This is a genomic window from Paraburkholderia sp. BGA-UO-ETr-F12, assembly GCF_059567945.1.
This window is the reverse complement of sequence record NZ_JCAQOZ010000062.1, coordinates 1-162218: the sequence shown is the minus strand read 5'-3', so window position 1 is coordinate 162218 and position 162218 is coordinate 1. Positions and strand designations below refer to the sequence as shown.

The following is a 162218-nucleotide window of genomic DNA, read 5'->3' as shown; positions in this document are numbered from 1 at the left end:
CGCCCTGGAGTCCGCCGAAATCATGATCGAATGAACCCCAAACACTTGACCTTCAATACAGTTGCTTTCTTTGCGGCGGCAAAGAAAGTAAGTGCCGCCCCGCACAGGGGCAACGCCAATAAACCACTAACAAATCAAGGAAAGGCCAAAGATCCAGATCAACAAGAAAACCGCCGACCAGGCAAACAAAACCATCACCCCCCTACAACCCCACTCAACTCCCCGATCGCCGGCGCAGCCCCCAATCCCCCTCGCCGACCGGCAAAAGAAGAAACACCACTCCCCGTCCGGAAGACCGCCACAGCCGAAGTCAACCTGCGAGCCTGCTCCTCCAGCGAACTAGCCGCCGCAGCAGCCTGCTCCACCAGCGCAGCGTTCTGCTGGGTCACCTCATCCATCTGGGCGACGGCCAGATTCACCTGATCGATCCCTGTACTCTGCTCAATCGCCGCCGCGGCAATCTCACCCATGATCGAACTCACCCGGGAAATCGCCTCGACAATTTCAGTCATCGTCGAGCCCGAACGTTCGACCAATTGCGAACCGGCCTGCACCCGCGCCGTCGAAGCATCGATCAAACCTTTGATCTCCTTGGCCGCCGCCGCGCTTCGCTGTGCCAACGAGCGCACTTCGCTCGCCACCACCGCAAAACCACGCCCCTGCTCGCCCGCACGCGCGGCTTCGACCGCAGCGTTCAGCGCCAGAATATTGGTCTGGAATGCAATCCCTTCGATCACGCCGACAATGTCGGCAATCCGCCGCGAGTCGTCGACGATGCCATGCATCGTGCCCACCACCTGCTCGGTCAGGTCCCCACCCTGTGCCGCCAGGCTCGATGCGCCCTGGGCCAATGAACTCGCCTGTTTCGCGTTGTCCGCCGTCTGCTTGACCGTCGAAGTGAGCTCTTCAATGCTGGCCGCCGTTTCTTCAAGCGACGCGGCCTGCTCCTCGGTACGTTGTGACAGATCGGTATTGCCCGCCGCAATCTCGCTCACCCCCGTATCAATCGACTCCGTGCCGTGACGCACGGCATTCACCGTCTCGATCAGCGAGTCCTGCATCTTGCGCAACGCTGCGGCGAGACGGCCCATTTCGTTGTTGCTCGTCACGTCGATCTGGCCGGTCAGGTCCCCGTTGGCAATTCGCTGAAACTGCGCAATAGTCGCGTCGACCGGACTGACAATGGCCCGCACCATAATCGCCCGCCCAACCAGGGAGCCCAGCAACGACAAGCCCATGCCGACCGCCACCGCAATGCAGATCGCGTAGAACAGATCCTGTGCGTCCTGATAGCGCTGGGCGCCATGATCGAGTTGCAACTGCTCGAGCGTAAGCATCGCCTTTTCGTACGCGCTATAGAGCGATGGCAGCTTGTGTGCCTGCAACTGCTCGAATGCGGTCTTGTCGCCCGACTTGAGCGCGGCCAGCGCCGGATCGACCCCCTCATGCAGGAAAGTGTCGCGCTTGTCCTGCATGTCCTTGATCAACCGTTGTTCGTCGGTATCCGTGCTCGCACGGCTCAGATAGTGGGCAAGACGATCGTTCGACGCTTTCTGGTACTGATCGAACCGCTTGAGCACCGCGGTCGCGCCGTCCTGATCGTTCAGGTCGACCAACGATGCATAGGTCGCCAAAGCCAGACGCAGGCGCAGCAGTTGTCCGGCGCTGCCTTCGAGATCGGCGACTGCGGGTGTGTCCACGGTGTACATCTGCTGCAGCGACGCGTTGCTCGAACGCAACGACAACAGTCCCGCAGCGGCGCCGAACAACAGCACCACGCCAAAGAACACAATCATCAGGGTCAGGCAGGTTCGAATCGACAGATTTTTCAGCATCGGGCTGGTCTCCATTGGGCTGCCTGGCTGGATGTTCAGAGAATTAGCCTCGGCCACGCGTGCTGCGCCCAAGCCCATCGGCCAGGCCCGCAACTTTTGTTTGAAATTTAAGCGAATGCCGCATAGAGGGTCTACGGCGGGATTACAGAAAACTTTATGGTTGGTGACGCATGCGTTTGCGCTGCCTCAACCTCCGAGCGGAAGTCGGCGGCCGCTCGCGCAAGGACATTTGCGGGACTACCCGGGTGGTCGGCGAACGGCGGTTGGTAGAAAGTAACAAGGCGCGCGTTTCCGGAGCATTTCTATGTCAGAAATAGGCTCGGCTCTGCTGGTTTTCGCTTTGTTGCTTGTCGGTACCGGCTTTGGCGTGTGGGTGCGACCGTTGCTGCCCGAGGAGCACAAGGCGCACGAAACCGTGCAACTCATCCAGTTGGTTATCGGCATGCTGGTGACGTTCGCCGCTCTGGTGCTCGGACTAATGACGGCATCGGCGAAAACCAGCTTCGATACCGAATCGAATGATCTGCGCACCTTCGCGGCTGATCTGATCGAATTCGACACGACCATGCGGGAATACGGCAGCGATACGGATGAGGCCCGGCACCTGCTGCGCCTCTACACGGCGGCCGCGATTGCATCGACGTGGCCAGGCGAGACGGCTCCGACCGGTGACTATCCGCGGGACATCGGAACGCAGGACAACACGCAGAAGCTGGAGAACGTGCGGCTCGGCGACATGCTGACCGCCGTGGGCCGGCAGTTGCGGCAGCTGAGAGCGCACGATCCGTTAGAACAGCGCGTGCTCAATGATGCGCTGACGCAATACCGACGAACCGTGGATGCCCGGTGGCAAATCATCGAGGAAGCGCACAGTTCGATTTCCCTGCCGTTCTTCGTGACGCTGACCTTCTGGCTGTGCGTGATTTTTCTCAGCTTCGGCCTGATCGCGCCGCGCAACGCGCTGGCATTGGTCATGATCTCGCTCGGAGCAGTTTCTATTGCTTCCGCGATCTATGTGATCGTCGACCTGGACACGCCGTTTACCGGGCCAATCGTGATTTCCAGTTCGCCGATGAGAGATGCGCTGGAGCACCTCCGGCGGTGAGGGATTCTTGCTGACGAAGCTGAGCTGTGATTACCCGGCGATGCTGTCACTGTTGTCAGCTTCCCGGCCGGCAACCAGCAGGTCGTCGGAATAGTCGATCGTGTAGGCGTAACGCACGTTGGCGTAAGTCGCGAGCGGTTTGCCGACCTGCTTGCCCGCCGGGTTCGAAAGCTTCATCGGAGGCCCGGCAAATGCCGTGAACCCCAAGCCGTCCGCGCCGAGACAATGAGGCGCAGCGCTCGACGGATGCTCCAGCGCAAAGTCGACATAGCACCGATGCGCAGTATCTACATTGAGGTCGATCCTGACGCGATGATCGCACGTCGGAAAGATGGCAGCGACACGGCCAAGGCATGATGCGTGTCGATTTTCATAGACACGAAAAACCCCGCACGAAGGCGGGGTTGATCGTTACATTCTGCGGTTACGAGAAGTTAGAACGGAATATCGTCGTCCATCTCGTCAAAGCCGCCGCCGGCCGGCGCGCTCGGACGGCTCGAACCACCGCCGCCACCGCCGCTGCCGCCACGCGAAGCGCCGCCGCCCGAGACCGCACGGCCGCCACCACCGCCGCCGCTACGCTCCGACGGCTCACCGCGGCTATAACCGCCTTCGTCGCCACCGCCACCCATCGAGCCGCCACGGCCACCCAGCATTTGCATCTGCTCGGCGACGATTTCGGTCGAGTAACGGTCGGTGCCGTCCTGAGCCTGCCACTTGCGGGTGCGGATGCGCCCTTCCAGGTACACCGACGAGCCCTTCTTCAGATATTCGGACACGATTTCAGCCAACCGGCCGAAGAACGACACGCGGTGCCATTCAGTCGCTTCCTTCATTTCGCCGGACGCCTTGTCCTTGTACCGATCCGTCGTTGCAAGGCGGATGTTCGCCACTGCGTCGCCACTCGGAAGATAACGGACTTCCGGATCGGCTCCGAGATTGCCGACGAGAATGACCTTGTTCACGGATGCCATGAGTTTCTCCTGTTGATTCCGTTGCGGGCGGCGCGGCAACACACGATTCACGTCTCAAGCCAGCGGGCCGGAGACCGGAACTGCGCCTCAGCCCGCCGCCAGGTGAGTTCTGAGTGAGCCTTTTTACGCCTTGCGCGGCGGCTGCTTCATCTGTGCGGCGATTATAAGCCAGCACAAAACAAGCCCCGAACAAGTGAAGAAAACAGCGCTCTGACCGTCCACTTTCAGCAGCCAGCCGCCGACCACGCCGCCCAGTGCAAGACCGATCGACTGTGTGGTGTTGTACACGCCGGCCGCCGCGCCCTTACGGGTGCCAGGCGCCAGTTTCGACACCAGCGAAGGCTGCGACGCTTCAAGAATATTGAAGCCCAGAAAGTAGACAAAGAGGATCGCCGCCACACTCAGAATCGTATGCGGTGCGACGCCTAACAACAACTGTCCGATCAGGATAAGACCGATCGCCGAGAGCAGCACGATTTTCATTTTTCCGCGCTTTTCCGCCGCGATGATCGCCGGGACCATCATTACGAACGAGAGGCCCATCACCGGCAGATACACCTTCCAGTGCGACGCGACCGGCAGGCCGCCGGCCTCGAGAATACGCGGCACGACGAGGAACAACGCCGTTTGCGTGGCATGCAGCACGAGCACGCCGAAGTTCAAACGCAGCAGCTCGACGTTATGCAGCACCTCGGCGAACGGCGCGCGCACGTGCACCGGCTTGGGCGCATCGGGCACGACCCACAGCACGAGACCGATCGCCAGAATCGAGAAGATGCCGACCAGCGTGAACAGGCCACTCATGCCGACCCACTGGAACACGATCGGCGCGCCGACAATCGCCACCGCGAACGAAATGCCGATACTGCCGCCGACCATCGCCATCGCCTTGGTGCGATGCTCTTCGGAGGTCAGGTCAGCAATAAACGCGATCACCGCGGACGACACCGCGCCCATGCCCTGAATTACCCGGCCAACGATAATCCACGTCATGTCGTGGGCGCCCGCCGCGACGAAGCTGCCGAGCGCGAAGATCAGCAGGCCGGTCGCAATGACCGGTTTGCGCCCAACCTTGTCGGAAACCCAGCCGTAGAAGATGTACAGCATCGATTGCGTCACGCCGTACGCGCCGAGCGCGATCCCCACCAGCAGCACGTTGTCGCCGCCGGGGATGGTCTTCGCGTAGATCGAGAACACCGGCATGATCATGAAGAGACCGAGCATGCGCAGCGCGAAGATGGCGGCAAGCGACACGGTCGCGCGCATTTCAGGCGCGCTCATGCGTGAGGATGTAGCAGACGGATTGGACATCGGGAGCGTTCTTTGAATGAGCTGGGCGGCAAGCATGCGGCGCGGCATTCGGGCCGGCGGCCTTGCTACACGCCCGCCTGGAGCCTCGCGGCGCCTTGTACTCGCGGAAATCGGCCCCAGTTAGACCTCTTCTCCGCGGCGCTGGACCGCTGCCTTACAGCTTGCCTCATGCCTTCTTCGGGCTGTCAGGAAGCCGTAACGGCGGTCTTGAAAAGTCGTTATAGTAGCAGGTTTAGCCTCCTCCTCTTTCCGCCGGGTCACGGGCCAAGTCTTGGAATAACGCGTGGAACAAATCCGTATCCGTGGGGCTCGCACCCACAACCTGAAGAACGTCAATCTCGACCTCCCACGTCACAAGCTTGTCGTGATTACGGGCCTGTCCGGCTCGGGTAAATCGTCGCTCGCGTTCGACACGCTCTATGCGGAAGGACAGCGGCGTTACGTCGAAAGTCTTTCGGCTTACGCCCGCCAGTTCCTGCAATTGATGGAGAAGCCGGACGTCGATCTGATCGAAGGCCTGTCGCCGGCGATCTCGATCGAGCAGAAAGCGACCTCGCACAATCCGCGCTCCACGGTCGGCACCGTCACCGAAATTCACGACTATCTGCGGCTATTGTTCGCCCGGGTCGGCACGCCATACTGTCCGGATCACGAAATTCCGCTGGAAGCGCAAAGCGTCTCGCAGATGGTCGACGCGGCGCTCGCCCTGCCGGAAGAGACCAGGCTGATGATTCTCGCGCCGGTGGTAGCGAACCGCAAAGGCGAGCACGTCGAACTGTTCGAGGAGATGCAGGCGCAGGGCTTCATCCGTTTTCGCGTGCGCTCGGGCGGCGGCACCGCCAATGAAGGCGTCGCGAAAATCTATGAAGTCGACTCGCTGCCGAAGCTGAAAAAGAACGACAAGCATACGATCGACGTCGTCGTTGACCGTCTGAAAGTGCGCGGCGACATGAAGCAGCGCCTCGCCGAATCGTTCGAAACGGCGCTGCGCCTCGCCGACGGCCGGGCCATCGCGCTGGAAATGGACACGGACAAGGAGCATCTGTTCAGCTCGAAGTTCGCCTGCCCGATCTGCTCGTATTCGCTGCAGGAACTGGAGCCGCGCCTCTTCTCGTTCAACAACCCGATGGGCGCCTGCCCGGAGTGCGACGGCCTCGGCCAGATCACCTTCTTCGATCCGAAGCGGGTCGTCGCGCATCCGTCGCTGTCGCTGGCGGCAGGCGCGGTGAAGGGCTGGGACCGGCGCAACCAGTTTTACTTCCAGATGCTGCAAAGTCTCGCGGCGTTCTACGAGTTCGACATCGACACGGCCGTCGAAGACCTGCCGGAGAAGGTCCGCAAGATTCTGCTGTTCGGTTCGGGCAAGCAGGAAATTCCGTTCTCGTACATCAACGAGCGCGGCCGCACTTCCGTGCGCGAGCATGTGTTCGAAGGGATCATCCCGAATCTGGAGCGGCGCTACCGCGAGACCGATTCGGTCGCGGTGCGCGAGGAACTGGCGAAGTATCAGAACAACCAGCCCTGCCCGGCCTGCGCCGGCACGCGGCTGCGCCGGGAAGCCCGTTTCGTGCGGATCGGCTCGGACGGCGACGCGCGCGGCATCTTCGAAATCAGCGGCTGGCCGCTGCGCGACGCGCTCGGCTATTTCCAGACGTTGCGGCTCGAAGGCTCGAAGCGCGAAATCGCCGACAAGGTAGTCAAGGAAATCGTCGCACGGCTGATGTTCCTGAATAACGTCGGGCTCGATTACCTGTCGCTCGAACGCAGCGCGGAAACGCTCTCGGGTGGCGAAGCGCAGCGCATTCGCCTCGCCTCGCAGATCGGCTCCGGCTTGACCGGCGTGATGTATGTGCTGGACGAGCCGTCGATCGGTCTGCATCAGCGCGACAACGACCGGCTGATCGCCACCCTCAAGCATCTGCGCGACCTGGGCAACTCGGTGATCGTCGTCGAACACGATGAAGACATGATCCGCATGGCCGACTACGTGGTCGACATGGGCCCCGGCGCAGGCGAGCACGGCGGCATGGTGATCGCCGAGGGCACGCCGAAGCAGGTGCAGGCGAACGCGGCGTCGATGACCGGGCAGTACATGTCCGGCGCCCGCTGCATCGAATTCCCGGACGAGCGCAAGGAACCGGACGAACGGCGTCTGCGCATCGTCGAGGCGTACGGCAACAACCTGCAGCACGTCTCGCTCGATCTGCCGGTGGGCCTCCTGACTTGCGTGACCGGCGTGTCCGGCTCGGGCAAGTCCACGCTGATCAACGACACGCTGTACCACGCGGTCGCGCATCACCTGTACGGCTCGTCTACCGAGCCGGCACCGTACGAATCGATCGAAGGCCTGGAGCATTTCGACAAGGTCATCAACGTCGACCAGTCGCCGATCGGCCGCACACCGCGCTCGAATCCGGCCACCTACACGGGTCTGTTCACACCGATCCGCGAACTGTTCGCGGGCGTGCCGGCAGCGAAGGAACGCGGCTACGAAGCGGGCCGCTTCTCGTTCAACGTGAAGGGCGGCCGCTGCGAATCCTGCCAGGGCGACGGCGTGCTGAAGGTGGAAATGCACTTTCTGCCGGACGTCTACGTTCCCTGCGACGTCTGCCACGGCAAGCGCTACAACCGCGAAACGCTCGATGTGCAGTACAAAGGCAAGAACATCAGCGAAGTGCTCGACATGACGGTGGAGAACGCCTACGAGTTCTTCAAGCCGGTCCCGGTCGTCGCGCGCAAGCTGAAAACCTTGCTGGACGTGGGTTTGGGCTATATCCGGCTGGGCCAGTCGGCCACTACCCTGTCGGGCGGCGAGGCGCAGCGCGTCAAACTATCTTTGGAACTGAGCAAGCGGGATACCGGTCGCACGCTATACATCCTGGACGAGCCGACCACCGGTCTGCACTTTCACGACATCGCCTTGCTGCTGGAAGTCATTCATCGTTTGCGAGACCAGGGTAATACCGTCGTGATCATCGAGCATAATCTCGATGTAATAAAGACCGCCGACTGGGTCATCGATCTCGGCCCCGAGGGCGGTGCCGGCGGCGGCCAGATCATTGCGCAAGGCACGCCGGAGCAGGTCGCCAGGTCGAAGGCAAGTTTTACCGGCAGGTATCTGGCGCCGCTATTGAAACGCACTGCCAGCAGAAAGTAACGCAGCACAACACGGGTTGGAGACGGAATAAGCCATGGCCAAGCGGAATCAGGCGCGCGACGACGGGGAAGTGCAGGACCTACGCCCACGCCCGGTCAGGCTGACTAGCGACATGAGCCTGCCGAAGCTGTCGGCGGTCGAAATCGGCAGTTACGTGCTGATGCTGATCGGAATGTGGGCGGTCATCGAACTGCGGCTGCTCGGCGCCTTGCTGGCCGGGCTGCTCGTGTATCAACTCGTGCACACCATTGCGCCGCGCATCGAGCGGCATATGTCGAGCCAGCGCGCACGCTGGCTCGCGGTGGTGATTCTCTCGGCCGTGATAGTCGGCGCACTGACAGGGCTGACGCTGGGCATCATCGAGCACTTCGAGAACGACGTGCCGAGTGTGCAGAAACTGCTCGACCAGGCGATGCAATTGATCGACGAGGCGCGCGGCCGGATTCCGCAATTTATCGCCAACTATCTGCCGGTCGACACCGAGCAGATGAAGGCCAAGGCGACCGAGTTGATGCAGACGCACGCGAACATGCTGCAGCAAAGCGGCAAGACCGCGGCGCGCGCGTTCACGCATATTCTGATCGGCATGATCATCGGCGCTATCATCGCGGTCGGGGCGCAAAAGCATATGCACCGGCTGCCGCTATCCACCGCGTTCGTCACGCGCGTGGCCCGTTTCGCCGACGCCTTCCGCCGCATCGTCTTCGCTCAGGTCAAGATTTCCGCGATCAATGCGGTCTTCACCGGCATCTTCCTGCTGGTGATCCTGCCGATCTTTCACGACACCTTGCCGCTCTCCAAGACGCTGGTGCTGGTGACGTTTATCGCCGGCTTGCTGCCGGTGATCGGCAATCTGATCTCGAACACGATCATTGTCGCGGTGGCGCTCTCGGTGAGCTTTCCGGCGGCGATCATGTCGCTGATATTCCTGATCGTGATCCACAAGCTGGAATACTTCCTGAATGCGCGCATCGTCGGCGGTCAGATCGAGGCGCGCGCGTGGGAATTGCTGATCGCGATGCTCGTGATGGAAGCCGCGTTCGGCCTCCCCGGTGTGGTCGCGGCGCCGATCTTCTATGCGTATATCAAGCGGGAATTGATTTATCTGCGGCTGGTGTGAGCAGGCAGCAGCAAACAAAAAAACGGCCCCGAGGGGCCGTTTTTTTACGCTCAGAAGTCGAGGCGCGCGTTCAATGACAGCGTGCGCGGATCGCCCGGCGTCACGTAGTCCGCATACTGATATTGCCAGTAGCGGCGATTGAGCAGATTGTCGACCGACGCACGGAACGTCACGTCGTAGCCACCGATACGCGTGGCATAGCTCGCACCGAGGTTGACCAACAGGTAGCCCGGCGCATTGAGACTGGCGCTTGGACGCACGTTGGTATTGCCGGTGAATTTTGCGTCGGCGCCGATGCGCAAGCCCGGCACATACGGCACCGAGTACGCCGCATGACCCGCCACGACGAACTGCGGCGCGCCGGCCACGCGATTGCCGTTATTTGCCGCGCCTTTTTCGTACTTCGTGTTGATCCACATGAGATCGCCGCCGACATTCCAGTTCGAGCCCAGACGCACGTCGCCACCGAACTCCACGCCCTGAAAGATCGATTGACCGTCCTGCGTGAAGACGTTCGCACTGTTTGCGTATTCCGAGCCGCGTTCGATCCGGAACAGCGCGGCCGTCGCGCTCCAGCGCGCGTGCTCGCTCTTGATCCCGACTTCGTACTGCTTGCTGCGCAACGGCTTGAGCTGCACCCCGCGGTTCGCGTACGTATCGCCCACGATGCTGCCCGCTTCCAGCGATTCGACATAGCTGGTGTACAGCGTGGTGGTCGGCGCGAGTTTGAACATCAGCGCGACGGTCGGCGTCACGACGCCGTTCTGGCTATAGCTCGACGTGGTTGCGCCGGTAGTCGAATAACCGTGTTGTTCGTAGTTCGTATAACGCACGCCGCCGAGCGCCGACCAGCGCTGGGTCAGCTGGATCGTATCGCTCGCGAACAAAGCCTTCTGCGTGATGTCGCTGTTGCGATACGTGTAGTAATTCGGTGCGCTGTCGAAGGTATTGGTGTTCGGCTGATAGAGGTTGCCCGTGCCGAGCTGGCCGAAGAAACTGTTCGCGCCGTAGTCGTTGGTTTGCCGCTGATAAGCCGCGCCGAATACGAGTTGATGCTGGAACGGCCCGGTCTTGACGCTGCCCTCCGCCGACACCTGCCACAAGCTCAGCTGATGCCCTTCCTTGCCGGCGAAACGGCTATCCGTGTAATCGCCCGCGCTGTTCAGCAGGTAGTACGTGCTCTCGTTGCGATCACGCGAGCTTTTGCTGTAGCTGTAGGTCGCATTGAGCGTCCAGTCCGCGCTCAGGTTGTACTGCACGCCGGCGGTGTAGAGCTGCACATTCGTGTTCAGATGCTGGTCGGGGCCGGAGAGGTCGCCCGTGCCGCCGCTCAACGTGCGCGGCAAGCTCGTGCCCGGATATTGCGCCGTCGAGATCGCCCCGGTAATGCCGCTCGCATGACGTTCCTGATACAGCGCGCCGAAGCTCGCCTTGAGGTCGCGGGTGATACGGGCATCGAGTGCCAGCGACACGGAATCGCGCCGCACATTACCTTCGTTGTAGGTCTTGCCTTCTTCGTGCGTCGCATTCAGCCGGTAACCGAACACGCCGTTCGGGCCGACGCGGCCGCCGAGATCGGCGTGTTCGCTCCACACGCCGGCCGTTTGATAGCCAATGTCGATGCTGCGTACCGGTGCGGTCGAAACCGGCGGTTTTTTCGTCACGTAGTTGACCACGCCACCCGGTGCGCCGAAACCATACATGAAGCCGGTCAATCCCTTCAGCAGTTCCACTTTTTCGAGTTGCTCGTACGGCATCGTGATGCCGTAGCTGTTAAAGGGCAGACCGTCGATCTTGAAGCCCGACTGCCAGTCGAGTTGCATGCCGCGCACCGTCACATAGGTGGCCCATGCGTTGTAAGCGTTGCCGTTGTCGGTTACGGATGCGTCGGTGGCGAAAACATCGCCGAGTTTGGACGGCTGGCGATCCTGCAATTCTTCGCTGGTGACCACGGCGGTGGAGAACGGCGTGTCGAGTTGCGAGCGCGCGCCGAGCGCCCCACTGCTCACGTCTTCTTTCAGGTGCTGCGCCGTATCTTGCGTCGCTGTGACTTTGACAGTCGACAGCGCTTTTTCGCTTGCGTCCGGCGTCGCCTGGGTGACGGACGCCTGTTGCGCCCACACCCCATGACTCGCCGCAAATGCCAGACACGCCGCCAAGTGCAATGGCCGCACCATCAACCGTTTCGTCGGCTGCTTTACCCCGTTCTTTACGCTCATCGCTGATTCCGATTTTTCCAAGAAAATCATTCAAATGAGAATCATTCCCATTTAATAATGGCCGCGATGATGCCGAAGAATTATGCTAAATGTAAGCTTTTCCATGCGACATTTTGTCGCACATACGATGTCGATTTGGCCTGAAAGCCATGCCGGAAAGCGGTTCACACGGTATGAGCGAACGCGTTGCCCTGGCATCGCCGCGACGCACTTACGAGAAACTTGCAGTCGGCGGCACGATTCCATAAGATGAGAACAATTCCCATTTGCACTACGCCTTTGCTGTGATATTCCTTCAGGCTCCCCGCCGCTTTTCTCCGACTCAGCCATGAGGCGGCAACTCGTCCGCCTGCACCGCTGGTTCGGTATCGCCATTGCGCTGTTTCTGTTCATTGCCGGCCTGACTGGCGCGATCATCGCGTGGGATCACGAACTCGATGCGGCGCTGAACCCGTCCTTCTTCAAGGCGCGCGCCGTCGGCCCGGCGCTGTCCGGGCTCGAGTTGGCACGTCGCGTCGAAGCGGCTGATCCGCGTCTGCAGGTGACCTATCTGCCACTCACCGCCGAGCCTGGCCACACATTGCAAATGATGGTGCTGCCGCGCACCAACCCTGCCACGCATCAGCCCTACCCGCTCGACTTCAATCAGATCGCCGTCGACCCCGCCACCGGCGCCATACAAGGTCGCCGTGAATGGGGCGCCGTTTCGCTCGCGCCGCTCAATCTGATTCCGTTCATCTACAAGCTGCACTACACGCTGCACTTGCCGTTCACCCGCGGTATCGATACCGGCACGTGGCTAATGGGCATTGTCGGGATCGTGTGGCTGTTCGATAGCGTGATAGCGCTATGGCTGTCGTTTCCGAGCTTCAAGGCATGGCGCAAGTCGTTCGCGTTTCGCTTCGGGCGCGGCAGCTATGCGCTCACCTTCGATCTGCACCGCTCGGGCGGCGTGTGGATCTGGGGCCTGCTGGTAATCGTCGCGTTGACGTCCGTGTCGATGAATCTGTCGGCACCGGTCGTTCGGCCCGTCGTGTCGATGTTCTCGACGCTCACGCCCGATCCGATCAACAACCCCGAGATCCTGCGCAAACCTCAACCCGGCGATCAGGTCCTGAGCCGGGAGCGCATCGTGCGGCTGGCCGAGCAAGCCGGCAAAGCACAGAACCTGACTGTGCCGCCGGGTGGCGTCTACTACGCGGAACTCCTGCACGCGTACGGCGTCGGCTTCTACGCACCGGGCAACGACCACGGCGATCTCGGCCTCGGCAATCCGTGGATGTATTGGGACGCGGCCACTGGCAAACCGCTAGGCGCGCAGATTCCCGGCAAGGGCACTGCCGGCGACATCTTCATGCAGGTGCAATTCCCGCTGCACTCGGGACGCATCCTCGGTCTCGGCGGGCGGATTGTGATTAGCGCGATGGGGATTGCAGTCGCCGTGCTGAGCGCAACGGGACTGCTGATCTGGCTGAAGAAACTGAATGCGCGCCGCCGTTCGGCACAAAACGCACGGCTCGCACAGGGCGCGCAGAACGCGGGCGGGACCGCGATGCGCTCCTGATCCGCTGTTAGCGAAACACCACCGTCTTGCTGCCGTTCAACACGACACGATGCTCGACGTGCCACTTCACCGCGCGCGCGAGCGTCACGCATTCGACGTCACGGCCGATCGCCGTCAGTTGCTCCGGCGTCATGCTGTGATCGACCCGCTCCACTTCCTGCTCGATGATCGGACCTTCGTCGAGATCCGTCGTCACGTAGTGCGCGGTTGCGCCGATCAGCTTCACGCCGCGGTCGAACGCCTGGTAATACGGCTTCGCACCCTTGAAGCTCGGCAGGAATGAATGGTGAATGTTGATCGCGCGGCCGGCGAGGGATTCACACAGTTGCGGCGACAGAATCTGCATGTAGCGCGCGAGCACCACCAGATCGGCCTGATGCTCGTTGATCACTTCGAGCACGCGCGCTTCCTGCGCGAGCTTCGCGTCCGGCGTGCCGCCCAGCAGCGGGAAGTGATGGAACGGAATATCGTAACTGGCCGCGAGCTGATAAAACTCCTTGTGGTTCGAGATAATTGCCGGAATCTCGATACCCAATTGACCGGTGCGATAGCGGAACAACAGATCGTTCAGGCAATGGCCGATCTTCGACACCATGATGACGACGCGCGGCTTCACCGACGCATCGTGCAGCTCCCAGCGCATGCCGAACTGCTCAGCCAGCGTCGAGAACGACGTACGCAACGCGTCCAGACCCGGATCGCCGCCCACCTGCTGGAAATGCACGCGCATGAAGAACTCGCCGGTACGGCCGTCGCCGAACTGCGCGGAGTCGAGAATATTGCTGCCACGCTCGAACAGAAAGCCCGAAACCGCGTGGACGATGCCGGGCCGGTCGGCGCACGACAGTTTGAGGATAAAGCTGTGATCGGTCGACATGACCTGGGTGACTCCCTTCTTCAGTGCGTGATGTGTTCGGTGTGTTCTACTCGATGCAAAGTGCAGCCGGGGCGTGACGCAGCCGGTTCGTCACACCGGCGCCCGAGCCGCGCTTAACGCTACACAAATGCCGGCGGCGCGAACAATGTCTCGATACCCTGACAGGCGTCCTCATCGATCCAGCGGCGGCGCAGCAAGCAGTCCAGCGTGGCGAGACTCGCATCTACAGTCATCGCGCCTTCCTCGATCCAGGCCGCTACTTCGTCAATGCGCGCGAGCCTATGTTCGCCCACTTCCCCGTCCTGGTTGCGCGGCGCGAAGTCGGCCGGCAGCGCGAGGTCGTAGATGAAAATCTGCTCGGCCTGCGTGCCTTCCGGCAACGATTGCAGCACGTGCGCAGTGCGGCCGGCCGTGGCACGCGCGGCGATCTCCTCGGGAATGCCGGCTTCTTCCCAGCACTCCTTGACGATGGTCGCCTTGACGCCGAAGCCCCAGCCGATCCCGCCTGCCACGACATTGTCGAGCATGCCCGGGTCGGTTGCCTTGGTGTCGCTGCGGCGCGCGATCCACAATTGCGGGGCGGCCGTCCGCGGGGCGCCATCCGCGTATTCTACGACGCCGTTCAGATGCACCGCGTAGGTCATCACGCCAAAAAAGCGCGACGCCGCGCGCTCGATGTACGCAAGCGGCGGCGCATCGAATGCGTTACGGACCGCGTAGGTCTCGTTGCGCCAGCCGGGAATACGGCCGTCGGCGGCAAGCGCGCCGATCACGGAGCCGAGCGCCGCGCTGCGCAGATCGACGGTGTTGAACGCCGATGCGAGCACCACGCGCCTGCTGTCGATTTCAAACACATCGGGCCAGCGCGCGAGCAAGGGCACATCGGTCGAGCGGATCCAGCCGACCTGTTCGGCATCGATCCAGAACGGCAAATGCGCGCGGGCGTCGAAGCGGCGCGCGGCGGAGATGCAAGGCAAAGTCATTCAAAACTCCAAACTGTTCTTCTGGCGCGCTTCGTACCGGCGCTCGCGAGCCGCTCACTCAATCACTTATTCGATCACTTCGGCGGCCTCGCTCACATCAATCACGCAACGCGACACGAATCCCAATCGCGATGAACGTCGCACCCGCAAGCCGATCGAGCCACACACCCACGCGTGGCCGACGCTTCAGCCAGCCGCCAATCATCCCCGCGCACACGCCGAACAGCGAAAACACCACCACGGTCTGCAACATGAACAGCACGCCGAGTTCAAGCATCTGCACCGTGACGCTTTGCGTGCCGTGCGGCTGCACGAACTGCGGCAGGAACACGACGAAAAACAGCGTCACCTTCGGGTTCAGCAGATTGCCGAGCACGCTCTGACGGAACACCGCCATCAACGGTTGCGGCGCGCGTTCATGCGCGGTGGCGAGACCCTGGCTGCGCAGCGCCTTGATGCCGATCCAGATCAGGTACGCGGCGCCCGCCAGCTTGATCACTTCGAACGCAACCGGCGACGAGCGCAGCAGCGCGGCCACGCCAAGCGCGGCGAGCGTGGTGTGGAATGTGATACCGGCCGCAAAGCCGAGCGCGGCGACGAGGCCAGCCGCACGCCCCTGCGAGATGCCGCGCGCGAGCACTTGCAGATTGTCCGGACCGGGCGCCATCGTAATAGCGATCGAAGTAGCGAGGAACAACAGGAAGTTGGGCATATTTCTTACCTTCTTTATGTGCGGGAAGAAGTTCGCATGCAGCGCTCAATGGCCGCTGAATTCAGTCACGGTATAAAGCGGCAGCCCGCCGTTGCGCAGCAGGGCCGAGCCGCCCAGTTCAGGCAGATCGATAATCGCCGCACCTTCCACCACCACCGCGCCCAGTCGCTCGAGCAGAATCTTGCCCGCCATCATGGTGCCGCCGGTGGCGATCAGATCGTCGACGATCACGACACGGTCGCCCGGCTTGCAGGCGTCCTCGTGAATCTCGACGGTCGCGGTGCCGTATTCGAGCTCATACGACTGCGCGACCCGCTTGTAGGGCAGCTTGCCTTGCTTGCGGATCGGAATGAAGCCGAGGTTCAGTTCGTAAGCCAGAATCGGCCCGATGATGAAGCCACGCGCATCCAGCCCGGCGACGTAGTCGAGCTTCGAGTCGATATAGCGCTGAACGAATAGATCGATCAGCACGCGTAGCGACTTCGGCTCCTGCAGGAGCGGCGTGATGTCGCGAAACTGCACGCCCGGCTGCGGCCAGTCGGACACCGTACGGATGTGGCTTTTGATGTAGTCGGCCGCATCGAGCGGCGCGCTCGCGAGCGCGTTGGACATGATGTCTCCGGATGGACCTCGACAGGTCCGATGAAATGCCAATTCAGGTGCGGCCGGCGCAGGCATGGCTGCCCACGCAGCGCACGCAACGCCAACCGGCGAGATCATGCCACGCCGACCTTACGCGCTAGGCTGCGGCCGCGCCCGCCCGGCGATGCTTCGAAAGCCGCTCTTCGGCTTCGGCCAGCCGTTCGGGCAGACCGCGCAGCACCACAATGTCGCTCGCGCGCAGCTTGGTGGACGGGTCCGGCTCGACGCCGCGAATGCCGTGCCGCCGGATTGCCGTCACCTCGACGCCCAGATCGAACAGGCCCAATTCCGCCAGCGTGCGGCCCACGGCGTCCGAGTTTTCGTCGACCGGCACCGATTGTAGCCGCACCTGTTCGTGGCCGTCGTCGTCTTCAACGTCGTCCGCGCCGTGGAAATAGCCGCGCAACAGCGCATAGCGCTCGTCACGCATTTCCTCGACCCGCCGCACCACGCGCCGCATCGGCACGCCCATTAGCACCAGCGTGTGCGAAGCCAGCATCAGGCTGCCCTCGACGATTTCGGGAATCACCTCGGTCGCGCCGGCGGCCAGCAGCTTTTCCAGATCGGCATCGTCGACGGTACGAACGATCACCGGCAGCGTGGGTTCCAGCTCGTGAATATTGTGTAGCACGCGCAGGGCCGACGGCGTGTTCGCATAGGTAATCGCGATCGCCGCGGCGCGATGGATGCCGGCCGCAAGCAGCGATTCGCGCCGCCCCGCATCGCCGAACACCACCGATTCACCCGCCGCCGCGGCCGCCTGCACGCGATCGGGGTCCAGGTCCAACGCGACGTACGACAGCCCCTCGTGCTCCAGCATGCGCGCCAGATTCTGCCCGGCCCGGCCGTAACCGCAGATGATCACGTGCCCGCTTTGCTTCAGGCTCTGCGTCGCGATACGCGTCATCTGCAGGGACTGCATCATCCATTCAGTCGACGACAGCCGCAGCACGATCCGATCCGCGTTCTGGATCAGGAAGGGCGCGGCCAGCATCGAGAGCAGCATCGCGGCGAGAATCGCCTGCAACAGGGTCGCGTCGACGAGGTGCTTGTCGAGAATCAGGTTCAGCAGCACGAAACCGAACTCGCCGGCCTGCGCGAGGCCAATACCGGTGCGCATCGCGACGCCCGGCGACGCGCCGAACAGGCGCGAAAGCCCGGTCACCATCACCGCCTTCAGCAGAATCGGGCCGACCAGAAAGCCGAGCACGATGAACGGATGGTCCCAGATCACGCGCGGATTCAGCAGCATGCCGGTCGTGATGAAAAAGAGGCCGAGCAACACGTCGCGAAACGGCTTGATATCTTCTTCCACCTGATGCCGGTACGGCGTTTCGGCGATCAACATGCCGGCGATGAACGCGCCGAGCGCGAGCGACAAGCCGAATTTGTCCGTGATGAATGCCGCGCCGAGCGTGACCAGCAGCAGATTAAGAATGAATAGTTCCTGCGAACGGCGCCGCGCCACCACGTTGAACCAGCGCGTCATGAAGCGCTGCCCCACGATCAGCAGCAAGGCCAACGCCACGACGATCTTGATGGCCGCCACCCCGAGCGCGCTGGCGAGATCTTTCGAATCGCCGCCCAGCGCCGCAATGACGATCAACAGCGGCACCACCGCCAGATCCTGGAACAGCAGCACACCGAAGATATTGCGGCCATGCTCCGTTTCGATCTCGAGCCGCTCCGCCAGCATCTTGCTCACGATCGCCGTCGACGACATCGCCAGCGCGCCGCCCAGCGCCACGCTCGCCTGCCACGTGATATGCACCCAGCGCTCCAGCACGAAACCGAGCGTGACCGCCACGGCAATCGTGCCGATCACCTGCAACAGGCCGAGGCCGAATACCAGCCGGCGCATGGAGCGCAGCTTGGACAGCGAAAACTCCAGCCCGATGGAGAACATCAGAAACACGACGCCGAATTCCGCCAGGTTCTGCGCGCCCACCGAATCCGGAACCAGGCCGAACGCATGCGGCCCGACGACGATGCCGACCGTCAGATAGCCGAGCATCGGCGGAAGATTCAGAAAGCGAAAGATCACCACGCCCGCTACCGATGCAAGCAGCAGGAACAGCGTCATCTCGAGCGGGGAAATCATCGGCAAAAACGCATCGGTAAAGCGTCCTCGTTCGTCAGCGGAACCGCGCACGCAAAACGCCGTGCGACAAGGTTGTGGGGCCGTTAAAAACAGCGATAAAGGCAGTGGCTTGGGACAGCAGGCCCGGCGCGGCGAACAAGCGCCTTTGCTATACTCCGCGAATGATAGCGAAAATCAATGGCGACCGGGCACTTGCGCTCGCTCGCGACGTGCTCGACATCGAAGCGGACGCCGTGCGCGCGCTTTGCGATCAACTCGACGAGGGTTTCGTCGGGGCGGTCGACTTCATCCTGGGTTGCCGTGGGCGCGTCGTCGTTTCCGGCATCGGCAAATCCGGCCACGTGGCCCGCAAGCTCGCGGCCACGCTCGCCAGCACCGGCACACCGGCGTTCTTCGTTCACCCGGCGGAAGCAAGCCATGGTGACCTCGGCATGGTCACGGCAGACGACGTCTTCCTTGCGCTGTCCAATTCCGGTGAAACTGAAGAACTCGTCGCGATCCTGCCGCTCATCAAGCGGCTCGGCGCCAAGCTGATCGCGATGACGGGGCGCCCTTCATCGAGTCTCGCACAACTGGCGGACGTGCATCTGAATTCTGGCGTATCAAAAGAAGCCTGTCCGATGAATCTCGCGCCCACTGCCAGCACCACCGCCGCGCTCGCGCTCGGCGATGCGCTTGCGGTCGCGGTGCTGGACGCGCGCGGCTTCGGCCGCGACGACTTCGCCCGCTCGCATCCGGGCGGCGCGCTCGGCCGCCGCCTGCTCACTTATGTGCGCGACGTGATGCGCACCGGCGAACAGGTACCGAAGGTGACGCCCGACGCCACCGTGCGCGACGCGCTGTTCCAGTTGACCGCCAAGCGCATGGGCATGACCGCGATCGTCGATCGCGACGAGCGCGTGACCGGCATCTTCACCGACGGCGACCTGCGCCGCGTGCTCGAACGCGACGGCGATTTCCGCGAACTGTCGATCGCCTCGGTGATGACCGCCGGCCCGCGCACCATCGGTCCGGATCAACTTGCCGTGGAAGCCGTGGAACTGATGGAGCGCCACCGCATCAATCAGATGCTGGTCGTTGACGAAGCAGGCAAGCTGATCGGCGCACTCAACATGCACGACCTGTTCTCGAAGAAGGTGATCTGATGCCCGTCGCCCCCCTTACCGCCACTGAACGCGCGAGCCGCGTCAAGCTGATGATTTTCGACGTCGACGGCGTGCTGACCGACGGCGGCCTGCTGTTTACGGCGGAAGGCGACACGATGAAGGCGTTCAACTCCATGGACGGCCACGGCATGAAGCTGCTGCGCGAGGCCGGCATCGAAACGGCGATCATCACCGGGCGCAAGTCGGGCATCGTCGCGGCGCGGGTAAAGGAAATGAATATCACCCACGTCTATCAGGGCGTGCAGGACAAACCCCAGGCGTTCGCCGACCTGCTCAAGCAAACCGGCATGACGGCGGAACAATGCGGCTATATGGGCGACGACTGGGTCGACCTCGGCGTGATGCTGAAGGTCGGTTTCGCCGCGGCGCCGGCCAATTCGCATCCTGAAGTGATTGCCCGCGCCCATTGGGTCAGCGAGGCACGCGGCGGCCATGGCGCGGCGCGCGAAGTCTGCGACACCCTGCTGCGTGCGCAGCACAAATATGAAGCGCTGCTCGCGGCGGCCTGTAGCGGCGAACAGCGGGGCCTCGTCGGATGAATCAGTTTCGCTGGACCTCGCTGATTCCGCTCGTCGCAATGGCGGCGCTCGCCGGCATTACGTGGTGGCTGCTGCAAGCCACGCTGCCGCGGCCGAACGAAAGCCTGGTGCGCCCCAAGGAGCACACGCCCGACTACTTCGCGGACAACTTCTCGGTGTCCGAACTCGACCAGTCGGGCTCGACGCAGTACCGGCTGACCGCCCAGTCCCTGGTCCATTACGAGGATGACGAGTTGAGCGATCTGGTCAAGCCGGCCATGCGCGCGTTCCAGCCCGGCAAGCCGATCGTCACCGCGACCGGCGACACCGGCACGGTGAACGGCGACGCCTCGATCGTCAATCTGTACGACAACGCCCGCATCGTACGGGCCGCCGGCAACGGCGATCCGCAGATGCAAGCAGATTCGCAGCATTTTAGGGTGCTGGTCAACGACGATGTGATCGAGACCGAAAAGCCGGTTAAACTTCAGCGCGGCATGTCGGTGATGACTGCCAGCGGCATGAATTACAACAACGTCACCCGGGTGATGCAGCTGTTCGGCAATGTGAAGGGCGCGATTGCCGCGTCTGAAGGCTCCGCCAGCTCGCCCAAGCAACCCGGGTAATCCATTCCAGGCGTGACTGCATGAACGAATCGTTCCCCCGTTTTGACACCGGCCGCGCGCGTACCCTGTCCGCATGCCGCGCCGGACTCGCTGCGCTGCTCGTCGCGTTGCCGCTCGCCGGTTTCGCGCCGCTGGCGCACGCCGACCGCGCCGACAAGGACAAGCCGCTGAATGTCGAAGCGGACAACATGACTTACGACGACCTCAAACAGGTCAACATCTTCACCGGCCACGTGGTCGCCACCAAAGGCACGATCGTGATCAAGGCCGACCGGGTCGAAGTGACGCAAGACCCGCAGGGCTACCAGTACGCCACCGGCACGTCGAGCGGCGGCAATCTGTCGTATTTCCGCCAGAAACGCGAAGGCCTCGATGAATACATCGAAGGCACGGCCGTTCGTATCGACTACGACGGCAAACAGGATCTGACCACGCTCACCACCAACGCCACCGTGAAACGCCTGCAAGGTCTTTCGACGGTGATGGACCAGGTGCATGGCAGCGTCATCACCTATGACGGCCAGAACGACTTCTATACCGCGAAGGCGGGTAAAGACGTCGCGGGCCCAGGCAATCCGACTGGCCGCGTGCGGGCGATGCTGTCGCCGCGCAATGGCGGCCCCGCGCCGCTGAACGGCGCGTCGGCCACACTCGCGCCGTCCACCACGATCCAGGGAGCACCGAACCAGTGAGTTCCTCCGCCTCCCTCCCTAATCGCAAACCGGCCGGCACCAGCAGTTCGCTGGTGGTCCGCAACCTGAAGAAGCGTTACGGCTCGCGTACCGTCGTCAAGGACGTCTCGCTCGACGTGAAAAGCGGCGAAGTAGTCGGCCTGCTCGGCCCCAATGGCGCCGGCAAGACCACCTCGTTCTATATGATCGTCGGCCTCGTGCCGCTCGATGCGGGTGAAATCGATCTGGACGGAAAATCGATCAGCCTGCTGCCCATTCACAAGCGCGCGTCGCTGGGCTTGTCGTATCTGCCACAGGAAGCGTCGGTGTTCCGCAAGCTGACCGTCGAGGAAAATATCCGCGCGGTGCTGGAATTGCAGTACGAAGACAACGGCAAGCGGCTCAGCAAGGACACCATCACGAACCGCACCGAGGCCTTGCTCGACGAACTGCAGATCGCTCACCTGCGTGAGAATCCGGCGCTGTCGCTGTCCGGCGGCGAGCGCCGGCGGGTTGAAATCGCCCGCGCGCTAGCCACCAATCCGAGCTTCATTCTGCTCGACGAACCGTTCGCGGGCGTCGATCCGATCGCGGTGCTGGAAATCCAGAAGATCGTCAAATTTCTGAAGCAGCGTAATATCGGCGTGCTGATCACCGACCACAACGTGCGCGAGACCCTCGGCATCTGTGACCATGCCTACATCATCAGCGACGGCAGTGTGCTGGCCGCCGGCGCGCCGAGCGAAATCATCGAAAACGAAAGCGTGCGGCGCGTCTATTTGGGCGAACACTTCCGCATGTAAGTGCCCAAGGGATTACCGGCGGCGCGAACGCGCCCGCGCCGGGTCCTTTGCGGCATCCGCACATCAGCATTTTTGACCTGGGCCGTCCCGCGCCCGACGCTGGCGAAAACGGGCGCACGCGTAATTGCGAATGTCGCAATGTATCGCGGTCGTGGCAAACTCTCTACAATGAATCTCAACTTGCCATGAAAGCCAGCCTCCAACTCCGCCTATCGCAGCATCTTGCGCTGACCCCGCAACTGCAGCAGTCCATCCGGCTGCTTCAGCTGTCCACGCTCGAACTGCAGCAGGAAGTCGCAATGGCGATCTCGCAGAATCCGCTCCTCGAGAATGAGGACGATTGGATCGCGAGCCCCCTGCGCGTGGCGGCCGACGGTTCCCTGATCGCCCAGGCGCCCAATTCTTCGCCACCGTCGGACCAGATGGGCGGCAGTACGTCGTCCTCGTCCACCAGCAGCAGCGAGCGTGCCGAGAATGGCGAACCGCAGGGTGTGGACGAATACAACGGCCTCGCGAGCGACGGCAACGGCGATGCGTCGCAATGGAATCTCGACGATTACGGCCGCTCCGGCAATGCGTCGGACGACGACGATCTGCCGCCGCTGCAAATCCACGAATCGAGCACCTCGCTGCGCGATCACCTGATGGCGCAACTTCGCGTCACCCAGGCAAGCCAACGCGACCGCGCGCTGATCACCTTCCTGATCGAATCGCTCGACGACGACGGCTATCTTGCCGCCACGCTCGAAGAGGTGCTGGCCGATCTGCCCGATGAGCTCGAAGTCGACCTCGACGAAATGAATGCCGCGCTGGCGTTGCTACACAGCTTCGACCCGGCTGGGGTCGGTGCGCGCTCCGCGTCGGAATGTCTCAAGCTGCAATTGCTGCGGCTCGAGCAGTCGCCTACCCGCACACTTGCGCTGGACATCGTCGCCCATCATCTGGAACTGCTCGCGGCACGCGATTTCACGCGCCTGCGCAAGCATCTGAAGGCGAACGACGACGATCTGCGCGATGCGCATATTCTGATCCGCTCGCTCGAGCCGTTTCCGGGCGCTGCGTACGGCAAGGCCGAGGCCGACTACGTGGTGCCGGACATCATGGTGCGCAAAACGGCACAGGGATGGCAGGCGGAGCTCAATCCGGAAGTGGTGCCGAAGCTGCGTATCAACCATCTATACGCGAATATTCTGCGCAATAACCGTGGCGATCCGGGCAGTGGATCGTTGCGCCAGCAACTGCAGGAAGCGCGCTGGCTGATCAAGAATATCCAGCAGCGGTTCGAGACGATCCTGCGGGTCGCTCAGGCTATTGTCGAGCGTCAAAAGAGCTTTTTTGTGCACGGCGAAATTGCCATGCGCCCCTTGGTTTTGCGAGAAATTGCTGATACGCTGGGCCTACACGAGTCAACTGTCTCGCGTGTGACAACCGGTAAATACATGCTGACCCCATTCGGGACGCTTGAATTTAAGTACTTCTTCGGATCACACGTTTCGACTGACACGGGCGGCGCGGCCTCATCCACGGCCATTCGCGCGCTCATCAAGCAACTGATAGGAGCGGAAAACCCGAAATCTCCTCTTTCAGACAGCCGCATAGCCGAACTGCTGGCGGAACAGGGCTTCGTGGTCGCACGGCGTACCGTTGCGAAGTATCGCGAAGCGCTGAAGATTCCGGCAGTCAACCTGCGCAAGTCTCTGTAGCCCGCCGCCTCCCGCGACGGGCATTTACCGGCCGCTCCGCAGTTGGCGGACAGGCCGGCCGATGCGACCTGCCAGAAGTCAGTCACCGGGGGGCGACTCAGGCAAGCCGACAGATCGACCGGACCTTCGTCATCGTGCGGAACAAGCGGCCTCTAGCTTGGAGAAGCACTATGAATCTGCAGATCAGTGGACACCACCTCGAAGTAACGCCTGCGTTGCGCGAATACGTGATCACCAAACTGGATAGGGTGCTAAGACATTTCGATCAGGTCATCGACGGCAGTGTGGTCCTCTCGGTCGACAACCACAAGGAAAAGGAAAAGCGTCAAAAGGTTGAAATCAACCTGCATCTCAAGGGCAAAGATATCTTCGTCGAGAGTTGTGACAGCGATCTCTACGCTGCGATCGATCTGATGATCGACAAGCTCGACAGGCAAGTGATACGCCATAAGGATCGCCTGCAAGGCCATCAGCATGACGCGATCAAGTACCAGCCGGCGCCCCTACTGGACGTGCCGCCGCAATAAGGAAAATTAGAAGGCTTTTTTTACATTCCTTCGCTTTTTCCCAGTTGCCGTTATTTACCCCAGCCAAACCGCCCGAAACCGGGCGGTTTTTCGTTTCCGGGCCGCTTTCTCACCCCGCGGCACAAGTCGGATCAATCCTGCAAAGAAACCCATGAAGCATGGATGGCGCGCCGCACCATCCGTGGCTACCCTGTTCTATAATGTTCCGGTTACCATCGGGGTCAAGCTAGCTCATACGGAAATCGGTCTGCCGGAGTCCTGTGCTTTCGGACTCCAACGCACGTCTTCCGTGAGCATCAAACGAATGGAACGTCACTCAAACGCCCCAGCGAGGAGAACCCAGGCCACGTTTTCGCCTGTCAACATGAATCGTTTAGCCAAATTTCTTCCCCTCGAGAACGTCGTCGTCGGACTATCGGTCACCAGCAAGAAGCGCGTATTCGAGCAAGCGGGCCTGATCTTCGAGAACCAGAACGGCATCGCCCGTAGCACGGTCACTGACAATCTGTTTGCGCGCGAGCGCCTCGGATCGACGGGGCTGGGCGAAGGCGTCGCGATTCCGCACGGCCGGATCAAAGGCTTGAAGCAACCGCTCGCCGCGTTCGTCCGGCTCGCCGAACCCATCCCCTTCGAATCGCCCGACGGCCAGCCGGTCTCGCTGCTGATCTTCCTGCTCGTGCCCGAGCAGGCCACCCAGCAACACCTCGAAATCCTTTCGGAAATCGCCCAGTTGCTGTCCGACCGCGAGACCCGCGAGCGCCTGCACACGGAAGAAGACCGCGAATCGTTGCATCGCCTGCTCACTCAGTGGCAACCTTGATGCATCGGCGATTGTCCGCGCGCCGTTTACCCGCCTGCTCATGCAGCGGGTTACCCGCCGGCGTGCGGGTAACGCTGAGCAAGGAAAACGGTCCGCATTAGCGCCCCCCTTTGCCCGGCAAGCGGCCCACATTGGAGTCACTGACTCATGGATACGTCCAGCATCAACGCCCAGAGCATTTTCGACGACAACGCCGCCACGCTGAAGCTGAGCTGGCTGACGGGGCATGAAGGCTGGGAGCGCGGCTTTTCTTCGGAATCGGTCGCCAATGCCACGTCGAGCGCCGACCTCGTCGGCCACTTGAACCTGATCCACCCGAACCGGATCCAGGTGCTCGGCGACGCTGAAATTGACTACTACAAGCGCCAAACCGACGAAGACCGCTCGCGCCACATGGCCGAGCTGATCGCGTTGGAGCCGCCGTTTCTGGTGGTGGCAGGCGGCGTCGCGGCGCCCCCTGAACTGGTGCTGCGTTGCACGCGCTCGTCCACGCCGCTGTTCACCACCCCCATGTCCGCCGCCGCGGTGATCGACAGCCTGCGCCTCTACATGTCGCGCATTCTCGCGCCGCGTGCCACGCTGCACGGTGTGTTTCTCGACATTCTCGGCATGGGCGTGCTGCTCACCGGCGATTCCGGTCTCGGCAAAAGCGAACTCGGGCTGGAACTGATCAGCCGCGGCCACGGCCTCGTCGCCGACGACGCGGTGGATTTCGTGCGCCTCGGCCCGGATTTCGTCGAAGGACGCTGCCCGCCGCTGCTGCAGAACCTGCTCGAAGTACGCGGCCTCGGCCTGCTCGACATCAAGACGATCTTCGGTGAAACCGCGGTACGCCGCAAAATGAAGCTGAAACTGATCGTGCAACTGGTGCGCCGCCCCGACGGCGAATTCCAGCGGCTGCCGCTGGAAAGCCAAACCGTCGACGTGCTCGGCTTGCCGATCAGCAAAGTCACGATTCAGGTTGCGGCCGGTCGCAACCTCGCCGTGCTGGTCGAAGCGGCCGTGCGCAACACGATCCTGCAACTACGCGGCATCGATACGCTGCGCGACTTCATGGATCGCCAGCGTCTGGCCATGCAGGACCCGGACAGCCAGTTTCCCGGCAAGTTGATCTGAATCCGCGACACTCCGCGGCGCCGTGCCGGGGCCGCGAATGGCGGCTACAGCGGCACGCGCGCGGGGACCAGATGCTATGATGAACTGTACGGATTTCACGACCCCATGCGCATAATCCTGATCACCGGTATTTCCGGCTCCGGCAAGTCAGTTGCCCTGAACGCGCTAGAAGACGCAGGCTATTACTGCGTCGACAATCTGCCGCCGCGTTTTTTGCCGCAACTGGCCAACTATCTCGCCGACGACGGCCAGGAGCGCCTCGCGGTCGCCATCGACGCGCGTTCAAGCGCTTCGCTCGACGAAATGCCCGCGATGATCCGCGATCTGTCGCGCGCCCACGACGTACGGGTGCTCTTCCTGAACGCAAGCACACAGTCGCTGATTCAACGCTTCTCCGAAACGCGCCGCCGCCATCCGCTGTCCGGTTCCACCGCGCATGATGCGGACGTCGGCCTGTTGACGTCGCTCGCCGAAGCAATTGAACGCGAGCGCGAACTCGTGGCGGGCCTCGCCGAATTTGGCCATCAGATCGACACCAGCAATCTGCGCGCAAATGTGCTGCGCGCATGGGTGAAACGCTTCATCGAACAGGAAGATGCGGGGCTCGTGCTGATGTTCGAGTCCTTCGGTTTCAAACGTGGCGTGCCGCTCGACGCCGATTTTGTTTTCGACGTACGCACGCTGCCGAATCCGTACTACGATCATGAGTTGCGACCGCTCACGGGCCTCGACAAACCGGTGATGGATTTTCTCGACGCGCTGCCGGTCGTGCACGAAATGATCGACGACATCGAGAAATTCCTCGTCAAATGGCTTCCGCATTTCCGCGACGACAATCGTAGTTACCTGACAGTCGCGATCGGTTGCACGGGCGGCCAGCACCGCTCGGTGTTTATTGCTGAGACGCTTGCCGCGCGTCTCGCAACGTCGGCGAATGTCATTGTGCGGCACCGCGATGCGCCGGTTCCCATCGGCGAATCATCGAAGTTAGTGGCTTAACCGGCCGCGTCGCGCGGCCTCAACTCGAAGCGTTGCGCCATGTCTTCTTCTACTGTGCTTGCCGATGTGCCGCTGTTTCCGCTGCATACGGTGCTGTTTCCCGATGGACTGCTGCCACTGAAAATCTTCGAAGCGCGCTATCTCGATATGGCGCGCGACTGTCTGCGTGACAAGACGCCGTTCGGCGTATGTCTGCTGAAGAGCGGCGCCGAAGTGGCACGTGCCGAAGAGCCTTCGGTCCCCGAAGCAATTGGCTGTCTCGCCGAAATCGAAGAGTGCGATGTCGAAGCGTTCGGCATGCTGTTGATTCGGGCACGAGGCACGCGACGATTTCGCCTGCTATCGCATCGCGTAGAGGCGAGTGGCTTGCTCGTAGGCATGGCCGAGCCGCTTGGAGAAGACATTCCGCTCGAGGGTAATGAGCAACTGGCCAAATTCGGCGCGTGCGCGGAAGTGCTCGAACGGATTATCGCTACGATTAGAGAGCGGGATCCCGATAGCCTGCCGTTCGCTGAGCCGTTCAGGCTCGAAGATCCGTCATGGGTATCGAACCGGCTCGCGGAAGTTCTGCCGATTGCCCTTCGCGCACGACAAAAACTAATGGAATTGCAGGACGCAGGCGCGCGAATCGACGTGGTTCATCACTATATGCAGCAGCATCAACTGCTTTGATGTGACGTGCGTTTTACGGTGATTGCCTAGATCAACGAGCCCTGCAAGCCGTCCAGCAGTTTGCGCACCGGCGCGGGCACGCCGAACGAGTCAAGATCGCTCAGCGGGACCCATGCGGTATCCGCGTCGCCTAGCGCGGAGAATGCACTCGCGCTGCGATCCAGTTCAACCAGCCGCGGCTCGATATCCAGCTTGAAATGCGTGAAAACATGCGTGAGCGGTGCGAGCGGCGAAGCTGCTCCGTCGCCGCCGAAAGCACGCGCACGTTCGGCGAGCGCGGCTTCGTCGGCGGCTTCGGGCAGACTCCACAAGCCTCCCCAGATGCCCGACGGCGGACGCTTTTCCAGCATCACCGCATTGCCGTCGCGTAACACCAGCATCCACGTGCGGCGCGTCGGCACGGCCTTCTTTGGCCGTGCCGTGGGCAGCAAACGCTGACGTCCGGTCACGTTGGCCACGCAGTCGACGGCGAACGGACAGCGCAGACAATCCGGCTTGCCGCGCACGCACAAGGTTGCGCCGAGGTCCATCAGACCTTGCGTGTACGCACTGACATCGTCTTCCGATGCGTTGGACGGCAACAGCGATTCCGCCAGCGCCCACATCGCATTCTCGACTTTCTTTTCGCCTGGAAAACCTTCGACGCCAAATACGCGCGCCAGCACGCGCTTCACGTTGCCGTCGAGAATCGTGGCCCGCGCGCCGAACGCGAACGAGGCAATCGCAGCTGCCGTGGAGCGGCCGATGCCAGGCAATTCCGCGAGTTCATCGGTAGAAGCGGGAAACGCGCCGCCATGCTGTTCGACGACCACCTGCGCGCAGCGGTGCAGATTGCGCGCGCGCGAGTAGTAACCGAGGCCGGCCCACAAGGCCATCACATCGTCCGCCGGCGCGGCGGCAAGCGAGGCGACATCCGGACAACGCGCAAGAAACCTTGCGTAGTACGGAATCACCGTCGACACCTGCGTCTGCTGCAGCATGATTTCCGACAGCCAGATGCGATATGGATCACGCGTGTTCTGCCACGGCAGATCATGACGGCCATGCTGGCGCTGCCACGCAATCAGCCGCGCGGAAAAATCAGACATAAGCGGGAAAGCTTGAGCAGCGGACGGAGCAGACGGGCGTAAGCGAGATGGCATTGAAAATTAGCGCTGGCAGGTGGGACAAAAATACGTGGAGCGCTGCCCCTGCACGATCTGTTTGATCGGCGTTCCACACACACGGCATGGCAGCCCCGCGCGATCATAGACGAAATAGTCGAGCTGGAAGTAACCGCTTTCGCCATCGCTGCCGACGAAATCGCGCAGCGTGCTGCCGCCCTTCTCGATCGCGGCGGCGAGCGTGACGCGCACCGCGTCCGCCAGCAAATCGTAGCGCACGAGCGAGACGCGACCCGCCGCGGTGGCGGGCCGGATACCGGCGCGAAAAAGGCTTTCGGATGCGTAGATATTGCCCACCCCGACCACGATCTCGCCCGCCAGCAACGCCTGCTTCACCGATACCTTGCGTCCGCGCGTCAGCCGGTGCATCAGCGCGCCGGAAAAACCCGGCGAAAACGGCTCGACCCCGAGCCCCGCGAGCAATGGGTGCTCGAGCACGTCGCCGGCTTCGCGCGGGTGCCACAGCACCGCGCCGAAGCGGCGTGGATCGCGATAGCGCAAAATGAATTCGTCGAAAATCCAGTCGATGTGGTCGTGTTTCGCCGCGGCCGGCGGATGCGGCACATGACGCAACACACGCAGCGTGCCGGTCATGCCGAGATGCACCATGAACCAGCCGGCGTCGATTTCGAACAGCAGATACTTGCCGCGCCGCTCGACCTTGCGCACCACGCTGCCGCGCAAGGTTTTCGCAAGGTCCGCCGGAATCGGCCAACGCAGCGCGGGCGTGCGCACATCGACGCGTTCAACCTTGCGCCCGGACACATACGGTTCAATTCCCCTTCGGGTAACCTCAACTTCTGGCAACTCTGGCATGTCTAACTGGTGTGCAACTTGCGTGAGTGGTTGTGCGCTTATTGTAGCGAGCGCGTTACAATCGTCCGAAACATTGAACGGATTTCCATGAACTTGTCCTTCGTGAAGCTGTTTTCGAAGCGCCCGGCTAGCGCATCCCGCGTGCCGCACGCCGTGTCCGCTCGCCGTATGCTCGGTGCCGCCGCGCTCGCCGTCTGGGCACTGGCTGCCGTGCCCGCGCACGCGCAGGATCCATCGCCCGACTCGGATGACACTTCCGTCACGCTGCCGGACCCGCTCGGCCCGGCAACGGCGGACGACCAGAAGTCGCTGCCGAATGTGCCGCTGTCCAGCCAGATCGTATTCCAGGTGCTCGCCGCCGAAGTCGCCTTGCAACGCGACCAGCCGGCGCCCGCCTATCAAACCTACCTCGCGCTCGCCCGCGATACGCACGACCCGCGCATGGCGCAACGCGCCACGGAAATCGCGCTGGCCGCGCAAAGTCCGTCGGACGCTTTGGCCGCCGCGCAATTGTGGCAGCAGTATGCGCCGAATTCGGAACGCGCCGCGCAACTCGACGCGTCCCTGCTCGTCTTGTCAGGCAAGCCTGACGACGCCTCGCCGATCCTCGCGCGAGAACTCGCGAAAGTGCCGGCCGACAATCGCGGCAGCGCAATTCTGGCGCTGCAGTTGCTGCTCTCGCGCGGTCCTAACCGGATCGGCGGTTTGCATGTGCTGCAAGATCTGCTGAAAAACGACCTGAACCGGCCGGAAGCGCAACTGGCTATCGCACGCCAGCAACTCGTTTCCGACGACGCGCCGGGTGCGCGCAAGTCGCTCGAACAGGCGCTCACGCTCAAGCCCGACTATTTGCCGGCCGCACTGATGCTGTCGCAGATGGGGCCGGAGGAGCGCAAAGAAGGCATCGCATCGCTCGAAAAGTATGTGCAGCAGAATCCGAAATCGCATGACGCCCGTCTCGCGCTCGCCCAGATGTATCTCGCGAGCGACCGTCTGGACGACGCGCAAAAGCAGTTCGAGATCATGCACAAGAACAACGCGGCCGACCTCACGCCGCTGATGGCGCTCGCGCTGATCAAGATCCAGCAGAAGAATTTCACCGACGCGCAAACCTACCTGACCCAGTACGCGCAGCAAGCCGAGAAAACGCCGGGGGCCGATCCGGGCCAGGCGTATATCTATCTTGCGCAACTGTCGCTCGAACAGAAGAACGAAGCGGCGGCGACCGACTGGTTGAACAAGGTTTCACCGTCGAGCCAGCAATTCATGCCGGCGCAGATCACACGGGCGCAACTGCTCGCCAAGCAGGGCAAGACTGACGACGCACGCAAGCTGCTGGCCAGCCTGCAATCGCCCGACCCGCGCGACCAGGCGCTGATTGCCCGCACCGACGCGGCGATTCTGTTCGACGCGAAGCGCTACCCGGAGGCGGAAACACGCCTGCAACAAGCAACGGCGGCCTTCCCCGACGATCCCGATCTGACCTACGACTACGCGATGGCCGCCGAAAAGACCGGTCATTACGATGTCATGGAAGCGCAACTGCGCAAGCTGATCCAGACGCAGCCGGATAATCCGCAGGCGTATAACGCGCTGGGCTATTCGCTGGCCGATCGTAATCAGCGCCTGCCGGAAGCCGACAAGCTGATCGAGAAAGCCTCGTCACTGGCGCCGAACGACGCCTTCATCATGGACAGCGTCGGTTGGGTCAAGTACCGGATGGGCGATACGACAGATGCAATCAGGCTGCTGCGCAAAGCGTACGACCTCCAGCCGAACGCCGAAATCGGCGCGCACCTCGGCGAAGTGCTGTGGAAAACCGGCGCGCAGGATCAGGCTCGCGCCGCCTTCCGTGACGCGCGCAAGCTCGAACCGGACAACGACACGCTAGTCAAAACGCTGCAACGCCTTCAGGTAAACGATCTTTGATGCGTCTTTCCCGCTTGATCTCCTTCCCCCGGGCGCCGCGTGGCGCGGCGCTCGGATTCGTAGCGGCAGCGGTTGTTGCGTTAGCCGGTTGTGCATCGGTGAAGCCGCAGGGGCCGTCCACGTCGAATGCGGCGACGGCCGTCACCGCGCAGACGAGCCGCGCGTATCAGGGCCGTTTCGCGATCCAGTACAACGATCAGAACGGCCAGCAGCGCAATGCTTACGGCAATTTCACCTGGCAGGAAACGGGTGATACGGTCACCTTGCAATTGCGCAACCCGCTCGGCCAGACATTGGCGATCGTGACCTCGTCGCCTGCGTCCGCCACGCTCGAGTTGCCGAACCGTCAACCGCTCACCGCCGACAACGTCTCGACACTCATGCAGAACGCACTCGGCTTCGCGCTGCCGGTCGAGGGACTGCGCTACTGGCTGCAGCCTTCGCCAGCCCCCACTTCGCGCGCCAGGACCGAGAAGGATCCGGACCAGCCCTCGCGCCTGAAGCAGATCATGCAGGACGGCTGGACGATCGACTACCTGGCGTATGCGGATGCACCGGCCACCGGCGTGAAGCGTCTGAACCTGAGCCGCTCGGAACCGCCGCTCGACATCAAGCTCGTGCTGGATCAGTAATCGCGCCTGTTCGCGCAACCTTTACCGCTTCTTCCGCGTCGCGATGGCGCGTGTAGCCATAACCCATGATTGAAACGACCGATTCGCTGCGCGATTGCCTCGCGCCAGCGAAACTCAACCTCTTCCTGCACATCACCGGCCGCCGCCCGGATGGCTATCACACACTGCAAACCGTCTTCCAGTTACTCGACTGGGGCGACACGCTGCACTTCAAGCGGCGCGACGACGGCCTTATCACGCGCAGCACCGAAATCGCCGATGTTCCGCCCGAGCACGACCTTACTGTGCGCGCGGCGACGCTCCTGAAAGCGCATACCGGCTCGCCCGAGGGTGTCGATATCGAAATCGAGAAACGCCTGCCGATGGGCGCGGGCCTTGGCGGTGGCAGCTCCGATGCGGCGACCACGCTGCTCGCGCTGAACCGTCTCTGGAAACTCGATTTGCCGCGACTGGAGTTGCAGGCGCTAGCATTGAAACTCGGCGCGGACGTGCCATTCTTTGTTTTTGGGAAAAATGCGTTCGCACAGGGTGTCGGAGAGGCTTTAGACGTTGTACAATTGCCGCCGCGTCATTTCCTGGTCGTAACGCCGAGGGTTCATGTTCCGACTGCAGCGATTTTTTCCGAAAAAGCGTTGACAAGAGATTCGAAACCCCTCATAATTACGGACTTTCCTGCAGAACTTAGCTGCAACACTGACTGGCCAGAAAGTTTTGGTCGCAATGACATGCAGCAGGTTGTCGTGGGAAAATACGCGGAAGTAGCGCAAGTGCTGCGATGGTTTGAAAACATCGCACCAGCGCGGATGTCTGGGTCAGGTGCAAGTGTATTTGCAGCGTTCCGTAGTCAAGCTGAAGCAGAAGCGGCGCAAGCCAAAGTGCCCAGCGAATGGAACAGCGCAGTGACTGCAGGTCTCGATCAGCATCCACTCTTTGCTTTCGCGTCATAAGTTTTGCGTCGTCGAACGTTCCCTCGTTCGGCGAAGCTCAAAGTTAGTGTAGGGGAGTCGCCAAGTTGGTTAAGGCACCGGATTTTGATTCCGGCATTCGAAGGTTCGACTCCTTCCTCCCCTGCCAAAAATTCTCGCATTTCCCTCGCCCCCAGCCTGAAGTAGGTGCACGATGAGCAGCCATGACGGCCTGATGGTTTTTACTGGCAACGCAAATCCCGCGCTTGCACAGGAAGTCGTCAAAATCCTCGGTATTCCCCTCGGCAAAGCAATGGTTAGCCGTTTCTCGGACGGTGAAATCCAGGTCGAGATTCAGGAAAATGTGCGTGGCAAGGATGTCTTCGTCCTGCAATCCACGTGCGCGCCGGCGAATGACAATCTGATGGAACTGATGATCATGGTCGATGCGCTCAAGCGCGCATCCGCCGGCCGGATCACTGCAGCCATCCCCTACTTCGGTTATGCCCGTCAAGATCGACGCCCGCGTTCGGCGCGCGTCGCCATCTCGGCGAAGATCGTGGCGAACATGCTGGAAATCGCCGGTGTCGAGCGGATCATTACGATGGATCTGCACGCCGACCAGATTCAAGGCTTCTTCGACATCCCGGTCGACAATATCTACGCTACGCCCGTGCTGCTCGGCGATCTGCGCAAGCAGAACTACGAGAACCTGCTGGTCGTTTCGCCGGACGTCGGCGGCGTGGTGCGTGCCCGTGCATTGGCCAAGCAACTGAATTGCGATCTCGCGATCATCGACAAACGCCGCCCGAAGGCGAACGTTGCCGAAGTGATGAACATCATCGGTGAAGTCGAAGGCCGCACCTGCGTGATCATGGACGACATGGTCGACACCGCCGGTACGCTCTGCAAGGCAGCTCAAGTTTTGAAGGAACGCGGTGCGAAGCAGGTGTTCGCTTACGCCACCCACCCGGTTCTGTCGGGCGGTGCAGGCGAGCGTATTGCAGCTTCCGCACTCGACGAACTCGTTGTCACCGATACGATCCCGCTCGGCGAAGAAGCCCGCTCGTGCGCCAAGATCCGTTCGTTGAGCAGCGCCGGCTTGCTCGCCGAAACGTTCTCGCGGATTCGCCGCGGCGATTCGGTGATGTCGCTGTTCGCTGAAAGTTAAGTATTTGCGAAGGCGCAGCGCGCATGGCAGTACCGCACGCTGCGCTTTTGCACAATTGGCATGAACGAACGAAGGTTCGTGCCATCGTTCTGGGGCCTCAGCCATAACGGCTTGGAGGCCCCGTTTTTACTGCCTGGTCGCGGGCAGTGCATTGGAGATTCAACATGAAAGTAGTCGCTTTCGAGCGTTCTTTGCAAGGTACGGGTGCGAGCCGCCGCCTGCGTATCTCGGGTAAGACCCCGGGCATCGTATATGGCGCTGGTGCTGAAACGCAATTGGTCGAACTGGACCACAACGCACTTTGGCACGCGCTGAAGAAAGAAGTTTTCCACTCGTCGATCCTCGAATTGGAAGTGGCAGGCAAGTCGCAACAGGTTCTGCTGCGTGACGTGCAATACCACCCGTTCCGTCAGCTCGTGCTGCACGTGGACTTCCAACGTGTCGACGCGAAGAAGAAGCTGCACACCAAGGTGCCGCTGCACTTCATGAACCAGGAAACCAACCCGGCAGTGAAGCTGTCGAGCGCGGTGATCTCGCACGTCCTCAACGAAATCGAAATCGAGTGCCTGCCGTCGGCACTGCCGGAATTCCTCGAAGTGGACCTGGCGAAGATCGAAGCGGGCCAATCGCTGCATGCCAAGGACATCGTCCTGCCGGCAGGCGTGGCGCTGGTTGCTCACGTTGACGCAGAAAACCCGGTCGTCGCTTCGGCAACGATCCCGGCTGGCGCAATCGCTGAAGGCGACGCCGCTGCTGCAAGCGAAGGCGAAACGCCGGCTGCCTAAGGCCTTTTGGCACTGAGCGAGCAATCCTCTCGAGCCGTTTCAATGAAACGGTCGATGTGACCCGCCGAGGTTCGCCCCGGCGGGTTTTTTTTCGGTTTTTTTCGGCTCGGCCGCATTCGACGCCCGAGCCAGATGGACCTACGCAATCATGATCAAGCTGATCGTCGGGCTCGGCAATCCGGGCGCTGAATACACCGCGACGCGCCACAACGCCGGCTTCTGGCTGGTCGATCAACTGGCGCGCGAAGCAGGCACGACGCTGCGCGACGAGCGGCGCTTCCACGGTTTCTACGCGAAAGCCCGGCTTCACGGCGAAGAAGTGCATCTGCTGGAACCGCAGACGTATATGAATCGCTCGGGGCAGTCCGTTGTGGCGCTTGCACAGTTCTTCAAAATTCTTCCGGACGAAATTCTGGTCGCGCACGACGAACTCGACATGCCGCCAGGCAGCGTCAAGCTGAAGCTCGGCGGTGGCAGCGGCGGCCATAACGGGCTGAAAGACATCACCGCGCATTTGTCCTCGCAACAGTACTGGCGGCTGCGGATCGGCATCGGCCATCCGCGCGACCTGATTCCCGAAAGCGCGCGAGCCGGCGCCAAGCCGGACGTCGCCAATTACGTGCTGAAACCGCCGCGGCGGGAAGAACAGGACGTAATCGATGCGTCGGTCGAACGGGCATTGGCCGTGATGCCGCAAATCATCAAAGGCGAACTCGAGCGGGCGATGATGCAATTGCATCGCAATCCCTGAACAGCCGGTTCACCCACCGCATCCACATCGCCAGACTTGCCCGACTTGCCGTACCGCCATCGACAGGAGAATCGCTTGAGCCGCTACTGGAGTGACATCGTCCACCGTCTGACGCCGTATGTGCCGGGCGAGCAACCCGCGGTTGCGCATCCGGTGAAGCTGAATACCAACGAAAATCCTTATCCGCCATCGCCGCGCGTGCTGGAAGCGATCCGGCAGGAATTGGGCGCCGCGGGCGAGTCGCTGCGGCGCTATCCCGACCCGAGCGCGCACAAGTTACGCGAAACGGTAGCCGCCTATCACGGCATTCACGCGGAGCAGGTGTTCGCGGGCAACGGCTCGGACGAAGTGCTCGCGCTCACTTTTCAGGCCTTGCTGAAGCACGACAAGCCGCTGCTGTTTCCCGATATCACTTACAGCTTCTATCCGACCTACGCGCGGCTCTTCGAAATCGACTATCGGACTATCGCACTCGACGACAATTTCGCCATCCATGTCGACGATTACACCGCGCCTAACGGCGGCGTACTGTTCCCGAACCCGAACGCGCCGACCGGACGACCACTGCCGCTCGCCGATATCGAGCGACTGTTGGCAAGAAACACCGAATCGGTGGTGGTAATCGACGAGGCCTACGTCGATTTCGGTGCCGAATCAGCCGTCGCTCTGATCGACCGTTATCCCAACATGCTGGTAATTCAGACGGTATCGAAGTCCCGCTCGCTGGCCGGCATGCGTGTCGGCTTCGCGTTCGGCAATCCGGAACTGATCGACGCACTGAACCGCGTGAAGGACAGCTTCAATTCGTATCCGCTCGACCGGCTGGCGCAAGTCGCGGCCATCGCCGCATACGAAGACGATGCGTGGTTCCGCGACAACTGCACCAAGGTGATTGCGAGCCGCGAGCGGCTGGCGGCAGGCTTGACAGCGCTGGGCTTCGAGGTGGTGCCGTCGGCGGCGAATCTGCTGTTCGCGCGCCACGACGGCTACGACGCCGCAACGCTCGTGGCACGGCTAAGGGAAAAGGAAATCTTCGTGCGTCACTTCAAGGCGGCGCGAATCGACCAGCATCTGCGTATCTCGGTCGGTACCGACGCGGAATGCGGCATTCTGCTGGATGCGCTGCGCGACATCTTCAGCGGATACGTCGGATAGAGATCGGTCAGCGATCGGCTAATCCGGCGTGCAGCCCAAAACGTTGCCGCAAAAGAAAACGGCGAGGCAGGCGCCTCGCCGTTTTTTTCTCTCATCCAACGCTCGCTCAGGCGCTCTTCGCAGCCTGTAGCGCGTGATACTTCGCCATCAGACCTTCCGCCGTCTCCAGATGCTCAGGATCGCGCGGAATGCACTCGACCGGACACACCTGAATGCACTGAGGCTCGTCGAAATGACCGACACACTCGGTGCATTTCTTCGGGTCGATCACGTAGATTTCCGCGCCCATCGAAATTGCGTCGTTCGGGCACTCGGGCTCGCACACGTCGCAATTGATGCACTCGTCGGTAATCATCAAGGCCATACTTCTCTCACTTCGCGCTGGCCGCAGCCAGCTTTGATCCGTCAAACCGCTAGTTTACGCCGGTTACGGTTGTCCCGCCGAAACACCATCATTCGGATCCAACGCAGCAACCTTCTCCTTTAGCCATTTCTCGACCGATGGGAACACAAACTTGCTCACGTCGCCGCCCAGTTGCGCGATTTCACGCACGATGGTGCCGGAGATGAACTGGTATTGATCCGACGGCGTCATGAACATGGTTTCGACGTCCGGCAGCAGATAGCGGTTCATACCGGCCATCTGGAACTCATATTCAAAGTCCGAAACGGCACGCAGGCCACGCACGATCACCCGCGCGTTGTTGCTGCGGACAAAGTCTTTCAATAGGCCTTTGAAGCTCATCACCTGAACATTCGGGTAGTGCCCGAGCACTTCATGAGCGATGTCGAGACGCTCTTTCAGCGTGAAAAACGGCTTCTTGTTGCGGCTGTCGGCAACGCCCACCACCAGCGTGTCGAAAATGCTCGACGCGCGTCGAACGAGGTCTTCGTGACCGCGCGTCAGCGGGTCAAACGTGCCCGGGTACACGGCGACTACCATGAGACTTCTCCTCTCTTCAGACAAATGGGCACGTCAAAGCGTCCACGCGACGCATTTGGCACCGACCGCACGCGTGACAGTAACCTGTCCGCCGCTTGTTTTGGAACGCGCATTATTCCTTATTTTCGCGCTGCAGCAAATGAAAGTGGACAGCGCCCGCTTTGCCTTGCCGCACGATTTCCCAACCGGCGAGTGTCTCGTTCCCCTCTAGCTCAAGCGCAGCGCCCGCCTCCACGTACAGAAAGCCTTCCGGGCTGAGCAGCGGCACCGCCAGTGCGAGCGCCTTGTCGAGCAGGTCGTCACCGAACGGCGGATCGAGGAAAACCACGTCGAACGAGCCCGGCGCGAGACTCGCGGCAAGGCGCAAACCGTCGGCTTCCGCGATTTCGATCGTACGTGCCGCCAGGCGCTCCTGATTCGCGCGCAACTGGTTTGCGGCCCGTGCGTTGCGCTCCACCATCAGCACTTGTGCCGCACCGCGCGAGGCGGCCTCGAAGCCGAGCGCGCCGCTGCCGGCGAACAGATCGAGGCAGCGCTGGCCGTCCAGCCGTTGGCCAAGCCAGTTGAACAGCGTTTCGCGCACACGGTCGGGGGTGGGGCGCAGACCGTCGAGGTCGAGCACGGGCAGCGGTGTGCGCTTCCAGTCGCCGCCAATGATACGGATGGCGTGCGGCTTGCCGCCTTTGGACGAAGCGCCGTGGGCGCGTGAAGGAGCAGAACGGGGCATGCAGTTTCGAATACGTAATAAGAAGGCCCCGCGCGCCGATGCGTGGGGGCTGGAGGGCCAACGTTACCACAGGGGCGCGCGGCGTCCAGCCTGGCCGTTCGGCCAATACGACGGCTGGCGGCGCGCCTGATAAAATGTGCGGCTTCCAGCGCCTTGCATCCCGCATCGCAACGCTGTCTGCCGCTCCCACGGGCTTGTCCCGGCTGCGCGCATCGGCGCGCGCTCTCACCACGCCAGATCATGTTCAGCTTTTTCAAACGATTCAAGGGTTCGAAAGAGTCCGATAACGCGCCAGAAGAATCGCAGACCGCGGCGGCGCCGGCTGTGCCGATTGCGCCCGCCACGCCTCCCGCGCCTCGGCCGGCTATGCCCGCTAGCGTCGATACTCAACCGGCTGCCGCGCCGTCCACCAATGAACCTGAAGCGGCCGCGCTCGAAACCGTCGAAATCGTCCCGCCGCCTCAGCAGGACGCGAGCGCCAAGCGTTCCTGGCTCACTCGCCTGAAGACCGGTCTGTCGAAAACGAGTTCGAGCCTGACCGGCATTTTCGTCGGCACGAAGATCGACGAGGATTTGTACGAAGAGCTCGAAACCGCGCTGCTGATGTCAGATGCCGGCGTCGAGGCCACCGAGTTCCTGCTCGAATCGTTGCGCGAGAAAGTGCGCACCGAGCGTCTCACCGATCCGCAGCAGGTGAAAGCGGCGCTGCGCACGCTGTTGATCGACCTGCTGAAGCCGCTGGAAAAATCGCTGATGCTCGGCCGCGCCCAACCATTGGTCGTGATGATCGCGGGCGTGAACGGGGCGGGCAAAACCACCAGCATCGGCAAGCTCGCCAAGCATTTGCAAAGTTTCGATCAGTCAGTGCTGCTGGCTGCAGGCGACACCTTCCGCGCCGCGGCACGCGAGCAGCTCGCGATCTGGGGCCAGCGCAACAACGTGACGGTGGTGTCGCAGGAAAGCGGCGATCCGGCCGCCGTGATTTTCGACGCGGTGGGCGCCGCGCGGGCGCGCAAGATCGACGTCATGATGGCGGACACGGCCGGCCGTCTGCCAACCCAGTTGCATCTGATGGAAGAACTGCGCAAGGTGAAACGCGTGATCGGCAAGGCGCAAGAAGGCGCGCCGCATGAGGTGCTGCTGGTGATCGATGCGAACACCGGCCAGAATGCGCTCGCACAAGTGAAGGCCTTTGACGACGCGCTCGGCCTCACCGGCCTGATCGTCACCAAACTCGACGGTACGGCGAAGGGCGGCATTCTCGCGGCAATCGCACGCCAGCGTCCGATTCCGGTGTACTTCATCGGCGTCGGCGAAAAGGTGGAGGACTTGCAGCCTTTCAGCGCGGAAGAGTTTTCGGATGCGTTGCTGGGCGGTTGAGCCTCGCGGCATTCGTCGCGAAACCAGCAAAAAGGGCGCTCTTTCGAGCGCCCTTTTTTCATTCAGACCACCGGATTATTCCGCGTCGGGTTGAACACCCGGTGCTGCACGAGCGAACGCGTCAAGTTGCGTTGCGTGATCGTAGATACGCTGAATGGTCGGAAACTTCGCCGTATCGACCTTGAAGCGCTGTGCGTTGAACACCTGCGGAATCAGACACGCATCGGCCAACGTCGGGGTGTCGCCAAAGCACAGCTTGCCGGTGCGCGGATCGCCTGCCAGATGCGCCTCGAGCGTCGCAAAACCCGCTTCGACCCAGTGCTTGTACCACGCGTCTTTCGCATCATCGTCGACATGCAGCGTGTGTTTCAGGTACTTCAGCACGCGCAGATTATTCAGCGGATGAATCTCGCACGCCACCTGCAACGCCACCGCGCGCACATAAGCGCGGTCGGCCGGCGGGCCGGGCAGGAGCGGCGGCTCCGGATGCGTTTCCTCCAGATACTCGATAATCGCGAGCGACTGCGGCATGACGTTGTTTCCGTCGACGAACGTGGGCACGATGCCATCCACATTCACCTTGCGGTACTCGGGCTTCAACTGCTCGCCACCGTCGCGCACGAGGTGCACCGGCACGTAGTCGTACGGCAGGTTCTTCAGGTTCAGGGCGATACGCACGCGATAAGACGCCGAACTGCGGAAGTAGCTGTAAAGCTTCATGTTATGGGTCTCCTCCAGCCGCGCTTCAGACGACGCGTACGCTGAGCTCGCCGAGCCCGTCCACACCGCCCTTCATGAGGTCGCCCGGCACTACGGCGCCGACGCCCTCCGGTGTGCCGGTGAAAATCAGGTCGCCCGGTTGCAGTTCAAACAGCGTCGACAGATAGGCGATCGTCTCGGCAACCGACCAGATCAGTTGCGATACGTCCGAATTCTGTTTTTCCTCGCCGTTCACCGATAACCAGATCGCGCCCTTGTCGACATGGCCGACCGTCGTTACCGGATGAATCGGACCGAGCGGCGCCGAGTGGTCGAAGCCCTTCGCGGTATCCCACGGACGGCCCAGTTTCTTCGCTTCGGCCTGCAGATCGCGGCGCGTCATGTCGAGACCGAGCGCATAGCCGTACACGTGGTCGAGTGCGCTTTCGGCCGGAATGTCCTTGCCGCCTTTGCCGATAGCCGCCACCAGCTCCATCTCGAAGTGGACATTTTTCGATAGCGACGGATAGGGGAATTCGCCAGTCGCGCCCGGCGCGACATACAGCACGGCGTCGGCCGGCTTGGCAAAGAAGAACGGCGGTTCGCGGTCGGGATCGTGCCCCATCTCGCGCGCGTGCGCCTCGTAGTTGCGACCCACACAGTAGATGCGACGCACCGCGAACTGCTCGCTGGACCCCACGACCGGCACCGCGACCACCGGTGCGGGTGCAAACACGTAACTCATCCCGTTCTCCGTTTTCTGGATTGTGCCGCGCGCGCGGCGATAAAGCATCGAGTGTAACGCGCGGCAAAGCGCGCTGCAGCCAATCGGCACGGGCATGCGCGGACCGACGGTCCCGGCGCATCGTCTCGCGGGGTTGCCGGATCGCGGGTCGCCGGCTCGTCGGACCGTCTGATCGCCATAGATGCGATACTCACACCAAATAGTGTCCTTTAAGTACCGTGGCCGACCGCCCTAAGGTGATACGCCCTCGTCCCATTGCACCCGATGACCGACTCCGCCGACACCGTCACTCCGTTCCCCTGCGCCCGCTATATCAAGGAAATCGGCCGCGGCCCGAACGGCGCCCGCGCGCTGACCGCCGAGGACACGCGCGCGCTCTACACCGCGATGCTCGACGGCCGCGTGGCCGAACTCGAGCTCGGCGCCGTGCTGCTCGCGTATCGCGTGAAGGGCGAAACCGCCGACGAACTCGCCGCCATGCTGGCCGGCGCGCATGCATCGTTCGAGCCGGTTCATTTGCCGCGTGCGGCGTTCCGGCCCGTGTCGATCCCGACCTACAACGGCGCGCGCAAGCAGCCCAACCTGGTGCCGCTGCTGGCGCTGCTGCTGGCGCGCGAGGGGGTGCCGGTGCTGGTGCATGGCGTCACCGAAGATCCGGGCCGCGTGACAAGCGCCGAAATCTTCACGCATCTGCAGATCCCGCACGCGCAATCGCACGCCGATATCGAAGACGGTCTCGCCGAACGGCGCCTCGCGTTCGCGCCGATCGACGTCCTGGCACCTAAGCTCGCGCGCCTTCTTTCGTTGCGTCGGCGAATGGGCGTGCGCAATTCCACCCACACGCTGGTGAAAATCCTGCAACCGTTCGCGCCCGCGGGGCTGCGGCTCGTGAATTACACGCACCCGCCCTACCGTGACAGTCTCACGCAGTTGTTCAATACGCACCCGGACGCCGCAGCAGGCGGCGCCCTGCTCGCGCGCGGCACCGAAGGCGAAGCGGTGGCCGACACACGGCGCCAGGTGCAAGTGGATTGGCTGCATGACGGCATCTGCGAAACGCGCGTGCCGCATGAGCGCTCGTCGCCCGACGCGCCGGAAGTCGACTTGCCCGAAGCCCGCGACGCCGCGACGACGGCCGCGTGGATCAATGCCGTGCTGCGCGGCGAAGCGCCCGTGCCGAGCGCGATCGAACGGCAGGTGGAGTTGATCGTGGATGTCGCGCAAATGCCCGCCTAGCGCCCGCGCAACGTGCCCGGCGCAAGTGCGACGCAGCGCTTGCGCCGCCGCGCGCACACGCCGTACTCGCACGCAGTAGATGACGAGCGCGGGTTGACAGGCCGCTGCAAGCCGTCATACATTAGACCTATGCGTTCCCTTCCGAACACCCTCCGAATTACCTCCGGCCGCCTAGCGCGGCCCCTATCGCTACGTCTAGCGTAAGCCAGGCGTAGCGCCGCGCGTTGGCAGCTTACGTTGCCCAAAGCGCGGTCCTCACAGCAGTTCCGCAGTTCCCGTTTCACCCCCAACCGTAGTTCTTCACAACCTGTAGTCGTTTGCATTCGTCCGTTTACCGTTCGGACGAAGCGCGAGGATCCAATGCACGTCACATGGGCAGCATCCACGTTCGTTTTCGCCGTCAACACGACGGGATTCGTTCGCGCCCGTTCGTTATTGCCGCTAGCCACCGGCTGGCGCGCCGTGCATTCGTGGCAGCGCGCCAGCCGCTCGAGGCCACACCCTTTCGCATACGACACAACGAACGAGGCTCAACATGTTGCGCAATCCCGCTGAGAAATACCGCCCCTTCCCCGCTGTGCGCCTCACCGGCCGTAAATGGCCGAGCCGCACGATCAACCAGGCCCCGATCTGGATGAGCACCGATCTGCGCGACGGCAATCAGGCCTTGATCGAACCGATGAATGCCGCGCAAAAGCTCGAATTCTTCGAAATGCTAGTGGCGATCGGCTTCAAGGAGATCGAAGCCGGTTTCCCGTCGGCCTCGCAAACCGACTTTGATTTCGTCCGCAAACTGATCGAAGAAAAGCGCATTCCCGACGACGTGACGATCGAAGTGTTCGTGCCCTCGCGCGCTGAACTGATCGCGCGCACGTTCGAAGCGCTCGAAGGCGCACCGCGCGCCATCGTGCATCTGTACAACGCGATCTGCCCGTCGTTTCGCAAGATCGTCTTCAACCAGTCGAAGCAGCAGATCAAGGCGCTCGCGGTGGAAGGCACGCGCATCGTCAAGGAGCACGCCCAGGCGCGGCCCGGTACGCACTGGACCTTCCAGTATTCGCCCGAAACCTTCAACACGACCGAGCTCCCCTACGCCCGCGAAGTATGCGACGCGGTCGCGCAGACATGGCGGCCCACGCGCGATCACAAGATGATCATCAACCTGCCTGCGAGCGTCGAGGCCGCGACGCCCAACGTGTTCGCCGACCAGATCGAATGGATGGACCGCAATCTCAGCTACCGCGACAGCATCGTATTGTCGGTGCATCCGCATAACGACCGCGGCACCGCCGTGGCCGCTACGGAATTGGCGCTGCTGGCGGGCGCGGATCGCGTTGAAGGATGTCTGTTCGGCAATGGCGAGCGCACCGGCAACGTGGACCTCGTTACGGTTGCGATGAACCTTCACGCGCAGGGCGTCGATTCACGCCTCGACTTCTCCGATCTTGGCGCGGTGCGGCGCGTGGTTGAGCGCTGCAACCAGATTCCGGTGCATCCGCGACACCCGTACGCGGGGGATGCGGCGCATAGGCCGGTGTGGAGCGATGAGGATCTGCAACGCGCAGCCGCCTGAGCGGCCTGAAACGGGGCGCCACAAGTCAGCACACGCGGCGCAACCCGCTGGCTTGTGCCCACCGGGCGCTCACAAGGCGTAACCGGTGCGATGCGGCGAAATACGGTGAGCTCAAAAGGCTCACTCTCACTCGATCGCGCAACGCGTCGCCTGCCACGCGATCAGACGCCATTGCCCGTCTTCCTGGGTGTGAATCGCCGTGTACGCGATCGGAAACAGCAGCGCCCCGTTATTCGCCTCCATTTCGATCAACGCGCGACCGGTGACGACGCAGGTCTCGCGCCCCACCGGCAGCACCTCTTGCGACTGCACCTCGATCTGCCGATAGCGGCGGCGCCCGGCCGTGATACCGTCGATGAACTGTCGCTTCGTTTCGCGCTTGCCGTTCGTGTGGACGTAGCTCACGTTGTCCGCGAGCAGCGTGTCGAGCAACTGCCCGTCACCGTCGACCATCGCACGAAAGCGTTCTCGCTCCAGCCCGCGAATCGCTTCGATTATCTTTGCCGCCATTGCTCAGCCCCTTGCACCGGTAAGCCGAACGTGGCCTCGGTCGTCAGAAGTTATATTGCAAATATAGCTGGTGGAAATTTATACCAGGATTGGGCTCTTTGATACCGCCGTTGGAAATATGCTGGAAGCGATAGCCGGCCTCGTACTGCTGGTGGCTGCCGAATTGCAGGCCGACGCCCGCCATGGGGGCGAACTGGAACGCTGTGGCGAGCGTGAGGTCAGAAGAAATTCTGGGACTCGTCAGGAGGCGAACACCGGCGCCCGCTTCGACATAAGGGCGAATCGGTCCAGAAGCCTTGATGAAGCGAATGATCGGCGTCACACCGATCTCCCCGATGTTTTCGTGCACATTCCCTTCGTTGGTGTGCCACCAGGCCACGTGCGCTTCGCCGATCAGCGCAAAGTGCCAGTCGCCGATCTGCCACCAGGTCAGATTCGGATCCCAAACAAAGCCGAGATCGAGTTTTTTAATGTGGTGATCGCCAACGCCGCCGGCAATCTGCACGCCAAACTGGTCAGCCGCAGCCAATCCTGAAGCAGCAAGCAGAATAGCCGCCGAAACGCCTTTTACAGTCAGACCACGCAACGCATTCTTTTTGTTCTTCATCGGACACCCGAAAGCTAGCCGAACGTTGATCAGGGACCACAACCCTTATTTTAGAGACAATGTACATCTGGTGCTTAGTATGAAGAAACGCAAATTTTCGCAATTAGTCGCTTCCGTTTTAGAAAAAATCGGTCATTTATGAGAGCGCAAGCGCTTTGTTAGGAAAATCCTACGCTCTCTTGAAATCTAGTGCGCCGCCTCCAATTGGCTATCAAAGTCTAAATTTCAATAGGAATTTGCGGAACTTGGATGCCCCTACGGCTTCTAAGTATTAGCACTCGGCAAATCAGAGTGCTAACATCCAACGCTGGAGTCGTTAACTGAATACGCTTTTGTCTGATTCCAAAGGAGTTTCCTACGTGAGCCATGCAATGACCCTTCCGAGTACTTTGAGCCCGTCGTCGGCTAAGGCCGCTTCGGCAGGTGCGCTGGCGCTCTCGCATTCCTCGCTGCTGCCCGGTCAACTGGGCAATATCGACGCCTACATCCAGGCCGTAAATCGGATTCCGATGCTGACGCCGGCGGAAGAACGCCAGTTCGCCACCGAATTTCGCGAGCAGGACAACCTTGAGTCCGCACGCCGCCTCGTCCTGTCGCACCTGCGGCTGGTCGTCTCGATCGCGCGCAATTACCTCGGTTATGGACTGCCGCACGCCGACCTGATCCAGGAAGGCAATATCGGCCTGATGAAGGCCGTGAAGCGCTTCGATCCGGAGCAGAACGTACGGCTCGTGTCGTACGCCATGCACTGGATCAAGGCTGAGATCCACGAATACATTCTGCGCAACTGGCGGATGGTGAAGGTCGCCACCACCAAAGCGCAGCGCAAGCTGTTCTTCAACCTGCGCAGCCACAAGCAGGGCCTTGGCGCATTCACGCCGGACGAGATCGAAGGTCTCGCCCAGGAGCTTAACGTGAAGCGCGAAGAAGTGGCCGAGATGGAAACGCGCTTGTCCGGCGGCGATATCGCGCTGGAAGGTCAGGTCGAAGACGGCGAAGAGTCGTACGCGCCGATCGCTTACCTCGCCGACTCGCATAGCGAGCCGACTGCCGTACTGGCTTCGCGTCAGCGCGACAAGCTGCAAAGCGACGGTATCGCGAGCGCGCTAGATGCGTTGGACGCCCGCAGCCGCCGCATCATCGAAGCACGCTGGCTGAAGGTGGAAGACGACGGTTCGGGTGGCTCCACGCTGCATGAACTGGCCGACGAATTCGGCGTATCGGCTGAACGTATTCGCCAGATCGAGGCGAGCGCAATGAAGAAAATGCGTGGCGCATTAGCCGAATATGCGTAAGGCTTAAAAGCCAGGACTTAAACATTTGGTCGTACTGGCTAGTCCGGTGCGTATCGGCTAGCCGCAAAGCCCTGCCCTCGCAAGAAGGCAGGGCTTTTTTGTGCCCGCTCAATCAGGCTCGCACTCAATCGCGACGCCCCTCGCCTCACTCAAGAACATGTCTATCAAACATCTGTTTCTTGACGTATCACAAACCTCATAGCAATACTGTTCGCACGCGCTGACATTCGCGACCCAATGCCGCAGCGTCGACTTATGCGTACAGGGTCATCGATCCTAAAATTAAGATGCACTTGCCAGACCGCCCAGGCGGCCTGGATCCAGCCGGATTCACCGGCGCGAAGTTGCCTTCGACCGATCATGACCATAGCCCTCAATCGCAATAGCAACCCTCGCCCGAGCCTGCGCAAACGGTTCGGCGCCTGGGCGCGCGGTCCGACGCTGGCGCGGGATATCGCCATCGTCCTCGCCATCAAATTCGCATTACTGATGGTGCTCAAGTACGCGTTCTTCAATCATCCGCAGGCGGAGCATATGTCGCTGCCGCCCGCTCAAGTCGCACAGGCGCTGCTGTCCGTGCCTGGCCCGTCTCCCTCCCAAGGTGATCAACATGCCCGTTAGCGAAGTCGTAGAACTGTCGCGCCTCCAGTTCGCCATCACGGCGCTTTATCACTTTCTGTTCGTGCCGCTCACGCTCGGTCTGTCCTGGTTGCTCGTCATCATGGAGTCGGTCTATGTGATGACCGGCAAGCAGATCTACAAGGACATGACCCAGTTCTGGGGCAAGCTGTTCGGCATCAACTTTGCAATGGGCGTCACCACCGGTCTTACGCTGGAATTCCAGTTCGGCACCAACTGGTCGTACTACTCGCACTATGTCGGCGACATCTTCGGCGTGCCGCTGGCCGTTGAAGGCTTGATGGCGTTCTTCCTCGAGTCGACCTTCGTCGGCCTGTTCTTCTTCGGGTGGAAGCGGCTCTCGAGAGTTCAGCATGTGATCGTCACGTTCCTCGTGGCACTTGGCTCGAACCTGTCGGCGCTGTGGATTCTGGTGGCCAACGGCTGGATGAACAATCCGGTCGGCGCCACCTTCAACTACCAGACCATGCGAATGGAACTCGACAGCATCTTCTCGGTGCTGTTCAATCCGGTCGCCCAGGTTAAGTTCGTACACACCGTATCGGCCGGCTATGTGACTGCTTCGATGTTCGTGCTCGGTGTGTCGTCGTGGTATCTGTTGAAACGCCGCGACACCGAGTTTGCGTTGCGCTCGTTCGCTATCGCCGCCGGCTTCGGTCTGGCCTCGACGTTATGCGTGATCGTGCTTGGCGACGAATCCGGTTATCGCACCGGCGAAGTTCAGCAGGTCAAGCTGGCCGCCATCGAATCCGAATGGGAAACAGCCCCCGCGCCCGCGCCGTTCACGATCTTCGGCATTCCGAACCAGAAGGAAGAACGCACCGACTATGCGATCCGCATTCCGTATGCGCTCGGCCTGATCGCCACGCGCTCGATCGACGAACCGGTACTCGGCCTGAAAGACCTGATGGCGCAGAACGAAGTGCGCATCAAGAACGGTATGCTCGCTTACGCTGCGTTGCAGAAGCTCAAGCTCGGCGACGCCACGGACGAAGCCAAGGCCGCTTTCGACGCGCACAAAAACGATCTCGGCTACGGCCTGATGCTCAAGCAGTTCACGCCGAACGTCACCGACGCCACGCCGGATCAGATCGCGCAGGCCGCCAAAAAGACCATCCCGCCAGTGGCGCCCGTGTTCTTCTCGTTCCGCCTGATGGTCGGCCTCGGCATCCTGTTCCTCGCGACCTTCGTGCTGGCGTTCTGGTTCTGCGCGCAGCGCTCGCTGCTGCGGGAGAAGCGCCGCTGGTTCCTGCGCTGGGCCGTATGGGCCATTCCATTGCCGTGGCTTGCGGCTGAGTTCGGCTGGATCGTCGCCGAAGTGGGCCGTCAGCCGTGGACCATTGCCGGTATTCTGCCGACCGCCTTGTCCGCCTCGAGCCTGACGCCGGGCGATCTCTACCTGAGCATTGGCGGCTTCGTTGTGTTCTACACGGTACTGTTCATCATCGAAATCATGTTGATGTTCAAGTACGCACGACTCGGGCCTTCGTCGCTGCACACCGGGCGCTATCACCACGAACAGCCGCTGAATCAGCCGCTGCCGACCAACACGGCCGCTTGATTCGCCGCCACTCTGTTCCAAGGGAAAGATCATCATGGATTACGCAACCCTCAAACTGATCTGGTGGGTGTTGATCGGCGTGCTGCTGATCGGCTTCGCGCTCACCGACGGCTTCGACATGGGCGCGGCGATTCTGCTGCCGTTCGTCGCCAAAACCGATGCGGAGCGGCGCATTGTCGTGAACACGGTCGGCGCAACGTGGGAAGGCAATCAGGTGTGGCTCATCACCGCGGGCGGTGCGATGTTCGCCGCATGGCCGCTGGTGTACGCCGCGTCCTTCTCGGGCTTCTACTTCGCGATGCTGCTGGTGCTGTTCTCACTGTTCTTCCGGCCGGTCGGCTTCGACTACCGCAGCAAACGTGAAGACCCGCGCTGGCGCAGCGCGTGGGATTGGGCGTTGTTTGTCGGCGGGTTCGTGCCGGCGCTGGTGTTCGGTGTGGCGTTCGGCAACCTGCTGCAAGGCGTGCCGTTCTCGTTCGACACCGACCTGCGCGTCACATATCACGGCGGTTTCTTCGCACTGCTCAACCCGTTCGCCGTGCTGTGCGGGCTCGTCAGTGTGTCGATGCTGGCCGCGCACGGTGCGGCCTTCGTGAAGATGAAAGCGGACGACATCGTCGCCGAGCGTGCATCGCTCGCGCTGCGGATCGCATCGCTCGCCGCCGTGGTGCTGTTCCTGCTCGCGGGCGCGCTTATCGCCACGATGATCGGCGGCTATCAGATCGTCGACGCCGCGCCGCTCGATACGGTCGCCAATCCGCTGCTGAAGAACGTGATCGGCGCGCCTGGCCTATGGCTCAACAACTACGCGCACTATCCGTGGATGGTGGCCGCGCCGGTGGCTGGCCTTGCCGGTGGCGTACTCGCCTTGTTGCTGGCGCGCTCGCGCTTTGAAAAGAGCGCCTTCCTGTCGACCTCGCTGATGATCACCGGGGTGATTCTGACGGCGGGTTTCTCGATGTTCCCGTTCATCATGCCCTCCTCGCTCGACGGCCGCAGCAGTCTCACGGTATGGGATTCGACCTCAAGCCGCATGACGCTGCAGATCATGCTGATCGCTGTGATCGTCTTCCTGCCGATCGTGCTGATCTACACGAGCTGGGTGTATCGCGTGATGCGAGGCAAGGTGACCGCCGCGGCGCTCAAGGAAAATCATCATTCGATGTATTGATCAGGAATACGGATAACAGGAGTTTGCGATGTGGTACTTCAGTTGGCTTCTCGGCATTGGCGTGGCGTTGGCGTTCGGCGTAATCAACGTGATGTGGCTGGAATCGCGCCGGCCTCTGGAAGCGGGCAAGCAGAAAGCACGTTGATGCATCCATTGCCGGTTGAGCACCGGTAAACGCAAAAGCGGCACCTTGATCCAAGGTGCCGCTTTTTTTACTCGCGTCCTTATTTAGCCGAAGCTCGACGGAAGACCGAAGTCAACTCAGCTCGAAGCCTCGATGCGATTACGCGGGTTGCGGCGCCGTACCTGCCCCTGCACCGGGCGACAGACGCGTCGCCAGTTGTGCGGCGTAGCGCTGGGCGGCGTCACCCACTACGATATGGAACGTGTCGGCCGAAACCCACGCCGTGTCGAGCGTAGCGAGACGTTGACGATCAACCGCCGACGGATCGCGAACCACGATCCGCAGACGCGTTGCCGCCACCGCGTCCAGCGACACGACGTTGCCCGCGCCGCCGAACACGGCGAGCCAACGCATCGGGTCCGGATCGAGCGCACCGCTCAGGGCACCGCTTGCAGCCGCCACCGGAGCCGCAGCAACAGCAGGCGCGGCCGCAACCGCCGGCTTCACCGCAGCACCGCCGCCTTGCGCAATCACCGTGCGAATTTCATCGGCGATGATGTCCGCTTCCGGTCCGATAATCACCTGCACGTTGGTCGCACCGCGCTTGAGCACGCCGCGCGCGCCGATCGTCTTCAGCTCGCTTTCCGAGACCTTGTTGGCATCGACCACCGACAGACGCAGACGCGTCGTGCAGGCATCCACCACAGAAAGATTGGACGCACCACCCAGCGCAGCGATATAACGCTGCGCACGCGGCACCGCGGCGCCCGCAACCGGCGACACAAAACCGCCAGCCTCGAACGACTCGATCTGTTCTTCTTCCGCGGCGGGTTCACGGCCCGGCGTCGCCATATTGAACTTGCGGATGAAGAAGCGGAACAGCCCGTAGTACACCACCGCGTACACGACGCCGATCGGAATCGCCCACCAGCCCTTGGTCGACAGGCCGTAGTTCAGCACGTAGTCGATAAAGCCAGCCGAGAAGGTGAAGCCGAGGTGAATCCCGAGTGCCGAACAGATTGCCAGCGACAAGCCCGTCAGCACCGCATGGATCGCATACAGCACCGGTGCGAGGAACATGAAGCTGAATTCGATCGGCTCGGTCACGCCCGTCAGGAACGAGGTGAGCGCCATCGACGCGAGCAGGCCGAACACCATCGCGCGGCGCTCTTTCGGTGCTTCGTGATACATCGCGAGACACGCGGCCGGCAGACCGAACATCATGACCGGGAAGAAGCCCGTCATGAACGTGCCCGCAGTCGGGTCGCCCGCGAAGAAGCGATGCAAATCGCCCGTCACCGGCGCACCGCCCGGCGGCGTGAAGGTGCCGAACACGAACCACGTCAGCGAATTGAGGATGTGATGCAGACCCGTGACGAGCAGCAAACGGTTCAGCACACCGAACACGAACGCGCCGAGCGCACCCGCTGTAGTCAGCCAGTGACCGGCCGTGTCGATCACGCCTTGCACCGGCTGCCATACGTAGCCGAACACAATGCCGATCACCAGACAGACCACGCCGGTGACAATCGGCACGAAGCGTTTCCCTCCGAAGAATGCGAGGTAATCGGGCAGCTTGATGTCCTTGTACCTGTTGTACAGCAAGCCCGCGACGATACCCGCCACGATCCCGGACAACACGCCCATGTTGAGCTTGTCGTTGATGTCCTTCATCACCGCGATTTCGATCAGATAACCGATCGCACCCGCGAGACCCGCCACGCCGTTGTTGTCTTTCGCGAAGCCGACCGCCACGCCGATTGCGAACAGCAACGGCAAGTTGTCGAAGATCGCGCCGCCGGCGTCGGCGATCATCTTGATGTTGAACACATCGGGCTGGCCCAATCGCAGCAGCAAGCCGGCAACCGGCAGCACCGCAATCGGCAGCATCAGCGCCCGGCCCAGGCGCTGAATCTTCAGAAACGGATTCCCATCCATTGACACCTCCAATCCTTGTCTCGTTGTCGACTGTCGTCGTTGAGTTTTGTAGCGTTACGTCCTGACAATGCGAAGCTGGTTGCGGACTGTGTGGGGTTCAGTCCAAAGGCCAGGTTTCGCGACTCACTGCTCTTACCGCCTGCGCCGATTCGAGCGCCAGGGCATCCTGGGCGCGTTGGCGGCACAGCTGATAATCGAGGTTGCGCACGCGCGCCTTGATGCCCGGCACCGACACCGGGTCAACCGAAAGCTCGGTCACGCCGAGGCCAACGAGCAGCGGCATGGCAACGGGATCGCCCGCCAGTGCGCCGCATACGCCGACCCATTTGCCATGCTTGTTAGCGCCCTGCACGGTCGCTGCGATCAAACGCAGCACCGCCGGATGCAAACCGTCCGCCTGAGCGGCGAGGTCGGCCTGGCAGCGATCCATGGCAAGCGTGTATTGCGTCAGATCGTTGGTGCCGATCGAGAGGAAATCCGCATGCTGCGACAGTTGATCGGCGAGCAACGCGGCCGACGGCACTTCGATCATCACGCCAACTTCGATCGGTTCCGTACGGCCCGCTTCACGGGCGAATTCGTCGATGCGCTTGCGGATGCGGATCAGCTCGCCCACATCGGTCACCATCGGCAGCAGGATGCGCACGGCGCCGAGCGGCTGCACCGCCAGCAGACCGCGCAACTGGTCGTCGAGCAGATCCGGGCGCACCTGTGCGAGGCGGATGCCGCGCAGTCCAAGCGCCGGATTCGGTTCGGGCGGCAGCGTCAGATAGTCGACTTCCTTGTCCGCGCCGACGTCCAGCGTGCGAATGATCGCGGTGCGGCCGCTCAATGCATCGACGATGGCCTGGTAGCTCTGGCGATGTTCGTCCGTGGTCGGCGCGGCGGCGCGATGAATAAACAGCAGTTCGGTGCGCAGCAGACCGACGGAATCGGCACCGTTTTCGACGGCGGTTTTTGCGTCGTCGAGCGTGGCGATGTTGGCGGCGACTTCGATCGCGCGGCCGTCCGCAGTGACCGCGGCTTGTTGCGACGTGCGGCGATTCGCTTCGCGCATGCCGGCCAGGCGGCTACGTTCAAGACGGGCGCGTTCGACATCGAGTTCGGTCGGAGCAAATTCGAGGCGGCCGGTCGTGGCGTTTACCACGACCTGCGTACCTTCAGGGATCGCATGCAATGCATCGCCGACCGCCACCAGCGCCGGAATGCCGGCCTGACGCGCGAGAATCGCCGCATGCGAGGTCGCTCCGCCGCGCGCCATCACGAGCGCCGTGACGCGTGAACGATCCAGCGTGGAAAGATCGGAAGGCGTGAACTCTTCAGCCGCCAGCACCGCTTCGTCCGGCAGCGTGCGCGCCGCCGCATTCGTATAACCGAGCGCGCGCAATACGCGTTTTTCGATGTCGCGCAGATCGGCGGCACGTTCCGCGAGCAACGCGTCTTCGATATTCGTCAGGATCGCGATCTGTGCACGGATCGCTTCGCGCCACGCAAAACCGGCGCTCTTGCCGAGACTGATCAGATCGCGCGCGGCGTCGACCAGGGTCGGATCTTCGAGCAGCACACGATGTACGGCGAAGATACCCGCCTCACCTACCGCGCCACGCTGCGAAGCATCGCGCACGGTTGTGCCGAGGTCGGCGTCGACAGTGGCAATCGCCTTATCGAGCAGACGGCTTTCAGCCGCCGACGTGCCATTCGCCTTTTCCGGCGGATCGATATCCGCATCGTCCCAACGCACCAGCTTGCCGACCGCGACGCCCGGCGCCGCGCACACGCCCGCGAGCGTATTCGGCGCGAGCGCTTCACCCGCTGCGTGGGCAACGGCTTGCGGCGCCGGCGAGCTTTGACGTGCCGGCTTTTCTTCGACTTCGCCGTGCGCTTCACGTGTCAATTCGTGGGCGATCGCTTCGATCGCGGCTTTGGCTTGCGGGCCGACGCCGAGCAACTCGACCGTCGCGCCTTCGCCCGCGCCGAGGCCTAGCAGACCGACCACGCTCTCGATCGCCGCCTTGCGGCCTTCGTAACGCACTTCGACACGCGCATCGAAACCGCGCGCCGCTTCACGAGCGCGCGCGGCGGGCCGTGCGTGCAGACCGCCTGCGTGAATCAGCGTGACTTGCTGACGCGCTTCCTCGGTTATGTTGGTAGCGCTCGCCTTGCGCGATGCCTGCGCCGCCTCTCCACCGCGAGCACGCAGCACCAGTAGCGGCGTTTCGCCGGCCTTCAGCATGCCGCCCGGCGCCCGCTCGACGATTTCGAACGCATCCGAATTGGCGATCGCGATGACCGAGACGAGGCTCGGCGCGTTCAGCGCAACCCGGTCCTGATCGAATTCGATCAGGATGTCGCCGGTGCGCACGGTTGCGCCTTGCGCGACCATCGGCGCGAAACCCTGGCCATTCAGCTCGACTGTGTCGATGCCGATGTGCAGCAGAATCTCCACGCCTTCGGCAGTCGCGAGCGTGACCGCGTGGCCGGTGCGTGCAAGATGGGTGATCGTGCCGTCGCACGGCGCGACGAGTCGCCCCTCGAGCGGATCGATGCCGATGCCATCGCCGAACATGCCGCCCGAAAACACAGGGTCGGGCACATTCGCCAGCGGCACGACCGGACCGGTCATCGGCGCGAGCAAAACAATTTGGCCTTCAGAATGGCTGATCAAGCGGGACTCCTCGACACGTCGCATCTGATTTCTCGTCAGTGAGTTTCGGTGACTTTGTTGAGATGGCGTGGCGCGTCAGGATTGCGCCCGCGTGCGGCGGCAAGGCCGGCAGCCATCACATAAAAGGACAGGATCGCGGCGATCGGATCGAGCGCCGCATGAGCGGTGGTAGCAAGCGGCAGCGTTGCTTCGGGCACATCGCCCGGCGCCGCGAGCAGCACGCGCGCGCCGCGCGCCTGCATGTCGCGCGCGAGTTGCAGCAGGCCGGCCTGCTCGGGGCCGCGCGGTGCGAACACCAGCAGCGGATAGTCGCGGTCGATCAGTTCCATCGGACCGTGGCGCACTTCGGCGCTCGAAAACGCTTCAGCCTGAATGCCGGACGTCTCTTTCAATTTCAGCGCGGCTTCCTGCGCAATCGCGAGACCCAGACCACGGCCAATCACGATCATGCGTTCGATGCCGCGCAGTTCGTCCACGGCTTTCGACCAGTTGAGCTTGCCGGCGCTCTGAAGCGCGTCCGGCAACGTGTTCAACGCGCCAAGCAACGCGTCGTCCTTCTGCCAGTGAGCGACCAGTTGCGCGGAGATCGACAGCATGGCGATATAGCTCTTGGTTGCCGCGACGCTCAGTTCCGGGCCGGCCATGAGCGGCAGGTGGAATTCGCACGCGTCCGCCAGCGGCGAGTTCGGCGCGTTCACCGCAGCGACCGTCAACGCACCGGCCTTGCGCAGCGCTTCCATCGTGCCGACCAGATCCGGGCTCTTGCCCGACTGCGAGAACGCCAGCGCGAGCTGATCGCGTACCTGCAGCGGCGCTTGCTGGAGCGTCGCAACCGACATCGGCAGCGACGCGACCGGCACGCCGAGGCGGCTCATCGTCAGGCTTGCGAAGTAACTCGCCGCGTGATCCGAGCTGCCGCGCGCGACCGTCAGCGCGACATGGCGCGGTTGCTGGGCGAGCTTCGCTGCCAGCGCCTCGACGCGCGAGGTGTCCGCGAGCTGCGCGGCGACCGTTTCAGCGGACGCCAGCGCCTCTTTAAGCATATTCGACAATTGATTCTCCTTCGACGTATGTCGCCGTCAACGCCAGTTCACGATCGAACACGACCACATCGGCCCACGCGCCGCGTGCAATGCGGCCGCGGTCTTCGATGCCGAGGTAGTCGGCGGCGTAGCGCGACAAACGGTTTGAAACATCGGCGATCGGCAAGCCGATCGATACGAGATTGCGCAGCGCCTGATCCATCGTCAGGGTGCTGCCGGCGAGTGTGCCGTCGGCAAGACGCACACCGCCGAGACACTTCGTCACATGCTGGCTGCCGAGGCGGTATTCGCCGTCGGGCATGCCGGTGGCCGAAGTGCTGTCAGTCACCACGTAGAGACGGGGAATCGCGCGCAACGCGGCGCGGATCGCGCCCGGATGAACGTGCAGCAAGTCGGGAATGATTTCGGCGAATTCAGCGTGCGCGAGCGCGGCGCCGACAAGGCCTGGGTTACGGTGATGCAGCGGCGACATCGCGTTGAACAGGTGCGTGAAACCGCATGCGCCGTGCTTGAGCGCGGCGACGGCGTCGTCGTACGTGCCGAGTGAATGGCCGAGTTGCACGCGCACACCACGCGCCGCCATCTCGGAAATAATCTCCATATGGCCGGCGATTTCCGGCGCCAGCGTGACCACGCGAATCGGCGCGATCGACAGATACTTCAGCACTTCGTCCATCACCGCGGACACGGCGGCGTCCGGCTGCGCGCCGAGTTTGCCCGGGTTGATATACGGACCTTCAAGATGAACGCCGAGCACGCGCGCGCCGCCTGGTGTGCGAATCCGCGCGTTGTTGCCCAAGCCCGCGACGACATTCATCAGCTCGGCGCGCGGCGCGGTCATCGTGGTGGCGAGCAGGCTGGTCGTACCGTAACGCGCATGCGTGCGGGTGATGGTTTCGATCGCGTCGCCGCCTTCCATCACGTCGGAACCGCCGCCGCCATGCACGTGCAGATCGATGAAGCCAGGCAGGATGTAGGGCGCGTCGTTCTTCGCCGGATCGGTGCGTTCGCCGGTCAGCGCCGTGATGCGGCCGTTTTCGTATTCGAGCGTGCCGTGAATCCACCCATCGGTGGTGAGTATGTTTCCGGTCAGCATGAGTCTCTCTGGTGAGGCGTAATGCGGGGTGCGACTGAAATGCGCTCGATGGCGCCGCACATGACAGCGAGCCGCGCGGCCTACTCGCATGCGCCAGTCAGGCACATCGATCAGGTGCGCAATTCAGCGACAAAATCGTAGTAATCGTCGCGGCAATAGGTGTCGGTCAATTCGATCGCACGCTGGTCCGCGCTATACCCGATACGGGTGATGACCAGCAGCGCCGAGCGCGGTTCAATATCCATCAACGCGGCGATCTCGCTCGAGGCATTGACCGCGCGAAAGTGCTGCAAGGCGCGCACGATCGCGGCGCCGCGTTGTTCGAGATAGCTGTAAAGCGACACGCCGATCGCCTGCGGATCGGGCACGATCGCGGCGGGCAGCGCCGAATGCTCGACCGCCATGACGATGCCGTCCGCGCGCCGCAGGCGCCGCAAGCTCGTCACCGCCGCGCCGGGCGACAGGCCGAGGTGCACCAGCTCATCACGGTTGGCGGCGCGGATGTCGCGCTCGAGCCACACCGAGTCAGGCCGGAAGCCGCGTTGCTGCATCTTCTTCGTGAAACCGGTGAGCCGCGACAGCGGATCTTCGACACGCGGCGTAATGAAGCTGCCCGCGCCTCGCGCCCGCCGGATCAGGCCCTGCTCGACCAGCAACTCGATTGCCTTGCGCGCGGTGATGCGCGACACGCCGATCGCGTCCGAGAGCGTGCGCTCCGACGGCAGCGCCTCCCCAGCCGACCACACGCCGCAGTGGATCGCTGTCGCCAGATTGCGCGCGAGCTGCAGATAGAGTGGCGTGACGTTGCGAGCGTCAGGCATCAGTGCGGACCAACGAGTTTCCATGGGGCTCCGGCGGTCGTCTCGAAGAATGCGGCCTACGAAAATGAGAGCCCATTATATAACCAACATAATACCAGTCAATCAACTGGTCCCATGCTGGTACGAATTGGCGGAAAGCCTTGCTGGGTCGGTGTTAGAAGGCGATTTTCGGGCTCTGGAGGGTCGTTTACAGGGATCGGGATTTACCCGTATTCGAGATGCGCGGCGTATCCAGCAGGCCCATTGGTCCTCTATCGGGTCAAACGACATACCCTGAGAGCGATACCTGTGTGATACCACTTTGGTGTAGCCTTCGGCCGTGCGGCTTTTTTAATGAGATGCCTTCCAATATAGTGCTGGGTAGCAAGCCACAAAAACTCCCCGGGGAGCAGCATTTGACAGATTCCGAGGCGCTGCGGCGTGCTCAGGCCGTCCGCCATTTCAACCGCTTCTATACCCAGCACATCGGTGCCCTGCACGAGCATCTGGCTAAAAGCGCCTTCTCGCTGACGGAAGTACGCGTTCTGCATGAACTGTCCCGTGGACGCGCGCAGACGGCGTCGGTGCTCGGGCGCAATCTCGGCCTCGACAGCGGTTACCTCAGCCGCCTTCTGACCAGCTTCGAACGACGCGATCTGATTACGCGGCGCCCGTCCGACTCGGACGCGCGTCAGTCGCTCATTGCGCTCACCGACAACGGTCACGCGGCCTACGCGCCGCTCGATACCGCGGCCATCGAAGAGGTATCGACGCTGCTGAACGGCCTCACCGTGCTCTCGCAGGAACAGTTGATCACCTCGATGAAGGTGATCGAGCGGATGCTCGACCGCAAGCCGAAACACGATCTCGTAATCCTTCGACAACCCCGTGCCGGCGACTGCGGCTGGCTCGTGCATCGGCAGGCGCAGTGGTTCTCCGCGCAATACGGCTGGGATCAATCGTTCGAAGGCCTGCTGTCGCGGATCGTCGCCGATTACACGCAACGCCATGATCCGGTGCGCGAAATGTGCTGGATCGCCGATCAGGACGGCATGGTGGTCGGCTCGGTGTGCATCGTCGGGGTCTCGACGACAGTGGCGGGCGTACGGCTCTTGTGGGTCGAACCGGACGTGCAGCGTCTTGGCATCGGCTCGCAGTTGATGAACGAATGCGTGCGGTTCGCCCGACGCGCGGGCTACACCAAACTCACGCTGACCACGGCCAGCACGCTCGAGGAGCCAAGGCGGCTATGCGAGCGCGCCGGCTTCCAGCTCGCCTGCACGACAGCGGAGCGGCGCTTCGGCAAGGATCTGATGATCGAGCGGTGGGAGTTGGAGCTGTAGCTTCGCCAAAGCATGCGCGACGCGAAAACAAAAAAAACGCCACGGCTTGCGACCGTGGCGTTTTCGTTTTCCAGCTTAGGATGAAAGGGGTGCCGCTTAGAACGATGGCACCACCGAACCCTTGAACTGCGTCTTGATGAACTGGCGCACGTCTTCCGACTGGTAAGCCGCGACCAGCTTCTTGACCCACGGCTTGTCCTTGTCCTGCGCACGCACGGCGATCAGGTTCGCGTACGGGCTGTGGATGTCTTCGAGCGCGATCGCGTCTTTGGTCGGCTGCAGACCGGCTGCCAGCGCGAAGTTCGTGTTGATCGCGGCGGCGTCGACGTCCGACAGCGAACGCGGCAGTTGGGCTGCGTCGAGCTCGACCAGCTTGATCTTCTTCGGGTTCTCGGCGACGTCGAGCGGCGTGGCGTTATTGCCGTCCGTACCCGCGCCCGCCTTCAGCTTGATCACGCCTTGCGCCTGCAACAGCAGCAGCGCGCGGTTCTCGTTGGACGGATCGTTCGGCACCGCGATCTTCGCGCCTTGCGCCAGATCCTTCAGCGACTTCAGCTTCTTCGAATAGATGCCGAGCGGCGAAATGTAGGTCAGACCGGCGTTGACGATCTTGTAGCCGCGCTGCTTGACCTGGCTGTCGAGGTACGGCTGGTGCTGGAAGCTGTTGGCGTCCAGATCGCCTGCGTCGAGCGCGGCGTTCGGCTGCACGTAGTCGTTGAATTCGACGACCTTTACGTTCAGGCCTTCGCGCTTCGCTACTTTCGTGACGACTTCCCAGATCTGCGCATCCGGGCCGCCGATCGTGCCGACCTTGATGACCTTGTCGTCGGCATGTGCGCCGAAGCTGGTGAAGATCGCCGCACCGGCGACCACAGCCGAGAGGGCTTTGAGGATATTTCTGCGCTGCATGTAAATCTCGCTTTTTCTGATCGATGTCAGATTCGGGTGGAAGCCGGCGGCAGCGCTGCTACGCTCGCGCCGCCAACTGGACCGCAAATGGTCTCATATGCCCAGCGAGATGGGAAATATCACGATCGCATATCCTTATGCGCCTTGTGCCTCTTATGCGGCGGCGTTCACGCGAAATGCGCTCACTGTGTCACGCAGGCGCCCAGCCTGATCCTGCAATGACGCCGCAGCCGCCGCGGCCTGTTCGACCAGTGCGGCGTTCTGCTGCGTCACTTCGTCCATCTGCGTGACTGCGCGGCCCACTTGCGAAATCCCGCTGCTCTGCTCTTCTGAGGCCGCCGCGATTTCGCCCATGATGTCCGTGACACGCTGCACCGCTTGCAGAATCTCGCCCATCGTCGTACCGGCCTGCTGGACCAGCGTCGAACCGTTATGCACACGCTCCACCGAAGCGCCGATCAACTGCTTGATCTCCTTGGCCGCCGTTCCCGAGCGTTGCGCGAGGCTGCGCACTTCCCCGGCGACCACCGCAAAGCCACGGCCTTGCTCGCCGGCGCGGGCGGCTTCGACCGCCGCGTTCAGCGCCAGAATATTGGTCTGGAACGCAATGCCTTCGATCACACCGATGATGTCGGCAATCTGCCGCGAGCTGTCATTGATCTCGCCCATCGTACCGATCACGCGGCTCACCACGTCGTTGCCGCGCGTCGCGATTTCCGATGCACTATGAGCCAGGCCACTCGCCTGGCGCGCGTTGTCCGCGTTCTGCTTGACCGTCGCGGTGAGCTCTTCCATGCTCGCCGCCGTCTCCTGCAACGAGGCGGCCTGCTGCTCGGTGCGCTGTGATAGATCGCCGTTGCCGGCGGCGATCTGCTGGGTCGCCGAGGCAATCGATTCCGCCGAATGACGAATCTCGCCGATGGTCCGCTGCAAACGGCTCTGCATCTCGTGCATGGCCGCCATCATGCTGGTTTTATCCTGCGCGCGAACCTCGACCACCTGGGTGAGATCGCCCTTGGCGATGCTTGCGGCAAGGCGCGCCGCCTGGTCCGGCTCACCGCCGAGACTCGCGCGCACGTTGCGGATGATCAGCACCATCGCCAGCGAAATGATCGCGCCGATCACCAGCACAACGAGCAGGTGGCCCAACAGTGTTTGGTAGTAGACCGTGTCGATGTCCTTGATGAACACGCCGCTCGTGATGTTCCAGTCCCATGGCGCGAAACGCACCACGTAGCTGATTTTCGGCACGGCGGTTTCACTGTGCGGCAAGCGTCCGCGATATTCCGCGAAGCCTTGGCCGCTTGCTTTAGCTGCGTCGACGATCGCCACATACAGCAGCTTGCCGTCCGGATCCTTGAAATCGCCGACCGCCTTGCCGGTCATTTGCGGCAGCGTCGGGTGCATCAGCACGACCGGCTTCGAGTCCATCACGAACAGATAGCCGGATTCGCCGTAACGCATGGTGGCGAGACGGGCGAGCGCTTCGCGCTGGGCGTCGGCCTCGCTCATCTTGCCGCTCTGCGAAAGCGCGTAGTAGCCCTTCACAACGCCCTGCGCCGCGTCGACAAGATTCACCATGCCCGCCTTGCGCTCGGCCAGCATCGTGCTGCGCGTTTCAACCGCGCTCCACAGCCCGACGCCGAGCAGCCCCAGCCAGACGAGCGCAAGCGACAACCATAGTTTGCGATTCAAACTCATCCTGCTCATTGTTGCGATCTCTCTCTTGTGTTCGTGTTCTGTTTGCATGCCGATGCCGATGCCGTCTCGCGCGCTGCGAATGCGCTGACGACCTGGCGCGCAAACGATTGCTAGAGGTATATCGGCATGTCGACTGCGCGACTTGAGGCAACTTGTAAGCAAGCGATGGCTGAGAGAGCACAACATAAGCAGGTATGGATGGCGCGCAACGAATCGTCCGGTGACAGATAATCGAAGGCCATTGCCCGCAAATCCATGCGGCCCAGCCATTCGCTTACGAGAACGCTCATGTACGTCATCAATCTCATCTACACCGCATCGCTCGAACGCGTGGACGACGCACTCGAAGCACACCGCGCGTTTCTGACAAGACACTTCGAATCGGGCGTATTCGTAGCTGCCGGGCCGAAAGTGCCGCGAGACGGCGGCATCATTCTGGCGGTGCGCATCGAGCGCGATAAGCTGGATGAGATTCTCGCCAGCGACCCGTTCGCCGAGCAGAAGCTCGCGCGTTACGAGGTGACGGAGTTCAAGGCAACGCGATTGGCGCCGGGAATGAATTTGCCGATGCCGGCTTGAGGATTACAGCGAAGGGATTTGAATACGGGCGCGCGGCAGAGGCACGCGCCCGTCTGCACTAATACGTCAATCGAGCAGCAGCTTGATATCGTGCACCCACGGCGTAGCGCCCTGGCCATCGCGCGCGAACAGACGCAGCTTGCCATCTGTGTCGAACACATAGCTGGCCGCCGTGTGATCCATCGTATAGCTATCGGGCGTCTTGCCCGGTACTTTCGCGTAGTACACGCGGAAGTCTTTCGTGATTTTGGTGAGTTGCGCCTGGTCCGCCGGACGCAAGCCGACGAACGTCGGATTGAACGCCGGCACGTATTGCGCGAGCAGGGCCGGTGTGTCGCGATCGGGATCGACGGTGACGAACAGCACCTGCACGCGCTTCGCGTCTTCCGGACCGAGTTGCTGGAGAGCCTGCGAGAGCTCGGCCATCGTGGTCGGGCAGACGTCCGGGCAGTGCGTGTAGCCGAAGAACAGCACGACTACTTTGCCTTTGTAATCCGCCATTGTGCGGATCTTGCCGGACGTGTCGGGCAGCGAAAAGTCGCTGCCGAATTGCGTATTGCCGGTGATGTCGAGATTCTGGAAAGCCGGCGGCTGCTTGCCGCAGCCTGCCACCAGCAGCGCACCGCCAAGTGCGCAAGCGATCAGGGTGACTCGCGCGGCGGCACGCGCCTTCTGCACAAAGCGTTGTGTAAGCATGGGTGTTACGCGCCGATCACGACGCGCGCATAGTGGTCGATCAACAGCGCGACGAACAGCACCGACAGATAGACGATCGAATAACGGAAAGTCTTGCGCGCCAGATCGTCGGAATACTCCCGATAGATCTTCCACGCATACGCGAGGAATACGGCACCGAGCAACACCGCCGCCACGAGATACACCGCGCCGCTCATACCGGAGATAAACGGCATCATCGTGACCGCGAACAGGATCACCGTGTACAGCAGAATATGCAGGCGCGTGTACTTTTCGCCGTGCGTATTCGGCAGCATCGGCAGACCGGCGTTTTCGTAGTCTTTGCGGCGATACAGTGCGAGCGCCCAGAAATGTGGCGGCGTCCACACGAAAATGATCAGCACGAGAATCCACGCGTCGCCCGGCACGTGGCCGGTGACTGCGGCCCAACCGAGCGCCGGCGGCATCGCGCCGGACGCGCCGCCGATCACGATGTTCTGTGGCGTGGCCGGTTTGAGCAGCAGCGTATAAATGACCGCATAGCCGACGAAAGTGGCGAGCGTGAGCCACATGGTCAGCGGATTGGCGAACGTGTAGAGCGTCCACATGCCGAGGCCGCCGAGCACGGCCGAAAACAGCAGGATCTGCGGGGTCGTGATTTCGCCGCGCGCGGACGGCCGCCACGACGTGCGACGCATCTTCGCGTCGATCTTCTGTTCCATCAGGCAATTGATGGCGAACGCCGCACCGGCCAGCAGCCAGATGCCGACGGTGCCGCCGATCAGAACGGTCCACGGCACCATGCCGGGCGTCGACAGAAACATGCCGATGACGGCGCAGAACACAGCGAGCTGCGTGACGCGCGGCTTGGTCAGGGCGATGTACTGGGAGACCCGGCTACCGGGCGTTTGGGAGAGTGTTGTGCTGTCCATGTGGGGTCACGCTGGCGCGGCATCGCGCGCAGGCAACACGGCGCGGCCGGGACGGCTATAAGCGATCCGAAAGTTTAACATAACGAGCAGAAGCAGCAGGATTGCGGCCCCCCCGTTATGCGCGACCGCAATGGGCAACGGCCATTGCAGAACGATGTTCGATAAGCCGGTGATGAACTGGATCAGCACCACCAGCAAGACGCCATTGGCCGGGCGCCGCAGCGACTCGAAACGGCGCAGCTTCAGCGCCAGCCACAGCAAATAGGCAACCACGACAATCGCGAACGTGCGATGCGTCCAGTGGATGGCGACCAGCGCGTCTTGCGTGATCATGTCGCCGTCGCCGGTCATACCGAGCGCGCGCCACAAGTGGAAGCCGTGCGCGAAGTCCATCGGCGGGATCCATTGGCCATTGCAGGTCGGGAAGTCCGTGCAGGCGAGCACCGCGTAGTTGGTGCTGACCCAGCCGCCCAACGCGATCTGCACGACCAGCAGCACGAGACCGGCGAGCGCCGCCGCACGCCAGCGCGCGGCCTCGGGCTCATGGGCCGGCAGCGGCGTCTGGCGCGCGGCCAGCCAGCCGAGCGTGCCGAGCAAGGCGAGGCCGAGCAGCAAGTGGGTCGTGACGATAATCGGCTGCAGCTTCATGGTCACGGTCCACGCACCGAACGCGCCCTGCACCAGAATCAGCAGCAGCAGCGAAGTCGGCCACCACGGCGACACATGCAGCGGACGGCGCTTGATACGCGCAGTCCACGCAATTAGGGTCTGCGCGATGATCAGCACGCCGATAGCCATCGCGAAGTAACGGTGGATCATTTCGATCCAGGCTTTGGTCATGCTGACCGGACCAGTGGGCATCAATTGATGCGCGGCGGTAATCGCGGCGTGCGCGATGAACGGCGACGACGTGCCATAGCAGCCAGGCCAGTCGGGGCAGCCGAGACCGGAATCGGTGAGCCGCGTAAAGCCGCCGAACATCACCAGATCCAGCGTCAGGAAGGTGGTAAGCCACACCAGCTTGCGGAATTTGTTGTCGTCGGCCTTGACCCACACATAGGACAACGGCAACAACGCGATACACAAGCCGATCAGGGCCAATTGCAGTACGAACATCTTTCTTCTTACCCTGGTTGCGGCGTCAGCCGATCCTCGACCATTTGAGCAGCTTGGTCAGGTCGCCCTTGATCTTGCTGGGATTCGGATCTTTTGGAAAACGCATCATCAGATTACCGTTCGGATCGACCAGGTAGATGTGGTCGGTGACTTGGGTGCCGGTATCGGTCGGCAGCCATGCGGACACCTGCGCCGGGTTGGCAATCAGCATGTCGGTATCGGGATAGGCCTTTTGTATCACGTCGGACACGTTGCCTGCATCGGTGCGCAGCCACACTTCCACGACGCGCTCGCGTTCCGGGCCCTGAGCTGCGCGGATTTGTCGCATGAAGTACAGCTTGGTGGCGCAAGCTTTGTCGCATGCGCTGTTGTCGACGGAGATCATCAGCCAGTGGCCGCGCAGCGACGCGAGCTTGAGCGGCTTGCCGTCTTCACCCGTCACCACGAGCGAATCGGGAATCGGCCGCTGCGGTTCGACCAGCGCGCCGTAGTTCGTGGTGCCGCCGGCCGGTTTGACCACGTAATAGACGAAATACGACACGGCGATCGGTGCGGCGCAGATGAGCGCCAGCAACAGCAGCATCCAGCGACCCCGCTTCCACGATCCCCGGCTATTGGGTTGACCTGCCATCACTTGCGGAGCTGCGGGTTTGCCGGCTTGCGGCGAACGGGGAGATTGCGTCGACACTACGGGACCTCTTTCAGGAATAGCGCGGTTTCGGGCCCTTGTTGGGGGTACGGGAAACCACAGGCGATGCGTTACACGCTCTGCGCGTGCTCTTTCTTTGCGGCGCGGCGCGCGGCGTACAGACCGAACACGAGGGCCGCGGCCGCCATGCCCCACCACTGGAACATATAGCCATAGTTGCGTTCGACGCCGGTTGTCGGCGCCGGCCAGTCGCGCACCAGCTTGTCACCGTCGTCGCTCAACTGCTGGATCACGAACGATTGCAACGGCAGCCCGGTTTCCGCGGCGTACGCCGCCGTATCCAGATTCTGACGGATCTTCTGATGCGCGGCGGACCCGCCCTGCCCCAGCTCGAACGCACGCGACGCATCGGCGCGCGCAATGCCTTCGATCTCGATCTCGCCTTGCGGCGTGGAGTACGGCGCGATGGTCTCGCGATTGCTCGTGTTGCGCGGCAACCAGCCGCGATTGACCAGCACATAACCGCCGTCGGCCAGTTTAAAAGGCATCACGACGTAAAAGCCCGGCTGATCGTTATACGGGCGATTATCCAGATAGACGACTTTGTCCGCGACGAAACTGCCGCGCGCTTTCACGCGATGGAATTCGATGTCCTTCAGTTCGACCGGCCGGGCACTGACAGGCACAGCGGGTGCATCTTCGAATCGCGTAATCCGCGCTTCGAGCGCTTCCTTCTGATGGGCACGGTCGCGTTGCCAGAAACCAAGCCGCACCGTCACCACGATGACAAGCAGAATCAGCAGTGCGGGAACCAGACGAAACTTCATCGAACGCGCTCCACCACCGCTTGCGGCCTCGCCCGGAACCTGCGGCAGACGCCGGCGCGCGGTGCGATAATAACCATCTTGCCTCTGCGCTTCCCAGTTTCAGTTGGTTCCATGCACATTCTCGTTCCCATCGCCTTCGTCCTGATCATCGCCAGCATGGTGTCGGCGCTGTACTTCATGATGCATGACAAGGGCAAAACCAAGCGGATGGTCTGGTCGCTCGCCACGCGGGTGGGTCTTTCGATTTCGCTGTTCCTGTTCATCCTATTCGCACACTGGATGGGCTGGATTCAGTCGACCGGCATTCCCTACGGGCGTTGAGCCCCGCGCAAAACGCCTTACGCCGCCAGACTCACCAAACAAAACGCCGCCCTGACAGGGTCGAGGGCGGCGCTGCATAACTTGCGTACTGCTTGTACGAAGCGCCCTGACAAAGGCGCTGCGCGAACGGCCTGCGCACTCCGAAAAAACCGGTCGGCGCAGGCCAGACTGCGTTACAGCCAGTACACGACGACGTACAGCCCAAGCCACACGACGTCCACAAAGTGCCAGTACCAGGCGGCGCCTTCGAATGCAAAGTGATGCTCCGCCGTGAAGTGGCCGCGAATCATCCGCACCAGCACCACAGCCAGCATCGTGCCGCCGAGGAACACGTGGAACCCGTGGAAGCCCGTCAGCAGGAAGAACGTCGAACCGTACACACCCGAGGACAGCGTCAGGTTCAATTCGTTATACGCGTGGAAATACTCGAAGCCCTGCAGGAACAGGAAGCAGACGCCGAGCACCAGCGTAGCCGCCAGCCAGATAATCGCTTTCTTGCGATGATCTTCACGCAGTGCGTGGTGCGAAACCGTCAACGTAGCGCCGGACGACAGCAGCAGCGCGGTGTTGATGGTCGGCACCGGCCACGGCTGCATCGACTTGAAGGTCGAAACCAGCGCTGCCGGACCGTTGTTCGGCCACACAGCCGAGAAATCCGGCCAGATCAGCTTGTAGTCGAGACTGCCGAGTTGATGCAGCGCGATTTCGCGTGCGTAGAACAGCGCACCGAAGAAGGCGCCGAAGAACATCACTTCGGAGAAGATGAACCAGCTCATGCTCCAGCGGTACGACTTGTCGACATTCTTGCCGTACATGCCACCTTCGGATTCCGCGATCGCGTCGCCGAACCAGTGCCACAACGTATACAGCAGCCACAGCAGACCGACGACGACGCCGAGCGGTGCCAGCTCATGGTCGTTGATCCAGGCCGCAAGCGATCCGAGCATGACCAGCAACCCGGCAGCGGCGCTGATCGGATGCCGCGACGGATGCGGTACGAAATAGTACGGGCTCTCGTTTTGACCGCTCATTCTTGATTCTCCACTTCAGTCCAGTTGTTCCGGAATCTCCGGCTGTATCTTCGGCGGCGCGTCGATACCGCACCGCTTCACTCTAATTCGTGGGCTCTGCTGCGCCCCGTACTACGCTTGAGCCTGAATGCCTCAGCCCACCACCGCGCGCACGACCAGGATCAGCACACCGATGAAAATGGCCGCGCTGATCAATGCCGCCACGATCACATGCAGCGGATTCAACTGCGTGGCATCCGCTTCCAGATCACGACGCTTTCGCACCCCAAAAAACGACCAGAACACGGCTTTCATCGACTGGCCGAAACTGCTCTTGCGTGGCGCGCCGCTGTTATCGCTCATTACTCTTCTTCCTTCGCCCGCGGCGCAAACCGTCAGGCGGGATTGGCGGTGGTTGCCGCCGTATTGGCCGTGGGTGATGCACTTCCGGCCGTCGCCGCTGCCGGCGTATTCAACTCGAAGAACGTGTACGACAACGTGATCGTTTTCACATCCTTCGGCAACTTTGGATCGACCACGAACACCACCGGCATCCGCTTCGTCTGATTCGCCGTCAAAGTCTGCTGCGTAAAACAGAAACACTCGATCTTCCTGAAGTACTCGGTGGCCTGCTTCGGCGCATAGCTCGGAATGGCTTGCGCCTGTATCGTGCGCGCCTGTTCGTTGCTGACCTCGTACATCACTGTCGTCACTTCGCCCGGATGCACGTCGAGACTACGCTGCTCCGGCTTGAAACCCAGCGGGCCGCGCGCGTTCGCATCGAATTCGATCGAAATCGTGCGGCTCATGTCGACCTGCGTATTCTTCGCCTCGCGCACCGTGGCATCGCGCTGCACGAGGTTGTTGATACCGGTGATCTGGCAGATCGCGCGGTACATCGGCACCAGCGCGAAACCAAAGCCGAACATCATCAACGCGACGATGAACAGCTTGATCAACATCGAACGGTTAAAAGAGCGATCGGCCTGAGCCGGCGGTTGCGTCGACATCTCAATCCTCAACAGACCTGCAAATCACACTTGTTCGCTGCGTCAGGCGAACCAGCACTGCTTGATGATGACGCTCGCGAAAAAGGCCGCGGCAATGGCGAGCATCACAAAACCGATCCGCCGGTTGCCCGCGCGAATCTGCTCGGGTGTACGCCTTTCTTGAGGATTGCGCGTCATGCTCGACTTTCTGAATACTTTCGTGACTACAGGGTGCCGCCGTTGTTCGCGTGGCTGCCCGGTTCGGGTAGCGGCTTACCACCGCCGCCCGATCCGGCAAGCTCGCTGAACGCCAATTACTCGACGGTCGGCGGGTGTTCGAACGTGTGGAAAGGAGCCGGACTCGGCACGGTCCATTCGAGGCCCGTTGCGCCATCCCACGGCTTGTCGCCAGCCTTTTCGAGTTCACCGCCGCCACGATAGGCCGGCAATGCAACCGCGAACAGGAAGTAGACCTGTGCCAGACCGAAGCCGAAAGCACCGATCGAAATCACCTGGTTCCAGTCCGTGAACTGTGCCGGGTAGTCGGCATAACGACGCGGCATACCTGCGAGGCCAACGAAGTGCATCGGCAGGAACGCGAGGTTGAAGAAGAACATCGACGCCCAGAAGTGGATCTTGCCGCGCGTTTCGTTGTACATCCAGCCGGTCCACTTCGGCGCCCAGTAGTACCACCCTGAGAACAGCGCGAAGAGTGAACCCGCAACGAGCACATAGTGGAAGTGGGCCACCACGAAATAAGTCCCGTGGTACTGGATATCCAGCGGCGCCATTGCGAGCATCAGTCCCGACAGGCCGCCGAACGTGAACACGATCAGGAAGCCCACCGCGAACAGCATCGGCGTTTCGAAGGACAGCGAACCGCGCCACATCGTCGCGACCCAGTTGAACACCTTCACGCCCGTCGGCACGGCGATCAGCATCGTCGCGTACATGAAGAACAGCTGACCCGTCACCGGCATGCCGGTCGCGAACATGTGGTGCGCCCAGACCATGAACGACAGAATCGCGATCGACGAGGTTGCGTACACCATCGAGCTATACCCGAACAGCGGCTTGCGCGAGAACGCCGGGATCACCTGCGACACGATCCCGAACGCCGGCAAGATCATGATGTACACCTCGGGGTGCCCGAAGAACCAGAAAATATGCTGGTACATCACCGGGTCGCCGCCGCCTGCCGCGTTGAAGAACGACGTGCCGAAGTGGCGATCGAACAGCACCATGGTGATCGCGCCCGCCAGAACCGGCATCACGGCGATCAGCAGGTACGCGGTGATCAGCCACGTCCAGACGAACATCGGCATCTTCATCAGCGTGAGGCCAGGCGCGCGCATGTTCAGGATCGTCACGACGATGTTGATCCCGCCCATGATCGACGAGGCACCCATCAAGTGGACCGCGAAAATCGCGAAGTCCATGCCCGGGCCCATCTGCGTCGACAACGGCGCGTACAGCGTCCAGCCCGCGGCGGTCGCGCCGCCCGGGGCGAAGAACGAACCGACCAGCAACACCGCAGCCACCGGCAGAAGCCAGAAGCTGAAGTTGTTCATCCGCGCGAAAGCCATGTCCGATGCGCCGATCTGCAGCGGCACCATCCAGTTCGCGAAGCCGACGAAGGCCGGCATGATCGCGCCGAACACCATGATCAGGCCGTGCATGGTGGTCAACTGGTTGAAGAACTCGGGGCGCATGATCTGCAGACCCGGCTCGAACAGTTCGGCACGGATCATCAGCGCCATCACGCCCCCGGAGAGGAACATGGTGAACGAGAAGATCAGGTACAGCGTACCGATGTCCTTGTGATTGGTTGCGAACAGCCACCGACGCCAGCCATGCGGCGTCTCGTGGGCATGGTCGCCGTGCACGTGCTCGTGGCCCGCGGTTACATCGTGTCCGATGCTAGACATGACAATCTCCTAATACGAATACTGCGGTGCTGACCATGAACACGTCAGGCAGCCGGGCTGATCTGGACACGCCGGGCTTCTTTCGCATCGCTGCCGCCCGTGATCGTTTCCGGCTTCTTTAAAATAATGTGATCTTCGGCAATGCCGGCTGCTTTCAGCGCGTCGCGCACGGCTTCGGCACGGGTCTTCGCAAGCTTCGCGTTGACTTCGGCAGAACCGGTGGCGTCGGTGAAGCCCGACAGCGTGAACTTCGCGTCCGGATGCGCCTTCGCATAGGCCGCGGCCGCGTCGACCGCCGCTTTCGCGTCAGCCGGCAGCGTGCTCTTGCCCGTGTCGAAGTAGATGCTTGCCGGGAGTGCGGCCGTTGCTGCCGCGCTGTCCGAACCGGCCGCTGCCGCTTCGGCACCCGAGGCGCCCGAAGCCGCTTCGGCACCGCTCGCTGCCGCGCCTGCGTCGGCCAGATGATTGCCGCCTTCCGGCAGCTTGCCGTTACGGGCGTCAGCAACCTGCTTCGGCTGGAGAATGTCGCCGGTGTGGTTGCCCCACGAGTTACGTTCGTACGTGATGACCGACGCGATTTCGACGTCGTTCAGCGTCGGCGCCCACGAAGGCATCGCGTTCTTGCCCTTCAGCACCAGGCTGACGTGCTCGGCGATCGGGCCGTTGGCGATCTTGCTGCCGTCCAGCGCCGGGAACGCGCCTGCGCCCTTGCCGGTCGGCTGGTGGCAGACCGCGCAGTTCGCCGTATACACCTTGCCGCCGCGCTCCATCAGCTCGGCCATCGTGTAGGTCTTGTTCGGATCGTCCTGGCCCGCAGCCATTTTCTGCTTCTGCACGCCGACCCACTTCGCGTAGTCGTCCGCCGACAGCACCTCGACCACTACCGGCATGAACGCGTGTTCCTTGCCGCACAGTTCGGTACAGAAGCCGCGGAACGTGCCGGTCTTGTCAGCCTTGAACCACGTGTCGCGCACGAAACCCGGGATCGCATCCTGCTTCACGCCGAAAGCCGGCACGTACCAGGAGTGGACCACGTCGTTCGCGGTGGTGATGATGCGGATTTTCTTGTCGACCGGGACGACGAGCGGATTGTCGACTTCCTGCAGATACGTGGTGGAAATCGGTTGACGGCCGTCGGTTTCCGCACGCGGCGTAGCCAGCGTGGACAGGAAGTTGATGCCTTCACCCGGGCCCTTCACGTAGTCGTAACCCCATTTCCACTGATAGCCGGTGACCTTGATGGTGAGGTCGGCATTAGTGGTGTCCTTCATCGCGACGACGGTCTTGGTGGCGGGGAGCGCCATCAGCACGACGATGATGAACGGCACAATCGTCCAGATGATTTCGACGGTGGTGCTTTCGTGGAAATTCGAAGCCTTGTGACCTTTCGATTTGCGGTGAGCAAAGATCGAATAGAACATCACGCCGAACACGCCGACGAAGATCACGAGGCAAAGAACCAGCATGAACATGTGGAGGCTGAAGAGCTCCTCAGCGATTTTGGTCGCAGGCGGCTGGAGATTGATCTCGTTGACGGCAGGGCCGCCCGGAACATCGCCCACTGCCAGGGCCGCACCGGCGAAAAGCAGTCCGCTCATCGCCAGCACGCCCATGAGGGCTCGCTTGATTGTTTTCATAGCTTCCTTACCCAAAATTTCCATTCAAACCCTCGACCCCGCTGGAAGGCTGTCTCACGCTCCCCGTGAACGCCGCGCGTCCCGACACGTCTAACAACGCGTGAGCCACATACGCAGTTCGCCTGCGAACTGCGCGCGCCGATACTGCGCGAGATGTTGCCCAATCATGATCGTCTGGCCGCGCGAGACCAGTTTGATCTGGTCACGCGGCGTTGCACCCGGTTCGATCCGCACCCAGCGCGGATTGAATTCGAACTGCGTGAGCCGCTCGGCGCTGACCTGCTCGATCACGAGCCGGTTCTTAAACAGCCGGACACGCTCGTAATCGACAGCATGACGCGCGTATATGGCAAACGCGATGCCCACCGCCAGCAATTCGATACCGGTGAACGGCAACACCAGCCAGGCGCCGACCAGAACCAGCATGAAAGCAATTGCCAACGAGAACAACGCAAGCGATACGTAGAAACATACAAACTGCCGCGGCGATATCGAACAGTTGCGTTTCATCGTCCAGTCCTTGAGAACCGGTTCTGAATCCGCCAGCAGATCTGATGCTTCCATCGCTGCCTCCTGCCGACCCTCTCCAATCGCCGCCTGCGGCCATTGCTCGCGACCGCCGGACGGCTCCTCCATCCACTCCGCGTCACGTCATATTGCAGCCCTGTACCTCGGGCCTGCCGCCCCAAATGTGGGAACTCCGGGCGACAAACTGACGCATTATAGGCGCGATCCATAGCATCCACAAGCAAGCCTCAATCGGCCCACAAGCCAGGTGCGACAAGCCTCCGCGCCGTTTTGACGCAGCTTTCACGCGTCTTTTGAAGCGGTAATTTCAGACATAACAGATGTCCTCTTTACCACCTTGCTGATTCCTCACCGGTTCCTCGACGAACCTCGTCCGATGTCCTCGATCCGCACGATCCCATGACCTTCAGCCGTGGTACGCGGCACGGCTTTCCAGGCGTGTCCGTAGATCACCTCGAAGGTCAGCGCAATCGTGCCGTCGGGCCGCCGGCGAGCCTCGAGCGCCGCCAGCAAAGCCTTGTGCAGCCTACGCGCGACCGCATTCGAGCCGGCCTCGCGCTCGAACGGATAGGCGCCCCAGCGGCGCACGTCCGCGAGTAGCGACTCGGGCGACTTGTACGTAATGGTGAGCGTTTCCTGGTCCATCACGGGAATCTCGAAACCGCTCTCGACCAGCATGTCGCCAAGGTCGTGCATGTCGACAAAGTCGATCACATGCTTGCGCGAAGCCACGCCGTGCGCCGCCTCGACCTCGGCGTAAGCGCCACGCAGTTCCTTTAGCGAATCGGGGCCGAGCGTGCTGAACATCAGCAGGCCATTCACTTTCAGCACCCGTTGCCACTCGGGAAACACGAGATCGGGCCGTGAGTGCCAGTGCAGGGCGAGATTGGACCAGATGAATTCGAAGGCGCCGGCCGCGAACGGGAGGGCCGAGAAGTCAGCCTGCGCGAAACGCGGGCCGCGGGCACCGAGCGCCTTGCCGAGCGTAGCCGGCAGAAAACGCCGCCAGCTCGTGTCGCCGGAATCGTGACGCAGCGCGCGGCTGAGCATGCCGTGCGACAGGTCGGTGCCGAATACCGGCGCCTCGGGGAAGCGTTCGCGCAATGCGGGGACGTCTTCGCCCGCGCCGCACCCGGCGTCGAGCACGCTCGCCGGCGCAACCTTGATGTAGTCGAGGCGCTCGCGCATGCGCTGCGCGATTTCGCGCGGCAGGAACGCCACGTTGTCGAAGCTCGCCGCGCGGCGGTCGAAAATCTGCCTGAGGCGCCGGGAATCATAGGCCGGACGGCCAGATTGAGACGTAGTTGGGGGCATGGGTGTCGTACTGGCGTAGAGCACGAAGTATACTCGTTCGCTTCCTTCCATTCAGCGTGAAAGGCCTTCGCGGGCGGTCCAATCATGCCATTCCGAAAAAATTCCTTGTCTCCCGGCGCTGCGAACAGGCGTTTTGCGAGATTCACGCGTGGCTTGCAATCGGTATGGCCGCATATGGTGCACGCCGTGCTGCCGAACCTGTGCGCATTGTGCGGCAATTTGTCGCACAAGACGTTGTGCGCCGGTTGTGACGAGACTTATTGGAACGAAGGCAGGTTGCGTTGCACGGTATGCGCGGTCCCTCTGTCCGGAATGCGCTGGGCGGCTCACGCACGATATCGTTGTGCGGATTGCGTCGGCGAGCCGCCGCCGTTCGAGGTGACCCTCGCGCTCGCCGATTACCGCCAGCCGCTGGATGCACTGGCGCTTGGCCTGAAATTCCGCGCCCGGCTGATGCTGGCGCGCGAGTTCGCGCTGCGTCTTGCGCGTCTCGCGGAGGATAGCTGGGTCGACACTTCCGAGAGGCCCGACGTGCTTGCCCCCGTGCCACTGGCCGACAAACGTCTGACCGAACGCGGTTACAACCAGGCCTGGCAGATTGCCAGGCCCCTCGCCCGCGCGCTCCGTGTGCGCAGCGACGCGACCCTGCTTCATCGCGTGATCCACACCGCGCCGCAATCACGGCTCGACCTCGACGCACGCCGGCTCAACGTGGGCCGCGCGTTCAAAGTCGCCGGGCCGGTGCTGGGGCTGCATGTCGGCCTCGTCGATGACGTAATGACGACCGGCGCGACCCTCGAAGCCTTGGCGCGCACGCTCAAAACAGCCGGTGCGCGGCGCGTTACGAACTTCGTCGCGTTGCGCACGCCGAAAAACTAGTCTCTACCTGAAGCCACCATGTTCAATGTCGTTCTCGTCGAACCGGAAATCCCGCCGAACACCGGCAACGTCATTCGCCTGTGCGCCAACACCGGCGCGCGTTTGCATCTGATCGAGCCGCTCGGCTTTCCGCTCGATGACGCCAAATTGCGCCGTGCCGGACTCGACTACCACGAGTACGCGCAGATGAATGTGCACGCCGATTGGGCCGCGTTCATCGCCCAGGAAACACCCGATCCGGCGCGCATGTTCGCCTTCACTACCCGGGGCTCGGGCCGGTTTCACGAGCACGCGTTTCAATCCGGCGACTGGTTCGTGTTCGGCGCCGAAACGCGCGGCCTGCCTGACACGGTGCTCGACCAGTTCGCCAACGAGCAGCGCGTGCGTCTGCCGATGCGGCCGGGCAACCGCAGCCTGAACCTCTCGAATACGGTCGCCGTGGTCGTGTTCGAAGCCTGGCGTCAGACCGGTTTCGACGGCGGCGCCTGAAGGCGCGCCAATTCGGCTTCATAAAGCGCGAGCATGGCGTCGTCGAAGCAGGCGAATATCACACGCGTGATTTTCGGCGTGCGCGGCAAGGTTTCAAGCACGGTGCCGACGGCGATCTTCACTGCCTCGTCGGCGGGGAAATGGTAGATGCCGCAACTAATCGCGGGGAACGCAATGCTGGTGCAATGCGCCTGATGCGCCACTTCGAGCGCGCGCTGGTAGCAGGAGGCGAGAAGGTCGGCCTCGCCATGCGTGCCGCCGCGCCACACCGGGCCGACTGCGTGAATCACATGTTTGGCCGGCAAACGGTAGCCGCCGGTGACCTTCGCGTCGCCGGTCGCGCAGCCGTCGAGTGTTTCGCACTCGCGCAGCAACTCCTTGCCGGCGGCGCGGTGAATCGCGCCATCCACGCCACCGCCCCCTAGCAACGAGGTATTGGCAGCGTTGACGATCGCATCCACCGCGAGTGTCGTGATATCGACCCGGCGCGCTTCCAGTATGCAATGGTTGAAACTGGGCATGGGAACCTCGCTGGTCCGAAGCGTCGATTAAACGTGGACAGCGATAGCAGGCAGCCGTTCAGCGCTTTTCGCGCCAAACGGCTGAAAGACAAGACTTATTCTGCTTTCGAATCGCGCCGCAGCAGGGCGCTGACGGCGTCGCGGGGCGCTACGCCGTCGAACAGCACGGCGCAGACTGCCTGCGTAATCGGCATCTCGATCGCATGAGCGCGAGCAATCGCCAGCACGGCTTGCGCACAGCGCACGCCTTCGGCCACGTGACCCAATCCGCCGAGGATATCGTCGAGCGTACGGCCCGCGGCGAGTTGCACGCCGACTGTGCGATTGCGCGACAGATCGCCCGTGGCAGTCAGGATCAGATCGCCCAGCCCGGTCAGACCGGTGAACGTCTCCGCCCGTCCGCCGAGCGTCACGCCAAGACGCGACATTTCCGCGAGACCACGCGTGATCAACGCCGCACGCGCATTGAGACCGAGGCCGAGGCCATCGGCAATACCCGTGGCAATCGCCAGCACGTTCTTTACCGCGCCGCCCACCTCCACGCCGACGATGTCGTCGCCGGTATAGATGCGCATGGCGCCGTGATGGAACGCCGCCACCGTGCGTTCGCGGCACGTCAACGACGTGCTCGCGATCGTCAGCGCGACCGGCAAGCCCTGCCCGACTTCGCGCGCGAAACTCGGCCCCGACAGCACGCCGTTACTGCCATGCCCCGGCAATTCAGCCGCAACCACCTGATGCGGCAACAACTGCGAGTCGGCTTCGAAACCTTTGCACAACCACACCACATGCGCCGGCACCTCGCCCGCGTCGTGCATCGCCCGGAACAGACCCCGCAGACCGGCGACCGGTGTTGCCACGACGCATAACGCGTCGTCGGCAAGCGCGTGGTCGAGCGCGGCGTTCAGATCCGTTTCATAGCGAAGCGACGGCGGCAAAGCAACGCCCGCCAGATAGCGGGCGTTTTCGTGCGAAGCGGAGAGATCGGCGATGAGCGCGGGTTCGCGCGCCCACAGCACCGTGTCGTGCCGCGCGGCCAGATGGCCGGCGAGGGCTGTGCCCCATGCACCGGCGCCGAGGACGGCAACCTTCATAGCCGGCACCGAACGGACGCGTTAATGCGTGACGCCGTTTTGCACCGCGCCTTCCTGGCCGCCCATTTGCGCGAGACGTTGCTCGTACAGCGCCTGGAAGTTGATCTCGGCGAGGTGGATCGGCGGGAAGCCTGCACGGGTGATCGCGTCGGCGATGTTCGAGCGCAGGTACGGGAACAGGATCGTCGGGCAGGCGATGCCGACCAGCGGGTCGATCTGCTCGGCCGGAATGTTGCGGATGTCGAAAATGCCGGCTTGCTTGGCTTCGATCAGGAACGCAACCTTGTCCGACACCTTGGCCGTGACCGTGCCCGTCACGAGGATTTCGAACACGGTGTCGGCGAGGCGCTCGGCCTTCACGTCGACTTCGACTTCAACCGACGGCATTTCCTGCTCGAGGAAGATGCCCGGCGAATTCGGCTGCTCGAGCGACATGTCCTTCAGGTAGATGCGCTGGATGTTGAAAAACGGCTGGTTGTTCTCGTCGGACATGATTGAGTGATTCCCTGATAGGTATGCGTGGCGGCGGCCCGTGGCTTCACGGGCCGCCAGATCGTTGCGGCGCATCGCCTGCCCTGGCAGGGCCGGCGATGCGCCGACTTGTATTTCACCCGCCTCACTCGCGCGCCGGCCGGCGCATGAGTAGGACAGCTTGGTTCAGGCAGCTTCGAGCAGAGGCATCAAACCGCCCGCGCGATCGAGCGCGGACAGATCATCGTACCCGCCGACATGCGTCTCGCCGATGAACACCTGAGGCACCGTGCGGCGACCGGTCCGGGTCATCATTTCTTCACGACGAGCCGGGTCTTTGTCGATCAGTACCTTTTCAACGTGCTCGACGCCGCGCGACTTTAAAAGACGTTCGGCCATCTGGCAATACGGGCACACCTGCGTGCTGTACATGATCACTTTGTTCACTTGGCTGCTCCTTGTTTCACAACCGGCATACCGGCTTTCTGCCAGGCGTCGACACCACCGTCGAGAACATGGACTTCGGCGTATCCCGCATCCTGCACGATACGCGCTGCCTTGTTCGACTGCTGGCCGGTCTGGCACACCAGCAATACAGGGTTGTTCTTATTCTTCACGAGTTGCGCGACTTTCGCCTGCAACTCTGCAAATTCAAGATTCCGCGCCGCGGGCAGGTGGCCCTTGGCAAACTCGGCGGACGACCGCAGATCGATGACAGCCGCATTGCGCCGGTTGATCAGCTGGGTCGCTTCGGCGGCCGACAGGCCACCGCGGCCACGCCGGCTGATCGTTGGCCACAGCAGCAACCCACCGGAGATGAGGACGATTGCGATCAGTACAAGGTTTGTGTAATCAGTGAAAAACTTCACGGAAAATCCGCCGAAAAAGAGAGAAATCGAAAAGGGCAATCCAGCCATTATAAAATAACCGTCTGACGCGATGGCGGCGCTCCTTTAGAGGACCCTCGCAACGCTTTACCGCTTCCTCACTACTGACCGGCAATCTCATGTACAAACTCGTTCTCATCCGCCACGGCGAATCGACGTGGAACAAGGAAAACCGCTTCACGGGCTGGGTCGACGTCGACCTGACCGAGCAGGGCAATCGTGAAGCGCAGCAAGCGGGCGTGCTGCTGAAGGAATCGGGCTACACGTTCGATATCGCCTACACCTCGGTGCTCAAGCGCGCGATCCGCACCTTGTGGCACGTGCAGGATCAGATGGACCTGATGTATCTGCCGGTCGTGCATTCGTGGCGCCTGAACGAACGCCACTACGGTGCGCTATCGGGCCTGAACAAGGCGGAAACCGCCGCGAAATTCGGCGACGAACAGGTGCTGGTCTGGCGCCGCAGCTACGATACGCCGCCGCCGGCGCTGGAACCGACAGACGAACGCGCGCCCTACAACGACCCGCGCTACGCCAAGGTGCCGCGCGAACAACTGCCGCTCACCGAGTGCCTGAAAGACACCGTCGCGCGCGTTTTGCCGTTGTGGAACGAGTCGATTGCGCCGGCCATCAAGTCGGGCCGCAAAGTCGTGATCGCCGCGCACGGCAACTCGATCCGCGCCATGGTGAAGTACCTCGACAACATTTCGGACGAAGACATCGTCGGCCTGAACATTCCGAACGGCGTGCCGCTCGTCTATGAACTCGACGAAAACCTGAAGCCGATCAAGCACTACTATCTGGGCGACCAGGACGCGATCGCCAAGGCGCAAGCCGCCGTGGCCAAGCAAGGCAAAGCGGGCTAAGCCTGGCTCGAGCCACAACCCTGTGGCAAAAAATGCCGCGGGGTTGCCGAAGATGGGCGGGGGCGCCGCCCATATGGCTCGCGCGCCATCTGGCTGCCATCTTCCTGTTACCGCACATTACTTCATCATCGCAGCGCATCTCTCACGAACCAGGTCTGACCCGGGCTGTCGAATCACGATAGCCTGTGCTGCGCCCTGACTGGGCGAGTGTGCAGTTATACTTGTCCGTCCCCATCTCTATCGACGCTGCCACGCGCTTCCGACCGCAACAGACTCTATGCGAAAGAACCTGAAAAATATCGGCCTGATTGCCGCGGGCCTTGCTACCGGCGTATTCGCCACCCTGCAACTCTCCGCCTCGGCCCAGCAACCCGCCAGCGCCGCCTCGAGCGCCGTTGCACCGCTGCCACTGGACCAACTCAGGCTGTTTGCCGAAGTTTTCGGGCAAATCAAGCATGAATACGTCGAACCGGTCGACGACAAGAAGCTCCTCACCGCCGCCATCAAGGGCATGGTATCGAGCCTCGACCCGCACTCGTCGTATCTCGACAAGACCGATTACGAAGAACTGCAGGAGCAGACCAAGGGTCGCTTCGCGGGTCTCGGCATCGAAATTTCGTCCGAAGACGGCCTGATCAAGGTGATCTCGCCGATTGAAGACACGCCTGCCTTCCGCGCCGGTATCCGTCCGGGCGACCTGATCACCCGCATCAACGACAAACCTGTGCGCGGCATGACGCTCGACCAGGCCGTCAAGCAGATGCGCGGCGATCCGGGCACCAAGGTGACGCTGACCATCTTCCGCAAGACCGACGACCGCACGTTCCCGCTCACGGTAACGCGCGCGATCATCAAGGTTCAGTCGGTCAAGATGAAGATCCTGGCGCCGGGCTACGCATATATCCGCATCACCAGCTTCCAGGAACGCACCACGCCTGATCTGGCCGCGAAACTGCAGGACATCGCCCGTCAACAGCCGAATCTGAAGGGTCTCGTGCTCGATCTGCGCAATAACGGCGGCGGTCTGCTGCAAAGCGCGGTTGGCGTAGCCGGCGCGTTCCTGCCACCGAACTCGGTGGTGGTGTCCACCAACGGCCAGATTCCGGATTCGAAGCAGGTCTATCGCGACACGTACGATAACTACCGCCTGCAATCGTTCGACAGCGATCCGCTGAAAGACGAAGCACCGATCTTCAAGACCGTGCCGATGATCGTGCTGACCAACGCCTACTCGGCGTCGGCTTCGGAAATCGTCGCGGGCGCGCTGCAGGATCAGCATCGTGCGCTGATCGTCGGCAAGACCACGTTCGGCAAGGGTTCGGTGCAAACCGTCCGCCCGATGACGGCCGATACGGCCCTGCGTCTGACCACGGCGTACTACTACACGCCGAGCGGCCGTTCGATCCAGAACAAGGGCATCCGTCCTGACATCGCGGTCGATCAGTACGCGGAAGGCGATCCGGACGACGCGCTCGTTACCCGCGAAGTCGACTACTCGAACCACCTTGCGAACACGCAGGATCCGAACGAGAAGAAGGAAGCGGAACAGCGCGAACAGGAGCGCATGGACCAACTGCGCCAGCTTGAAGAGCAGAACGACAAGAAGACGCCGGAACAGCGTCAGAAGGATCGTGAGCGCAAGCCGGTCGAGTTCGGTTCGGCTGACGACTTCATGCTGCAACAGGCACTGAACAAGCTGGAAGGCAAGCCGGTGCAGGAATCGAAGTCGCTGACCGAGCGGCGTCTGGCGCAGAACAAGCCGGCAGCGTCGGCGTCCGCGCCGGTCGCGGTGAAGCCGACGCAACCGGTGCCGGGCGCTTCGGGCCCGGTCCCGGCCTCCGCGCCTGCTACGCAAAGCAATTAAGCAGTGAATCCAGCGTGCCCTTGCAGCCTGTCCGGCTGCAAGGGCACGTCGCGGTGGACGCTGGCGTATGCATCGCAATACGTAGCGCAATACCCAACCCCAGCACCAGCACGAACACCCACTCCCTCGCGCGATTAAAATAACGAAAACGCGCATGGCAGGCCACCGGCCCTGCTTTTCATTGCGCGACACTCCACGCGCCCCGCCATGAACGACGATCAACTCCTCCGCTATTCCCGCCATATCCTCGTCGACGAAATCGGCATCGAGGCGCAGCAGCGCTTTATCGACGCGCACGCGATCATCGTCGGTGCGGGCGGTCTGGGCTCGCCTGCAGCGATGTATCTGGCGGCGGCAGGCGTCGGCCGCCTGACGCTGGTCGATGCCGATACGGTCGACCTGACCAATCTGCAACGGCAGATTCTGCACGTGAGCGCGTCGGTCGGGCGCAAGAAGGTGGAGTCCGGACGCGACGCGATCGCCCAGATCAATCCCGAGGTGGTGGTGAACGCGGTCGCCGAACGGGTCGACGATGCGTGGCTCGATCGCGAGGTGCCGCACGCCACCGTCGTGCTGGATTGCACCGACAACTTCGCGACCCGCCACGCGATCAACCGGGCCTGCGTGAAACACGGCGTGCCGCTGGTGTCGGGTGCGGCGTTGCGCTTCGACGGCCAGATCAGCACGTTCGATTTCCGCGACGAAACGTCGCCCTGCTATGCGTGCGTGTTCCCCGAAGATCAGCCGTTCGAGGAAGTCGCGTGCTCGACCATGGGCGTGTTCGCGCCCACGGTCGGCATCATCGGCTCAATGCAGGCCGCTGAAGCGCTAAAGGTGATCGGCGCAATCGGCACGCCGCTAGTGGGCCGCCTCACGATGCTTGATTCACTGCGAATGGAGTGGAACACAATGCGCATTGCGCGCCAGCCGGATTGCCCGGTATGCGGGCAACGACATCGAGTTTGAGTCCGAACGAGACCCGAATAAAAAACGCCGCACATGTGCGGCGTTTTCCGTTTAAGAACCGGAGCAGTTTTCAGTGTCAGGCGAGCACCACCCGCTTGAGCGCAGCCTGCACCTCTTCCGGTTCGAACGAAGCCAGCACGTCGGCCACCGGCTTCTCGAGCGTCTTCAGATGCGAGCGCAGAACTTCCTGCTTGACCACCAGCAACTGGCTAGGATGCATCGAAAATTCGGTGAGGCCCATGCCGAGCAGCAGACGCGTCAAAGCCGGATCGCCCGCCATCTCGCCGCACACTGACACCGGCACACCGGCCCGCTTCGCCTCACGCAGCGTAAAGGCGATCAGATGCAGCACCGCCGGATGCAGCGGGTCGTATAAATGCGCGACCGAGTTATCCGCGCGATCGATCGCCAACGTGTACTGGATCAGATCGTTCGTGCCGATCGACAGGAAATCCAGCCGCTTGAGAAACAGCGGCAACGCAATCGCGGCAGCCGGAATCTCGATCATCGCGCCGACCTGCACGTTCGGATCGTAGGCGATACCGGCATCGTCAAGCTGCCGCTTGGCTTCGCGAATCAGATCGAGCGTCTGATCGATCTCCTGCGCATGCGCGAGCATCGGAATCAGAATCTTCACCTTGCCGAACGCCGACGCGCGCAGAATCGCGCGCAACTGCGTCAGGAACATCTGCGGCTCGGAGAGGCTCCAGCGAATCGCTCTGAGCCCCAAAGCAGGATTCGGTGCGGTTTCGTAGCCGTCGCCGCCGGCCATCGAATCGAGTGGCTTGTCGGCGCCGACGTCGATCGTACGGATCGTTACCGGCAAACCGTTCATCAGTTCGACCGCGCGCCGGTAGGCTGCAAACTGCTCCTCCTCTTCCGGCATGTGGTGCTTGTGATTCATGAACAGAAACTCGGTGCGGAACAGACCGACGCCGGTCGCGCCGGAATCGACCGCGGCGCGTGCGTCCTCGGGCAATTCGATGTTCGCGCACAGTTCGATACGCGTGCCGCACAATGTCTGCGTGGGCGAGAACTTCAGCCGTTGCAGCTTGCGCTGCTCAAGCGCCTTTTCGCTCTGCCGATATGAATACTCTTCGAGCACGATCGGCGCTGGATCGACGATCACGATGCCGTGATCGCCGTCGACAATGATCAGGTCGTCCTGCCGGATCAGCGCGCTCGCATGCTGCACGCCGACCGCGGCCGGAATGCCGAGACTGCGCGCGACGATCGCCGTATGCGAGGTCCGTCCGCCCAGATCGGTGACGAAACCCTGAAACGTTTGCGTCTTGAATTGCATCATATCGGCCGGCGCGATGTCGTGCGCGACCACAATCATCTCGTCACAGGTACCGTGCACGCCGTCCACCAGCGCCCCCGTCGCGCCGGCAAGCGCCTTCAGCACGCGCTCCACCACCTGTTCGATGTCGGCTTTGCGCTCACGCAGGTATTCGTCTTCGATATCGTCGAAATGGCGCGACAGGCGCTCGAGTTGTTCCGTCAGCGCCCATTCGACGTTGTAGCGGCGCGTACGGATCAGGTCGATGGTTTCCTGCACGAGCATCGCATCGTTCAGGATCATTGAATGAACGTTGATGAACGCGCCCATTTCGCTCGGCGCATCCGCGGCAAGATCGGCACGCAACGTGTCGAGCTCTTGATGCACCTGTTGTTGGGCCGTGCGAAAACGCTCGATCTCGCCCTCGATCTGAGCGGGTTCGATCAAATAGTGGTCTACGTCAAGTGCAGCCGGGGCGATCAGATAAGCCCGCCCGATGGCGATACCGCGTGACACGGGAATTCCATGCAGCGTGAATGACACGCGCACCTCCTCTAGTTGTGTGATGCCGCGGCAAACCGCTGCAATGCTCTCAGACTCTCATTGTCATTATAAATTCCGCACCCTTTGCAAGTACGCCGGGGCTGTGTGCAGCGCAGCACGAAATACCGTAAGCGGCCACGAGAATGCGGCCTCATTGGCCCTGCGTTCGGGCAACGCTCCCCAACGCGCCGCCGGCACTATCGGCTCACGCCTTCGAACCGCTCGTGCACTACTCTTGCACGATTGTCTCGCGCTAAAAAAAATGCCGCGGACAGCCGCGGCATTTTGCTTCAGGCAACAAGAACGCGCGAATTCACTGACCTTCGCCAAATTTATCGGCAATCAGTTTCAGCAATGCGTCCATTGCCTCTTTTTCGTCGGCGCCCTCGGTTTCGATCAGCACCGTACTGCCTATACCCGCGGCCAGCATCATCACACCCATGATGCTCTTGGCGTTGATGCGGCGGCCATTGCGGCTCATCCAGATTTCAGCCTGGTAGTTGCCCGCGAGTTGCGTCAACTTGGCCGACGCGCGCGCGTGCAGCCCCAGCTTGTTCACAATAGTCGTTTCCTGTTGCAGCATGTGATGGTCCGAAGCGCGGGTGAATGTTGTGGTGAAAGGTGAAACTGCAAACCAGCCGCAATCGGGCCGCAGCCCGACCGCAATCGTCTAAAACCGTACGGTCCGCTTACAACCCGGTCGAGCCCACTTTCTGGGTCAGGTCGGCCTCGGGTGGCAACGCGGGCAAACAGTCGCCGGATCCCGCGGGAGGCGCAACCGGTGCCGGCGTGGCAGGTCCGATTGCGTGCACGCCCTTGGTGGCTCCGGCGAGCGCCTTGTCGACCAGCGTGTCGAGCGGCGTTGCGCGATAACAGACCGCGCGCACCAGCATCGGCAGATTGACGCCGCACAGCACGCGCACGTTCGGCACCGAGGCGAGCCGCCCGGCGATATTCGCCGGCGTGGCGCCAAACATGTCGGTGAGGACGAGCGCGCCGTTTTCTTCCTTGAGCCGCTCGATCTCCGAATGCGCGAATGCAACCTGCTGTGCCGGATCGCAATCCGGCGATACGTCGATCACACCGATACGCGCCGGCAAGCCACCGTAAATGTGCGAAATACAATCGCGCAACGCGGTGGCGAACGGAGCGTGCGCAATGATCAGAATGCCTGCCATGTCAGCCTTACTGCAAAAGATCGGCCCGAACCGTGGACCGGGACGAAACCCGGTTCGTAAGCACCCTCGACCGGCCGTGGGTCGGGAGCGCCGGAACGCACTATCTGACGAGCGGCCCGCGTCGCCCGATACCGCGACGGCGTTGGCGGCAAACAACTCGCCTACAGTCCGCAATCCATGCCCGCAGCGCCTCGCAGACGCCCTCGATGCGGCTTGGCGCGGGAGAGCGGGCATTGTATCAGGCCCATTTTCGCGCCAAAGCCGGCGTCTTGCTTGATGCGGATTTACTACACAGTTTGGGGGCCATGGCGGCCATTCAAGGGTTGCGCCTCAGTTGCGCCTCCTTTGTGCATCAAGCCGCCGCGCGCTCCAGAGCGTCGATGAACATCGCCGCGACGTCGAAGCCGGTCTGATCCATGATCTCGCGGAAACATGTCGGGCTCGTCACGTTCACCTCGGTAAGCCAGTCGCCGATCGCGTCCAGCCCGACCAGCAGCAGACCGCGCGCGGCTAGCACCGGCGCGAGCGTGTCGGCGATCTTGCGGTCGTGCTCAGTGAGCGGTCGCGCCACGCCCAGTCCGCCGGCCGCCAGATTGCCGCGAACCTCATTACCCTGAGGAATCCGCGCGAGCGAAAACGGCACCGCTTCACCGCCGATCAGCAGAATGCGCTTGTCGCCTTCCTTGATTTCGGGGATGAACTTTTGCGCCATCACCGAGCGCGCGCCGTCGTGGCTCAGCATCTCGATGATCGAGCCCAGATTCATGCCGTCGGCCTTCACGCGAAACACACCCATGCCGCCCATGCCGTCGAGCGGCTTCAGGATCACGTCGCCGTGTTCTTCATGGAAGGCGCGCAAGCGGGCGGCGTCGCGCGTCACCAAAGTCGGCGCCACGAACTGCGCGAACTCGCCGATCGCCAGTTTTTCCGAATGATCGCGAATCGCCTGCGGCTTGTTGAAGATGCGCGCGCCGCCGCGCTCGGCCATTTCCAGCAGCCAGGTCGACGTCACGTATTCCATATCGAACGGCGGGTCTTTACGCATCACCACCGCGCTGAATTGTTTCAGCGAACGCGGCGCGGCTGCTTCGGCGGCGTACCACGTGTCGCGATGCAGGTCCGTTACGTCGCCGACGATCGCAAAGCGCTGCACGTTCGCCTCGACGTCGCCGCCAGTCCACGCCAGATGCTTCGGCTCGCAGGTGTAAAGCGTGTGGCCACGACGCGCGGCCTCGGCCATCATCGCGTAGGTCGAGTCTTTGTAGATCTTGAACTGCGTGAGCGGATCGGCGATGAAAAGAATGTCCATGAGGATTCCGGTGCGCCCTTAGGGCTTGGCATTGATCGTCAATAGGGTCGGCGAAAATGGCGACGGCGGCACGCACGCCGCCATTGCCCCTCTCGCGAGATTTAAACCTGAATCGCTTCCGGATCGGTCTTTTCCAGTTCGACCGATGCGGCCAGCAACCCGAGTCGCGCCACCACGCCGTACATATAGAAGCGGTTCGGCACCGCTGCGCCGGGCTTGGCATGAGCATCCGGCAGCGCCGTATGCTCGAAGCCGAGCGGCACGAAATGCATGCCCGGTGCGTTCAGATTCTGATCGCGCTCGCGGCTGCCGTGCACGCGGTAGAAGCCGCCGACCACGTAACGGTCGATCATATACACGACCGGCTCGGCGACTTCCTCGCCGATCCGCTCGAAGGTGTACACGCCTTCCTGCACAATCACGTCATGCACTTCGAGGCCGTCTTTGGTGGCGGCCATCTTGGCGCGCTCGCGCTTGGTCAGCGCGGCCACTTCCGACGCGTCGTGCACGGTCATCACGCCCATGCCGTAAGTGCCCGCATCCGACTTGATGACGACATACGGTTTCTCGGAAATACCGTACTCGCGATACTTTTTGGCGATCTTCTTGAGCACGCCGTCGATCGCATCGGCCAGCGCTTCTTCACCCGTGCGTTCCTGAAAATCGACCCCTTCGACATGCGCGAAGTACGGATTGATCATCCACGGATCGATTTCGACCATTTTCGCGAACTTCTTCGCGACGTCGTCATAGCAGGAGAAATGCGTCGATTTGCGGCGCACGGCCCAGCCGGCGTGCAGCGGCGGCAGCAAATACTGCTCATGCAGATTTTCGAGCACCGGCGGAATGCCGCCCGACAGGTCATTGTTCAGCAGAATCGAACACGGGTCGAAATTCTTCAGACCGAGGCGCCGCTGCGACCGCTCGAGCGGTTCGAGCACCAGCTTCTGGCCGTCGGACAAGGCAATCGTGACCGGGCCGACGATGCTTTCGTCGAGCGTGCCGAAGCGCACGTTCAGGCCGGCTTGGCGCATGATCGCCGCCAGACGGGCAACATTCTCGAGATAAAACGCGTTGCGCGTATGGCGCTCGGGGATCACCAGCAGATTCTTCGCGTCCGGGCAGATCTTCTCGATCGACGCCATCGCGGCCTGCACGGCGAGCGGCAGCACTTCCTGCGGCAGATTGTTGAATGCGCCGGGAAACAGATTGGTGTCGACCGGTGCGAGTTTGAACCCCGCGTTACGCAGATCGACCGAACAGTAGAACGGCGGCGTGTGCTCCTGCCATTCAAGCCGGAACCAGCGTTCGATGGCGGGCGTAGCGTCGAGGATCTTCCGCTCGAGATCGAGCAGCGGGCCGTTTAACGCCGTAACTAGGTGCGGAACCATTGATCACTCGCAGACTGGAGAAAAAAGATTGTAGAGCAAATGCTTTGTCCATTTGGGGACGGTTTCTCCATTCGCAAGCGGACGCGAATGCATTCTCACTATCGTGATGATAGGCAGGGAAATCTGCTGTTCACAAGACGGGTCGCAATAAAAAAGCCCGCCATAAAGGCGGGCCAAAGTCGCTGCGCTTATTTCTGACCCGCAAGCCCCTGGAGCTTGCAGGGGAATTCTTATTCGACGTGTTCGCCGTGCAGGCTGACGTCCAGACCTTCGCGTTCCTCTTCTTCCGTCACGCGGATGCCCATCGTCATGTCGATGATCTTCAGCAGGATGTAGCTCACCACGCCGCTGTAGATCAGCGTCGTCAGCACGCCCTTGGCTTGCAGGATCACGCTGCCGTCCGCGCCGCCAATGTCCTTGACCGCGAACACGCCGGTCAGCAGCGCACCCACGATACCGCCGATGCAGTGCACGCCGAACGCGTCGAGCGAATCGTCGTAACCGAGCTTGTGCTTGAGCCACGTGGCCGACCAGAAGCAGATCACGCCTGCCGCGATGCCGATCACCAGCGAACCCGCCATACCGACGAAGCCCGAAGCCGGCGTAATCGCCACCAGACCTGCCACGGCACCCGACACGATACCGAGTACCGACGGCTTACCCTTGGTTGCCCATTCAGCGAACATCCATGCCAGTGCTGCTGCCGCGGTTGCCACTTGCGTTGCGAACATCGCGAAACCGGCACGGCCGTCTGCCGCCACTGCCGAACCCGCATTGAAGCCGAACCAGCCCACCCACAGCATGGCGCCACCGATCAGCGTGAGCGTCAGGTTGTGCGGCGCCATCGCTTCCTTGCCGTAGCCGATACGCTTGCCGAGCACCAGCGCGCAGACCAGCGCCGCGATACCGGCATTGATGTGCACCACCGTGCCGCCCGCGAAGTCGAGGATGCCCGCGCTAGCCAGCCAGCCGGTCGGTTCCCAGACCATGTGCGCGATCGGCGAGTAGACGATGATCGACCACAGCGTCATGAACACCAGCATTGCCGAGAACTTCATACGGTCTGCAAACGCACCCGTGATCAGCGCCGGGGTGATGATCGCGAACGTCATCTGATAGACGACGTAGACCGTTTCCGGGATCGTCGGCGCGAGGTGGCTGACCGTCAGCGTGGTCGCCTTGTCGCCCTTGATGTAGTTCATGCCCGCCATGAAGAAGCGCGAGAAGCCGCCGATGAACGAGTTGCCCGGCGTGAACGCGAGGGTATAGCCGATCACGACCCAGATGATCGACACCAGACAGGTAATCGCGAAGCTCTGCATCAGGATCGCGAGCACGTTCTTCTTGCGGACCATGCCGCCGTAGAACAGCGCCAGACCCGGGATCGTCATGAACAGCACGAGCGCGGTGGAGGTCAGCATCCAGGCGGTGTCGCCCGAATTGATCTTCGACGAATCGACCGAGAACGGCGCGGTCGGTGCGGCAGGTGCGGCGTCCGAGGCTGCCGGCGCGGCTGCGGCGGCGCTGGCAGCCGGTGCGGCGGACGCGTCAGCGGCCGGTGCCGAAGCGGCGGCGGCAGCAGGTGCTGCCGAGGCGTCCGGTGCCGGCGCGCTCGCCGTCGTATCGGAAGCCGCTGCCGAGGCGGCTGCGGGGGCGGAAGCGTCGTCCGCGAGGGCGGCGCCGATACCGCCCGCGAGCAGCGAACCGGCCATCAGCAAGGACATCATTAATTTGCGCATCTTCATTTCCTCTTGTCGCTATCTGTGTCGCTATCTTTTGGTGTTACAGAGCGTCCGCGCCGGTCTCCCCGGTGCGAATCCGAATCACCTGCTCGATCGGGGTGACGAAAATCTTGCCGTCGCCGATCTTGCCGGTGCGTGCCGCGCGCTCGAGCGCCTCGATCGCCTGATCGACGATGTCGTCCGAGACAGCCGCCTCGATCTTCACCTTCGGCAGGAAATCGACGACGTATTCAGCGCCCCGATAGAGTTCCGTGTGGCCCTTCTGACGACCGAAGCCTTTGACTTCCGTCACCGTGATGCCCGAGACGCCGATGGCCGACAAGGCTTCGCGCGCCTCATCGAGCTTGAACGGCTTGATGATTGCGGTAATGAGTTTCATGAAATCCCTCGCTAAGTTGCGTAACCCGTTTGCGTAACCCGTTGCGTACCCTGTTTGCTTACCTGTAATCCGTTCGCGTGGTCTCGTTCCGACGCCGGTAAAAGCACCCGGCAGTGCGCGCGGGGCAGTAACAGCAACTCGCATGCCATGTTGTGTCAGACTTCGTCCGGGGCTCGCTGCGAAAGGGGCCCAAGCGGCCCTGGCTGAACGGCCAACGTTGGCGGGGCACGGTGGCGCGGCGTATGGATCGTTGCTAGAGTGTTCGAAGGCATTTAACGTTTGAGCGCGCACCAAACGGGCTCACGCGGCAGCGGCAGGTAATCGCCCATGCACCAAGACGAACCATTCGCCGGACCAAAGCACAGACGTAACGAAACATGCACATTTTTTGTGCATCAAGGGGAACACCATGAAACAACCGAACGATGTCTTTAACGATTTGCAGGCTCGTATGAGCGAGCTGTTCAAGAACTCGCCGGCCAAAGATGTCGAACGCAACGTGAAAGCGATGCTGTCGCAGGGCTTTTCCAAGCTCGACCTGGTCACGCGTGAGGAATTCGATACGCAGACGCAGGTGCTGGTACGCACCCGCGCGCGCCTCGAAGAGCTGGAGCGCCGCGTCGCCGAGCTAGAGCAGAAGCTGCCGGTCACGACGCAAACGTCCTGAGGCTTTGCGCGCAGCGTTGTAGCTGCGCAGTGCTGCACATCACTGGCAAGCGAGCCGTGACGTCATCAGCGTTTTAGGGGACTCGCGCGCGCCTGTGCGTGCCGTCCGACGGGAGAAAACATGTCGCTTGCCGTGGTGCGCAGTCGCGCGCCGGCCTCTGGCCGCGCGCCCGAAGTAACCGTCGAGGTTCACCTCGCGAACGGATTACCCTCTTTTTCGATCGTCGGCCTCCCCGATCTGGAAGTGCGCGAAAGCCGTGAGCGCGTACGCGCGGCACTGCAGAACTGCAGCTTCGATTTCCCCGTGCGGCGTATCACCGTCAATCTCGCGCCCGCCGATTTGCCCAAGGAATCGGGTCGCTTCGATTTGCCCATCGCGCTCGGCATCCTCGCCGCCAGCGGGCAGATTCCGGCGGAGTCGCTGCTGCATCGCGAATTTGCCGGTGAGTTGTCTCTCACCGGTGCGTTGCGCCCCATGCGCGGCGCGTTCGCCATGGCGTGCGGCACGGCGCGCAGCGGCAGGGCGCCCGGCGCGCTGACATCGTTCGAAGACATCGCCATGGCCTCGGCTTGCCCGGCCACGGCCGCTTCACCCCAGCCTGCGCGCACGCCCCAGCTTTATCTGCCGGCGGCGAGCGCGGCGGAAGCGGCGCTGGTGCCCGGCGTGGATGTGTACGGTGCCACGGACCTTCCCACGCTGTGCGCCCATCTCAACGGCGCGCCCGACGGGCAGCTCCGTCCGGTTCCGGCGCCCGACCTGAGCGGCTTCACTCCATCCGTAGTGCCGGACATGGCGGACGTGATCGGCCAGCGCGGCGCACGCCGCGCGCTCGAAGTGGCGGCGGCCGGCGGTCATCACGTGTTGCTGGTCGGGCCGCCGGGCGCCGGCAAGTCGATGCTGGCGGCACGGCTGCCCGGCCTCCTGCCCACCATGACGGACGACGAAGCGCTCACCTCGGCCGCCTTGCTGTCCGCGAGCCGCGCCGGCTTTTCACCGTCGCAGTGGCGGCAGCGGCCGTTTCGCGCGCCGCATCATTCGTCGAGCGCGGCAGCGCTCGTGGGCGGACGCAATCCGCCGCAGCCCGGCGAAATCACGCTGGCGCATCTCGGCGTGCTGTTTCTGGACGAATTGCCTGAATTCGACCGTCACGTGCTGGAAACCTTGCGCGAACCGCTGGAAGCGAGCCGCATCACGATCTCACGCGCGGCGTTGCAGGCGGATTTTCCAGCAGCGTGCCAGCTGATCGCTGCAATGAATCCCTGCCCGTGCGGCTGGCGCGGCGACCCGGGCGGCCGGTGCCGCTGCACGCCCGACATCGCCGCGCGCTATCTGCGCAAGCTATCCGGACCGCTGCTCGATCGCATCGATATCCAGCTGGAAATTCCCGCGCTCACGCCCGCCGAGTTGTCGGCACGTTCCGATGTGTGCGGCGAGGCAAGCGCGACTATCGCGGCGCGCGTCAATACGGCGCGCGCCCGGCAACTCGCGCGACAAGGCAAGACCAACCGCGAGTTGAGCGGCCGGGAGGTAGACGATGTCTGCCGGCTCGACGCCGCCGGCGAAGCCCTGCTGCGAGAGGCCGGCGAGCGCTTCGGCTGGTCTGCGCGCGCGTACTACCGCGTGCTGAAGGTGGCGCGAAGCGTCGCCGATCTGGCCGGCGCGGACATGCCGGAGGTAAGTCACATCGGAGAAGCCGTTCAGTACCGGCGGGTATTCGCGGCGCAGTGAGGCGGCACGTCTTCCGTGCCGCTGGCGCTTCGACCGGAGCCGCACCACGTCACCACGTGTACTTCACGCCCGCCATCCCGGCGAGCCGCTGATAGCTGCTGCTCGCAAAGCCCCACGACACGTTGCCCCACGTTTGCCAGCCGCGAGCGAACCGGTATTGCAGACCGGCTTTCAGTTCGGCGGCGTTGTGCGGCACGCCGTCGAACGCGATGGTCACGCCGTCCATCGAGATGGCGTTCTGGCGGTTGTTGTACCACCAGTTGGCTTCGAACGAAGCCTGAATCACATCGCCGCCCGCACGCGCGAAATCTCGGTAAAGGCGTGCGCCGAGACGTGTCGTGATGCCGCCCGAGCGGTTGTCGGTGACCGTCGTGCCGTTGACCTCGGTATGGGTGCCGGCGTTGTAGTCGGTGTAGATAAACTGGCCTTGTGGCTCGATCACCCAGTCGTTGCCGAATGGCTGGATGGCATAGCCCAGCTCGAGCGAGCCCGTCCAGCTGTGGGCGCTGTACTGTTCGCCCGGCAACAAGGCGCCCTGGACCTGATTGTTGAAGTTGCCGTATTGCACCCAACTGTCCACGTAAGCGCCGAGCCGGCTTTTTTCATTGGCGAACCAGGTTGCATAAGCGCCCACGGCGTAGCCGTTCACCTGGCCGTGCGCATCGTACGGGTTGCCGTCCGCGCTAGCATTCGTGCGCATGTTGCCGTAAGCCGCCATCAGCCCCGCGTGAATGCGATCCACGCCACGCCAGCCGGTCCACTGCGCTACGTCGCCGCCTGCCTGCAACACTTCGCCTTGCGTGTTGACGCTCAGTTCGCCGCCGGCTGCCTGGCTGCGCAGGCTCGCCCCCGACACCCGCGCCCAACCCGCCGCCACGGGCGCGCCGCCGTTCGCACGCGCGCCGTCCGGAGATTGCGGATCGCCTGTGCGGTCATGCTGCGTCAGCAGGAACATGGTCTGCGCTGCGTACTGATTGCCCATATAGACGCCCACCTCCGGACGTAGCAGCTTCGCCGGCGTGGGCGGAGGCGGCGGAGGCGGAGGAGGCGGAGGAGGAGGCGGCGGCGGCGGCTCGGGCTTCTCCGAGCGCAAATACCACTGACCGTCGTTCGGATTGGCCACACCACCCTGAAACAGCCGGTATTCGTAAGGCCCGGCGACGGCCCGTCCGTCGAGCACGAAAGCGCCGGCAGCCGAGCGGCCGGCGTCGTTCACCTGCACGAGGCGGATGCCGTCTTCCGGCGTATAGGCGCCCGCGCCGCCCACGTGTTGCACGCTCACATGCGTGGCGCCGCCCGTCCCGACACTGACCGCATTCGCCACCAGCATGTCGCTCTGCGATGTCGCGCCTCCCTTGTCCAGCACGCTGTCGAGCAGGAGTTTGCCGCCATTCGAGGTATAGGTTCCGCCCACCACCAGACGGTCGCCCGTCACGCCGTTGGCCAGCGTGAGCGTGCCGTGGTTATCCAGATCTCCCGCGATCGTGAAGGTAGCGTCGGGCCCGCCGGCGAGCGCGGGCAACGTGTTGCCGACGCCAATCATTCCCATGTTCAGCACGGAACCGTTCACCTTGCCGTAGCCGCCGAGCGCGGCCCCCTCCGCCACACTGATCGCACCCGCGCCCGCCAGTTGTGCATCGGAATGCGACGCGTCGCCGATCACCAACGCGCCCGCCGTCACGTTCGTGTTGCCCGTGTACGTCTGCACGCTATTCAGGATCAGGGTGCCGGTTCCGCTCTGCGCCACCGCGCCGCTACCACTGACAACGCCGCCATACACGAGCGTGTCCGAGCGGTCGAAAACCAGTGTGCCGTCGTTCACCACGTTGCCGGCGAGGCTGCCGCGCGTGCCGCCGTTGCCGATCTGCAGCGTGCCGCCGTCGATGGTCGTACCGCCGGTATGGGCGACGTCGCCGGTGAGAACGAGCGTGCCCGCGCCTGCCTGCAATAGCGATCCGCTACCGCTGATCGCGCCGCTGTAACCGAGCGTATCCGCGCGGTTGAAAACCAGCGCGCCGTCATTCACGACGTCGCCCGTCAGTGTGCCGCTCGTGCCGCCGTCGCCGATCTGCAGTGTGCCGGCCGCGACGGTCGTGGTGCCGGTGAAGCTGTTTTGCCCGGTGAGCAGCAAAGTCCCGAGGCCCTGCTTGATCAGCGCCCCGGCGCCGCCAATGGGACCGCTCAGCGTAACGGTGTACGCCTGGGTGTCGATCGAGCCGACGCTATTGAGCGTCACGGCCCGCGCACTGGCGAGCGACGCCGCGGCCTGCAGTGCGCCACCATTGAAGACGAGCGCGCCGGACACACCGCCTAGATTCGCATCCGACGTCACCTTCGTCGTGCCGGCGTTGAAATACGTGCCGCCCGTATACGAATTCGCGGACGTCAGCGTCAGCGTGCCGCTACCCGCCTGCGCCACCGCACCCGAACCACTGATCACGGTGCCGATGTTCACCGCGTCGGCCCGGTTGAAGATCAGCGCACCGTTATCGACGATGTTGCCGCTCACGCTGCCCGTCGTCCCGCCATTGCCGATCTGCAGCGTCCCTCCCGCGTTGATCGTCGTGCCGCCGCCCACGCCGTTGTTGCTCAGCGCCCCGGTGATGGTCAACGTGCCGCTGCGCACCGTGGTGGCAGCCGCCGTGGTGCCGGTGGTGGACACGTTGCCGCTCAGCAGCCAGTTCGTGCCCGCCATGGTCAGTCCGGCGAGGCCGACGAGACTGCTGTCCTCGTTGCCCGTTCCTTTCAGCGAAAGCTTGTTGCCCGCCGTGCCGGCGGCAACCACCAGATCGCCGTTGAGCACCGATCCCGTGTCGAGCGTGATCAGATTGCCGCTGCCCGTGACGGAGATAGCGGTCCCGCCGGTGCCGGTAAGCGTGCCGGAATTGTTGACCACGCTCCCAACCCCGGTGATCAGCAAGCCGATCGGACCGGCGATCGTGCCGCCGGCATTGTCGATTTCCGCCGAAGCATTGCTGCCAACCCATACGCCCGCACTCGAACCGGTGGCGTGGGACGTGATCGTGCCGTTGTTGACCAACGTGCCGAACGTATTGCCGGCGAATTCCACGGCATTTACGTTGCCGCTGGTTTGCAACGTGGCGCCGACATGATTGGTGAAGGTACCCTCCAGGCTACCGCCACCTATGCTCAGGGCAACACCCGTAACGGCGACGGTCCCCGCATTGGTCCCCACGAAACTGCCGCCATTCGACGCGATGCCCGTGAAACCGCTGATGAGACCGCTCGCGCCTTGCGCGAAGCTGCCACCCGAGATGAAATTGACCGCCGTGCCCGACGCAGCGTTCGCGCTGATCGTGCCGTCGTTGCTCACGGCGCCGCCGTCCACAGCCATGTAGACGCCGTTTTGCGCGCCCGACACCGAAGCGCCCGCATGGTTATAGACGGTGCCGCCGTTCGACATCGCGATGCCGCTGCTCGCGCCGCCCTGCACGCTGCCGTAGTTGTCCACCCGCGCGCCGTTGGCCGCTGCCGAGGACAGATTGACGCCGTTGGCGGCGCCGCTGATCGATCCTTCGTTGCTCAGCGTCCAGTTCTGCGCGTTCGAGCCGCTAACGCCGTCGCCCGAGGCGGCGTTGACGACCGTGCCGCTCGGTGCGTCGAACCGGGACGCGCCGGGGCTCAAGGTCTGGAGTTGAATCGTGCTGCTGGAGGGCGGAATGACGACCTGCGCGCTGGCGCACGGCGCCGTGACGGAAGCAGCAATCAGGCAAAGCGGCAAGGGCCGCAGAGCCAGCCTTGGCAGGCAGGTGCGATGTCGGCTCAGACGGGTTGAATGGCGATCAGGAATAGGGTTTTTATCCGACTCGCCGAATTGCCGTCTTATGTTTAAATGAATTCCGTCAAATAACTGCGCTTCTCCAGCAACATTTTTTGATTTTTTCATTGTTATCGTTCAGGAAATCACGTCATGACTGGGCGGCTGGACAGATGATAAATCCCCTAACCAGCCGTTCATACAAGCTATTTCCGTACTACAACGGAGCCTCGCTCACCGTTGTGAAGCTTGATCAGCAATAACCGGTTCGAATAAACCCAATGCGCATCAATCAGAATTGACGTGAATGACGTTAGCTCAGGATTGGCGAATCAGGAAACACCTTTCTCGAAACTTACTATGTGATTTAAGAAAGAACAAGCCGCACGCCATGCAAGGAGCATCGAATTCCGACGAATACTCGTATTACGCTCGCTGGCACCACTAAAACGGATTTCAAACAATGCCGCTGGCCGTCACGCACATCGGGCAAAACCCCTGTGGAAAAGATCGAACGATACATCGTGCACAAACTGCCTGATGACGAAAAAAATCGCTGTCAAGACTTGACTTATGCACACAGGCCCGTTCCAGATAGATTTTGAAACAACTGAAAGGCGAATGAAGTGCTCGCCGGGAAGTGCCTTGATTCAATTGACTTTTTTTGGCGTGGCGCCGACTCGAAAAACTAGCAGAAGGCCCGCCAGACGGCCTTGTGCGACCAAACAGCCGGACTTCTCAACAGAGTTATCCACAGGCTGCGTAGCCAAACCAAAAACCTCAACGTAAACCGGTAATTAGCGCGTGATGCTGCGAATGAACTTTCAATGTCACCGCTTATCCGAGACGCCGAGGTCGGCCAAAACTACCGGTTCTAGTACAGCTTGAACGATGTGAAAAACTGGTCGATCTGCTCCGGCGGGAGTGGCTTCGAAGCAATGATGGCCGCCTGATAAACGTGACGGTTGCGCGCGACGATTCGCGCGTAGACAAGCCGCGATTCGTGCTTCGAGCCGGCCGCACCGCTCAGATTCATTTCGAGCCCCAACACCTGACCGCCTGCGGCGAGCGGAATCTGCACGGCGTGAGCCTCGGGTGCGACGCCCACATTGCGCGCCAGGCCCGTGCGCAGGAATTCGAGCGCGGCGCGCTGGGTTTGCGGGTCGTCGTTTGGCAGCATCACCGTGCCCACTGCAAATACCGCGTCGCCGGCTTCGGCGGTCTGCATCGCCATCTGCATGGCGGTGCCGTCGATCTGCACCGCGCGCTGGTCGTTGCCCGGCTTGGCCGGCAAGTCCACGGTGTAGCCGTTGTCGTTGTTCATGACGGTGCGCCAATCGTAAGTCGGCGAGCATGCGCACAGCGTGGCGGCCAGCGCCAGTGCGCAGGCGGCTGTGCGCCACGGCGAGCGGCCTGCCGGCCGTAAAGCGTGATGAGCAGCGGGGAGACGGCAAAGACGAGGGGTGAAACGGCGAAATACGGGTTGGCGCATAGGGACGGAAGACCAGCCTGACGAAGTCGTAAAACCCTTATTATCCGCTCGCCGCGCCCGCCTGCCGCACGGAACGAATACGGCTACAATAGCGAAACCCAAATCGGCGGACATTCAAGCGGCGCATTCCGAAAGTGATGTGGCCCGAAAGTCCCGGCCGTTCGGCTCCAACCCGACGCACTGTCCCGCGCGTTCCGCGCGACTCTCGAGGTTCCGTTCATGAGCACCACCACCGTTTCCGCCACGTCTCCAGCAGCACGGCGCGCCAATCCGCTTCGCATTGTGATCATCGCTGTCGTGGCGGTTGCGCTGGCGGTTGCAGGCTATTTCGCGTTCGCCGGCCAGCAGCGCGTGCCCGATGCCACCTTCACGCTGTTGTCGGGCCAGAAGATTTCCACCGCCGACCTGAAGGGCAAGGTCTATCTGGTCAACTTCTGGGCCACGAGCTGCGACACCTGCATGAAAGAAATGCCGCAAATGGTTCAGACCTATAACCGCTTCAAAGGTCAAGGTCTGGAGTTTGTCGCGGTCGCCATGAACTACGACGCGCCCATGTACGTGACCAACTACACGCAAACGCGCCAGTTGCCGTTCAAGGTTGCAATGGACGACGGCTCGGCCGCCAAGGAGTTCGGCAATGTGCAGCTCACGCCCACCACCTTCCTCGTGGACAAGGACGGCAAGATCCTGAAGCGTTATGTCGGCGAACCGCAATTCGCGGAACTCGACGAGCTACTGGAAAAAGCGCTGAAGGCAGCCTGAGCGCAACGCTCGCGCGGTCCGTCAACGCTTTGAAGATCCCCTCAAATCGCTTCACCCGCGCCGGCATGCGCCCTGCTGCCGGCGCATCAAATCCTCACCGCTCCCCTTCTCCCTTGGCCGCGAGGCCATATCGTTTGATCTTCTCGTAGAGCGTCGCCTTCCCAAGCTGAAGCTTGTCCGCCGCCAGCGCGACGACGCCGCCGGCCTGCTCCAGCGCCTCCGCGATCACCGCCCGCTCGAATTGCTCGACACGTTCCTTTAACGGTTGCGCCGCTACGCTATCGTCCGCGAAAGACATGACTGGATCGTCGGCCACACCGAGCACGAAACGATCGGCGGCGTTGCGCAGTTCGCGCACATTGCCCGGCCATTCTCGCTGCATCAGGCTCGCGCGCTGCCGGTCCGTGAGAATCGGCGCGGGGCGTTGATAACGCACCGCGGCATCCAGCAGAAAGTGTTCGAACAACGGCACGATGTCCTCGCGCCGCTCACCCAAAGGCGGCAGCGCGATCGTCACCACGTTCAGCCGGTACAGCAAATCGCGACGAAACGAACCGTCCGCGACATGCTCAGCCATGTCGCCCTTCGCGGCCGCCACCACGCGGCAATTCACGCGAATCGGCTGATTCGAGCCAAGCCGTTCCAGCACGCCGTCCTGCAACACACGCAGCAACTTGACCTGCAACGCGAGCGGCATGCTTTCGATTTCGTCGAGGAACAACGTGCCGCCCGAAGCATGTTCGAGCTTGCCGATCCGGCGCTTGGCCGCACCGGTGAATGCGCCGGGTTCGTAGCCGAACATTTCCGACTCGAACATCTGCTCCGGCAGCGCGCCGCAGTTCACCGCGATAAACGGTTTGTCCCGCCGCGGCGACAGTTCATGCAGACTGCGCGCGATCAACTCCTTGCCCGCACCGGTGTCGCCGTTGATCAACACTGACGCGTCGGTCGGCGCGACATTCGCGATCAGCCGGCGCACCTGCTCGATCGCGGGACTACGGCCAATGATGCGCGGCGCCACCGAGTTCTGCCCGGCCAGTTCACGGCGCAACGCGAGATTCTCAAGCACCAGCTTGCGGCGCTCCAGCGCACGCCGCACGGTTTCGATCAGACGCTCGGAGGCGAACGGCTTTTCGATGAAGTCATACGCACCGTCGCGCATCGCCTGCACGGCCATCGAAATATCGCCGTGACCGGTAACCAGAATCACCGGCACGTCGGGCGCACGCTCGTGGCACTGCGCGAGCAGTTCGAGACCGCTTGCGCCTGGCAAGCGAATATCGCTGACGATCACTCCGGAGAAATCCGCGCTAATCATTTTCGCCGCGGATTCCACCGACGCATGGCCAATCACGTCGAAGCCCGCGAGTTGCAAACTCTGCACGCTGGCGCGGCGCACCAGTTCGTCGTCTTCGATGTACAGCACTTGCAGGCCGTGGTTCAGCATGTCGTTCTCATTTGATTCAGGAACCGGCGATAAGCGGGTCCGAAGTATGGCTCGTCTGCACGCGCGCGCGGCGCAGCGTCAATACGAATAATGCACCGCCGTCCGGCGCGTTGCCCGCTACCAGCGTGCCGCCGCAGTCGCGCGCAATCGACGATGAAATCGCCAGACCGAGTCCCAGCCCCTGACCCATTTCCTTCGTCGTGAAAAATGGTTCGAACAGACGCGGCAGCACGTCGTCGGGAATGCCGGGGCCGTTGTCGCGCACCGCGAACGAGACGCTCGACTCGGTGGCTTCAACCTCGACCCAGATGCGCGGGGGTGTCATTCCCGCCGTTGCGTCGAGCGCGTTGCCGAGCAGATTGATCAGCACCTGTTCGAGCCGCAGGTCGTCGCAATGGGCGACAAGATCGGGGCGATCGTCGGCCAGATTCAGCGATGTACGCACGCCCGTGTCGGCATCGAGCAACACGAGTTCGACGTCGACGCCTTGCAGGCGTTTTTGCAGCAGCGCGACGACGTTGCGCAACGCTCGCATGATCGGCGCACGCGCGCTACGCGGCCGGGCACGCCCGACGAACAGCTTCAATTGATTGGTGATCTTGCCCATGCGTTCGGTGAGCGCCGCGATCGCTTCGAGATTCTCGCGCGCCGCAGCCTGGTCACCGCGCTCGAGCAGCACCCGCGTGTTGTCGGAGAACCCGCGCAGCGCCGCAAGCGGCTGATTCAATTCATGCGTAATGCCGGCCGCCATCTGGCCCAACGCGGCGAGCTTGCTCGCCTGGATCAGCTCATCGTGCGCCGCGCGCAACTCCTGTTCGGCGCGCGTTCGCTCGGCCACTTCCTTCTGCAACTGTTCGTTCGCCTGCGAGAGATCCGCGGTGCGCTCGGCCACGCGCTGGTTCAATTCCGCATAGGCCTTTTGCAGCAGTGAACGGCTACGCATCACTTCGCGCACGCGGGCGCGGCGCATTCTCCAGTAGAACGCGAGCAGGACCAGCGACACATATCCGAAACCGGTAACGATAGTCGCGTTGCGCGCGTCGGCGTCGACCGGACTGACGGGCGACATGGTGATCAGATGCCAGTCCGGCTCACCCATGCCGCGCCGCGACGCCAGATAGCGCGGCGCATACCGGCCGCCGCCGATGCGCACGATCTGCGCATTGCCTTCGAGCGTGCGCTCGATCGTCACCGGCAGTGGCGCAATCGGCTGCTGCGCATATTGACGCGCCTGGTAGATCGAATCGGCGACCTGTCCGGAGAGCGGCCGGATCGTGTGATATTTCCACGCCGGCACCGACGACAGAAAGATCACGCCGTGGTCGTCGGTAACCACCAGCGGCTCGGACGCATCCGCGCCCTGAAACCATTCGAGATCGAGTTTGACGACCGCCACGCCGACGATCCTGCCGTCGCGCCGCACCGGCTGCGAGATGTAATAACCTGGCGCCTGCGAAATCGTGCCGATACCGAAGAAGCGGCCCACGCCGCCCTTCACCGCATCGAGAAAATACGGCCGGAATTGATAGCCCGCGCCGATGAAGCTGCCCGGCCCGTGCCAGTTGCTCGCAGCGACGCAATAGCCGTCGAGCGGAATGATGTAGGTGACCGTTGCCCGCGCGTGGCGATTGAGGTCTTCGAGATAGAGATTGGCGCGCTGGACGTTGGCGGGAGTGGGATTGACCAGCACGTCCTGCACGATGGGATGTTCGGCCAGCAGATAAGGCAGCGATTCGTAGCGCTCGAGTGTGCTTTTCAGCGCGCTCGTGGTGCGATCGACCCGCACTGCGGCGTTGCGCCGCAAGTTGTCGATGCCGCTTTGCCACGCAATGCTGTAAGTGAGCCCGCACGCCGCCACGAGCCCGGCGACGAGCGCGAAGAGGATCAGCAGGCGGCGCGTCACGTTGGCAATTTCCGATCTTTGTGGATCGGCTATTGTGGCATAAGGCGGCGCGCCGCCGGCGCGAGCTTCCTCGGCCGACGGCGCGGGATCACGGTGCGCGGACGCTTTCATACCTGAACGTCCGCGACCGTGATCGACGTGCTGGCGGGAGTCGTAGCCGGTACGCGGCTTAAACGCCGGCCGGCTCCTTAACCGCCACGTCACCCCGCAACGCGGCGTTCAGCTTGTTGCGGTCCAGTTCCTTTTCCCATGCCGACACCACGACCGTCGCCACGCCGTTGCCGACGATGTTGGTCAGAGCGCGGCATTCGCTCATGAAGCGGTCGATCCCGAGAATCAGCACCATGCCCGACAGCGGAATGGTCGGCACCACCGCGAGCGTTGCGGCCAGCGTGATGAAACCCGCGCCCGTCACGCCGCTTGCGCCCTTCGACGTCAGCATGGTCACCGCCAGCAGCGTGAGTTGCTGGGTCCACGTGAGGTCGGTGTTGGTTGCCTGAGCGATGAACAGCACGGCCATCGTCATGTAGATGTTGGTGCCGTCGAGGTTGAACGAGTAACCGGTCGGCACTACAAGGCCCACCACCGAGCGCGAGCAGCCGAGCTTTTCGAGCTTCAGCATCAGTTGCGGCAGCGCGGCTTCCGACGAGCTCGTGCCGAGCACGATCAGCATCTCTTCCTTGATGTAGCCGACAAAGCGCAGGATGTTGAAGCCCACCGCACGCGCGATGATGCCGAGCACGACCACCACGAACACGATCGAGGTCAGATAGAACGTGCCGATCAGCTTCAGCATCGGCAGCAACGAGCCGATGCCGTACTTGCCGATCGTGAACGCCATCGCGCCGAACGCGCCGATCGGCGCCAGCTTCGTAATGATGCGGACAATGCCGAACAGCACGTGCGAGATTCCCTCGATGAAGTTCGTGACGACCTTGCCCTTCTCACCAGCCGTGGCCAGCACCGCGCCGAACAGCAACGCGATCAGCAGGATCTGCAGGATTTCGCCCTGAGCGAACGCCGACACGAGCGTGTCCGGAATGATGTGCATCAGGAATTCGACCGTGCTCTGGCCGTGCGCCTTCGCGGCGTACGATGCGACCGCCTTGCCGTCGAGCGTAGCGGGATCGATATTGAAGCCGACACCCGGCTTCAGCACGTGCGTCGCGATCAGGCCGAGCACCAGCGCGAACGTCGAGACGATTTCAAAGTACAGCAGCGCCTTGCCGCCGACGCGCCCGACCTTCTTCATGTCTTCCATACCGGCGATACCCGTCACCACCGTACAGAAGATGATCGGCCCGATCACCATCTTGATCAGCTTGATGAAGCCGTCACCGAGCGGCTTCATGTCGACGGCAAAGTCCGGCGAATAATGGCCGAGCGCAATGCCGATGATGATCGCGACGATCACCTGCACGTACAGCACTTTATGAATGGGTTTCTTCACGATGTTTCCTGCGATATGGGTGAGCTCAAGGCCTGCCACGCTGCGCACCATGCGAACGAATGATCGTCGCGTTTGTGCACGGCATTAGGCCGCGACAAGACGACGAATTCAGAAATACCGGGAAGGGAAATCAGACATCGTTGTCTCCTTGCTTTAGTTGTCGGACCGTTGCGGCCGCGGATTCTAAATTGCAAGGTCGATGCCAGCTTGATGCGAAGCGAATCGCTTTGATTTTTATAGGTTTTTTGGCGTGCCACCGCTCACGCCGTCCGGGATTCCGGAAATCCGGACGAGGGGCGTCGGGGAATCCGGAATCCGCACCGGCGGCATCCCCGGGAAAACCCGGAGAGGCTTGTCGGGCGCGGCTGTCTGACTTCTATGCGCCGCCCTCTTCCAGCACTAACAGGTTTTCGTGCGAGAAACCCAGCGAAACCGGTTGACCACGTTCGGGCAAGCCGCGATTCGGATCATTGAACACATCGAGTGAGATGACCGCATCCTTCACGCGTGTTCTGATGCGCACCACCGCGCCGAGAAAATTCACTTCTTCGACGATTGCGCTGAGCGTATTGCGGCCCGGCGCGGCCGGTTCCAGAACGATGGCTTCAGGCCGTAGCGCGAGCATGCGTTGCTTGCCCGCGTCGCCGGCCGGCAAAGCTTGCGTAGTGGTCAACTCCTGACCGTCGACGACCATCCTGCCGGATTTCGGGTCGATCACTTGCCCCGCGAGAATGTTCAGTGTGCCGACAAACGACGCGACAAAGCGCGTGCGCGGATAGTTGTAGATCTCCGAAGGCGACCCGATCTGTTCGACGCGCCCCTCATTCATCACCACGATGCGGTCCGAAATCGACAGTGCCTCTTCCTGATCGTGCGTGACGAAAATCGACGTGATGCCCAACTCACGCTGCAACGCCCGAATGTCTTGCCGCAACGAAATGCGAATCTTCGCGTCGAGCGCGGAGAGCGGTTCGTCGAGCAGCAGCACCTGGGGCTTGCCGGCGAGCGCGCGCGCCAGCGCCACGCGCTGCTGCTGACCGCCCGACAGTTGCCACGGATAGCGCGCGCCCAGGTGCGGCAGCTTGATCAGTTGCAACATCTCCTCGACGCGCTTGCTGATCTCCGCCTGCGGACGGTGCGCGATCTTCAGGCCGAAACCGATGTTATCGGCCACGGTCATGTTCGGAAACAGCGCATACGACTGGAACACCATGCCGACCTTGCGCTGCCGCGTGCGCAAATGCGTCACGTCCTTGTTATCCAGCCGGATGGTGCCGCGCGTCGGCGTTTCGAAACCGGCGATCATCCGCAGCACCGTGGTCTTGCCGCAGCCAGACGGTCCGAGAAACGTGATGAATTCGCCGCGCTCGATCTTCATGTCGAAGTGATGCAGCGCCGTGTTCGCCCCGAAGGCCTTATGCAGATTTTCTATCTCAAGGAATGCCATGATTCTCTGCCTTACCCGGTCAAGTGAGTCCGTCAAATTTTCTGGCCGCTAAGCGCGCGGGCCGAACCGAATACCTGAATCAATCCCATCGCCGCCCACGTAATCACGAACGCGATAATCGCGAGCGCCGACGGTTCGTACGCGCGGTTCGCACCGATCAACTGCAGATACGGACCGAATGCGGGACGGTCGAGCAGACTCGCCAGCGTGAACTCGCCGATCACCACGGCAAAGGTGAGAAAGGCGCCGGACAGAATGCCCGAGCGGATATTCGGGAAGATCACCTTGAACAGGATCGTCGGCCAGCTTGCCCCGAGACATTCGGCGGCTTCGGTCAGCGAGCGCACATCGACGGCGCGCAAGCCGGCGTCGACCGCGCGATACATGTACGGCAGCGAGAGCGTCACGTAGCCGAACACCAGCAACAGATCGGTTGCACGTTCGTTGCCGGTGAGCGGCAGAATCGAACTGCTGTTGTAGATGCGCAGATAACCGAACACGATCACGATCGCCGGCACCACCAGCGGCAACAGCGTAATGAACTCGACGACCGGCCGCAGTTTCGGCAACCGCAACTGCACGTAGTACGCGGTCGGCACTACCAGCAACACGCCGACAATGATCGTCAGGATTGCCATCAGGATCGAGTAACCGAACGAGGCCTGAAAACGCGGGTCGCTCAGCACCACGTGGTACGCCTCGAAGCTGTAGACGCCACGCTTCATGCGCAAACTGAATTCGAAAGTCGCGAGCAACGGAATCAGAAAGTACAGCGAACCAGCGATCATCGCGATCCACGCACCCGCACGCGATTGGCCTTTCATCGGCGCCCCCTTTCTGCGCGCGAACGCAACCAGATGTAGCCGCCATTCGACAGCCCGGTCACGAGCACCATGCCTAGCGCGAGTGCATAGCCGAGGTTCTGGTTATGCATCACGTCGCCGCGAATCTGCGCATACAGCAGGATCGTGACGATGTTGAGCGAACTGCCGGTCAGCGCGTATGCCGTGGCGACCGCGCCGAACGAATTGGCGAACAGCAGCAGGGTCGCGCCGAGCACGCTCGGCCACAGCACCGGTAACGCTACGTGGCGCCAGTATTGAAAAGCAGTGCCGCCGAGGCAGTCGCATGCTTCGCGCCATTCGCGCTTCAGGCCATCCAGCGCGGGTGTGACGATCAGCACCATCAGGGGAATCTGGAAGTACAGGTAAGTCAGCGTGAGTCCTGAGAAACTCAGCACACTGAAGCCCGTCGAGTACAGATTGAAGTCGAGGTATTTCTTCAGCAGGACAGTCACGAGGCCGACGCGTCCGAGCGTGCAGATGAAGGCAAACGCGAGCGGCACGCCGGCAAAATTGGAAGCGACGCCGGAGAACGTCATCAGCGTGGGGCGAATCCAGCCCGGCAGTTTGCCCTGCACCGCCGCCCACGCGAGCAGCAAGCCGATTACGCCGCCGCCGATCGCAGACGCGGCGCTCACCTTGAAGCTGATCCAGTAGGCGTCCAGCACCGTGGGCTGCAACAGGTCGTGGAAATTCGCGAGGGTGAAGCGGCCTTGGGGATCCTGAAACGCACCCACCATCAGAAAGCCGGTCGGCAGAATCAGGAACAACAGTGCGAAAGCAAAAAACGGCACTACGCCGATCCAGGCGAGAAAATGCGACGCGCGGCTCGGACCGCCGGCGCGAGGTGTTGGCGTGGGCACAGGCGGAACCAGTAATTCCGGCTGCACCGACCCAGCATCCGATGAAGCGCTCATAGCTCACCCTTGGGGCTTTCTGGTTAACGCCTGACGCGCCGCCCTGCTTGAGCGACGCGTCGTCTTTTCAAAACTGCGCGTTACGGATAGAAGCCGCGGCATGGGCGGCGTGCGATCGAACGCCGCTCCATCGCCGCCACCGCCGCCACCGTGTGCACCACGACGATTATTTGACGTTCGCGCCGACCGCTTCGTCCCAGTGTTTCGTGATGGTGTCTTTGTAGGCGTCCTGCTGGGACAACGTCGGGAACACCACATTCTTGTATGACGAAGGCGGCGGCAGCTTGTCGAGCAGCGCTTGCGGGACCTTCTTCTGCGCTACCAGCTCGTTATAGCGCATCGGATGGCAATAGCCGCCCAGCCAGCCAAGCTGGCCTTCATCGGAGTACAGATACTCCATCCACAGTTTGGCCGCATTCGGATGCGGCGCGTAGGCGCTGATCGCCTGCACGTACACACCGGCGACCACGCCTGTTTTCGGAATCACCACCTGTACCTTCGGGTTGCCCTTCAGGGTGTCGCGGTCGGCGAGCGCGTTGTAATCCCAACGCACGATGATCGGCGTGGTGCCCTGTGCAAGCGAGGCGGCCTTGCCGATCACCGGCACGAAGTTGCCGCTCTTGTTCAGATCGGCGAAGTACTTGAGGCCCGCCGTGTCGGCCTTGCTCACATCGCCTTTGCTTTGCGACATGCCGGCGGCAAACACGGCCTGGATTGCCTGATTGGCCGTGCGCGGGTCGCCTGCCAGCGAGACTGCGTTCTTGTAGTCGGGCTTGAGCAGATCGCTCCAGTCGGACGGCACCTTGTCGATCATGTCAGCGTTCACTTCAAACGACAGTACGCCGTAGTAATCGCCATACCAATAACCGTCGGGATCTTTCGACTCTTTCGGAATCGAGTTCCACGTAGCCACCTTGTACGGCTGCAGTAAACCCTGGGCCTTCGCGGTCGGACCGAACGACAAACCCACGTCGATCACGTCGGGCGCCTGCGGCCCCTTGTTGCCCTTGTTCGCCTTGATGGCTTCCACTTCGTCGCCCGAACCCGCATCCGGATTCAGCTCGTTGATCTTGATGCCGTACTTCTTCTGGAATCCCGCTACCAGTTGACCGTAGTTGCACCAGTCGTGCGGCAATGCGATCACAGTGAGTTGGCCTTCCTGTTTGGCGGCGGCGATCAGTGCGTCGAGCGGCGCGGCCGAGGCGCTGCTCACCCCAGCTGCGGCAACACCCGCAGCGGCCGACATCGAAAATAAACGAGCTAATGCGGTGCGCTTCATAGTCTTCCCCATCCTCTGCCGAAATTGCTACGTTTGGAAAATTTCTGGTTTTCAGCTTCATGGGCGCGCCTCTGAACAAGCCCGCACCCGCGTCACGCTCAGCCCGGATTCGCCGGCGCCGAGAACATGTCGTATTCAAGCTTATCGATGCGATCTGTACAAATCATGTCGACGCCCCATTGGACAAGCAGCCGTGCGCGCTCAGGATCGTTCACCGTGTAGGCCAGCACCCGCAGGCCGGCCGCCTTGATCTCGGCAACCAGCGGTTCGCTCAGATACCGGTGGCTCGCGTGCAACGACACGCAATCCAGCTCCCGCACGATGCGCAGCCAGTCCGCCGGCACCTCTTCGAATAGCATGCCGCGTTGCAGCACGGGCGCGGCGGCGCGTGCGGCGGCAAGCGCCTCGAACGAAAATGACGACAGCAACGGCGGGGTCTGCCCTTGCCACAAAGTCAGCGCACCGCTTGCAACCAGGGTCCCCGTGATCTCGTCACGCCCCGGACAAGGTTTGATTTCGATGTTGGCCGCAATGCCATCCCGAGCGCAACGCCCGGCCGCCTCGGCGAGAGTCGGCAGGCGGGTGCCGGAGAACTGCGGCCCGAACCAGGCACCGGCGTCGAGTCCGGCGAGTTGGTCCCATGAGTGTTCGGCAGCAGCGCCATGACCATTGCTCGTACGTTCCAGCGTGTCGTCGTGCAGCAGGAAGAGCTGGTTGTCGGCAGAGAGCTTGGCGTCGAATTCGACCATGCGGTAGCCGTAGCGCACGCAGGCGTCGAAACCGGCCAGCGTGTTCTCCGGCGCCAGCGTGCCGCCGCAGCGGTGCGCCACCAGCCTCGGATAGGGCCAGTTGGTGGATAAAGTGCGATCAGTCCCGTTTGCCACGTCTCGTTACCTTCCATCCAGATAGAGCGGGTTGAGTATGCTCTCGACACGTTCCCAGCCGCCACTGCCGCCATGCAACCTTTACGCGCGAGCCCCTCGCGTAGTATCACGTCAATGGGCAATGCTGCGATAGCCGGCGGCACGGCTAACGCCGCGGCTCATTACGTCGCGTGGCGGTCACGCGATCTTATTGTCAGGATGCCGAACCATGTCGCTTCCAAGCGGCGCCGCGTGCAGCAAAAAATCGTCCAGGCGGCAGATACCAAAGTCCATTATGGCAACGACATGGATCGATCAGATTGCCAAAAAACGCCGCAAATTGCTCGAAATCGGACATTTCAATTCCTTTCCGAACATTTGATGTTCGAAATAGGCATAGCACCTCGATCTGCGAAGGCTAAGATGAAATACACAAACTTGCAAGCTGCCAAAAAAATACAACACAATTCGACTAAAGTAGTAGGCTTGACATAGTCCGGACACACATCCGTGTCCACGATGACACTTTAAGAACAAGCCGTGTCAGCGAGCGTTCGCACCCAAGGAAAAATGCATGTGGCAGGAAGACCGTCATCAGAGAATTCGCGCGTTGCTGTCCACGCTGCAACGCGTGTCGACCGAACGGATCATGGCGGATCTCGGGGTATCGCGCGAAACCGTACGGCGCGATCTACTCGACCTCGAGGCGCTCGGTGAATTGCGGCGCGTGCATGGCGGCGCGATCAAACCCGCTGACGAGGCGCCGATCGCCGAGCGCGCCCATATGCGCGTCAAGTCAAAAACCGCGATTGCAAAGGCGGCCACCGGTTTGATCGCGAGCGGCCAGACACTTTTCATCGACGCGGGCACCACCACCGCGGCGCTCGCCGAGGAGCTGGCGAAACTGGCGAACCTGACGATCGTCACCAATTCAATCGACGTCGCGCTGAAAATGCGCGGCGCCGTGGATCAAACGGAAGCGGCCAACGAAGTGATCCTGCTCGGCGGCTCGATCAGCGATCGGGCCATGGCGACCACCGGTGCTACCACCGTGCTCGACATTCAGCGCTATCGGGCGGACATGGCCTTACTCTCGCCGGTCGGTATCGATCACCGGCATGGGGCGACCAACTACGATCACGCCGAAACCGAAGTAGCGCGTGCCATGGTTGCCAATGCGGACCGCGTGGTGATCCTTGCCGACTACAGCAAGATCGGTCAGCGCAGCCGGATTTCGTACTGCCCGGTCGATCGGATCGATGTGCTGGTCACCAACAAAAAGGCGGCCGAAGCTGCTGACTTTGCGGCGCTCAAAAAGAAGCTGGAAGAGATCGTTCTGGCTTAGGGGCTTTGGGGGCTTAGGGGCTCTTTGGGACCCCTCGTAGGGCCTCTCCCTATTCCTTCACATGCATCGTATCGAGCACACGCTTGCGCAAGCGCGTGTCACGCAGCGCGCCGGCTGCGTCGAGCACCGGATACGCCGTCGAACAGAACAGCGAATTGAGCCGTTTCATATCGCTGATCAGATCCAGGTGCAATGCGCTGGTTTCGATGCTGCGCAAGGTTTGCCCGGCAAGCCGGTCCAGGTGCTTGTACGAATAGGCGCGCTCCAGATCGCGAAAGCGCTCCTTTTCCGCCAGCAGCCGCTCGGCACAACGCAGATCGTTATTCAGAAACACCGACAGGCCAAGTTGCAGATTGCTGACGAGCCGTGCGTGCAGGTCGTCCAGCTCGCCCAGTCCCTCCGCCGAAAACGACAGCCGGTGCGCGATCTTCTTTTCCTCGATATCGCCGACGATTCGCTCGATGATGTCGCCCGCATGTTCCAGGTTGATCGTCAGCGAGATGATGTCAGTCCAGCGGCGGCTATCGGCCTCATCGAGTTGCTCGCGGGAAATCAGCGTCAGATAGCTTTTGACCGCGGCGTAGAGCTGGTCGACGTCGTCGTCCATGCGAACCGTTTCGCGCGCCTTATCGAGGCTATTGTTGTGAATCAGCTCAGCGACGTTGTCGAGCATGGTGCGCACGATGTCGCCGATACGCAGCACCTCCCGTGCGGCGTGAGCGAGAGCAAGCGTGGGCGTGGGAAGCGCGGCGGCATCCAGATGCAGCGGCCGCAGCTCACCGTTGGCGAGCGGCCGGTCCGGCAACACCCGCGTGCAGATGCGCGCGACCGGATCGATCAGCAACAGGCAGGCGCAGCAGCGCAACGTGTTGTAGATCACGTGAAAACCGACCACCGCTTCGCGCGGATTCGCGATCAGCACCGGCAGCCCGCGGGCGAGCAGCGGCGCGAACGGCAGGATCAGCAGCGCGCCGGCCAGCTTGAACGCGAGGCTGCCCAGGGCCAGACGCCGCGCCGCGGCGTTCTGCGCGAGCGTGCCCATCAACGCCAGCAAGCCGCTGCCGAGATTCGCGCCGATCACCAGACACAACGCCACCTTCAACGAGATAACGCCGGACGAGGCAAGCGTCGCGGTCAACAGGACCGCCGCGAGACTCGAGTAGGACAGCATCGCAAATGCCGCGCCGACCAGCGCGTCGAGCATGGTGTCGCCGGTCAACGCACCGAACATCACGCGCACGCCGGCGCCTTGCATCATCGGCTGGGCGGCTTCGACGATCAGGTGCAGCGCCAGCAGAATCAGGCCGAGCCCGATCAGCGTACGGCCTACCTGGCCGAGACGGGTTTGCTTGCGCGACAGAAAGAGCGGCACGCCGAGCAGAATCAGGATCGGCGACAGCCATGACAGATCGAGCGTCAGCAGGCGCGCCATGAGTGCGGTGCCGACGTCGGCGCCAAGCATGATCGCAAGGCCGCTGGTGAGCGGCAAAAGACCTTGCGCGGCGAACGACGTGACGATCACAGCCGTTGCGTTGCTGCTCTGCACGAGGCTCGTCACGCCGACGCCCGACAGGAAGGCCCGCCAGCGGCTGCTGGTGCTGCGCCCGAGGACGCTGCGCAGATCGGCGCCGAGCACGCGCAGGATGCCGGTACGTACGATGTGCGACCCCCACACGAGGAGCGCCACACCAGCCAGAAGGTTAAGGAGAATCAACATAAAACGCTACGCATCCATTCCTGCTGCCATGACCCGAACCGCATGCCGTGCGAATCGGCACCCGGGGCGTTTATGACAGTAGTGTTGCACATTTTTGCCTTATTGTAATTTTGTGCTTTTAAATATACGCTCGCGCAAAGCTGGGAGTTACTGTGTGCCTCCTCATGATCCGGGACACGGTTCGCTCGATCACTTTGTTTGCCCACTTCATCACAAGGACTCTGGATGAGCCGCAACCTTGCGCTATTCGACCTGGACCACACGTTGCTGCCGCTCGACAGCGATCAGGCGTGGGCTCACTTCATCGCCAATCTGGGCATAGAAGGCGCGGCGCGGCATGCGGAGGAAATCGACGATTACTACCGGCAGTATGTGGCCGGCACGCTCGATATGACCGCCTATCTGAACTACACCCTCGCGCCGCTGGCGCGCCACTCACGCGAGCAACTCGATGCGTGGCATGCGCAGTTCATGAAGGAGGTGATTGCGCCGGCCATCCTGCCGGCTGCGCGGGCACTCGTGCAGCGTCACATCGATGCGGGCGACCTGTGCTGCATCGTCACGGCCACCAATGTGTTCATCACGAAACCGATCGGCAAGGCGCTCGGTTTCGAACATCTGCTGGGGATCGATCTCGGCACCGAAGGCGGCGATCCGCTGGCGCGCTTTACGGGAACCGCAGTCGGTGTACCCACCTTCCGCGAAGGCAAGATTGTCCGCACCGAGGACTGGCTGGCTTCGCTCGGCCATCGTCTGGAAGATTTTCCGCAGAGCTGGTTCTACAGCGACTCGATCAACGACGTGCCGTTGCTCGAACGCGTCACGCATCCGGTCGCGACCAATCCCGACCCGCGTTTGCGAGCCATTGCCGCGGAACGAGGCTGGCCGGTGATTGAATTGTTTGCTTGAGAGTGGGCGCGGCGCGGTGGCCCTGGGGTGGTCACGAAGTGGCCACGAGATAGAGCCGACTACACACGCCCCTTCCACGGTACCAGCCGCCGTTCCAGCGCACGCATGCCGAGATCGAATAGCCATGCGATCAGTCCGATCAGCACGATACCCATCACCACCACATCGGTACGCAAAAAGCTCGACGCGTTGAGCACCATCTGACCCAGCCCCGCAGTTGCCGCGACCATCTCCGCGGCAACCAGCGTGGTCCAGCCAAAGCCGATCGCAATCCGCAAGCCGGTCAGAATCTCGGGCAACGCTGCCGGCAGAACCACATGGCGCACGATCTGCGTGAAGCGTCCACCTAGCGAATAGGCCGCATGAATCTGCTCGATGGTCGCGCTGCGCACACCGGCACGCGCCGCCATCGCAATCGGTGCGAAACAGGCGAGATAGATCACGACGATCTTCGCCGTCTCGTCGATGCCGAACCAGATGACCACCAGCGGCAGATAAGCGAGCGGCGGCAACGGCCGGTAGAACTCCAGCGGCGGATCGAGCAAGCCGCGGGCAACCCGGCTCACGCCCATCAGAATCCCGACCGGCACCGCCGTGACCGCGGCCAGTGCGAACGCGCCGAACACGCGCAACGCGCTCCATGCGAGATGTTCGGAGAGCGGCAACCCGCCTTGAATGCGTCCGTGCCACGCGTCCAGAAACGCGGCCCAAACCGCCTCGGGCGTTGGCAGAAATAGCGGCGGCAGCCAGTGGAGGTGCGTCGCGAACCACCACAGTGCCGCGAGCGTCGTGACCGAAACCGCGCTCAACGCCGCGGTCGGCCCTTCGCCCGGCAAACGCCAGCCGCGTACCGGCCGCGCGTTACGTCTCGGCGGCTCGTTTGCCTGAGTGAGTGGCACGTTGCCCAAAGATTCGCGCGAAGCCGTCACGACAGCACCTCTTCCTGATTCCGATCATTTCGCTCGTGCAGACGGCGCACCAGCCGCTCGCGCCATTCGATGAACTCCGGCGACGACTTGACCGCGCGCGCATCGCGTGTCTCGAGAAAGCGCCGCGCGAATGGCAGGTCGTAGCTCTCGGCGATACGGCCCGGTCCCGGCGTCATCACGACGAGGCGCGTCGCCAGAAACAGTGCCTCCTCCACGCTATGCGTAATGAAAAAGACTGTTTTGCGGGTGCGGCCCCAGACGTCCAGCACGAGTTCCTGCATCGACTCGCGCGTCATCGCGTCTAGCGCGCCCATGGGTTCATCCATCAGCAGCACTTGCGGATCGCTTGCCAGCGCACGCGCAATGCCCACGCGCTGCTGCATACCACCTGACAGCGCGTAGACGCGCGAGTGCGCATGCTTCTCAAGGCCAACCAGGGCCAGCTTCTCCCGCGCGATGCGTTCGCGCTGCGCCTTCGGCTCGCGCTGAAAACGCAAACCGAGCGCAACGTTGTCGAGCACGTCGAGCCAGGGCATCAGCGCGTACTTCTGAAACACGACACCGCGATCCGCGCCCGGCCCAAGCACGGGTGCATCGTTCAGCCGCACCTCGCCACCGGTCGGTTGAATGAAGCCGGCGATGCAATTGAGCAAGGTCGTCTTGCCGCAACCGGACGCACCCAGCGCGACGACGAATTCGCCCGGCTCGATGCGCAAATCGACGTCGGCGAGCGCGATGGTCGGCGCCGCGCCGCGGACGCCTTCGTAGGCGACATGCAACCGCCGGATCTCAAGACCGCTCATTGCCGCGCCTCATGATGCTGATGGATAGGCTTGCTCAACAATCAGTGCGCCGCACGCTGCACGAATTGCGGATCGACGCCGGTCGAGTAATCGGCCAGCACATTCTGAATCGTGCCTTGCGTCTTCAGAAACGCAGCGGTCGCGGCGAGCGATTTAGCCGCGCCGGATTGCGCGCCACCGCCCAGCCATGCATTCGACGCCTGCTGGGCCGGCGTCGGGAATGCATACAACGCGAGACTCGCGGGCACGTCCTGCGCAGTGGCGCCGGACTCCTTCGCGACCGCCTCGACCTGCGGCGACGTCGCGGTCCATGCCGACGTGTGATCGCGATAGCTTGCATCGGTTGCGGCTAGCACCTTCACGAAACGCGCGACAAACTCGGCGTTCTGGCTCACGAACTTACGGTCGACGACGAAGCCGTCGAAGGTCGCCTTACCGGTCTGCTGCGCGACCTGGCCCGACGTGATCAGCACCTTGCCGTTCTTCTTCACCTTCGCCAGCACCGGGTCCCAGATGTACGTGGCGTCGATGTCGCCACGCTCCCAAGCCGCCGCGATTTCAGGCGGGCGCAGATTGACGATCTTCACGTCCGACGGATTCACGCCGGCGTTCTGCAGCGCGACCAGTGTGTGAAAGTGCGAGGTGGACACGAACGGTACGCCAATCTTCTTGCCTTTCAAGCCGACAACACTGCTGACGTTCGAACCGTCGCGCGCGACCAGCGCTTCGGCGTCGTTGATATTGTCCAGAATCCAGAACAGCGAAATATCGACACCCTGCGACAGCCCCGCCGCGATCGGGCTCGATCCCGCTTCGCCGAGTTGCACGGAGCCGGAGGCCAACGCGCGGATCACGTCGGCGCCGCTGCCGAGCTTGCGATAGGTGACTTTGTAGCCGGTGGCTTTCTCGACTTCGCCCGTGGCTTGCGCATAGCGCCACGGCACGACCATGTCCTGATACGCGATCACGACTTCTTTGCTGTCCGCGTATGCAGCGGAAGAAAACGGCGCGGACAGCGCGAGCAGCGCAGCGAACGCGGCAAGCGGACGAAGAAAGCGATTCATCGAGAAGCCCCTTTAGTGTGTGTTGTCTGGGAGGATTTCGACTATAGGGAGTTTGTGCGCAGGCGGTTCTAATTAATCCGCGATTGCTAATGACGCTGTTCGAGCATTGCTTTTCACGCTCAGTTGGATCGGCGTAACTGCTGCGGTGGGCAGTAGATGGGTTCTAGCGAATGATTGCGGATCGGGATGACCGACGGCTAATGTGGCTTTCCCTTGTGATCCTTCACGATCATTGGTGGAATGCTCGCTTCGATTTGCATGCTGCTCGCACGGTACTACCGGTAGCTCACGCAAGTAGAGCGCCAGCGCATGACTCAGGCGGCAAAAACCGGGATGCCAGAAAGAACAAAGCCCGCAACCAGTGCGGGCTTTATTTTTCTAGGCAGCAACTCGGTCTAAATCGCTCAAACCACCCCGGCTCCGTGCGCCTGCAGATCGGCGTGGTAGCTCGAACGAACCATCGCACCCACGGCTGCGTGCGTGAAGCCCATCTTGTACGCTTCTTCTTCGTACATCTTGAACGTGTCCGGATGCACGTACGAGCGCACCGGCAGATGGTGTTCCGACGGCTGCAGATACTGGCCGATCGTCAGCATGTCCACGTCGTGCTCGCGCAAATCGCGCATCACCTGCAAGATTTCCTCTTCGGTTTCGCCGAGGCCGACCATCAAACCCGATTTGGTAGCGACGTCCGGATGCAGCGCCTTGAAGTCCTTCAGCAGCTTCAGCGAATGCGCATAGTCCGAACCCGGGCGCGCTTCCTTGTACAAGCGCGGTACCGTTTCGAGGTTGTGGTTCATCACATCGGGCGGCGCGGCGTTCAGAATGCCGATCGCGCGATCCAGACGGCCGCGGAAGTCCGGGGTCAGAATTTCGATCCGTGTTTCCGGCGACAGCTCGCGCGTCTGGCGGATACATTCCACGAAGTGAGCCGCGCCACCGTCGCGCAAATCGTCACGGTCAACGCTCGTAATCACCACATACTTCAGCTTCAGCGCGGCGATGGTGCGCGCCAGGTTGCCCGGCTCATCCACATCGAGCGGATCGGGGCGGCCATGGCCGACGTCGCAGAACGGGCAACGGCGCGTGCACTTGTCGCCCATGATCATGAACGTCGCAGTACCCTTGCCGAAGCATTCGCCGATATTCGGGCAGCTCGCCTCTTCGCACACCGTGTGAAGGTTGTGCTCGCGCAAAATCTGCTTGATTTCGTAGAAACGCGAATTGCCGGTGGCCGCTTTGACGCGGATCCAATCCGGCTTTTTCAGCTTTTCGATCGGGACGATCTTGATCGGGATACGAGCGGTTTTAGCTTGTGCTTTCTGTTTTGCAGTGGCGTCGTACGCAGCGGCGGCGGCCGGCACGGCGTCAGGAGCGGGAGAAGCTGCGAGGTTCGCGGTAACGTCAGTCATTCGTTCGGTCCAGTCAGGCGGTAAGTGCACCGGCCTGCGGTTGGGCGACGGCCGCGGGACTGCCGTCGAGGTTTGCGGTGAGGCGTGCTGCAAAGGTACGGGCCACGTCGTCCCAGCCAGCGGTAACGCCCAGCGTTGCCATGTCGACTGTTTCGAGCCCCGCGTAGCCGCATGGATTAATGGCCAGAAACGGCCGTAAATCCATGTTCACATTGAGGCTCGCGCCGTGATAGCTACAGCCGTTGCGGATTTTCAGACCCAGCGCGGCGATCTTGGCGCCGGCGTGCAGCCCGGCGTCCGGCCCGGGCGCCACGTAGATACCGGGGGCGCCCGCCTTGCGTTCTCCGGCGAGATTATACGCCGCGAGGGTGTCGATCACGGCCTGCTCGATCCGCGTGACCATTTCGCGCACCATCAGCTTGCGGCGGCGCAGGTCCAGCAGCAGGTACGCCACCACCTGGCCGGGCCCGTGATAGGTAATCTGCCCGCCCCGGTCGACCCTAACGAGCGGAATGCCGCTATCGGCGGCCAATAGATGCGCTGGATCGCCGGCCTGGCCGAGCGTAAAAACAGGAGGATGTTCGACTAGCCAGATTTCGTCGGGTGTATCGGCGGTGCGCGCGTCGGTGAACGCACGCATCGCTTCGAAACTGGCTTCATAAGGTTCGCTGCCGAGCCAGCGCAGCGTAAGCGGCGCCGTGGCGGACGAAGGAGACGGGAAAACCGGGGTGGCGCACATGGTCCCGACAGTTTACCGAAATCTGGAGATCCCCGCCGAAGGGGCCTGCATCAGCCAGCGCGGTGTCGCTGCTTCCTGCACGCCCGAACGGCAGTCAAATCGGCGCCGGCTCGCCATCGCAGGCACGGCACTGCAGCGCCCTCACACCGTACGCCAGCCGCCACGCATGCGGGCTGCCAGCCGTTCGCCGACCAGCGCGAACCAGTTCAGCGCACGTTCGTCGCAACGCGTGGGCACGGAAAACGCGACCTTCGCATGCGTACTGCCTTCGGCGCTCAACCACAACCGTTCGCCGCGCCGCAGCCGCAAGGTATGGCCCGGCTGCAGCCAGTAGTCTTCCGTGTCGTCGCTACGCGTCACCCACACCGCACCGCCGTGCACAACCAGCTTGGTGCTGCGCGCGACCTTCATAGGAATGGTTTCGCCTGTACGGATTTCAAAAGCGATGCTAGAGGAAATTTCTCGCATGATGCCCTCGCCAAAGTTCGTTTCATGGCTACAATCGTATGCGTAGCAAGGGTTTACGCAAAACGATCTATTTTCACCTCTATGTGAGAAATATTGCGATGGATCTCCGGCATCTACCCCCGCTAAACGCCGTCAAGGCGTTCGAAGCCGCAGCCCGCCACGAGAGCTTCTCGCGCGCCGCAGACGAACTGTTCGTCACGCACGGCGCCGTCAGCCATCAGATTCGCGCGCTTGAGGCGGAGTTGGGCGTCACGCTGTTCGCCCGCGACGGCAAGCGCGTCCGGCTCACGGACACCGGCCGCCGCTATGCCACGCGCGTGCGCGCCGCGCTGACGGCGCTGGTCGAGGCTACCCGCGAAATCCGCGCCGGCGACCGCGAGCGGCGCCTGGTGGTTTCCATGCTGTCTTCGTTTGCGGCGCGCTGGGTAACGCCGCGCATCGGCAGCTTTATCGAGGAGCATCCCCAATGGGACCTCGAACTGCTGTCCACCAACGCGTTGACCGACTTCGCGCGCGACGACGTCGACGTGGCGATCCGTTTCGGCTACGGCAAATATTCCGGGCTGCACGCGGAGTTGCTGCTGGAAGAAATCTTCTTTCCGGCCTGCGCGCCGAGTTTCAACGGCGGCAAGCTGCCGCAAACACCGGCCGATCTGGCCAAAGTCCCGCTGCTGCGCTCAGACGACGAACTCTGGCGCCCATGGTTCGACGCCGCCGGCCTCACCGACTGGCCGGAGCCGAAGCGCGGCGTGCTGTATCAGGATTCGTCAAATCTGCTGCAGGCGGCCATCGACGGCCAGGGGATCGCGCTCACGCGCCGTTCGCTGGCAATGCACGAGATCGCGGCAGGCCGACTTGTGCGGCTATTCGATGTGGATGGGCCGAGCCCGTGGCAGTACTACTTCATCTGCCCGCCGCAGATGCTCGAGACCGCGCGCGTCAAGGCGTTCCGCGACTGGGTGTTCGAAGAGGTGGGACGGTTCAAGCAGCTTTTCGAGCGGGCTTGCTCGGCGGGGCCTGCAGCAAGCGCCGATCTGGCGGTGGACACCTTGCGTGTCACACCGTAATCCATGGGCACGAAGCCCGGCGTTAAAGCACCACCTTCACCATCGGATGGCCGGTGAGCGCGCGATAGATATCGTCGAGCTGCGCCTGGCTCGTGGCGCGCACCGTGACCGTCAAACCCGTGTAATTGCCGCCGCTGGACGGCCGCGTTTCCACACGTGCAGGGTCGACTTCGCTATCGAATTGCCGCACCACCGTGACAATCGTGTCGGCGAACTCGGGATGCGACTTGCCCATGATCTTGATGGGAAAGTCGCACGGGAACTCAAGCAATGATTCTTTCGCGGGATTCATTCTCTACTCCTTGCTGCGCTTCTTGCGCTTCCTTGGCTTTGGCGCGCTGATAGGCGGTGTACAACGCTACAAACACCGCGCCCGGTTTGCCGTCGCCAACAGGCTGACCATCGAGCTGCGTGACCGGCAGCACTTCCTTGGTGGCGGAGCTGACCAGAATCTCGTCAGCGGCACGCAACTCGGCTTCGGCAATCTCGCGCGCTTCGAAGCGGATGCCGCATTCGCTCGTCAGCTCTTCGATCAACCCGTAGCGAATCCCTTCGAGAATCTTGTGGCTGCGCGGCGGTGCGTACAGCACACCGTCCTTCACCATCCAGATATTCGAAGACGAACCTTCGGTGAGCATGCCGTCGCGAAACTGGATCGTTTCGAACGCATCGTTTTCCGCCGCGTACTGCGCCATCAGCACGTTGCCGAGCAGCGACACCGATTTGATATCGCAATTGAGCCAGCGGCGGTCTTCAGCCGTGACGCAACGCACGCCCTGTGCGCGCTGTGCGGCGCCCGGCAAGCTCAGCGGCGTGACCATCACGAACACGGTCGGCTGGATACCGGCCGGAAATGCGTGACCGCGCTTCGCGACGCCCCGTGTGATCTGAACGTAGGCGATCGCGTCCTGATCGGAGCGCAGGCCCGCGTCTGCTTCATTAGCCGCGACCACGCGTTCGATCAGCTCACGCCAGCCGGCGTCGTCGAACGGATTGGCGATACCGATCTTGTCCAGCGAACGCGCGAGGCGCGCCAGATGATGCCTGAAGCGAAACGCCGTGCGGCCGCCCGCGTGGTGATACAAGGGCGCGACTTCGTAAATGCCGTCGCCGAAAATAAAGCCGCGGTCGAGAACCGGCACACGCGCTTCGGACAAGGGCACCAGCTCGCCGTTCAGATAAACGATCGGGTCGAGCGAAACATCGGCAACAGCGGTCATCGCAAGCAGGCTCTTATTTCTTCTTGTTGAACATCAGCATCAGCGAATCCCACACGCGGCCGACCACGCCGGCTTGCGGCACAGCTTGCAACGCGACGATCGGGAATTGCGCCAACACCTTGCCGTCCGCCACGAGCTTCGCGGTGCCGACCTGCTGACCATTCGCGATCGGTGCGATCAGCGGATCGATCTGCTCGATCTGCGGCTTCACCTTGTCGCCCATGCCCTTCGGCACGGTGATGTACTGATCACCCTTCACGCCGATCTGCACGGTGTCCTGCGCACCCTTGTAGACGCGCGGCGTGCCCACGACCTGATTCGCCTTGTACAGACGCACCGTGTCATACGCGGTGTAGCCGTAGTTCAGCATCTTCAGGCTGTCCTGCACGCGGTCGTGTTCCTTGGTCTCGCCCATCATCACCGAGACGAGACGGCGCGAACCGTCGTTGGCGCCCGGCAGCGGACGCTTGGCGCTCGCGATCAGGCAGTAACCCGCGGCTTGCGTGTGGCCGGTCTTCAGACCGTCCACCGTCGGGTCGATCCACAGCAGACGGTTGCGGTTCGGCTGCTTGATCTTGTTGTACGTGAATTCCTTGACCGAGAAGATGTTGTAGTAGTCGGGGAAGTCACGGATCAGACGCGCCGACAGCACCGCGAGGTCACCCGCCGTGGTGTAGTGCTGCGGGTCGGGCATGCCGTTCACGTCGGCGAAATGCGTGTGCGTCATGCCGAGTTTCTGCGCTTCGGTGTTCATCATGTTGACGAACTGCGCCTCGCTGCCGCCCACCAGTTCGGCCAGCGCAATCGCCGCGTCGTTACCCGACTGGACGATCATGCCGTACACCAGATCGTGCACGGTCACCGGCTTGTTCGCCTCGATGAACATGCGCGATTCGTCGGTCTTCACGCGACGCACCGCTTCGCTCGGCATCACCGTCTGGTCCATCGTGATCTTCTTCGTCTGCAGTGCTTCGAAGACGAGGTACGCGGTCATCAGCTTGGTCAGCGAAGCCGGTTCGACTCGTTCGTCGGCATTGCCCGATGCAAGCACCTGATTGCTGGTTGCATCGACGAGCACCCACGAGCGCGCGTTCACCGCGGGCGGCGGCACTTGCGCGAACGCCGTGCTGGCGACCAGCGTGGCCGGCAGCACGACACCGAGGGTCACGGCACGGCTAAGCGAATGGGGAACGAAAGAGGAAACTGACGGGAATGACGTGCGGCCGGACATGGAGAAACGCATAGGGTCGATTCGTGCGGAAAAATACATCGCGCGCAGGGCGCATAGTTTGGAGGAGCCGGTCGGCGAGCGTCAGGCCGTAAAAAACGGCACAGCGCCCGTTGGACTTCCGGCCACGCGATCGGTTCGCGCAGCACGCCTCGCATCCGGCACCGCTGCGCGCGAGAAAGAAGCTACGCGTCGCGCGAACTGCCGGGTGGGCGATGCTGCGCCCAAAAAAGAGCGCCCATTATACGCGCGCTATCCTGGTATCTTTGAGCAAAGGGAGCCGAATAATTTGCGTTTGCGCGTACCTGTAGCCCTGAAAACGCACGCGCGTGTCAATTAGCGCCACGCGTCGACGATGATCCGCTTCAGCACGTGCAGCTTGCGATGCAGAAAATGTTCTGCCCCCGGAATCACGACAACCGGTAATTCCTGCGGCCGGGCCCAGTCGTAAACCGACTGAATGGGAACGGTCTCATCGGTCTCGCCATGAATCACAAGCGTGTTTTCCGGCACGGGTGCAACTTCCCAACGGCTCGCCGCAGTACCGACGAAAACCATCCGCTCGATCGCCTGGCCTTCTTCACGCAGCCTCGCAGCCACATGCGACAGCACGAAAGTGCCAAACGAAAAGCCCGCCAACACGAGGGGCAGATCAGCCTGCCCGGCTTGCGCGCGCATGTGATCGAGCACGGCGCGCAGATCGTCGCGCTCGCCGTTGCCGGCATCGTGCTCGCCTTGCGTTTCGCCGACACCGCGAAAATTCGAGCGGTATGTCACATAGTTCAACTGCACGAGTGTGCGCGCCAGCGTCTGCGCGACCTTGTTGTCCATCGTGCCGCCGAACAGCGGATGCGGATGCGCGACCAGCGCGATGCCGCGCGGCGCGGCGCGGTTCTCGCGCATGTCGTCCGGCAGATCCAGCGCGACCTCGATCTTGCCGACCGGGCCGTCGATCAGATACTTCTGGGTATGTACGTTCATGGCGACGCTTATTAATCGATTTTCAGACGCTCGACGATCTTGCCGTTCACGAGATGCGAATCGACGATTTCATCGATGTCGCTCTTGTCGACGTAGGTGTACCAGACGCCTTCCGGATACACCACGAGCGTCGGGCCGAGTTCGCAGCGATCCAGGCAGCCGGCCTTGTTGATACGCACCTGGCCGGGGCCGGCGAGGCCCAGCGTCTTCACCCGCTTTTTCGCGTATTCCTGCATTTCCTGCGCGTTGCAGTTCGCGCAACTCGGGCGCTCCGCGCCGGGTTCACGCTGGTTGAGGCAGAAGAAGACGTGGTGCTTGTAGAAGGAGTCCATGATGTCCGGGAGCCGGCCTGTAAGAGTGGGGAGTGGCGCTGCTGGCGCTGTGGCGCGCCTGTTGTGCGGACGATTATAGCGAGCAAGGCTCGCAGCCGCCGAACGGCGGACGATGTGCAGTCACTCGACCGGCCCCACGCGCCGCCTGCGCCTATACGGGCTTCGCGCGCCGCTTGAGCCACACCTGTTCGACGAGATAGGCGAGCCACACCAGCGCGGCATATGGCCAGATCCACGCGATCCAGTGTGCGAGACCGTTGAAGTGCAGATAGCGGCCCTGACGCCAGTCGGCCAGCACGGCATCGAAATACGGATTCACCGGCAGCAGATTGACGAACACCAGGGCCACCGTCAGCGCACAGGCCGCAAGCGCCGCGCGCGACCTGCGCCGCAAGCGCAACGCCAGCAGTGCCGCGACGGTGCCTCCCGTGAGCCCCGCCAGCGCGCCGGGCGTTGCCCAGTCGAACGCAAGACCGGATTGCGATTGCAGAAACGTCGCACCCGCCTTCACGCACAAGGTCGTGACGATAAACACGATCAACAGCCGCACCAGCGGCGCATGGCGGCGCACCGGCAGCGAAGCCAGCACGAGTGCGGCGAACAGATTGAGCGTCGTGATCACGGCTTCCCACACGTCGTCCGGCAACCAGGCGGCGACCAGCGCCGGCCACGCGCCGACGTGCCAGGCCGAGGGCGTCCACGCGAGCAATGCATCTTGCGTCGTCGAATCGAAACGCAGCCAAAGCTCGCGCGGCCAGTTGCCCAGTCCGAACAGGCGCGGCGCCGGATACATCGTCGCGAACGGCCACGAGGCGACGAGACACGCGAGCGCCGCCGTGTCACGCTCGAACCAGAGCAGCCGCAAACGCCGCAGCAAACCGCGATCGAGCAACGCGCCCGTGGCCGGCGACACGATTGCCGCGCCCAGCAGCGCGCCGAGCGCGTTGGCCGCCAGATCGAGATTGGATGCAACCCGCGTCGGCAGATAGGTCTGCACCGCTTCCATCACGCCCGAGAGCAATCCACCGAGCACGAAAGCCAACGCGACCGCCAGCGGACCGCGCCAGCGCGGATACACCGCGAGCACCACCAGCGCGCCGAATGGCATGTAGCCAAGCACGTTCGTGATCACATCGAATGCCGTCAGATACTGCGGCATGGGATCGGACAGATACGCAAACGGCGCGAGGCCGAGCGAACGCCAGCCGGAAAACGGATACCACGAGCCGTACACGATCAGCGCCGTATACAGCCCCAAGGCCTGCCGGGCAAGCGCCGACGGGCGGCGCTGCCAGGATTTGACGCTCATGCAGCGCTCCGTTGCGTGCGCTGCATGCTGGTCATTGCGCGGCGACCAGCGCCTGCACGCCCAGCCATGCGCTGATCTGCGCGACGAGATCGTCGCTAGCCGCGGCGAGCGCCTGCGCGCCGCCGGCCGCGTCCGCCGAACTGGACGGCGCCCGTGCGATGAAGGTGCGCTGGCCGATCACCTTGCCGTTTTGCGTCAACGTGGCGCGCGCGGTGACAGCCGCGTGGCTTTCCGACTGGCTGTCGAACACCTGTTCGAACTCGCTCAGATCGACCTTCAGCACCGGCGCATGCACGCCGTCGGCACCGGTCAGCACCGTGCCGCGCGAACTCAATGCGCCGCGCAGACGCTGGGTCAGCAGTTGCGACGGCGCCATGGTCCAGTGGCTATTCGCATACGACGCCGTCTGCTGCGCGTCGGCGTAGCTGAGCCGGTAAATCAGCTTGTCGGATTCGAGATTGTCGGACGCGGTGACATCGAGCACCTTCACTGCCGGCAACGTGCCGGCCGAGGCCGCCGGACTCGGCGGCCCAAGGTCGTAGCGAATGTCCGAGATCGCCGCGGGGTTGCCGGCGCAGCCGGCAGCCAGCACGCCGAACGCAAGCAATACCGCAAGCGCGGTGCTCGAGGACAACAATCGGTGAATCGAGCGTGACATAACCATATTCCTTCTTCAAACCTTCAAATCGTTTCATTGAGCAGCGTGCGCAGCAGCGCGGGCTGCGGGCCACGTGAAGCCGGCTTCGCCCGGACCCGGCGCCGATTTCGGCGCGCCGAACAGCACGCTGCGCGGATTGGTGCTGAACGTATCGGCAGCGCGGTCAACCGAACGGGCCGCCGAGCGCACGTCTTCGGCGAGCGAATTGACGCGCGGCAGCGTGTCGTAACCCACGCGCGCCGACAGTTCCTGAATCGAACTGTCCATCGAGACCAGCGCGTCCCCGGCTTGCTGCGCCGCCGTCCCGACCTTGTTCAGGTTGGTCTCGAACGGTCCGTCCGGGCGGTTCAGACTGGTGATCAACGCGTTGGTCGACTCCAGCGTGCGATCCAGCGTGTTGATCGTGGCGGGCAGCTTGCCGGCGACCGGCGCCATCTGCTGAGTCAGCGTGGCAACACCGTCGGCGGCTTTCTGAATGCTCGCGGCTGTGCCCTGCAACTGGCTAACCATTTCCGGCGACAACAGATTGTCGACGTCGTCGGTGACTTTTTCGAGTTTGCGCAGCAAGACATCGCCGCGTTGCTGCAACTGGTCGAGCAAGCCCGGACGCATCGGCAATTGCGCCACATCTTTCGCCGACGACGCGAGCGGCGTCGGATCGCGCCCATTGTCATCCAGCTGGATGAAGGCAATCCCCGTCACGCCCTGGAACCCGAGGCTGCCGAACGTGGAGTGCGTGATCGGCGCGTGCGTATCGACGAGGATGCGGATCAGAATCTGTCCCGGATGATCCCGATCGAATTTGATCGATTGCACCTTGCCGACGTCAAGCCCGCGATAGCGCACTGCCGCGTCGGTATACAGCCCCGTCACGTTGGTGCGGGCGATCAGATCGTACGGCACCCGCACGGAACGGTCGACGTTGAACAAAAAAGCCGCCACCGCGATCGCAGCCAGCAGGACCACCGTAAAGAGTCCCGCCCAGAAGGCATGTGATTTGTTTTCCATATTCAGGTTCCCTGGTTCACAGCGGCAATTCGGACGATGCCGATTCGAGCGCGGCACGCGGCAATTTCGCGCGGCGTTCCGGCGGCAGCGCCTGCAGCGCGCGGCGCCCGCGCAGGCCGAGGAAATATTCGCGGATAAAAGGATGATCGACGCCCGCCGCCTCTTCGACCGGCGCGGCGACCAGCACCTTGCGGTCCGCCAGCACGGCGACCCGGGTAGAGAGCGCGATCATCGTGTCCAGATCGTGCGTGACCATCACCACCGTCAGACCGAGCGCGCGATGCAGCGCCGAGATCAGTTCGACAAATTCGTCGGACGCCTGCGGATCGAGGCCGGCGGTCGGCTCGTCCAGAAACAGCAGTTCGGGTTCGAGCGCGATGGCGCGCGCGATACCGACGCGCTTGATCATCCCGCCCGAGAGCGCCGACGGCATCTTCGACGCGTGCTTGCACGGCAGGCCGACCATCTCCAGCTTGAGCATCACGATGTCGCGCAGCAGGTCCTCCGGCACCTTGCCGAGTTCGCGCAACGGCTGCGCGATGTTGTCGAACACCGATAGCGACGAAAACAGCGCGCCACGCTGAAACAGCATGCCGGAGCGGCTGCGCATGAGCAAAGCGGTTTCCGGTGAAATGGTGGAAATGTCTTCGCCGAACAGCTTGATGGTTCCCGACGACGGCCTCTCCAGCCCGAGAATCTGCCGCACCAGCGTGGTCTTGCCCGAGCCCGAACCGCCCACGATCGAGACGATCTCGCCACGCCGCACGTCGAAATTCAGATGCTGATGCACGATGTTGCGGCCGTAGCGCTTGGTGATGTCGATCACTTCGATCACCGGCTCCGCGATCTCCGGCATCGGTTGGCCGCGCACGGCCTGGGTGAGTGGCGCGATCATCCTAGCCCCACGTTCTGGAAGAGGATCGCGAACACCGCGTCCGCGAGAATCACGATGGTGATCGAGGTCACCACCGAGGTGGTCGTACCTTCGCCGAGGCTTTGCGAATTGGCCTTGATACGGAAGCCGAAGTGACAACCGACGATCGCGATCAGCATGCCGAACGCGACGCCCTTGCCCAAACCGATCCACAGATTGGCGACCGGCACGACGCCAGGCAACGCGCGTGCGAAGTAGCTCATGTCGATGCCGAGCACGATCTTCGCGGCGAGCGCACCGCCGGTCAACGCGATGATGTTGGTCCACATGACGAGCAGCGGCATCGCCACGCCGAGTGCGACCACGCGCGGCAGAATCAGCCGCAGGCCGTGAGGAATACCCATCACGCGCATGGCGTCGAGCTCTTCGGTAACGCGCATCACGCCGATCTGCGCGGTAATCGCCGAGCCCGAGCGGCCCGCCACCAGAATTGCCGACAGCACCGGCCCCAGTTCGCGAATCACCGACAACCCGAGAATATTGACGATGTACTGATTCGCGCCAAAAAGCCGCAGTTGCTGCGCCGACAGATAACTCAGCACGATGCCGATCAGGAAGGCCACCAGCGCGGTGATCGGCAAAGCCTTGGTTCCGGCGTTATAGATGTTCGCGGAGATTTCGGTCCACGGCGTGACCTTCGGTTTGCGCACGATCTTGAGCAGATCGATCACGACCTGCCCGAGCATGCCGAAGCCACCGTACAGGTGCTCGAAGAACGAAAAAATCGCCAGACCGAGGCGCGTGAATGGATCGACCTTGACCACCGGTTCGACCTTTTCGCGCACCGTATCGAGCAGCGCGATGCGCTCGAAAATGTCACGTTGCGTATCGGTGAGCGTGGTGTCCGGCGGCATCTTGTGGCCCCATACGCGCCACAGTGCCTGCCCGCCGACGTGGTCCATCCGGACGATACGGGACAGGTCCCATTCGTAAATGCCTTGGGCGCCGCTCAGCGAATGCAACAAGGGGATCACGTGGCCGGTGGCCTTGTCGCGTGCGAGCGCGAGCGCCGTCCACTGGCCCGAAAGCCGGACGATCTTGCCTTGGCTGCCTGCCGCGACTTCAAGGCCGGGCGGAGTGTCGTAGTTCAAGGATCGCTGCAATCTGGTTATCGGATTAGGGGCCATTGTAACGAAGGCGCGGCGGATGAACCCTGCTTGTGGGCTCGCGGCGTTCGCTGTCGCTACAATATGCCTCATGAACGCCTCCAAGACCCCACCCCAAGCCGCCGCGGCCGCCGACTGGCGGATCGACCGGGAGCGCGCGGTCGCGCTATTCGGCCCGCACGCGCATGACTGGCCGATCGAAATCGTCGAGGAAACCGGCTCGACCAACGCCGACCTGATGACGCGCGTCAAGGCATTGCCGCGAAAAGCCGGCGCGCTGCCCCGCCCGATCGTGCGGGTCGCCTATCTGCAAACCGCGGGGCGTGGCCGCCGTGGCCGCCCCTGGTATGCGGAGCCAGGCAATGCGCTGTTGTTTTCCGTGGCATGCGTGCTGCCGCGGCCGCTCGAAGGGCTGGCGGGTTTGAGCCTCGCAGTCGGTGTGGCGCTGGTCGACGGGCTGCGCTCGTTGCCCGTCGCGGGCCCGGGGCAGATCGCGCTGAAGTGGCCCAACGACGTCCTGCTCGAAGGCGATAAGCTCGCCGGCATCCTGATCGAAACCGCATGGAGCACCGACGAAGCGAGCGCTGTCGTGATCGGTATCGGCACCAATGTGAAGGGCGCGGAAGAACTCGCGGCCAAGGTCGGCCAACTGAATGCCGACGTGCCGGCGCAGGCGCGCGGCGCCATGCCGACCGCGCTGCAACGCGCGCTGCCGAACGCGAACCTCACCGATACGCTTGCCGCGGAGCTGAATGCGCTTGAACCGGCGCTGCAGCGCTTCGGCGCCGAAGGCTTCGCGCCGTTCCAGGCGCGCTGGAACGCCGTGCATGCCTACGCAGGCCGCGAAGTGGTGTTGCTGGAGCAAGGTCAGGAACTGGCACGCGGGGTGGCGGCAGGGGTCGACGAGCGCGGGCAACTGCTGCTCGACACCGCTGCGGGCCGCCTGACCGTGGCGACCGGTGACGTCTCGCTGCGTCTGGCCGACGGTGCTGCATGACGCGCGGCGCGCCTTATCTGTTGATCGACGCAGGCAATAGCCGCATCAAGTGGGCGCTGGTCAAGCCGGACGGCACGCAAATCGCGGCCGGCGCGCTTGCGCACGGCGGCAATGACCGACCTGACTGGTCGAGTTTGCCGACGCCTGGCGACGCGTGGTTATCGAACGTGGCGGGCGAGAGTGTCGCGGCGCGGATTGCCGCCCTCCTCGATGCCCACTGGCCGCAACTGCCGCGCACGACGATCCGTGCCTGCGCACAGCAATGCGGTGTAACCAACAGCTACACGGCGCCGGGTACGCTCGGCAGCGATCGCTGGGCCGGCCTGATCGGCGCACACGCGGCGTTTCCCGGCGAGAATCTGCTGATCGCGACGTTCGGCACGGCGACCACGCTTGAAGCGTTGCGTGCGGACGGCTGCTTTGTCGGCGGTCTGATCGCGCCGGGCTGGACCTTGATGATGCGCTCGCTCGGCGAGCACACGGCGCAACTGCCGACGCTCGACGCCAACGCCGCGCGCGGCTTGCTCGACGCGGATGCCACGTCAGGCGGGGAGCGCCACGGCCCGTTCTTCGCGACAGATACGCCGCGTTCGCTATCGGCTGGGTGCACCTTGGCGCAAGCCGGTTTGATCGAACGCATGTGGCGCGATTTGCAGGACGAGTGGCAAGTGCCGGTACGCCTCGTGGTGAGCGGCGGCGCGGTGGACGAAGTGACAAGTGCGCTCAAAGTGCCGCATACTCGCCACGATTCGCTGGTGCTATCGGGGCTCGCGCTGATTGCCGCCGATCGCACGTTGGCAGACGGCGCCTGAGCCGCGGCCATCCGGAACAGCGGCTGAACTTATCGACCGGGAAAGACTAACGATGCTGCGCTGGCTGATCGCCATATTGTTTCTTGCCAACATGCTGGCATTCGTCGCGATGCGCGGCGTATTCGGCCCGACGCCCACAGCCGGCAGCCGCGAGCCGAACCACCTGAACCGTCAGCTCCACGCGGAATGGTTGAAGGTGCAACCCCTCACCGCAGCCGAAGCAGCCGACCAGGCCGTAGTAGGCGGCCCAGTGCCGGCGGCGCCGGTAGCAGCATCGGCATTGCCGCAATAGAGAAGCGGCAAGGAGCGCCTGGCCCCGGCACTACGCCTCGCTTCGGCGACGAAAAGAAGAAAGCACCGTCCGAACCCGGACGAACACCTCACCCTTGCGCGCGAACCTTCTTCAATAACGCGGTGGTCGAGCGCTCATGCTCGAAGGGAATCGCCAAAGCCTTGCCACCCCAGCCCCGCACAATGGCCGATTCGGGCAACACATCCATGTCGTAGTCGCCGCCTTTGACCAGCACATCCGGACGCAGCGCCGAAATCAATTCAACGGGCGTCTTCTCGCCGAAACAAACCACGTAGTCGACACTTTCGAGTGCCGCCAGCAAAGCCATCCGATCCGCCTCGTTATTAATCGGCCGGTCGTCTCCTTTGCCGAGCATGCGCACAGACGCGTCGCTATTGACGCCGACAATCAGGCAAGCACCGAGCGCTTTGGCATCGGCAAGATAAGTCACATGCCCGCGGTGCAGGATGTCGAACACCCCGTTGGTAAAGACAACCGGAGCGGCCATCGAAGCGCGAAGCTTCACCAGCGCGTCGCGCGTAAAAATCTTGCGTTCAAAAGTAGCGGCCATGATGGAGTCGCGAAGAAAAAAGAAGTGCCGCCACGATACACGGCGAACGGCATGAAGCAAAACGGCCCGGCAAGCTCACGCCTGCCGGGCCGTTCCTGAAACCTTAAGCCTTCTGGATCGTCAAGCCGGCTGTTCAGCCGATTTCTGATCGGCCTGCAAGCGCGCGACCACTTCCTTGCGATAGCGGTTCAATTCCTGTGCCGTGTTGAACGTACGCTCGAACAGGATCGACAGGTTGTGCAGAATCCGCTCCACGACCTTCTTTTCCCAGCCGTCGTCGAAACGGATCTGTTCGTCGAGCCAGCGTTCGAGCCATTCCGGATCGGGCAGACGCGATTGAATCGTGTCGCGCGGGAACAGCGCCTGGTTCACGTGCAGATTGGTGGGGTGCAGCGGCTTTTCCGTGCGGCGCGCGGATGCCATCAGAACGCCGATCTTGGCGAACGCAGCACGCGCGATGTCGCCGGTTTGCACCATGGCTTTCTTCATGTAGCGCAGATAGGCGCCGCCGTGACGCGCTTCGTCGCGCGAGATGGTTTCGTAAATGGCCTTGATGACCGGCTCGGTGTGCCATTCGGCTGCACGGCGATACCAGTGGTTCAGGCGGATTTCGCCACAGAAGTGCAGCATCAGCGTTTCGAGCGGCGGCGCCGGGTCGAATTCGAAGCGCACGGCGTGCAGTTCTTCTTCGGTCGGGCACATTTCCGGCTTGAAGCGGCGCAGATATTCCATCAGCACCAGCGAATGCTTCTGTTCTTCAAAGAACCACACGCTCATGAATGCGGAAAAATCGCTGTCGTGATGGTTGTCACGGAGGAACATTTCCGTGGCGGGCAACGCCGACCATTCGGTGATCGCGTTCATCTTGATCGTCGCTGCCTGCTCGTCGGTCAATAGCGATGCATCGAACTTGTCCCAGGGAATGTCTTTCTCCATGTCCCATCGAACGGATTCGAGCGATTTATAAAGTTCCGGATAAAGCATGGTGTTCATAGTCCCACCCCTGTTCTGCGCATACTGTCTGTGTCTGTCACTACTACATGTAGCACTTTTGCTGATGACGAACGAAACGCACCGTTTTGTGCGCCGTTTATCGGCCAAGCATTCAATTTTACGCGGTAATCGGCTGCCTAGATGCATCGGACAGCAAAGAAGTCCAGCCGTTTGCGCGGCGCCGCTAACCAGAAGTTACGCGCTACGCGGCCAACCGTGGGTGAGGGATACCCTATGCCTGAGGTCGAGCCAGTTTGCGATGAATCCGCACCGTCCAGCCCTGCGCCGGGGATACCGGCGGCGATTGGAGCAAGGGCGGCTGGATTGGTTGTTTTCAGCGCGCGCCCAAAAGCCAAAATGAAGCTTACACAATGATAGCACGCTGACTATACGGATCCCGCGCGCTAACAGTCGCAATTCTGGTGCCCGATTGACTTCTCTCAATAAACAATCCGATTCGCGGAGTGTGACTGACGATCGGGGTCAAAACCATGACACGCGACGAATTCGCCTCGCCGCGCCGAAAGTCCACCGGGCTTCACACCGCCATCGCATGGGTTGCATCGCCCGGCTTCGCGCCTACCGTTAAACGGGTTTCTTCGTCGCGCGCGCAGTATTGCCCGCACCGCTTGCACGCTTGGCCGTCGAAGTCGAAGTCGAGGTTGCCGGCGCGGCCCGCTTCGCCGCCGGCCGTTTGGCGGCAGGCCCGGCGTCGGCGGCCTCATCCGGTGCGTCAGCCGCATCCTTTGCCGACGCCTCCGCGCCCGCCGCTCCGGGCGAGTCCGTCGCCGAATCGCCTGACGCGGAGGCGCCCGCAGTGGGTTGGGTCATCGCAAACTGGGCGATCTGGTTGAACTGCGATTGCAGCAGATTCCACCAGGCGGAGGCGTCGAACGGCGGCGTAGCGGCCTCACCCTCGTCGGTTGCCGGCTCGGCGGCGGCCGACGAGTTCGCATTGTTCGAAGCCGGGCTCGAGGCCGAAGCTGCCTCCGGATGCGGCCAGCCAGCCGGCGCGGGACTCGGCGCAGCACCGGCGGAAGCCGGCTGCGCCATCGACGACTGCGCGAACGCACCGAATGCGCGCAGTGTCGCGAGCGTGGCGCGCTGCACTTCGAGCGCCTGAATGGCGGATTGCAGCATGTTCAGATTGAGCTTCAGCCACTGCTCGACCGCGCGCATATCCGTGATGCGCTTGTCGAGTTCTTCGACATTGGTCAGCGGCGCCATCATGTCGGACATCATCGACAGCGACGGCCCGAGGCTACCGCCCGCCTGCGCGCCGGAAAACGCCGAACTGAACGGCGAGAGACGCATCATGGCCCACATGTGTTCGAGCATTTCAGCGGGCGGAAACCCGGGGAAACCGGGAAAGGGCGGCGTGGTGCCAGGTGTATCGGTCATGCTTGTCGCCTCGCTGCATAAAGGGAAGGAAATAGCGCCGTCCCGGACGCGTCTGATTCGATCATACCGCGCGTGGCGCAGCGCACCGCGCTGAGTTCGGGCAGCGCTTCGGGCAACCGCTTGCGCCCCTCACGCGGCACCTCAAGCGCGGACCGGCGGAGACGTTGCACAAGCGGCGCCGGTCGCCGGTTTCAGGAACCTTCGTCGTCCCTGGTCCCGCTGCCCGGCGCGTGCCGCGGCCGCCCGCTCCACGGGTCCGCGCCGCCAAAATCCGGCGCGCGCCGCTCGCGCAGCGAGGTTACGCCTTCGCGCACGTCCGGTCCGGCGAAACCCATGAATTCCAGCGCCAGCGACGTGTCGAACGCCGGGCCGGCCGAGCGCAGCCAGTTGTTCAACGCGTACTTGGTCCAACGAATCGCCGTCTGCGAGCCGTTGGCCAGTTTTTGCGCGACTTCGAATGCTTTGGGCCGCAGATCGTTTTCATCGACAGCAAGCGAGACGAGACCGATCCGCTCAGCCTCCTCGCCGCTCACCGGCTCGCACAGCAGCAGGTAGTACTTGGCTTTCGCCATGCCACACAGAAGCGGCCAGACGATGGCCGCGTGATCGCCGGCGGCAACGCCGAGGCGCGTATGGCCGTCGATAATGCGCGCCGATTTCGTCGCAATCGAAATATCGGCGAGCAAACCCGCCACGAGCCCCGCGCCGACCGCCGGACCGTGCATTGCCGAAACGATCGGCTTGCTGCAATTGATCACGTTGTAGACCAGATCGCGCGCCTCGCGCCACACGCGTGCGCGGACGTCGAAATCGGTCGCCATGTCTTCGACCAGTTGCAGGTCGCCACCCGCCGAAAAACCTTTGCCCTCGCCGCGGATGATCGCGACACGCGTTTCGGGATCCCGATCGATGTCGCGCCAGATTTCGGCGAGCTCGAAGTGCATCCGCGCGTTGGCGGTGGCCAGCCCGCTTTTGTTCGCGCCCTCGCCGCTCATCACGACTTCGAGCACGCCGTGCGGATGACGGTGCAATTGCAGCGACTGGTAGTGCGCGTAAAACGCGTCGTTACGGTGTGGTGCGTGCGACATGGTGAGCAATCCGTCTATCGATGTATCTGTTGAAACCGCTGCCTTGAGAGCCCCTTCTGCAGGTTCAGCTCGTTCGGCCCGTTTCGCGCTATGTCAGCGCGAAACTCACACAAACTCCCCGCGCAAACTCAATTCGGTTGATAAACCCATTTCCCATTCCTGATTTCGACCATCACGCGGGCCCGTTGATCGAGTCCGAGGTGATCGGTGGCGCTCATGTTGACCACGCCGTTGGTGTCCGCGAGACCACGCGTCGCTTCCAGCGCGTTGCGCAGTGCACGGCGAAATTCAGGCGTGCCGGGCGCGGCCTGCTTGAGCGCGATCGGTATCGCGTTGCCAAGCAACATGCCGGCGTCCCACGTGTACGAACCGAACGCCGACACGCTACCCGCTCCGCGCAACGCTTCAAAGCGCGCGATGTAGTCGAGCGCGAGACGTTTGGCCGGATGATCCGTCGGCAATTGCGCAGCGACCAGCACCGGGCTCGCGGGCAGGAACGTGCCATTGCAATCGGCGCCGCACACGCGCAGGAAGTCGTTATTGCCGACCCCATGATTGTGATAGATCAGCCCTTTGTAGCCACGTTCCCTGAGCGTCTTCGGCGGCAGCGCGGCGGGCGTGCCGGCCGCACCGACCACCACCGCATCCGGGTGGGTCGCGAGAATCTTCAGGACCTGGCCGGTCACGCTCGGATCGGTGCGATTGAAGCGCTCGCTCGCCACCATATCGATGTGATGCAACTGCGCGAATTTGGCGACTTCGGTGTAGAACGTTTCGCCGAGCGCATCGGCCTGGCCGATGAACGCCATCGTTTTGACGCCGTGTGCGCTGGCGTGCGCGGCGATCGCCGAGGCCATCATTGCGTCGGTCTGCGGGGTCTTGAACACCCAATGGCGTTTAGCGTCCACGGGTTCGATGATTTTCGCCGACGAGGCCAGTGAGATCATCGGCGTTTCGCCGTCGGCAACCACATCGATCATCGAGAGCGAATTCGGCGTGATCGACGATCCGATGATCGCGTCGACGTGATTCTCGGAGATCAGCTTCTTGGTGTCCTGCACCGCCTGTGTGGTGTCGGACGCGTCGTCGAGCACGATGTATTCGACGCTCTGCCCGCCAATCTGTTTGGGCAGCAGCGCGACCGTGTCGCGCGCGGGAATCCCGAGCGACGCGGCCGGCCCGGTGAGCGACAGCACGAGGCCGATCTTCACCTGCGCCAGGGCGATGGTGGGTAGCGCGGCACATAGCGCGGCGGCAAGGCGGCCGAGCCCGCGCTTGGATGGTGTTGCGCGTACGCTCAAGGCGCGAGCGCGCCGGGTTCCTCGTTCCAGGGATTCAAATCGCGGCATGCTGTCTCCTCACGTCGGTTTTTCGTTTTGATGTACTGCCGATGTGCTGCTTGTCTTGTGCTTACGCTGTGCCTGCGTTGCACCGGCGTGCTGCCGGCGCCCGCCTCACCTGCTGTTTCACGCGGGTTTCACATTCAACGGACAGCCGCTACCCCGTGGTGGCCGCCGCGCCAGTCAGTGTAGCGGCGCGTGGTGGCGCCGGCATCGGGCGAAACCCTTTCGTAGATATCAAATAAAGCACGTGCCGACGCCGCCTCGATGCCACGTCTCGCGCAAAAACCCGCGCCTCAATCAGTCGGTTTAGTCCAGCGGCGCGATACCCTGCTCGATCGCCCCGAAAATCGACTTGCCGGCTTCGTCGAACATCTCGATCTTCACGGTGTCGCCGAACTTCATGAACTCGGTTTGCGGCGCGCCGTGCTCGATGGTTTCGAGGCAACGCTTCTCAGCGATGCAGCAATAGCCGCGCTTCGCGTCCTTGTTCGACACCGTGCCCGAACCGACAATCGCGCCGGCGCGCAGATTGCGCGTTTTCGCGGCGTGCGCGATAAGTTGCCCGAAGTGGAACACCATGTCGGTGCCGGCGTCGGGCTGGCCGACCTTCTTGTTGTTCCAGTGGACGATCATCGGCCGGTGCAGGCGCCCTTCGCGCCAGCTCTCGCCGAGTTCGTCGGGCGTCACCGCCACCGGCGCGAACGACGTGGCCGGCTTGCTCTGGAAAAAGCCAAAGCCCTTCGCGAGTTCAGCGGGGATCAGATTGCGCAGCGAGACGTCGTTGACGAGCGTCACCAGACGCACGCACTTGAGCGCCTGATCGGGCGTCGCGCCCATCGGCACGTCGGTGGTGATCACGGCGACCTCCGCTTCGAAATCGATGCCGAATTCTTCCGACGCGCACAGCACATCGTCTTTCGGCCCGATGAAGTCGTCGCTGCCGCCCTGGTACATCAGCGGATCGGTCCAGAATTCCGGCGGCATTTCCGCGCCGCGCGCGCGGCGCACCAGTTCGACATGGTTCACGTACGACGAACCGTCGGCCCACTGGAACGCGCGCGGCAGCGGCGCCATGCATTCGCTGGCGTCGAACGGGAAGGTGTTGCGCGCGCGACCCTGGTTGAGCGCGTCGTACAGGTCCTGGAGTTGCGGCGCGTAGAAGGCCCAGTCGTCGAGCACGCGCTGCATGGTGGGCGCGATCGCGTCGGCGATGGCCGCGGTGTGCAGGTCGCGGGACACGACGATCAACTGACCGTCGCGCGTGCCGTCCTTCAGCGTGGCAAGTTTCATAGGAAAGTGAACCGTTAGTGACGATAGAAGGAATCTATTCTACGATGGTGAATCGGCGCGGCCCAAGTACCCGCGCCCTTTCTCACTTCTCACTGCCTTTGAACGCGCTCCGTGCGCCTTGCTCATGCCGCCTACTGCCCGCTCCGGCGCGATCCGCACCGACGCCGACTCCGCTGAACCGCTCGAACCGCACGGCGCACCCGAATCCGACGACGAAAGCATCGAGGCCGGCGAGGAGAAACTGCGCTCGGGCATCCAGTCGATCGAAGTCGGGTTCAGATTGCTCGAGGTGTTGACCCACGAACCGCGCGCGATGATGCTGCGCGATCTGGCCCAGCGGGCAGGCATGAGCCCGGCCAAAGCGCACCGTTATCTGGTGAGCTTCCTGCGCCTCGGTGTGGTCGCGCAGGATCCGCTGTCGGGCCGGTACGAACTGGGTGGCTTCGCATTGCAATTGGGGCTGGCACGGCTTGCTCGCGTCGACGGCGTGAAGCTTGCGCGCATTGCGCTTGCCGAACTGCGCGACCGGCTCGATCTGACCGTGGGCATTGCGGTATGGGGCAATCAGGGGCCCACGATGGTCCATTGGATGGAATCGAGTCATCCGGCCAAGGCGTCGCTCAAGCTCGGCGACGTAATGCCGCTGCTCAGTTCGGCCACGGGTTTGCTGTTTGCCGCCTATCTGCCGTCGAGCAAAACCGCCGCGATGCTGGAGCGCGAACTGGCCGACTCGCGCCGCTCGTCGTACATGGGCGGCCCGCGTACGCCGGAAGCGGTCGAGCAGGTGCTGGCGGAGGTGCGGCAGCACGGAGCGGCGCGTGTTGAAGGCATGTTGCTGCCGACCATCCACGCGTTCTGCATGCCGGTGTTCGACTCGACCGGCGATCTCGCGCTCGGGCTGGTCGCGCTCGGTCACGAAGGCGCGTTCGATATTCGCTGGGGTGGCGAGATCGATACGGCCCTACGCGACTGTGCGCAAAAGCTTTCGTATGAGCTCGGGTATAGTGCGTCGCCCCGCTGACGTGCTGACGTGCTGGCGTGCCGAGTCCAGGAACATCGCGCGCCGGCGACCGGTCGAAGCCGTTCGCGGCCCGTTAAATTCCAGACCCGGCGGCTTTTGCCATTGCCGTCGCGCCGGGAAGCCGGAATTCCCCCAACCCGCCCCTTTACCGTCTGCCCGTTCGAATTCACCCGGCCATGTCCTCACCTTCCGCCACACGCCGCACTGATCGCACGCCGCCCGCCGGGCCGCGCGCCGGTCTGCGAGTGTCGCGATGGCTTGCGGTTCTGCTGGTGGTGGCCGTCCTGCACTGGATTGCCGCGCAGTGGGTCGAACGCAACCGCGCGACGCTGAATCCAGCGGACAGCGAGCATGTACCCGTGCAGGTCGCCCTGCTGACACCCGAGCGCATCGAGCGCAATCCCGCGGCCGAGGCGCCCAAAGCTGCGGCGCCAGCGCCGACGCACAAGGCCGCGGCGAGCAAACCTCGCGAACACGTGCTGACGGCAATGCAACCGGCAAAGCAGGCACCCGCGATCACGGCCGCGTCCGATGCGGTGGCCAGCGCGGCCGCTGCGACGAGCCCCTCCAACGCCACGGCCCATGCAAGTGCGGCCGCATCGGGCACGGCCAGTGCCGCCGCCCCCGCCAGCGCGCCCAAAGCTGCAGCGGGTGTGAAATTCTCTGTTCCGCCGTCCGGGGAACTGCAATACGACACGTTCTATAACGGCGTGCGCAACCAGCCCGGCACGATCCATTGGACCAGCAACGCGCAAAGCTATGAGATCGTTGTTTCCGTGCCGCTGCCGTTCGTCGGCACGTTCACCTATTCGAGCCATGGCCGCATCGATGCATTCGGCCTCGCGCCGGAACAGTACATCGAAAAACGAGGCCGTCGTCCGGAAGACGTGGCGATCTTCAATCGCACCGACAAAATGATCGTCTTCACACGCACGCCGGCTTCACTGCCGCTGCCGGATGGCGCGCAAGACCGCTTCAGCATGGTGATGCAGCTTGCCAGCCTCGTGCGTGGCGACCCTGCCGCTTACAAGCCGGGGGTGACGCGGCAATTTTTCGTCGTCGATAACGATAGCGGAGAGAACTGGCCAATCGAAACGATCGGCGACGAGACTATTCGCACCGCGCAAGGTTATCTCGAGACGCGTCACTTCAAACGATTGCCTCGCCACGATGGCGATCTGCGCCGCATCGACGTGTGGCTCGCGCCGTCGCTTGGCTGGCTGCCCGCGCGCATCATGCAGACCGAGCCGAACGGCACGCAAGTCGAGCTCGTGTGGCGCGGCAAGCTCAATGCAGACGAAAGCGGTGCTGCGGCGAGCGGTTCTAATGACACCAGCGTTACGAACGGTGCTGGCGGCGCGGGTAGTGGCGACGCCATTTCGTCCGGCAGCGCGGCGAACCAGCCCTCCGCGACCAACGCACCCGCGACGACGCCCGAAGCCGCACCTGCGTCATCGGTCAATTCGACCGCGCCTGGCAGCCTGCCTGAAAAACCCTGAGCCCGAGCGGGGTTTCGAACAGATCGCAGAAATTTTCAAGAATTAACACTTACGTTGTCAGAAGGCTACGCCATGGCGTGCGAAGCCCTGCGCGATTTCCGCGTACGCGGTAAGCTGGTAACCGTATGTCGCGTGACGTTGACCATGGTGGGCTGCCACGGTACGGGCACGCTACCTGCTGCGATGCAGGCAATAGCAGACGCCTTCGAAGGCGCACAGTTCGAATGCTCGATGCGGCTCGTCTCACGCCCATCGAACAGTCTCACCGTTTTGCTGCACTGCTTGAAACGTTTCCTGGAAAGCCGGTCTAACCGGTAGGTTCGGAACTTCACAAGCGTCAATCCGGACCCACCCCTTGAATTCCACACCACAAGCTCCACCTATGGCGCAGGAATGGCCAGGAGCCAACGGAAATAAGGAGTGTCGCCATGCAAATGATCTATAACAGCCCCAACTATTGTGTCGTCGAGTTTCCGCCGCAGGAAGGTCCTCTGGCCATGAAATCAGGAGGCTATGAGATCGTGGACAAGAACATGCAGCGCGAAATCTACATAGACGGTGCAATGGCGGCGAGCTTCCGCGAGCACGTGCAAAAACTGATCGAAGATGAACCGTCGCTCGACGAGGTCGACGAATTCCTCGGGCAGTTCGACAGTCTGATGCATCAACCGGTGATTCTCCACTAATCGAAGGGTTTCACGTAACGGTTTGGCGACAACCATCGACCGCGCCGACCGGCTCAGCCGGCGGCCTTTGCAAGTCGGTCTTCAGTAGTAACGCGGCCCAGCAGGCTTCCACCTGACTGGGCCGTTCTGTGTCAGCAGCAGTTTCTCCCGTTGTTTCCGCAGTTGTTTTCGTTGTGTCGGGCTTCAACCCATTGTTTCCAACATTTCGTTTTCGTCATCGTGCTTCCGCGCCGGCCGCGGCCGCCGTTGCGACCGGGTGCGCGCCCGCCCGGCCTGCGCCCGGCGGAACCGCCCCACAGCGGCTACAATGACAGGTTTCCCGAAAAAGTCGGCGCAAGCCCTCGTCCGCCATGAACCAGCCTGCTCAAATCGCCAAGCCAGCCCGTGCCGATGCCGCCTACACGCGCGGCGCGGAACTGCCCGCGCTGCTCAAGTCGCGCATCCTGATTCTGGACGGCGCCATGGGCACGATGATCCAGCGCTACAAGCTCGATGAAGCCCGTTATCGCGGCGAACGCTTCAAGGACTACGGGCGCGACATCAAGGGCAACAACGAGCTGCTGTCGATCACGCAACCGCAGATCATCGGCGAAATTCACGAGCAGTATCTGGCCGCGGGCGCGGACATCATCGAGACCAACACGTTCGGCGCCACCACGGTTGCGCAGGCCGACTACGGAATGGAAGACCTCGCCGTCGAGATGAATCTCGAATCGGCGAAGCTGGCGCGCGCCGCTTGCGACAAGTACTCGACGCCCGACAAGCCGCGCTTTGTCGCCGGCGCGATCGGACCCACGCCGAAGACCGCGAGCATTTCTCCTGATGTGAACGATCCGGGCGCCCGCAACGTGACCTTCGACGAGTTGCGCACGGCGTACTACGAGCAGGCGAAGGCCTTGCTGGACGGCGGCTGCGACCTGTTCCTCGTCGAAACGATCTTCGACACGCTCAATGCAAAGGCCGCGCTGTTCGCGCTGGACGAGCTGTTCGAAGACACCGGCGAGCGCCTGCCGATCATGATCTCGGGCACCGTCACCGACGCATCGGGCCGGATTCTGTCAGGACAAACCGTCGAGGCCTTCTGGAACTCGCTGCGCCACGCCAAACCGCTCACCTTCGGTTTGAACTGCGCGCTGGGCGCGGCGCTGATGCGCCCGTACATCGCCGAACTGGCGAAGCTATGCGACACCTATGTGTCGTGCTATCCGAACGCCGGTTTGCCGAATCCGATGAGCGATACCGGTTTTGACGAATTGCCGGCGGATACGTCGGGATTGCTGAAGGAGTTCGCGCAGGCAGGCCTCGTCAATATCGCCGGCGGGTGCTGCGGCACGACGCCTGAGCATATTGCGGCAATTGCCAAGGCGCTGGCAGAAGTGAAACCGCGCCAATGGCCGGGCCAATACCGCGACGCGGCATGAGCGGCGGCTCGCCGCTGAGCCGCCGCTGTTCCGCTATCGAACCCGACGCACGTAATCGAACGTAATCGCACGCCACCGTACGTAACCGCACGCAACCGAACCGCACTCACGCCATGACCGATCACACCATGCGCCTTTCCGGCCTCGAGCCGTTCAACGTCACGACCGGGACGCTCTTCATCAACGTCGGTGAGCGCACCAACGTGACCGGTTCGAAGGCGTTCGCGCGAATGATCCTGAACGACCAGTTCGACGACGCCATCGCGGTCGCGCGGCAGCAGGTCGAAAACGGTGCGCAGATCATCGACGTCAACATGGACGAGGCCATGCTCGATTCGAAAGCGGCAATGGTCCGCTTCATGAATCTGATCGCCTCGGAGCCGGACATCGCACGCGTGCCGATCATGATCGACTCGTCGAAGTGGGACGTGATCGAGGCCGGCCTGAAATGCGTGCAGGGCAAGGCGATCGTCAACTCGATCTCGCTGAAGGAAGGCGAAGAAGCGTTCCGTCATCACGCGAACCTGATTCGCCGTTACGGCGCGGCGGCGGTCGTGATGGCCTTCGACGAACAAGGCCAGGCCGACACGTACAAGCGCAAGATCGAAATCTGCAAGCGCTCCTACGATTTCCTCGTGAACGAAGTGGGCTTCCCACCGGAAGACATCATCTTCGATCCGAACATCTTCGCGATTGCGACCGGTATCGAAGAGCATAACAACTACGCGGTCGACTTCATCAACGCCACGCGCTGGATCAAGGAAAACCTGCCGTACGCGAAGATCAGCGGCGGTGTGTCGAACGTCTCGTTCTCGTTCCGCGGCAACGATCCGGTACGCGAGGCGATCCACACCGTGTTCCTCTACCACGCGATTCAGGCGGGGATGGACATGGGCATCGTCAACGCGGGTCAGCTCGGCGTCTACGCCGTTCTCGATCCGGAATTGCGCGAGCGTGTGGAAGACGTGGTATTGAACCGTCGTGAAGACGGCACCGATCGTCTGCTGGAAATCGCCGACAAGTTCAAGACCGGCGCCGCGAAGAAGGAAGAGAACCTCGAATGGCGCAATCAGCCCGTCGAGAAGCGTCTGTCGCATGCGCTGGTGCACGGCATCACCAACTTCATCGTTGAAGACACCGAGGAAGTGCGCGCGAAGATCGCGGCAGCCGGCGGCCGTCCGATCAACGTGATCGAAGGCCCGCTGATGGACGGCATGAACATCGTCGGCGACCTGTTCGGCCAGGGCAAGATGTTCCTGCCGCAGGTCGTGAAGTCGGCGCGCGTGATGAAGCAGGCGGTCGCGCATCTGATCCCGTACATCGAGGAAGAAAAGAAGTTGATGGCCGAAGCCGGCGCCGACGTGCGCGCGAAAGGCAAGATCGTCATCGCCACGGTGAAGGGCGACGTGCACGACATCGGCAAGAACATCGTTTCGGTGGTGCTTCAGTGCAATAACTTCGAAGTGGTCAACATGGGCGTGATGGTGTCGTGCAACGACATTCTCGCCAAAGCCAAGGTCGAGGGCGCGGACATCATCGGTTTGTCCGGCCTGATTACGCCAAGCCTCGAAGAAATGGCCTACGTAGCGTCCGAAATGCAGCGCGACGACTACTTCCGCGTGAAAAAGATCCCGCTGCTGATCGGCGGCGCGACCACCTCGCGTGTCCACACTGCCGTGAAGATCGCGCCGCATTACGAAGGCCCGGTGGTCTACGTGCCGGACGCCTCGCGCTCGGTTTCGGTTGCGTCCAGCCTGCTGTCCGATGAAGGCGCGGCGAAGTACCTCGACGAGCTGAAGGCCGACTACGACCGTATCCGTGACCAGCATGCCAACAAGAAAGCCCAGCCGATGGTCACGCTCGCCGAGGCCCGCGCGAACAAGACCAAAATTGATTGGGCCGGCTACCAGCCGGTCAAGCCGAAGTTCATCGGCCGCCGGGTGTTCAGGAATTTCGATCTGAACGAGCTGGCGAACTATATCGACTGGGGTCCGTTCTTCCAGACCTGGGACCTGGCCGGCCCGTACCCGGCGATTCTGAACGACGAGATCGTCGGCGAATCGGCCCGCCGCGTGTTCTCGGACGGCAAGTCGATGCTCGCGCGCCTGATCCAGGGCCGCTGGCTGCAGGCTAACGGCGTGATCTGCCTGCTGCCGGCCAACACGGTGAATGACGACGACATCGAGATCTACACGGACGAATCACGCTCGGAAGTCGCGCTCACGTGGCGCAACCTGCGCCAGCAGAGCGTGCGGCCGGTGGTGGACGGCGTGATGCGCCCTAACCGCTCGCTCGCCGACTTCATCGCGCCGAAGGACTCGGGCGTGGCCGATTACATCGGTATGTTCGCGGTCACCGCGGGTCTGGGCGTCGACGTGAAGGAAAAGCAGTTCGAAAAGGATCACGACGACTACAGCGCGATCATGCTGAAGGCGCTCGCCGACCGCTTCGCCGAAGCCTTTGCGGAAGCCTTGCACGCCCGTGTGCGCCGCGATCTATGGGGTTACGCCAGCACCGAAAGTCTTTCGAACGACGACCTGATCGCCGAAAAGTACCACGGCATCCGCCCGGCGCCGGGCTATCCGGCCTGCCCGGACCATCTCGTGAAACGCGATATGTTCGACGTGCTGCAAGCCACCGAAATCGGCATGAGCGTGACCGAATCGCTGGCCATGCTGCCGGCGGCCAGCGTGTCCGGCTTCTATCTGGCGCACCCGGACAGCACCTATTTCTCGGTCGGCAAGATCGGCCAGGACCAGCTGGAAGACTACGCAGCACGCATGTCGTTGTCGAAAACAGACGCCGAGCGGGCGCTCGCGCCTTTGCTGTAAGCCTTGCGGGGCGGGAGACCCACTATATCGGGCACGCTAGGCTGAATATTTGCGGCAGTGCAAATTTCGGCTTTGTAGACTGAAATAGCTTCACCCCCGCCAGACGTGGCCAAAACGCGTCGGCTTATCAAAATTGCAATCGTCAACGGAGAGAATCGTATGAAGAAGCTGACGCTGTTATTGACTGCTGTTTCCCTCGCCGCAGGCGCCTCGGTGGCGCTGGCCCAGCCCGCCAGCTCGGTCAGTTCCTATTCGCCGCCTACCGAAAAGCACGTCAAGAAGCCCAAGAAGCAGAAAATGAAGAAGGGTGCGTCAGCACCGATGGCAGCGCCGGCAGACGGCGCCAGCCAGTAAGCAGGCCGCCCCGGCAGACGGGCTGTCAAGCCCCGTGAAAGGCAAGAGCCCGCAGATGCGGGCTCTTGTCATTGATGCGTCATATTGCGCGCGGCGCAACCCGGTCCGCGCCGCCTGGCGCTGCAAGCGCCACCGCCGGCGGACGAAGCCAGGCTCAGATACCCCAGACGATATCCGCGTTTTCCTTCTTCGCGGCACGCAGCATGTCGAGGAACGGATACGCACGCTGGGCGAGCCCCGGTGGAATTTCGTGATGCTCGTGGCCCTCTTCACCTTCGTGGAAATGGCCATCGTGCTCGGCACGTTCCTGTTTGTCGAAGGTAATCGCCGCTTCGAGTTTGCTGATCGCAACGTCAAGTTCGTCGTGGATGATGACGCCACGCTCGCCGAGGCGCTTGCCGACAATGCCGACGAGGTACTGTGCAAGATTCTCCAGCATCATCACATCCGGGCAGGCCCGGCATTTAAAAGTAATCAGCATGACTGTTCCCTTTTTCGTTATGTTGGATCGACGCGCGTGCCGCCCAAAACTCGCCGCCCGCGCGCTTTGCGTTGGCACGCCGATCAGGCACGGCGGCCACGGCCCTTGGTGGGCATCTCATTGAACATATTAGCACCTGCTAAAATCCGTCTGAACGGAAAAGCGCGCCGCAATGCGCTGTGTACGGCGTTGCGCGGGTGGCCGGCCGGAGCGGTTGGCCAAAATCGCGCGAAACCGCGCACAAGCGCGCCAAGCCTCGCGGCAAGCACGCCGCGCGCCTGACGGCGCTCCGACGTGCCGGCTGCCTACCGGCCGGGGCTTCGCCGCTTTCCACGCTTCTGACGAATCGGCTGCGCGTCGCGCGCGGCCGCCGCTTCTTCCGCATTACCGGATTGCCTCACTGGACTCGCAACAAGCATGCTGCCCGCACATAAACGAACCCTCGAAACACTGCTCGCCGACACGGTGAAGCAGGTCGCTGAAGCAACCCAAGGCGCGACCGAAGCCGCCTTCGTCTCGCCCACGATCACGCTGGAGCGTCCCAAGGTGGCCGCGCACGGCGACGTCGCGTGCAATGTGGCGATGCAACTCGCCAAGCCGTTGCGCGCCAACCCGCGCCAACTGGCCCAGCAGATCGTCGACGCGCTGCTCGCGCAGCCGCAGGCAAAAGGCCTCGTGGACGCCGCCGAAGTGGCCGGCCCCGGCTTCATCAACCTGCGCCTCGCGGCGGCCGCCAAGCAGGCCGTGATCGCTGCCGTATTCGCTGAAAAGGAAGCCTTCGGCCGCTCGCAGCGCGACGCCGGCAAGCACGTGCTGATCGAATTCGTCTCGGCCAACCCGACCGGCCCGCTGCACGTCGGCCACGGCCGCCAGGCCGCGCTCGGCGACGCGCTGTCGAACGTGCTGGCTAGCCAGGGCTATGACGTGCACCGCGAGTTCTACTACAACGACGCCGGCGTGCAGATCCACACGCTCGCCGTGTCGACCCAGGCGCGCGCCCGCGGCCTCGCTCCGGGCGACGAGGGCTGGCCCGCTTCGGCATACAACGGCGAGTACATCGCCGAGATCGCGAAAGATTATCTGAACGGCGTCACCGTAGCCGCGAGCGACGGCGAGCCCGTGACGGGCGCGGGTGACATCGAAAACCTCGACGCGATCCGCCGCTTTGCGGTCGCCTACCTGCGCCGCGAGCAGGATATGGACCTGCAGGCGTTCGGCGTGAAGTTCGACCAGTACTACCTGGAGTCGTCGCTGTACAAGGAAGGCCGGGTCGAGAAAACCGTCGATGCGCTGATCGCCGCCGGCAAGACCTACGAACAGGAAGGCGCGCTGTGGCTGCGCACCACCGACGACGGCGACGACAAAGACCGCGTGATGCGCAAGACCGACGGCACCTACACGTACTTCGTGCCGGACGTCGCGTATCACGTCGCCAAGTGGGAACGCGGCTTCACCAAGGTCATCAACATTCAGGGCTCGGACCACCACGGCACGATCGCGCGGGTGCGCGCCGGCCTGCAAGGCCTCGGCATCGGCATTCCAAAGGGCTATCCCGACTACATCCTGCACAAGATGGTCACGGTCATGCGCAACGGCGAAGAGGTGAAGATCTCCAAGCGCGCCGGCAGCTACGTGACGGTACGCGACCTGATCGAATGGTCGGGCGGCGCCACGCCGGGCTCGGAAGCAGCGATCGATCTGATTGACGAAGAGACGATTCGCCGCGGCCGTGACGCCGTGCGCTTCTTCCTGATTTCGCGCAAAGCGGACACGGAATTCGTGTTCGACATCGACCTCGCGTTGAAACAGAACGACGAGAATCCGGTGCACTATGTGCAGTACGCGCATGCGCGGATCTGCTCGGTCATCGCCGAATGCAAGGCGCGCTATAACACGGACGAAAGCACGCTCGCCCAGCTCGACGTGTCGCCGCTCACCAGCGAACGCGCCATGGCCTTGCTGAACAAGCTCGCCGAGTTCCCGGACATGCTCGAGCACGCCGCCGACGAACTCGCGCCGCACGCGGTCGCGTTCTATCTGCGCGACCTCGCCGGGGAATTCCACTCGTTCTACAATGACAAAGCCGAACGCGTGCTGGTCGACGACGCCGCCGAGCGCAATGCGCGCGTCGCGCTGCTTGCGGCCACGCGCCAGGTGTTGGCCAACGGTCTCGCGACGATCGGCGTCTCTGCTCCCGTCAAGATGTAAGTCCTCCGGCGCAACATGCACGCGGCCGTCGTTATAATCGACGGCCGTTCCAGGATTCTTTTTGCAGGTGATTCATACGATGGCAAAACCACGCCGGACAACAAAGCAATCGCAATCGAAACAAACCGGGGGGACTTTTCTCGGTATCGTGCTGGGCCTGATCGTCGGTCTCGCGATCGCGGTGGTGGTGGCGCTGTATATCACCCGCGCACCTACGCCGTTTGTCTCGAAGGTCGCGCCGCCCGCGGCGCCCGACACCGGCGCGAGCCAGGCGCAGCAATACGACCCGAACCGTCCGCTGCAAGGCAAGACGCCGGGCCAGCCCGTGCCGCAAGCCGCGCAGCCGGCACCGCCGAACACCGCCCCGGGCCAGACCAATTCGCAGACGCAGTCCGGCATGCTGGAAGAACCGCAGATCGTCGAAGTGCCGCCGTCGGCTGACAACGCGAATGGCACGGCAGTCGCGCCGAAACCCGCTCAGGACAACGGCACGGCCACTGCAACGGCGAAGAAACCGCAAGGCTCCAGCGCACCGGCCGCCACCGCGGCAGGCTCGGCGCCGAAGAGCACGGTTGCCAACGCCAAGCCCGGTTCAGGCGCGGCGCCGACACCGGCGCCGGGTGATGCGAATACGGGCTACTTCCTGCAAGTGGGCGCCTACAAGACCTCGGCCGACGCCGAGCAGCAACGTGCGCGTCTCGCCTTCCAGGGCTTCGAGTCAAAGGTCACGCAGCGCGATGCCGGCGGCGTCACTTACTACCGTGTGCGGATCGGCCCGTTCTCGAAGTTTGAAGACATGAATTCGAGCCGTCAGCGTCTGTCCGACGCGGGCGTGGATACCGCCGTCATCCGCTTTACGAAACAATAAGCAGGCAATCAATAAACGGCGATTTTTGCCGGAACGCGCCGCACGCCGAACTCCCGACGTGCGGCGCGTGTCACAAGCACAATCGACAAACACAACGGACTAGAACGTCTGAGCCGACAATGAAAACGGTGACGGGCATTTGCGTGGCGCCACCGCTTTATCGCCTACTTGGGTCAACACAACATGAAAAAACTGCTGAGCATTCTGTTCCTCTCGCTGGGCCTGGTTGCCGCCACGGCGCATGCATCGCCGGCCGCGCCGGTGTCCGGCAAGGACTACACCGTGCTGGCCACGCCGCAGCCTACGGACGTGCCGGCCGGCAAGATCGAAGTCACCGAATTCTTCTGGTACGGCTGCCCGCACTGCAATGAATTCGACCCCTACCTCGAGGCCTGGATCAAGAAGCAAGGTCCGGACGTCGTGTTCAAGCGCGTGCCGGTCGCCTTCCGCGACGACTTCATTCCGCACTCGAAAATGTTCCACGCGCTGGACGCGCTCGGCCTCGCGCAGCAGCTCACGCCGAAAGTCTTCAATGAAATTCACGTCAACAAGGACTACCTGCTGACGCCGGAAGACCAGGCCAAGTTCCTCGCCAAGAACGGCGTCGATCCGAAGAAGTACATGGACGCGTACAACTCGTTCTCGACGCAAAGCGCTTTGCAGAAGGACAAGAAGCTGATGGACGACTACAAGATCGACGGCGTGCCGACGCTGGCCGTGCAGGGCAAGTATGAAACCGGTCCGGCGGCGACCAACAGCCTGCCGGGCACGATTCAGGTGCTCGACTACCTGGTGCAGCAGATTCGCGCCAAGAAGATGTAAAGCCGAGGCGCCGGAATGAGCTCACCCCTGAAGGTTTTCATTACCGGCGCCTCGAGCGGCATCGGCCTCGCGCTCGCCGCCGAATATGCGCGGCGCGGCGCGATTCTCGGCCTGGTTGCCCGCCGCGGCGACGCGCTCGCCGCTTTCCAGCAGTCCCATCCGCAGAATTCCATCTCCACTTATTCCGTCGACGTGCGCGACGCTGAGGCGCTCGCTGAAGCGGCCGCACTGTTCATCGCGCAGCATGGTTTGCCGGACATCGTGATCGCCAATGCCGGCATCAGCCGCGGCGCGGTCACCGGGCACGGCGACCTGCGCACCTTCCGCGAAGTGATGGATATCAACTACTTCGGCATGGTCGCCACCTTCGAGCCGTTCGCCGCCGCCATGGTGGCCGCGAAGAAAGGTACGCTGGTCGGCATTGCCAGCGTGGCCGGAGTGCGGGGCTTGCCGGGCTCGGGTGCGTACAGCGCGTCGAAGTCGGCGGCGCTCAAGTATCTGGAAGCGCTGCGCGTCGAGATGCGCCCTCTGGGCGTCGGCGTGGTCACCATCGCGCCCGGCTATATCCGCACGCCGATGACCGAGCACAACCCGTACGCCATGCCGTTCCTGATGGACGCCGAGCGCTTCGCCATGAAGGCCGCGGGTGCAATCGAGCGGCAAACGTCCTTTGCGGTGTTCCCGTGGCAGATGCGCATTGCGGCCATGCTGTTGCATGTGCTGCCGCGCTGGCTCTACGATCGCGCGTTCGAACGTGCGCCACGCAAGCCCCGCGCCGTCACCGAATAAATCGATCACAGTGCGTCGATATCGACGAAAACGCGCGCGGCGCTTCCTGAGCGCTGACGCCGGCATCCGCTATCCATATGGATATGCGGATTAAATTGTTGTCGTCACAACCACCCTTCGATAAGCTTTCGCGAAGGCCAAAGCGCGCGTGGATGGCACCCGTCAAACCATGCGCAGGCGCCGGAAACGTATCACAATAAAGACGACGGCCAGACCGGTCGCCGCCCGTCAACGGAATACAACCACACAACCAGACGCACTGCCTGACTGCGCTTGTTATGGGAGATCCTATGCGCTTCAAACTGCTCGCAGCCGCCGTACTGTTCACGGCGCCCGCGCTCGTGCTCGCCAAACCGCTGACCGTCTGTACCGAATCGAGCCCCGACGGTTTCGATGTCGTGCAATTCAATTCGCTCGTCACGACCAATGCGTCGGCCGACGTTATCTTCAATTCGCTGGTCTCATACGACGAGGCCGCGAAGAAAGTTGTGCCTTCGCTGGCCGACAAGTGGGACGTGAGCGCCGATGGCCTCACCTACACGTTCCACCTGCGCCCGAACGTGCAGTTCCAGAGCACCGATTACTTCAAGCCCACCCGGCCGCTGAACGCCGACGACGTCGTCTTCACGTTCGACCGCATGCTCAACGACAGCAATCCGTGGCACAAGGTGGCGGGCGCGAGCGGCTTCCCGCACGCCCAATCAATGGGTTTGCCGAAGCTCATCAAGTCGATCAGCAAGGTTGACGACAACACGGTCAAGTTCGAGCTGAACGCCCCGGACGCGACCTTCGTGTCGATCCTGACGATGGGTTTCGCCTCGATCTATTCGGCCGAATACGCCGACCAGTTGCTCAAGGCCGGCAAACAGGTCGACCTGAATGCGAAGCCGATCGGCACCGGCCCGTTCGAGTTGAAGAGCTACACCAAAGACGCGGTGATCCGCTACGACGTGAACCCAACGTACTGGGGCCCGAAACCGAAGATCGATCGCCTGATCTACGCGATCACGCCGGACGCCACGGTGCGCGCGCAAAAGGTGAAAGCCGGCGAATGCCAGATCGCGCTGTCGCCGAAGCCGCAGGATCTCGCCGAAGCAAAGGGCGACAAGTCGCTCGCCATCGTGCAAACACCGGCCTTCATGACCGCCTTCGTCGCGCTGAACACGCAGAAGAAGCCGCTCGACAACCAGAAGGTGCGCGCCGCGCTGAACATGGCGTTCGACCGCACCACTTATCTGAAGGCGATCTTCGACAACACCGCGACGCCGGCCGTCAATCCGTATCCGCCTAACACGTGGAGCTACGACAAGTCCGTGAAGCCGTGGCCATACGATCCGGTGAAGGCCAAGAAACTGCTCGCGGACGCGGGTTATCCGAACGGCTTCGAAACGACGATCTGGGTGCGGCCGAACGGCAGCGTCCTGAACCCGAATCCGAAGGCTGGCGCCGAACTGTTGCAGGCCGACTTCGCGAAGATCGGCGTGAAGGCCGAGGTGAAGGTGATCGAATGGGGCGAGTTGATCAAGCAGGCGAAGCAAGGTCAGCATGACACGCTGTTCATGGGCTGGGCCGGCGACAACGGCGATCCGGACAACTATCTGTCGCCGCTGTTCAGTTGCAACGCGGTTAAGTCGGGTATCAACTTTGCGCGCTTCTGCGATCAGGATCTGGACAAGCTGATCGCCGACGGCAAGGCAACGCCCGATCAGGCCAAACGCGCGAAGGCGTATGAACAGGCGCAACAGATCATCCATGACCAGGCGCTGTGGATTCCGCTGGGTTACCCGACGGCAGCGGCCATCACGCGCACGAATGTGAGCGGCTATCACGTCAGTCCGTTCGGACGGCAGAACTTCGGCGCGGTGGCCGTGCAGTAAGCTTGCGTCACGCCGCTGTAAAGAAAAGCCCCGTTCCAAAGAAAAGCCCGATTGTCATTCGCAATCGGGCTTTTTTATCGACGTGTCAGTCTGCCGACGCGATCACGCCGAGAACCGGATCACTCCATCGGCATCCTGCGTGCGCTTCAACTCGCCCGCGAACCATAGCAGATGCAAGTGCGCCAGCGCCTCGCCCATTGCGAACGTCATCTGATGGATGTCGAGTTGGCGCTTGAACATCAGCGGCACGATGTCCGCGGCGCTCCGCGGCTTCTCCGCACAGGCCTCGCGCACTTCAGCCAGACGCGCGTCGTGGTGCTCACGCAATTGCCTGATACGCGTACGCACGCCACGGAACGGCTTGCCATGCGACGGCAGCACGAGCGTGTCTTCGGGCATCGTCTCGTAGCGGCCGAGCGATTCCAGATACAGCGCGAGCGGCGTGCTTTCCGGCTCCATGGCGAACACCGAAACGTTCGTCGAGATACGCGGCAGCACCATGTCGCCGGAAATCAGCGTGCCGGTCTCTTCGCAATACAGCGCGCAGTGTTCCGGCGAATGGCCGAAGCCGGTCACTACCCGCCACGTCTTGCCGCCGATCTGCACACCGTCGGCTTCACGCAAACGGCGATATTGATCGGGAATCGCCGGCACGAGACTCGCGTAGTAGCTCGTGCGATTGCGCAGCTTCTCGAGCGACGCCTGATCGTTCAGACCATGCCGCGCGAAATGCTCTGCCGCGGCCTCGCCGCCCGCATTCGACCCGTCGCCGGCCGCCATCACGCGGGCCTGCATGTATTCGCCCAGCGTCGTCCACAGGCGCACGTTCCAGCGCTTCTTGTCGCCGCCGCCGCAGATCCAGTGTGCGAGGCCAATGTGATCCGGGTGGCAATGCGTGACGATCACGCGCAGCACCGGCAGGCCGTCGAGCACGGAGTCGAACACCTTCTCCCAATTCTCCCTGATCGCATCCGATGCAATGCCGCAGTCGACGACCGTCCAGCCACGCTGACCGTCGATTTCATCGCGTAGCAGCCACAGATTGATGTGATCGAGGGCGAACGGCAGCGGCATGCGCAGCCAGAACACGCCGGGCGCGACTTCCATCGCATGGCCCGCTTCGGGCATGGTGTCGTTGAACGGGTAGTCGAGTTGATGTTCGAGTGCATTCATTGGGCTTGTCTTCCTCCGTCGGCCGTCCGGCATGGCGAGGTATGCGATGCCGCACAGCGTGGTTGCGGCCCGGCCGGGACAGTCCGGTGCCGTATTGCTCTCTAGTTGCGTTTCGATCAGGTTGACGATAACGTAAACGTCGATTCTATCGTTCAATCCGATTTTCTGCCCGGACACGGGACGCCCCGATGAACACGCAATACACGATCACCGAGCTCGCGCGAGAATTTGACGTCACGCCCCGAGCGATCCGCTTCTATGAAGACCAGGGTTTACTCTCGCCCAGCCGCGAGGGTTCGAGCGGCTTGCGGCGCGTTTATTCGGGTCGCGACCGAACCCGTCTGAAACTCACGCTGCGCGGCAAGCGGCTCGGCTTCACGCTGTCGGAAATCCGCGATCTGCTCGACGTTTACGAATCACCGACCGACACCGTGCCGCAATTGCACGCCTTCCTTGCGACGGTGTCGCGCCATCGCGATGTGCTCGAACGCCAACTTGAAGATCTGAACGCGACGCTCGAAGACCTCGCACAATACGAAGCCCAGGCGCGTGCGCTGCTGGAAAGCGGCACACGCGGAACCCAGTCTGCGTAAGTCGCGACCAGGCGAATTCGACATGAATCACTTCCCCAAACTGCTGTCGTCCCAGATCGGCTTTGACGTCGCCCAGACGATGCTCGAAGGGTTTGATCGGCACTACCGGATTTTCCGCGACGCGGCGATTCATGCCAAAACGCTGTTCGAGGCGGCCGACTGGCACGGTCTGCAAACCCTGGCGCGAGAGCGCATTACCTCATATGACGATCGCGTCGAGGAATGCGTCGAGTTGCTCGAAGACGAATACGACGCCGAGAACATCGACAGCGAAGTGTGGCAGCAGATCAAGCTCCACTACATCGGTCTGCTGACCACGCACCGTCAGCCCGAGTGCGCGGAGACGTTCTTCAATTCGGTGTGCTGCAAGATCCTGCACCGTTCGTATTTCAACAACGACTTCATTTTCGTGCGCCCGGCGATTTCGACCGAGTACATCGAGAACGACGAACCGGCGGCAAAGCCGACTTATCGTGCGTATTACCCCGGCAAGGACGGCCTCGCTGCGACGCTCGAACGCATCGTCACCAACTTCCAGCTGGAGCCGCCGTTCGAGGATCTGACACGCGACGTCGAGTGCGTCATGCAAACGATCCACGACGCGTTCGGCGTGTTCGACGAAGCGGCCAACTTTCAGATTCACGTGCTCTCGTCGCTGTTCTACCGGAACAAGTCGGCATACATCATCGGTCGGATCATCAACGGCGATCTGCTGTTGCCGTTCGCCGTGCCGCTGCGCCATGTGAAACCCGGCGTGCTGGCACTCGATACGGTGCTGCTCAAACGCGATCAGCTGCTGATCATCTTCAGCTTCTCGCACTCGTACTTCCTGGTGGACATGGAAGTGCCCTCGGCTTACGTCGAATTTCTCTGCACGATCATGCCGGGCAAACCGAAGGCGGAAATCTACACGTCGGTGGGTTTGCAGAAGCAGGGCAAGAATCTGTTCTATCGCGATCTGCTGCACCACCTGAAGCATTCGAGCGACCCGTTCATCATCGCGCCCGGCATCAAGGGGCTCGTGATGCTGGTGTTCACGCTGCCCTCGTTTCCGTATGTCTTCAAGCTGATCAAAGACCATTTTCCGCCGCCCAAGGAAACCACGCGCGAGAAGATCAAGGGAAAGTATCAGCTCGTCAAACGGCACGACCGGCTGGGCCGCATGGCCGACACGCTCGAATACTCAAGCGTGGCGCTGCCCATTTCCCGGCTCGACGAAGCGCTGATACGCGAACTCGAGAAGGAAGTGCCGTCCCTGATCGAACACGATGGCGACAACCTCGTGATTCGCCATCTATATATCGAGCGCCGGATGGTGCCGCTCAATCTGTTCCTGCAGAACGGCAGCGACGAGGACGTCGACCACGGCATCAAGGAATACGGCAACGCGATCAAGGAATTGATGCAGGCGAACATCTTCCCAGGCGACATGCTGTACAAGAACTTCGGCGTGACGCGCCACGGCCGCGTCGTGTTCTACGACTACGATGAAATCGAATACCTGACTGACTGCAACGTGCGCGCGGTCCCGGCGCCACGTAACGAGGAAGACGAAATGTCGGGCGAGCCGTGGTACTCGGTCGGCCCGCACGACATTTTCCCGGAGACATACGGCACGTTTTTACTCGGCGACCCACGCGTGCGCCGATCCTTCATGCAGCATCACGCGGACTTTTTCGATCCTGCGCTATGGCAACGGCACAAGGATCATCTTCTGAAAGGCGAACTGCCCGACTTTTTCCCGTACGACAGCAGTGTGCGTTTCTGCATCCGCTATCCGGAACGATTCGCCGATACGGCGTCCGGACACGCGGAGAATCCGGCAGACGAACGCCCAGCGCGGGTGGCTTGAGCCCGGCGCGTCTATCGCGTCTCACGTGCCGCCCGCATCGTCCGAACCTTATACGACATCGACCGGTCAATCGGTCGAGCAACCGCCCAGACTCATCCATGAATACGAACGCTTCTCCCGCTGCCAATCCGCTCGCTCACCTGTTCGACAACAACGACGCGTGGGTGGCCCGCAAGCTGTCCGAAGATCCCGAGTACTTCTCGCGCCTCGCGCATCAGCAGACCCCCGAATATCTGTGGATCGGCTGTTCCGATTCGCGTGTGCCGGCCAATCAGATCATCGGCCTGCCGCCTGGCGAAGTGTTCGTGCACAGAAATATCGCCAACGTGGTGGTGCATACGGATCTGAACTGCCTGTCGGTCATCCAGTTCGCCGTCGATCTGCTGAAGGTCAAGCACATCATGGTGGTGGGCCACTATGGCTGCTCGGGTGTCGCCGCAGCGCTGCATGGCCGGCGCGTGGGCCTCGCGGACAACTGGCTGCATCACGTGCAGGACGTGCGCACCAAGCATGCCGCGCTGATCGAGGATTGGCCGATCGGCGAGGCGCGGCATCGGCGCCTCGTCGAACTGAACGCGATCGAGCAGGTGATGAACGTATGCCGGACCACCATCGTCAACGACGCGTGGGCACGCGGCCAGGAACTCGCCGTGCATGGCTGGGTGTATGGCGTACACGACGGCAAGGTTCGCAACCTGGGGATGACCGTCAACGACCCGGCGGCGCTCGATGCAACCTACAGGAACTGCCTCGCCGCGGTATCGGCCGGCGGCGCGTACAAGGAAGACAGCGACATGGCTGCCGCCGATGCGGCCCAGCTCGGTGACGTGCCGGCCATCGTCGAAGGTGTGATCGAGGAACTCAAACATGAAGGAGGCAAACATGAGTGATACCAAAGCTGATCCGATCGTGATCGTCGGTGTGGCCCGCACGCCCATGGCGGCATTTCAGGGCGATTTCGCTTCGCTCACCGCGCCGCAACTGGGCTCGGTTGCGATCGAGGCCGCCGTGCAACGCGCGGGCCTGAAGCCGGAGCAGATCGACGAAGTAGTCATGGGCTGCGTGCTGCCCGCCGGCCAGGGTCAGGCGCCAGCGCGTCAGGCCGCGCTCGGTGCTGGCTTGCCGCTCGCCACCGGCAGCACCACGGTCAACAAGATGTGCGGCTCCGGCATGCGCGCGGCGATGTTCGCGCATGACATGCTGGCCGCCGGCTCGGTCGACGTAATCGTCGCGGGCGGCATGGAGAGCATGACCAACGCACCTTACCTGTTGCCGAAAGCGCGTAACGGCATGCGCATGGGCCACGGCCAGGTGATCGACCACATGTTCTACGACGGCCTCGAAGACGCGTATGAAAAAGGCCGTTTGATGGGCACCTTCGCCGAAGAATGCGCGGCGTCGTTCGACTTCACGCGCGAAGCGCAGGACGCGTTCGCCGTCGAGTCCCTGAATCGGGCAAAGCGCGCGAATGAAGACGGTTCGTTCACGTGGGAAATCGCGCCGGTGAAGGTGGAAAGCCGCAAGGGTGACGTGACCATCGACCACGACGAGCAGCCGTTCAAAGCGAACCTCGACAAGATTCCAACGCTCAAGCCCGCGTTCAGCAAAAACGGCACGGTCACGGCGGCGAACTCATCGTCGATTTCCGACGGTGCGGCAGCGCTCGTGATGATGCGCGAATCGACCGCGAAACGTCTCGGTGTCGAGCCGCTTGCTCGCGTGGTCGGCCACGCCACCTTCGCGCAGGAACCGGCCAAGTTCACCACCGCGCCGGTCGGTGCGATTCGCAAGCTGTTCGAGAAGAACGGCTGGCGCGCCGACGAGGTGGATCTGTACGAAATCAACGAAGCCTTCGCGGTGGTCACGATGGCGGCGATGAAGGAACACCGTCTGCCGCACGACAAGGTCAACGTGAACGGCGGCGCCTGCGCGCTCGGCCACCCGATCGGCGCATCGGGCGCGCGGATTCTCGTCACGCTGATCGGCGCGTTGAGACAGCGCGGCGGCAAGCGCGGCGTCGCGACGCTGTGCATCGGCGGCGGCGAAGCGACCGCGATGGGTATCGAACTGGTTTGACGCGCCGTTTGCCGGCGTTCTGAAGCTTGAGGTGATTCGATGAAGACAGTGTTGATCGTGGGTGCGTCGCGCGGCATCGGTCAGGAGTTTGTGCGGCAATACAGGAAAAGCGGCTGGCGCGTACTCGCCACCGCGCGCGACGGCGCCGCGCTCGACGCGCTGAAGACGCTCGGCGCGGAGACCTTCTCACTCGACGTCACCGAGCCCGAGGAAATCGGCGCGCTCGGCTGGCGGCTCGACGGCGAACGGCTCGACGCGGCGGTCGTAGTGTCGGGCGTGTTCGGACCGCACACCGAGGACATCGAAACCATCACGGCTGAAGACTTCGATCTGGTCATGCACACCAATGTGCGCGGTCCGATGCAGCTGATGCCGATCCTGCTGCCGCTCGTCGAAGAAGCCGGCGGCGTGTTCGCGGTGATTTCGAGCAAGATGGGCAGCATCAGCGACGCAAGCGGCACGACCGGCTGGCTGTATCGGGCGAGTAAGGCGGCGCTCAACGACGCGCTGAAAGTCGCCTCGCTCACTACCACACGCGCCACGTGTATTTCGCTGCACCCGGGTTGGGTGCGCACCGACATGGGCGGCGCGCAGGCGGCGATCGATCCTGCGCGCAGCGTGACCGGCATGCGCGAAGTGCTCGCACAGGCTGCCGCCGCGCACGACGCGTTCAACGGCCGCTTCTATCAATATGACGGCACGGCGCTCGACTGGTGAGAAGACACCTGGAGAGACTAAAAAGGAGACCGAGCCATGGTGCTTGATCAGGATCACCAGATGATCCGCGACGCGGTACGCACGTTCGTCCGCGAAGCGGTCACCCCGCACGCGGCGCAATGGGACCGCGAGCGTATTTTTCCGAAAGAGGTGCATCGCCAGCTCGCCGAACTCGGCGCGTACGGCGTGCTGGTGCCCGAGGCGTATGGCGGCGCCGGCATGGACGCGCTGGCGCTCGCGTTGATCCTCGAAGAAATCGCGGCTGGCGACGGCGGTACCTCGACCGCGATTTCCGTCAACAATTGCCCGGTGTGCAGCATTCTGCTGACCTATGGCAACGACACGCAGAAACGCGATTGGCTCACGCCGCTCGCGCGCGGTGAGATGCTCGGCGCGTTTTGCCTGACCGAACCGCAAGCGGGCTCGGACGCATCCGCGCTGCGCACCACCGCGACACGCGACGGCGACAGCTACGTGCTGAACGGTGTCAAACAGTTCATCACGAGCGGCAAGAACGGCGACGTTGCGATCGTCATGGCCGTGACCGACAAGGCGGCGGGCAAGCGTGGCATCAGCGCGTTTATCGTGCCGACCGACACGAAGGGATACGTCGTTGCTCGAGTCGAGGAAAAGCTCGGCCAGCATTCGTCAGACACGGCGCAGATTATTTTTGAGGACTGCCGCGTACCGGCCGCGAATCTGATTGGCGCGGAAGGCGAAGGCTATCGGATTGCGCTATCGGGGCTCGAAGGCGGACGGATCGGAATCGCGGCGCAGAGCGTCGGGATGGCGCGTGCCGCGTTCGAGGCGGCATTGGGCTACGCGAAGGAACGCGAGAGCTTTGGCCAGCCGCTGTTTTCGCACCAGGCCGTGCAGTTCCATCTCGCCGATATGGCGACGCAACTCGAAGCCGCCCGCCAGTTGATCTGGCACGCGGCGTCGCTAAAGGACGCAGGCCAGCCCTGTCTGACCGAGGCCGCGATGGCGAAGCTGTTCGCCTCGGAAGCCGCCGAGCGCATCTGCTCGGCGGCCTTGCAGATCCATGGCGGCTACGGTTATCTGAACGACTTCCCGGTCGAGCGCATCTACCGCGATGTGCGCGTGTGCCAGATTTACGAAGGCACCAGTGACATCCAGAAAATCCTGATCGCGCGCGGTCTTGCCTGAACGTCTGATGATCAAGCCATTGTTGTCGATGCAACGACCTTCCGACTGCCCATGCGGCGGCGCCGCGCCCGATCAGCGCAGCGGCGCCAAACCGCCCCGCTTCGCGCAATGTTGCGGCCGCTATATCGATGGCGGCGAAACCGCGCCGCGCGCGCTCGAACTGATGCGCTCGCGTTACAGCGCATATGTTGTGGGCGCAACGGATTACCTGCGGGCGACCTGGGCACCGCACACCTGCCCCGCGGAACTCGACGCCGACCCTGCTGCCCCCGACGCACCGCGTTGGCTCGGACTGCAGATCAAGGCCTTCACCGAAACCGACACCCAGCATGCAACCGTTGAATTCGTCGCACGATACAAGGTCGGCGGCCGCGCTCACCGGCTGCACGAACTGAGCCGCTTTGTCCGCGGCGACGACGGACGCTGGCGCTATGTCGACGGTGACGTCAATGAATAAGCCGCGCCTTACCTGCCCTTACACGAGGCAATGACGCAGAGAGCGTCGTGATTACATGTGGCCCTCTAACGAGGGCTTTTTTTCGTGTTGGCCCGACGCCACAGCGCGTATGTTGCAGCACATTACTTCGCACAGCCACGCAGCGTCCGCGAGGCGGCTTTGCTGCGCCGCCAAGGCGAAAGGACCCTGCTCCGCAGACGGCAATTTTTGCGCCACGGGTTCTCCTTGATTGCACAAAACAAAATTGTCGTGCCAGGATGGGGCCGTAGGTTTGTGACGTCACATTGCGAGAACAGGTGCATACCGAATCCGCAAAATGCGCAGACTCCAGCCGATAGCCCACCAGTAAGGGTTCGACGGCGGTTTCAGGCGGCATGTGTGGCGCTCATCATCGGCGCGTGGGGTCGCGTCAGCCGTTTGGGTTCATCCCGTGCGATCTCGATCAGCGTGCGTGCGCGTAGCGCACTACGTACGCGAGTGTGTTTTTGTTTGTCGAAAACGCCGATGAAAGGCAACTGTCAGCGATGACATTCGACGGACAAGGCATCACGGTGTTCTGGGCAGGTTTTTGAGGCAGGTGCGTCAATGGTGTTCAGCAAGGTTCTGACGAAGTGTGCGGTGACGTGTGCAACGGCGATATGCGCTGTCGCGCTCGCGCATGCCGACCCGCTTGACGACACCCAGGCAGGGCCTCTCACCCGCGCGCACGTGCCGCGCATCGCGCTCGACGACGACGTCTATTTGCCCACCGCCGGTCTCAACGAACAGATCATCCGCGTGCCGGTCGACGCTGCCGGCAGCATCACGCTCGAAACGACGATCTACAAGCCGGACGGCCCGGGTCCGTTTCCGATGATCGTTTTCAATCACGGCAAGATTCCTGGCGACCCGCGCACGCAGGAGCGCAGCGACCCGCTGCCGTTCGCGCGTGAATTCGTGCGTCGCGGCTATGTGGTGGTGGCGCCGAACCGCCAGGGCTTCGGCCATTCCGGCGGCACTTATCAGCAGGACGGTTGCGACGTCGAGCGCAACGGTATCGACCAGGCTGGCGACGTCGCCGCGACGATCAACTACATGTCGAAGCAGCCTTACGTTGACGCCACGCACATCGTGGTGGCCGGCACTTCGCACGGCGGTCTGGCGACGATCGCTTACGGGCCTGACGCTGCACCGGGCGTGCGGGCGCTGATCAATTTCTCGGGTGGTTTGCGGCAGGACGCATGCGCTGACTGGCAGGGCAACCTGACGCGCGCGTTCGGCGCGTATGGCGAGAAAACGAAGGTGCCTTCGCTGTGGTTGTACGGCGATAACGATTCGGTGTGGACCGCGCCGCTGGTGGCCGGCATGTACGCCGCGTATGCCGCGCACGGTGCGAGCGCGAAGATGGTGGATTTCGGCAACTACAAGAATGACGCGCATCGGCTCGTGGGCGATCGTGATGGCGTGCATGTGTGGTGGCCTGCGGTCGAGGCTTTCCTTGCCAGGGTGGGGATGCCTACCGGCGTGCAGTATCGCGTGGCGGATCCTTCCATGCCTAAGGCGAGTGGGTTTGCTGCTGTCGATGCGGTCGATTCCGTGCCGTATGTCGATGAAGCTGGCCGGAATGGGTATCGGAATTTCCTGCATCAGTATCCTAGCCGGGCTTTTGCTGTGTCGGATACCGGTGCGTGGTCGTGGGCCGAAGGGGGCGATGATCCGATGACGGTGGCGATTGCTAATTGCCAGAAGCAGAGTTCGGCGCCATGCCGGTTGTATGCGGTTAATAACTCCGTTGTTTGGGGAGGGGCTGGGTCTTCGCAGACGGCGGATTCTGCTGGTGGGCAGGGGGCTATTGCTAGCCGGAATTGAGGGTTAAGGGGTGGGGCCTGCTCGGCCGGTTTGTTGTTGATCTGGATTTTGGGCGTTGCCTTGCTGTGTTTGTGGTTTGTTTTGGCGTTGCCTTTCTGGTCTTTTGGCCTTTCCTTGCTGTGTTAGTGGTCTATTAGCTGTATTAGCCTGGACTCGATCTGACAGGTAGTCGGGAAACGAAGTAACGAAGCCGATCAGTGAGGGATCAGTTTCTCCCTGGCAAGATCAAGGGAGTCGAGAAACGTACGCATGGGCGTCTTGCCATAGCACCATCGTCCTTGATGTTCG

Annotated in this window: 151 protein-coding genes, 1 tRNA gene and 2 pseudogenes; 67 read left to right on the top strand and 87 right to left on the bottom strand. The window is 62.5% G+C overall.

Annotated elements, in window-relative coordinates; all coding sequences use genetic code 11:
- Positions 1-194: 194 nt before the first annotated feature.
- Positions 195-1835, bottom strand: coding sequence for a methyl-accepting chemotaxis protein (locus AC57B6_RS30770; RefSeq protein ID WP_496422732.1), 1641 nt, complete (start codon positions 1833-1835; stop codon positions 195-197).
- A gap of 304 nt (positions 1836-2139) precedes the next feature.
- On the opposite strand from AC57B6_RS30770, the gene AC57B6_RS30765 reads away from it, so the two are divergent.
- Positions 2140-2940 (top strand): bestrophin-like domain, encoded by an 801-nt coding sequence (locus AC57B6_RS30765; RefSeq protein ID WP_496422731.1) that lies wholly within the window; start codon positions 2140-2142, stop codon positions 2938-2940.
- Positions 2941-2970: 30 nt separating this feature from the next.
- On the opposite strand, the gene AC57B6_RS30760 is transcribed toward AC57B6_RS30765, so the two are convergent.
- From AC57B6_RS30760 to AC57B6_RS30750, 3 genes are all read right to left on the bottom strand, one after another.
- Entirely contained in the window at positions 2971-3117 is a 147-nt protein-coding gene (locus tag AC57B6_RS30760) for a hypothetical protein (RefSeq protein WP_178369004.1), read from the bottom strand.
- A 257-nt stretch (positions 3118-3374) separates the two neighbouring features.
- Positions 3375-3914, bottom strand: coding sequence for a single-stranded DNA-binding protein (locus AC57B6_RS30755; protein ID WP_028199106.1), 540 nt, complete (start codon positions 3912-3914; stop codon positions 3375-3377).
- Positions 3915-4037: 123 nt separating this feature from the next.
- Positions 4038-5225, bottom strand: a complete 1188-nt coding sequence (locus tag AC57B6_RS30750; protein WP_167346782.1) for an MFS transporter — start codon at positions 5223-5225, stop codon at positions 4038-4040.
- A 283-nt stretch (positions 5226-5508) separates the two neighbouring features.
- Between AC57B6_RS30750 and uvrA the strand changes: the two genes are divergently transcribed.
- Both uvrA and AC57B6_RS30740 read left to right on the top strand, forming a co-directional pair.
- Positions 5509-8382: an excinuclease ABC subunit UvrA gene (gene uvrA / locus AC57B6_RS30745; protein ID WP_216751761.1), complete on the top strand. Its 2874-nt coding sequence runs from the start codon at positions 5509-5511 to the stop codon at positions 8380-8382.
- A 34-nt stretch (positions 8383-8416) separates the two neighbouring features.
- Complete coding sequence (locus AC57B6_RS30740) at positions 8417-9502, top strand: AI-2E family transporter (protein WP_028199103.1); 1086 nt, start codon at positions 8417-8419, stop codon at positions 9500-9502.
- A 50-nt stretch (positions 9503-9552) separates the two neighbouring features.
- On the opposite strand, the gene AC57B6_RS30735 is transcribed toward AC57B6_RS30740, so the two are convergent.
- Positions 9553-11721 carry a TonB-dependent siderophore receptor gene (locus tag AC57B6_RS30735; protein WP_496422730.1) on the bottom strand — a complete coding sequence of 723 codons (2169 nt, stop codon included), beginning with the start codon at positions 11719-11721 and terminating at the stop codon, positions 9553-9555.
- A gap of 328 nt (positions 11722-12049) precedes the next feature.
- On the opposite strand from AC57B6_RS30735, the gene AC57B6_RS30730 reads away from it, so the two are divergent.
- Positions 12050-13285 (top strand): PepSY-associated TM helix domain-containing protein, encoded by a 1236-nt coding sequence (locus AC57B6_RS30730; protein WP_046566891.1) that lies wholly within the window; start codon positions 12050-12052, stop codon positions 13283-13285.
- A 7-nt stretch (positions 13286-13292) separates the two neighbouring features.
- Here the strand turns inward: AC57B6_RS30730 and purU are convergent, their stop codons facing one another.
- The 5 genes from purU to AC57B6_RS30705 all read right to left on the bottom strand — a co-directional run bounded on the left by purU (position 13293) and on the right by AC57B6_RS30705 (position 18600).
- Positions 13293-14162 carry a formyltetrahydrofolate deformylase gene (gene purU, locus AC57B6_RS30725; RefSeq protein WP_028199100.1) on the bottom strand — a complete coding sequence of 290 codons (870 nt, stop codon included), beginning with the start codon at positions 14160-14162 and terminating at the stop codon, positions 13293-13295.
- 119 nt (positions 14163-14281) lie between these two features.
- The gene (locus tag AC57B6_RS30720) at positions 14282-15145 is read right to left on the bottom strand and encodes an NUDIX hydrolase (protein ID WP_496422729.1); all 864 of its coding nucleotides are present in this window, start codon (positions 15143-15145) and stop codon (positions 14282-14284) included.
- Positions 15146-15242: 97 nt separating this feature from the next.
- Positions 15243-15857, bottom strand: a complete 615-nt coding sequence (locus tag AC57B6_RS30715) for a LysE family translocator (protein ID WP_028199098.1) — start codon at positions 15855-15857, stop codon at positions 15243-15245.
- Positions 15858-15902: 45 nt separating this feature from the next.
- Positions 15903-16469: an adenine phosphoribosyltransferase gene (locus AC57B6_RS30710; RefSeq protein ID WP_106352028.1), complete on the bottom strand. Its 567-nt coding sequence runs from the start codon at positions 16467-16469 to the stop codon at positions 15903-15905.
- A 127-nt stretch (positions 16470-16596) separates the two neighbouring features.
- Positions 16597-18600: a monovalent cation:proton antiporter family protein gene (locus AC57B6_RS30705; protein ID WP_028199096.1), complete on the bottom strand. Its 2004-nt coding sequence runs from the start codon at positions 18598-18600 to the stop codon at positions 16597-16599.
- 161 nt (positions 18601-18761) lie between these two features.
- Between AC57B6_RS30705 and kdsD the strand changes: the two genes are divergently transcribed.
- The 11 genes from kdsD to AC57B6_RS30650 all read left to right on the top strand — a co-directional run bounded on the left by kdsD (position 18762) and on the right by AC57B6_RS30650 (position 28221).
- Positions 18762-19745, top strand: a complete 984-nt coding sequence (gene kdsD, locus AC57B6_RS30700) for an arabinose 5-phosphate isomerase KdsD (protein ID WP_028199095.1) — start codon at positions 18762-18764, stop codon at positions 19743-19745.
- A complete protein-coding gene (locus AC57B6_RS30695; RefSeq protein ID WP_030099919.1) occupies positions 19745-20305 on the top strand; it encodes a KdsC family phosphatase in 561 nt (186 codons plus the stop codon). Before kdsD ends, AC57B6_RS30695 begins: the two co-directional genes overlap by 1 nt.
- Entirely contained in the window at positions 20302-20910 is a 609-nt protein-coding gene (gene lptC, locus AC57B6_RS30690) for an LPS export ABC transporter periplasmic protein LptC (protein ID WP_028199093.1), read from the top strand. Before AC57B6_RS30695 ends, lptC begins: the two co-directional genes overlap by 4 nt.
- 20 nt (positions 20911-20930) lie before the next feature.
- Positions 20931-21602 (top strand): lipopolysaccharide transport periplasmic protein LptA, encoded by a 672-nt coding sequence (gene lptA, locus AC57B6_RS30685; protein WP_028199092.1) that lies wholly within the window; start codon positions 20931-20933, stop codon positions 21600-21602.
- Complete coding sequence (gene lptB, locus AC57B6_RS30680) at positions 21599-22384, top strand: LPS export ABC transporter ATP-binding protein (protein ID WP_028199091.1); 786 nt, start codon at positions 21599-21601, stop codon at positions 22382-22384. Before lptA ends, lptB begins: the two co-directional genes overlap by 4 nt.
- Positions 22385-22569: 185 nt before the next feature.
- Entirely contained in the window at positions 22570-24087 is a 1518-nt protein-coding gene (locus AC57B6_RS30675) for an RNA polymerase factor sigma-54 (protein WP_496422728.1), read from the top strand.
- 170 nt (positions 24088-24257) lie between these two features.
- Entirely contained in the window at positions 24258-24614 is a 357-nt protein-coding gene (gene hpf / locus AC57B6_RS30670) for a ribosome hibernation-promoting factor, HPF/YfiA family (protein ID WP_028199089.1), read from the top strand.
- Positions 24615-24918: 304 nt separating this feature from the next.
- Positions 24919-25434 (top strand): PTS sugar transporter subunit IIA, encoded by a 516-nt coding sequence (locus AC57B6_RS30665; protein WP_081833202.1) that lies wholly within the window; start codon positions 24919-24921, stop codon positions 25432-25434.
- 147 nt (positions 25435-25581) lie between these two features.
- On the top strand, positions 25582-26550 hold the full coding sequence (gene hprK / locus AC57B6_RS30660; RefSeq protein WP_007179412.1) for an HPr(Ser) kinase/phosphatase: 969 nt from the start codon (positions 25582-25584) through the stop codon (positions 26548-26550).
- A gap of 105 nt (positions 26551-26655) precedes the next feature.
- A complete protein-coding gene (gene rapZ, locus AC57B6_RS30655; protein WP_028199087.1) occupies positions 26656-27549 on the top strand; it encodes an RNase adapter RapZ in 894 nt (297 codons plus the stop codon).
- A gap of 39 nt (positions 27550-27588) precedes the next feature.
- Positions 27589-28221: an LON peptidase substrate-binding domain-containing protein gene (locus AC57B6_RS30650; protein ID WP_028199086.1), complete on the top strand. Its 633-nt coding sequence runs from the start codon at positions 27589-27591 to the stop codon at positions 28219-28221.
- Between the two features lie 26 nt (positions 28222-28247).
- On the opposite strand, the gene mutY is transcribed toward AC57B6_RS30650, so the two are convergent.
- Both mutY and mutM read right to left on the bottom strand, forming a co-directional pair.
- Positions 28248-29363: an A/G-specific adenine glycosylase gene (mutY, locus tag AC57B6_RS30645; RefSeq protein ID WP_496422727.1), complete on the bottom strand. Its 1116-nt coding sequence runs from the start codon at positions 29361-29363 to the stop codon at positions 28248-28250.
- 6 nt (positions 29364-29369) lie between these two features.
- Positions 29370-30200, bottom strand: coding sequence for a bifunctional DNA-formamidopyrimidine glycosylase/DNA-(apurinic or apyrimidinic site) lyase (gene mutM / locus AC57B6_RS30640; protein WP_496422726.1), 831 nt, complete (start codon positions 30198-30200; stop codon positions 29370-29372).
- 87 nt (positions 30201-30287) lie between these two features.
- Here mutM and AC57B6_RS30635 point away from each other — a divergent pair, with 87 nt between their 5' ends.
- The 8 genes from AC57B6_RS30635 (at position 30288) to hisC (ending at position 37528) form a co-directional block, all read left to right on the top strand.
- Entirely contained in the window at positions 30288-32129 is a 1842-nt protein-coding gene (locus AC57B6_RS30635; RefSeq protein ID WP_496422725.1) for a tetratricopeptide repeat protein, read from the top strand.
- Positions 32129-32761 carry a lipoprotein insertase outer membrane protein LolB gene (lolB, locus tag AC57B6_RS30630; protein ID WP_106352031.1) on the top strand — a complete coding sequence of 211 codons (633 nt, stop codon included), beginning with the start codon at positions 32129-32131 and terminating at the stop codon, positions 32759-32761. Before AC57B6_RS30635 ends, lolB begins: the two co-directional genes overlap by 1 nt.
- Positions 32762-32826: 65 nt before the next feature.
- On the top strand, positions 32827-33708 hold the full coding sequence (ispE, locus tag AC57B6_RS30625) for a 4-(cytidine 5'-diphospho)-2-C-methyl-D-erythritol kinase (protein WP_216751752.1): 882 nt from the start codon (positions 32827-32829) through the stop codon (positions 33706-33708).
- 50 nt (positions 33709-33758) lie between these two features.
- A tRNA-Gln gene (locus AC57B6_RS30620) sits at positions 33759-33835 on the top strand.
- Between the two features lie 45 nt (positions 33836-33880).
- Entirely contained in the window at positions 33881-34837 is a 957-nt protein-coding gene (locus AC57B6_RS30615) for a ribose-phosphate pyrophosphokinase (RefSeq protein ID WP_028199080.1), read from the top strand.
- A 164-nt stretch (positions 34838-35001) separates the two neighbouring features.
- Complete coding sequence (locus tag AC57B6_RS30610) at positions 35002-35622, top strand: 50S ribosomal protein L25/general stress protein Ctc (protein WP_028199079.1); 621 nt, start codon at positions 35002-35004, stop codon at positions 35620-35622.
- A gap of 148 nt (positions 35623-35770) precedes the next feature.
- Entirely contained in the window at positions 35771-36373 is a 603-nt protein-coding gene (gene pth, locus AC57B6_RS30605; protein ID WP_028199078.1) for an aminoacyl-tRNA hydrolase, read from the top strand.
- Positions 36374-36448: 75 nt separating this feature from the next.
- Positions 36449-37528: a histidinol-phosphate transaminase gene (gene hisC, locus AC57B6_RS30600; RefSeq protein ID WP_028199077.1), complete on the top strand. Its 1080-nt coding sequence runs from the start codon at positions 36449-36451 to the stop codon at positions 37526-37528.
- Positions 37529-37634: 106 nt separating this feature from the next.
- Here hisC and AC57B6_RS30595 read toward each other — a convergent pair whose 3' ends face one another.
- From AC57B6_RS30595 to rsmD, 3 genes are all read right to left on the bottom strand, one after another.
- The gene (locus AC57B6_RS30595) at positions 37635-37892 is read right to left on the bottom strand and encodes a YfhL family 4Fe-4S dicluster ferredoxin (protein WP_028199076.1); all 258 of its coding nucleotides are present in this window, start codon (positions 37890-37892) and stop codon (positions 37635-37637) included.
- 63 nt (positions 37893-37955) lie between these two features.
- Positions 37956-38471, bottom strand: a complete 516-nt coding sequence (gene coaD / locus AC57B6_RS30590) for a pantetheine-phosphate adenylyltransferase (protein WP_028199075.1) — start codon at positions 38469-38471, stop codon at positions 37956-37958.
- Positions 38472-38583: 112 nt separating this feature from the next.
- Positions 38584-39198 carry a 16S rRNA (guanine(966)-N(2))-methyltransferase RsmD gene (gene rsmD / locus AC57B6_RS30585; protein ID WP_028199074.1) on the bottom strand — a complete coding sequence of 205 codons (615 nt, stop codon included), beginning with the start codon at positions 39196-39198 and terminating at the stop codon, positions 38584-38586.
- Between the two features lie 240 nt (positions 39199-39438).
- Between rsmD and ftsY the strand changes: the two genes are divergently transcribed.
- Positions 39439-40578: a signal recognition particle-docking protein FtsY gene (ftsY, locus tag AC57B6_RS30580; protein ID WP_496422724.1), complete on the top strand. Its 1140-nt coding sequence runs from the start codon at positions 39439-39441 to the stop codon at positions 40576-40578.
- 75 nt (positions 40579-40653) lie between these two features.
- Here the strand turns inward: ftsY and maiA are convergent, their stop codons facing one another.
- Together maiA and AC57B6_RS30570 are read right to left on the bottom strand one after the other, a co-directional pair.
- Entirely contained in the window at positions 40654-41298 is a 645-nt protein-coding gene (maiA, locus tag AC57B6_RS30575; RefSeq protein ID WP_144193139.1) for a maleylacetoacetate isomerase, read from the bottom strand.
- 25 nt (positions 41299-41323) lie between these two features.
- Positions 41324-42022 (bottom strand): fumarylacetoacetate hydrolase family protein, encoded by a 699-nt coding sequence (locus tag AC57B6_RS30570; RefSeq protein ID WP_030099930.1) that lies wholly within the window; start codon positions 42020-42022, stop codon positions 41324-41326.
- A gap of 264 nt (positions 42023-42286) precedes the next feature.
- Between AC57B6_RS30570 and ybiB the strand changes: the two genes are divergently transcribed.
- Complete coding sequence (gene ybiB / locus AC57B6_RS30565; protein WP_496422723.1) at positions 42287-43258, top strand: DNA-binding protein YbiB; 972 nt, start codon at positions 42287-42289, stop codon at positions 43256-43258.
- A 535-nt stretch (positions 43259-43793) separates the two neighbouring features.
- Positions 43794-44777: pseudogene (locus tag AC57B6_RS30560) on the top strand (2-isopropylmalate synthase); the annotation flags it as partial.
- 180 nt (positions 44778-44957) lie between these two features.
- Here the strand turns inward: AC57B6_RS30560 and AC57B6_RS30555 are convergent.
- Both AC57B6_RS30555 and AC57B6_RS30550 read right to left on the bottom strand, forming a co-directional pair.
- On the bottom strand, positions 44958-45341 hold the full coding sequence (locus tag AC57B6_RS30555; protein ID WP_028199069.1) for a nuclear transport factor 2 family protein: 384 nt from the start codon (positions 45339-45341) through the stop codon (positions 44958-44960).
- A gap of 43 nt (positions 45342-45384) precedes the next feature.
- A complete protein-coding gene (locus tag AC57B6_RS30550) occupies positions 45385-45948 on the bottom strand; it encodes an acyloxyacyl hydrolase (protein WP_028199068.1) in 564 nt (187 codons plus the stop codon).
- Positions 45949-46307: 359 nt separating this feature from the next.
- Between AC57B6_RS30550 and rpoH the strand changes: the two genes are divergently transcribed.
- The 5 genes from rpoH (at position 46308) to cydX (ending at position 50759) form a co-directional block, all read left to right on the top strand.
- Positions 46308-47243 (top strand): RNA polymerase sigma factor RpoH, encoded by a 936-nt coding sequence (rpoH, locus tag AC57B6_RS30545; RefSeq protein ID WP_030099933.1) that lies wholly within the window; start codon positions 46308-46310, stop codon positions 47241-47243.
- A 360-nt stretch (positions 47244-47603) separates the two neighbouring features.
- Positions 47604-47864, top strand: coding sequence for a cytochrome oxidase putative small subunit CydP (gene cydP / locus AC57B6_RS30540; RefSeq protein ID WP_028199066.1), 261 nt, complete (start codon positions 47604-47606; stop codon positions 47862-47864).
- Complete coding sequence (locus AC57B6_RS30535) at positions 47854-49443, top strand: cytochrome ubiquinol oxidase subunit I (RefSeq protein ID WP_496422722.1); 1590 nt, start codon at positions 47854-47856, stop codon at positions 49441-49443. The genes cydP and AC57B6_RS30535 overlap by 11 nt, the downstream gene beginning before the upstream one ends.
- A 34-nt stretch (positions 49444-49477) precedes the next feature.
- Positions 49478-50614 carry a cytochrome d ubiquinol oxidase subunit II gene (gene cydB, locus AC57B6_RS30530; protein ID WP_028199064.1) on the top strand — a complete coding sequence of 379 codons (1137 nt, stop codon included), beginning with the start codon at positions 49478-49480 and terminating at the stop codon, positions 50612-50614.
- A gap of 28 nt (positions 50615-50642) precedes the next feature.
- Positions 50643-50759, top strand: coding sequence for a cytochrome bd-I oxidase subunit CydX (cydX, locus tag AC57B6_RS30525; protein WP_028199063.1), 117 nt, complete (start codon positions 50643-50645; stop codon positions 50757-50759).
- 138 nt (positions 50760-50897) lie between these two features.
- Here cydX and nagE read toward each other — a convergent pair whose 3' ends face one another.
- From nagE to AC57B6_RS30500, 5 genes are all read right to left on the bottom strand, one after another.
- The gene (gene nagE, locus AC57B6_RS30520; RefSeq protein ID WP_496422721.1) at positions 50898-52676 is read right to left on the bottom strand and encodes an N-acetylglucosamine-specific PTS transporter subunit IIBC; all 1779 of its coding nucleotides are present in this window, start codon (positions 52674-52676) and stop codon (positions 50898-50900) included.
- Positions 52677-52773: 97 nt separating this feature from the next.
- Complete coding sequence (gene ptsP, locus AC57B6_RS30515; RefSeq protein ID WP_496422720.1) at positions 52774-55365, bottom strand: phosphoenolpyruvate--protein phosphotransferase; 2592 nt, start codon at positions 55363-55365, stop codon at positions 52774-52776.
- An 11-nt stretch (positions 55366-55376) separates the two neighbouring features.
- On the bottom strand, positions 55377-56384 hold the full coding sequence (locus AC57B6_RS30510; RefSeq protein ID WP_496422733.1) for an SIS domain-containing protein: 1008 nt from the start codon (positions 56382-56384) through the stop codon (positions 55377-55379).
- Complete coding sequence (gene nagA, locus AC57B6_RS30505) at positions 56377-57480, bottom strand: N-acetylglucosamine-6-phosphate deacetylase (protein WP_028199059.1); 1104 nt, start codon at positions 57478-57480, stop codon at positions 56377-56379. The genes AC57B6_RS30510 and nagA overlap by 8 nt, the downstream gene beginning before the upstream one ends.
- 110 nt (positions 57481-57590) lie before the next feature.
- Positions 57591-58325, bottom strand: a complete 735-nt coding sequence (locus AC57B6_RS30500) for a GntR family transcriptional regulator (RefSeq protein ID WP_028199058.1) — start codon at positions 58323-58325, stop codon at positions 57591-57593.
- Between the two features lie 371 nt (positions 58326-58696).
- On the opposite strand from AC57B6_RS30500, the gene AC57B6_RS30495 reads away from it, so the two are divergent.
- A complete protein-coding gene (locus AC57B6_RS30495; protein ID WP_028199057.1) occupies positions 58697-59623 on the top strand; it encodes a bifunctional helix-turn-helix transcriptional regulator/GNAT family N-acetyltransferase in 927 nt (308 codons plus the stop codon).
- Between the two features lie 96 nt (positions 59624-59719).
- Here AC57B6_RS30495 and AC57B6_RS30490 read toward each other — a convergent pair whose 3' ends face one another.
- Complete coding sequence (locus AC57B6_RS30490; RefSeq protein ID WP_030099938.1) at positions 59720-60532, bottom strand: MetQ/NlpA family ABC transporter substrate-binding protein; 813 nt, start codon at positions 60530-60532, stop codon at positions 59720-59722.
- Between the two features lie 153 nt (positions 60533-60685).
- A complete protein-coding gene (locus tag AC57B6_RS30485) occupies positions 60686-62242 on the bottom strand; it encodes a methyl-accepting chemotaxis protein (RefSeq protein WP_454804976.1) in 1557 nt (518 codons plus the stop codon).
- 279 nt (positions 62243-62521) lie between these two features.
- Between AC57B6_RS30485 and AC57B6_RS30480 the strand changes: the two genes are divergently transcribed.
- Positions 62522-62812, top strand: a complete 291-nt coding sequence (locus tag AC57B6_RS30480; RefSeq protein ID WP_028199054.1) for a YciI family protein — start codon at positions 62522-62524, stop codon at positions 62810-62812.
- A 66-nt stretch (positions 62813-62878) separates the two neighbouring features.
- Here the strand turns inward: AC57B6_RS30480 and AC57B6_RS30475 are convergent, their stop codons facing one another.
- From AC57B6_RS30475 to AC57B6_RS30455, 5 genes are all read right to left on the bottom strand, one after another.
- Positions 62879-63508, bottom strand: a complete 630-nt coding sequence (locus AC57B6_RS30475; protein ID WP_028199053.1) for an SCO family protein — start codon at positions 63506-63508, stop codon at positions 62879-62881.
- A 5-nt stretch (positions 63509-63513) separates the two neighbouring features.
- Positions 63514-64419, bottom strand: a complete 906-nt coding sequence (gene cyoE / locus AC57B6_RS30470) for a heme o synthase (protein ID WP_028199052.1) — start codon at positions 64417-64419, stop codon at positions 63514-63516.
- Between the two features lie 6 nt (positions 64420-64425).
- The gene (locus AC57B6_RS30465) at positions 64426-65535 is read right to left on the bottom strand and encodes a COX15/CtaA family protein (RefSeq protein ID WP_028199051.1); all 1110 of its coding nucleotides are present in this window, start codon (positions 65533-65535) and stop codon (positions 64426-64428) included.
- A 25-nt stretch (positions 65536-65560) separates the two neighbouring features.
- Entirely contained in the window at positions 65561-66223 is a 663-nt protein-coding gene (locus AC57B6_RS30460) for an SCO family protein (RefSeq protein ID WP_046566941.1), read from the bottom strand.
- Positions 66224-66294: 71 nt separating this feature from the next.
- Entirely contained in the window at positions 66295-67011 is a 717-nt protein-coding gene (locus tag AC57B6_RS30455; protein WP_178369023.1) for an SURF1 family protein, read from the bottom strand.
- A 111-nt stretch (positions 67012-67122) separates the two neighbouring features.
- Here AC57B6_RS30455 and AC57B6_RS30450 point away from each other — a divergent pair, with 111 nt between their 5' ends.
- Complete coding sequence (locus tag AC57B6_RS30450; RefSeq protein ID WP_007179452.1) at positions 67123-67332, top strand: twin transmembrane helix small protein; 210 nt, start codon at positions 67123-67125, stop codon at positions 67330-67332.
- Between the two features lie 173 nt (positions 67333-67505).
- On the opposite strand, the gene AC57B6_RS30445 is transcribed toward AC57B6_RS30450, so the two are convergent.
- From AC57B6_RS30445 to AC57B6_RS30410, 8 genes are all read right to left on the bottom strand, one after another.
- Positions 67506-68363 (bottom strand): cytochrome c oxidase subunit 3, encoded by an 858-nt coding sequence (locus AC57B6_RS30445; protein ID WP_028199048.1) that lies wholly within the window; start codon positions 68361-68363, stop codon positions 67506-67508.
- 132 nt (positions 68364-68495) lie between these two features.
- Positions 68496-68705, bottom strand: a complete 210-nt coding sequence (locus AC57B6_RS30440; protein WP_028199047.1) for a DUF2970 domain-containing protein — start codon at positions 68703-68705, stop codon at positions 68496-68498.
- A gap of 32 nt (positions 68706-68737) precedes the next feature.
- Positions 68738-69352, bottom strand: coding sequence for a cytochrome c oxidase assembly protein (locus tag AC57B6_RS30435; RefSeq protein WP_046566946.1), 615 nt, complete (start codon positions 69350-69352; stop codon positions 68738-68740).
- 42 nt (positions 69353-69394) lie between these two features.
- Positions 69395-69529, bottom strand: a complete 135-nt coding sequence (locus AC57B6_RS30430; protein WP_028199045.1) for a cytochrome oxidase small assembly protein — start codon at positions 69527-69529, stop codon at positions 69395-69397.
- 116 nt (positions 69530-69645) lie between these two features.
- Complete coding sequence (ctaD, locus tag AC57B6_RS30425; protein WP_028199044.1) at positions 69646-71259, bottom strand: cytochrome c oxidase subunit I; 1614 nt, start codon at positions 71257-71259, stop codon at positions 69646-69648.
- 44 nt (positions 71260-71303) lie between these two features.
- Positions 71304-72920 carry a cytochrome c oxidase subunit II gene (gene coxB / locus AC57B6_RS30420; protein WP_028199043.1) on the bottom strand — a complete coding sequence of 539 codons (1617 nt, stop codon included), beginning with the start codon at positions 72918-72920 and terminating at the stop codon, positions 71304-71306.
- Positions 72921-72986: 66 nt separating this feature from the next.
- Positions 72987-73460, bottom strand: a complete 474-nt coding sequence (locus AC57B6_RS30415; RefSeq protein WP_030099944.1) for a DUF2244 domain-containing protein — start codon at positions 73458-73460, stop codon at positions 72987-72989.
- Between the two features lie 312 nt (positions 73461-73772).
- Positions 73773-74738, bottom strand: coding sequence for a methyltransferase domain-containing protein (locus tag AC57B6_RS30410; RefSeq protein WP_183802900.1), 966 nt, complete (start codon positions 74736-74738; stop codon positions 73773-73775).
- Positions 74739-74822: 84 nt separating this feature from the next.
- Between AC57B6_RS30410 and AC57B6_RS30405 the strand changes: the two genes are divergently transcribed.
- Together AC57B6_RS30405 and trmL are read left to right on the top strand one after the other, a co-directional pair.
- On the top strand, positions 74823-75617 hold the full coding sequence (locus AC57B6_RS30405) for a ComF family protein (protein ID WP_496422719.1): 795 nt from the start codon (positions 74823-74825) through the stop codon (positions 75615-75617).
- Positions 75618-75635: 18 nt separating this feature from the next.
- A complete protein-coding gene (gene trmL, locus AC57B6_RS30400; RefSeq protein ID WP_028199039.1) occupies positions 75636-76106 on the top strand; it encodes a tRNA (uridine(34)/cytosine(34)/5-carboxymethylaminomethyluridine(34)-2'-O)-methyltransferase TrmL in 471 nt (156 codons plus the stop codon).
- Here the strand turns inward: trmL and AC57B6_RS30395 are convergent.
- From AC57B6_RS30395 to AC57B6_RS30375, 5 genes are all read right to left on the bottom strand, one after another.
- Complete coding sequence (locus AC57B6_RS30395; RefSeq protein ID WP_496422718.1) at positions 76079-76627, bottom strand: O-acetyl-ADP-ribose deacetylase; 549 nt, start codon at positions 76625-76627, stop codon at positions 76079-76081. The genes trmL and AC57B6_RS30395 overlap by 28 nt on opposite strands.
- Positions 76628-76722: 95 nt before the next feature.
- Positions 76723-77721, bottom strand: a complete 999-nt coding sequence (locus AC57B6_RS30390; RefSeq protein ID WP_028199037.1) for an NAD(P)H-dependent glycerol-3-phosphate dehydrogenase — start codon at positions 77719-77721, stop codon at positions 76723-76725.
- Between the two features lie 21 nt (positions 77722-77742).
- Entirely contained in the window at positions 77743-78213 is a 471-nt protein-coding gene (gene secB / locus AC57B6_RS30385) for a protein-export chaperone SecB (RefSeq protein WP_028199036.1), read from the bottom strand.
- A 165-nt stretch (positions 78214-78378) separates the two neighbouring features.
- Positions 78379-78639, bottom strand: coding sequence for a glutaredoxin 3 (grxC, locus tag AC57B6_RS30380; RefSeq protein WP_028199035.1), 261 nt, complete (start codon positions 78637-78639; stop codon positions 78379-78381).
- Positions 78636-79061 (bottom strand): rhodanese-like domain-containing protein, encoded by a 426-nt coding sequence (locus tag AC57B6_RS30375; RefSeq protein ID WP_106352138.1) that lies wholly within the window; start codon positions 79059-79061, stop codon positions 78636-78638. The genes grxC and AC57B6_RS30375 overlap by 4 nt, the downstream gene beginning before the upstream one ends.
- Before the next feature lie 137 nt (positions 79062-79198).
- Between AC57B6_RS30375 and gpmA the strand changes: the two genes are divergently transcribed.
- The 3 genes from gpmA (at position 79199) to AC57B6_RS30360 (ending at position 82775) form a co-directional block, all read left to right on the top strand.
- Positions 79199-79945 carry a 2,3-diphosphoglycerate-dependent phosphoglycerate mutase gene (gpmA, locus tag AC57B6_RS30370; protein ID WP_028199033.1) on the top strand — a complete coding sequence of 249 codons (747 nt, stop codon included), beginning with the start codon at positions 79199-79201 and terminating at the stop codon, positions 79943-79945.
- A gap of 277 nt (positions 79946-80222) precedes the next feature.
- Positions 80223-81809, top strand: a complete 1587-nt coding sequence (locus AC57B6_RS30365; protein ID WP_030099950.1) for a S41 family peptidase — start codon at positions 80223-80225, stop codon at positions 81807-81809.
- 207 nt (positions 81810-82016) lie between these two features.
- Positions 82017-82775, top strand: coding sequence for a HesA/MoeB/ThiF family protein (locus tag AC57B6_RS30360; RefSeq protein ID WP_028199031.1), 759 nt, complete (start codon positions 82017-82019; stop codon positions 82773-82775).
- A gap of 76 nt (positions 82776-82851) precedes the next feature.
- On the opposite strand, the gene ptsP (AC57B6_RS30355) is transcribed toward AC57B6_RS30360, so the two are convergent.
- The 7 genes from ptsP (AC57B6_RS30355) to AC57B6_RS30325 all read right to left on the bottom strand — a co-directional run bounded on the left by ptsP (AC57B6_RS30355) (position 82852) and on the right by AC57B6_RS30325 (position 90599).
- The gene (gene ptsP, locus AC57B6_RS30355; protein WP_028199030.1) at positions 82852-84600 is read right to left on the bottom strand and encodes a phosphoenolpyruvate--protein phosphotransferase; all 1749 of its coding nucleotides are present in this window, start codon (positions 84598-84600) and stop codon (positions 82852-82854) included.
- A gap of 313 nt (positions 84601-84913) precedes the next feature.
- A complete protein-coding gene (locus tag AC57B6_RS30350; RefSeq protein WP_007179472.1) occupies positions 84914-85183 on the bottom strand; it encodes an HPr family phosphocarrier protein in 270 nt (89 codons plus the stop codon).
- Positions 85184-85289: 106 nt separating this feature from the next.
- Positions 85290-85778: a PTS sugar transporter subunit IIA gene (locus AC57B6_RS30345; RefSeq protein ID WP_028199029.1), complete on the bottom strand. Its 489-nt coding sequence runs from the start codon at positions 85776-85778 to the stop codon at positions 85290-85292.
- A 352-nt stretch (positions 85779-86130) separates the two neighbouring features.
- Positions 86131-87087 carry a glutathione synthase gene (gene gshB / locus AC57B6_RS30340; RefSeq protein WP_028199028.1) on the bottom strand — a complete coding sequence of 319 codons (957 nt, stop codon included), beginning with the start codon at positions 87085-87087 and terminating at the stop codon, positions 86131-86133.
- A gap of 101 nt (positions 87088-87188) precedes the next feature.
- Positions 87189-88478, bottom strand: a complete 1290-nt coding sequence (gshA, locus tag AC57B6_RS30335) for a glutamate--cysteine ligase (RefSeq protein WP_028199027.1) — start codon at positions 88476-88478, stop codon at positions 87189-87191.
- 230 nt (positions 88479-88708) lie between these two features.
- Positions 88709-90217, bottom strand: coding sequence for an ammonium transporter (locus tag AC57B6_RS30330; RefSeq protein WP_028199026.1), 1509 nt, complete (start codon positions 90215-90217; stop codon positions 88709-88711).
- A 43-nt stretch (positions 90218-90260) separates the two neighbouring features.
- A complete protein-coding gene (locus AC57B6_RS30325; RefSeq protein WP_006048089.1) occupies positions 90261-90599 on the bottom strand; it encodes a P-II family nitrogen regulator in 339 nt (112 codons plus the stop codon).
- A 409-nt stretch (positions 90600-91008) separates the two neighbouring features.
- Here AC57B6_RS30325 and AC57B6_RS30320 point away from each other — a divergent pair, with 409 nt between their 5' ends.
- Positions 91009-91266 (top strand): accessory factor UbiK family protein, encoded by a 258-nt coding sequence (locus AC57B6_RS30320; protein WP_028199025.1) that lies wholly within the window; start codon positions 91009-91011, stop codon positions 91264-91266.
- Positions 91267-91386: 120 nt separating this feature from the next.
- A complete protein-coding gene (locus AC57B6_RS30315; protein WP_106352050.1) occupies positions 91387-92994 on the top strand; it encodes a YifB family Mg chelatase-like AAA ATPase in 1608 nt (535 codons plus the stop codon).
- Positions 92995-93043: 49 nt separating this feature from the next.
- Here the strand turns inward: AC57B6_RS30315 and AC57B6_RS30310 are convergent, their stop codons facing one another.
- Both AC57B6_RS30310 and AC57B6_RS30305 read right to left on the bottom strand, forming a co-directional pair.
- Positions 93044-96736: an autotransporter outer membrane beta-barrel domain-containing protein gene (locus tag AC57B6_RS30310; protein WP_496422717.1), complete on the bottom strand. Its 3693-nt coding sequence runs from the start codon at positions 96734-96736 to the stop codon at positions 93044-93046.
- Between the two features lie 910 nt (positions 96737-97646).
- Positions 97647-98264, bottom strand: coding sequence for a hypothetical protein (locus AC57B6_RS30305; protein ID WP_028199022.1), 618 nt, complete (start codon positions 98262-98264; stop codon positions 97647-97649).
- A 219-nt stretch (positions 98265-98483) separates the two neighbouring features.
- On the opposite strand from AC57B6_RS30305, the gene AC57B6_RS30300 reads away from it, so the two are divergent.
- Positions 98484-99026: a TlpA disulfide reductase family protein gene (locus AC57B6_RS30300; RefSeq protein WP_028199021.1), complete on the top strand. Its 543-nt coding sequence runs from the start codon at positions 98484-98486 to the stop codon at positions 99024-99026.
- Positions 99027-99120: 94 nt separating this feature from the next.
- Here AC57B6_RS30300 and AC57B6_RS30295 read toward each other — a convergent pair whose 3' ends face one another.
- From AC57B6_RS30295 to AC57B6_RS30255, 9 genes are all read right to left on the bottom strand, one after another.
- Complete coding sequence (locus AC57B6_RS30295; RefSeq protein WP_035519517.1) at positions 99121-100470, bottom strand: sigma-54-dependent transcriptional regulator; 1350 nt, start codon at positions 100468-100470, stop codon at positions 99121-99123.
- A gap of 19 nt (positions 100471-100489) precedes the next feature.
- Positions 100490-102487: a sensor histidine kinase gene (locus AC57B6_RS30290; RefSeq protein ID WP_278497868.1), complete on the bottom strand. Its 1998-nt coding sequence runs from the start codon at positions 102485-102487 to the stop codon at positions 100490-100492.
- 58 nt (positions 102488-102545) lie between these two features.
- On the bottom strand, positions 102546-103826 hold the full coding sequence (locus tag AC57B6_RS30285; protein WP_183802826.1) for a dicarboxylate/amino acid:cation symporter: 1281 nt from the start codon (positions 103824-103826) through the stop codon (positions 102546-102548).
- 376 nt (positions 103827-104202) lie between these two features.
- A complete protein-coding gene (locus tag AC57B6_RS30280) occupies positions 104203-105273 on the bottom strand; it encodes an ABC transporter ATP-binding protein (protein ID WP_030099958.1) in 1071 nt (356 codons plus the stop codon).
- A 32-nt stretch (positions 105274-105305) separates the two neighbouring features.
- Positions 105306-106097, bottom strand: coding sequence for an ABC transporter permease (locus AC57B6_RS30275; RefSeq protein ID WP_028199016.1), 792 nt, complete (start codon positions 106095-106097; stop codon positions 105306-105308).
- Positions 106094-107032 carry an ABC transporter permease gene (locus AC57B6_RS30270; protein WP_030099959.1) on the bottom strand — a complete coding sequence of 313 codons (939 nt, stop codon included), beginning with the start codon at positions 107030-107032 and terminating at the stop codon, positions 106094-106096. Before AC57B6_RS30270 ends, AC57B6_RS30275 begins: the two co-directional genes overlap by 4 nt.
- 166 nt (positions 107033-107198) lie before the next feature.
- Positions 107199-108311, bottom strand: coding sequence for an ABC transporter substrate-binding protein (locus AC57B6_RS30265; protein WP_030099960.1), 1113 nt, complete (start codon positions 108309-108311; stop codon positions 107199-107201).
- Between the two features lie 98 nt (positions 108312-108409).
- Positions 108410-109195 (bottom strand): glycerophosphodiester phosphodiesterase, encoded by a 786-nt coding sequence (gene ugpQ, locus AC57B6_RS30260; protein WP_252888676.1) that lies wholly within the window; start codon positions 109193-109195, stop codon positions 108410-108412.
- Between the two features lie 193 nt (positions 109196-109388).
- On the bottom strand, positions 109389-109532 hold the full coding sequence (locus AC57B6_RS30255; protein WP_496422716.1) for a hypothetical protein: 144 nt from the start codon (positions 109530-109532) through the stop codon (positions 109389-109391).
- A 216-nt stretch (positions 109533-109748) separates the two neighbouring features.
- Between AC57B6_RS30255 and AC57B6_RS30250 the strand changes: the two genes are divergently transcribed.
- Complete coding sequence (locus AC57B6_RS30250; RefSeq protein ID WP_028199012.1) at positions 109749-110519, top strand: DeoR/GlpR family DNA-binding transcription regulator; 771 nt, start codon at positions 109749-109751, stop codon at positions 110517-110519.
- Between the two features lie 49 nt (positions 110520-110568).
- On the opposite strand, the gene AC57B6_RS30245 is transcribed toward AC57B6_RS30250, so the two are convergent.
- On the bottom strand, positions 110569-112236 hold the full coding sequence (locus AC57B6_RS30245; protein WP_046566974.1) for a Na/Pi cotransporter family protein: 1668 nt from the start codon (positions 112234-112236) through the stop codon (positions 110569-110571).
- A gap of 225 nt (positions 112237-112461) precedes the next feature.
- Here AC57B6_RS30245 and AC57B6_RS30240 point away from each other — a divergent pair, with 225 nt between their 5' ends.
- The gene (locus AC57B6_RS30240; RefSeq protein ID WP_028199010.1) at positions 112462-113145 is read left to right on the top strand and encodes a histidinol-phosphatase; all 684 of its coding nucleotides are present in this window, start codon (positions 112462-112464) and stop codon (positions 113143-113145) included.
- A 59-nt stretch (positions 113146-113204) separates the two neighbouring features.
- Here the strand turns inward: AC57B6_RS30240 and AC57B6_RS30235 are convergent, their stop codons facing one another.
- The 6 genes from AC57B6_RS30235 to AC57B6_RS30210 all read right to left on the bottom strand — a co-directional run bounded on the left by AC57B6_RS30235 (position 113205) and on the right by AC57B6_RS30210 (position 118560).
- Complete coding sequence (locus AC57B6_RS30235; RefSeq protein WP_178369033.1) at positions 113205-114074, bottom strand: ABC transporter permease subunit; 870 nt, start codon at positions 114072-114074, stop codon at positions 113205-113207.
- Positions 114071-114877 carry a taurine ABC transporter ATP-binding protein gene (locus tag AC57B6_RS30230; protein ID WP_496422715.1) on the bottom strand — a complete coding sequence of 269 codons (807 nt, stop codon included), beginning with the start codon at positions 114875-114877 and terminating at the stop codon, positions 114071-114073. The genes AC57B6_RS30235 and AC57B6_RS30230 overlap by 4 nt, the downstream gene beginning before the upstream one ends.
- A gap of 41 nt (positions 114878-114918) precedes the next feature.
- Positions 114919-115941, bottom strand: a complete 1023-nt coding sequence (gene tauA / locus AC57B6_RS30225; protein WP_496422714.1) for a taurine ABC transporter substrate-binding protein — start codon at positions 115939-115941, stop codon at positions 114919-114921.
- A 404-nt stretch (positions 115942-116345) separates the two neighbouring features.
- Entirely contained in the window at positions 116346-117353 is a 1008-nt protein-coding gene (lipA, locus tag AC57B6_RS30220; protein WP_028199006.1) for a lipoyl synthase, read from the bottom strand.
- 13 nt (positions 117354-117366) lie between these two features.
- Positions 117367-118092 carry a lipoyl(octanoyl) transferase LipB gene (gene lipB, locus AC57B6_RS30215; protein WP_028199005.1) on the bottom strand — a complete coding sequence of 242 codons (726 nt, stop codon included), beginning with the start codon at positions 118090-118092 and terminating at the stop codon, positions 117367-117369.
- A gap of 141 nt (positions 118093-118233) precedes the next feature.
- Positions 118234-118560 carry a DUF2917 domain-containing protein gene (locus tag AC57B6_RS30210; RefSeq protein WP_028199004.1) on the bottom strand — a complete coding sequence of 109 codons (327 nt, stop codon included), beginning with the start codon at positions 118558-118560 and terminating at the stop codon, positions 118234-118236.
- A 98-nt stretch (positions 118561-118658) separates the two neighbouring features.
- Here AC57B6_RS30210 and AC57B6_RS30205 point away from each other — a divergent pair, with 98 nt between their 5' ends.
- A complete protein-coding gene (locus tag AC57B6_RS30205) occupies positions 118659-119627 on the top strand; it encodes a transcriptional regulator GcvA (protein WP_279225057.1) in 969 nt (322 codons plus the stop codon).
- A 22-nt stretch (positions 119628-119649) separates the two neighbouring features.
- Here the strand turns inward: AC57B6_RS30205 and AC57B6_RS30200 are convergent, their stop codons facing one another.
- The 10 genes from AC57B6_RS30200 to AC57B6_RS30155 form a co-directional block, all read right to left on the bottom strand.
- Positions 119650-119919, bottom strand: coding sequence for a DUF493 family protein (locus tag AC57B6_RS30200; protein ID WP_028199002.1), 270 nt, complete (start codon positions 119917-119919; stop codon positions 119650-119652).
- Complete coding sequence (locus AC57B6_RS30195) at positions 119891-120847, bottom strand: D-amino acid aminotransferase (protein WP_496422713.1); 957 nt, start codon at positions 120845-120847, stop codon at positions 119891-119893. The genes AC57B6_RS30200 and AC57B6_RS30195 overlap by 29 nt, the downstream gene beginning before the upstream one ends.
- Positions 120848-120860: 13 nt before the next feature.
- The gene (locus AC57B6_RS30190) at positions 120861-122090 is read right to left on the bottom strand and encodes a D-alanyl-D-alanine carboxypeptidase family protein (protein ID WP_046566984.1); all 1230 of its coding nucleotides are present in this window, start codon (positions 122088-122090) and stop codon (positions 120861-120863) included.
- Between the two features lie 321 nt (positions 122091-122411).
- Positions 122412-123056, bottom strand: coding sequence for an alpha/beta hydrolase (locus AC57B6_RS30185; protein ID WP_046566986.1), 645 nt, complete (start codon positions 123054-123056; stop codon positions 122412-122414).
- An 11-nt stretch (positions 123057-123067) separates the two neighbouring features.
- On the bottom strand, positions 123068-123388 hold the full coding sequence (locus AC57B6_RS30180) for a (2Fe-2S) ferredoxin domain-containing protein (RefSeq protein WP_028198998.1): 321 nt from the start codon (positions 123386-123388) through the stop codon (positions 123068-123070).
- Positions 123389-123539: 151 nt separating this feature from the next.
- Positions 123540-124697: a VanZ family protein gene (locus tag AC57B6_RS30175; RefSeq protein ID WP_491564424.1), complete on the bottom strand. Its 1158-nt coding sequence runs from the start codon at positions 124695-124697 to the stop codon at positions 123540-123542.
- Positions 124698-124728: 31 nt separating this feature from the next.
- A complete protein-coding gene (locus tag AC57B6_RS30170; protein WP_028198996.1) occupies positions 124729-125355 on the bottom strand; it encodes an ABC-type transport auxiliary lipoprotein family protein in 627 nt (208 codons plus the stop codon).
- A gap of 33 nt (positions 125356-125388) precedes the next feature.
- Positions 125389-126363, bottom strand: coding sequence for an MlaD family protein (locus AC57B6_RS30165; protein ID WP_028198995.1), 975 nt, complete (start codon positions 126361-126363; stop codon positions 125389-125391).
- A 16-nt stretch (positions 126364-126379) separates the two neighbouring features.
- The gene (locus tag AC57B6_RS30160; RefSeq protein WP_028198994.1) at positions 126380-127258 is read right to left on the bottom strand and encodes an ABC transporter ATP-binding protein; all 879 of its coding nucleotides are present in this window, start codon (positions 127256-127258) and stop codon (positions 126380-126382) included.
- Positions 127255-128388 (bottom strand): MlaE family ABC transporter permease, encoded by a 1134-nt coding sequence (locus AC57B6_RS30155; RefSeq protein WP_028198993.1) that lies wholly within the window; start codon positions 128386-128388, stop codon positions 127255-127257. The genes AC57B6_RS30160 and AC57B6_RS30155 overlap by 4 nt, the downstream gene beginning before the upstream one ends.
- 106 nt (positions 128389-128494) lie before the next feature.
- Between AC57B6_RS30155 and AC57B6_RS30150 the strand changes: the two genes are divergently transcribed.
- The 3 genes from AC57B6_RS30150 to AC57B6_RS30140 are packed head-to-tail and all read left to right on the top strand — an operon-like array spanning position 128495 to position 130504.
- Positions 128495-129400: a biotin--[acetyl-CoA-carboxylase] ligase gene (locus AC57B6_RS30150; protein WP_028198992.1), complete on the top strand. Its 906-nt coding sequence runs from the start codon at positions 128495-128497 to the stop codon at positions 129398-129400.
- Entirely contained in the window at positions 129397-130212 is an 816-nt protein-coding gene (locus AC57B6_RS30145; RefSeq protein WP_496422712.1) for a type III pantothenate kinase, read from the top strand. Before AC57B6_RS30150 ends, AC57B6_RS30145 begins: the two co-directional genes overlap by 4 nt.
- A gap of 52 nt (positions 130213-130264) precedes the next feature.
- Positions 130265-130504: a hypothetical protein gene (locus AC57B6_RS30140; RefSeq protein WP_028198990.1), complete on the top strand. Its 240-nt coding sequence runs from the start codon at positions 130265-130267 to the stop codon at positions 130502-130504.
- Between the two features lie 88 nt (positions 130505-130592).
- On the opposite strand, the gene rfaE2 is transcribed toward AC57B6_RS30140, so the two are convergent.
- The 6 genes from rfaE2 to AC57B6_RS30110 form a co-directional block, all read right to left on the bottom strand.
- On the bottom strand, positions 130593-131075 hold the full coding sequence (rfaE2, locus tag AC57B6_RS30135) for a D-glycero-beta-D-manno-heptose 1-phosphate adenylyltransferase (RefSeq protein ID WP_028198989.1): 483 nt from the start codon (positions 131073-131075) through the stop codon (positions 130593-130595).
- A gap of 120 nt (positions 131076-131195) precedes the next feature.
- Entirely contained in the window at positions 131196-132068 is an 873-nt protein-coding gene (locus AC57B6_RS30130; protein ID WP_028198988.1) for a ferritin family protein, read from the bottom strand.
- A 585-nt stretch (positions 132069-132653) separates the two neighbouring features.
- A complete protein-coding gene (locus AC57B6_RS30125) occupies positions 132654-133469 on the bottom strand; it encodes a PhaM family polyhydroxyalkanoate granule multifunctional regulatory protein (protein ID WP_496422711.1) in 816 nt (271 codons plus the stop codon).
- A gap of 191 nt (positions 133470-133660) precedes the next feature.
- The gene (locus AC57B6_RS30120; RefSeq protein WP_030099974.1) at positions 133661-134557 is read right to left on the bottom strand and encodes an enoyl-CoA hydratase/isomerase family protein; all 897 of its coding nucleotides are present in this window, start codon (positions 134555-134557) and stop codon (positions 133661-133663) included.
- A 128-nt stretch (positions 134558-134685) separates the two neighbouring features.
- On the bottom strand, positions 134686-135906 hold the full coding sequence (locus AC57B6_RS30115; protein WP_028198985.1) for an ABC transporter substrate-binding protein: 1221 nt from the start codon (positions 135904-135906) through the stop codon (positions 134686-134688).
- A 300-nt stretch (positions 135907-136206) separates the two neighbouring features.
- Positions 136207-137190: a fumarylacetoacetate hydrolase family protein gene (locus tag AC57B6_RS30110; protein WP_028198984.1), complete on the bottom strand. Its 984-nt coding sequence runs from the start codon at positions 137188-137190 to the stop codon at positions 136207-136209.
- 124 nt (positions 137191-137314) lie between these two features.
- On the opposite strand from AC57B6_RS30110, the gene AC57B6_RS30105 reads away from it, so the two are divergent.
- From AC57B6_RS30105 to AC57B6_RS30080, 6 genes and pseudogenes are all read left to right on the top strand, one after another.
- Positions 137315-138211, top strand: coding sequence for an IclR family transcriptional regulator (locus AC57B6_RS30105; RefSeq protein ID WP_030099977.1), 897 nt, complete (start codon positions 137315-137317; stop codon positions 138209-138211).
- 176 nt (positions 138212-138387) lie between these two features.
- Positions 138388-139710 (top strand): DUF3108 domain-containing protein, encoded by a 1323-nt coding sequence (locus AC57B6_RS30100; protein WP_496422710.1) that lies wholly within the window; start codon positions 138388-138390, stop codon positions 139708-139710.
- Between the two features lie 428 nt (positions 139711-140138).
- A complete protein-coding gene (locus AC57B6_RS30095) occupies positions 140139-140396 on the top strand; it encodes a BTH_I0359 family protein (RefSeq protein ID WP_028198981.1) in 258 nt (85 codons plus the stop codon).
- Positions 140397-140746: 350 nt separating this feature from the next.
- Positions 140747-141817 (top strand): homocysteine S-methyltransferase family protein, encoded by a 1071-nt coding sequence (locus tag AC57B6_RS30090; protein ID WP_491564417.1) that lies wholly within the window; start codon positions 140747-140749, stop codon positions 141815-141817.
- A 101-nt stretch (positions 141818-141918) separates the two neighbouring features.
- Positions 141919-144648, top strand: a pseudogene (metH, locus tag AC57B6_RS30085) (methionine synthase); the annotation flags it as partial.
- 159 nt (positions 144649-144807) lie between these two features.
- On the top strand, positions 144808-145002 hold the full coding sequence (locus tag AC57B6_RS30080; RefSeq protein WP_046570006.1) for a hypothetical protein: 195 nt from the start codon (positions 144808-144810) through the stop codon (positions 145000-145002).
- Between the two features lie 154 nt (positions 145003-145156).
- Here AC57B6_RS30080 and AC57B6_RS30075 read toward each other — a convergent pair whose 3' ends face one another.
- Positions 145157-145483 (bottom strand): DUF1840 domain-containing protein, encoded by a 327-nt coding sequence (locus AC57B6_RS30075; protein WP_035519500.1) that lies wholly within the window; start codon positions 145481-145483, stop codon positions 145157-145159.
- 417 nt (positions 145484-145900) lie between these two features.
- On the opposite strand from AC57B6_RS30075, the gene argS reads away from it, so the two are divergent.
- The 5 genes from argS (at position 145901) to AC57B6_RS30050 (ending at position 152047) form a co-directional block, all read left to right on the top strand.
- On the top strand, positions 145901-147691 hold the full coding sequence (argS, locus tag AC57B6_RS30070; RefSeq protein WP_028198974.1) for an arginine--tRNA ligase: 1791 nt from the start codon (positions 145901-145903) through the stop codon (positions 147689-147691).
- A gap of 61 nt (positions 147692-147752) precedes the next feature.
- Positions 147753-148559 (top strand): SPOR domain-containing protein, encoded by an 807-nt coding sequence (locus tag AC57B6_RS30065; RefSeq protein WP_496422709.1) that lies wholly within the window; start codon positions 147753-147755, stop codon positions 148557-148559.
- 183 nt (positions 148560-148742) lie between these two features.
- Positions 148743-149381 carry a thiol:disulfide interchange protein DsbA/DsbL gene (locus tag AC57B6_RS30060; protein WP_028198972.1) on the top strand — a complete coding sequence of 213 codons (639 nt, stop codon included), beginning with the start codon at positions 148743-148745 and terminating at the stop codon, positions 149379-149381.
- Between the two features lie 15 nt (positions 149382-149396).
- Positions 149397-150170, top strand: a complete 774-nt coding sequence (locus AC57B6_RS30055; protein WP_496422708.1) for an SDR family oxidoreductase — start codon at positions 149397-149399, stop codon at positions 150168-150170.
- A gap of 290 nt (positions 150171-150460) precedes the next feature.
- Complete coding sequence (locus AC57B6_RS30050; protein ID WP_028198970.1) at positions 150461-152047, top strand: ABC transporter substrate-binding protein; 1587 nt, start codon at positions 150461-150463, stop codon at positions 152045-152047.
- Positions 152048-152149: 102 nt separating this feature from the next.
- On the opposite strand, the gene AC57B6_RS30045 is transcribed toward AC57B6_RS30050, so the two are convergent.
- The gene (locus AC57B6_RS30045; RefSeq protein WP_106352066.1) at positions 152150-153220 is read right to left on the bottom strand and encodes an MBL fold metallo-hydrolase; all 1071 of its coding nucleotides are present in this window, start codon (positions 153218-153220) and stop codon (positions 152150-152152) included.
- A gap of 188 nt (positions 153221-153408) precedes the next feature.
- On the opposite strand from AC57B6_RS30045, the gene AC57B6_RS30040 reads away from it, so the two are divergent.
- The 8 genes from AC57B6_RS30040 (at position 153409) to AC57B6_RS30005 (ending at position 161930) form a co-directional block, all read left to right on the top strand.
- Complete coding sequence (locus tag AC57B6_RS30040) at positions 153409-153813, top strand: MerR family transcriptional regulator (protein ID WP_028198968.1); 405 nt, start codon at positions 153409-153411, stop codon at positions 153811-153813.
- 22 nt (positions 153814-153835) lie between these two features.
- Positions 153836-155665, top strand: a complete 1830-nt coding sequence (gene aceK / locus AC57B6_RS30035; protein WP_144194720.1) for a bifunctional isocitrate dehydrogenase kinase/phosphatase — start codon at positions 153836-153838, stop codon at positions 155663-155665.
- Between the two features lie 98 nt (positions 155666-155763).
- Positions 155764-156555: a carbonate dehydratase gene (can, locus tag AC57B6_RS30030; RefSeq protein ID WP_496422707.1), complete on the top strand. Its 792-nt coding sequence runs from the start codon at positions 155764-155766 to the stop codon at positions 156553-156555.
- The gene (locus AC57B6_RS30025) at positions 156533-157741 is read left to right on the top strand and encodes an acetyl-CoA C-acetyltransferase (RefSeq protein WP_208647800.1); all 1209 of its coding nucleotides are present in this window, start codon (positions 156533-156535) and stop codon (positions 157739-157741) included. The genes can and AC57B6_RS30025 overlap by 23 nt, the downstream gene beginning before the upstream one ends.
- A gap of 39 nt (positions 157742-157780) precedes the next feature.
- Positions 157781-158458 carry an SDR family oxidoreductase gene (locus tag AC57B6_RS30020; RefSeq protein ID WP_496422706.1) on the top strand — a complete coding sequence of 226 codons (678 nt, stop codon included), beginning with the start codon at positions 157781-157783 and terminating at the stop codon, positions 158456-158458.
- Between the two features lie 36 nt (positions 158459-158494).
- On the top strand, positions 158495-159625 hold the full coding sequence (locus AC57B6_RS30015; RefSeq protein ID WP_496422705.1) for an acyl-CoA dehydrogenase family protein: 1131 nt from the start codon (positions 158495-158497) through the stop codon (positions 159623-159625).
- A 7-nt stretch (positions 159626-159632) separates the two neighbouring features.
- Positions 159633-160082 carry a YchJ family protein gene (locus AC57B6_RS30010; protein WP_028198962.1) on the top strand — a complete coding sequence of 150 codons (450 nt, stop codon included), beginning with the start codon at positions 159633-159635 and terminating at the stop codon, positions 160080-160082.
- A gap of 585 nt (positions 160083-160667) precedes the next feature.
- On the top strand, positions 160668-161930 hold the full coding sequence (locus tag AC57B6_RS30005) for a dienelactone hydrolase family protein (protein ID WP_028198961.1): 1263 nt from the start codon (positions 160668-160670) through the stop codon (positions 161928-161930).
- Positions 161931-162218: the final 288 nt, after the last annotated feature.

Coding starts and splice junctions, on each gene's coding strand:
- ptsP (WP_496422720.1), bottom strand. CDS start 55,365: ATGCGACGTGTCGAGGAGTCCCGCTTGATCAGCCATTCTGAAGGCCAA.
- AC57B6_RS30290 (WP_278497868.1), bottom strand. CDS start 102,487: ATGAAAGCGTCCGCGCACCGTGATCCCGCGCCGTCGGCCGAGGAAGCT.
- AC57B6_RS30110 (WP_028198984.1), bottom strand. CDS start 137,190: ATGAAACTTGCCACGCTGAAGGACGGCACGCGCGACGGTCAGTTGATC.
- ctaD (WP_028199044.1), bottom strand. CDS start 71,259: ATGTCTAGCATCGGACACGATGTAACCGCGGGCCACGAGCACGTGCAC.
- AC57B6_RS30710 (WP_106352028.1), bottom strand. CDS start 16,469: ATGTCCAACGCGCTCGCGAGCGCGCCGCTCGATGCGGCCGACTACATC.
- AC57B6_RS30015 (WP_496422705.1), top strand. CDS start 158,495: ATGGTGCTTGATCAGGATCACCAGATGATCCGCGACGCGGTACGCACG.
- AC57B6_RS30750 (WP_167346782.1), bottom strand. CDS start 5,225: ATGTCCAATCCGTCTGCTACATCCTCACGCATGAGCGCGCCTGAAATG.
- AC57B6_RS30080 (WP_046570006.1), top strand. CDS start 144,808: ATGAAGAAGCTGACGCTGTTATTGACTGCTGTTTCCCTCGCCGCAGGC.
- AC57B6_RS30025 (WP_208647800.1), top strand. CDS start 156,533: ATGAAGGAGGCAAACATGAGTGATACCAAAGCTGATCCGATCGTGATC.
- AC57B6_RS30090 (WP_491564417.1), top strand. CDS start 140,747: ATGAACCAGCCTGCTCAAATCGCCAAGCCAGCCCGTGCCGATGCCGCC.
- AC57B6_RS30205 (WP_279225057.1), top strand. CDS start 118,659: ATGGATCTCCGGCATCTACCCCCGCTAAACGCCGTCAAGGCGTTCGAA.
- maiA (WP_144193139.1), bottom strand. CDS start 41,298: ATGAAGCTTTACAGCTACTTCCGCAGTTCGGCGTCTTATCGCGTGCGT.
- AC57B6_RS30180 (WP_028198998.1), bottom strand. CDS start 123,388: ATGGACTCCTTCTACAAGCACCACGTCTTCTTCTGCCTCAACCAGCGT.
- AC57B6_RS30195 (WP_496422713.1), bottom strand. CDS start 120,847: ATGACCGCTGTTGCCGATGTTTCGCTCGACCCGATCGTTTATCTGAAC.
- AC57B6_RS30320 (WP_028199025.1), top strand. CDS start 91,009: ATGAAACAACCGAACGATGTCTTTAACGATTTGCAGGCTCGTATGAGC.
- AC57B6_RS30755 (WP_028199106.1), bottom strand. CDS start 3,914: ATGGCATCCGTGAACAAGGTCATTCTCGTCGGCAATCTCGGAGCCGAT.
- AC57B6_RS30550 (WP_028199068.1), bottom strand. CDS start 45,948: ATGAAGAACAAAAAGAATGCGTTGCGTGGTCTGACTGTAAAAGGCGTT.
- AC57B6_RS30250 (WP_028199012.1), top strand. CDS start 109,749: ATGTGGCAGGAAGACCGTCATCAGAGAATTCGCGCGTTGCTGTCCACG.
- AC57B6_RS30350 (WP_007179472.1), bottom strand. CDS start 85,183: ATGCTGCAACAGGAAACGACTATTGTGAACAAGCTGGGGCTGCACGCG.
- AC57B6_RS30270 (WP_030099959.1), bottom strand. CDS start 107,032: ATGAGCGCTTCATCGGATGCTGGGTCGGTGCAGCCGGAATTACTGGTT.
- AC57B6_RS30415 (WP_030099944.1), bottom strand. CDS start 73,460: ATGGAAGCATCAGATCTGCTGGCGGATTCAGAACCGGTTCTCAAGGAC.
- lptC (WP_028199093.1), top strand. CDS start 20,302: ATGAATCAGTTTCGCTGGACCTCGCTGATTCCGCTCGTCGCAATGGCG.
- AC57B6_RS30055 (WP_496422708.1), top strand. CDS start 149,397: ATGAGCTCACCCCTGAAGGTTTTCATTACCGGCGCCTCGAGCGGCATC.
- AC57B6_RS30740 (WP_028199103.1), top strand. CDS start 8,417: ATGGCCAAGCGGAATCAGGCGCGCGACGACGGGGAAGTGCAGGACCTA.
- trmL (WP_028199039.1), top strand. CDS start 75,636: ATGTTCAATGTCGTTCTCGTCGAACCGGAAATCCCGCCGAACACCGGC.
- AC57B6_RS30390 (WP_028199037.1), bottom strand. CDS start 77,721: ATGAAGGTTGCCGTCCTCGGCGCCGGTGCATGGGGCACAGCCCTCGCC.
- AC57B6_RS30060 (WP_028198972.1), top strand. CDS start 148,743: ATGAAAAAACTGCTGAGCATTCTGTTCCTCTCGCTGGGCCTGGTTGCC.
- nagA (WP_028199059.1), bottom strand. CDS start 57,480: ATGCTGACCGGAAACATACTCACCACCGATGGGTGGATTCACGGCACG.
- AC57B6_RS30040 (WP_028198968.1), top strand. CDS start 153,409: ATGAACACGCAATACACGATCACCGAGCTCGCGCGAGAATTTGACGTC.
- gshB (WP_028199028.1), bottom strand. CDS start 87,087: ATGGACATTCTTTTCATCGCCGATCCGCTCACGCAGTTCAAGATCTAC.
- coxB (WP_028199043.1), bottom strand. CDS start 72,920: ATGGAAATTTTGGGTAAGGAAGCTATGAAAACAATCAAGCGAGCCCTC.
- AC57B6_RS30650 (WP_028199086.1), top strand. CDS start 27,589: ATGTCTTCTTCTACTGTGCTTGCCGATGTGCCGCTGTTTCCGCTGCAT.
- AC57B6_RS30315 (WP_106352050.1), top strand. CDS start 91,387: ATGTCGCTTGCCGTGGTGCGCAGTCGCGCGCCGGCCTCTGGCCGCGCG.
- lipA (WP_028199006.1), bottom strand. CDS start 117,353: ATGACTGACGTTACCGCGAACCTCGCAGCTTCTCCCGCTCCTGACGCC.
- AC57B6_RS30570 (WP_030099930.1), bottom strand. CDS start 42,022: ATGAGTTACGTGTTTGCACCCGCACCGGTGGTCGCGGTGCCGGTCGTG.
- AC57B6_RS30430 (WP_028199045.1), bottom strand. CDS start 69,529: ATGACGCGCAATCCTCAAGAAAGGCGTACACCCGAGCAGATTCGCGCG.
- ispE (WP_216751752.1), top strand. CDS start 32,827: ATGATTGAAACGACCGATTCGCTGCGCGATTGCCTCGCGCCAGCGAAA.
- can (WP_496422707.1), top strand. CDS start 155,764: ATGAATACGAACGCTTCTCCCGCTGCCAATCCGCTCGCTCACCTGTTC.
- AC57B6_RS30275 (WP_028199016.1), bottom strand. CDS start 106,097: ATGAAAGGCCAATCGCGTGCGGGTGCGTGGATCGCGATGATCGCTGGT.
- AC57B6_RS30145 (WP_496422712.1), top strand. CDS start 129,397: ATGACGCGCGGCGCGCCTTATCTGTTGATCGACGCAGGCAATAGCCGC.
- AC57B6_RS30200 (WP_028199002.1), bottom strand. CDS start 119,919: ATGAATCCCGCGAAAGAATCATTGCTTGAGTTCCCGTGCGACTTTCCC.
- AC57B6_RS30675 (WP_496422728.1), top strand. CDS start 22,570: ATGAAAGCCAGCCTCCAACTCCGCCTATCGCAGCATCTTGCGCTGACC.
- hpf (WP_028199089.1), top strand. CDS start 24,258: ATGAATCTGCAGATCAGTGGACACCACCTCGAAGTAACGCCTGCGTTG.
- AC57B6_RS30175 (WP_491564424.1), bottom strand. CDS start 124,697: ATGAGCGTCAAATCCTGGCAGCGCCGCCCGTCGGCGCTTGCCCGGCAG.
- aceK (WP_144194720.1), top strand. CDS start 153,836: ATGAATCACTTCCCCAAACTGCTGTCGTCCCAGATCGGCTTTGACGTC.
- AC57B6_RS30635 (WP_496422725.1), top strand. CDS start 30,288: ATGAACTTGTCCTTCGTGAAGCTGTTTTCGAAGCGCCCGGCTAGCGCA.
- AC57B6_RS30490 (WP_030099938.1), bottom strand. CDS start 60,532: ATGCAGCGCAGAAATATCCTCAAAGCCCTCTCGGCTGTGGTCGCCGGT.
- pth (WP_028199078.1), top strand. CDS start 35,771: ATGATCAAGCTGATCGTCGGGCTCGGCAATCCGGGCGCTGAATACACC.
- AC57B6_RS30500 (WP_028199058.1), bottom strand. CDS start 58,325: ATGGAAACTCGTTGGTCCGCACTGATGCCTGACGCTCGCAACGTCACG.
- AC57B6_RS30770 (WP_496422732.1), bottom strand. CDS start 1,835: ATGCTGAAAAATCTGTCGATTCGAACCTGCCTGACCCTGATGATTGTG.
- AC57B6_RS30140 (WP_028198990.1), top strand. CDS start 130,265: ATGCTGCGCTGGCTGATCGCCATATTGTTTCTTGCCAACATGCTGGCA.
- AC57B6_RS30695 (WP_030099919.1), top strand. CDS start 19,745: ATGCCCGTCGCCCCCCTTACCGCCACTGAACGCGCGAGCCGCGTCAAG.
- AC57B6_RS30720 (WP_496422729.1), bottom strand. CDS start 15,145: ATGACTTTGCCTTGCATCTCCGCCGCGCGCCGCTTCGACGCCCGCGCG.
- AC57B6_RS30045 (WP_106352066.1), bottom strand. CDS start 153,220: ATGAATGCACTCGAACATCAACTCGACTACCCGTTCAACGACACCATG.
- AC57B6_RS30555 (WP_028199069.1), bottom strand. CDS start 45,341: ATGGCGGCAAAGATAATCGAAGCGATTCGCGGGCTGGAGCGAGAACGC.
- ybiB (WP_496422723.1), top strand. CDS start 42,287: ATGACCGACTCCGCCGACACCGTCACTCCGTTCCCCTGCGCCCGCTAT.
- AC57B6_RS30240 (WP_028199010.1), top strand. CDS start 112,462: ATGAGCCGCAACCTTGCGCTATTCGACCTGGACCACACGTTGCTGCCG.
- kdsD (WP_028199095.1), top strand. CDS start 18,762: ATGATAGCGAAAATCAATGGCGACCGGGCACTTGCGCTCGCTCGCGAC.
- AC57B6_RS30115 (WP_028198985.1), bottom strand. CDS start 135,906: ATGCCGCGATTTGAATCCCTGGAACGAGGAACCCGGCGCGCTCGCGCC.
- AC57B6_RS30510 (WP_496422733.1), bottom strand. CDS start 56,384: ATGCTTAAAGAGGCGCTGGCGTCCGCTGAAACGGTCGCCGCGCAGCTC.
- lptA (WP_028199092.1), top strand. CDS start 20,931: ATGAACGAATCGTTCCCCCGTTTTGACACCGGCCGCGCGCGTACCCTG.
- AC57B6_RS30305 (WP_028199022.1), bottom strand. CDS start 98,264: ATGCGCCAACCCGTATTTCGCCGTTTCACCCCTCGTCTTTGCCGTCTC.
- ftsY (WP_496422724.1), top strand. CDS start 39,439: ATGTTCAGCTTTTTCAAACGATTCAAGGGTTCGAAAGAGTCCGATAAC.
- AC57B6_RS30730 (WP_046566891.1), top strand. CDS start 12,050: ATGAGGCGGCAACTCGTCCGCCTGCACCGCTGGTTCGGTATCGCCATT.
- lolB (WP_106352031.1), top strand. CDS start 32,129: ATGCGTCTTTCCCGCTTGATCTCCTTCCCCCGGGCGCCGCGTGGCGCG.
- purU (WP_028199100.1), bottom strand. CDS start 14,162: ATGTCGACCGATCACAGCTTTATCCTCAAACTGTCGTGCGCCGACCGG.
- gshA (WP_028199027.1), bottom strand. CDS start 88,478: ATGGTTCCGCACCTAGTTACGGCGTTAAACGGCCCGCTGCTCGATCTC.
- AC57B6_RS30165 (WP_028198995.1), bottom strand. CDS start 126,363: ATGGAAAACAAATCACATGCCTTCTGGGCGGGACTCTTTACGGTGGTC.
- cyoE (WP_028199052.1), bottom strand. CDS start 64,419: ATGGACAGCACAACACTCTCCCAAACGCCCGGTAGCCGGGTCTCCCAG.
- AC57B6_RS30360 (WP_028199031.1), top strand. CDS start 82,017: ATGAACGACGATCAACTCCTCCGCTATTCCCGCCATATCCTCGTCGAC.
- AC57B6_RS30410 (WP_183802900.1), bottom strand. CDS start 74,738: ATGCCCCCAACTACGTCTCAATCTGGCCGTCCGGCCTATGATTCCCGG.
- AC57B6_RS30435 (WP_046566946.1), bottom strand. CDS start 69,352: ATGTCGACGCAACCGCCGGCTCAGGCCGATCGCTCTTTTAACCGTTCG.
- AC57B6_RS30160 (WP_028198994.1), bottom strand. CDS start 127,258: ATGATCGCGCCACTCACCCAGGCCGTGCGCGGCCAACCGATGCCGGAG.
- nagE (WP_496422721.1), bottom strand. CDS start 52,676: ATGGATGGGAATCCGTTTCTGAAGATTCAGCGCCTGGGCCGGGCGCTG.
- hprK (WP_007179412.1), top strand. CDS start 25,582: ATGGATACGTCCAGCATCAACGCCCAGAGCATTTTCGACGACAACGCC.
- AC57B6_RS30130 (WP_028198988.1), bottom strand. CDS start 132,068: ATGAACACCATGCTTTATCCGGAACTTTATAAATCGCTCGAATCCGTT.
- AC57B6_RS30265 (WP_030099960.1), bottom strand. CDS start 108,311: ATGAAGCGCACCGCATTAGCTCGTTTATTTTCGATGTCGGCCGCTGCG.
- lipB (WP_028199005.1), bottom strand. CDS start 118,092: ATGTGCGCCACCCCGGTTTTCCCGTCTCCTTCGTCCGCCACGGCGCCG.
- AC57B6_RS30120 (WP_030099974.1), bottom strand. CDS start 134,557: ATGTCGCACGCACCACACCGTAACGACGCGTTTTACGCGCACTACCAG.
- AC57B6_RS30095 (WP_028198981.1), top strand. CDS start 140,139: ATGCAAATGATCTATAACAGCCCCAACTATTGTGTCGTCGAGTTTCCG.
- AC57B6_RS30765 (WP_496422731.1), top strand. CDS start 2,140: ATGTCAGAAATAGGCTCGGCTCTGCTGGTTTTCGCTTTGTTGCTTGTC.
- AC57B6_RS30300 (WP_028199021.1), top strand. CDS start 98,484: ATGAGCACCACCACCGTTTCCGCCACGTCTCCAGCAGCACGGCGCGCC.
- coaD (WP_028199075.1), bottom strand. CDS start 38,471: ATGGTAGTCGCCGTGTACCCGGGCACGTTTGACCCGCTGACGCGCGGT.
- AC57B6_RS30760 (WP_178369004.1), bottom strand. CDS start 3,117: ATGAAGCTTTCGAACCCGGCGGGCAAGCAGGTCGGCAAACCGCTCGCG.
- AC57B6_RS30445 (WP_028199048.1), bottom strand. CDS start 68,363: ATGAGCGGTCAAAACGAGAGCCCGTACTATTTCGTACCGCATCCGTCG.
- cydB (WP_028199064.1), top strand. CDS start 49,478: ATGGATTACGCAACCCTCAAACTGATCTGGTGGGTGTTGATCGGCGTG.
- AC57B6_RS30100 (WP_496422710.1), top strand. CDS start 138,388: ATGTCCTCACCTTCCGCCACACGCCGCACTGATCGCACGCCGCCCGCC.
- AC57B6_RS30255 (WP_496422716.1), bottom strand. CDS start 109,532: ATGTCCGATTTCGAGCAATTTGCGGCGTTTTTTGGCAATCTGATCGAT.
- AC57B6_RS30455 (WP_178369023.1), bottom strand. CDS start 67,011: ATGAAGTTTCGTCTGGTTCCCGCACTGCTGATTCTGCTTGTCATCGTG.
- gpmA (WP_028199033.1), top strand. CDS start 79,199: ATGTACAAACTCGTTCTCATCCGCCACGGCGAATCGACGTGGAACAAG.
- AC57B6_RS30465 (WP_028199051.1), bottom strand. CDS start 65,535: ATGTTCGTACTGCAATTGGCCCTGATCGGCTTGTGTATCGCGTTGTTG.
- mutM (WP_496422726.1), bottom strand. CDS start 30,200: ATGCCAGAGTTGCCAGAAGTTGAGGTTACCCGAAGGGGAATTGAACCG.
- AC57B6_RS30125 (WP_496422711.1), bottom strand. CDS start 133,469: ATGACCGATACACCTGGCACCACGCCGCCCTTTCCCGGTTTCCCCGGG.
- AC57B6_RS30535 (WP_496422722.1), top strand. CDS start 47,854: ATGCCCGTTAGCGAAGTCGTAGAACTGTCGCGCCTCCAGTTCGCCATC.
- AC57B6_RS30715 (WP_028199098.1), bottom strand. CDS start 15,857: ATGCCCAACTTCCTGTTGTTCCTCGCTACTTCGATCGCTATTACGATG.
- AC57B6_RS30170 (WP_028198996.1), bottom strand. CDS start 125,355: ATGTCACGCTCGATTCACCGATTGTTGTCCTCGAGCACCGCGCTTGCG.
- AC57B6_RS30665 (WP_081833202.1), top strand. CDS start 24,919: ATGGAACGTCACTCAAACGCCCCAGCGAGGAGAACCCAGGCCACGTTT.
- AC57B6_RS30405 (WP_496422719.1), top strand. CDS start 74,823: ATGCCATTCCGAAAAAATTCCTTGTCTCCCGGCGCTGCGAACAGGCGT.
- AC57B6_RS30735 (WP_496422730.1), bottom strand. CDS start 11,721: ATGAGCGTAAAGAACGGGGTAAAGCAGCCGACGAAACGGTTGATGGTG.
- AC57B6_RS30150 (WP_028198992.1), top strand. CDS start 128,495: ATGAACGCCTCCAAGACCCCACCCCAAGCCGCCGCGGCCGCCGACTGG.
- AC57B6_RS30615 (WP_028199080.1), top strand. CDS start 33,881: ATGAGCAGCCATGACGGCCTGATGGTTTTTACTGGCAACGCAAATCCC.
- AC57B6_RS30105 (WP_030099977.1), top strand. CDS start 137,315: ATGCCGCCTACTGCCCGCTCCGGCGCGATCCGCACCGACGCCGACTCC.
- AC57B6_RS30185 (WP_046566986.1), bottom strand. CDS start 123,056: ATGAACGTACATACCCAGAAGTATCTGATCGACGGCCCGGTCGGCAAG.
- AC57B6_RS30075 (WP_035519500.1), bottom strand. CDS start 145,483: ATGCTGATTACTTTTAAATGCCGGGCCTGCCCGGATGTGATGATGCTG.
- AC57B6_RS30480 (WP_028199054.1), top strand. CDS start 62,522: ATGTACGTCATCAATCTCATCTACACCGCATCGCTCGAACGCGTGGAC.
- AC57B6_RS30020 (WP_496422706.1), top strand. CDS start 157,781: ATGAAGACAGTGTTGATCGTGGGTGCGTCGCGCGGCATCGGTCAGGAG.
- AC57B6_RS30595 (WP_028199076.1), bottom strand. CDS start 37,892: ATGGCCTTGATGATTACCGACGAGTGCATCAATTGCGACGTGTGCGAG.
- AC57B6_RS30010 (WP_028198962.1), top strand. CDS start 159,633: ATGATCAAGCCATTGTTGTCGATGCAACGACCTTCCGACTGCCCATGC.
- AC57B6_RS30345 (WP_028199029.1), bottom strand. CDS start 85,778: ATGGCAGGCATTCTGATCATTGCGCACGCTCCGTTCGCCACCGCGTTG.
- AC57B6_RS30230 (WP_496422715.1), bottom strand. CDS start 114,877: ATGAGCGGTCTTGAGATCCGGCGGTTGCATGTCGCCTACGAAGGCGTC.
- AC57B6_RS30280 (WP_030099958.1), bottom strand. CDS start 105,273: ATGGCATTCCTTGAGATAGAAAATCTGCATAAGGCCTTCGGGGCGAAC.
- AC57B6_RS30440 (WP_028199047.1), bottom strand. CDS start 68,705: ATGAGCGATAACAGCGGCGCGCCACGCAAGAGCAGTTTCGGCCAGTCG.
- tauA (WP_496422714.1), bottom strand. CDS start 115,941: ATGAATCGCTTTCTTCGTCCGCTTGCCGCGTTCGCTGCGCTGCTCGCG.
- rfaE2 (WP_028198989.1), bottom strand. CDS start 131,075: ATGGCCGCTACTTTTGAACGCAAGATTTTTACGCGCGACGCGCTGGTG.
- AC57B6_RS30395 (WP_496422718.1), bottom strand. CDS start 76,627: ATGCCCAGTTTCAACCATTGCATACTGGAAGCGCGCCGGGTCGATATC.
- AC57B6_RS30485 (WP_454804976.1), bottom strand. CDS start 62,242: ATGAGCAGGATGAGTTTGAATCGCAAACTATGGTTGTCGCTTGCGCTC.
- AC57B6_RS30245 (WP_046566974.1), bottom strand. CDS start 112,236: ATGTTGATTCTCCTTAACCTTCTGGCTGGTGTGGCGCTCCTCGTGTGG.
- AC57B6_RS30450 (WP_007179452.1), top strand. CDS start 67,123: ATGCACATTCTCGTTCCCATCGCCTTCGTCCTGATCATCGCCAGCATG.
- argS (WP_028198974.1), top strand. CDS start 145,901: ATGCTGCCCGCACATAAACGAACCCTCGAAACACTGCTCGCCGACACG.
- AC57B6_RS30005 (WP_028198961.1), top strand. CDS start 160,668: ATGGTGTTCAGCAAGGTTCTGACGAAGTGTGCGGTGACGTGTGCAACG.
- AC57B6_RS30325 (WP_006048089.1), bottom strand. CDS start 90,599: ATGAAACTCATTACCGCAATCATCAAGCCGTTCAAGCTCGATGAGGCG.
- rapZ (WP_028199087.1), top strand. CDS start 26,656: ATGCGCATAATCCTGATCACCGGTATTTCCGGCTCCGGCAAGTCAGTT.
- cydX (WP_028199063.1), top strand. CDS start 50,643: ATGTGGTACTTCAGTTGGCTTCTCGGCATTGGCGTGGCGTTGGCGTTC.
- AC57B6_RS30365 (WP_030099950.1), top strand. CDS start 80,223: ATGCGAAAGAACCTGAAAAATATCGGCCTGATTGCCGCGGGCCTTGCT.
- mutY (WP_496422727.1), bottom strand. CDS start 29,363: ATGCCATCTCGCTTACGCCCGTCTGCTCCGTCCGCTGCTCAAGCTTTC.
- AC57B6_RS30705 (WP_028199096.1), bottom strand. CDS start 18,600: ATGATTTCCCCGCTCGAGATGACGCTGTTCCTGCTGCTTGCATCGGTA.
- AC57B6_RS30330 (WP_028199026.1), bottom strand. CDS start 90,217: ATGCGCAAATTAATGATGTCCTTGCTGATGGCCGGTTCGCTGCTCGCG.
- AC57B6_RS30210 (WP_028199004.1), bottom strand. CDS start 118,560: ATGCGAGAAATTTCCTCTAGCATCGCTTTTGAAATCCGTACAGGCGAA.
- AC57B6_RS30190 (WP_046566984.1), bottom strand. CDS start 122,090: ATGCGTTTCTCCATGTCCGGCCGCACGTCATTCCCGTCAGTTTCCTCT.
- rsmD (WP_028199074.1), bottom strand. CDS start 39,198: ATGCCCCGTTCTGCTCCTTCACGCGCCCACGGCGCTTCGTCCAAAGGC.
- AC57B6_RS30050 (WP_028198970.1), top strand. CDS start 150,461: ATGCGCTTCAAACTGCTCGCAGCCGCCGTACTGTTCACGGCGCCCGCG.
- AC57B6_RS30610 (WP_028199079.1), top strand. CDS start 35,002: ATGAAAGTAGTCGCTTTCGAGCGTTCTTTGCAAGGTACGGGTGCGAGC.
- secB (WP_028199036.1), bottom strand. CDS start 78,213: ATGTCCGACGAGAACAACCAGCCGTTTTTCAACATCCAGCGCATCTAC.
- AC57B6_RS30475 (WP_028199053.1), bottom strand. CDS start 63,508: ATGCTTACACAACGCTTTGTGCAGAAGGCGCGTGCCGCCGCGCGAGTC.
- cydP (WP_028199066.1), top strand. CDS start 47,604: ATGACCATAGCCCTCAATCGCAATAGCAACCCTCGCCCGAGCCTGCGC.